At 65.8% G+C, this 219229-nt stretch carries 233 protein-coding genes, 9 tRNA genes and 1 pseudogene (2 of these 243 only partly in view); 109 read left to right on the plus strand and 134 right to left on the minus strand.

The features are described from left to right. A protein-coding gene (locus VJ109_RS08355; RefSeq protein ID WP_324755939.1) for an SDR family oxidoreductase crosses the window boundary here: on the plus strand, nt 1–587 show its 3' portion. The gene continues 277 nt to the left of window position 1, outside the view; 587 of the gene's 864 nt are visible here — the last part of the coding sequence; the start codon falls outside the window, past its left edge; it ends in the stop codon at nt 585–587. Here VJ109_RS08355 and VJ109_RS08360 read toward each other — a convergent pair whose 3' ends face one another. Together VJ109_RS08360 and crtID are read right to left on the minus strand one after the other, a co-directional pair. Continuing rightward, nucleotides 588–1784 carry an inorganic phosphate transporter gene (locus VJ109_RS08360; RefSeq protein WP_324755940.1) on the minus strand — a complete coding sequence of 399 codons (1197 nt, stop codon included), beginning with the start codon at nt 1782–1784 and terminating at the stop codon, nt 588–590. Between the two features lie 93 nt (nt 1785–1877). Next, the gene (crtID, locus tag VJ109_RS08365; protein ID WP_324755941.1) at nt 1878–3398 is read right to left on the minus strand and encodes a bifunctional phytoene desaturase/3,4-desaturase; all 1521 of its coding nucleotides are present in this window, start codon (nt 3396–3398) and stop codon (nt 1878–1880) included. Between the two features lie 167 nt (nt 3399–3565). Between crtID and VJ109_RS08370 the strand changes: the two genes are divergently transcribed. Continuing rightward, a complete protein-coding gene (locus tag VJ109_RS08370; RefSeq protein ID WP_324755942.1) occupies nt 3566–4792 on the plus strand; it encodes an MFS transporter in 1227 nt (408 codons plus the stop codon). A gap of 135 nt (nt 4793–4927) precedes the next feature. Here VJ109_RS08370 and VJ109_RS08375 read toward each other — a convergent pair whose 3' ends face one another. After that, nucleotides 4928–5632: a DUF5828 family protein gene (locus VJ109_RS08375; RefSeq protein WP_276178509.1), complete on the minus strand. Its 705-nt coding sequence runs from the start codon at nt 5630–5632 to the stop codon at nt 4928–4930. A gap of 145 nt (nt 5633–5777) precedes the next feature. On the opposite strand from VJ109_RS08375, the gene VJ109_RS08380 reads away from it, so the two are divergent. From VJ109_RS08380 to upp, 3 genes are read left to right on the plus strand one after another with little or no spacing between them, the layout of a single operon-like run. After that, nucleotides 5778–6470: a type 1 glutamine amidotransferase domain-containing protein gene (locus tag VJ109_RS08380; RefSeq protein ID WP_324755943.1), complete on the plus strand. Its 693-nt coding sequence runs from the start codon at nt 5778–5780 to the stop codon at nt 6468–6470. 22 nt (nt 6471–6492) lie between these two features. Continuing rightward, on the plus strand, nt 6493–6639 hold the full coding sequence (locus VJ109_RS08385; RefSeq protein ID WP_324755945.1) for a hypothetical protein: 147 nt from the start codon (nt 6493–6495) through the stop codon (nt 6637–6639). Between the two features lie 40 nt (nt 6640–6679). After that, nucleotides 6680–7357, plus strand: coding sequence for a uracil phosphoribosyltransferase (upp, locus tag VJ109_RS08390; RefSeq protein WP_324755947.1), 678 nt, complete (start codon nt 6680–6682; stop codon nt 7355–7357). Nucleotides 7358–7676: 319 nt separating this feature from the next. On the opposite strand, the gene VJ109_RS08395 is transcribed toward upp, so the two are convergent. The 6 genes from VJ109_RS08395 to VJ109_RS08420 are packed head-to-tail and all read right to left on the minus strand — an operon-like array spanning nt 7677 to nt 11376. After that, nucleotides 7677–8279 carry an IMPACT family protein gene (locus VJ109_RS08395; RefSeq protein ID WP_324755948.1) on the minus strand — a complete coding sequence of 201 codons (603 nt, stop codon included), beginning with the start codon at nt 8277–8279 and terminating at the stop codon, nt 7677–7679. A gap of 32 nt (nt 8280–8311) precedes the next feature. Further along, nucleotides 8312–8662 carry a 2Fe-2S iron-sulfur cluster-binding protein gene (locus VJ109_RS08400; protein ID WP_324755950.1) on the minus strand — a complete coding sequence of 117 codons (351 nt, stop codon included), beginning with the start codon at nt 8660–8662 and terminating at the stop codon, nt 8312–8314. Further along, nucleotides 8659–9012: a DUF4260 domain-containing protein gene (locus tag VJ109_RS08405; protein WP_324755952.1), complete on the minus strand. Its 354-nt coding sequence runs from the start codon at nt 9010–9012 to the stop codon at nt 8659–8661. Before VJ109_RS08405 ends, VJ109_RS08400 begins: the two co-directional genes overlap by 4 nt. Before the next feature lie 43 nt (nt 9013–9055). Continuing rightward, nucleotides 9056–9559 carry a TrpY family transcription regulator gene (trpY, locus tag VJ109_RS08410; RefSeq protein WP_276178490.1) on the minus strand — a complete coding sequence of 168 codons (504 nt, stop codon included), beginning with the start codon at nt 9557–9559 and terminating at the stop codon, nt 9056–9058. Then, entirely contained in the window at nt 9560–10147 is a 588-nt protein-coding gene (gene hisB, locus VJ109_RS08415; protein WP_324755953.1) for an imidazoleglycerol-phosphate dehydratase HisB, read from the minus strand. A gap of 32 nt (nt 10148–10179) precedes the next feature. Continuing rightward, nucleotides 10180–11376: an MFS transporter gene (locus VJ109_RS08420; protein ID WP_324755955.1), complete on the minus strand. Its 1197-nt coding sequence runs from the start codon at nt 11374–11376 to the stop codon at nt 10180–10182. 60 nt (nt 11377–11436) lie between these two features. Here VJ109_RS08420 and VJ109_RS08425 point away from each other — a divergent pair, with 60 nt between their 5' ends. Further along, nucleotides 11437–12501 carry a TrmB family transcriptional regulator gene (locus VJ109_RS08425; protein WP_324755957.1) on the plus strand — a complete coding sequence of 355 codons (1065 nt, stop codon included), beginning with the start codon at nt 11437–11439 and terminating at the stop codon, nt 12499–12501. 32 nt (nt 12502–12533) lie between these two features. Here the strand turns inward: VJ109_RS08425 and hisA are convergent, their stop codons facing one another. Together hisA and VJ109_RS08435 are read right to left on the minus strand one after the other, a co-directional pair. Next, nucleotides 12534–13268, minus strand: coding sequence for a 1-(5-phosphoribosyl)-5-[(5-phosphoribosylamino)methylideneamino]imidazole-4-carboxamide isomerase (gene hisA / locus VJ109_RS08430; RefSeq protein WP_324755958.1), 735 nt, complete (start codon nt 13266–13268; stop codon nt 12534–12536). Between the two features lie 60 nt (nt 13269–13328). Further along, the gene (locus VJ109_RS08435) at nt 13329–13976 is read right to left on the minus strand and encodes a DUF502 domain-containing protein (protein WP_324755959.1); all 648 of its coding nucleotides are present in this window, start codon (nt 13974–13976) and stop codon (nt 13329–13331) included. Between the two features lie 153 nt (nt 13977–14129). Between VJ109_RS08435 and VJ109_RS08440 the strand changes: the two genes are divergently transcribed. From VJ109_RS08440 to VJ109_RS08455, 4 genes are all read left to right on the plus strand, one after another. Continuing rightward, a complete protein-coding gene (locus tag VJ109_RS08440; RefSeq protein WP_324755960.1) occupies nt 14130–14822 on the plus strand; it encodes a hypothetical protein in 693 nt (230 codons plus the stop codon). A gap of 89 nt (nt 14823–14911) precedes the next feature. Continuing rightward, nucleotides 14912–16114, plus strand: coding sequence for an inorganic phosphate transporter (locus VJ109_RS08445; RefSeq protein WP_324755961.1), 1203 nt, complete (start codon nt 14912–14914; stop codon nt 16112–16114). A gap of 70 nt (nt 16115–16184) precedes the next feature. Next, complete coding sequence (gene fer, locus VJ109_RS08450) at nt 16185–16574, plus strand: ferredoxin Fer (RefSeq protein WP_324755963.1); 390 nt, start codon at nt 16185–16187, stop codon at nt 16572–16574. Between the two features lie 90 nt (nt 16575–16664). After that, nucleotides 16665–17651: an A24 family peptidase gene (locus tag VJ109_RS08455; RefSeq protein WP_324760320.1), complete on the plus strand. Its 987-nt coding sequence runs from the start codon at nt 16665–16667 to the stop codon at nt 17649–17651. 147 nt (nt 17652–17798) lie between these two features. Here the strand turns inward: VJ109_RS08455 and VJ109_RS08460 are convergent, their stop codons facing one another. Further along, entirely contained in the window at nt 17799–18323 is a 525-nt protein-coding gene (locus VJ109_RS08460; RefSeq protein ID WP_324755965.1) for a hypothetical protein, read from the minus strand. Between the two features lie 181 nt (nt 18324–18504). Here VJ109_RS08460 and VJ109_RS08465 point away from each other — a divergent pair, with 181 nt between their 5' ends. Then, the gene (locus tag VJ109_RS08465; RefSeq protein WP_115864742.1) at nt 18505–18699 is read left to right on the plus strand and encodes a cold-shock protein; all 195 of its coding nucleotides are present in this window, start codon (nt 18505–18507) and stop codon (nt 18697–18699) included. 60 nt (nt 18700–18759) lie between these two features. Here VJ109_RS08465 and VJ109_RS08470 read toward each other — a convergent pair whose 3' ends face one another. The 3 genes from VJ109_RS08470 to VJ109_RS08480 all read right to left on the minus strand — a co-directional run bounded on the left by VJ109_RS08470 (nt 18760) and on the right by VJ109_RS08480 (nt 20635). Then, on the minus strand, nt 18760–19512 hold the full coding sequence (locus VJ109_RS08470; protein ID WP_324755969.1) for a DUF429 domain-containing protein: 753 nt from the start codon (nt 19510–19512) through the stop codon (nt 18760–18762). Between the two features lie 327 nt (nt 19513–19839). Next, nucleotides 19840–19911, minus strand: a tRNA-Thr gene (locus VJ109_RS08475). Nucleotides 19912–19978: 67 nt separating this feature from the next. Next, nucleotides 19979–20635 (minus strand): DUF7114 family protein, encoded by a 657-nt coding sequence (locus VJ109_RS08480; RefSeq protein WP_324755971.1) that lies wholly within the window; start codon nt 20633–20635, stop codon nt 19979–19981. Between the two features lie 60 nt (nt 20636–20695). On the opposite strand from VJ109_RS08480, the gene VJ109_RS08485 reads away from it, so the two are divergent. Next, nucleotides 20696–21370 (plus strand): enoyl-CoA hydratase/isomerase family protein, encoded by a 675-nt coding sequence (locus VJ109_RS08485; RefSeq protein WP_324755973.1) that lies wholly within the window; start codon nt 20696–20698, stop codon nt 21368–21370. A gap of 1 nt (nt 21371) precedes the next feature. Here the strand turns inward: VJ109_RS08485 and VJ109_RS08490 are convergent, their stop codons facing one another. Further along, a complete protein-coding gene (locus VJ109_RS08490) occupies nt 21372–22205 on the minus strand; it encodes an NAD+ synthase (RefSeq protein ID WP_324755975.1) in 834 nt (277 codons plus the stop codon). A 239-nt stretch (nt 22206–22444) separates the two neighbouring features. Here VJ109_RS08490 and VJ109_RS08495 point away from each other — a divergent pair. The 7 genes from VJ109_RS08495 (at nt 22445) to VJ109_RS08525 (ending at nt 29361) form a co-directional block, all read left to right on the plus strand. Then, nucleotides 22445–22515 (plus strand) — tRNA-Gly (locus VJ109_RS08495). Nucleotides 22516–22944: 429 nt separating this feature from the next. After that, on the plus strand, nt 22945–25335 hold the full coding sequence (locus VJ109_RS08500; RefSeq protein ID WP_324755977.1) for a bacterio-opsin activator domain-containing protein: 2391 nt from the start codon (nt 22945–22947) through the stop codon (nt 25333–25335). Between the two features lie 338 nt (nt 25336–25673). Next, nucleotides 25674–26702 (plus strand): AAA family ATPase, encoded by a 1029-nt coding sequence (locus VJ109_RS08505; protein WP_324755979.1) that lies wholly within the window; start codon nt 25674–25676, stop codon nt 26700–26702. Nucleotides 26703–26834: 132 nt separating this feature from the next. Further along, a complete protein-coding gene (locus tag VJ109_RS08510; RefSeq protein WP_324755981.1) occupies nt 26835–27167 on the plus strand; it encodes a hypothetical protein in 333 nt (110 codons plus the stop codon). A 78-nt stretch (nt 27168–27245) separates the two neighbouring features. Then, nucleotides 27246–27551, plus strand: coding sequence for a 30S ribosomal protein S24e (locus VJ109_RS08515; RefSeq protein ID WP_276178457.1), 306 nt, complete (start codon nt 27246–27248; stop codon nt 27549–27551). Next, entirely contained in the window at nt 27551–27685 is a 135-nt protein-coding gene (locus VJ109_RS08520; protein ID WP_276178455.1) for a 30S ribosomal protein S27ae, read from the plus strand. Before VJ109_RS08515 ends, VJ109_RS08520 begins: the two co-directional genes overlap by 1 nt. Before the next feature lie 8 nt (nt 27686–27693). Then, a complete protein-coding gene (locus tag VJ109_RS08525) occupies nt 27694–29361 on the plus strand; it encodes a bifunctional N(6)-L-threonylcarbamoyladenine synthase/serine/threonine protein kinase (RefSeq protein ID WP_324755983.1) in 1668 nt (555 codons plus the stop codon). Between the two features lies 1 nt (nt 29362). Here VJ109_RS08525 and VJ109_RS08530 read toward each other — a convergent pair whose 3' ends face one another. Continuing rightward, nucleotides 29363–30175 carry a hypothetical protein gene (locus VJ109_RS08530; protein WP_324755984.1) on the minus strand — a complete coding sequence of 271 codons (813 nt, stop codon included), beginning with the start codon at nt 30173–30175 and terminating at the stop codon, nt 29363–29365. A gap of 142 nt (nt 30176–30317) precedes the next feature. Between VJ109_RS08530 and VJ109_RS08535 the strand changes: the two genes are divergently transcribed. From VJ109_RS08535 to VJ109_RS08545, 3 genes are all read left to right on the plus strand, one after another. Then, a complete protein-coding gene (locus VJ109_RS08535) occupies nt 30318–30593 on the plus strand; it encodes a DUF5808 domain-containing protein (protein ID WP_324755985.1) in 276 nt (91 codons plus the stop codon). 74 nt (nt 30594–30667) lie between these two features. Further along, nucleotides 30668–31243, plus strand: coding sequence for an RdgB/HAM1 family non-canonical purine NTP pyrophosphatase (gene rdgB / locus VJ109_RS08540; protein WP_324755987.1), 576 nt, complete (start codon nt 30668–30670; stop codon nt 31241–31243). Next, the gene (locus VJ109_RS08545) at nt 31240–32016 is read left to right on the plus strand and encodes an SDR family NAD(P)-dependent oxidoreductase (RefSeq protein ID WP_324755989.1); all 777 of its coding nucleotides are present in this window, start codon (nt 31240–31242) and stop codon (nt 32014–32016) included. The genes rdgB and VJ109_RS08545 overlap by 4 nt, the downstream gene beginning before the upstream one ends. Here VJ109_RS08545 and VJ109_RS08550 read toward each other — a convergent pair. From VJ109_RS08550 to VJ109_RS08565, 4 genes are all read right to left on the minus strand, one after another. Further along, nucleotides 32013–32825 (minus strand): DUF8054 domain-containing protein, encoded by an 813-nt coding sequence (locus tag VJ109_RS08550; protein ID WP_324755991.1) that lies wholly within the window; start codon nt 32823–32825, stop codon nt 32013–32015. The two genes, VJ109_RS08545 and VJ109_RS08550, sit on opposite strands and share 4 nt — an antisense overlap. Nucleotides 32826–32880: 55 nt before the next feature. Continuing rightward, the gene (locus VJ109_RS08555; RefSeq protein ID WP_324755993.1) at nt 32881–33354 is read right to left on the minus strand and encodes a DUF7384 family protein; all 474 of its coding nucleotides are present in this window, start codon (nt 33352–33354) and stop codon (nt 32881–32883) included. Nucleotides 33355–33600: 246 nt separating this feature from the next. After that, nucleotides 33601–34266, minus strand: a complete 666-nt coding sequence (locus VJ109_RS08560) for a potassium channel family protein (RefSeq protein WP_324755994.1) — start codon at nt 34264–34266, stop codon at nt 33601–33603. Between the two features lie 50 nt (nt 34267–34316). Next, entirely contained in the window at nt 34317–35876 is a 1560-nt protein-coding gene (locus tag VJ109_RS08565) for a DUF7282 domain-containing protein (RefSeq protein WP_324755996.1), read from the minus strand. Between the two features lie 289 nt (nt 35877–36165). On the opposite strand from VJ109_RS08565, the gene rnz reads away from it, so the two are divergent. Together rnz and VJ109_RS08575 are read left to right on the plus strand one after the other, a co-directional pair. Then, entirely contained in the window at nt 36166–37089 is a 924-nt protein-coding gene (rnz, locus tag VJ109_RS08570; protein WP_324755998.1) for a ribonuclease Z, read from the plus strand. Between the two features lie 34 nt (nt 37090–37123). Beyond that, on the plus strand, nt 37124–38191 hold the full coding sequence (locus VJ109_RS08575; protein WP_324756000.1) for a Gfo/Idh/MocA family protein: 1068 nt from the start codon (nt 37124–37126) through the stop codon (nt 38189–38191). A 48-nt stretch (nt 38192–38239) separates the two neighbouring features. On the opposite strand, the gene VJ109_RS08580 is transcribed toward VJ109_RS08575, so the two are convergent. Then, entirely contained in the window at nt 38240–38860 is a 621-nt protein-coding gene (locus VJ109_RS08580; RefSeq protein WP_324756002.1) for a DJ-1/PfpI family protein, read from the minus strand. Between the two features lie 90 nt (nt 38861–38950). On the opposite strand from VJ109_RS08580, the gene VJ109_RS08585 reads away from it, so the two are divergent. Continuing rightward, a complete protein-coding gene (locus tag VJ109_RS08585; protein ID WP_324756004.1) occupies nt 38951–39829 on the plus strand; it encodes a PhzF family phenazine biosynthesis protein in 879 nt (292 codons plus the stop codon). Nucleotides 39830–40049: 220 nt separating this feature from the next. On the opposite strand, the gene VJ109_RS08590 is transcribed toward VJ109_RS08585, so the two are convergent. Next, a complete protein-coding gene (locus tag VJ109_RS08590) occupies nt 40050–41024 on the minus strand; it encodes an aldo/keto reductase (RefSeq protein ID WP_324756006.1) in 975 nt (324 codons plus the stop codon). A 39-nt stretch (nt 41025–41063) separates the two neighbouring features. Further along, nucleotides 41064–42467 (minus strand): PAS domain-containing sensor histidine kinase, encoded by a 1404-nt coding sequence (locus VJ109_RS08595; RefSeq protein ID WP_324756008.1) that lies wholly within the window; start codon nt 42465–42467, stop codon nt 41064–41066. Nucleotides 42468–42556: 89 nt separating this feature from the next. On the opposite strand from VJ109_RS08595, the gene VJ109_RS08600 reads away from it, so the two are divergent. After that, nucleotides 42557–42931: a VOC family protein gene (locus VJ109_RS08600; RefSeq protein WP_324756010.1), complete on the plus strand. Its 375-nt coding sequence runs from the start codon at nt 42557–42559 to the stop codon at nt 42929–42931. A gap of 94 nt (nt 42932–43025) precedes the next feature. Continuing rightward, entirely contained in the window at nt 43026–44051 is a 1026-nt protein-coding gene (locus VJ109_RS08605; protein WP_324756011.1) for a sensor histidine kinase, read from the plus strand. Nucleotides 44052–44106: 55 nt separating this feature from the next. Here the strand turns inward: VJ109_RS08605 and VJ109_RS08610 are convergent. The 4 genes and pseudogenes from VJ109_RS08610 to ilvA all read right to left on the minus strand — a co-directional run bounded on the left by VJ109_RS08610 (nt 44107) and on the right by ilvA (nt 45839). Further along, nucleotides 44107–44189, minus strand: a tRNA-Ser gene (locus tag VJ109_RS08610). Between the two features lie 28 nt (nt 44190–44217). Next, entirely contained in the window at nt 44218–44421 is a 204-nt protein-coding gene (locus VJ109_RS08615) for a DUF7981 family protein (RefSeq protein WP_324756013.1), read from the minus strand. A gap of 5 nt (nt 44422–44426) precedes the next feature. Next, nucleotides 44427–44588: pseudogene (locus VJ109_RS08620) on the minus strand (Rid family hydrolase); the annotation flags it as partial. 39 nt (nt 44589–44627) lie between these two features. Further along, nucleotides 44628–45839, minus strand: a complete 1212-nt coding sequence (gene ilvA / locus VJ109_RS08625) for a threonine ammonia-lyase (protein WP_324756015.1) — start codon at nt 45837–45839, stop codon at nt 44628–44630. Between the two features lie 267 nt (nt 45840–46106). Between ilvA and VJ109_RS08630 the strand changes: the two genes are divergently transcribed. Continuing rightward, complete coding sequence (locus VJ109_RS08630; protein WP_324756017.1) at nt 46107–47741, plus strand: potassium channel family protein; 1635 nt, start codon at nt 46107–46109, stop codon at nt 47739–47741. 145 nt (nt 47742–47886) lie between these two features. Here VJ109_RS08630 and citZ read toward each other — a convergent pair whose 3' ends face one another. Further along, nucleotides 47887–49032, minus strand: a complete 1146-nt coding sequence (gene citZ, locus VJ109_RS08635; RefSeq protein ID WP_324756019.1) for a citrate synthase — start codon at nt 49030–49032, stop codon at nt 47887–47889. A gap of 246 nt (nt 49033–49278) precedes the next feature. Here citZ and VJ109_RS08640 point away from each other — a divergent pair, with 246 nt between their 5' ends. Further along, nucleotides 49279–50499: a potassium channel family protein gene (locus VJ109_RS08640; protein ID WP_324756021.1), complete on the plus strand. Its 1221-nt coding sequence runs from the start codon at nt 49279–49281 to the stop codon at nt 50497–50499. A gap of 3 nt (nt 50500–50502) precedes the next feature. Here VJ109_RS08640 and VJ109_RS08645 read toward each other — a convergent pair whose 3' ends face one another. Together VJ109_RS08645 and VJ109_RS08650 are read right to left on the minus strand one after the other, a co-directional pair. Next, on the minus strand, nt 50503–50877 hold the full coding sequence (locus tag VJ109_RS08645; RefSeq protein ID WP_324756023.1) for a hypothetical protein: 375 nt from the start codon (nt 50875–50877) through the stop codon (nt 50503–50505). A 58-nt stretch (nt 50878–50935) separates the two neighbouring features. Further along, nucleotides 50936–51199 carry a DUF7536 family protein gene (locus VJ109_RS08650; RefSeq protein WP_434737249.1) on the minus strand — a complete coding sequence of 88 codons (264 nt, stop codon included), beginning with the start codon at nt 51197–51199 and terminating at the stop codon, nt 50936–50938. A gap of 94 nt (nt 51200–51293) precedes the next feature. On the opposite strand from VJ109_RS08650, the gene VJ109_RS08655 reads away from it, so the two are divergent. Further along, nucleotides 51294–52250, plus strand: a complete 957-nt coding sequence (locus VJ109_RS08655) for a succinylglutamate desuccinylase/aspartoacylase family protein (RefSeq protein WP_324756025.1) — start codon at nt 51294–51296, stop codon at nt 52248–52250. Between the two features lie 223 nt (nt 52251–52473). Here the strand turns inward: VJ109_RS08655 and VJ109_RS08660 are convergent, their stop codons facing one another. Next, entirely contained in the window at nt 52474–52905 is a 432-nt protein-coding gene (locus tag VJ109_RS08660; protein WP_324756027.1) for a hypothetical protein, read from the minus strand. Between the two features lie 89 nt (nt 52906–52994). Here VJ109_RS08660 and VJ109_RS08665 point away from each other — a divergent pair, with 89 nt between their 5' ends. Then, complete coding sequence (locus VJ109_RS08665; protein WP_324756029.1) at nt 52995–54053, plus strand: threonine synthase; 1059 nt, start codon at nt 52995–52997, stop codon at nt 54051–54053. On the opposite strand, the gene VJ109_RS08670 is transcribed toward VJ109_RS08665, so the two are convergent. The 3 genes from VJ109_RS08670 to VJ109_RS08680 all read right to left on the minus strand — a co-directional run bounded on the left by VJ109_RS08670 (nt 54054) and on the right by VJ109_RS08680 (nt 55995). Then, the gene (locus VJ109_RS08670; protein WP_324756031.1) at nt 54054–54248 is read right to left on the minus strand and encodes a hypothetical protein; all 195 of its coding nucleotides are present in this window, start codon (nt 54246–54248) and stop codon (nt 54054–54056) included. Nucleotides 54249–54302: 54 nt separating this feature from the next. Then, on the minus strand, nt 54303–54515 hold the full coding sequence (locus VJ109_RS08675) for a hypothetical protein (protein ID WP_324756033.1): 213 nt from the start codon (nt 54513–54515) through the stop codon (nt 54303–54305). Between the two features lie 214 nt (nt 54516–54729). Next, entirely contained in the window at nt 54730–55995 is a 1266-nt protein-coding gene (locus tag VJ109_RS08680; RefSeq protein WP_324760321.1) for a tRNA(Ile)(2)-agmatinylcytidine synthase, read from the minus strand. Nucleotides 55996–56154: 159 nt separating this feature from the next. On the opposite strand from VJ109_RS08680, the gene VJ109_RS08685 reads away from it, so the two are divergent. Further along, complete coding sequence (locus VJ109_RS08685; RefSeq protein WP_276178404.1) at nt 56155–57123, plus strand: transcriptional regulator; 969 nt, start codon at nt 56155–56157, stop codon at nt 57121–57123. 45 nt (nt 57124–57168) lie between these two features. On the opposite strand, the gene VJ109_RS08690 is transcribed toward VJ109_RS08685, so the two are convergent. From VJ109_RS08690 to pyrE, 3 genes are all read right to left on the minus strand, one after another. Beyond that, nucleotides 57169–57426, minus strand: coding sequence for a glutathione S-transferase N-terminal domain-containing protein (locus VJ109_RS08690; protein WP_324756036.1), 258 nt, complete (start codon nt 57424–57426; stop codon nt 57169–57171). Nucleotides 57427–57502: 76 nt separating this feature from the next. Continuing rightward, nucleotides 57503–58933 (minus strand): NCS2 family permease, encoded by a 1431-nt coding sequence (locus VJ109_RS08695; RefSeq protein WP_324756038.1) that lies wholly within the window; start codon nt 58931–58933, stop codon nt 57503–57505. Nucleotides 58934–59027: 94 nt separating this feature from the next. After that, nucleotides 59028–59567 (minus strand): orotate phosphoribosyltransferase, encoded by a 540-nt coding sequence (gene pyrE / locus VJ109_RS08700; RefSeq protein WP_324756040.1) that lies wholly within the window; start codon nt 59565–59567, stop codon nt 59028–59030. A 94-nt stretch (nt 59568–59661) separates the two neighbouring features. Between pyrE and glmM the strand changes: the two genes are divergently transcribed. Further along, the gene (gene glmM, locus VJ109_RS08705; RefSeq protein ID WP_324756041.1) at nt 59662–61014 is read left to right on the plus strand and encodes a phosphoglucosamine mutase; all 1353 of its coding nucleotides are present in this window, start codon (nt 59662–59664) and stop codon (nt 61012–61014) included. A 1-nt stretch (nt 61015) separates the two neighbouring features. Here glmM and VJ109_RS08710 read toward each other — a convergent pair whose 3' ends face one another. The 6 genes from VJ109_RS08710 to cobN all read right to left on the minus strand — a co-directional run bounded on the left by VJ109_RS08710 (nt 61016) and on the right by cobN (nt 68850). Next, nucleotides 61016–62140 carry a DUF7118 family protein gene (locus tag VJ109_RS08710; RefSeq protein ID WP_324756042.1) on the minus strand — a complete coding sequence of 375 codons (1125 nt, stop codon included), beginning with the start codon at nt 62138–62140 and terminating at the stop codon, nt 61016–61018. Next, nucleotides 62140–62502 (minus strand): phosphoribosyl-AMP cyclohydrolase, encoded by a 363-nt coding sequence (gene hisI / locus VJ109_RS08715; protein WP_324756043.1) that lies wholly within the window; start codon nt 62500–62502, stop codon nt 62140–62142. The genes VJ109_RS08710 and hisI overlap by 1 nt, the downstream gene beginning before the upstream one ends. Before the next feature lie 97 nt (nt 62503–62599). Further along, nucleotides 62600–63388, minus strand: coding sequence for a CbiX/SirB N-terminal domain-containing protein (locus VJ109_RS08720; RefSeq protein WP_324756044.1), 789 nt, complete (start codon nt 63386–63388; stop codon nt 62600–62602). Between the two features lie 122 nt (nt 63389–63510). Further along, nucleotides 63511–64275 (minus strand): cobalt-precorrin-7 (C(5))-methyltransferase, encoded by a 765-nt coding sequence (locus VJ109_RS08725; protein WP_324756045.1) that lies wholly within the window; start codon nt 64273–64275, stop codon nt 63511–63513. Continuing rightward, on the minus strand, nt 64272–64982 hold the full coding sequence (locus VJ109_RS08730) for a precorrin-8X methylmutase (RefSeq protein WP_324756046.1): 711 nt from the start codon (nt 64980–64982) through the stop codon (nt 64272–64274). The genes VJ109_RS08725 and VJ109_RS08730 overlap by 4 nt, the downstream gene beginning before the upstream one ends. After that, nucleotides 64972–68850: a cobaltochelatase subunit CobN gene (cobN, locus tag VJ109_RS08735; RefSeq protein WP_324756048.1), complete on the minus strand. Its 3879-nt coding sequence runs from the start codon at nt 68848–68850 to the stop codon at nt 64972–64974. The genes VJ109_RS08730 and cobN overlap by 11 nt, the downstream gene beginning before the upstream one ends. Before the next feature lie 34 nt (nt 68851–68884). On the opposite strand from cobN, the gene VJ109_RS08740 reads away from it, so the two are divergent. Genes VJ109_RS08740 through VJ109_RS08755 form a run of 4 tightly spaced genes read left to right on the plus strand, consistent with a single transcriptional unit; the run spans nt 68885 to nt 72393 of the window. Further along, nucleotides 68885–71023, plus strand: coding sequence for a VWA domain-containing protein (locus VJ109_RS08740; RefSeq protein ID WP_324756049.1), 2139 nt, complete (start codon nt 68885–68887; stop codon nt 71021–71023). A gap of 40 nt (nt 71024–71063) precedes the next feature. After that, the gene (locus VJ109_RS08745; RefSeq protein ID WP_324756050.1) at nt 71064–71252 is read left to right on the plus strand and encodes a CbtB domain-containing protein; all 189 of its coding nucleotides are present in this window, start codon (nt 71064–71066) and stop codon (nt 71250–71252) included. Nucleotides 71253–71254: 2 nt separating this feature from the next. Continuing rightward, nucleotides 71255–72046 (plus strand): CbtA family protein, encoded by a 792-nt coding sequence (locus VJ109_RS08750; RefSeq protein ID WP_324756051.1) that lies wholly within the window; start codon nt 71255–71257, stop codon nt 72044–72046. Beyond that, complete coding sequence (locus VJ109_RS08755) at nt 72046–72393, plus strand: (2Fe-2S) ferredoxin domain-containing protein (protein WP_324756052.1); 348 nt, start codon at nt 72046–72048, stop codon at nt 72391–72393. The genes VJ109_RS08750 and VJ109_RS08755 overlap by 1 nt, the downstream gene beginning before the upstream one ends. A gap of 27 nt (nt 72394–72420) precedes the next feature. Here VJ109_RS08755 and VJ109_RS08760 read toward each other — a convergent pair whose 3' ends face one another. Genes VJ109_RS08760 through cbiT form a run of 10 tightly spaced genes read right to left on the minus strand, consistent with a single transcriptional unit; the run spans nt 72421 to nt 80155 of the window. After that, complete coding sequence (locus VJ109_RS08760; RefSeq protein ID WP_324756053.1) at nt 72421–72792, minus strand: DUF3209 family protein; 372 nt, start codon at nt 72790–72792, stop codon at nt 72421–72423. Next, on the minus strand, nt 72789–74012 hold the full coding sequence (locus VJ109_RS08765) for a CbiX/SirB N-terminal domain-containing protein (protein WP_324756055.1): 1224 nt from the start codon (nt 74010–74012) through the stop codon (nt 72789–72791). The genes VJ109_RS08760 and VJ109_RS08765 overlap by 4 nt, the downstream gene beginning before the upstream one ends. Further along, a complete protein-coding gene (locus VJ109_RS08770; RefSeq protein WP_324756056.1) occupies nt 74009–74722 on the minus strand; it encodes a cobalamin biosynthesis protein in 714 nt (237 codons plus the stop codon). Before VJ109_RS08770 ends, VJ109_RS08765 begins: the two co-directional genes overlap by 4 nt. Then, entirely contained in the window at nt 74715–74978 is a 264-nt protein-coding gene (locus VJ109_RS08775) for a ferredoxin (RefSeq protein WP_324756057.1), read from the minus strand. The genes VJ109_RS08770 and VJ109_RS08775 overlap by 8 nt, the downstream gene beginning before the upstream one ends. Beyond that, a complete protein-coding gene (gene cobJ, locus VJ109_RS08780; RefSeq protein ID WP_324756058.1) occupies nt 74968–75948 on the minus strand; it encodes a precorrin-3B C(17)-methyltransferase in 981 nt (326 codons plus the stop codon). Before cobJ ends, VJ109_RS08775 begins: the two co-directional genes overlap by 11 nt. Nucleotides 75949–75950: 2 nt before the next feature. Next, nucleotides 75951–76856, minus strand: a complete 906-nt coding sequence (locus tag VJ109_RS08785; protein ID WP_324756059.1) for a precorrin-3B C(17)-methyltransferase — start codon at nt 76854–76856, stop codon at nt 75951–75953. Between the two features lies 1 nt (nt 76857). Then, a complete protein-coding gene (gene cbiG / locus VJ109_RS08790) occupies nt 76858–77847 on the minus strand; it encodes a cobalt-precorrin 5A hydrolase (RefSeq protein WP_324756060.1) in 990 nt (329 codons plus the stop codon). A 3-nt stretch (nt 77848–77850) separates the two neighbouring features. After that, nucleotides 77851–78717 (minus strand): cobalt-precorrin-4/precorrin-4 C(11)-methyltransferase, encoded by an 867-nt coding sequence (locus VJ109_RS08795; protein ID WP_324756062.1) that lies wholly within the window; start codon nt 78715–78717, stop codon nt 77851–77853. Further along, nucleotides 78714–79538 carry a cobalt-factor II C(20)-methyltransferase gene (locus tag VJ109_RS08800; RefSeq protein ID WP_324756064.1) on the minus strand — a complete coding sequence of 275 codons (825 nt, stop codon included), beginning with the start codon at nt 79536–79538 and terminating at the stop codon, nt 78714–78716. Before VJ109_RS08800 ends, VJ109_RS08795 begins: the two co-directional genes overlap by 4 nt. Further along, complete coding sequence (gene cbiT / locus VJ109_RS08805) at nt 79535–80155, minus strand: precorrin-6Y C5,15-methyltransferase (decarboxylating) subunit CbiT (RefSeq protein ID WP_324756066.1); 621 nt, start codon at nt 80153–80155, stop codon at nt 79535–79537. Before cbiT ends, VJ109_RS08800 begins: the two co-directional genes overlap by 4 nt. 147 nt (nt 80156–80302) lie before the next feature. Between cbiT and VJ109_RS08810 the strand changes: the two genes are divergently transcribed. Beyond that, a complete protein-coding gene (locus VJ109_RS08810) occupies nt 80303–81121 on the plus strand; it encodes a DUF7839 domain-containing protein (protein WP_324756067.1) in 819 nt (272 codons plus the stop codon). Between the two features lie 223 nt (nt 81122–81344). Here VJ109_RS08810 and VJ109_RS08815 read toward each other — a convergent pair. Together VJ109_RS08815 and VJ109_RS08820 are read right to left on the minus strand one after the other, a co-directional pair. Then, nucleotides 81345–81418: transfer RNA gene (locus tag VJ109_RS08815), tRNA-Phe, on the minus strand. A gap of 315 nt (nt 81419–81733) precedes the next feature. Then, nucleotides 81734–81807 (minus strand) — tRNA-Val (locus VJ109_RS08820). Nucleotides 81808–81890: 83 nt separating this feature from the next. Between VJ109_RS08820 and VJ109_RS08825 the strand changes: the two genes are divergently transcribed. Continuing rightward, nucleotides 81891–82469, plus strand: coding sequence for a DUF192 domain-containing protein (locus VJ109_RS08825; protein ID WP_324756069.1), 579 nt, complete (start codon nt 81891–81893; stop codon nt 82467–82469). 40 nt (nt 82470–82509) lie between these two features. Next, complete coding sequence (locus VJ109_RS08830; RefSeq protein ID WP_324756071.1) at nt 82510–84432, plus strand: ABC transporter ATP-binding protein; 1923 nt, start codon at nt 82510–82512, stop codon at nt 84430–84432. Between the two features lie 517 nt (nt 84433–84949). Here the strand turns inward: VJ109_RS08830 and VJ109_RS08835 are convergent. Further along, on the minus strand, nt 84950–87076 hold the full coding sequence (locus VJ109_RS08835) for a carboxypeptidase regulatory-like domain-containing protein (protein WP_324756072.1): 2127 nt from the start codon (nt 87074–87076) through the stop codon (nt 84950–84952). A gap of 612 nt (nt 87077–87688) precedes the next feature. On the opposite strand from VJ109_RS08835, the gene VJ109_RS08840 reads away from it, so the two are divergent. Beyond that, nucleotides 87689–88138, plus strand: a complete 450-nt coding sequence (locus VJ109_RS08840) for a hypothetical protein (RefSeq protein ID WP_324756073.1) — start codon at nt 87689–87691, stop codon at nt 88136–88138. Nucleotides 88139–88217: 79 nt separating this feature from the next. Here the strand turns inward: VJ109_RS08840 and VJ109_RS08845 are convergent, their stop codons facing one another. From VJ109_RS08845 to coxB, 3 genes are read right to left on the minus strand one after another with little or no spacing between them, the layout of a single operon-like run. Then, a complete protein-coding gene (locus VJ109_RS08845) occupies nt 88218–88484 on the minus strand; it encodes a cytochrome C oxidase subunit IV family protein (protein WP_324756075.1) in 267 nt (88 codons plus the stop codon). Nucleotides 88485–88488: 4 nt separating this feature from the next. Next, nucleotides 88489–91032, minus strand: a complete 2544-nt coding sequence (locus VJ109_RS08850) for a cbb3-type cytochrome c oxidase subunit I (RefSeq protein WP_324756077.1) — start codon at nt 91030–91032, stop codon at nt 88489–88491. Further along, nucleotides 91029–91832 (minus strand): cytochrome c oxidase subunit II, encoded by an 804-nt coding sequence (coxB, locus tag VJ109_RS08855; protein WP_434737250.1) that lies wholly within the window; start codon nt 91830–91832, stop codon nt 91029–91031. Before coxB ends, VJ109_RS08850 begins: the two co-directional genes overlap by 4 nt. A 130-nt stretch (nt 91833–91962) precedes the next feature. Here coxB and VJ109_RS08860 point away from each other — a divergent pair, with 130 nt between their 5' ends. Next, nucleotides 91963–92487: a DUF6789 family protein gene (locus tag VJ109_RS08860; protein WP_324756080.1), complete on the plus strand. Its 525-nt coding sequence runs from the start codon at nt 91963–91965 to the stop codon at nt 92485–92487. Nucleotides 92488–92675: 188 nt separating this feature from the next. Here the strand turns inward: VJ109_RS08860 and VJ109_RS08865 are convergent, their stop codons facing one another. The 3 genes from VJ109_RS08865 to VJ109_RS08875 all read right to left on the minus strand — a co-directional run bounded on the left by VJ109_RS08865 (nt 92676) and on the right by VJ109_RS08875 (nt 94736). After that, nucleotides 92676–93122, minus strand: coding sequence for a DUF5790 family protein (locus VJ109_RS08865; protein WP_324756082.1), 447 nt, complete (start codon nt 93120–93122; stop codon nt 92676–92678). A 115-nt stretch (nt 93123–93237) separates the two neighbouring features. Further along, a complete protein-coding gene (locus VJ109_RS08870) occupies nt 93238–94341 on the minus strand; it encodes a DUF7544 domain-containing protein (RefSeq protein WP_324756084.1) in 1104 nt (367 codons plus the stop codon). Nucleotides 94342–94388: 47 nt separating this feature from the next. Continuing rightward, nucleotides 94389–94736 (minus strand): dihydroneopterin aldolase family protein, encoded by a 348-nt coding sequence (locus VJ109_RS08875; RefSeq protein ID WP_324756086.1) that lies wholly within the window; start codon nt 94734–94736, stop codon nt 94389–94391. A gap of 75 nt (nt 94737–94811) precedes the next feature. On the opposite strand from VJ109_RS08875, the gene azf reads away from it, so the two are divergent. After that, nucleotides 94812–95585 (plus strand): NAD-dependent glucose-6-phosphate dehydrogenase Azf, encoded by a 774-nt coding sequence (gene azf / locus VJ109_RS08880; protein WP_324756088.1) that lies wholly within the window; start codon nt 94812–94814, stop codon nt 95583–95585. On the opposite strand, the gene VJ109_RS08885 is transcribed toward azf, so the two are convergent. The 3 genes from VJ109_RS08885 to VJ109_RS08895 all read right to left on the minus strand — a co-directional run bounded on the left by VJ109_RS08885 (nt 95586) and on the right by VJ109_RS08895 (nt 97325). Next, the gene (locus VJ109_RS08885; protein WP_324756090.1) at nt 95586–96197 is read right to left on the minus strand and encodes a DUF309 domain-containing protein; all 612 of its coding nucleotides are present in this window, start codon (nt 96195–96197) and stop codon (nt 95586–95588) included. A gap of 92 nt (nt 96198–96289) precedes the next feature. Continuing rightward, entirely contained in the window at nt 96290–97039 is a 750-nt protein-coding gene (locus VJ109_RS08890; protein ID WP_324756091.1) for a hypothetical protein, read from the minus strand. A gap of 213 nt (nt 97040–97252) precedes the next feature. Next, a tRNA-Arg gene (locus tag VJ109_RS08895) sits at nt 97253–97325 on the minus strand. Between the two features lie 133 nt (nt 97326–97458). On the opposite strand from VJ109_RS08895, the gene VJ109_RS08900 reads away from it, so the two are divergent. From VJ109_RS08900 to VJ109_RS08915, 4 genes are all read left to right on the plus strand, one after another. Next, nucleotides 97459–97932, plus strand: coding sequence for a hypothetical protein (locus tag VJ109_RS08900; protein WP_324756092.1), 474 nt, complete (start codon nt 97459–97461; stop codon nt 97930–97932). Nucleotides 97933–98091: 159 nt separating this feature from the next. Continuing rightward, complete coding sequence (locus tag VJ109_RS08905; RefSeq protein WP_324756094.1) at nt 98092–99534, plus strand: single-stranded DNA binding protein; 1443 nt, start codon at nt 98092–98094, stop codon at nt 99532–99534. Between the two features lie 116 nt (nt 99535–99650). Next, the gene (locus tag VJ109_RS08910) at nt 99651–100088 is read left to right on the plus strand and encodes a histone (RefSeq protein WP_276178315.1); all 438 of its coding nucleotides are present in this window, start codon (nt 99651–99653) and stop codon (nt 100086–100088) included. Nucleotides 100089–100094: 6 nt separating this feature from the next. Next, nucleotides 100095–101102, plus strand: coding sequence for a histone deacetylase family protein (locus VJ109_RS08915; protein WP_324756097.1), 1008 nt, complete (start codon nt 100095–100097; stop codon nt 101100–101102). On the opposite strand, the gene cca is transcribed toward VJ109_RS08915, so the two are convergent. Next, complete coding sequence (gene cca / locus VJ109_RS08920) at nt 101081–102433, minus strand: CCA tRNA nucleotidyltransferase (protein ID WP_324756098.1); 1353 nt, start codon at nt 102431–102433, stop codon at nt 101081–101083. The genes VJ109_RS08915 and cca overlap by 22 nt on opposite strands. A gap of 95 nt (nt 102434–102528) precedes the next feature. Between cca and VJ109_RS08925 the strand changes: the two genes are divergently transcribed. After that, nucleotides 102529–102601, plus strand: a tRNA-Asn gene (locus tag VJ109_RS08925). A gap of 167 nt (nt 102602–102768) precedes the next feature. Further along, nucleotides 102769–102966, plus strand: a complete 198-nt coding sequence (locus VJ109_RS08930) for a hypothetical protein (RefSeq protein WP_324756099.1) — start codon at nt 102769–102771, stop codon at nt 102964–102966. Between the two features lie 178 nt (nt 102967–103144). Here VJ109_RS08930 and VJ109_RS08935 read toward each other — a convergent pair. The 4 genes from VJ109_RS08935 to VJ109_RS08950 all read right to left on the minus strand — a co-directional run bounded on the left by VJ109_RS08935 (nt 103145) and on the right by VJ109_RS08950 (nt 106013). Further along, nucleotides 103145–103217 (minus strand) — tRNA-Arg (locus VJ109_RS08935). A 50-nt stretch (nt 103218–103267) separates the two neighbouring features. Then, the gene (locus VJ109_RS08940) at nt 103268–103846 is read right to left on the minus strand and encodes a 2Fe-2S iron-sulfur cluster-binding protein (RefSeq protein ID WP_324756100.1); all 579 of its coding nucleotides are present in this window, start codon (nt 103844–103846) and stop codon (nt 103268–103270) included. 156 nt (nt 103847–104002) lie between these two features. Then, nucleotides 104003–104899 carry a phosphogluconate dehydrogenase (NAD(+)-dependent, decarboxylating) gene (gene gnd / locus VJ109_RS08945; protein WP_324756102.1) on the minus strand — a complete coding sequence of 299 codons (897 nt, stop codon included), beginning with the start codon at nt 104897–104899 and terminating at the stop codon, nt 104003–104005. A 49-nt stretch (nt 104900–104948) separates the two neighbouring features. Next, a complete protein-coding gene (locus tag VJ109_RS08950) occupies nt 104949–106013 on the minus strand; it encodes a Brp/Blh family beta-carotene 15,15'-dioxygenase (protein ID WP_324756104.1) in 1065 nt (354 codons plus the stop codon). Between the two features lie 118 nt (nt 106014–106131). Here VJ109_RS08950 and VJ109_RS08955 point away from each other — a divergent pair, with 118 nt between their 5' ends. The 3 genes from VJ109_RS08955 to VJ109_RS08965 all read left to right on the plus strand — a co-directional run bounded on the left by VJ109_RS08955 (nt 106132) and on the right by VJ109_RS08965 (nt 108570). Further along, entirely contained in the window at nt 106132–106449 is a 318-nt protein-coding gene (locus tag VJ109_RS08955; RefSeq protein WP_324756106.1) for an SHOCT domain-containing protein, read from the plus strand. Between the two features lie 106 nt (nt 106450–106555). Further along, the gene (locus tag VJ109_RS08960; RefSeq protein ID WP_324756108.1) at nt 106556–107653 is read left to right on the plus strand and encodes an aminopeptidase; all 1098 of its coding nucleotides are present in this window, start codon (nt 106556–106558) and stop codon (nt 107651–107653) included. Between the two features lie 143 nt (nt 107654–107796). Then, nucleotides 107797–108570 carry a YihY/virulence factor BrkB family protein gene (locus VJ109_RS08965; protein ID WP_324756110.1) on the plus strand — a complete coding sequence of 258 codons (774 nt, stop codon included), beginning with the start codon at nt 107797–107799 and terminating at the stop codon, nt 108568–108570. Between the two features lie 80 nt (nt 108571–108650). Here VJ109_RS08965 and arlJ read toward each other — a convergent pair whose 3' ends face one another. The 18 genes from arlJ to VJ109_RS09055 all read right to left on the minus strand — a co-directional run bounded on the left by arlJ (nt 108651) and on the right by VJ109_RS09055 (nt 124722). Further along, entirely contained in the window at nt 108651–110396 is a 1746-nt protein-coding gene (gene arlJ / locus VJ109_RS08970) for an archaellar assembly protein ArlJ/FlaJ (protein WP_324756112.1), read from the minus strand. Nucleotide 110397: 1 nt separating this feature from the next. Further along, a complete protein-coding gene (gene flaI, locus VJ109_RS08975) occupies nt 110398–112071 on the minus strand; it encodes an archaellum flagellar ATPase motor FlaI (RefSeq protein WP_324756114.1) in 1674 nt (557 codons plus the stop codon). Further along, on the minus strand, nt 112071–112835 hold the full coding sequence (gene arlH / locus VJ109_RS08980; RefSeq protein ID WP_276178293.1) for an archaellum protein ArlH: 765 nt from the start codon (nt 112833–112835) through the stop codon (nt 112071–112073). Before arlH ends, flaI begins: the two co-directional genes overlap by 1 nt. Further along, the gene (gene arlG, locus VJ109_RS08985; RefSeq protein ID WP_324756115.1) at nt 112832–113302 is read right to left on the minus strand and encodes an archaellum stator protein ArlG; all 471 of its coding nucleotides are present in this window, start codon (nt 113300–113302) and stop codon (nt 112832–112834) included. The genes arlH and arlG overlap by 4 nt, the downstream gene beginning before the upstream one ends. Nucleotide 113303: 1 nt before the next feature. Beyond that, nucleotides 113304–113747, minus strand: coding sequence for an archaellum stator protein ArlF (gene arlF / locus VJ109_RS08990; protein ID WP_324756117.1), 444 nt, complete (start codon nt 113745–113747; stop codon nt 113304–113306). Continuing rightward, entirely contained in the window at nt 113731–115341 is a 1611-nt protein-coding gene (locus VJ109_RS08995) for a FlaD/FlaE family flagellar protein (protein WP_324756119.1), read from the minus strand. Before VJ109_RS08995 ends, arlF begins: the two co-directional genes overlap by 17 nt. A 256-nt stretch (nt 115342–115597) precedes the next feature. Then, on the minus strand, nt 115598–116119 hold the full coding sequence (locus tag VJ109_RS09000) for a chemotaxis protein CheD (protein ID WP_324756121.1): 522 nt from the start codon (nt 116117–116119) through the stop codon (nt 115598–115600). Next, nucleotides 116119–117336: a chemotaxis protein CheC gene (locus VJ109_RS09005; RefSeq protein ID WP_324756123.1), complete on the minus strand. Its 1218-nt coding sequence runs from the start codon at nt 117334–117336 to the stop codon at nt 116119–116121. The genes VJ109_RS09000 and VJ109_RS09005 overlap by 1 nt, the downstream gene beginning before the upstream one ends. Beyond that, nucleotides 117337–117696 (minus strand): chemotaxis protein CheY, encoded by a 360-nt coding sequence (gene cheY, locus VJ109_RS09010; protein WP_276178281.1) that lies wholly within the window; start codon nt 117694–117696, stop codon nt 117337–117339. An 86-nt stretch (nt 117697–117782) separates the two neighbouring features. Next, a complete protein-coding gene (locus tag VJ109_RS09015; protein WP_324756126.1) occupies nt 117783–119732 on the minus strand; it encodes a hypothetical protein in 1950 nt (649 codons plus the stop codon). Then, on the minus strand, nt 119729–120208 hold the full coding sequence (locus tag VJ109_RS09020; protein WP_324756128.1) for a hypothetical protein: 480 nt from the start codon (nt 120206–120208) through the stop codon (nt 119729–119731). Before VJ109_RS09020 ends, VJ109_RS09015 begins: the two co-directional genes overlap by 4 nt. A 45-nt stretch (nt 120209–120253) precedes the next feature. Next, nucleotides 120254–120820 (minus strand): DUF7500 family protein, encoded by a 567-nt coding sequence (locus VJ109_RS09025; RefSeq protein ID WP_324756130.1) that lies wholly within the window; start codon nt 120818–120820, stop codon nt 120254–120256. A gap of 69 nt (nt 120821–120889) precedes the next feature. After that, a complete protein-coding gene (locus tag VJ109_RS09030) occupies nt 120890–121525 on the minus strand; it encodes a flagellin (RefSeq protein ID WP_434737251.1) in 636 nt (211 codons plus the stop codon). Between the two features lie 238 nt (nt 121526–121763). Beyond that, nucleotides 121764–122384: a flagellin gene (locus VJ109_RS09035; RefSeq protein ID WP_434737252.1), complete on the minus strand. Its 621-nt coding sequence runs from the start codon at nt 122382–122384 to the stop codon at nt 121764–121766. Between the two features lie 239 nt (nt 122385–122623). Next, nucleotides 122624–122899: a DUF7521 family protein gene (locus VJ109_RS09040; protein ID WP_276223260.1), complete on the minus strand. Its 276-nt coding sequence runs from the start codon at nt 122897–122899 to the stop codon at nt 122624–122626. An 86-nt stretch (nt 122900–122985) separates the two neighbouring features. Beyond that, entirely contained in the window at nt 122986–123321 is a 336-nt protein-coding gene (locus VJ109_RS09045) for a winged helix-turn-helix domain-containing protein (protein ID WP_276178269.1), read from the minus strand. 156 nt (nt 123322–123477) lie between these two features. Continuing rightward, entirely contained in the window at nt 123478–124203 is a 726-nt protein-coding gene (locus VJ109_RS09050; protein WP_324756136.1) for an RAD55 family ATPase, read from the minus strand. Nucleotides 124204–124287: 84 nt separating this feature from the next. Continuing rightward, nucleotides 124288–124722: a chemotaxis protein CheW gene (locus VJ109_RS09055; protein ID WP_324756138.1), complete on the minus strand. Its 435-nt coding sequence runs from the start codon at nt 124720–124722 to the stop codon at nt 124288–124290. A gap of 171 nt (nt 124723–124893) precedes the next feature. Between VJ109_RS09055 and VJ109_RS09060 the strand changes: the two genes are divergently transcribed. The 5 genes from VJ109_RS09060 (at nt 124894) to VJ109_RS09080 (ending at nt 130933) form a co-directional block, all read left to right on the plus strand. After that, nucleotides 124894–125988 carry a protein-glutamate methylesterase/protein-glutamine glutaminase gene (locus VJ109_RS09060; protein ID WP_324760324.1) on the plus strand — a complete coding sequence of 365 codons (1095 nt, stop codon included), beginning with the start codon at nt 124894–124896 and terminating at the stop codon, nt 125986–125988. A 2-nt stretch (nt 125989–125990) separates the two neighbouring features. Beyond that, nucleotides 125991–127952, plus strand: coding sequence for a chemotaxis protein CheA (cheA, locus tag VJ109_RS09065; protein WP_324756140.1), 1962 nt, complete (start codon nt 125991–125993; stop codon nt 127950–127952). After that, nucleotides 127949–128758: a CheR family methyltransferase gene (locus VJ109_RS09070; RefSeq protein ID WP_324756141.1), complete on the plus strand. Its 810-nt coding sequence runs from the start codon at nt 127949–127951 to the stop codon at nt 128756–128758. The genes cheA and VJ109_RS09070 overlap by 4 nt, the downstream gene beginning before the upstream one ends. Next, nucleotides 128755–129987 (plus strand): HEAT repeat domain-containing protein, encoded by a 1233-nt coding sequence (locus VJ109_RS09075; protein ID WP_324756142.1) that lies wholly within the window; start codon nt 128755–128757, stop codon nt 129985–129987. The genes VJ109_RS09070 and VJ109_RS09075 overlap by 4 nt, the downstream gene beginning before the upstream one ends. Nucleotides 129988–130069: 82 nt before the next feature. Then, a complete protein-coding gene (locus VJ109_RS09080) occupies nt 130070–130933 on the plus strand; it encodes a CheF family chemotaxis protein (protein ID WP_324756144.1) in 864 nt (287 codons plus the stop codon). Here VJ109_RS09080 and VJ109_RS09085 read toward each other — a convergent pair whose 3' ends face one another. Together VJ109_RS09085 and VJ109_RS09090 are read right to left on the minus strand one after the other, a co-directional pair. Continuing rightward, nucleotides 130934–132892, minus strand: a complete 1959-nt coding sequence (locus VJ109_RS09085) for a hypothetical protein (protein ID WP_324756145.1) — start codon at nt 132890–132892, stop codon at nt 130934–130936. Then, nucleotides 132889–133371 carry a hypothetical protein gene (locus VJ109_RS09090; protein WP_324756146.1) on the minus strand — a complete coding sequence of 161 codons (483 nt, stop codon included), beginning with the start codon at nt 133369–133371 and terminating at the stop codon, nt 132889–132891. The genes VJ109_RS09085 and VJ109_RS09090 overlap by 4 nt, the downstream gene beginning before the upstream one ends. A gap of 104 nt (nt 133372–133475) precedes the next feature. On the opposite strand from VJ109_RS09090, the gene VJ109_RS09095 reads away from it, so the two are divergent. The 5 genes from VJ109_RS09095 to VJ109_RS09115 all read left to right on the plus strand — a co-directional run bounded on the left by VJ109_RS09095 (nt 133476) and on the right by VJ109_RS09115 (nt 136575). After that, nucleotides 133476–134315: an aldo/keto reductase gene (locus tag VJ109_RS09095; RefSeq protein ID WP_324756148.1), complete on the plus strand. Its 840-nt coding sequence runs from the start codon at nt 133476–133478 to the stop codon at nt 134313–134315. A 104-nt stretch (nt 134316–134419) separates the two neighbouring features. Next, nucleotides 134420–134719, plus strand: a complete 300-nt coding sequence (locus VJ109_RS09100; protein WP_324756149.1) for a zinc ribbon domain-containing protein — start codon at nt 134420–134422, stop codon at nt 134717–134719. 55 nt (nt 134720–134774) lie between these two features. Then, the gene (gene pheA, locus VJ109_RS09105) at nt 134775–135590 is read left to right on the plus strand and encodes a prephenate dehydratase (protein ID WP_324756151.1); all 816 of its coding nucleotides are present in this window, start codon (nt 134775–134777) and stop codon (nt 135588–135590) included. Nucleotides 135591–135712: 122 nt separating this feature from the next. Beyond that, nucleotides 135713–136117 carry an Hsp20/alpha crystallin family protein gene (locus VJ109_RS09110; RefSeq protein ID WP_324756153.1) on the plus strand — a complete coding sequence of 135 codons (405 nt, stop codon included), beginning with the start codon at nt 135713–135715 and terminating at the stop codon, nt 136115–136117. A 2-nt stretch (nt 136118–136119) separates the two neighbouring features. Continuing rightward, the gene (locus tag VJ109_RS09115) at nt 136120–136575 is read left to right on the plus strand and encodes a peroxiredoxin (protein WP_324756155.1); all 456 of its coding nucleotides are present in this window, start codon (nt 136120–136122) and stop codon (nt 136573–136575) included. Here VJ109_RS09115 and leuS read toward each other — a convergent pair whose 3' ends face one another. Continuing rightward, a complete protein-coding gene (leuS, locus tag VJ109_RS09120; RefSeq protein WP_324756157.1) occupies nt 136576–139248 on the minus strand; it encodes a leucine--tRNA ligase in 2673 nt (890 codons plus the stop codon). 118 nt (nt 139249–139366) lie between these two features. On the opposite strand from leuS, the gene VJ109_RS09125 reads away from it, so the two are divergent. After that, on the plus strand, nt 139367–139588 hold the full coding sequence (locus VJ109_RS09125) for a DUF7535 family protein (RefSeq protein ID WP_324756159.1): 222 nt from the start codon (nt 139367–139369) through the stop codon (nt 139586–139588). Between the two features lie 16 nt (nt 139589–139604). Here the strand turns inward: VJ109_RS09125 and VJ109_RS09130 are convergent, their stop codons facing one another. Beyond that, nucleotides 139605–140600, minus strand: a complete 996-nt coding sequence (locus tag VJ109_RS09130; RefSeq protein WP_324756161.1) for an ornithine cyclodeaminase family protein — start codon at nt 140598–140600, stop codon at nt 139605–139607. Nucleotides 140601–140704: 104 nt separating this feature from the next. Between VJ109_RS09130 and VJ109_RS09135 the strand changes: the two genes are divergently transcribed. After that, on the plus strand, nt 140705–141529 hold the full coding sequence (locus VJ109_RS09135) for a hypothetical protein (RefSeq protein ID WP_324756163.1): 825 nt from the start codon (nt 140705–140707) through the stop codon (nt 141527–141529). Nucleotides 141530–141720: 191 nt separating this feature from the next. Here the strand turns inward: VJ109_RS09135 and VJ109_RS09140 are convergent, their stop codons facing one another. After that, nucleotides 141721–142254 carry a 50S ribosomal protein L16 gene (locus VJ109_RS09140; RefSeq protein ID WP_324756165.1) on the minus strand — a complete coding sequence of 178 codons (534 nt, stop codon included), beginning with the start codon at nt 142252–142254 and terminating at the stop codon, nt 141721–141723. A gap of 166 nt (nt 142255–142420) precedes the next feature. Here VJ109_RS09140 and VJ109_RS09145 point away from each other — a divergent pair, with 166 nt between their 5' ends. Both VJ109_RS09145 and VJ109_RS09150 read left to right on the plus strand, forming a co-directional pair. Continuing rightward, the gene (locus VJ109_RS09145) at nt 142421–143419 is read left to right on the plus strand and encodes a glutathione S-transferase family protein (protein WP_324756167.1); all 999 of its coding nucleotides are present in this window, start codon (nt 142421–142423) and stop codon (nt 143417–143419) included. A gap of 85 nt (nt 143420–143504) precedes the next feature. After that, a complete protein-coding gene (locus VJ109_RS09150; RefSeq protein WP_324756169.1) occupies nt 143505–144005 on the plus strand; it encodes a type IV pilin N-terminal domain-containing protein in 501 nt (166 codons plus the stop codon). Here the strand turns inward: VJ109_RS09150 and VJ109_RS09155 are convergent. After that, complete coding sequence (locus VJ109_RS09155; RefSeq protein ID WP_324756171.1) at nt 144002–145045, minus strand: TrmB family transcriptional regulator; 1044 nt, start codon at nt 145043–145045, stop codon at nt 144002–144004. The two genes, VJ109_RS09150 and VJ109_RS09155, sit on opposite strands and share 4 nt — an antisense overlap. 131 nt (nt 145046–145176) lie before the next feature. On the opposite strand from VJ109_RS09155, the gene VJ109_RS09160 reads away from it, so the two are divergent. Together VJ109_RS09160 and VJ109_RS09165 are read left to right on the plus strand one after the other, a co-directional pair. Then, the gene (locus tag VJ109_RS09160) at nt 145177–145431 is read left to right on the plus strand and encodes a hypothetical protein (protein ID WP_324756173.1); all 255 of its coding nucleotides are present in this window, start codon (nt 145177–145179) and stop codon (nt 145429–145431) included. 119 nt (nt 145432–145550) lie between these two features. Further along, on the plus strand, nt 145551–147575 hold the full coding sequence (locus VJ109_RS09165; protein WP_324756175.1) for a DUF7997 domain-containing protein: 2025 nt from the start codon (nt 145551–145553) through the stop codon (nt 147573–147575). Between the two features lie 51 nt (nt 147576–147626). On the opposite strand, the gene VJ109_RS09170 is transcribed toward VJ109_RS09165, so the two are convergent. After that, the gene (locus tag VJ109_RS09170) at nt 147627–148790 is read right to left on the minus strand and encodes an ABC transporter ATP-binding protein (RefSeq protein WP_324756177.1); all 1164 of its coding nucleotides are present in this window, start codon (nt 148788–148790) and stop codon (nt 147627–147629) included. Nucleotides 148791–148929: 139 nt separating this feature from the next. Between VJ109_RS09170 and VJ109_RS09175 the strand changes: the two genes are divergently transcribed. Next, complete coding sequence (locus VJ109_RS09175; protein ID WP_324756179.1) at nt 148930–151473, plus strand: glycoside hydrolase family 15 protein; 2544 nt, start codon at nt 148930–148932, stop codon at nt 151471–151473. A 10-nt stretch (nt 151474–151483) separates the two neighbouring features. Here the strand turns inward: VJ109_RS09175 and VJ109_RS09180 are convergent, their stop codons facing one another. Next, the gene (locus tag VJ109_RS09180) at nt 151484–152497 is read right to left on the minus strand and encodes a lysylphosphatidylglycerol synthase domain-containing protein (RefSeq protein ID WP_324756181.1); all 1014 of its coding nucleotides are present in this window, start codon (nt 152495–152497) and stop codon (nt 151484–151486) included. An 85-nt stretch (nt 152498–152582) separates the two neighbouring features. Further along, the gene (locus VJ109_RS09185; protein ID WP_324756183.1) at nt 152583–154637 is read right to left on the minus strand and encodes an alpha-amylase family glycosyl hydrolase; all 2055 of its coding nucleotides are present in this window, start codon (nt 154635–154637) and stop codon (nt 152583–152585) included. A gap of 244 nt (nt 154638–154881) precedes the next feature. Here VJ109_RS09185 and VJ109_RS09190 point away from each other — a divergent pair, with 244 nt between their 5' ends. The 3 genes from VJ109_RS09190 to VJ109_RS09200 are packed head-to-tail and all read left to right on the plus strand — an operon-like array spanning nt 154882 to nt 158231. Then, the gene (locus VJ109_RS09190) at nt 154882–156177 is read left to right on the plus strand and encodes an extracellular solute-binding protein (protein WP_324756185.1); all 1296 of its coding nucleotides are present in this window, start codon (nt 154882–154884) and stop codon (nt 156175–156177) included. 9 nt (nt 156178–156186) lie between these two features. Then, complete coding sequence (locus tag VJ109_RS09195; RefSeq protein ID WP_324756187.1) at nt 156187–157149, plus strand: carbohydrate ABC transporter permease; 963 nt, start codon at nt 156187–156189, stop codon at nt 157147–157149. Further along, a complete protein-coding gene (locus VJ109_RS09200; RefSeq protein WP_324756189.1) occupies nt 157149–158231 on the plus strand; it encodes an ABC transporter permease subunit in 1083 nt (360 codons plus the stop codon). Before VJ109_RS09195 ends, VJ109_RS09200 begins: the two co-directional genes overlap by 1 nt. 27 nt (nt 158232–158258) lie before the next feature. On the opposite strand, the gene VJ109_RS09205 is transcribed toward VJ109_RS09200, so the two are convergent. Beyond that, nucleotides 158259–158960 carry a nucleotidyltransferase family protein gene (locus VJ109_RS09205; RefSeq protein ID WP_324756191.1) on the minus strand — a complete coding sequence of 234 codons (702 nt, stop codon included), beginning with the start codon at nt 158958–158960 and terminating at the stop codon, nt 158259–158261. 380 nt (nt 158961–159340) lie between these two features. Here VJ109_RS09205 and VJ109_RS09210 point away from each other — a divergent pair, with 380 nt between their 5' ends. Together VJ109_RS09210 and VJ109_RS09215 are read left to right on the plus strand one after the other, a co-directional pair. Continuing rightward, a complete protein-coding gene (locus VJ109_RS09210) occupies nt 159341–159601 on the plus strand; it encodes a HalOD1 output domain-containing protein (RefSeq protein ID WP_324756193.1) in 261 nt (86 codons plus the stop codon). Between the two features lie 88 nt (nt 159602–159689). Further along, a complete protein-coding gene (locus VJ109_RS09215; protein WP_324756195.1) occupies nt 159690–160073 on the plus strand; it encodes a methylglyoxal synthase in 384 nt (127 codons plus the stop codon). Between the two features lie 12 nt (nt 160074–160085). Here VJ109_RS09215 and queC read toward each other — a convergent pair whose 3' ends face one another. From queC to VJ109_RS09230, 3 genes are read right to left on the minus strand one after another with little or no spacing between them, the layout of a single operon-like run. Then, entirely contained in the window at nt 160086–160799 is a 714-nt protein-coding gene (gene queC / locus VJ109_RS09220; protein ID WP_324756197.1) for a 7-cyano-7-deazaguanine synthase QueC, read from the minus strand. 3 nt (nt 160800–160802) lie between these two features. After that, complete coding sequence (locus VJ109_RS09225) at nt 160803–161582, minus strand: 7-carboxy-7-deazaguanine synthase QueE (RefSeq protein WP_324756199.1); 780 nt, start codon at nt 161580–161582, stop codon at nt 160803–160805. Beyond that, nucleotides 161582–162028, minus strand: a complete 447-nt coding sequence (locus VJ109_RS09230; protein ID WP_324756201.1) for a 6-pyruvoyl trahydropterin synthase family protein — start codon at nt 162026–162028, stop codon at nt 161582–161584. The genes VJ109_RS09225 and VJ109_RS09230 overlap by 1 nt, the downstream gene beginning before the upstream one ends. A gap of 79 nt (nt 162029–162107) precedes the next feature. On the opposite strand from VJ109_RS09230, the gene VJ109_RS09235 reads away from it, so the two are divergent. Both VJ109_RS09235 and VJ109_RS09240 read left to right on the plus strand, forming a co-directional pair. Next, nucleotides 162108–162800 (plus strand): hypothetical protein, encoded by a 693-nt coding sequence (locus VJ109_RS09235; RefSeq protein WP_324756203.1) that lies wholly within the window; start codon nt 162108–162110, stop codon nt 162798–162800. A 395-nt stretch (nt 162801–163195) separates the two neighbouring features. Further along, the gene (locus VJ109_RS09240; RefSeq protein ID WP_324756205.1) at nt 163196–163627 is read left to right on the plus strand and encodes a universal stress protein; all 432 of its coding nucleotides are present in this window, start codon (nt 163196–163198) and stop codon (nt 163625–163627) included. On the opposite strand, the gene VJ109_RS09245 is transcribed toward VJ109_RS09240, so the two are convergent. Continuing rightward, nucleotides 163620–164828: an inorganic phosphate transporter gene (locus VJ109_RS09245; protein ID WP_324756207.1), complete on the minus strand. Its 1209-nt coding sequence runs from the start codon at nt 164826–164828 to the stop codon at nt 163620–163622. The genes VJ109_RS09240 and VJ109_RS09245 overlap by 8 nt on opposite strands. A gap of 152 nt (nt 164829–164980) precedes the next feature. Here VJ109_RS09245 and VJ109_RS09250 point away from each other — a divergent pair. From VJ109_RS09250 to VJ109_RS09265, 4 genes are all read left to right on the plus strand, one after another. After that, a tRNA-Ile gene (locus VJ109_RS09250) sits at nt 164981–165085 on the plus strand. A gap of 909 nt (nt 165086–165994) precedes the next feature. After that, nucleotides 165995–167950 carry an archaea-specific SMC-related protein gene (locus VJ109_RS09255; protein WP_324756209.1) on the plus strand — a complete coding sequence of 652 codons (1956 nt, stop codon included), beginning with the start codon at nt 165995–165997 and terminating at the stop codon, nt 167948–167950. Nucleotides 167951–167991: 41 nt separating this feature from the next. Further along, nucleotides 167992–168609, plus strand: coding sequence for a rod-determining factor RdfA (gene rdfA / locus VJ109_RS09260; protein WP_324756211.1), 618 nt, complete (start codon nt 167992–167994; stop codon nt 168607–168609). A gap of 142 nt (nt 168610–168751) precedes the next feature. Continuing rightward, nucleotides 168752–169081, plus strand: a complete 330-nt coding sequence (locus VJ109_RS09265; protein WP_276178182.1) for a hypothetical protein — start codon at nt 168752–168754, stop codon at nt 169079–169081. Between the two features lie 8 nt (nt 169082–169089). Here VJ109_RS09265 and VJ109_RS09270 read toward each other — a convergent pair whose 3' ends face one another. Further along, nucleotides 169090–170337, minus strand: a complete 1248-nt coding sequence (locus tag VJ109_RS09270; RefSeq protein WP_324756214.1) for an outer membrane protein assembly factor BamB family protein — start codon at nt 170335–170337, stop codon at nt 169090–169092. 131 nt (nt 170338–170468) lie between these two features. Here VJ109_RS09270 and VJ109_RS09275 point away from each other — a divergent pair, with 131 nt between their 5' ends. Next, a complete protein-coding gene (locus VJ109_RS09275; protein WP_276178178.1) occupies nt 170469–170648 on the plus strand; it encodes an HVO_0416 family zinc finger protein in 180 nt (59 codons plus the stop codon). Nucleotides 170649–170774: 126 nt separating this feature from the next. On the opposite strand, the gene VJ109_RS09280 is transcribed toward VJ109_RS09275, so the two are convergent. Then, nucleotides 170775–171260, minus strand: coding sequence for a PadR family transcriptional regulator (locus VJ109_RS09280; RefSeq protein ID WP_324756218.1), 486 nt, complete (start codon nt 171258–171260; stop codon nt 170775–170777). 132 nt (nt 171261–171392) lie between these two features. Here VJ109_RS09280 and VJ109_RS09285 point away from each other — a divergent pair, with 132 nt between their 5' ends. The 3 genes from VJ109_RS09285 to VJ109_RS09295 are packed head-to-tail and all read left to right on the plus strand — an operon-like array spanning nt 171393 to nt 173990. After that, complete coding sequence (locus VJ109_RS09285; RefSeq protein ID WP_324756220.1) at nt 171393–171743, plus strand: ArsR/SmtB family transcription factor; 351 nt, start codon at nt 171393–171395, stop codon at nt 171741–171743. A 51-nt stretch (nt 171744–171794) separates the two neighbouring features. Continuing rightward, complete coding sequence (locus tag VJ109_RS09290) at nt 171795–172094, plus strand: DUF7521 family protein (RefSeq protein WP_276178172.1); 300 nt, start codon at nt 171795–171797, stop codon at nt 172092–172094. Nucleotides 172095–172148: 54 nt separating this feature from the next. Beyond that, nucleotides 172149–173990 (plus strand): ATP-dependent helicase, encoded by a 1842-nt coding sequence (locus VJ109_RS09295; RefSeq protein ID WP_324756222.1) that lies wholly within the window; start codon nt 172149–172151, stop codon nt 173988–173990. Nucleotides 173991–174008: 18 nt separating this feature from the next. Here VJ109_RS09295 and VJ109_RS09300 read toward each other — a convergent pair whose 3' ends face one another. Continuing rightward, complete coding sequence (locus VJ109_RS09300; protein WP_324756224.1) at nt 174009–174257, minus strand: DUF7533 family protein; 249 nt, start codon at nt 174255–174257, stop codon at nt 174009–174011. A gap of 88 nt (nt 174258–174345) precedes the next feature. On the opposite strand from VJ109_RS09300, the gene VJ109_RS09305 reads away from it, so the two are divergent. Continuing rightward, nucleotides 174346–174837, plus strand: a complete 492-nt coding sequence (locus VJ109_RS09305; RefSeq protein ID WP_324756226.1) for a metallophosphoesterase — start codon at nt 174346–174348, stop codon at nt 174835–174837. Nucleotides 174838–174875: 38 nt separating this feature from the next. On the opposite strand, the gene VJ109_RS09310 is transcribed toward VJ109_RS09305, so the two are convergent. Beyond that, the gene (locus VJ109_RS09310; protein ID WP_324756229.1) at nt 174876–175940 is read right to left on the minus strand and encodes a type II glyceraldehyde-3-phosphate dehydrogenase; all 1065 of its coding nucleotides are present in this window, start codon (nt 175938–175940) and stop codon (nt 174876–174878) included. Between the two features lie 169 nt (nt 175941–176109). Between VJ109_RS09310 and VJ109_RS09315 the strand changes: the two genes are divergently transcribed. Then, a complete protein-coding gene (locus VJ109_RS09315) occupies nt 176110–177063 on the plus strand; it encodes an aminopeptidase (RefSeq protein WP_324756231.1) in 954 nt (317 codons plus the stop codon). Nucleotides 177064–177067: 4 nt separating this feature from the next. On the opposite strand, the gene VJ109_RS09320 is transcribed toward VJ109_RS09315, so the two are convergent. Further along, entirely contained in the window at nt 177068–177484 is a 417-nt protein-coding gene (locus VJ109_RS09320) for a DUF1648 domain-containing protein (RefSeq protein ID WP_324756233.1), read from the minus strand. A 150-nt stretch (nt 177485–177634) separates the two neighbouring features. Here VJ109_RS09320 and VJ109_RS09325 point away from each other — a divergent pair, with 150 nt between their 5' ends. Beyond that, a complete protein-coding gene (locus VJ109_RS09325) occupies nt 177635–178288 on the plus strand; it encodes an HVO_0476 family zinc finger protein (RefSeq protein ID WP_324756235.1) in 654 nt (217 codons plus the stop codon). A gap of 1 nt (nt 178289) precedes the next feature. Further along, complete coding sequence (locus VJ109_RS09330; protein ID WP_324756237.1) at nt 178290–178919, plus strand: protein-L-isoaspartate(D-aspartate) O-methyltransferase; 630 nt, start codon at nt 178290–178292, stop codon at nt 178917–178919. On the opposite strand, the gene VJ109_RS09335 is transcribed toward VJ109_RS09330, so the two are convergent. Then, nucleotides 178920–179417 (minus strand): hypothetical protein, encoded by a 498-nt coding sequence (locus VJ109_RS09335; protein ID WP_324756238.1) that lies wholly within the window; start codon nt 179415–179417, stop codon nt 178920–178922. It lies immediately after the preceding gene. Nucleotides 179418–179504: 87 nt separating this feature from the next. On the opposite strand from VJ109_RS09335, the gene VJ109_RS09340 reads away from it, so the two are divergent. After that, on the plus strand, nt 179505–180233 hold the full coding sequence (locus tag VJ109_RS09340; RefSeq protein WP_324756239.1) for a protein-L-isoaspartate O-methyltransferase family protein: 729 nt from the start codon (nt 179505–179507) through the stop codon (nt 180231–180233). Here the strand turns inward: VJ109_RS09340 and VJ109_RS09345 are convergent. Next, nucleotides 180230–180673, minus strand: coding sequence for a DUF7382 domain-containing protein (locus tag VJ109_RS09345; RefSeq protein ID WP_324756240.1), 444 nt, complete (start codon nt 180671–180673; stop codon nt 180230–180232). The genes VJ109_RS09340 and VJ109_RS09345 overlap by 4 nt on opposite strands. A 75-nt stretch (nt 180674–180748) precedes the next feature. On the opposite strand from VJ109_RS09345, the gene VJ109_RS09350 reads away from it, so the two are divergent. The 5 genes from VJ109_RS09350 to VJ109_RS09370 are packed head-to-tail and all read left to right on the plus strand — an operon-like array spanning nt 180749 to nt 185047. Continuing rightward, nucleotides 180749–181777, plus strand: a complete 1029-nt coding sequence (locus VJ109_RS09350) for an ATP-binding protein (protein ID WP_324756241.1) — start codon at nt 180749–180751, stop codon at nt 181775–181777. A gap of 48 nt (nt 181778–181825) precedes the next feature. Continuing rightward, on the plus strand, nt 181826–182218 hold the full coding sequence (locus VJ109_RS09355; RefSeq protein ID WP_324756243.1) for a fluoride efflux transporter FluC: 393 nt from the start codon (nt 181826–181828) through the stop codon (nt 182216–182218). Nucleotides 182219–182259: 41 nt separating this feature from the next. Beyond that, nucleotides 182260–182559, plus strand: a complete 300-nt coding sequence (locus tag VJ109_RS09360) for a fluoride efflux transporter FluC (protein ID WP_434737277.1) — start codon at nt 182260–182262, stop codon at nt 182557–182559. Between the two features lie 38 nt (nt 182560–182597). Continuing rightward, nucleotides 182598–183704 (plus strand): aminotransferase class V-fold PLP-dependent enzyme, encoded by a 1107-nt coding sequence (locus VJ109_RS09365; protein ID WP_324756247.1) that lies wholly within the window; start codon nt 182598–182600, stop codon nt 183702–183704. Between the two features lie 38 nt (nt 183705–183742). After that, nucleotides 183743–185047 (plus strand): eIF2B alpha/beta/delta subunit family protein, encoded by a 1305-nt coding sequence (locus VJ109_RS09370; protein WP_324756249.1) that lies wholly within the window; start codon nt 183743–183745, stop codon nt 185045–185047. A gap of 43 nt (nt 185048–185090) precedes the next feature. Here VJ109_RS09370 and VJ109_RS09375 read toward each other — a convergent pair whose 3' ends face one another. From VJ109_RS09375 to VJ109_RS09405, 7 genes are all read right to left on the minus strand, one after another. Further along, nucleotides 185091–185837 (minus strand): MBL fold metallo-hydrolase, encoded by a 747-nt coding sequence (locus tag VJ109_RS09375; RefSeq protein ID WP_324756251.1) that lies wholly within the window; start codon nt 185835–185837, stop codon nt 185091–185093. Nucleotides 185838–185888: 51 nt separating this feature from the next. Further along, nucleotides 185889–186920: a phosphate uptake regulator PhoU gene (locus VJ109_RS09380; protein ID WP_324756252.1), complete on the minus strand. Its 1032-nt coding sequence runs from the start codon at nt 186918–186920 to the stop codon at nt 185889–185891. Nucleotide 186921: 1 nt separating this feature from the next. Beyond that, nucleotides 186922–187599 (minus strand): phosphate signaling complex protein PhoU, encoded by a 678-nt coding sequence (gene phoU, locus VJ109_RS09385; protein ID WP_324756254.1) that lies wholly within the window; start codon nt 187597–187599, stop codon nt 186922–186924. A gap of 7 nt (nt 187600–187606) precedes the next feature. Next, on the minus strand, nt 187607–188521 hold the full coding sequence (pstB, locus tag VJ109_RS09390; protein ID WP_324756255.1) for a phosphate ABC transporter ATP-binding protein PstB: 915 nt from the start codon (nt 188519–188521) through the stop codon (nt 187607–187609). Next, the gene (gene pstA, locus VJ109_RS09395) at nt 188518–190131 is read right to left on the minus strand and encodes a phosphate ABC transporter permease PstA (protein ID WP_324756256.1); all 1614 of its coding nucleotides are present in this window, start codon (nt 190129–190131) and stop codon (nt 188518–188520) included. Before pstA ends, pstB begins: the two co-directional genes overlap by 4 nt. Then, entirely contained in the window at nt 190131–191261 is a 1131-nt protein-coding gene (pstC, locus tag VJ109_RS09400; RefSeq protein WP_324756258.1) for a phosphate ABC transporter permease subunit PstC, read from the minus strand. Before pstC ends, pstA begins: the two co-directional genes overlap by 1 nt. 66 nt (nt 191262–191327) lie before the next feature. Further along, nucleotides 191328–192539 carry a substrate-binding domain-containing protein gene (locus tag VJ109_RS09405; protein WP_324756259.1) on the minus strand — a complete coding sequence of 404 codons (1212 nt, stop codon included), beginning with the start codon at nt 192537–192539 and terminating at the stop codon, nt 191328–191330. Nucleotides 192540–192776: 237 nt separating this feature from the next. Between VJ109_RS09405 and VJ109_RS09410 the strand changes: the two genes are divergently transcribed. Next, entirely contained in the window at nt 192777–193712 is a 936-nt protein-coding gene (locus VJ109_RS09410) for a hypothetical protein (RefSeq protein ID WP_324756260.1), read from the plus strand. Here VJ109_RS09410 and VJ109_RS09415 read toward each other — a convergent pair. Next, nucleotides 193709–194488, minus strand: a complete 780-nt coding sequence (locus tag VJ109_RS09415; protein WP_324756261.1) for a DUF7537 family lipoprotein — start codon at nt 194486–194488, stop codon at nt 193709–193711. The two genes, VJ109_RS09410 and VJ109_RS09415, sit on opposite strands and share 4 nt — an antisense overlap. Nucleotides 194489–194743: 255 nt before the next feature. Between VJ109_RS09415 and VJ109_RS09420 the strand changes: the two genes are divergently transcribed. Both VJ109_RS09420 and VJ109_RS09425 read left to right on the plus strand, forming a co-directional pair. Continuing rightward, the gene (locus tag VJ109_RS09420) at nt 194744–196558 is read left to right on the plus strand and encodes a formate/nitrite transporter family protein (protein ID WP_324756263.1); all 1815 of its coding nucleotides are present in this window, start codon (nt 194744–194746) and stop codon (nt 196556–196558) included. Between the two features lie 411 nt (nt 196559–196969). After that, nucleotides 196970–198334, plus strand: coding sequence for an APC family permease (locus VJ109_RS09425; protein ID WP_324756265.1), 1365 nt, complete (start codon nt 196970–196972; stop codon nt 198332–198334). Nucleotides 198335–198344: 10 nt separating this feature from the next. Here VJ109_RS09425 and VJ109_RS09430 read toward each other — a convergent pair whose 3' ends face one another. Both VJ109_RS09430 and VJ109_RS09435 read right to left on the minus strand, forming a co-directional pair. After that, nucleotides 198345–199070, minus strand: coding sequence for a universal stress protein (locus VJ109_RS09430; protein ID WP_324756267.1), 726 nt, complete (start codon nt 199068–199070; stop codon nt 198345–198347). Between the two features lie 64 nt (nt 199071–199134). Then, nucleotides 199135–199899, minus strand: a complete 765-nt coding sequence (locus VJ109_RS09435; protein WP_324756269.1) for a universal stress protein — start codon at nt 199897–199899, stop codon at nt 199135–199137. A gap of 502 nt (nt 199900–200401) precedes the next feature. On the opposite strand from VJ109_RS09435, the gene VJ109_RS09440 reads away from it, so the two are divergent. Further along, a complete protein-coding gene (locus VJ109_RS09440; protein ID WP_324756271.1) occupies nt 200402–200956 on the plus strand; it encodes a type II toxin-antitoxin system death-on-curing family toxin in 555 nt (184 codons plus the stop codon). Between the two features lie 2 nt (nt 200957–200958). Beyond that, on the plus strand, nt 200959–201096 hold the full coding sequence (locus tag VJ109_RS09445) for a hypothetical protein (protein WP_276178117.1): 138 nt from the start codon (nt 200959–200961) through the stop codon (nt 201094–201096). Nucleotides 201097–201241: 145 nt separating this feature from the next. On the opposite strand, the gene VJ109_RS09450 is transcribed toward VJ109_RS09445, so the two are convergent. The 7 genes from VJ109_RS09450 to VJ109_RS09480 all read right to left on the minus strand — a co-directional run bounded on the left by VJ109_RS09450 (nt 201242) and on the right by VJ109_RS09480 (nt 206249). Continuing rightward, nucleotides 201242–201592 (minus strand): rhodanese-like domain-containing protein, encoded by a 351-nt coding sequence (locus VJ109_RS09450; RefSeq protein ID WP_324756274.1) that lies wholly within the window; start codon nt 201590–201592, stop codon nt 201242–201244. Between the two features lie 38 nt (nt 201593–201630). Beyond that, nucleotides 201631–202173 (minus strand): NUDIX hydrolase, encoded by a 543-nt coding sequence (locus VJ109_RS09455; RefSeq protein WP_324756277.1) that lies wholly within the window; start codon nt 202171–202173, stop codon nt 201631–201633. Further along, the gene (locus VJ109_RS09460; protein ID WP_324756279.1) at nt 202170–202583 is read right to left on the minus strand and encodes a hypothetical protein; all 414 of its coding nucleotides are present in this window, start codon (nt 202581–202583) and stop codon (nt 202170–202172) included. The genes VJ109_RS09455 and VJ109_RS09460 overlap by 4 nt, the downstream gene beginning before the upstream one ends. Continuing rightward, entirely contained in the window at nt 202583–202996 is a 414-nt protein-coding gene (locus tag VJ109_RS09465; RefSeq protein WP_324756281.1) for a DUF5809 family protein, read from the minus strand. Before VJ109_RS09465 ends, VJ109_RS09460 begins: the two co-directional genes overlap by 1 nt. 23 nt (nt 202997–203019) lie before the next feature. Next, complete coding sequence (locus VJ109_RS09470) at nt 203020–203436, minus strand: DUF5810 domain-containing protein (RefSeq protein WP_324756282.1); 417 nt, start codon at nt 203434–203436, stop codon at nt 203020–203022. A gap of 43 nt (nt 203437–203479) precedes the next feature. After that, nucleotides 203480–203974, minus strand: a complete 495-nt coding sequence (locus VJ109_RS09475; protein ID WP_324756283.1) for a GNAT family N-acetyltransferase — start codon at nt 203972–203974, stop codon at nt 203480–203482. Between the two features lie 301 nt (nt 203975–204275). Then, nucleotides 204276–206249 carry an aconitate hydratase gene (locus VJ109_RS09480; RefSeq protein WP_324756284.1) on the minus strand — a complete coding sequence of 658 codons (1974 nt, stop codon included), beginning with the start codon at nt 206247–206249 and terminating at the stop codon, nt 204276–204278. A gap of 134 nt (nt 206250–206383) precedes the next feature. On the opposite strand from VJ109_RS09480, the gene VJ109_RS09485 reads away from it, so the two are divergent. Further along, nucleotides 206384–206845, plus strand: coding sequence for a deoxyuridine 5'-triphosphate nucleotidohydrolase (locus VJ109_RS09485; protein ID WP_324756285.1), 462 nt, complete (start codon nt 206384–206386; stop codon nt 206843–206845). Nucleotides 206846–206864: 19 nt separating this feature from the next. On the opposite strand, the gene VJ109_RS09490 is transcribed toward VJ109_RS09485, so the two are convergent. Continuing rightward, nucleotides 206865–207299, minus strand: a complete 435-nt coding sequence (locus tag VJ109_RS09490; RefSeq protein WP_324756286.1) for an acyl-CoA thioesterase — start codon at nt 207297–207299, stop codon at nt 206865–206867. 76 nt (nt 207300–207375) lie between these two features. Between VJ109_RS09490 and VJ109_RS09495 the strand changes: the two genes are divergently transcribed. Next, nucleotides 207376–207525 (plus strand): 50S ribosomal protein L40e, encoded by a 150-nt coding sequence (locus tag VJ109_RS09495; protein WP_276178089.1) that lies wholly within the window; start codon nt 207376–207378, stop codon nt 207523–207525. A 42-nt stretch (nt 207526–207567) separates the two neighbouring features. On the opposite strand, the gene VJ109_RS09500 is transcribed toward VJ109_RS09495, so the two are convergent. Further along, nucleotides 207568–208179, minus strand: coding sequence for an MBL fold metallo-hydrolase (locus tag VJ109_RS09500; RefSeq protein ID WP_324756287.1), 612 nt, complete (start codon nt 208177–208179; stop codon nt 207568–207570). Nucleotides 208180–208259: 80 nt separating this feature from the next. Between VJ109_RS09500 and VJ109_RS09505 the strand changes: the two genes are divergently transcribed. From VJ109_RS09505 to VJ109_RS09520, 4 genes are all read left to right on the plus strand, one after another. Next, entirely contained in the window at nt 208260–208979 is a 720-nt protein-coding gene (locus VJ109_RS09505; protein ID WP_324756288.1) for a ThuA domain-containing protein, read from the plus strand. A gap of 146 nt (nt 208980–209125) precedes the next feature. Further along, nucleotides 209126–209314, plus strand: coding sequence for a DUF5786 family protein (locus tag VJ109_RS09510; RefSeq protein WP_324756289.1), 189 nt, complete (start codon nt 209126–209128; stop codon nt 209312–209314). Continuing rightward, a complete protein-coding gene (locus VJ109_RS09515; protein ID WP_324756290.1) occupies nt 209311–209862 on the plus strand; it encodes an endonuclease dU in 552 nt (183 codons plus the stop codon). The genes VJ109_RS09510 and VJ109_RS09515 overlap by 4 nt, the downstream gene beginning before the upstream one ends. A gap of 49 nt (nt 209863–209911) precedes the next feature. Then, nucleotides 209912–210499 (plus strand): uracil-DNA glycosylase, encoded by a 588-nt coding sequence (locus tag VJ109_RS09520; RefSeq protein WP_324756291.1) that lies wholly within the window; start codon nt 209912–209914, stop codon nt 210497–210499. Here the strand turns inward: VJ109_RS09520 and VJ109_RS09525 are convergent. From VJ109_RS09525 to phnD, 3 genes are read right to left on the minus strand one after another with little or no spacing between them, the layout of a single operon-like run. Continuing rightward, entirely contained in the window at nt 210496–211488 is a 993-nt protein-coding gene (locus VJ109_RS09525) for a PhnE/PtxC family ABC transporter permease (protein ID WP_324756292.1), read from the minus strand. The two genes, VJ109_RS09520 and VJ109_RS09525, sit on opposite strands and share 4 nt — an antisense overlap. Further along, a complete protein-coding gene (locus tag VJ109_RS09530; RefSeq protein WP_324756293.1) occupies nt 211485–212291 on the minus strand; it encodes a phosphonate ABC transporter ATP-binding protein in 807 nt (268 codons plus the stop codon). Before VJ109_RS09530 ends, VJ109_RS09525 begins: the two co-directional genes overlap by 4 nt. Nucleotides 212292–212330: 39 nt before the next feature. Continuing rightward, complete coding sequence (gene phnD, locus VJ109_RS09535; RefSeq protein ID WP_324756294.1) at nt 212331–213416, minus strand: phosphate/phosphite/phosphonate ABC transporter substrate-binding protein; 1086 nt, start codon at nt 213414–213416, stop codon at nt 212331–212333. A gap of 317 nt (nt 213417–213733) precedes the next feature. Here phnD and hisH point away from each other — a divergent pair, with 317 nt between their 5' ends. Next, nucleotides 213734–214438 (plus strand): imidazole glycerol phosphate synthase subunit HisH, encoded by a 705-nt coding sequence (gene hisH, locus VJ109_RS09540; RefSeq protein ID WP_324756295.1) that lies wholly within the window; start codon nt 213734–213736, stop codon nt 214436–214438. 287 nt (nt 214439–214725) lie between these two features. On the opposite strand, the gene VJ109_RS09545 is transcribed toward hisH, so the two are convergent. Next, entirely contained in the window at nt 214726–215073 is a 348-nt protein-coding gene (locus VJ109_RS09545; RefSeq protein ID WP_276178067.1) for a hypothetical protein, read from the minus strand. A gap of 119 nt (nt 215074–215192) precedes the next feature. On the opposite strand from VJ109_RS09545, the gene VJ109_RS09550 reads away from it, so the two are divergent. After that, nucleotides 215193–216857: a histidine kinase N-terminal 7TM domain-containing protein gene (locus VJ109_RS09550; protein ID WP_324756297.1), complete on the plus strand. Its 1665-nt coding sequence runs from the start codon at nt 215193–215195 to the stop codon at nt 216855–216857. 45 nt (nt 216858–216902) lie between these two features. Next, on the plus strand, nt 216903–218006 hold the full coding sequence (locus VJ109_RS09555; RefSeq protein ID WP_324756298.1) for a tRNA (guanine(26)-N(2))-dimethyltransferase: 1104 nt from the start codon (nt 216903–216905) through the stop codon (nt 218004–218006). Here VJ109_RS09555 and VJ109_RS09560 read toward each other — a convergent pair whose 3' ends face one another. Then, the gene (locus VJ109_RS09560; RefSeq protein WP_324756300.1) at nt 218007–218417 is read right to left on the minus strand and encodes a hypothetical protein; all 411 of its coding nucleotides are present in this window, start codon (nt 218415–218417) and stop codon (nt 218007–218009) included. A gap of 90 nt (nt 218418–218507) precedes the next feature. Between VJ109_RS09560 and VJ109_RS09565 the strand changes: the two genes are divergently transcribed. Then, nucleotides 218508–219229 carry the 5' portion of an MATE family efflux transporter gene (locus tag VJ109_RS09565; RefSeq protein WP_324756302.1) on the plus strand. It continues 718 nt past the right edge of the window, so 722 of the gene's 1440 nt are visible here — the first part of the coding sequence; it begins with the start codon at nt 218508–218510; its stop codon lies off the right edge, out of view.

Here is a 219229-nt window from a genome sequence, read left to right on the forward strand (position 1 = left end):
CGATCGATCGCTTCGGCACCGTCGACATCGTCATCAACAACGCCAGCGCGATCCAACTCGCGACCGTCGAGGACCTGCCGCCCAACCGCTTCGACCTCCTGACGGAGGTGAACGTCCGGGGGACGTATCTGGTCTCGCGGGCCTTCATCGACCATCTGAAAGGCCTCGACGAAGCGTGGATTCTGACGAACGCGCCGCCGGTGACCGTCGATCGAAGCCCGGGATCGGGGCCGTATCTCTGGTCGAAACTCGGGATGTCGTTCATCACGCTCTCGCTGGCCGGCGAGTTGCGCGGCCACGACATCGGTTGTAACACCTTCTGGCCGGTCACCGCGATCGACACCCGGGCGACCCGACACTTCGGGTTGGGCACCGAGGACGACTGGCGCACGCCCGAGGTCGTCTCGGACGCCGTCCTCCAGATACTGCGTCACGACCCCGGGGAGTTCACCGGCGAGTCGCTGTACGACGAGGACGTCCTCCGGGCGGCCGGCGTCACCGACTTCTCGGCGTACAACCTCACACCCGGCGATCCGGCGCCGACCTCGGCACAGATGATCGACCCCGACTACACGCGCCCGGCGTAGTCACAGCGCGTCGACCAACAGAAAGAGGCCGTAGCTCGCCGCGAACGCCACCGCGAGCGAGCCGATCCAGGCCAGTACCGTCTTGCCCATCTTCGAGCGGCTCACCTCGCCGCCGCCGGCGGCCGCCCCGGAGCCGACGATCGCCGAGACGATGATCTCGTTGAACGAGACCGGCACGCCCAGGAAGACCGCCGCCTGTGCGATGATGAAACTCGGGATCAGCGCCGCGATCGAGCGCCGTGGCCCCAGCGAGGAGTAGTCCTGTGCGATCGCTTTGATCATCCGTGGCGCACCCGTCCAGGACCCCACGAGCAGGCCGATCCCGCCGAAGAGCAAGACGCCGGTGATCGGGATCGCAGCGGTCGGTCCCTCGCCCAACAGCGGGAGGAGTGGGCCGAGCGCCAACCCGACCTGGCTCCCGCCGGCCGAGAACGCGACCAGGCCGCCCAGCACGAGCAGGAAGTGTCGCTGGCCTGCGGCGGGGTCGGCCCGCACGTCCCGGGACAACAGCCCGCCGGACAGCAGCGCTGCCAGCGCCGTCACACCGACGACTGTCGGTAGCTCGGGCGTTCCCGCTGCGGTGGCCAGTGCCTGCGCGACGGAGGCCTGCTCGGCACCCGGCGCCAGCAGGACGAACCGGACGTTCGCCATGATCGCACCGACGAGAGCGGCCAGCGCCGGCACCAGTAGCTCCTCGCTGGTCCCCTCGTGACGCAGGAGCCACGCCGTCGCGAAGGCGATACCGCCGCCGACGAACGGCACCGCGACCCACAGCGAGACGATCTCGATGTACTTCGCGGTCGCGGGCTGGCCGCCCATCGCCAGGCCGACGCCGACGACGGCCCCCGTGACGGTAAACGCCGTCGCGATAGGGTAGCCGGTGAAGATGCCGACCGCGACCAGCGCGGCCGCGGTCAGCAACGCGACGATGGCGGCCGCCGCGGAGAGCCCGCCGCCGTCGGGGAAGACGATCAGCCCGCCCCCCACCGTCTCCGTGACGTTCGCGCCCTGTAACACGGCACCCGCGAGTCCGAGAATCCCGACGAAAAAGCCCGCTCGCATCACCGAGATGGCGTTGGCGCCCACCGCGGGCGCGAACGGTGTCGACCCCGAGGAGCCGGCGCCGATCGTCCAGGCCATGAACAGACTCGCCGCTGCCGCGACCACTAGCGTCGCCAGCACACTCGTCGCGACCATCTACCCCGGCGTTTGCCCTACCGTGCAATGAGCCTACCGCTCGGTGTGGGGAATCTCTACCTGAAACGAAGGGGGTCGTCAGATGCTAGCATACTACAAATCGTCGACGACTGCGTCGGCGGCGTGCTGGCCGCTGATGAGACACATCGGCACGCCGATACCGGGCGTGGTGAACGACCCCGTGTAGTAGAGGCCGTCGACGGCCGAGGAGCGATGGCCCGGCCGGAGCGGACCGGTCTGGCGCAGCGTGTGTGCGAGTCCGAGTGCGGTCCCCTCGGGGTCGTCGTACCGGCGGGCGAACTCCGAGACGCAGGCCTCGTGCTCGACGACGATGCGGTCCCGCAGATCGACGCCGGCGTGGCTGGCCAGGTCCGAGAGCACCCGCTCGCGGAACTGCTCGCGGGCGGGTTCGTCGTCGTCCAGCCCCGGTGCGATCGGGACCAGAACGACGACGGCGTGGTGGCCCTCGGGCGCGACGCTGTCGTCGGTGACAGAGGGGACGTTGACGTAGTAGGCGGGGTCGGTCGGCCAGCGTGGCTCCTCGAAGATGCTCCGGAAGTGTGGCTCCCAGTCCTCGGGCAACACCAGCGTGTGGTGTTCCAGCGGGGAAACGTCGCCCTTGACGCCCAGATAGAGCATGTACGCCGACGGCGCGTAGGTACGGTTCTCCCAGTAGCCCCGCCGGGTCTCCCGGGTCCCGTCGGGCAACAGGTCCCGGTCGACGTGGGCGAGGTTCGCGTTCGCCACCGCAAGGTCCGTCGTCGCCGTCCCGTCCGCCGTCGTCACCGCCACGCCGTCGGGCTCGCCCGCCAGGCCGGTTACTTTCCGCCCGGTCCTGATCTCGACGCCCAGTTCCTCGGCCAGCCCGACCATTCCCTCGACGACGCTGTAGATGCCCCCGTCGGGGTAGTAGACGCCCAACTCGAAGTCGACGTGGCTCATCAGGTTGTACAGCGCCGGCGTGTTGTACGGCGATCCGCCCAGGAACACCAGCGTGTACTGCAGCAACTGGCGCAGTTTCGGGTGGTCGACGTAGTCGGCCACGTGGTCCTGCATCGAGCCCAGGAACGTGAGTCCGCGGGCCGATCGGACCACCTCCGGGTCCAGGAAGTCCCGGAGCCGCTGGCGGTCCTCGTAGACGAACCGCTCCATCCCGACCTCGTAGGTGTGTTCGGCTTCGGCGAGGTATTCGTCCAGCGCGTCGTCGGCACCGGCCTCGTAGGACCGGAACACCCGCCGGTTGTGGTCCATGTCCGGGCGCATGTCGACGCTGTCGGCGACCTCGCCGTCGGCTCCCCCCTTCCAGACGACCCGGTACTGTGGGTCCAGGTGGACCAGGTCGTAGTAGTCCCCGGGGTCCCGGTCGAAGTGGCCGAAGAAGCGCTCGAAGACGTCGGGCATCAGGTACCACGAGGGACCGGTGTCGAACGTGAACCCGTCGTCCTCGATGCGGTTCGCGTGGCCGCCGGGGCGGTCGTGGCGTTCTAGCACTGTCACGTCGGCGCCGGCGTCGGCCAGATAGCAGGCCGTCGCCAGGCCGCCGAAGCCCGCGCCCACGACCGTCGCCGACCGACCAGCGAGCGGTGCCGCCGCCGCTGTCACGTTGGTTCCCATCACTGCCGGCTAGGGACACGACCGGGGTAGGTCACAACCCGTCGTTCTGTGGGTCGGGACACCCCCGCCTCTCGCCACCACTCACCTATGCCGATCGGTTGCATGCGGACGGTGATGCGACTGCCGGGACCGCGCTGCCTAAACCGCTCGGGCGGCGATCTCTGGCTGTGACCCACACCGAGCGGCTGTTCTCGGGCTACGGCGGGCGGATGCTCGTGACCCTGAGCGTCGCCTGGGCCACGCTCCAGTTGGGACGGTTTCTCCTGCCGCCGCTGTTGCCGTCGATCATCGCCGACCTGGGGACGACGACGGTCGTCGCCGGCCTCGCCCTGGGCACGCTCCAGGCGGTCTACGCCGTCACCCAGTTCCCCAGCGGTCGGCTCTCGGATCGGTTCACCCGTCCGTCGCTGGTGGTTCCCGGGTTGGTCGTCCTCACCGCCGGCTTCCTGGTGGTCTCGGGGACGACGACCGTGTGGTTGTTCGTCGCCGCGGCGCTCCTTCTCGGCGTCGGGAAGGGGCTGTTCGCGGTCCCCTCGCGTGCGCAACTATCGGACCTGTTCGTCCGGCGTCGCGGGCAGGCGCTCGGGTTGTACGCCGCCGGGACCGATGTCGGGGGGATTCTCGCCTCGGTCGGAGGCGTGATCGTCACCGGCGGCGGCGCGACCATGGCGGTGGTCGGTCTCGAACCGGTCCCGGGACTGGACTGGCGGACGCCGTTCGTCCCCGTGGCGGCCGTCCTGGGGCTGATCTGTCTGGGCTACGTCGCCTGGAACCGCGACCCCTACCGGATCGGTCGGACGAACGTCGAACTCCTCGCGACGATCCGACGGCTGGCGACCACCCGCCGGCAGCGGGAGGCACTGGTCGCGTTCGCGCTCTTCTATTTCGTGGTCGGCGCGTGGGTGAACTTCCTCCCGGCGTATCTCACCGACGGGAAGGGCTTTCCCGAACCCGTCGCCGCGGGGTTGTACGCCGTGGTGTTCGTCGTCGGCGTCGTCGTCAAACCCACGGCCGGGGCGCTCTCCGACCGGGTTCCCCGCCGGGCTGTCGGGGCCGGCGGCCTCCTGCTCGGCGTCGCCGCGCTGGCGGCCGTCGTCACGACCGACTCGCTGATCGCTGTCGGCCTCTCAATCGCCGCCTACGCCGTCGGCTACAAGACGGTATTTCCCGTCGCCGATGCCACGCTGCTGGACGCCGCGCCCGCCGACAACCTGGGTGCGGATTTGGGGGCCGCGCGGGCACTGTTCCTCGGTGTCGGCGCGCTCGGACCGGTGTATATGGGCTGGCTCGCCGCCGTCGCGAACTACCGGCTGGCCTTCACTGGCCTCGCCGGCTGTCTGGTAGTCGCAGCGGCGCTCCTGCTCCGTGGCGTGGTCGGGAGCAAGCCGGCCTGAGGCGTCACGCGGCGGTCGGCCAGCTCGCCCTGGCGTCTGCGATGCTGGAAGCCGACGCAGACTGCATGAATGCAGCCTTAGTTCGTCTTGGCGTCTGCGATGCTGGAAGCCGATGCCGCTCGCACGGCGGCGAGCTTAGTTCGTCTTCGCATCGGTCTCCTCGCCCGGTTCGACCGCATCCACCCCTTCCGCGGCCTCGACGGCCTCGGTCACTTTCTCGGTGTCGACGTGCCAGCGGTCGACGTCCTGATCGTAGTCGGCGAGTTGGTTCGAGACCCGGAGCTTGAGGTCGTCGTCGTTGACGTTGACCTCGAAGACGTATTCGGGGTTGTCCTCGCCGTTGATCCGCTGGAGGTTCGCGCTGACGAGTTCGTTGTCGAAATAGTAGGGCGCGATCTGTGTCATCACGTTCCGGTAGACGGCGTCTTCGACCTTCCGCAGCGCCTTCCGGCCGGCCGAGTCGGCCGCCCGGGCGACGTAGTCGACGGACTCGCCCCACTTGTCGATCGCCTCGTCGGGTTCGTCCAGGTTCTCGTAGGACTCGCTCAGTTTCTCACCGGCGGTCTGGAGGTCCTCGTCGGGGTCTTTGCCGGCCTGCTCGCCTTTCCCCTCGTCGACGCTCGCCTGCTCTGCGGTCTTCTCGTTGACGTCCTCGTCGAGCCGTTCGTGGCTCTTGGGACGCCAGTCGTCGAACTCCGCGAGCGCCTCCTCGTCGACAGCCAGTTCCTCGTCGCCCGCGAGGTCCTTCAGCGCCCGGGTGATCCGCTCGCCGTGTTCGACGACGGCGACCCAGCCCCCTCGCGTCTTGAAGCCTGAAACGCTCTCTTCCATGTCAGCCATTGTCGAATCGGGTACTGATGGGTCGGGCAGTCTCGGCTGCTGTACGCTCCATCGTGTTCTGTCCGTGTATTCGCTCCGACTGGTTAAGCGTTTCCGCCCACCCGTCGACCGGCGGCTTATCCCCGTCGGACTCGTACGACCGACGATGCCATCCGCACTGTTCGTCGTCAGCGAACACGGCTACTGGGGAGAGGAGTGTATCGAGCCGCTCACTACGCTCACCGACGCCGGCCTGGAGATCACCGTCGCCACGCCGTCCGGTGATCCACCGGTGCTGGACGAGCGCTCCGTCGACCCTGCGGAGGTCGGGGAGGAGACCGCCGAACACGTCCGTTCGGTCCACGACTCCGACGAGCGACTCAACGACCCGACACCGATCGCTCGGGTCGAGGCAGCCGATTACGATGCCGTCGTCTTCCCGGGCGGTCACGGGACCGAGTGGGACGTCACCCAGGACAGCGACGCTCGCCGACTGCTCCGGGACGCCGTCGAGGGCGAGGACGGGACAGCCCTCGTCGTCTGTCACGCCGTCGGTATCCTCGCGTTCACCAGGGACAGCGACGGGGACATGCTCGTCGCCGGCCGGTCGATCACCGGCTTCCCCAACGCCTGGGAGGAGGGGATCGTCGACGAGGACGACCTGATGCCCGACGGCCGGAAACTCCCCTACTGGGTCGAAGACGAGGTCAAAGCCGCTGGGGCTGAGTGGGACGCGGAACTCGACGCCGACACGAGCGTCACCGTCGACGGCGATCTGGTCACCGCCCGCGGGCCGCCGTCCTCGGCCCGGGCCGCACGGACCCTTCTCGAGGAACTCGGGGTCGAGGTACCGGCCTGAAAAACGGCTGCTCACCGGACTGTTGGGCCTGGGCGGCGGCGAGGTCACGCTCGTGATGGATCTGGGACTCCGTGCGGTCGGTATGGTCCTCTTTGCCCTGCTGTTGTTCAAGAACCGCCAGCGCGGGAGAATCCCGACCGAGCAGTCCGGCGCCGCCGAACCCACCTAAGTAGAAACTGTTTACCACCAGCCTACTGTAGCCCCGATATATGGCCATAGAACAGCGTGGCGACGCCTCCGTCGTCACCCACGCTCTCGCGCAGGACGAACTCTCGAAGCTCCGCGACGTTGGAACCGAACAGGTCGAATTCCGAAAAGGATTGGTCCGTCTCGGACGGCTCTGTGGGTACGAGATCGTCGACGGACGGATGGAGACCGAGTACATCGAGATCGAGACGCCGCTGACAACGACGATGGGTGAGCGCGTCAAAGGGCTGGACGACGTCGTCATCATCAACGTCCTCCGTGCGGCGACACCGTTCGTCGAAGGACTGTTGAAGGCGTTTCCCCGTGCCCGACAGGGAGTCATCTCCGCCAGCCGCGACGAGGAGGCCGGGATGGACACCGACGGCGAGTTCCCCATCTCGGTCGACTACGTCAAACTGCCCGAGATCCGCCCGGACGATACCGTCATCGTCGCCGATCCGATGCTCGCGACGGGGTCGACGATGTGTGCAGTCCTGGAGCATATCACCGGGACGCAGACCGAACCGGAGACGCTGCTTACGCTCTCGGCGGTGGCAGCCCCGCCGGGGATCGTCCGCGTCTCCAATGCCTTCCCCGATATCGACGTGTTGACAGTCGCTATCGACGAGGAACTGGACGACGACGGGTTCATCGTGCCGGGACTGGGCGACGCCGGCGACCGTGCGTTCCGGACCGACTGAGCGCGCGGACCGAAACATCTTTTACCGACATGCGAGAACGAGGAGCACTGCGATCCTTCGCCGCCGTTCCACGGTCTAACCCCTTTGTTTCGACTGGAGACCGCTGTACGTCGTCGGGAGTTCGTTCCAGACGAACCATCGACGATTCCGTGTGGCGTGTGACCGCCCCGCTCACCCGCTGCAGTCGAAGGTGGTCCGACGTACGCCCCGATAGCCGACCGCGTCCAGACGGCCGGCGTCGACGTGTGGTCGCCGTACTCGACGGGGGCCGGGTCGAACAGACGCCCAGCCACGTTTGTGGGACGGGAGCTCGGAGGGTTCAATACCCCTCGATGTCGGCGCGGCCGCTCGTCGCGCTACGGATCTCGTCGCGCAGGGCCGCCCCCTCGGCGGCGGGAACCCGTACTTCGAACCGCACGTCCGCTTCGTAGGCGGCGTCGAACTCCACGCCGGCGGATTCGAGCAGGGCGCGGACGCTGCCCGAATCGTCGTACTCGACCGTGACCGAGAACGTCTCGTGGGGGACCTCCTCGACAACGCCGGCGGCGTCGACGCCGTCCTTGACCGCTCGTGAGTAGGCCCGGGCGAGTCCGCCGACCCCGAGGTTCGTCCCGCCGTAGTAGCGAGTGACGACGGCGACGACGTTCTCGATCTCTCGCTGTTGGAGGACGTTCAGCGCGGGCTTGCCGGCGCTGCCGCTCGGCTCGCCGTCGTCGCTGGAGTACTCCCGGAACGGGTCTGATCGCACGCGATAGGCCGGGACGTTGTGGGTCGCGTCGTCGTAGGCCCCCTCGATCTCCGTGACGAACGCTTCCGCCGCTTCGGTTGTCGTCGCCGGGGCGACGTGGCCGATGAACTCCGACCCCTGAACCTCGAAGCGCGCCTCGGCCCGCTCGGCGACGGTCCGGTAGCTATCTGTCACGGCTGACGGTACCGGTGGCGGGCGAATAGCGCTTACCCTTCCGAGGACCCGTCTCGATCACGCGCGCTCTTCCGGCCGCCCCAGACCCGCTTGTCAAGCAGTCGGACGACCATCCCGTCCCGAACCCGGAGCTGACAGGACAGGCGGGGATAGCCAAAGCGGTCGGCCAGGTCGTCGTGCCAGTGTTCGGGTTGCGGTGACTCGGCCAGGCGAACGCCACAGGTCGCACAGATCCCCCGGCCGCCACAGTTGACGGTGCGGGCGTACCGGCCATGTGGTGAGAGGTCCGCCGCCAGCAACACGTCCCGGAGGATGGAACCGGGAGTGGCGGTCAGTTCCCGGCGTTCGCCGTCGGGCGTGACGACGGTGACCGTCGCGGTCATAGCCGCTGGACGTGGGTGTCGCCGAACTCGCGGTCGGCGTACTTCAGCCCGTAGCCGAACAGGCGATCAGCCCCGATGTGGGCGGTCCAGATCAGCGCGATGCCGACGGCCAGCCCGGTCCCGGTCAGGACCCCGACGGCCGCCAGCACGACCGGCCCGACGTACGTGTGGACGGCGTTGTACGTGATCGCACCGACCCGGCGGCTGTGGAGGTAGCCGGCCATCGACACGTCGGGCAGGAGGATCACCGCGAGAAAGACGAGCAGTGATCGACCGTCGAGCGCGTAGGTCGCCGTCGCGGCGGCGGCGACGACCGCTCCCTCGGCGCGGACAAGCGTCCGTGGGTTCATACGCCGAACGAGGGAGCGCCGGCACAAAGCCGTGGCGGGCCGGTCACGCCAGCTCGATCGTCCGGACGAACGCCATCCCGGTGATCTCGTTGAGGAGGTCGCCGGGGAGTTCCTCGTCGGTGATGACGTAGAGGACGGCCTCGTCGGTGAACTCCGGGTCCTCGGTGAGCACCTGCCGGATGGGGATGTCACGGTCGGCGATGGCACCGGTGACGGTGGCGACGATCCCCGACTCGTCGGCGTCCCGGACGTGGACGGTGATGGCGGTCAGATCCAGGACCGGCGCCAGATCCAGTAGACTCGGGACCGCCGAGATGTTCCGGAAGATGCGCCGCAGTTCGTCGTCGGCCAGGATGGCGTCGGTCGTCGCGTTGACCACCCGCCGGTCGACGCCGGCCTCGCGGGCGATCCCCGTGTTGGGGATCTCGATGCCGCCGGAGACGACCCGTCCGTCCTCGTTGACCGAGAACCCCCGTTCGAGCAACAGGCGGATGACGGCCTGCTGGCCCGGGGAGTCCTCGAACTTCTCCATGATTTCGTCGAACATCTATAGCTCGCCTTTCGTGCTGGCGATGTCGCTGCGGCGTTCGTCGATCCGCGTCGCGTCGTCCAAGGCCCGGGCCAGTCCCTTGAACAGCGCCTCGATCTCGTGGTGGGCGTTCTCCCCCTCGACGCCACAGTGCAGCGTCAGCCCGGCGTTCATCGCGAGCGAGCGCCCGAAGTGCTTCGCCATGTGGCTGGTCATCCCGCCGACCTCGGTCTGTGAGAACGCGCCGTCGAACGCGAAGTACGGGCGCCCGGAGATGTCGACGACGACGCTGGCGACCGCCTCGTCCAGCGGGACCCGCCGGTCGGCGAAGCGCTGGATACCGCGTTTCTCGCCCAGCGCCTCCTCGAAGGCCTCGCCCAGCGTGATCGCCACGTCCTCGACGGTGTGGTGGTCGTCGATCTCCAGGTCGCCGTCACACTGGACGGTCAGGTCGAACAGCCCGTGGGTCGCGAAGGCCGTCAGCATGTGGTCGAAAAAGCCCACGCCCGTCTCGACGGTCGATTCGCCGTCACCGTCGATGTCCAGTGTCACCTCGATCTCCGTCTCGGCCGTCTCGCGCGTGAGGGCCGCCGTACGATCGGTCATACCCTGACGGTGTCGGGCCGGCTATTTGGACCTCACGGCTCTGCCACCCGGCCGATGACGAGCCAGGTCACCAGCGTCACCGCGAGCAACACCGCGATCGGAGCCCACAGCAACCGCATCGTCTGGAGGATGCCCTCGCCGCCGATGAGAACGCCCATCACCGCCGGGACGGCCGCGATCCCCGCCGCGGAGGTGACCGCGGCGATGGCGTTGACCGGCGCGCTGTGTTCGGGGACGGCCTCGGTCCCGTAGGCCAACATCGTCGGGTATAGCCCCGACAGCACCAGCCCGATGGCGAAAAAGCCAACGAGCAGCGCCAGCCCCTCCGCGAGGAAGAACGTATAGAGGAACGCGGGGACGAGCAACCCGGCCTGTACGAGGCCGAGACGAGCATAGCCGAACCGCTCGGAGAGCCGTCCGGAGACGAACCGTCCGGGGATGTACGCGACGAGCATGATACTCAGCGACGCCGTCGCGAGCGCCCCGGGGACCCGACCCTGTGCGAACGTCGTCAGCCAGGTGAACAGCCCGCCCTCGATGCCCGCCGAGAGAAACAGCGTGACGGCGGTCGCCACTACCTCCGGTTGGCGGCCGATCCGGCGCAACTCCGCCAGATCGAGGGTGTCGTCGCCGCCCGCGATATCGGGCGTCGGGAGGAACCACACCAGCCCGATCAACGGGACGAAAGCCAGCCCCAGCGTGTAGTACGCCAGCCGCCAGTCGCCCAGCCAGACCGCCGCCGCGACCAGCGCCGGCCCGGTAGTCGCACCGACCGCCCACATCATGTCGTAGTAGCTGAACAGCCGCCCTCGCTGGGTCGGGTAGAGGTGGCTCAACAGCGGCCGGTCGGTTCCGCGGCCGACGCCGGTGAACAGCCCTCGGCCCACCAGCGCCGACAGGAACAGCAGGAACGACGGTGCGACACCCATGAAGAAGATGCCGACTCCGGTCCCGACGAACCCCAGCAGGAGCAACCGGCGGGTGTCGAACCGGCTCGCGACCACACCAACGACCATCACGACCAACAGGTACCCCAGGGTCCCGGCCGGCGCGACCAGTCCCAACTGCCAGTCGGGCGCACCGAAGGTCGCCCGCAACTCCGGGATGACGGCCCCGCGCATCTGGAGCCCGGCTCCCTCCAGGGCGACGTACGCGAAGACGGCCAGCGTCCACCACCGTCTGGTGTCACGCTGTGTTTCCGTCTCGTGTGTCCGGGCCGTCTCGTTCATACCTCACCCTGTGCGTCCCTGTGGAAAAATATTTTGTATATAGTAGTACAATCCTCTTCCATGTCTGCCGACGCGCTCCGGGACCATCTCGCTGCGTTCGGGCTCTCGGAGAAGGAGATCGAGGCCTATCTGGCCGTTCTGAAGGCTGGAACGGCCACCACGGGGGAGGTATCACGAGCCGCGGATGTCTCACAGGGGTACGTCTACGACATCGCCGCCGCACTGGCCGACCGGGGGCTGGTAACCGTCGACGAGACACGGAGTCCGACCGTGCTACGGGCGCGTCGGCCCGAGGACGCCATCGGCGCACTCTCGACGCGGGTCGAGGAACTGGGCGATACCATCGACGACCTCTACGAGCAACCGGCTGACGAGGGGGCGCCCGTCGAGGTTGTCCACTCGCGGGCGACCGTCCGCAAGCGGGCACGCAGCGCACTAGAGGCCGCCCGCCACGAGGCGCTGCTGGTCGTTCCGGCACCGGAGATCGACCACCTCCGAGAGGCACTGACGGAGGCACAGGACCGGGGCGTGTTCGTCTATCTGCTCGCCGTCTCGCCGCTGTCTGCCGACCCGCTGGATGTCGAGTGGGGACGGATCGCCGACGTGGTCCGGACCTGGGAGGCGACGGCACCGGTCTACGTCCTCGTCGACGAGACGCGAGGGTTGATGGGCTCTCACGGTGTCCTCTCGGGCCGACACGGCGAGGAGTACGCACTGGCGTTCTCCCAGCGGGAGGTCGGCAGCGGCTTCTTCGGCAACGTCGTCGCGAACTTCTGGCCGATGGGTGAGGACCGCTACGTCACCGAGCCGGACCCGCTGCCGGCGACCTACGACCACCTCCGGACGGCGGCGACCAACGCCGCGCTCCACCGGGCGGCCGGCCGTGATCTGCTCGCGGACGTGACACTCAGTGACCTCGATGGCAGCGAGCAGAGCTACGAGCGGGTCCCCGTCGTCGAGGTCCGTCAGGGACTCGTCGGCGACCCGACCAACGATTTCCCGATGGAGAACAGCCTCGTCTTCGAGACGCCCGACGGGCGTGTCTCGGCCGGCAACACGCAGGGCGGGATCAGACCGTTCTACGAGGGCTACGGGGCGACGGCGGTGACGCTGTACTCGGGCTGAGCCCCGTCACTGTTCGCGACCGGCGCTCGCAGTCATACGTCCTCGACCGCCGCCATCGCTTCCGAGAGCGTGAACTCGCCCTCGTAGAGCGCGCTGCCGACGACGACGGCGGCCGCACCGGCTTCCGCCAGCGCGACCACGTCCTCGACGGTCGCGACGCCCCCGCTAGCGATCACGGGGATGTCGACGGATTCGACCAGCCGCCGGACGGGGTCGGTCCGGACGCCCGCCAGTTGCCCCTCAACGTCGACATCGGTAAAGAGGATGCCGCCGGCACCGAGGTCGGCGTACCGCTGTGCGGCCTCGGCCGGGTCGAGCCCGGTCCCCTCGGTCCAGCCCGAGACGACGACCTCGCCGTCTTTCGCGTCGAGACTCACGAGGACGCTGCCGGGGTGGCGCTCGCTGATCTCGGCGACGATCTCGGGGGTCTCGACGGCAGCGGTCCCGAGGATCACCCGGTCGACGCCGCGGTCCAGCAGCGAGACGGCGTCGCTCGCGGTCCGGATGCCACCGCCCAGTTGGACCCCGATATCGTCGTCGACGGCCTCCAGGACGGCGTCGATTGCCTCGGCGTTCTGTCGCTCGCCCTCGAAGGCGCCATCGAGATCGACCAGGTGGAGCGTCCGCGCGCCCGCCCCGACCCACCGCTGGGCTGCCTCGACCGGGTCGCCGTACGTCTTCTCGGTCCCGCGTTCGCCGCCGACCAGTTGGACGACCTGTCCGTCCTGCATGTCTACGGCCGGGACGACCTCGAACTCGGGGAACATGCGAACGGCTGGGGCACCAGCCGTCGAAAGCGTGTCGGTCCCGCCGTCGCGGGCGGTTCCTCAGCCGGACCGGTCGCCGTCGATCAGCGCCGCGGGTTCGTCCTCGGCCCCGACGCCGGTGGTGACGACGAGTCGGAGCGCCCGCCGCACGCTCATATCGAGTTCCCGGAGCTGGTCTTCGGGGAGCAACACGAGGCGCCCACCGGTCGGGTTCGGACTGTTCGGCAGGAAGACGTTGTACACCTCCTGGTCCGCGACCTGTTCGACTTCCCGCGGGCTCTCGCCGGTCACCAGGCCCAGCGAGTAGATCCCCTCCCGCGGGTACTCGACGAGGACGACGCTCTCGTAGGCTGTGCTCCGGTCGACCAGGGAGTTGGCGACCTGCCGGACGGTCAGATAGATCGTGCTAAACAGGGGGATGACGTTCACGATCCGGCCGATGCCGCCGAACAGCTGGCGGCCGACGTTCTTCTGTGCCAGATAGCCAAGCACCGTGACCACGACCAGTATCAGGACGACCGCGACGAGCTGTGCGACTGCCTCGACGTTCCCGGTGTACTGTGTCAATCTGGTCCCCTGGACGACCGGGTCGACGAACTGGAGCGACCACGAGACCAGCAGTCTGAGGACGTATAGCGTGATGACCAGCGGGGTGAGCAACAACAGCCCCGCGACGAAACTGCGTTTGAGTGCGCCCGTGAGATCCATACTGGACACCGACAGGTCACTGGAACGTAGTTGTGGTGTCCTGGAGACGCCGCCCGACGGATGGTGTCCCCGTCCGAACCCGCCGGCCGCTCTCGAAGCTCCGTGACAGTCGTCTACCCCGGGTTTTTCCCGCTGTGCCCGGAACAGTTCCGTATGTCCTCGCGTGTTCCACTGCTCACACCGCTCGCTCGCACCCTCGAATCCGCCATGTTCGGCCGGTACGAGAAACAGTACCGGCTGTTCGCACAGGCGGTTCTGGTCGTCGCCGTTGCGCTGTCGCTGGCGTGGGCACTGGTCGTCGCCGGGGTCGTCGAGACGACGCCGGCCTGGCGCGAGGTACTCGCGACGGCCGCGAGCATCGCCGTCTCGGCATTCGTCGTCGTCGGTCTCCTCCAGTTTCTCGTGTTGGCGAACGTGCTCGAACGGACCAACGAGGACGTCGCGGCACAGGCCGCCGAACTCGAACAGGCGGCCGAGCAACTGGAACAGACCGCCGACGAACTGGAGACGACCGTCGACTCCGTCGAGGACGCTGCCGAGACGGTCGACGAGGCCGCCGCCGAGGTCGAGGAGACGGCCGACGAAGTCGAACAGACCGCAGCGGAGACCGGTGCCGACGACGCCGCCGAGACGGTGACCGAAGTCAAGGACAAGGCGACGGATGCCCAGACCAAGACGAGCGACGCGAAGAAGACCGCCGAGTCCGTCACCGAGGAAGTCGAGGCCGCGAAGGAGACCGTCTCCGAGGTCGAGGAGACGGCCGCCGAGAAACGCAAGCGGCTCGCTAACGCCGAGGACGACACCGACGAAGACGTTGCCGACGCGGACGACACCGACGATACCTGATCGGCCGGGCACCCTGTCGTCCTGGTCCCAGTTCTACCGGCCGGTTCCGAAGACGGTACCCTTTACCGCCGCCGGAATCTGGCAGACGTATGGTCGAGGTTCTCTTCGCGCTGGGGGTCGTCGTCGCGGTCTTCGTCGGGTTCAACATCGGCGGCTCCTCGACGGGCGTCGCCTTCGGACCCGCGGTGGGATCGAACACCCTCACGAAGTTCTCCGCGGCGGTCCTGATGACGGTGTTCGCTCTCGCCGGCGGGCTGCTCGTCGGTCCGGCGGTCGTCAAGAGCCTGGGGAGTGATCTGGTCGCCACGCAGTTCTCGCCGCTCATCAGCATCGTCGTCCTCTTTTTCATCGGGACGGCGCTGTTCCTCTCGAACGTCGCCGGCGTCCCCGCCTCGACGTCGATGACGGCGGTCGGTGCCATCGCCGGGTTGGGGCTAGCTCGTGGCACGCTGAACTCGGGACTGATGCTCGAAATCGTCTCCTGGTGGCTCGTCTCGCCGATCATCGCCTTCTGGGTCAGCGGCGTCATCGGGCGGTACTTCTACCCGAAACTGGTCGAGTGGTTCGCCGTCTCACAGAGCGAGGGGTCGCTCGTCGAGGTGGACTCCTCGGCCGGCTTCCCCTGGGTCAGACTGGGCCAGAACACGACACCCAGGGAGTTCGTCGGGACTGTCGTCGTCATCGGCATCGGCTGTTACATGGGCTTCTCGGCAGGGGCCTCGAACGTCGCCAACGCCGTCGCACCGCTGGTCGGCAACGGCTCGCTGGAGCTGTATCCTGCGATCCTGCTGGGCGGGGCTGCAATCGGGCTCGGTGCCTTTACGATCGCTCGCCGGACGATGGACACCGTCGGGAACGACCTGACCGACCTCCCGCTGGTGGCGGCCATCGTCGTCGCGGCGGTCGCTTCGACGATCGTCACGTTCCTCTCGGCGCTCGGCATCCCGGCCAGTTTCGTCATCATCGCGACGATGAGCATCGTCGGTCTCGGCTGGGGCCGGGCGACCCGGACGACGCGGCTCTCCGAGACGGTCCAGGGCGAGGCACCCGAGGTCTCGGTCGGCGCGCTGACCGCCGACGCCGAGGACGCCCCCACCGTCGGCGGCCAGAAGGGGACGCCAGAACCGAAAGAGACCGAACCGATCGGCGAGGAGTCGGGGGAGGACCTCCCGAAGGCCTCGGACCTGTTCGAACCGGCGACGACCGCTCGCGTCATCTTCCTCCAGAACATCGTCCCCTCGATCGCGACGGTGGCCGCCTACCTCGTCTTCCGGTTTCTGCCGGTCGCGTAACCTTCATTATTGTTCGTTTCCCGCTACTGAAGGGCAAAGTCTAACAAGTCGGCGTCCGAACCCGGCAGTGATGCCCACGGTAGAGTACCTTAACTACGAAGTAGTGGACGACAACGGCTGGGACATTTACGACGACGACCTCTTCGAGAAGGCCGGTGACGAAGGCCTTGACGCGGAGGACCACGGCACGATCGATGTCAACGAAGGCGAGTACATCCTCGAAGCCGCCGAGGCACAGGGCTACGACTGGCCCTTCTCGTGCCGTGCCGGCGCCTGTGCGAACTGTGCCGCCATCGTCGTCGAGGGCGACATCGACATGGACATGCAGCAGATCCTCAGCGACGAGGAAGTCGAGGAGAAAAACGTCCGACTGACCTGTATCGGCAGCCCTGACGCCGACGAGGTCAAGATCGTCTACAACGCCAAGCATCTCGACTACCTGCAGAACCGCGTCATCTGACGCTCCCTGCAGTTCTCACCGCCTTCTCTCCCCGTAGCCGCGGCTTCGCTGACCGGAACCATTAGGACGCCCCATCCAGTGGTGACAGTCGTGCTCGGGTCGATACCGGACCTGTTGCGACTGGTGGCCGTCCCTGTCTTCGGGTGGGCGGCCTACCGTGATGTGAAGACGCGTCGGATTCCCAACCGGATCTGGGGGCCGCTTGCGCTGTTTGCGGTCGCCCTCCTGGTCTGGGACACCTACACGGTGGTGAACGGGACCGGCGGCCGGTTGTTCTTCCTCCGGGTCGCGATCAGTCTCGGGTTCGTCATGCCGCTGTCGTACCTGTTCTGGCGGATCGGCGGGTTCGGCGGGGCCGACGCGAAGGCGTTCATGCTGATCGCCGTCCTCTTTCCCGTCTACCCGACGTACCTGCTGTCCTCGCCGTCGGTCGCCCTGCCGCTGGAACCGACGACGCTGGGCGTGTTCTCGCTGACGATCCTCTCGAACACCGTGCTGGCCGGCGTCGTCTATCCGCTGGGTGTGGCAGCCAGCAACGTCGCACGGGGTGAGTTCGGCCTCGCGATGTTCATCGGGAGGCCGGTCGCCGTCGAGGAAATCACCGAGGAGTACGGCCGGCTGCTGGAATCGCCCGACGGATTCACCCGAAGTGGCCTGGATCTCGACGCGCTCCGGATGTATCTCCAGTACCGCGGGCTCTCGCTCTCGGAACTGCGGGCAAACCCCGAGCAGTACCGCGACCCGGCGTCGCTCCCGGCGGACCCGAACCCGCCCGGTGACGGCTCCCTGGCGACCGACGGCGGCGAACCCGCCTCCAGTGTCGCTGGAGACAGAGATGCCGCCGGCGAACCGGCCGATCCATGGGGCGCCGAGCAGTTCCTCGACGACATCGACCACTCGGCCTACGGCGCGACGCCCGTCCAACTTCGAGAAGGACTGGACGTGTTGGTCGAGGCCGAAGACGTGTGGATCTCGCCGGGCATCCCGTTCATCGTCCCGATGTTCGCCGGCTTGCTCGTCTCGCTGACCTACGGGGACGTGCTCTTCGCGATCATGCAGGCGGTCGGACTGGCCTAGTACCGGTAGCTGCGTGCTTCCGAGGGTGCCAGCGAAGCGTCGGACTGCGGCTACATGTCCTCGTCCGGAGTCCCGGCGGTAGCTCCCCACCGCTCACGACTGGTTCTGCTCCCGTCTCGGTAGCTCGGTGGTAAATCCGCCCGCCAGTCAGTACTGCGTTACCGCAGCGACGATCCCGGCAGTCTGCCCGAGGCCGGTCAGCCCCAGTCCGGCAGCGAGGAGTCCGAGGCCGACGCCGCTTGTCGCTCCGATGGCGACACCCGCCGTGTAGACGACGGCACCGACGCCGCTGAACGCGGCCCCGACGGTGTATACCGACGCCAGCGCGTCGACGTGACGGCCCGTATAGATCAGTCCGGCGGCCGGGACGAGCATCCAGCCGACCACTGTCGCGGTCAGCAGCGGTCGGAGCGGCGGTGTGACGAGCAGGCCGGCGGTCCCGAGAAGCGTCACGGCGAGCCCTGCAAGCAGGACGAGTTTCCAGGCGCGCAACACGCCGGTGGTCATCTCCCGCCAGGAGAGGGCGGTGAACACGACGATGACGGTAGCCATCACCAGATGGGCGATCAGTACCGTCCGGAGCGCGAGGGCGCCGACGTGTGCAGCCAGTGCGAACGTCCAGGCGAGGGGTACCAATACGACGGGTCCGTTCTCCCGGAGGCGACGGAGCATACCGATGGGTGTCGGCCGACGACTATAGTGACTGTGCCAGTCGTGATGGTTCGTGTTCACTCTCGACGAGGTGTGTGGAGGTAGCATACACCAGGGAACTGCCCTCCCGTGGTTCGGCTGTCTCACCCGGAGTACGCATACCGGAACTGTTATCTGTGGTCTCGACGTTCGTTCGGATGCAATGGCGAAAGGAACGGTTGATTTCTTCAACGACACTGGCGGTTACGGTTTCATCGATACTGAGGACGAGGACGAGGACGTTTTCTTCCACATGGAAGACGTTGGCGGCCCGGACCTCGAAGAGGGACAGGAAGTCGAATTCGACATCGAACAAGCTGACAAGGGTCCGCGCGCGACCAACGTCACCCGACTGTAAGGCGCCTTCTGCCTGCAGTCTTTTCACTGACCGGCCAGCGACTGCTGTCGTCGGTCCCGCTCACTCACCCGACAGCGACGCCTGTCCCCGGTAGACCAGTTCTATTGGCAGTCCCTTCGCGTCCGTCGGCGGCTCCGGCGGGAGCGTCCGCAGCGCTCCTTCGCCCGGCGCGGCCGTGTACGCGAGCACCACGGCGTCGAGCACGTCGGCGACGGTGACCGCGTGGCCCGCAGTCTCGTCGGCCGCCCGCTGGACGGTCGGAGCCGCGTCCCGGTCGTAGTGTGCCAGCACGCGCATCCGTTCGGCGTAGCCCGCCGCCGTCCCGCGGGGTTGTTCGAGTGGTTCGCCGGCCAGCGCCCGGAAACACAGTTCCGGATGGGACGACCGGATCACCGCGGCGGCCTCGGGGACCTCCTGGAGCAGTTCGTCGAGCATCGCGATCCCCTCGTGGGCCTCGAAAGCCGCTTCGGACAGCGCCGCCCCGCTCTTTCGCTCGTGAACGCGACCCGCTGCCGAGTAGCGCCGCTTGCGGGTCGCCTCCCGGACGGGCGGCGTGGAGACCGTCTCGGCCTGTGGTCCCAGCACCTGGCGAGCGAGTTCGTCACACCGCCGCTCCGGGTCGCCGGACTCGACGAGCCCGATCGGCAGGTCGACGAGTATTCGTCGTGCCGTCTCCTCGTAGCGAGCCCAACAGTCACCGATCCCGTCACACACCGCGACGTGGTCGAACCCGTCCGCCGAGAACGCCACCGCCAGCCACGACTCCCCACACCAGGCAATCCCGACATCTGTCTCGACCGCTTCGTCGGCCATTGTCGGATATCGTCGGCGACGGAAGAAAAAGCTGACCCGCTCGTGTCGGGTGATTGGGCGTAGGGATGGACTCGTCCGGCTATGGAGTCCCTCACAGCAGTGAGGTCGGAAGATGCTCCGGCCGGAACTTCCACGCACTCCGGACCCGTCGCTCCCTTCGGGTCAGTCGCTCGGAGAAAGCCTAGGCCGGAATTTGAACTACGCGAAGACGGTCGGCCTCCCCTTGGTCGGCCGCTGGGTCTTCTCTCGATTCAAATCCCGCTACCGTTTTGCCGACCACAGCAGTCGCTCGGCGACGGAGCGCCTCGCAGAAGTGTGGTCGGCAAAAGCCTAGGCCGGAATTTGAATCCGGGGTCTCGTCCTTACCAAGGACGCGCTTTACCGCTAAGCTACCCAGGCACGCATGCCCTTCTTCCCGGCAATTGTCTTTAGGCGTTTCGATTCCACTCGGGTATGGCGCTCGTTCTCAGTGGTCGGCTGCCGCCTCGGTCCCGTCGGTCGCCGGCGGGTCGACGCCGACGCGAGCCGCGACGGTCGCCCGCACGTCCTCGCCCAGCAGGGCCGCGTTCTCCGGGAACCCGCCGTCTGCCAGCGTTGCAGCGTACTCCCGGAGGCCCGCGGTCGGGGCCACTCCGGCTGCGGTCACGCCGGCGACGGCGGCCAGTTCCAGAACGTCGGTCTCCAAGTTGGCGTCGAGGCCCTCGTCGCCGGTCGAGCGCAACACGGTCTGGTCGGAGCCGAACGAACGGACGACCTGGACGGCATCGTCGGCGGCTTCGGTCCGAGCGAGCAGATAGAACCCGCGGGAGACCAAGATATCCGCGATGAGGATATCGAGATCGCCGGCGTCACGGTCCCCGTGTTCCCAGGGGTCGTCGTGGGCGAGCGTCCGGGTCAGCGACAGCCCCTCGTAGATGAGTTGGACGCCCGCTGCACGGTCGGTGAGACCGTCGCCGGGCTCTGCCGTCCGATCCCGGGCAGCGTCGGCACTGGCGAGGGTCAACACGCCAGGTGCGAACGCGGCGTCGTCGAGGCGCGAAGTGATCCGGTCTCGGAGCTGTCCAGGCTCGATGTCGTCGACCGCTGCCACCGCGGCTCGGCGGACCGCCGCCACTTCCTCCATTGGCAAAACCTAGGCGCGCGAAGGGCAAAGACCTTTGGAAACACCGGTGTGAGGGAGGACATGGTGCGGACGACGGTCGACGGGGATGTCTGTACCGTCACGCTCGACCGGCCCGAAAAACGCAACGCGCTCACCCGGGAAGCACTGGCTGATCTCGAAACGGCGGTCGCCGACGCGACGGCGCCGGTCGTCGTCCTCCGGGGGGCCGGTGAGGCGTTCTGTGCCGGCGCAGATCTGACCGTCGTCGACGAGCTTGACGCCGACACCGCTGCCGAGTTCGCCGCACTGGGCCAGCGGGTCGCTCGGACGATCGAGACCGACGACGGGGCGGTGGTGGCTGCCGTCGACGGGGCCGCCAGGGGTGGCGGCGTCGAACTGGCACTGGCCTGTGATCTCCGGGTGGCGACGCCGGCGGCGACTTTCGCCGAGACCGGCGTCAGACTGGGCCTGTTCGGCGCCTGGGGCGGGACGGTACGGCTCCCGCGGATCGTCGGCGAGAGCGCGGCGCTGGACCTGGCGTTGACCGGGCGGACTGTTGACGCTACGGAGGCGCTCCGACTCGGACTGGTCTCGCGGGTCACCGACGAGCCACGGCAGGTCGCGACGGAGTTGGCTGGGGTCGACCACGCGGCGCTCAGAACGCTGAAAGAACTCCTCCGTGGGGGCGGCGACCGAGAACAGCGAGAAGCGCGCGAGCGGGCGGCGTTCGCGGAACTGATCGCGGCCCGCGAGTAACTCAGTACAGCGGCTCCGGACCCGGCGGCATCGCCCGCTTGTGGGCGCTGCGTTCGTACATCCCGCGGACCTGTTCGACGGCCGACTCGGGAACGCCGATGTGGTCGGCGGTCGCGGCCGCCGGGACGCCGCCGTCGACGTGTACCGCGAGGATCGAGTCCAGCGTGTCGTAGTCCATCCCCATCTCGCCGGCGTCGGTCTGGCCCGACCACATCTCTGCGCTGGCGGTCTTCTCGGCGAGGTCCTCGGGGACGCCGACGTGTTTCGCCAGCTGACGGACCTGCTGTTTGTACAGCGGTGCGATCGGGTGGCAGTCGACGGCGCCGTCGCCGTACTTCGTGTAGTAGCCCACCAGCGCCTCGCTGCGGTTTCCGGTGCCCAACACCAGCGCGTCCTCGTGGTTGGCGACGAGGTAGTTCAGGACGGCCCGACAGCGGACCCGGAGGTTCCCGACCGCGAGCTGGTCGCCGTCGGCGGCCGGGAACGCCTCCAGGAACGCGTCGACCAGCGGGTTGATCTCGACGACGTCGTAGTCGATGCCCAGTAGCTCCTCGGCCACTCGTTCGGCGTCGCTCATGTTCTCTGCGCGGTTGACCTCGCTTGGCATCACGAGCCCGTGGACGGCATCCGCACCCAGCGCCTCCACGGCGAGATGCGAGGTCAGCGTGCTGTCGATCCCGCCCGAGAGGCCGATGACGGCCCGCTCGACGCCGGCGGCGTCGAGTTGGTCACGGACGAACGTGGTACAGTGCTCGCGGTACGCTTCCAGTTCCGCCTCGGAGAACGTCAGATCCAGGGGTTCCTCGGCGCGAACGATCGCTTCGGCTTCGGCCATACCGACATGTAGGCCGGTGATGACTAATACCCACCTATCGATGCGTGATTTCCGTACGTCCGTCCAGTCACGGCGGTGGTGGCGCTACGCTCGTCGCCTGTTCGGTCCACAAAGCGGCGCCAGCCGAAACGCTACGTTCAAGTGCGACGACCGTTCACCCACGAATGCGAGCAGTCGTCCGCGCTTCGCGTGGACCGACGACCCGTCGCGCGTCGGGCTTTCCCGACGCTCCGCCGTGCGCGCCGGTGGTCCAGTGGTAGGACATTGCCTTCCCAAGGCAATAGCCCGGGTTCAATTCCCGGCCGGCGCACTCCCGGTTGTCGCGTACCCGACGTTCACCTCGCCGGCTCGGTGAACTCCCGGCCGGCGCATTCTGATGCGAACGTTCCGTGAGCGTCGATTGCGGGATCGAGGGACGCCGCGGAGTCGAACCCGGTGAAGCAGTCGCTCTGTGGTCGTCACGTCGCGGTCAGTGTTTGCCTGACCACGACCGAGTGCCTCGGCGTGTGGACCACCCGAACGGTAATCGTATCACCACTACTGAGTTGGCATGGCGTCCCAACGATTCGGAATATTGCCGTCTCGCTCGCCCGTCTGCACGTAATATTCACCCGTGTTATCTCTCGAATCCGACCGGTATATTGACGGTTCAAGACTACACCCCTTTCGGGGCAAGAAAGACGTCGCCACTGGTCGCCGACCACTAAGTTGTTATACCCACGGGGCTAACCAGTTAGGTATGGCAACTGGAGTCAACGTTCTCGTCTGTGGCGGGGACGAGACCACCGTCGCGGAGACGGCGGCAGCACTCGAAGAGCGGGGCGGGATGGCCGTTCAGACGGCGACAGGGGCAGTGGCTGCCGACGAAGTCGGCTCGGTCGACTGTGTCGTGAGCGTCGACAGCGACCTGTCCGAGGTCGCCACGGCGTTGCGCGCCCGGTCGCCGTCGCTACCGATCGTGGTCTTCGACAGCGGGGGGCCGGAAACGGTCCAGCACGCGCTCGCCGGTGGGGCGACCGACTACGTCCAGCGGGGGACCGACGAGCAGTACGCCGTCCTGGTCCATCGGGTAGAGCGGGCCGCCGACGCGTATACGAGCTACGACGCCGATACCGAGTTCGACCGGTACGAGGAGGTCATCAGCGCGCTCGACGACGGCGTCTACGCGCTCGACGACCAGGGACAGTTCGTCTTCGTCAACGAGGCGATGGCGGACCTGACTGGCTATCCGACCGAGGAACTGCTGGGCGAGCACACGGGGGTCATCAAGGACCGCGGGACCGTCGAACTCGCGGAGTCGAAACTCGCCTCGCTGTTGTCGAGTTCCGGCCCCGAGGACGTCGAGACGACGTTCGAGTTGGAGATCCGGCCCAAGGACGGCCAGCCGTTCCCGTGTGAGGACCACATGACGGTCTTGTACGGGCCGAACGGGCGGTTCCGTGGGACCGCCGGGGTCATCCGTGACATCACCGAGCGAAAGCGCCGCGAGGAGATGCTCTCGGAACTCCAGGAGACCTCGCGGGCGCTGATGCAGGCGCCGAGCCGCGAAGCCGTCGCCGATATCGTCTCCAGTGCGGCCGAGACCGTGCTGGGGATGGATCTCAACGTCGTCAGGCTGTACGACGCCGACACACAGACGCTGTGGCCGGCCGCGACGTCGGGCCGGGCCGACGACCTGCTCGGGGACCGGCCGGTCTACGGTATCGACGAGGGCCGGCCCGGCGAGGTGTTCGCCACCGGCGAGCCGGCCACCTACGACGATATCGTCGAAGACGGGACGGAGTTCCGCTCGGCGATGTACTTCCCGATCGGCGTCCACGGGGTCCTCAGCGTGATGTCGACGGAGGCCGACGCCTTCGACGACATCGATCACATGGTCGTGGACCTGCTGACGACCAACGCCGCCGCGGCGTGTAACCGGGCGAAACGCGAACAGGAAGTCCGGGAGACCCGCGAGCGCATCGCCGCCATCCTCGAACGGATCAACGGCCTCGTCGAGGACACTATCGGGGTGCTCGTCGAGGCGACGACCCGCGAGGAGGTCGAAACCGGGGTCTGCGAGCAGGTCGCGGCCACCGACCCGTACGTCTTCGCCTGGATCGCCCGGCCGAACGTCCGCAGCGACCGGCTCGAAGCCCGTGCCTGGGCCGGCGACGCCGCCGTCGAGGTCGACGACGTCACGGTGCCGACGGACGCGGACGAACCCGGTGCGCGGGCCCTGGCCTCCCAGGAACCGGAGATCCTCACCGAACTGGACTCCGTCGAGGCCGAGTGGGGGCCCCGGGCCCGCGCGGCCGGCGTCGAGTCCGTGATGGCGATCCCGCTGTCCTACACCGACTCGACCTACGGCGTCCTCTACGTCTGTTCGGACCAGTCCGACGCCTTCGACGAGCGCGAACAGGTCGTCCTGGAGGCGCTGGGACAGGCCGTCGCCAACGCGATCAACGCCATCGAGAGCGGGAAGATCCTCTCGGCGGACCGCGTCGTCGAACTGGAGTTCACCGTCGACGACCGGGACCTGCCGTTGAGTCGGCTCTCGGCCTCGACCGGCGCCGATCTCGAATCCGAGGGGACCGTCATCAACGACGACGGGACCCTCCGGATGTATCTCACCGCCGAAGGGGGCGACACCGACGCGGTCCTTGACGCGCTGGAGACCGACGAGTCGGTCCGGAGCGTCAAACCCATCGTCGAGCACGAGGGCGACGCCCTGTTCGACATCACGCTCACGGAGTCGCTCGTCGCGCGACTGGCCGACCACGGCGCGGTGACGACGGGCGTGACCGCCGCCGACGGCGTCGCCCGCTACACGATCGAACTCCCCTACGAGACCGAGGCCCGCGAGGTGTTCGGCCTCGTCGAGGACAGCTACGACAGGACCGATCTGGTCGGCTACCACGAACACGAACGCCCGGTCCAGACCCGCCAGGAGTTCCGTGCGTCGCTGTCCGAGCGGTTCACCGACCGCCAGGAGACCGCCCTCAGGACGGCCTACCTCGGGGGCTTTTTCGACTGGCCGCGCGAGATCGACGGCGACGAACTCGCGACCGCGATGGACATCTCCCGGCCGACCTACCACCAGCACCTCCGGGCCGCACAGCAGAAGGTGTTCGAAGAGCTGTTCGAGTAGCGAGGCGCCGACCGCAGGGAGGCGCCTCGACGGAACGGCGAACGCAGTGAGCCGTGGAGTAGTGGGCGGCGCCGACCAACGAGAGGGGTCGCCAGATGGAACGGCGAACGCAGTGAGCCGTGGAGTAGCGCGAGGGGCTGAGCGAAGCGCCTCGAAGTGCGAGCGGTGACCGCGAGAAGCGGGCGACGCCGACCAATCGGCGACTTCTCGACTCGTTCGGTGTTGCTCGCGGCTCACTGCGTTCGCCGCTGCGCTTTCCCGAGGGCCGCTCCCGCTGGTCGCGCCCCTCGCACGACCGCGGGATACTTGTCCCGGCCACGCCAACCGACAGTCGATAGATGGACGCTCCGCTGTGGACCGAAACCTACGCGCCGGACCTCGACGAGATCCCCCAGCCACAGGCCCGCGAGCACCTCCACGGGGCGATCGAGGAGCCGATGAACCTCCTCGTCCACGGTCCCAAGGGGGCCGGCAAGACCGCCGCGGTCCGGGCGTTCGCCCGCGAGGTCCACGACAACCCAGACGCCGACTTCACCGAACTCAACGTCGCCGACGTCTTCGATCTGACCAAGAAGGAGGTCGCCAACGACCCCCGCTTTTCCTCGTTCATCGACAGCAAGCGCCGCCGGGAGTCCTCGAAGGCCGACCTCATCAACCACGTCCTCAAGGAGTCGGCTAGCTACTCGCCAGTCTCGGGCAGCTACAAGACGATCCTGCTGGACAACGCAGAGGCGATGCGCGAGGACTTCCAGCAGGCGCTGCGCCGCGTGATGGAACAGTACTACGAGGCCACGCAGTTCGTCATCGCCACCCGGCAGCCGTCGGCGCTGATCCCGCCGATCCGGTCGCGGTGTTTCCCGGTCGTGATGCGGGCGCCGACCCACGAGGAGACGGTGTCGGTCCTGGGGGGCGTGGCGACGGCGGCCGGGGCCGACTACGACGACGACGGCCTGGAGTACGTCGCCGGCTACGCCGACGGCGACCTTCGGACGGCCATCCTCGCGGCCCAGACCACCTACGAGGCCGAGGGCGCGGTGACGATGGACACCGCCTACGAGACGCTCAACGATCTGCAGGCCGACGACCAGGTCGAGTCGATGGTCGTCGCCGCCGAGGAGGGGCGGTTCACCGACGCGCGCTCGACGCTCGACGACCTGTTGGTCGACGAGGGATACGGAGCCGAGGACGTCCTCGACGACGTGTTGGCGGTCGCTCGCTCCCGACACTCGGGCGACCGACTTGCCGAGGTCCACCGGCTGGCCGGCGAGACGGATATGGCGCTGACCGAGGCGGCGAACGAGCGCATCCACCTCTCGCAGTTGCTGGCGGAGTTGGGTGAACTCCAGCCGTCGGAAACGGGACGGTGAGCCCAGCCGTCCGGGTCCATCGGCGGCGCCACGTTCCGCGGAGCGACGGCGGTGGCACGTTGCCGACGGTGACCGTCGGCGTTCCGCCCGCTCCACACAGGACTCTTCAGACGGGGGTCCGATAGGACAACCATGTCACAGTCGGACCAGCGGAACAATCTCAAGATCCTGCTCGTCGGATTGTTCCTCCTTTTCGCCCCAGCCCTGTTCGTGGTCGTCACGCTGGAGTTTCTCATCCTCACCGGAGATCTCGTCCTGAGCGACATCTCCCTGCTGGACTTTCTCGAACTGTATCTCATCGACCTCGTCCTGTTTGCGGCCGTCGGCTACGGTATCTATCGGCTGACCCTGTGGGTCGTCGCAAACCGGCTCCCCGAGACACTCGACGGACAGGAGCTTCAGGGGACGGATTCCGAGCCGGCCGACGGCGACAGCCGTGAGGCGTCCGGCGACGAGAGCCGGTGACGGCACACACTGGAAACGGCGGGGTAGCGGCTTCGAAATCCTTTTAGGCGCTTCGGGGGGAAGTAAGGCCAACGAACTATGGACATCGATATCATCAACGAAGACGAGAATCCGATGTTGCACAGGACGGACGTCCGGTTCGAGGTCGTCCACGACGAGGCCACGCCGTCCCGACTCTCCGTGCGTGACTCCCTCGCCGCGATGTTGAACAAAGACGCAGCCGAGGTCGTCATCCACGAACTCGACACCAAGTTCGGGATGCGCAAGACCGTCGGCTACGCCAAAGTCTACGAGAGTCCCGAACACGCCCGCGATGTCGAGCAGGACTACATGCTCGAACGAAACAAGATCGTCGCCGACGGCGAAGAGGGTGAGGAAGCATAATGGCGCACAACGAGTACTACTCCGACGACGGCGAACTCGACCGCGAACAGTGTCCGCGCTGCGGTGACACGGTGCTTGCCGACCACGAGGACCGCAAGCACTGCGGGAAGTGCGGCTACACCGAGTGGAAGTAACGGGCCGTATGCGCGTTCTCGGTATCGAAGGGACCGCCTGGGCAGCCAGTGCTTCGGTCTTCGAGACGGACGACCCCACCGTCGCGGCGGGCGACGACGACCACGTCTTCATCGAGACCGACGCTTACCAGCCCGACAGCGGCGGCATCCACCCACGCGAGGCCGCCGAACACATGGGCGAGGCGATCCCACAGGTGGTCCAGACAGCACTCCACCACGCTCGCGAGCGAGCCGAGACTGCCGGCGAGGACGGGCCGCCGGTCGACGCAGTCGCCTTCTCGCGGGGTCCCGGCCTCGGGCCGTGTCTCCGCATCGTCGCGACGGCTGCCCGCGCCGTCGCACAGCGACTCGACGTTCCGCTCGTGGGCGTCAACCACATGGTCGCCCACTTGGAGGTCGGCCGCTATCGCTCGGGGTTCGATTCCCCGGTCTGTCTGAACGCCTCCGGCGCGAACGCCCACGTCTTGGGCTACCGGGGCGGGCGCTACCGCGTGTTGGGCGAGACGATGGACACCGGCGTCGGCAACGCGATCGACAAGTTCACCCGCCACGTCGGCTGGCAACACCCCGGCGGTCCGAAGGTCGAGCGCCGCGCTCGCGAGGGCGAGTACCACCCGCTCCCGTACGTCGTCAAGGGGATGGACTTCTCGTTTTCGGGGATCATGTCCGCCGCGAAACAGGCCGTCGACGGCGATCGTCCGATCGAAAACGTCTGCCGGGGGCTGGAGGAGACTATCTTCGCGATGCTGACCGAGGTCTCCGAGCGTGCGCTGTCGCTGACCGGCGCTGACGAACTCGTTCTCGGCGGCGGCGTCGGCCAGAACGAGCGACTCCAAGGGATGCTCCGGGAGATGTGTGAGCAGCGGGGTGCCGACTTCCACGCCCCCGAGGACCGGTTCCTGCGGGACAACGCCGGCATGATCGCAATGCTGGGTGCGCGGATGTACGCCGCCGGGGATACCATCGCGGTCGCGGACTCACGCATCGACTCGAACTTCCGGCCCGACGAGGTGCCGGTCACCTGGCGGGCCGACGAGGCCGTCGGCGCCGACGCGAGCCGACGGGTCGACGGCGCGGCCGACGACGCGACAGCGGTCACCGGCGCGGAGGCGACCGTCTCGATCGAACCCGACCGCGTCGTCAAAGAGCGGGTCCCGCGGAGCTACCGCCACCCGACACTGGACGACCGTCTGCGGACCGAACGGACCCGCCAGGAGGTCCGCCTGACCAGCGACGCGCGCCGCCACGGCGTCCCGACCCCGCTGGTCCGTGACATCGACCTCCGGGACTCCCGGATCGTCTTCCAGCGGGTCGGTGACGACGACCTTCGTGGAGTCCTGACCGAACCACACGTCCGAGATGTCGGCCGGTCGCTGGCCCGTATCCACGACGCCGGTTTCGTCCACGGCGATCCGACGACCCGGAACGTCCGGGTCGCTCCCGACGCAGAGGACCGCCGGACCTTCCTCATCGACTTCGGCCTGGGCTACTACACCGACGAACCCGAGGACTACGCGATGGACCTCCACGTCTTCGCCCAGTCGTTGGCCGGCACCGCCGACGACCCGGACGCGCTGTTCGACGCGGCGCTGTCGGCCTACCGAACTGAGGCGAGCGACCCCGGTCCGGTGTTTACGTCGCTCTCGGACATCGAGGGACGCGGGCGCTATCAGTAGCTCACCGGCTGTACTCGTCGGTCGCCGCCTGGATCGTCGTCGCCGGGTTCGGCTCCAGGGAATTCAGAACGTGCATGAACGACGACTCGACGTTTTCGGGACAGTCGGGACCGATCTCGGTGCCGTCGTTCCCGACGAAGACCCGGTAGAGCAGCCGCGTGGTGACGTACCGCTTCCCGTCGTCGAACTCGTAGGGCAGGCGGGTCCCGACGGTGTTCGATCCCCCGGATGCGCTGAGTGTCGCCTGGAGCGTCTCGCCCGCGAACTCGAACTCCACGATAGAGACCCCTTCTCTGGTCTCCCCCGGTGCGTACGGTTCCTCGTACTGGCCACGGCTCTTGTAGGCCGACTGGGTGATGCGCAGCAGTTTCGGGTACGGTGCCGTGTTCGGGTCCGGCACCCGCATCTGGATGTTGAACCCCGGCGGCGAGGCGTAGGTGATGTTGCTCAGTGCCGCTGGCCGTTCTCCCCGGACCGTCAGCGGGTGTTCGCCGGGGTCGAACGCCGCGTACTCGCCGACGAGGTCCGAACAGGTCGCCGGGCCGCCGCCGCTCGTGGGCGTCGCTGACTCAGTTGTGGCACCGCCGCCTCCCTCGTCCATTACCTGATCGGTGGCCCCGCCGCCCTCGTCCATCGGTTGGTCGGTGGCCTCCCCGCCCTCGTCGGTCGCCGGTGCGCCCCCATCGTTGGACTCGCTGCCGCCACAGCCGGCCAGACCGACGGCCGCCGCGCTTCCCAGCGAGGACAGCAGTCGCCGTCTGCTCGTTCCGATGTGTTCGCGCTCGTCGCCGTCGGTTGCCTTCCAGTGTCGCATAGGGGCACCTTACCCGGTCGGGACAATAGAGCCCGACACTAGCCCTCTAGTGACCCCCCACGAGGCGGCGACGATACCTGCACTCGCGTCCAGCGCTGCCGAGGTGACAACTGACTTAATGCCCGGGACAGTATCAGAGGGTATGGACGACAAGCCACAGTCCGGGACCCTCTTCGGCGTGCCGTACAACTTCGAGCGACCGAGCCTCAAGCGCCTCGTGTCCTCGTACTGGAAGCCCGGCGACGGGATGCTCGTCGAGAAACCGTTCGGCATCGGCTACACGCTGAACCTGGCGAACTGGCGCGCGTGGGTCGTGCTGCTGGTCGCCGGCGTGATGCTGTACCTCGAACGCGGCGGCGAGGCGGAGGCGTTCGACGAGGACGACGAGGACGAACCCGTCGAAGTCGTCGTCGACTGACGAGGGCGACTGTTTTCGGCGGTCGATAGCGGCGGTTTCGACGGCTCTTTTGCCGTCGACCCACCAGTTCCGGTATGCTCAGTTTCGTGACGACCAACCCCGGGAAAGTCCGGGAGGCGACCGCCTATCTCGACGACGATGTCGAACAGTTCGACTTCGACTACCCGGAGATCCAGGCCGACGACCTGGCGGCGGTGGCCGCCCACGGCGCTCGGTCGGCCTACCGGGCGGCGGACGGCCCCGTCGTCGTCGACGACGCCGGCCTCTTTGTCGACGCCTTCGACGGCTTCCCCGGCCCGTACTCCTCGTACGTCGAGGACACCGTCGGCGTCGAGCGCGTCTGGCGCATGACCGAACCAGAGACCGACCGCTCGGCGGCGTTCAAGACCGTCATCGCGTACTGTGACGGCGATCCGCTCTCGACCGACCGGGGCCACGAGGGGAGCGACGACGAGGCACCCGTGGCGCTGTTCGAGGGGCGGGTCGACGGGACCATCGTCGCGCCCCGCGGCGACGGCGGCTTCGGTTTCGATCCGATCTTCGAACACGAGGGGGCGACCTTCGCGGAGATGAGCACCGACGAGAAAAACGCCGTCTCCCACCGTGGCCGCGCCCTCGAATCGTTCGCCGAGTGGTACGCCGACCGATGACCGTCGCGGGACCGGCGCTGATCACGGGCGCGTCGGCCGGTATCGGCGCGGCGCTGGCCCGCGAGTTCGCCGCGAACGGCCACGACGTGGTGTTGGTCGCCCGTCGCGAGGATCGACTCCAGTCGCTGGCGACCGAGATCGAACGGGTTCACGGCGTGACCGCGACGCCGATCGCGATGGATCTGGACGATCCACGGGCGGCGATCGACCTCCACGAGACGGTCACCGAGCGGGGGCTGGATGTCGGGGTGCTCGTCAACAACGTCGGCGTCGGCACCTACGGCCCCTTCGCCGACAGCGACCTCGATGCCGAGCGCACCCAGTTGCGGCTCAACGTCGTCCTTCCGGTGGAGCTGACCCGCCTGTTCCTCGACGAGTTCGAGGACGGCGGCGCGGTGCTGTCGGTCGGCTCGATGGCCGGGTTCCAGCCCGGCCCGTTCCTCCCGGGCTACTACGCCAGCAAGGCCTACGTCAACAGTTTCACGCAAGCCGTCGCCGAGGAACTGCGCGACGACCCGGTCGACGTGACGGTCGTCTGTCCCGGCCCGGTCGCCACGGAGTTCCAGGAGCGTGCCGGGATGGGCGACTCGACGGTCGGCTCGGTGACGACCAACTCCCCCGAAGCGGTCGCCGAGGCCGCCTACGAGGGCCTCGTCGCGGGCGAGACCGTCGTGATCCCGAGCCGGCTGATGCGCGCGGTCGATCTCCTCGGGCGAATCGCACCCCGCTCGGTGACCCGGCGGATCGCCCGGCTGGTCAACGAGGGGCGTTAGTTGACTGGCTGTTCGAGCAGGCGGTCGCCGGTCCCCTCACAGCGGACCGTGACGACCTCGTAGTTCGAACAGCAGGACTCGACGGTCTCGGTCGTAAAGGTCGCCGCGCTGCCGTCGGGACATTCCCGGACGAACACGCGCAGACCGGCCAAGGTCTCCCCCCGAGCACCGGGCGAGAGCTTCGCCCACTCGTCGGTCCACTCGGCCAGCGTCCGGGCGGCTGCGACATCGACACGCAGTGCCGTCTTCGATGGCCACTGTCCCAGACGGCCACCGTCACGGTGGATCGTGACCGCGTCGTCGAACTGCTGGATGCCGACCTCGGCGGCTTCCAGCCCGAGCAGTTCGACGACACGACGGGGGTCGATGTCCTCGGGGACCTGCCGGAGTTCGCGGGTCCAGGCCTCGTCGAAGGAGTCGGTGAGACAGAGGTCGTCGACGTCATCACAGGGTTCCAGGACATCGAGTTCCAGCAGCATCGTCTCCAGTTCGATGTCCTCTTCCTCGAAGTGGCTGGTGCCCGTCTCGGCCGCCGGCCCCTTCCCGAACCAGGCCAACAGCCAGGGCGGCATATACCGTTTCGTCAGTTCCGGAGTCCCGGGAACCAGATACCCCCGGAGCCAGATCGACAGCGCCGATCCGGCCAGCACAAGCAGGGCCGCGACGCCACCGGCGACCGGCGTCGCGACCGTCGCGACCCCGACACCGACCGCACCCGCCAGCGTGACGGCGATGACGCTGTTGACGACCGTACAGGGAAGGCAGCGGTTCGCTCCGGTGTACTCGGGATTACGGAGTCGGGACAGCATATCGATGTCCAGTCGTTCGTGGCTCGTGGGGAAAAATTCGACGGGGCGAAACCGGTCAGGCACGCGGGTCCCGGTCGGGGCCGGGGTACTCCCCGCCCTCGACGGCAGCGTACAGCGATTCCGGATCGAACAGCCCCGCGAAGGCGTCCGGTGGTCTGATGCTCACCTGCATGTGCGACTGGAGCGCGGCGGCGGTCTGTGCGCTGCCAAGCCGCTCGTCGAAGGACAGCAGGTGTCCGGCCCCGCCTCGATAGGCCGAAGCCAGTGCCGGGTGGTCCCCCGACGGGTGTTCGACCCGCTCGCGTTCGCACTCGATCCGTTCGCGCCAGTCGGTCGCCAGCGACGGATCGCTCAGCCGCTCGATCACCGCCTGTGCGTCGTTCAGCAGGGGATCGCTGGCGACGAGGGTCATCCAGGCGTGGCGCCGCACGTGGTCCAGCGCGGCCCGGGCGGGGCCGTCGCCACACAGGAGGTCCGCCGCCAGCACGTCGGCGTCGGCGACGACGCGGGCCGGCGACGACTCAGGCATCGTCGCGGCGTTCCGAGAGCGTTTCGCGGATGTCCTCGACGCTCGTCCCGGACTCGCTCGCTCGTTCGAACAGCTCTTTCCAGGTCATACGGCGACGAACGGACGGGAGCGCAAAAGCCGTACCGTCTGCCGCCTGTCTGACGGGTGTTTATTTCCCGAGGAACCCTCGCCTTATCCGGGCGCGCACCGGCGACCAATCCTATCCTATCCTCCCACAGCGCGCCCGGATACCCCTCTCACGTGTTTTCAGGCAGAGGCTTCGCCGCCGAACGCCGCCCGGACTTCGTCGAGTCCCTCGGGTGCAGCCATCACGGCGACGCTGTCGCCGGCCTCGATCTCCGTCTGCGGAAGCGGGATCGTCATCGACTCGTGTGCGCGACCGTGTGCGTACACCCGAGCCTCGCCGGGGAGGTCCAGTTCGACGACACGCGTGCCGATCACCGGCGACCCCTCGGGGACCCGGACGCTGGCGATCGAGAGCTTCTCGGTCAGGTCCGCGAAGACGTTGAAGTCCCCGCCCAGTAGTGCCGTCTTCGCGCCGGCAGCCCCGAGCCGTTCGGGGTAGATGATCTCGTCGACGTCGGCAGCGTACTTCTCGTAGATCTCCTCGCGGTAGTCGGCGTCGATCCGCAGAACGGTCCGACAGCCGAACTCCTTGCCGATCATACAGGCGGTGAAGTTGGTGTTGAGGTCGCCGGTCAGTCCGCCGATGGCGTCTGCCGTTTCGATGCCGGCGTCTTCGAGGACGCTCTCGTCAGTACCGTCGCCCTCGAAGACGGTGAACCCGGCGTCGCGGGCGCGATCCGCTTTCTCTAGATCGTTCTCGACAATGCTGACTTCGTGGCCCTCGCTCTGGAGGATACGCGCGGTCCGCGAGCCGACGCGACCGTAGCCGACGATGACGAACTTCATGGGGACCGATACGACAGCCTCCGGTATAAATGTGAACGGGTGACAGGGTATCAGCTGGTCCCGGTCGCCGTCGACTCGTTGTCGGGGAGCGGTAACGACGTCCCCTGGCTGTCGTCGCTCACCGTGACGTTTGCGCTGTCGGTGACCGCCTGACCGGCGTCGAGGTACGGACCATCCGCGGCGCCATCGGTGGCGACGAAGCCGTAGGTCTCGTCGCCATCGGTGTCTAGATGGGGCATCGCGATCAGGCTCTGGTTCTCGGTCAGTTCGTCTTCGTCGAAGGAGGCGCCGGGAACGTCGAAGAGGCCGATCGTAACGTTCTCGTGGAGGCCCGGTTCGAGATAGTCGGAGACGCCGACGACGCTCCCGACAGCGTCACCGTCGAACAGGCTCTCGTTGTGGATGGCGACGAACCCGCCCTCCGAGACGTTCACCGAGTCGACTGTGACGGTCTCCCCGTCGGTCGACTGGTCGGACACGGAGACAGTCGCTGACTCGGTCGTGGTCGGTGATGTCGTCGTAAGCGTGATGAGGGCCGACTGGCCACGCGCTACGGTGAATACGCTGTGGATGTAGCTTCCGGGCTCGATTCCCGCGGTGTCGGCGCTGAAGCTGACTTCCGTGGAGTCGTTGGCTGCCAGTGTGACAGTCCGCTCTGCGAGTTGGTTGCCGCTGAAGCGGAACTCGACGGACTGGGCGAGCGCGAACGCGTTCGGGTTGGTGATCGTCGCGTTCACCGAGACGGTGTCGCCAGCGGTCGCCGACGCGGGTGCCGAGAGGTTCGCGACCCCGAACGATTCGATCTCCTCGACGATGCGGACCTGTGCCGGCTGGCCGCGGGTCTGCGTGTAGACGCCCAGGAAGTACGTCCCCTCGGCGACGGTCGTGTTGAGCGGGTAGTCGACCGTCGTCGATTCGTCGGGACCGAGGGTCACCTGCTCGCGTGCGGCAACGTCGCCATCGACTCGGAACGTCACGGTCTGTGTCTCGACGACGTTGTTGGGGTTCGTCACCGTCGCGTTGACGGTCTGGTTGCTTCCCCGCTCAACAACCATGGGGACCGATAGATCGCGTACAGTGAACGACTCGCTGGTTGTCTGCCCGACCACAGTGACGTTTGCGCTGTCGGTGACTGCTTGTCCGGCGTCGAGGTACGGACCATCCGCGGTGCCATCGGTGGCGACGAAGCCGTAGGTCTCGTCGCCGTCGGTGTCTCGATGTGGCATCGCGATCAGGTTCTGGCTCTCTGTCAGTTCGTCTTCGTCGAAGGAGGCGCCGGGAACGTCGAAGAGGGTGACCGTGACGTTCTCGTGGAGGCCCGGTTCGAGATAGCCGGAGACGCCGACGACGCTCCCGACCGCGTCACCGTCGAACAGGCTCTCGTTGTGGATGGCGACGAACCCGCCCTCCGAGACGTTCACCGAGTCGACCGTAACCGCGGTTCCGTCGGTCGATTGGTCCGAGAACGAGACGGCCGTGTTGCCCGCGGCGTTCCCGGCGTTGGCAGTCTGTGCCATACCCGGTCCAGTGAACGCGACGAGCGTTAGCGCCGACATGAGCAGGATGCCGACCATCGTCACCGATGTCAACTTCTCTGTGACTGTATCCATAGCCGGTTCAGCGCACGGTCGAAGCGTGGATAAAGCGGGACAATTGTTTACGATCTAACACTGGTGGTTGGGGCTGGTTATCGGTAGAAACGAGTTCCTATAGCGATGCAAAGCCGGCCGCTCGACCGACTAAAAGCCTATATGTTCGACTTACTGGATTCGGGTCTGTTGGCTACCATCGCCTATCGATAGCGAATGTAAATATTTATCGACACTTTTCGACCGCCGGAACCGGCGGTCGGTGGCTTTCGACACGCGTTTACCCGTCGGCGGCCGACGGTGCGACGAGATGCGCGTGACGTTCCTCGGGACGAGTGGGGCCGTGCCGACGACACAGCGAAACACGAGCGGGCTGTTCGTCAACAAGGACGGCGATTACCTCCTGTTCGACTGCGGCGAGGGGACCCAGCGCCAGATGATGCGTTTTGGAACGGGGTTCTCCGTCGATCACCTGTTCGTGACACACCTCCACGGCGATCACGTCCTGGGGATTCCGGGGCTGCTCCAGACGTTCGATTTCAACGACCGAGACGCCCCCATCGCGATCCACACGCCCGCTGGAACCCGCGGGAACGTTCGGCAACTCATCGAGGCCAACGGGACGAAACCGTCCTTTCCGGTCCGGATCAACGAGCTCTCTGCCGGCGACGTCGCGCTGGACGGCGAAGACTACACCGTCCGGGCGATCGCGACGACCCATCGGTGCGCGTCGGTCGGCTACGTCGTCGACGAGGACGACCGCAAGGGTCGGTTCGACCGCCGGAAAGCCGAGGAAGAACTGGGCATTCCGCCGGGACCGAAGTACTCGAAACTCCACCGGGGCGAACCGATCGAACACGACGGGCGGACGATCCAGCCCGACGAGGTGGTCGGGCCACCCCGCCCCGGTCGGACATTCGTCTACACCGGCGACACCCGGCCGATCGACGCCGTCGTCGAGGCGAGCGCCGACGCCGACCTGCTCGTCCACGACGCGACCTTCGCACAGGACCGGGCCGACCGCGCACAGGCGACGGCCCATTCGACGGCCCGCGAAGCCGGCCAGGTTGCGGCCGACGCCGGCGTCCGCGCGCTGGCGCTGACCCACATCTCGACGCGCTACGCCGGGCAGACCGACCGACTGGCGGCGGAGGCCGGCGAGGTCTTCGACGGCGAGGTGTTCGTCCCCGAGGACGGCCGCGAACGCGAGGTCGCCTTCCCCGACAGCGAATAGTGGTACCTTTACGGACGGATACGGTAGCCGCGGTATGACCTATCGGATGGTACACGTCGGGCTCGGTGGCCGTGGACGCCACTGGGTCGAACAGTCGATCCCGCCGAACGTTGCGGCCGGTCGCATCGAGGTCGCCGCCGCCGTCGATACCGACCCCGATCGGCTCACGCTCGCCCAGTCGGAGTTGGATCTCGCTGCCGAGCGCTGCTATACGGATCTGGAGACGGCACTGAGCGAACGCGAGGCTGATTTCGTCTCGATCGTAACCCCGCCGGCCGCCCACGAACCGGTCGTCGACATCGCCCTCGACCACGACTGTCACATCCTCTCGGAAAAACCGATCGCGGACACGCTAGAGGGGTCGGTCCGGATCGCGAAGAAGGTCCGGGAAGCCGACAAGAAGATGGGGATCACGATGAGCCACCGCTTCGATCAGGACAAGACGACGTTTCGCCGTGCGGTCCAGGAGGCCAGTCCGATCGACTATCTCACGGCCCGGTACACCGGTAACGTCCGCGAGCGGGGGGTCTACTCCGACTACGTCCACGAGATGGACGACCTGCTGTTGCTCGACGGCGCGGTCCACCATCTGGATATCCTCGCGTCGCTTGTCGACGCGCCCTGTGAGACGGTCTATGCCGATACGTGGGTCCCCGACGCCGCCGACTACGAGGGGGACTGTAGCGGCTTCGTGACGATGTACTTCGCCGACGGCACCCGCGTCCAGTACGAAGGGAGTTACGCCAACGCGACGGCGATGAACGGCTGGGGCCACGAACAGTTCCGTGCGGAGTGTCGCGACGAGACGATCGTCCTGGACCACCGTGAACTGACTCGATACCCCTTCGACGCTGACGATGTCGGCAACTGGGGACGGAAACCCGAGGGCGAACAGCTCCCGCTGGACGAACGCCCCACCTGGGAGAACACCTGGCTCATCGAGCAGTTCTGTGACTGGCTCGACGGGACCGCCCGGATGGAGACCAACGTCGACGCCGTTCTCGAATCGATGGCCATCGTCTTCGCGGCTATCGAGAGCAGCAAGCGCGACGAAGTGGTCAACGTCCAGGACCTGCTCAACGAGGCCCACGCCAACGCCTGAATCAGGCGGTCAGGGAGGCGAGAAGACAGGTTCACACGAGTCGAGCCACTACCGCTGTCCACTCCCGGGTTCACGGTAGACGCTCCCGCGGCGTTCGTACTCCATCTCGCGGGTGACCCGTTCAGCCACGTCCTCACCCCACTCGCGTGCGACCAGATGGACGGCGAGATCGAGCCCCGAGGTAACGCCGCCGGCGGTCAGCACGTCGCCGTCGTCGACCACGCGGGCGTCGACCACCTCGGCACCAGTCGCCCGGAGGTCGTCGATCGCACCCTGATGAGTGACCGCCGGCCGCCCGTCGAGCAGTCCCGCCCGAGCCAAGAGCATCCCGCCGGTACAGACGCCGGCGACGGTCGCGCCGCGGTCGTGGGCTGTCGCCAGCAGTTCGGGCAACTCTCCCCGTTCGGCTTCCGCCCACGCGCCGTCGTCCCCGCGCGTGTTCCACCCACCACCGGCGACGACCAGGAGGTCGGCGTCGACGGCAGCTAACGGCCCGTCCGGTTCGACGCGGAGGCCGTGGCTGGCGGTCACCGTCTCGGTCTCTCGGACCGACCGGAGTGTCACGTCCCACCCGGCACCCGCGCGGCCGGCGTTCTCGAACACCTCGTAGGGACCGACGGCGTCCAGTTCGTCGAATCCCTCGTAACAGACCACTGCGACAGTGTCCATACCCCGAACAGCGTCACCACCGGCAAAGCCATAGCGATGTGGTACCACGGCTCCCACACGCTCTTTGTCGGCGCCGTCTACCCCGTGGATATGTCCCGCCCGCTCCACCTCGTCGACGTGTTCGCCCGCCAGCGCTACGCCGGCAACCAACTCGCCGTCGTCTGTGACGCCGGCGGTCTCGACGCGACGGAGATGCAGGCAATCGCCGACGAGATGGACTTCTCGGAGACGACCTTCGTCACCGGCCCGCCCGAGGACGGCGCGTGGCCGGTCCGGATCTTCACGCCCGCCGAGGAGGTGCCCTTCGCCGGCCACCCGACGCTCGGAACCGCGGCGGTGATCCGCGAACACCTCGCGACGGGCCGCCCGGAGACGGTGGTGCTGGATCTTCCCGTCGGGGATATCCCCGTCGAGACGGTCGCAGACGGCGACGGCGAGTCGCTGTGGATGACCCAACAGCCTCCCGCGTTCGGTGACCGCCTCGCCCACGAGGATCTCGCGGCTGTCCTGGGACTCCCGACCGACGCGCTCGACACCGACTGGCCGGTGCAGGTCGTCTCGACCGGGCTTCCGACGGTCGTCGTCCCGCTTCCCGACCGCGAGGCGCTGACGAGTATCGACCTCGATCGGGCGGCCTACGACCGCGTGACCGGCGAGCGCGAGGCGAAGAACGTCCTGGCGTTCTGTCCGGACCCGCGGGACGACGCCAACGATGTCGCCGACCGCGTGTTCGCGCCCTTCTACGATGTCCCCGAAGACCCGGCGACCGGCTCCTCGAACGGCTGTCTCGCGGCGTATCTGGCCCGCCACGAGTTCTTCGGCGGCGACACCGTCGACGTCCGGGTCGAACAGGGATACGAGATGGGACGACCGTCGCTGCTGGAACTGTCGGCCGACGCCAGCGGCGACGTGGTCGACGTTCGCGTCGGTGGCCGTGTCGTCCCGGTCGCTCGCGGCGAGTTGGTGTAGCGGTTCGATCCCGCTACTGCTCGCTATACGAGACCCCTTCGATCGGAATCCCGCTACTGCTCGCGGTTCGCTTCGCTCACCGCTGCGCCTCGCTACTCCACGGCTCACTGCGTTCGCCGTTCCGTCGAGATTCCTCGCTGTGCTCGGAGTCTCGCTACTCGCGGCTCCCGCTGGTCGCCGCTGCGCTTCTTCGAGGGACCTCCCTCCGGTCGGTCCCTCGCTATTCGTGCCCGTACACCGGAACCGGCTCGTACGGCTCCTCCAGATACGCCATGTCGGACGCCGAGAGGTCGATCTCCAGGGCTTCGACGGCCTCCTCTAAGTGCTCGATACTGGAGGTCCCGAGGATCGGCGCGGTGGTGTACTCGTTCTCGAAGTGCCAGGCCATCCCGATCTGGGCCATCGTCACGCCGTAGTCGGCGGCCAGTTCCTGGACGCGCTCGTTGATCTCCTGGCTGCCTGACCCCTCGTCGTACGGGACCTCCGCGTTCTCGTTCTCGTGGACGCCCCGGGTCGTCGACGTGAACTCCTCGTGGGGACGGGCGAGATAGCCCGCTCCCAGCGGACTCCACGGGATGACGCCAACGTCCTCCCGATCACAGAGGGGCAGCATCTCGCGTTCCTCCTCGCGGTACGTCAGGTGATAGAGGTTCTGCATCGTCTCGAAGCGGGCCAGCCCCTCGCGGTCGCTGATCGCTAGGGCACGCTGGAACTGGTAGGCCCACATCGAGGAGGCACCGACGTGTCGGACCTGCCCGCGCCGGACGGCGTCGTCGAGCGCCCGCAGCGTCGTCTCGATGGGCGTGTCGTAATCCCAGCGGTGGATCTGATAGAGGTCCACGGTGTCCATCCCGAGTCGGTCAAGGGAGTTCGACAGCTCCTGCTCGATGGTCTTCCGCGAGAGTCCGCGTGCGTTCCGGTGGTCGTCGGCACCGGGGAACCGGACCTTGGTCGCGACGACCTGCTCGTCGCGGTCGTACTCGGCCAGTACGTCGCCCAGGATCTCCTCGCTCTCGCCGGCCGAGTAGACGTTGGCGGTGTCGAAGAAGTTCACGCCCAGGTCGATCGCCCGCTCGATGAGGTCGCGGCTCTCCGCTTCGTCTAACATCCACTCGCGGCCGCTCCCGAAGCTCATACAGCCCAGACAGATCTTGCTGACCTCCATCCCAGTCGAACCGAGTGTGGTGTACTCCATAGCCGGGTGTCGGGCGCGGCGGATAAATCCCCGTCGCTGTCAGTCCTCGCGCTCCGACGCCCGCGGCAGGGACAGTGTCACCGTGTTCCCCCGCTCGTCCGCCGTGTGCTTGATGGTCCCTCCTGCCAGGTCGACGGTCCAGTAGACGAGCCAGAGCCCACAGCCGCGGCTGTGGTTGACCGCCGACATCTCGTGGTCGCCCAGCAGGACGTTCCGGTCGTACTCCGGGATCGGGGCCGCGGTGTCGTCGACAGTCACCTCGATCCGGTCGTCGGTCGACTCGACGGTGATCCGGACCCGCGGCGTCCCACGATCGTTGTGGTGGATGGCGTTCTCGACGAGTTCCGCGATCGCACATTCCAGTTCGCCGGGGCCGTCGACGATCGCAGTCTTTGGAAGCGAATGCTCGATGTCCGCCTCGGGGTACTGGTCGCCGAGGCGTCCGGTGACACCCTGGATTGCCCCGACCATGTCGGTCGTCGCGGTCCGGGGTTTCTCGGTGAGCATCTCGACGATGTCGCGTTGTTTCTCCGCAGTCTCTAAGAGCCCCTCACCGGCACGGCGGATCATCGCTGCGTGGGTCTTGACGTCCGCGGCCGGGTTGGACTCAAGGGTATCGGCGCTGCCGATGACCACGGTCAACTGGTTGCGGATGTTGTGCCGCAGGAAGTTATCGAGCACCGCAAGCTGGCGCTCCCGGCGGCGACGGTACGTGACATCGCGGCTGAACCCCGCGATACGGACGACCTCGCCGTCCCTGACGATGGGTTCGCCCTGGACCCAGACCCACCGGTTATATCCCGTCGTGGGGTTCACGCGGTACTCCATATCGACCCGCTCACCGGCCGAAAGCTGTTCTAAGGCCGCTCTGACGCTCTCCCGATCCGGTGGATAGATAGACTCGAAGAAGTTCTGTGGGTCCGCTTCGAGTTCCTCGACAGACCTGCCGTACACCGTCTCGTAGGCCGGGTTGCAGAACAGTAGTTCCTCCCAGTCCCCGTCAAACATCCACAGGACATCGTCGGTGGTATCGGCCAGTTCGGCGAGCCGTTCCTGACTCTCGATGCGCGCCCGTTCGGCCTCGACGCGGTCGGTGACGACCCGGGAACTGACGACGTACCCCTCCAGTTCGGTGTCGGTCACGTTCGACATCCGGCTTTCGAGCCAGACCCACGACCCGTCGCTGGCACGGTGGCGGTACGTCGACGTGGTCGCCTGGAACGCCTCGGACTCGACGACGGAGCCGAAGGCGTCCTGTACTGTCTCGCGCTCCTCGGGGTGGATGTGCTCGAAGGCGTTCGTCCCGACCAGCGCTGCGGGTTCGTAGCCGAGGATCGGCTCCGCGGCCGCGTTGACGTACGTGTAGGTCCCCGACTCGTCCAGTACCGCGATCTTGTCTTGCGTGTACTCAAGCAGGAGCGTCGAGGGACCCGAATCACTCATGCGGCCCAACGTTGTGTCTGTAGCCTGAAAACACCGATGGCGGTCCCACACCGGTACAGTCATCTCCGGGGCTCTCGAACCCAGCGGGCATGGACTTGGCACACGTCGCGCTCTGTGTCTCGGATCTCGACCGCTCGATGGCGTTCTACGAGGCGCTGGGTTTCGAGGAGACGAACCGATTCACGCTCAACGGCGTCGAGAACGTCTACCTGGGACGGCCGGGCTCGGACGGCGACATCCAGCTCCGCTACGATCCCGACCGGACGACCCCGATCGCACCGAGCCGTGCCGACACCGACCACGTCGCCTTTACCGTCGACGACGTTGACGGACAGTTCGAGACGGCCATCGAGGCCGGCGGTGTGGCGGTCCTGGAACCGACGACGATCCCCGAAGCCGACGCCTACGCGGCCTTCGTCGAGGACCCCGAAGGGTACACGCTCGAACTGTTCCAGTGGGACTGATCCGGCACAGCGCCCGGTTCCACGTCGACGCTGGAACCGACGAAACACCGGAAATAAATGCTGATAACCACGTACACCTGGATGGCCGACGGATATGTCGGACATAGTTCGCTGGAACCTGCTCGGGTTGCTCGGTTGCTGCATCCTGTTGGGAACAGCGGCGGCTGCGGCACTCGGGGACGCTCCCTTCCACGTGCTCGCGATCCAGAGCAGTCTCCCGGTCGTGCTCGGTCTCGGATTGGTCGTGTACGGCTGGTGGCTGGACGGCGGAACACTCGACGGACACGGGTGGACCGTCCTCCGCTGGACCGCGCTGGGTGTGGTCGTCTTCTTCGGTATCGGTGCGTTCTTCGGTCAGATCAGCAGACGGTTCGACACCTCGTTTCTCCTCGCGGTGGTCGCCTCGCTGGGGTTCGGGGCCACGCTCGGCGCGGTCGTGGGCGTCTACTCCGCACGACTCCAACGGACCAACGACAAGCTCGTCCGGCAGCGCGAGCGGATGGAACAGTTCACCAACATGGTCAGTCACGACCTGCGGAACCCGCTGAACGTCGCGTCCGGTCAGCTCGAACTCGCTCGCCGCGACCACGAGAGCGAACACCTCGACGCCGTCGCCGAGTCTCACGACCGGATGGAGTCGCTGATCGACGATGTCCTGACGCTGGCCCGGGAGCGTGACCCCGACCTGCGGGTCGAATCGGTCGCACTCGGGGCTGTCGTCGACCGGGCCTGGCGGACCGTCGAGACCGACACCGCCACGCTCCGAACCGAGACCGACGCCACGGTCCTGGCCGACCCCGACCGGCTCCAGCAGCTGCTGGAGAACCTCTTTCGGAACGCCGTCGAACACGGCGGCGAGGCGGTCACCGTCGGGACCCTCGATTCGGGAACCGGGATCTACGTCGAGGACGACGGTCCCGGCTTCGACGACGTGGATCGGGTGTTCGAGAGCGGCTACACCACCGCGAAATCCGGGACGGGGCTCGGACTCGCCATCGTGTGGGAACTCGCGGCGTCACACGATTGGCGGGTCACGGCGATGACCGGAGCGGACGGCGGCGCTCGGATCGAACTCCACGACATCGAGTTCGTCGACGGGCATTCCGGGACGACCGATTGACCACCGTTGGCGATCGGCGGGAACCACAGCTTCCGGATAGTTTCCGTGAGAAGCACGCCAGAGCTGGGATTTGAACCCAGAATCCCAAAGGGAACACGCTTTCCAGGCGTGCGCCTTACCAGGTTCGGCCACTCTGGCTCGCAACCGACTGTGTGGTGGCCGCCGATTAAGGGCTTTCGTTTCCGGGCAGTCGTCCGCGGGCGGTATGCGTGAGGGCGGTGGCGCCGGCACCGACAGCCAGTGCCACGCCGACCTTGATCGTCGCGGCGATGGAGCGGGCCGCGAGCAGTTCGTACCCCTGGACGAGCACGAGGAAGCTCAGTGCGCCGACGACGCCCCACAGGAGGCTGGATTTCGTCGTCCGATCCATCACTTTGCGGCGACCGCTTCGATCTCGACGGCAGCGCCGCCGAGCAGATCGCCGTCGGATGTCGGCGGGAGCTGGCCGGCAGTAAACACCAACTCGTCAGTGGTCGTCGCCTGGCTGTACGCGCCGACGGCCGCGGGGGCTTCGTCGGTGTGGATCGTCTCTCTCATACTGGAGTCGGTGACCGCCAGCGGGTTAAAAACCGCTGCTCAGACGAGGACTTCGACGGGGTAGCCGTCCTCGCGTAGCGCCGCGAGGACGGCCTCGACGTGATCGGGACCGCGGGTCTCTAAGTCCAGTTCGACCTCGGCGTCGTCCATCGCCACGTCGCGGCTGGTCCGGTCGTGCTCGATGGCGTAGATGTTGACCTCTTGGGCCGAGAGTACCGAGACCAGGTGTTCGAGCGCGCCGGGGTGGTCGGTTAGCACCGTCCTGATCCTGATGTACCGGCCCGTCTCGACTAGGCCGCGCACGATGACGTTCGTTAGCGTGTTCAGGTCGATGTTGCCCCCACACAGCGCCGGGACGATCGTCTCGTCTTCGGCGTAGTCGAACCGCTCTTCGAGGACCGCTGCCAGCGCGACCGCGCCGGCGCCCTCGACCATGATCTTCGAGCGTTCGAGCAGTGTCGTCAGCGCGACGGCGATCTCCGAGTCGTCGACGGTCACCACTTCGTCGACGCGTTCTTCGATGACCTCGAAGGTCTTCTCGCCGACTGTCCGCGTGGCGATCCCGTCGGCGATGGTCCGGACCTCGTCCCGGACGACCCGTTCGCCGCGTTCCAGCGACTCAGGGACGCTCGCTGCACCCTCGGCCTGGACGCCGACGACGCGGATCTCCGGGTTCTTCCCTTTCAACGCGGTGGCGATGCCGCTGATGAGTCCGCCGCCGCCGATCGGCACGACGACCGTTTCTACCCCGGGAAGGTCCTCGTAGATCTCCAGCCCGACGGTGCCCTGGCCGGCCATCACCATCTCGTCGTTGAACGCGTGGATGTAGGTCCGATCCTCCTCGCGTTCGATCTCGTGGGCGCGCTCGGCGGCCTCGTCGTAGTCCCGGCCGGCGAGGACGACCTCGCCGCCGTAGTTCCGTGTGGCCTCGACTTTCGAGATGGGGGCGTGTTCGGGCATCACGATCTTCGAGTCGACGCCGGCCCGTGTCGCCGCCAGTGCGACCCCCTGGGCGTGGTTGCCCGCGCTCGCGGTCACCACGCCGGCCGCTCGCTCCGCCTCCGAGAGCGTCGCGATGCGGTTGGTCGCTCCCCGGATCTTGAACGCGCCGGTACGCTGGAACAGTTCGAGTTTGAGATGCACGTCGGCGCCGGTCATCGACGAGAACGTGTGTGAGTAGTCCAGCGGCGTGTGCCGGGCGGTCTCGGCGACCCGGTCACGCGCCGCCAGCACGTCGTCTACGGAGAGCATGGCATGGACTACTCGCTGTGGGGTGTTAGACCTGCGGGAAAACGTAGGGGGAGAGCGTGTGACTGCATCCGAGGTATGAACACCCGATGATATAAAACCAGCCGAACCGGAGTGAAAGTGAAACTGCAAGACACGGTAGCGGTGTTTGTGGTGTCTGCCCGGCGTCGGCCCCACGTCTGACTGCCAATCTATCACAAATTCAGAGTATCTGTCCCGTCGATCGTCGGTACCAACACTGGTAAACCTCGACCCGGTAACAGTGGGTGAATGGACACCTGGCAACGCCGGACACTGTTGTACGTCGTGGGACTCGTGGGTGTGATCGTCGCCTACACGTTCGCCTACGATTACGGGATGACGGCCTTCGAGAATCGGCCCCGCGACCTTTTGCACTCGCTACAGGTCGTCGTCGAGTCGTTCACGACGACCGGGTACGGTTCCGACGCACCGTGGGAGTCCGACGTGATGCGCCTGCTCGTCATCCTGATGGGCGTCACTGGGGTAGCCCTCATCTTCCTCGCGTTGCCCGTCCTGCTGTTCCCGCTGTTCGAGGAGGCCATGGCGAAGACCGCCCCGACCGCCGTCGAGGACGACCTCAGCGGCCACATCGTCATCTGTACGTTCACGCCACGGGGCGAGACGCTCGTCACGGAACTGGAGTCCTGGGACGTCGATTACGTGATCGTCGAACCCGACCGCGAGACGGCAAACACCATCCACGAAGAGGGATACCACGTTATCCACGCCGATCCCCAGTCCGTCGAGGGGTTGGAACACGCTGGGCTCCCGTCGGCCCGCGCGCTCGTGGCCGACGACTCCGACCAGGTCAACACCAGCATCGTCCTCACGGCTCGCGAGGTCGACGAGACGGTTCGGACTATCAGCGTCGTCGAGGAACCCGACCGCGAGCGCTACCACGAACTCGCGGGTGCCGACGTGGTCCTCTCGCCACGGGGCATCCTCGGGCGGAGCCTCGCGGGGAAAGTGACGACCGGCGTCTCGACGACGCTGGGGGACTCGATCGAACTCGGCGAGGATTTCGACATCGCCGAACTGCCGGTCCACCGCGGGAGCGACCTCGTCGGAACGACCCTGGCCGACAGCGGCATCCGCGAGGAGACCGGCGTCAACGTCATCGGCGCGTGGTTCCGCGGCCGGTTCGAGAGCCCGCTCTCGCCCGACGCCGAACTCGACGGCAGCACCGTCCTGTTGGTCGCCGGGACGGAGTCCCAACTAGAGCAACTCAAGACGATGACGCTCTCGAACGTCCGGCAGTACCGCGCGGGCGAGACTGTCGTCGTCGGCTACGGCGAGGTCGGCCAGACGATCTGTCGTGAGTTCGCCTCGGCGGGTGTTCCCTACACTGTCCTGGACCGCGAGGAGAAACCGTCCGTCGATGTCGTCGGTGACGCCACCGAACCCGACGACCTCCGGCAGGTCGGCGTCGAGGACGCCCGGACGGTCATCCTCGCGCTCTCGAACGACACCGACACCGAGTTCGCGACGCTGGTCGTCCGGGATCTGAACCCCAACGTGGAGATCATCGCCCGGGCCGAGGGAACGGAGAACGTCCAGAAGATCTACCGGGCGGGCGCCGACTACGTCCTCTCGCTGGCGACGGTCAGCGGCCGGATGCTCGCCTCGACGATCCTCCGTGAGGAAGACGTCATCTCGATGGACCAGCAGGTTGAGGTGGTCCGGACGGCTGCTGACGGCCTGGCCGGGACGACGCTTGGCGAGGCCGACATCCGCTCGCGGACCGGCTGTACGGTCATCGCGATCGAGCGCAACGGGGACGTCCTCACCGATCTGGGGCCGGACGCGGACATCCGCCGGGGCGACGAACTCGTCGTCGCCGGCGCCGATGCCGGCGTGGCCCGGTTCCGGGAGTTGTTTTCGTAACCACTTTTTACTTCGTCGGGTTTCCTCGCGCCACTCGCTCACGGCCACAGCACCGCCGGGAGACACCCGCAGATGCCCCTCACTCTCTTCTCAGAGATACCGAACAGAGGCCGCCAACTGTATGAAAAACGGAAACCGAAGCCGTCTACCGCTCGCCGATCGGGACGAACTCGGTCTCGTCGGGGTCGGCGCCGGTGTAGCGGGCACGCGGCCGGATGAGGCGGTTGTCCTCGATGTATTCCAGGACGTGGGCGACCCAGCCACCGACGCGGGACATCGCGAAGATGGGGGTGTAGATGTCGATGGGGATACCCATCTGGTAGTACGTCGACGCCGAGTAGAAGTCGACGTTCGGGGCCAGCCCCTTCTCTTCCATGAGGTAGTCCTCGATGGTCGTGGACATCTCGTACCAGTTCAGGGAGCCGGCGGCTTCGCCGAGTTCCTTCGAGCGCTCGCCGAGGATCTTCGCGCGGGGGTCCTTGACGTTGTAGACGCGGTGGCCGAACCCGGAGACGCGACGACCCTCGTCGAGGGCGTTCTTGACCCAGTCCAGCGGGTCGGAGTCGGCGTCGTCGACTTCCTTGAGCATCTCCATGACGTCCTGGTTGGCGCCGCCGTGGAGCGGGCCTTTCAGGGTGCCGATGGCCGACGTGACGGCGCTGTGGACGTCCGACAGCGTCGACGCCGTGACGATCGCCGAGAACGTCGAAGCGTTGAGCCCGTGGTCGGCGTGGAGGACGAGCGCCTGGTCGAAGACGTCGGCCAGCACGTCGTCGGGTTCCTCGCCGTTGAGCATGTAGAGGAAGTTCGCTGCGTGATCCAGGTCCTCACGGGGTTCGACCGGCTCTTCGCCGTCCCGGATACGGGTAAACGCCGCGACGACCGTCGGCATCTTCGCGGTGATACGGCGGCCCTTGGCGAGGTTGACTTCCTCGTCGGTCGGCTCGGCGTCCTCGGACGCGGGGTCGTACCCGGACAGCATCGAGACGGCGGTTCGCAGCGCGGCCATCGGGTTCTCGTCCGCTTCGGCCAACTGGCGGACGGTATCGAGTACGTCGTCGTCGACCTCGCGTTCCTTGGCCATCGCGTCCTCGAAGGCCGCGAGTTCCTCGGCGTTCGGGAGGTGACCGTGCCAGAGCAGGTACAGCACCTCTTCGTAGCTGGCGCCGTTCGCGAGATCCTCGATGGTGTAGCCCCGGTAGACCAGTCTGCCAGCATCGCCGTCGATCATGCTGAGACTGGACTCGGCGACAAGGACACCTTCGAGCCCCTTCTTGAGGTCGTCAGACATACGCTGTGGGTTCCCGACCTGCCGGGAAAAACATTTTCTTTCTAGCCGCCAATGTCACACATCTGACTGTTAGTGGTTTGGAGAACGTCCAGGATATTCGGCGATATATTGAACACCGCAACTCTTCCGGCCAGTAATTGTCCGACCGGCCACAGCGGTGGACGACAGCGTTTCACAGGACCGGCTTATCACCGCTCGGTATCGGTGTGGTCAACGCTTTTAGCCGGTGGTGCCGAACCGCCGGGCATGGACCCGACAGTGTCGGTCGAGTACGAGCCGGTCAGCGTCAAGTCGGTGCTGTCCGAGATGAAAGACACCGCGGAGTTGCTCATCGACCTCTCGTACTCGGCGGTGCTGCTGGGCAGCGACGATGTCGCCGCGGAGGTCTTGGAACTCGAAGAGAAGATGGACGTCCTCCAGTTGCGGGCGCGGATGAGCCTCCTGATGGCCTGTCGCTCGACCGAGGACGCGGAGGCGCTGGCGCCGGTCCTGGGGATGGTCGGTGCCGCCGAGAAGATCAGCGACGCCGCCGGCGACATCGCGAAGATCGTCCTCGAAGACATCGGCCTCCCCGACACGATGCGGGCGGCGCTCCCCGAGGCCTTAGAGACGCTCGTCCGTGCGACGGTCACAGCCGACTCCCCGCTGGCCGGCGAGACGCTGGGCGCGTTGAACTTAGAGACCGAGACCGGCGTCCGCGCGCTGGCGATCCGCCGACAGGGCGACTGGCTGCTCAACCCCGACCGGGAGACGGCGATCGAGGCCGGCGATGTCGTGTTGTTCCGCGGTCCCGAGTCCGGCGTCACCGAGGTGTACCGGGACGCCACGGGCGAAGAGTACGAACCGCCCGAGCCACCGGAGCGGGCAGCCCAGGATCTCGATCGGGCTGTCTCCTCGATCGTCCTGATGAAAGACATGGCGGAACTGGCGGTCGATCTGGCCTACGGGGCGGTACTGTTCGACAGCGAGGCCGTCGCCGAGGAGGTCGTCGAACTCGAAGCCGAGGTCGACGCCCTCCAGTCCCGGTTCGAAGCCTGGGTCCTCCGGGCAGCAGGGGACAGCGACGACCCGGTCTCGCTGCGCGGGCTGGTCCACCTGGCCCGCTCGACGGAGGTCATCTCCGACGCCGCCTTGGAGATGAGCGAAGGCGTCCTCCGGGGGCTCTCGACGCACCCGGTCGTCGCCGAGGCCGTCCAGGAATCCGACGAGATCATCACGCAGGCGACCATCGCCGCGTCGAGTGACTTCGCCGGCGACACCATCGGCGAGCAGGAGATCAAGACGGCCACGGGGATGCGGATCATCGCCATCCGACGGCCGAGCAACCAGAGCGATCGGACCGGCCGCGAGGGCGGCGACTGGGTCGTCTCGCCCGGCCCGGAGACACCGTTAGAGGCCGGCGATGTCGTCATCGCGAAGGGGACCCGCTCCGGGGCCGAACGGTTCGCCGAGTTGGCCGGCGGCTAGGACTCAGCGGTCGGCGTTCACGACGCCGGGTTCGACGGCCAGGACGGCCGCGAGCGTGTACATGAACCCGATGATACCGAAGACGGCAACGACCGCTGCGGGTGCGACCTGCCCGCTCCCGCCGGCAGCGTGGCCGATCGCCAGTGCCGTGATACTGAGCCCGAAGACGCCCGCCGCGTAGCCGAGACTGTCGGCACGCCGGTCGAACGAGAACACGCTCGCACGGAGCGTGTCGGGGTAGCTGACCGCGAAGTAACTCCATCCGACGTACAACGGGACCGTCCCGAGGGTGAGGTACCACCCGGCGTCGAGTACCTGTGTGACGACGGTACCGACTGCGAGGCCGACGAGGACTGCGAGCGGGAGGGCTCTGTCCATACCGCGTGCTGTCGGCGCTGGGGAGTAAAATCCCGGGTCGATCGACGGTCGATACCGCTCACTCCGGACTGTCCCGCCGTGCCAACCGGACCGCCGAACCGATCGTGAGCACGGCCGTCGTCAGCCCGCCCAGCGACATCGCCAGGACGAACGCCAGGGCGAGATAGAGATACGCCGGCCGACCGGTCCCCGGCAGGACGAACGTCGCGAAGACGAGCCCGGTCACCACGAGTGCGAATCCGAACCCGAGTTTCGCGTTCCGCGGGACGTTCAGCGCCTGTACCATTGCGGCCCGGCCGCTGGGTTGCTCGCGGTCTGACACGCCCGCCGGTAGGGTCGCTCCGTTCAAGACGGCGTCGGTCCGAGCCGGCCGGAATCCGAACCAGTAAAGGCACACAGGCCGAACGAATCGGACAATGGTACGTTTCGGTACGGCGAGTGCCGTCCCCGGTGAGATGGATACGGGACGGCTGGAGGTGGGCGAGACCCGCGACGGGAGTTCCGTCGGACTCCCGGTCGCCGTGGTCAACGGCGCCGCCGACGGGAAGACACTCTACATCCAGGCCGCAAGCGACGGCGACGAACTCAACGGCGTCGGCGTCGTCCAGCGGGTACTCCCTCGGCTGGACCCCTCGGAGATCGCCGGCACGATCCTGGTCTGTGGCATCGTCAACTACCACGCCTTCCAGGTCGCCGAGCACCGCAACCCTATCGACGACACGAAGATGAACCGGGCTTACCCCGGTGACGACACCGGCACCTCCAGCGAGCGCATCGCCGCCGCGACCTTCGACGCCGCGATCAGCGCCGATTACGTGGTCGACCTCCACCAGGGATCGACCTCGCGGATGATCGAGGAGTGTCGCGTCCGGTGTGGCACTCGCCATCGGCTCCACAGCGACTGTCTCGAACTCGCGAAAGTATTCGGCTGTGGCCACATCCTCGACCAGAAAGGGCCTGACGGTCAACTCGCCCGCGCCGCCCCCGACGAGGGCGTCCCGACGATCGATCCGGAGCTGGGCGGCTGTGTCGGCTGGGACGAGGACTCGATCCGGAAAGGCGTCGACGGCGTCTTCAACGTCCTCACCTACTACGACTTCCTGGACGGCCACTACAGCCCTACGCCACAGACCCGTGCCAGCGGCTTCGAACAGTACGGTGCCCCCTCCGGTGGCCTCGTCGACTTCCAGGCCGACCTGGGCGAGCGTGTCTCCCGTGGCGAGCCGCTGTTCGAGATCACCGACGTCTTTGGCCAGGAGAAAGCGACGATCACCGCCGACTCCTCGGGGATCTTCTGGCGGTCGCGCCGACTCCCACAGGTCGCGACCGGGGAGTACGTCTGTTCGGTCGGGACCGACATCGATACCTACTGACCCACGTTTTTACTTCGGGGGGTGTCCTCGCTCGCGTTGCTCGCTGCGGGCACCCCCATTGCAAAAACGTGGCGAAAAAAGCGCGAATCGCGCCGCGATTCGCGTGAAACCGCTCGCGGTATGCTCCCGATTCATCCCTGCCCTTCCCCAGGTCGTGGCACGGAGGCCACTCCCGGCCCACGGCACCGCTGTCCCGCTCCGCTCCCGTTGGTCGCACTTCTCGCTACTCCGACTCGGTACGGGTTTCTGTTCGGTACGGGGCGGACCGCGTGATGGTGTGCTCCTCGGGAACTTCGTCGGCGACGACGGTCGCGTCGGCGCGGTAGACGAGTTCGATTCGGTCGTGCCACCGGTGGTGCGTGGTCGCGACGTGGTCGCCGTCGACCGAGGTGTGCAGGAGGAAGGGGTACGGCCAGTCCGAGTTCGGGAGCAGGTCGGCGATGTCGCCCTGTTCGTCGCCCGCGACGGTGACGGCCCCCGTTATCGTGTCGTAGTTCGCTCCACGGTCCATCGTGACGGTGAACTCATGGCTGTCCTCGTCCCAGTTCTGGACGAGAATGTCGCCGTTGGCACCGGGGAGTCGTTCGGCACAGCCGGCGAACAGCACCGTCGCCACGGCACCGACGCTTCGGAGGGCAGCTCTGCGGGAGACCATGGGCACGTGAGAGTTGCCCGATGCCGTCGGAATAACCCTTCTGCGCGCCGGACCACCACCTTTTGATGACTCGCCGCCCCACTGCCGCCATGCGACACTGCGAGGCGTGCGGCCGCGAGTACCCCCGCGACCGGCCGTGGCGCTGTGACTGTGGCCACGCACTGGACTACACCGACCCGCCAGCCCCCGAAGGCGAACCGACCGCCTTCGACCGCGACGCGGGCATCTGGGCCTTCGAGGAACTCTTGCCGATGGACGAGCGGGTGACGCTGGGCGAGGGGTGGACGCCGCTCGTCGACGCCTCCGACTGGGACGCGACGTTCAAACTGGAGTTCCTCCATCCGACGGGGAGTTTCAAGGACCGCGGCGCGGCGACGGTGATCGCCGAGGCACAGGCTGTCGGCGCAGACCGTGTCCTGGAGGACTCCTCCGGGAACGCCGGGATTGCCGTCGCCAGCTACGCTGCACGTGCCGGTATCGACGCCGAAATCTACGTTCCGGCCGACGCGAAAGCGGGGAAACGCCGGCGGATCGAACGCACCGGCGCCGAGGTCGTCGCGGTCGAGGGCGACCGACAGGCCGTCACTGACGCCTGTATCGGGGCTGTCGAGGGAGGGGACGGCTACTACGCCAGCCACGCCTGGAACCCCGCGTTCTTCGCCGGGACCGCGACCGTCGCCTACGAACTGGCCGCCCAACGCGACTGGTCGGCCCCGGACGCCGTCGTGACGCCACTGGGTCACGGGACGCTGTTTCTGGGCGCGTATCGGGGGTTCCGGGCGCTGGAACGGGCCGGCTGGATCGACGACGGCCCGAAACTGCTGGGCGTACAGGCGGCGGGTGCCAGCCCCATCGCCGACGCTCGCCACGGGGCGAGCGAGCGCCAGAACGACCTGGCTGACGGTATCCAGATCAGCGAGCCGGCACGCGCCGACCAGATCCGGGCGGCCATCGAGGACACAGGCGGTGACGCTGTGGCGGTCGACGAGCGGGCGACCCGGGCGGCACACGACCGACTGGCTGCCGAAGGATTCCACGTCGAGCCGACCTGTGCGACGGCGACGGCGGCGCTACGATCGTTCAGGGACCGCGGCGTCATCGCTCCGGACGACGACGTGGTGGTCCCGCTCACGGGCCGCAACGCCTGATCAGCGCCACAGGAGCACGGAGACGGGAACGTCGGCGTCGACGGAGAGCCACTTCGACTCGACGTCGGCCGCGTCGGTGTAGCAGATGTACCGTTCGTTCCCGTCAGACCGTGTCCTGACGACCGCAGGATACACACCGTCGTCGGGATCGGGCGAGGGGGTCCCGCCCGTCGGTGAGACGTGTTCCGTTCCCATGCTCGGACCGGTCGGCAACTGAGTGTATTGTTACCGACTACCTATCCGTTCGACTCACCGAATCGCTTCGGTGGCGATCAACAGTTCGGACGGAGCCGTGATCCAGTGGGTCGCCGCCCCGTCGGCGGACTGCTCTCTCGGGTAGAGAATCGCTCGTTCGCCACCCCCGACCGACGGTTCCAGTTCGACTGTCAGTACAGTGCTCTCGAAACCGTCCCGTGGCAGTGGCTCTCTCGGCCCGTCCTGCCCTGTGGACTCGGAATCCATACCCCCGACTGATCGCCGCATTCCCGTTGTTATCGACCGCCTACTCCGGGGATGCCACCGCCTGTCGGTCACTGTTCTGGATGTGTCGCCCCGTCGAACCCACCTCGGACCAACGGCTTCGCCACCATCTTTTTCACGCTCGGGTGGTCCGTGGCCACCGCTCGCGGAAAACCGTGGGCGAAAAACGGCCACTCGCGGCGCTCGTAGCCGCCGCTTACCGTTCTGGATGTGTCGGTCCGTCGAATCCACCCCGGACCAACGGCTTCGCCACGTGCCGGCGCGCCACCGGCGGGACTTCGTACCAGCCCGGTTCGATCTCCCGGTCGATCGGGCGCTCGATTTTTCCGGGGGCACTGGTCCCACAGTCCCGACAGCGATACCCCTGGTCGCGGCCGGCCGAGGACATCGATCGGTCGCAGTCGGGACAGTTCGGAGTCACTCGCTCGGTCTCGACTACCGCATCGGCGCGGAACTTCTCCAGTTTGAGGGTCCCGTCGCTGACTTCCCCGCAGACGGTCACGCGGTCGCCGACGCGGAGCGATCGGACCCGGTCGCGGAACCCCTTGGTGGGCTCGAAGGCTGCACACGGGAGTGTCTCGCCGTCGTCGGCGATCGTCACGAACACGTGGCCGCCGGCGCGGGTCTCGGGCGGATCGACTACCTCGCCGGATACTCGGTAGGCGCTGTCGTCCTCGACCGCTGCCAGCGCGGTCGTCTGGAGATGCACGTCGGTCCCCTGGTTCGTTAGAAACGTCGCCCGCTCGGCGACCGGTTCGCCCTCGATGGCGTCGGCGACGGCCCGGCAGGCCTCCGGGTCGTCGCCGCGGATGCCGTACAGCACCGGACAGGGGGTCCGCGGGACACAGACCGGATAGTTCGAGGTCTGATCGACGGTGTCCCAGACGGCGGGGTAGTGGGCCTCGGCGGCGAGGAAGACACTTTCCGTATCGACATCACGTTCGGTTCCCCACCGCTCACGCCCGCGGTAAGCGATGTGCTCGTAGGTCCACTCGTCGAAGGCCGTCCACGCGCCGACGGCGGCGAGCGCGCCGATCAGCCCGCGGCCGTTCCTGCGTTCCAGGCGCGCGAAGCCGGCGTGATCGGCCAACGTCGTCGCCGTCACGCGGTCCTGGATCGATCGAACGGCGTCCGTGGTGAACTCCGCGACCGCCGATGGGACTGCCTCGGGAGCACAGTCAGCGACGACTGCGCCGGGGTTCGTCCGGGGGTCGTCGACCTCGGCCAGATCGAGGGTCGACTCGGCGAGTTCGGTCGCCCGGTCGGCGTCGAGGTCGGTGTGGACCGCGAGCGCCGCGTTCCCGCGGGTCTTGTGCTCGACGGCGGGATTCAGCCGGATCAGGAGCAAGCGCTCGACGGTTCCGCCGGCCGCACGGATGTCGTCGGCGAGTTCGCTGGCCGCGTAGGTCGTACACATCCCGCCCTCCCGGGAATCGGTGTCGTCGAGACCGACGATAGTCACTGACGGTGGTAGTATCCCGACTGTCTTCGGCGTTTCGTACCGACGTGCTGCGCCGGTGATTTCGTCGGCGATCACTCCATCGTCACGCGAATCGTCACGGATACCGCCACAAATCATATATACGACGATTGGTTACCCTTGGTAGAGGTACCGAGGACTATGTCACGGTCGGCACTGGTCGGCAACGTCACGGCGATGCTAGAGGACGCGGGGTTTCTCGTCAGCGACCGCTGTGCGATCAGGCCCAAGAGTTTCGATATCGCGGCCCGGCGCGGAGAAGACGTCCTGTTGGTGAAGATCCTGGGCAACATCGACGCCTTCGACGGCGTCACGGGTGCGGAGATGCGACGCCTGGGCACCTATCTGAACGCGACGCCGATCGTCGTCGGGTTGCGGACCCGCGACGAGGACCTGAAACCCGGCGTCGTCTACTTCCGGCACGGCGTCCCGGTGTTGTCGCCCGACACCGCGATGGACCTGTTCATCGAGGAGGTCCCGCCGCTCATCTACGCGGCCCCGGGTGGGCTCTACGTCAACATCGACTCCGAGGTACTGGCTGACGCGCGCGAGGACAGGGAGTGGTCGCTGGGACGCCTGGCCACGGAACTTGGCGTCTCCCGGCGGACCGTCTCGAAGTACGAGGACGGCATGGACGCCTCCGTCGAGGTGGCCGCCGAACTCGAAGATCTGTTCGACGCGCCGCTGACATCGCCGGTCAGCGTCCTCGACGGGGCCGAGGAGGTTCGGGACGACGAACCGACGCCCGAGGACCCCGACGCCAACCCCGAGGACGAATCGATCGTCACTGTCTTCACCCGCATCGGCTTCGAGGTCCACCCGACCGACCGGGCGCCGTTCAAGGCGGTCAACGAGAACGGCCGGCGCCGCGAGCAGGTCCTGACCGGGCACTCGCCGTTTACCGAGGCCGCCGAGAAACGGGCTCGGATCATGTCCTCGGTCGGTGAGGTCACTCGGACACGGTCGGTGTACGTCGTCGACGAACTCAAACGTGAGTCCGTCGAAGGAACCGCGATCATCGAGGAAGACGAGATGGAGGAGATCGAAGACGCCGTCGATCTCCGCGATCTCATCATGGAACGCGGCGAAGACCACGAAGAAACCGCTTAGCCTACGTTTTCGTTCGTCGTCCTACGCCTGCGGCGCTGAATCCCCTCAAGCAGCGCCGCTGCCGTAGGTCTCTTCGAGGTACTCGACGATGTCGTCGGACTCAGGCATCCCGTCGATACCGTTGTCGTGGTCGATCAGCACTGGAACGCCGGTCTGGCCCGAAACCTCCTTCACTTCGGTCCGCTCGTCGTGCGAGCGCGGGACCATGTGGGACTCGTACTCCAGGCCGAGTTCGTCGAGTTTCGTGATCACTTTCGCACAGTACGGACAGCCTTCCAGCTCGTAGAGTTCGAGGTTGGCCATTACGGAGTCGTCTACGGACGCCAGCGACAAGAGGACACCGGTGGTGTGTCCGCCGGACACAGAGACGACCTGCGTCTCAGAGTGCGCCACCGAGGAGGCCGCTGGTCCGGACGAAGAAGTACAGCACGAACGCACCCGCAAGTACCCACTGACCCGGATGGACCTCACTCGCCTCTCCCTGTGCGGCCTTCACGATCGGGTAGGCGATGATCCCGGCGGCGATCCCGTACGAGATCGAGTAGGTAAACGGCATGATGAACATCGTCAGCCCCGCGGGGACGGCGTGGCTCAGGTCGTCCCAGTCGATGTCGACGATGTTCTGGAGCATCAACACGGCGACGACGACGAGCGCGATGTGTGAGGCGTGCAGCGGGACGGCCGCAGCCAAGGGCACGAGCGCCAGCGACGCGAGAAACAGCACCGCGACGACCAGCGCGGTCAGTCCCGTCCGGCCGCCCTCCTCGACGCCGGTCGCGGACTCGATGTAGGTGGTGACCGTCGACGTGCCGATGATCCCGCCGACGGTGGTCCCGACGGCGTCGGCCATCAGCGGTCGGTCGATGTCGGGGAGGTTCCCCTCCTCGTCGAGGAAGCCCGCGATCTGTCCGACGCCGGTCAGCGTCCCGGCGGTGTCGAAGAAGTCGACGAAGAAGAACGTGAAGACGATGAGCGAGAAGCCCAGCGCGTCCACGTTCGAGAAGCCCTCGATGAACGCACCGACCAGCGGCGTGATGTTGTAGCCGGCCACCGAGTAGACGACCTCGGTCTGGCCGGTCAGCGACGCCGGCGTGTAGAGGAACACGCCCTCGGCGATCTGTGGGTCGATGGGGGTGATCCCCAGTGCACTCGCCACGTAGGAGATCACCGTCGTGATGACGATTCCGAGGATGATCGATCCCGGGACATCGGCGGCGTACAGCGCGAAGGTGAGAAAGAGGCCGACGACGGAGATGATGGCGATGGGGTCGTTGGCGAACGACGGGTTGAACTGCAGGAACGTGGCCGGGTCGGCGGCGACGACGTGCATGGCCTCCAGCCCGATGATCGCGAGAAACAGGCCGATACCGGCCCCGACGGCCATCTTGACCGGTTCGGGGAACAGTTTAATGATGTACTCGCGGGCACCGACGGCGGTCAGAAGGATGAAGAGGAGCCCTTCGACGACGACGGCGGACAGCGCCGTCTGCCAGGGGACCCCTAATCCGAGAACGACGGTGAACGCGAAGAAGGCGTTCAGCCCCAGTCCGGGCGCCTGTGCGAACGGTCGGTTCGCGTAGAACGCCATGATCAGCGTCGCCACGGCCGCGGAGATGATCGTGACGACGGCCAGCATCTGGACGGTCTGGCCCGGGGTTCGGTTCTCGACGGAGATGGCCGCGCTCAGGATGGCCGGGTTCACGATGACGATGTAACTCATCGTCAGGAACGTCGTCAACCCCGCGACCAACTCCGTTCGGACGTCGGTGTCGTGTGCCTCCAACTCGAATAACCGCTCCAGCGTACCCATTGATGGCTCTCTCAGGACAGACGGGCTTAAGCGTGGCGAGAACGGCCAAAATTGGTAGCCCGACCGAGACATCCGGTGGCGTCCCCGGACTCGTTCAGCCGTCGATGTCCTCGGGAGCGTCCGCCAGCAGGTCCGAGGCGGTCACGAGCGCTTCCAGTTCGAGGCCGTGGTCGGCGAGGTTCTCGCGGGCACCCTCCTCCCGGTCCACGACGACGAGGACTCGCTCGACGACGGCGCCGGCCTCGCGAAGCGCCTCCGCGGCGTCGATGGCGCTCTGGCCGGTCGTCGCGATGTCCTCGATGACGACGACCGCCTCGCCGTCTTCGAGTTCGCCCTCGATGCGGTTGCCGGTGCCGTACTCCTTTGCCTGCTTGCGGGCGATGACGTAGGGGAGCCCGGTCTCGACGCTGGTGACCGCGACCATCGGAACCCCGCCCAGCGCGACGCCGGCCAGTTTCGTGTCCGCGACACGCTCGGCGAAAGCTCCGGCGATCAGTTCCAGGCAGCGGGGATCGGTCTCGAAGACGTACTTGTCGACGTAGTAGTTCGAGGTCCCGCCGTGTGAGAGTTCGAACTCGCCGTACTTCACCGCGTCCGCCTCCCGGAGCGCGTCGATAAGTTCCTGGTTGGCCATACGATTGCTCCGCCACCAGGGTGCTAATGGCTGTTGGAATCGCTCGCGGCCACGTCGACATCCATAAGCCACTCGGTGACACACTCCCGTTCGAATGCAAGTGTTCGGGTCGAGTGGCGTCCGGGATGTCGCTGGCGAGGGACTGACACCGCGGTACGTCCTCCGGATCACACAGGCGGCCGGCAGCGTTTGGACCGAGGACTACGACCGCGTCGCGATCGCGCGTGACACACGGACCACCGGCCGGACCTTCGGTAACGCTGCAGTGAGCGGGCTGACGGGGCTGGGGTTCGATGTCGACCGGCTCGGGATCGTCCCGACGCCCGGACTGCAGGCCTACTGCGAGCGAGAGGGCGTGCCCGGCGTGATGATCACCGCCAGCCACAACCCGCCGGCGTACAACGGCATCAAACTGATCGGTGCCGACGGCGTCGAACTGCGCCGCGAGACGCTCGACGACATCGCCGCCGCCGTGGAGGCCGACGATCCGGAACTGGTCGGCTGGGACCGGGTCGGTACCGACCGGTGTATCGAGACCGCCCGCGAGCGCTACCGGGAACAGCTCCGGGATGCCGTCGACAGCGAGCGCATCGCCGCGGCGGACCTCACCGTCGTCGTCGACCCCGGTCACGGTGCGGGCTCGCTTACCAGCCCGGACCTGTTCCGGGAACTGGGCTGTACGGTCCACACGATCAACGCTCAGCCGGACGGCCACTTCCCGGGGCGGGACCCCGAACCGGTCGAAGCCAACCTCGCGGACCTGCGGGCGTACGTCAGGGCGACCGGCGCTGACCTGGGGATCGCTCACGACGGCGACGGCGACCGGGCCATCTTCGTCGACGAACACGGCGACCACGTCGAGGGCGACGCCGCGCTGGCGGCCCTGGCCGCCGCGGAACTCGATCCCGGCGACGGCGTCGTCTCCGCAGTCAACGCCTCACAACGGTTGGTCGACGTCGTCGAGGACGCCGGCGCGGACCTCTCGCTGACTCCCATCGGCTCGACGTACATCGTCAGTCGTATCGCTGAACTCCAGGCCGCGGGGACCCATGTCCCCGTCGCCGGCGAGGGCAACGGCGGGATCATCTTCCCCGAGTACCGGATCGCACGGGACGGCGCATACACCGCTGCGCGCTTCTGTGAACTCGCCGCCGAGACGCCGGTCAGCGAACTCGTCGCTCCCTTCGACGACTACGCGAACGTCCGCCGGAACCTCCGGTACGACGACGACGACGGACGGGAGGCGATGCTCGCCGGCGTCGAGGCGTACACACAGGAAGTCGACGCCTCGGTCGACCGGACCGACGGCTGGCGGCTGAACTACGACGACGCGTGGGTGTTGGCCCGGCCCTCGGGCACCGAACCGGTCGTTCGCGTCTACGCCGAGGCCCGCAGTTTGGACCGGGCGACGGAACTGGCCGAGGCGATGGTCTCGGCGGCGGAGTGAGTCAGGGCGGTTCGTCCAGTTCGCCGTGGGTCGCAAGGGTCTCCTCGATCGCTGTCCGCTCGTCCCGAGCGGCGGCCAGGTCCCGCTCGACGGCCCCGCTCGCGATCCGTTCGCGCTCCTCGTCGGTGAGTTCCGAGCGAGCGAGCGCGCTCTCCCGGAGCCGCTGGTAGTCCTCCCGCTCGGCCAGCCGCCGGACCTCGCGCAGCCGTGCCACGACGCTGTCGTCGGCGAACCTGGCGACGACCGAGCGGTACTCGCGGCACAGCCACGGGAGCTCCGTGGCCGGTGGCGGCGGCCACCCCACCGTGAGCGGTTCGGCGTCGATACCCCGGAGGTACGTCCGTCGGGTCGCGACCGCCGACCGGAGCGCTGACGGGTCCTCGACGTAGTGGTCCAGTTTCGAGCCGGAGTAGCCGGCGTACTCCAGCAGCGTCGGCAGCGGTTCGGTTCCGGCCTCGTGTTCGCGGACGTACCTCAACAGCTCCGCTGGTGGCGACCGGAACTCGACCAGTGGGAAGGCCTCGGTCCGCTCGATCAGATCGAGTACCGCTCGGGCGGGGGCGTCGGTCCGGAACGCGGTGAACCCCTCGCGGACGGCCTCGTCGTAGGCCCTGATGGGGTCACGGATGCGCTCGACCGGGGCGTCGAGATCGGCGTCGCCGAGCCGTTCGAGACGCTCCAGTTCCTCGATCCGCTCGTCCAGTTCCCCGAGATGTCGCCGTGCCTCCCGCCGGGCCTGGACGTAGGCCTCTCGGGCGCTCTCTAACTCGTCCAGACGGTCGACGAGGTCACTGACCGGGGCCAGCATCTCCCTCGCTTGCTCGAAGTCGCTCTCCGAGAGGCGGCGCTGCTGGAGGTGGTCGTCGACGGCTTCGAAGGTGTCGTACTCGGGGATGTCCTCGTCGAGGTTCCCGACCACCGTCGCCACGGCGCCCTCGAACTGGGTGTAGGCCTGGAAGTCACCGCTGCCGGTCGCCCGGCCGTCGTAGTCCTCCAACAGACGTGTCAGATCCCGGTAGGCGTCCCGGCAGGTCCGGAGCCGGTCGGCGCCGATCTCCTCGACCCGTTCCCGTGCCCGCTCGCGTTCACGGTCGGTTTGCTCCAGTTGGTCGACGAACTCGGACATCAGTAGACTGTGTCCGGATCGAATACCTGTTCACCGACTTCCTCGCCGTCGACGGTCCGGTAGAAACAGGACTCGTAGCCCGTGTGGCAGGCGCCCCCGTCCTGGTGGACGACGTACAGCAGGGCGTCGCCGTCACAGTCGACGCGGACCTCCTCGATCTCCTGGGTGTGGCCGCTGGTCCCGCCTTTCTTCCAGAGTTCGTCGCGGCTGCGCGAGTAGTAGTGGGCGTAGCCCGTCTCGCGGGTCCGTTCGAGCGCTTCCTCGGTGACGTACGCGAGCATGAGGACCTCGCCGGTCTCGGCGTCCTGGGCGACCGCCGGGAGATACTCCTGTTCGTCGAACGCGAGGTCGACGGCTGTCATACTCCGACGGAGGTCTGTCCGGAAAATAGGTCTTGTGTCACACCTGGGGCCGGCCCGTACGGTCCAGTCGGGGCGTTCGACGTTCCCCCGGAACTGGCTACCGCTCGCCGCCGTCGCCGTCAGTGGCGACTCGCTGCTGTGTCCGGGTTAGCTGTGCCTCGAAGGAGCGCTCGGCTGAGCGATCCCCGTCAGCGAGCGCGCGCTGTTTCTCGACCTCCGCGTGGACGGCGTCGGTGATCCGGGGGTGTGCCCCCAGCGGATCGGCGTACTCGATACCACCCCGGTCGAGTTCGAGTTTGGCGGGAATCTCGTCTTCGGTGGCCTCGGTCCGAGTCAGGAACAGTGGAACGGCGATCGCCCGGTCGGTCGTGGTGTTGTACCGGACACACTCGACCGTCGGGTTCTGGAGGAGATAGCAGGTCAGGACTTCGCCGTAGCCCGAGTGCTCGCGCAGCCGTGTGGCGTGGTAGTCGGTCGTCTGTCGGTGGTACGGTTTCGAGCTACTGCCAAAGCCAACGAGAACGAGCGAGACGTCGTCCGCGGCCGGGACCAGCTGTGTGCCCCGGTCTTCGATCACCTCGGTGACTGCTGGACTCCGGCCGAGGGGTTCACAGTAGTGGACTTCGCCGGGCAGCGCCGACAGTGCGGCGGGGATACCGGTCGTCGTATCGTGGCCGTGGGCGGCACATATCGGGACCGCGTACACCGTCTCGGCAGTGACTCGCTCGAACTGAGGCGTGAGTTCGCGGATCGGCTCGGAATCGTAGGTCGCGACCGTTACGTCGTCGACGCCGGTCCGCCGGGCGAGGCGGTCGGCATGTGTCTCGAGCACTTCGTGGGCGTTTCTCGTGGCACGGCTGATGAGCAGGATGGATTCGGTTGTCATGGATCGTCGGGCCAGTAAATCTTATTTTAGTTATCTCAATTCGGCTTGTCTTACGCGTTGCGACGGATTCGCAAATAAGTTGTGGTCGGAGCGGTCGGGAGCGTCGTCGATCGCGGTCCCGCTCAGTCGGCCCGGACGGCCAGCACCGAGAGGTCGGAGAACGGTGAGGTGGACGCGTCCGAGTCCGCGGTGTGTGCCCCGAGTTCGCCGAGCGTCGTCGTCGTCACCGCTTCGTCGTCGTGTGTGAGTCGTTCGAAGACGAGCGCCTCCAGAGAGGGTGCGGCCCCTGCATCAAGTACGTCGGCGGCGATGTCCTCGGGCATCCAGTCGTAGGGGCGCGGGAGCACGAGCAGGTGTCGCTCGCCGACCGCGTCTCTGAGCCGGTCGAGATCCGGCGTGATCTCCCCGCTCTTGTGCAGGGTGACGAAGGTCGTCGCTTCCATCGGGGTCCGCGCCCGACTTGCAGCCATCTGTAGCGACGAAATTCCCGGGACGATCCGGACCGGCCGGTCGACGGCGGCCTGGACCTTCCCGACGAACTGATACCCCGAGTGGTTCGGGTCGCCCATCAACACGGCCGTTCCGGTCGCCCCGTCGGCGACACGGTCGGCAAAGGTCGCCAGCGTCTCGCCCTCGTCGCGGTACCCGCAGGTTAGACAGTCGGCCTCGGTCCGCCCGCGGATGTAGTCGACCACGGTCTCGAACCCGACGACGACATCCGCCTCGCGGATCGCCCGCTCGCCACGCGGGGTCAGGTACTCCGGGTTACCCGGACCGATCCCGACCGCGTCCACTGGCTCTTCGGACCGATCGGACGCCGATTCCGAAGCCGCCGCCGCCAGTTCGGCGGGGTCCGGGCCGGAATCCAGGTCGTAGTCGTCGCTCACGGCAGCGTGACCTCGCCGTTCCGAGCGTCGCTTGCCACGTGGACGAGTTCGTTCGTCAGGCCGGCCGCCAGCCCGCTCCCGCCGCGGCGGCCGACGGTCGTGATCGCGGGGACGCCGTGTGCCTCGGCGACCTCGCGGAGCCGGTCCCGGCTCTCGGCGGCCTTGACGAAGCCCACCGGCGTGGCGACGACGACGGCGGGGCGGGTCCCGTCTTCGATGCAGTCCGCGAGCGCAAGCGCCGCGGTCGGCGCGTTCCCGACGACGGCGATGGAACCGTCGTAGACGCCCTGTCGGTCGAGTTCGAGGACCGACGCAGCCGTGCGGGTCATCCCCGTCTCCGCCGCGAGGTCGGCCCCGTTGCCGATGGCCTTCCGGACGGGACAGTCGTGGCCCCGGCCGGTGATCCCCGATTTCACCATCGTGATGTCGGTGACGATGGGGCGCTCGTCGAGCACGGCCCGTGCGCCCGTGACCACCGGCTCGTCGTCGGTCGCGCCGGTGAACCGCACGAGGTGCTGGAACTCCGGATCGCCGGTCGCGTGGACGCTCTTCTGGCGAATCCGGTCCGCGAGCGTCTCGTCCGGCACCAACTCCCGCACCCGATCCATGCTCGTCTCGGCGATGTCCATCGCGTTCTCGGTCGTCGCACCGAGGTCGGCGTAGGCCTCGAACTCGTCGGCGTCCGCCCCTCGCTCCTCAGTCGTCATCGCTCGTCACCTCCGGCCGGTCGCTCCCGGCGCGGGCTTCGAGGTCGCCGTCGACCCGGAGGTTGAGGTCCCGGAGCCGGTCGGCGGTCTCCTCGTCGGCGTCCCAGAGGCCGCGGTCGATGGCCTCCAGCAACGTGTCGGTGATGCTCTCTAAGGCCCACGGGTTCACGTCCCGCAGCCACTCCTGGCGGTCCTCGTCGAAGGCGTACTTCCCGGCGAGATCCGCCCAGAGGGTGTCGCTGACGACGCCGGTGGTCGCGTCCCAACCCAGGACCACGTCGACTGTCGTCGAGAGGTCCCCCGCCCCCTTGTAGTCGTGGTCCTCCATGCTGTCGAGCCATTCGGGGTTGAGCACGCGGGCGCGCATCGCCTTCCGAACTTTCTCCTCGTTGGTGTAGACCGAGACGTTGTCGGGGTCGCTGGAGTCGCCGACGTAGGAGGCCGGTTCCTCGCCCGCGATCTCGGAGACGGCGGTGATGAAGCCGCCGTGGAAGGCGTACCAGTCGGAGCTGTCGAACTCGTCCTGTTCGGCGGTGTCCTCGATCTTGACGGTGGCGTCGACGCTGCCCAGACGCCGCTCGAAGGCGTCGTGGGCCTCGGTCACGCCGCCGCGCTTCCCGAGCGCGTAGCCGCCCCACTGGACGTAGACGTCCGCGAGGTCCGAGCGGTCGTCCCAGTTACCCTCGTCGACCGCCTTGTTCGTGCCGGCGCCGTAGCCGCCCGGTCGGGTCGTGAACACGCGGTGTTTCGCGGCGGCGTCGGGGTCCTCGATCCCCTGCTCGTCGAGCCGGTCGGCCTCTTCCTCGACGTGCTTTTTCACGTAGTTCATCTCGTGGGGTTCGTCGAGGGCGACGACAGCGTCGACGGCGTCGTGGATCACGCCCGCGGCCTGCGGGAAGGCGTCGCGAAAGAGCCCCGACACCCGCGTGGTGACGTCGATCCGTGGCCGGTCCAGTTCGTCGAGGGGGATCGGCGTCACGTCGTCGATCCGGCCGGCGTCGGTCCACTCGGGTTCGACGCCCATCAGCGCGAGCACCTGCGCGATCGTCTCGCCGCGGGTCCGAACCGTGGGGGTCCCCCAGGCGACGACGCCGATCTCCTCGGGGTACTCGCCCTGCTCGTCGGCGTGTCGTTGGGCGATCCCGTCGGCGACCTCCCAACCGACGCGCCAGGCGCTCTTGGCCGGGACCTTCCGTGGATCGAGCGTGTAGAAGTTCCGCCCCGTCGGGAGCAGATCGACCCCGCCGCGGGTGGGTGCGCCGCTGCCGCCGGGCGGGACGTACTCGCCGGCCAGCGCCTCGGCCGTCCGCGGGATCTCGTCGGTCGCACCACGGACCCGGGGCGCGACCTCTGAACAGATGAACGACAGCGCCTTCCGGAGGTCGTCGTGGGCGCCGGACTTCGCGCGGGCGTCCCCGATCGGGTCGATGTCCACGACGAGGAGGTTCATGTTCAGTTCGTCGGCCGGCCCCGCATCCACCTCGGACGCCGGGATGTCGAAGCCGTGTTCGGCGAGCGTCTCGACGAGGTCGAGGCTGGTCTCGTAGACCTCGTCGGCCGCCTCCGAGAACGTCATCCCCAGGTCCTCGTCGTAGGCACCCGGTTCGTCGAGCATCCGCTCGTAGTCGACGCCGAGGACGCCGGCGACGCTCTCCCGGAGGCTCGGCCCGCCGGGGTTCTCCAGCCGGGTGAGCGCGACGAGGTACTCGACGAGGCGGTCGGATTCGGGGGGTTCGCCCATCGTATGCAGCCCCAGCCTGATTTGGGTCGTCTTCACGTCGGTGAGATACTCGTGGACCCGTTCGACGAGGTCGTCGATCGAGAGGTCGTCGCCGGACACCTCACCCTCCGCCAGCGTGGTGCCGGCGGCCTCCGGGCCACGGATGTCGGCTTTCTCGTCGATCTCACCGCTGATCCCCAACTCTACCGCGAGGTCCAACTCCGCGATCGTCTCGCGCAGCAGCGCTTCGAGGTGATCGCCGTCGTCGGTCCGTGCGTCCTCCATGCCCGCCTCGCGGTACTGGTCGGCCAGCTCCTCCAGCTCGGCCAACTCGTCGTAGGTCCCGGCGTTGGACATCACGGGCGTCAGGTAGTCAACGATGGCGGCGTAGGAGCGCCGCTTGGCCTGTGTCCCCTCGCCGGGGTTGTTGATGATGTAGGGGTAGACGTTCGGAACGTCGTCGATCAGTTGGTCCGGTGCGCTCTCGCCGTCGAGTCCGACCGTCTTGCCGGGGAGCCACTCCAGGCTCCCGTGGGTACCCAGATGGACGACCGCGTCGGCCTCGAAGGTGTTCCGGAGCCAGCCGTAGAAGGCCACGTAGTCGTGGGGGGGCTGGAGGTCCGAGTCGTGATACACCTTCGATGGGTCCATCCCGAACCCGCGGGGTGGCTGGACGGTGACGAGGACGTTCCCGAACTCGACGCCGGGGATGGCGAACGGGCGGTCGGGTACCGAGCCCCACTCCTCGCGGACGTTCGCCTGGAACCGCTCGTCCAACTCCCGGAACCACTCGCCGTACTGCTCGGTCGGGACGACGTCGACGCTGCGCTCACGGACGTCGTCGGGGGCGACCCAGCGGTCGTCGAGGGTCAACTGGTCGGTCAGTCGTTCGACGAGGGCCTGGCCGCTCTCCGGGGTGCGGTTTCCGAGGTCGTACCCCCGCTCGCGGAGTTCTTCGAGGAGGTTGACGGTGCTCTCGGGGCTGTCGAGCCCGAAGGCGGTGCCGATGCCGTCGTCGCTGGGCGGGTAGTTGTGCAGGACCACCGCGACCTGTTTCTCCCGGTTCGGGGTGTGTCGGAGCCGCGCCCAGTTGACCGCGAGGCGGGCGGCGTGGTCGACACGGTCCTCCATCGGGAAGTGCTGTTTCGGGGCGGTACCGATGTCGGCCTCGTCGTCGATCCGTTCCTTGCCGCTGATCGGGTGGGTGACGACGTTGCCGTCGAACTCCGGGAGCGCGACCGACAGCGCGAGTTCGAAGCCCATGACGCCGGTATCGCTGGACTCGTACCGGGACCGGGACCGCATCGTCGTCACCGTCTGGACGACGGGGACGCCCAGCCGGTCGAGGAAGACCGCTTCGGCCCCCTCGCCCTCGTCGTCGGCTGCCCGCCCCCGCTCGTCCATCGAGAGCGAGAACATGAACGACGAGAGCACGGCGTCGACGACCGGCTCCCCCGCTTCGAGGAGCCACTCGTCGGTCACGCGCTCGGCGTCCCACTGCTCGTCGCTGTCGGTCGCCGGGTTACAGAAGATCGGCAGCGCGTCCGCGCCCTGTGCCTCGACGGCCCGGACCTGCGCGTCGACGTAGCGGGTGTTCTCGTGTGTCCAGTGTGACTCGTAGAACCAGATCGCCACCGTCGGCGTCTCCGGGTCGAACGTCGCCCGCAGTTCCTCGTAGGACGCGCCCGGGTGATCGGGGTGGTAGACCCCCTCGGTCGGGAGCGATACGGGGTCGTCGTACGCGCGGGACTCGTCCCCGTATTCGTCGACGAGAAAACGGACGCAGTTGGCGACGTTGCTGGTTCCGCCCTTCGCTAAGTACTCGTACACCCGATCGCGATCCTCGGCGGCGATCGACGTGTCTTCGAGTGCGTAGGCGTCACCGGTCGATTTGACGACCAGCGGGATGCCGGCGTCGGCCAGCCGACTGACGGCGTGGTCGTAGCCCGGCATGCTCTCCTCGGCGCCGTGGAGCCAGCAGATCACCGCCGTCGCGTCGTCGAGTTCGTCGAGGAAGGCGTCGACGTCCGCCCGGTCGTCGAGGTCGCTCTCCGAGCGAACGACCAGGTCAGCGTCCGTCCGTTGTGCCGCCCGCTGGACGGCGCCGAGCTCGTTTTCGGTCGCTGTGTATAGGCCGATTGTTGGCATAACGTTATTAAATCTCCGTTGTGCTAAGACAACTATGGTTGATTATGCTGGGGACAAAAAAGCTTCGCAGGACCGGGGTGCGTCGCTGTCACTGGCGGAGATCGTCGGACAGGACGACCTCAAGCGGGCGTTGGTGGCTGTCGGCGCGAACGACGAGCTGAACGGGCTGCTCGTCCAGGGGGAGAAGGGGACGGCCAAATCCACGGCGGTGCGGGCGCTGGCCGACCTCCTTCCCGACCAGACCGTCGTCGCGGACTGTCCGTACGGCTGTCCCCCGGACAGGCCCGACCAACAGTGTGAGGGCTGTCGCGAGCGGGCCGATCCGCCGACGACCGATCGGTCGGTCCCGCTGGTGACGCTCCCGCTCGGTGCGACCCGCGAACGGGTCGTCGGCACCCTCTCGGTGGCCGACGCACTCGACGGCCAGGCGGAGTTCGACCCCGGGCTGTTGGCCCGTGCGAACCGCGGACTCCTCTACGTGGACGAGGTCAACCTCCTCGACGACCACCTCGTCGACGTACTGCTCGATGCGGCGGCAAGCGGGGTCAACAGGGTCGAACGCGACGGCGTCAGCGTCACCCACCCGGCCCGGTTCACCCTCGTGGGGACGATGAATCCCGAGGAAGGGGAACTCAGACCACAGCTTCGGGACCGGTTCGCGCTCCAGGCGACGGTCACCGCCTGCGACGACCTCGACCAGCGGGTCCGCATCGTCGACCAGGCTATCGGCCGATCGGACGGCCAGGGATCGGGAAACGCCGCGGAGGACGGTGAGGACGACGACAGGTTCGCGGAACAGTTACGACGCGCCCGCGAGCGCCTCCCCGATGTCGACCTCCCGGCCGAGTTCACGAGAGAGATCGCCGAGCTGTGTCGCGACGCCGGGATCGACGGACATCGGGGCGACATCGCGACGGCGCGGACGGCGATGACGCTCGCTGCACTCGACGACCGCCCGAGGGTCATCGAACCGGACGTACGACAGGCGGTGGAACTGGCGCTGCCCCATCGGCTCCGCTCCCGCCCGTTCGAGGAGACGCCGGACTTGGACGATCTCGTCGACGACCGTTTCGACGATTCGACCGACGACGGTGAGAGCGAGCCCGACGACGCCGGTGAGGAGCCGGCCGACGGGGAGGAAGCGACGGACGGCGACGCCGATCCCGGGGACGACGGTGAGCAGGAGACGCCGCCGTCAGGCTCCGACCAGTCCGACGGCGGTGAGAACGGCGAGCGCGATTCCCCGTCCCCGGAACAGGGTGGCGACGGCGAGTCCGGCGACGACGAACCAGCGGCGATGGACGACGACGGCGAGACGGACGACAACGACGACGGGACAGACGGGACGCCCATGGTCCCGGGACAGTCCCGGGCCGACATCGGTTCCGGGGGCGCACCGGACCTGTCTGCGCCCGAAGCGGTCGAGGACGGCCGACCGAACGGGGGGTCCCGATCGGAGACGCGGCCACACGCCGACACCGACGGTGCCAGAGTCCGGAGTCGACCGGCGGAGTCGGACCGGCACGTCGACGCCGCGGCCTCGGTCCGGGCGGCGTCGGCCCGCGGCGCGTCGACGGTCGAATCTCGGGATCTCCGACAGTCCGTCCGTCGGAGTGATACGTCGGCGCTGGTTGTGTTCGTCGTGGACGCCAGCGCGTCGATGCGGCCCGCGATGCGGGCGGCGAAGGGGACCGTCCTCGAACTGCTGAAAGACGCCTACCAGCAGCGCGACGAGGTGGCGTTCGTCACCTTCGCCGGCGACGGGGCGGACGTGTTGCTCCCGCCGACCGACAGCGTCAGCCTCGCTGCTCGCCACCTCAAGGAGATCCCGACCGGGGACCGGACGCCGCTGCCCGCCGGCCTCCGGACCGCCGCGGACGTCCTCGACCGTGCCGATCCGGACGCCGGCGTCGTGGTGGCAGTCACCGACGGTCGCGCCAACGTCGCGGCGGGGAGTCCGGTCGCCGAGACCCGCGAGGCCGCGAGACAGTTGAGTGAGACTGGCCCACACGTCGTCGTCGTCGACGCGGGCGAGGGTGGCCGGTCCGGCCTGACCGAGACCATCGCGGCGGAGACCGACGGCGACCACGTCCCGCTGTCGGCGCTGTCGGCCGAACGGATCGACGCGGCCGTCGGCACCGCTCGTGAAAGCGAACTTTCGCTCGGTCGGTAGATTTACAATCTAGCTTGGTTTTGTTCAACTGTAGTTTAGAATGGCGACTGCCAACGACAGCGTTCACGGTCGAATCGAACAGGCTCGCGGGGAACTGACGCCGATGCAGATGGCGCTCGGGGGAGTACTCGTCGTCGCGCTCGGGTTCGCACTGCTTTTCGTCCAGGACCCGATGGTCCACGACTCGCTGCACAACTTCCGACACGCCGCGGGCGTCACCTGCCACTGAGGATGTTCTTCGCGTATCTCCGTCGAGGTGTGAAAGCAGGCGTCGTCGCGGGACTGGTGTTTGGTCTCCTCGTGGCGCTGGTCGCGAACCCCCTCGTCGCCTTCGCGGACGAACTGGCTCACGGGGGTGACCAGGCCGGCGAACACGGGCACGAGCACGCAGCCGAAACCGAGGGCCACGCTGGGGGAAGCCACCACGACAGCGCCGTTTCGATGGCGATGACGAACACCGTGAGCGTGGTGTCGGGCGTGCTCTGGGGCGTCCTCCTGGGCGTCGTCGTCTTCGGGGTCGCGTACTACTTCCTCGAACCGCTGCTTCCGGGCACCGGGGCCACGAAGAGCGTCCTCCTCGCTGCCGCGGGCTTTCTCACCGTCTCCGGCGGGCCGTGGCTCGTCCTGCCGCCACAGCCACCCGGTGTCGAACAGTCACTGCCGACGGACACCCGGCTCCTGCTCTACGGCGGGATGATGGCCGCAACTGCGCTCGTCAGTCTGACGGCGCTCGTCGCGTACGACCGACTCCGGGCGACGCGGTCGCGAGCCCGTAGCGTCGTCGTCGCAGTGACACCGTACTCTCTGCTCGCGGTCCCGGTCGCTCTCGTGCCGACAAACGGGGTCGCGAACACGGTGCCAGCCGAGGTCGCGACGGGACTGACCGGGCTGATCGTGTTCGGTCAGGCGTTGCTCTGGCTCACCCTCGCCGGGACCCACGCCTGGCTCTGCGGTCGATCCGACGACCGGCCGGTCGGGGATGTCGGGACGGAACTGCCCGACGGACCACCCGCCGCGGACTGATGCGCGAGCGCACAGCGGCGATCAACGAGAACGGATTTACGGACCACGTGCTGGTCTGTACGAACGCGAGAGAGGGAGAACACGCCGCCTGTGGGGCGGCACACGGTGACGAAGTCTACGAGGCGGTCCAGTCGTGGCTCCGCGAGCGTGGGGTCTTCTGGTCGCGGGTCCACGTCGCCGAAACGAGTTGTCTCGGTCTCTGTAGCGCCGAGGGGACCGCAGTCGCGATCCACCCACGGGGCCGGTGGTACTCCGACGTGGTCCCCGGGGACGTGCCGACGCTGCTGGAAGCGGAGTTCGGCGCCGACGCGACACACCTCGGGAGCAGGTCCGACGATAGTCGGTGAGAAGAGCTTGGGGCGTGTGAGACGGGCTTACTCTTCGACGGGGAACGTCTCGTGGAGGACGTCGTGTGCCTCCCCGAGACCGTCGAGGACGCTCTCGCCCTGTGCGGTCAGTCGGTGGACGGCCCGCTCGGCGTCACGGACCGCCACCAGACGGCCCCGGAGGTAGTCGTACTCCGGGTCGTCCGGATCGGTCGCGGCGATCTCCGATTCGAGATCGACCAACGCCGCGTCTAGATGGCGTTCGACGGCCGACAGCGACTCCGCGTTCGCGAGGGCCTCGATGGGGCCGTCGAGGTGGCCCTCCAGTTCGTTTTTCGCGTGTTCTCGCGCGCTTTGGTCGTCCGTGCCGAGCACGTTCAACAGTCCGAGTCGTAGGGCTTCGAGTTCGTAGCAGCTCATAGTGTCTGATCGACGAGGTCCGAGACGATGCGGTCCCGATCGAGGTGGGACGAGACGATCCGTTCCGCGTCGGTCTCCTCGACGCCGCCGTACCAGACGCCGTCGGGATAGACGGCGACCATCGGGCCGTCCCCACAGCGGCCGAGACAGGACGACCGGGTGATCCGGGCGTCACACGCCTCCGAATCCCGGGCGGCCTGTCGCAGCCGTTCGAGGACGGCCGGCGCGCCGTCGGCGGCGCAGGTCTGGTTCGTACAGACGGCGACGTGGGACTCCGGCGCGTCGTGGGTGTGGGGCTGGTCGTCGACGTCGTCCCGGTCCGCGTGGGTCTCCTGGTGTGTCATCGCCCGTAGCAGCGCCTTGGCTCCACCGACGTCCTCCTCGTAGCCGTCGAGTTCGACCTTGTACTTGCAGGTGTCACAGGACATGTCGACGCTGTCGGTCCGGGCCTCCTGCCAGCGGTCGCCCAGCACGTCCAGCAGCCGGCCGTCGGTCCCGAGCGGGTCGCCGGCGCCCGCCTCGACGTAGGGGTACTCCTCGTCGAACTCGGCGGCGCCATCGCGGATACGGCCGGTGAGGACGCCATCACCCAGCATGTACGGGAGGACGACCACGGCGTCCGGGCGGTCCTTGGCGACGGTGTGGAGCCGCTCGTCAAGTAGCGGTTCGGTGACGCCGATGAAGGCCGTCTCGACCCTGTCGAAGGCACGCCCCTCGTACAGGAGGCGGGCGAGTTTGTGGGCGTCGCTGTTCGCGTCCGGGTCGCTCGACCCGCGCGCACAGAGGACGACCGCGACGTCGTCGGTCTCGCGGTTGACGCCCAGTTCCGCCTCGACGGCCGCCGCCCGGTCGTCGAGCAGGTCCACCAGCGCCGGGTGGACCCCGAGATGCGCACCGTTGTGGACGGTGAGGTCGTCGTGGGTCTCGCGGGCCTGCTGGACCGCCAGCGGTACGTCGTTTTTGACGTGGCTGGCGGCAAACAGTGAGAGTTGGACGGTCGTCACGGCCGAGACGGCTCCGGCTAGGCCGGCGATGGCCTCGTCGATGGCCGGCTCCGCGAGTTCGAGAAAGCCCGCGTCGACCGGGATACCCAGCCGCTCCTCTAAGTCGGCCGCCAGCGTCCGGACCTGTTCGTTGGATTTCTCGCGGCGGGAGCCGTGGCCGACCAGCAGGACGGCCTCGTCGTCGAGACTCGTCGGCGCCGACTGGGTGGCGGTCACGACAGCTCACCCACCTCGGCGTCGGTCGCGTGTTCGACGCTCCGGCGGAGCTTTTGCCGCCGGTCAGCCGAGTACAGCCCCGACTCGTCGCTGTCGGCGTACACCCACTGTGCGAACGCCGCCGTGTCCGCGTCCTCGGCCAGGCCGAACCAGTGACCGCCGGAGGACGCTTCCGAGAGGCCGTCGGCCGGGACATGCGGCTCGGCGGCGTCCAGGAGTGCCCGAACCGTCCGGAGCAACCCCGCCTCGTCGTGGACGAACGAGATACCGACCGACCCGGACGACTCGCGGAAACAGACGGTCCCACAGGCTTCGAGCAGTCCCCGGAGGAGCTGCGGGCGGTACTCCGCGAAAGTATCGAACCGGTAGCCGCCCGGCTGACCGTCGATCGGCAACCCGAGGGCGGCGCTCGCCCGGTCGGCCAGCGGTCCGAACACCTGAAGCTCGAACTCCTCCTCGAACCGGACGATCGAGGCGTCGTGTGCGGACTCCCGGGCGGCCACTCGGTGGGCCTGGTCGGTTCGATCGGCACCGGCGATGGCCGCCAGCGCGTCGGCGGCCGTCTCGTCTTCCGTCCTGACGGTGACACAGTTTTCCGAGAGGGCGCCGTCGCCGGCGACACGGCCCCAGAAGTACGCCGTCTCGGGGGTCGACGCCAGGAGGTCCCCGACGGGTTCGATCGTCGTCGACCGCCGGTCCGTGTCACTCATCGGCGCCCTCCCGCACCACGTCGATCGCGTCGACAGGGCAGGCACTCGCGGCCTGCTGGGCCGCTTCCAGACGGTCGTCGTCGAAGGTCACAAGCTGATTGCCGTCGCCGTCGTGGTCCCCGAGCGTGTCCTCGCCGTCGCTTTCGATCGCCGCCAGTCCGTCCTCGGCCTCTACGAACCGGTCGTCCCGGACGAGACAGGCGAAGATCCCGTCACAGGCGGCCCGGTCCAGCCGGACCTGGTACTCAGTAGTCATACTTCGACTCGTACCCCCGCGGAGTCACCATCCGGTCGTCCCAGACGTAGGTCTCCTCGTTGCCCACGAGGATCGTCGTCGTCATGTCGATCAGCTCCGTCTCGCCCAGCTCCGCCAGTTCGCCGAGTTCGACGATCTCGACGCGCTCGTCCTCGCGGCCGGCGCCGTGGACGATGCCCACCGGCGTGTCGGGCGCGCGATGTTCCAGCAGGATCTCACAGCAGGTCTGGAAGTTCTCGCGCCGTTTCCGGCTCCAGGGGTTGTAGATGGCGATGGTAAAGCCCTCGCCGGCCGCGGCGTGGAGCCGCGACTCGATCTCCGGCATGTCGGTGAGGTGGTCCGACAGCGAGATGCTGACGGTGTCGTTGACGAGTGGCGCACCCAGTCGCGCACCACAGGACTGGGCGGCCGGGACTCCGGGCACGACCTCGAACTCGACCATGCTCGCGGTCGCGCCCTTCGATTCGAGGATCTCCAGTGCCAGGCCCGCCAGCGCGTAGACGTTCGGGTCGCCGCTACCGATGATCGCCACGTCGTTGCCGGCCAGTGCGCGGTCGATCGCCTCCTCCGTGCGCGAGACCTCTCCGCACATCGGCGTGTCGTACAGCTCCTCGGCCGACTCCGTGACCTCGTCCGGCAGGAGGTCGACGTAGGTCGTGTAGCCGACGATGTGGTCCGTCGCCAGCAGCGCCTCGCGGGCGCGGGCGGTCATCCCCTCAGGTTGTCCCGGCCCGAGTCCCACGGCGGTCAGTCGCCCGGGGTCGGCCTCGAAGTCGTCGACAGTGGCTTCGACGGTCTCGTCGGTCGTCGACCCTGTCGAACTCCCACAGCTCGACTCGGAGGACGAACTCGACGCGCCACAGGCCGAACTCGTGTCGGTGTCTGCCGACGTATCGGCCGTCGCGGCGTCGCCCGCGCTACAACTCGTTTCGGTCTCTGTACTCCGTTCGGTAGTGTCGTCGGTGCTCATTGTCAGAAATCGTCGACGTCACGCCCGCCGCGCGGGGTGACGAGGTGGTTGCCGTAGTCGTTCTCCCAGACCGTCGTCTCGTGGGTGCCGATCAGGATGGAGGTGCCCATCCCGCCGACCTCCTCGTCGTGATCGGTTGCCGCACCCAGCGTGGTGATCGTCTGTGTCTCGTCGTCGCGGTTCCGGCCCGCGTCGCCGCGGCCGGCGTCGTTGATGATACCGACCGGGACGTCGTCGGCCCGCTCCTCGCGGACCACCTCGATGGCCCGCTCGTAGTCCCGCCAGCAGTTGTAGAGGACGATGACGAAGCCGCTGATCGCCGCTGCGCGGAGTTTCTCCTCGATCTCGTCCCAGCCACGCCACTTGTCCGACAGCGAGACGGTACAGAAATCGTTCGACAGCGGAGCGCCGAGGTTCGCAGCGCCGCCCAGTGCCGCTGTCACGCCGGGGACGATCTCGATCGGAACGTCGTACGCCTCGTCCTCCTCGGCCATCGTGTACAGGAGGTCGCTCTTCCCGTAGACGTTCGGGTCGCCGCCGGAGACGTGGGCAACGTCCTCGCCGGCCCGGACCCGCTCGAAGGCCTCGCGGGCGAGTTCGACCTGCCGACCCATCGTGGAACGGACGAGCGTCTGACGATCGCCGGTCGGCCGTTCGAGGACGGTCCCGGCCTCGTCTCCGGCCGTCGTCCCGCCGTCAGGGGCCGCCTCGACTTCGGCGGCCTCTGGGGGGAGCGTCCCGTCCCGCCGGAGGAACTCCTGGTACAGCGTCGAGGCGATGACGCAGTCGGCGGTGGCGATCACGTCCTTCGCCCGCTGGGTCATCGCATGCGGCAGGCCGGGGCCGATACCGACCACGTAGAGCGTTCCCAGTCCGTCAGTTCCGTCCGATACGTCGGACCCCGCCATGCTACCGCCCCACCGCGACGGTCACGGCGTCGTCGAACCGTTCTTTCTCCCGGAGGAGTTCGTGCTCGCGGCCGCCGGCGATGGCCGACGCCTCCGCGATCCCCGGCCAGCCGATGAGTTCCTTCGACCGGGAGGGCGAGGGACCTTCGAACTCCGCGAGCGTCTCCTTCTCGAAGAGGATCACGCCCGCCCCGATCTCCTGTGCCGCCTCGTAGATGCCGTCCTCGCCCTCTTTCCGGGTCCCGGTTGCGACAAACTCCACGTCCGAGGTGTCCAGTCCGAGATCCGCGAGTGCGGCCTCCCAGGCGTCGAGGACCTGCGCCTTCTCAACGCCGGAGACGGTGCCGGTCCCGAGCACGACGCCGTCGTCGGTGTTGCGCTTGAGCACCGTCACGTCGTCGCCGACCAGCACCGCACGCGGCCCGTCGAGGCGAGCGACAGGGCCGAGTTCGTCGTTCAGGACGGCCAGATTGGTCGCGACCGTCGAGTCGCCGTTGACGACGTGTGTGTCCAGGGCCTTCGCCTTGCTCTCGACGCCCTGCTCGCCGGCGGCCTCGCTCGCGGTCGTCATCGCCGGGACCGCACCCAGTTGCGAGAGGTCGTGTGCCACTTGGTTCGCACCGTGGTGGCCGCCGGTAATCGGAATTGCCCACGTGAGTTGTTCGTCGACGACGACGATAGCGGGGTCGTCCCACTTGTCGTCTAGAAGCGGCGCGGTCTTGCGCATCGCGATACCCGAGGCCATCAGGCCGAGGAAACAGTCGTACTCGCCCCAGTGGTCCTCGAAGACGTCGCCGTGATACTCGACGACGTCGATCCGCTCGTACTCGTCGTCAAGTTCCGTCGCGATCTCTTCGGCGGTGTCGAGCTTCCGCTCGAAGGAAATTATCGCGATCTCCTCGGCCACCTCGCCGTCCGAATCCGGGGTCGAACAGTGGCCGCCCGATTCTTCGTCTGTCGTGTCAGTGTCGTCAGTCGTGTCCGTGCTCATGTGTCAGTCGTCCGCCTCGCTGTCGGTCGCGTCCCGGTTCGCCCAGCCGTCGTAGAGGTAGGAGCGCTCGTAGCCTGCTTTCCGTGCGGCGTCGCCGATGACGACCATCGCGGACGCGCGATAGCCGGCCGACGCCACGCGCTCGCCGATGGTCTCGATCGTCCCCTCGATGACGTCCTCGTCGGGCCAGGACGCGTGGTAGACGACCGCGACGGGGGTCTCGGGGTCGTGGCCCGCTTCGAGGAGCCGGTCCATCGTCTCGTCGACCGCGTGGGTCCCGAGATAGATGCAGGTCGTCACGTCGCCCATTCCGACGAACTCGCCGATGTGGTCGTCTTCGGCGTCCAGCGTCTTGCCCTGTGGTCGAGTGAACGCGACGTGGTTGGCCACGCCGTTCAACGTGAGCTGTGTCCGTAGCGTCGCGCTGGCGGCAAACGCTGAGGTCACGCCCGGAACGATGTAGGTGGGGACGCCCTCGTGTTCCAGGGCGTCCATCTGCTCGATGGCCGCGCCGTAGATCGCCGGGTCGCCGCTGTGAAGCCGAACGACATCCCTTCCGCCCTCGTGGGCATCGCGCATCAGCGGCACCAGCTCTTCGAGGTCCTTGCCGATACTGGACACCTGTTCGGCGTCCGCGCAGTAGGTATCGAGGAGTTCGCTGTTGACCAGCGAGCCGGCGTGGACCACGAGGTCGGCGGCCTCGACCAGTTCCTTGCCGGTGACGGTAAGTAGCCCGGGGTCACCGGGGCCGGCACCGATAAACGGAATCCCGGGCTGGGTCTCGCCGGCGGTTCGCTGGCTGACCCGCGAATCCCGTTCGACTCCAGTGGTGTCGGTCTCGGCGTCGATAGCCGCTTGTGGGTCAGTCATCGCGACTCCCCCGAGACGGCGTCACCACAGGCCTCGCCCTCGGCGCGCTCCAGCGCGGCGGTGTCGGGACGCCCAGTCGGTCTCCCGCCGTCGGTCTCCGTCCGGACGCCGGCGTCGGCCTCGGATTTCCCGTCCGCCGCTTCGAAGGTCGCGGTCGCGGGCTCGGCGTCGAGGCCGCGTTTCTCGGCGTAGGCCAGCGTGTAGTAGTCCCGGTCGCTGAGGGCGTCAGGGTCGTCGGTCACGACGGTCTCGCCCTGGTCCATGTACAGCCGGCGGCCGTACACCACGTCGTAACCCGCTTCGACGAGGCCGTCGTGGGTCGCCGGCACGTCGGTGACTTTGAACAGGATCATCCGGTCCGGACCGGTCGGGGACACACCCCGAGCGGCTTCGTGCAGCGCGATACTCGCCCCGGCGGCGATCTCGACGCCAAGCGCCGTCGTGAACGCGGTCACGGCACTCACGCCGGGGACGACCTCCACGTCGACGCCCGAATGGAACGCGGAGAGGGTTCGCCGCAGATGGCCGAACGTCGAGTAGACGTTCGGATCTCCGAGCGTGACGAACGCCGCCGTCCCGTCCCGAGCGCGGGGTGCGATCTCTTCGGCGGCGTCTTTCCACGCTCGCCGGAGTTCGTCCTCGTCGCGGGTCATCGGGAAATCGAGATCGCCGATCCGGTCCTCGGGGACGTGTTCGGTCGCGACCGATCGGGAGAGCCGTCCGGGCGAGTAGACGACATCGGCGGATTCGAGGACGCGACGGCCGCGGACGGTCACGAGGTCGGCGTCACCGGGACCGAGGCCGACGCCGTAGAGGGTCATCGCTGGCTCCTGTCGGCGTACTCGCGTGGCGATCTCTCGGTTCCGGTCGCTTTTTCGCCGCCGTCCGTCGCGACTGTGTCGGTCCCACCGACAAGCATGTACACCGGGTTCTCCGAATCGAAACTCGTCGCTCCGGCGAGTTCGTAGCCGTGACTCACCTGGAACTGGAGGACCGCATCGAGCAGCCCCCGATCGCGAAACGCCTCGGTCGCAGCCCCAGCCACTTCCAGCCGGGAGACGTTCATCACGACGCGATCGATACCGGTCTCGACCGCGTGGTCGAGGACCGCCTCGTAGTTCCGACTGCCGCCGAGAAACAGGGCGTCTGCGTCCTCGGGGAGCCCTTCGGGCGCTTCGGCGTGTCGGAGGCCAACGTCGCCGTCGATATCGTTCGCAGCGAGGTTCTGCCTGGTGGTTTCGAGCCGTTCGGGCTTCCGTTCGAGGGCCGTCACCCGACCGGCGCGCCGTGCCGCCTCGATCGTGACGGCGCCGGTACAGGAGCCGACTTCCACGAAGTGATCGGTCGGCCCGAGGGCCAGTTTCTGCAATAGGACGGCCCTGACCTCCGGTTTGGTCGGCCCGGCCTTCGCGTCGTGTGGGAGCGAGACGTGTGCCATCGACGAATACAACTGTCGTAGCGCGTAAAACAATTTTGGTTGTTTTAGATATACTGGGGTTGTTCTATACGCCACGAAACGCTCCGATCGCCAATCTCAGACGAGCTAAGGCAAAATTACTTTAGTTCGCAGCGCAGAAAGCCGACAATGCCGACGAACGCGGACGATGCCGACGAGTTCGGTGTCCTCCAGAGCAAGCGTAACGCGACGCGGTACCAGATCCTCGTCCAGATCGCGGAACGACAGCCCGCGGTCAACCAACAGGAGATCGCGGACGCCATCGGCATCACCGCACAGGCCGTCAGCGACTACCTCCAGGACCTGATCGAACAGTCCTACGTCGACAAACACGGCCGTGGCCGATACGAGGTGACGAAGGAGGGCGTCGACTGGTTGATCTCACAGACCGACGAACTACGCGGGTTCGTCCAACACGTTTCCGAGGACGTGATCGGCCAGGTCGAGATCGAGACGGCGATCGCGACGACGGCGATCGAGGAGGGCGAAACCGTCTCGTTGACGATGCGGGACGGCGTGTTGCGTGCGATGGCCGGCAACACCGGGGACGCAACCGCAGTTGCGGTGACTGACGCGGCGGCCGGCCAGGACGTCGGCGTGACGAACTTCGAAGGAGTGGTCGACTACGAACTGGGATCGGTGACGATCGTCTCGATTCCACCGGTCCAAAACGGCGGGAGTTCGGCGGTGGACCCGGAGCGGATCGCGGAGTTGGCTGCGGCCCACGACCTGCTGGCGGTGGGTGGCGTCGAGGCTGTCGCCGCCGCCGAAACAGTCGGTCTCGATCCCGACATTCGGTTCGGTAGTGCCGCTGCTGTTCGCGAGGCGGCCGCGAAGGGGCTGGACATACTGCTGTTGGCTTCGACGGATACGCTGTCGAAACACACCGACACGCTTCGGGAACAGAACCTCAGTTACGAGGTCGTCGACGTTGCCGACACGTCCTGAGTCTGCCCTGTCTGGCTGTTGTTTCTCCGCCTGCTGGGGTCACCGGTTCAGTACGGCTTCCCGCTCAATTCAGCGAAATGAGAATCGTACGGTAAGAGGATGCCGCCTCCCGGATTGTGAACCAGAGGAAGACATGCTCACTCGCTACGCTCGTTGCGCGTGACTTCCAGGGTTCAAATCGCGCTCGGGAGCATTTTCACTGCTCACTTCGTTCGCAGGAAAATGCCGCCTCCCGGATTTGAACCGGGGACAGCTCGATCTTCAGTCGAGTGCTCTCCCAGTCTGAGCTAAGGCGGCGCGCACTTCGACGGATGGCCAGTGTATAAAAAAGGATTTCGAAAGCGGGTAGTCCCAGTCAGGGAAGGAACAGGTCCGCACTGTCGTAGCTGGCCCCACAGTCGTCACACTCGTACTCCGTGCCGTTCGTCGTCGAGACGTCGCCATCACACTGGGGACACGTCGATCCGCCGATCATGACTCTCGGTATCATAGAACGGAATAAATGGCTTTCGGCACGTGTTGCTACAGCGACAGCACTTCTCTCTACAATTTACGGTGTCCACACAGGCGCCGCTGGCTCCTCGCTACCCTCGTCGCAGTCGGTACCAGAAGTGGGTCCGGGCGGATTCGAACCACCGGCCTCGGCCTTGTAAAGGCCGCGTCATAACCAACTAGACCACGGACCCGTATCCCTCAGTTTTCCATCGGCAGGAATAACGCTTTCTCTCTCGGTCGGAACGCTTAGGCCCGCGCTGGCCCACCCTCGTGTATGGAGCGACGCGCCGGGATGGTGGTTCTGGCTGCCGTCGGGCTGTTGGTCGGTGGAGCGCTCGTGCTCCAGTCGGGACTGTGGGTCGACCTCGTGGGGACCGGTGAGTACGAGCGCGGGACGGTCACAGTCACGGAGGGCGAGGGCACGACCGACAGTACGGAGACGCCGGTAGAGACCGCGACTACTGGGACGACTGTCGCAGTCAGGGAGAGCGATGCGGGGGCGACACTGGGGACCGTCGAAGTCCGGATCGCGGATACGGGGACGAAACGGTACGTCGGCCTGAGCGAGACCGACTCGCTGGCTCCCGACGAGGGGATGTTGTTCGTCCACGAGGAGGTCGGGACCCACGCCTACGTCATGCGGAACATGTCGTTCCCGCTCGATATAATCTTCGTCGACGCCGACGGCACCATCACGACGATCCACCACGCGTCGCTACCCGAACCCGGCGACGAGACGCTCCACCGGTACGAGGGCCGCGGAAAGTACGTCCTCGAAGTGAACCGCGGGTGGGCCAACCGGACCGGCGTCTCCGTCGGGGACCGGGCCGAACTGCCGGAACGCGTCGCGTAGCCCGACGGTCTTTTGCGCGTCCGGACCCTTCCATCGGGCAATGGACATCGACTCGGCGTCGGACGACGACGCCTTCGAAGACGCCCGCGAGCGAGTCGAACGCCCGATGTGGCGGCTGTTCACCGAGTACGGTCGCGGGCAGCGCCTGGCGTTCGTCGCCGGACTCATCAGTTCGATCGCCGCCCGGATGCTCGATCTGTTGCCCCCGTTGTTGCTCGCGCTTGCGCTCGATACCGTCATCCAGCAGACCGACAGCACTTACGGCCTCCTGCTGGTCCCCGACGCCTGGATTCCGCCCGGCGAGGCCGCCAAGCTATGGCTGACGGCGGGGTTGATCGCGGCTTCCTTCGGCCTGGGTGCAGTTTTCCATTATTCACGGAACTGGGGCTGGAATAAATTCGCCCAGCACGTCCAACACGCCGTCCGGACAGACACCTACGAGACGATGCAGCGGCTGAACATGGATTTCTTCGCCGACAAACAGACCGGCGAGATGATGTCGGTCCTCTCGAACGATGTCAACCGGCTGGAGAAGTTTCTCAACGACGGGCTTAACTCTTCCTCGCGGCTGATCATCATGGTCGTCGGCATCGCCGCCTACCTCTTCTACATGAACTGGCAGCTCGCACTGATCGCGCTGTTGCCGGTCCCGATCATCGCCGTGTTCACCAAGCGGTTCATCGAGACTATCCAGCCGAAGTACGCCGACGTGCGCTCCTCGGTCGGGAGGCTCAACTCCCGGCTGGAGAACAACCTCAGCGGCATCCAGATCATCAAGACGGCGAACACCGAGGAGTACGAGTCCGACCGCGTCGAGGACAGTTCACAGGAGTACTTAGACGCCAACTGGGACGCCATCGAGACACGGATCACCTTCTTCCCGGGGCTGCGACTGGTCTCGGGACTGGGTTTCGTCGCCACGTTCATCGTCGGCGGGCTGATGGTCATCGGCCAGCCGCCGGGGCCGCTGACGGCGTCGCTGTCCCCGGGTGAGTTCGTCGCCTTCATCATCTACACCCAGCGGTTCGTCTGGCCGATGGCCCAGTTCGGACAGATAATCAACATGTACCAGCGGGCCTACGCCTCCGCCGAGCGGGTCTTCGGCCTGATGGAGACGCCCGGACGACTCGAAGAGCGGATCGACGCACCGCCGCTGTCGGTGACCGAGGGGGCCGTCGAGTACGACGACGTCTCCTTTGGCTACGGGGAAGACGAGCCCGTCCTCTCGGACGTCTCCGTTTCGGTCGAGGGCGGTGAGACGGTCGCGCTCGTCGGCCCGACCGGCGCGGGGAAGTCGACGGTGATGAAACTGCTCCTCCGGATGTACGACGTCGACGAGGGCGCGATCCGCATCGACGGCCAGGACCTCCGCGAGGTCCAGATCCCGAGTATCCGGCAGTCGATCGGCTACGTCAGCCAGGAGACGTTCCTCTTCTACGGGACGGTCCGGGACAACATCGCCTACGGCACCTTCGACGCCAGCGACGAGGCGATCCGGGAGGCCGCCGAGGCCGCCGAGGCCCACCAGTTCATCCGGAACCTCCCCGACGGCTACGACACGATGGTCGGCGAACGCGGTGTCAAGCTCTCGGGCGGCCAGCGCCAGCGGATCGCCATCGCCCGCGCGATGCTGAAAGACCCCGAGATCCTCGTGTTGGACGAGGCCACCAGCGACGTGGACACGGAGACGGAGATGCTCATCCAGCGCTCGCTGGACGAGTTGACTGCCGACCGGACGACCTTCGCCATCGCCCACCGGCTCTCGACGATCAAAGACGCCGACACGATCGTCGTCCTCGAAGACGGGGAGATCGTCGAACGGGGGACCCACGATGACCTGCTGGCCGCCGACGGCCTGTACGCCAACCTCTGGGCGGTCCAGGCCGGCGAGATCGACGAGCTACCCGAAGAGTTCGTCCAGCGCGCGGTCCGCCGTCGCGCACAGACCGACGCCGACGACTGATCGTCTGGATCAGCAACTATCGGAGTCCGGCATATCCCAGCCAAGAGTGCGCAGAGGGGATTCCACGTCCTTCTCCCGTCGCGAAACGCGTGGTATCCGGACGATCTACGCTTTCGATCTTCGTGTTCGACTACCCGAGAACGATCTCTACTCGATGATTACGGAAGGTCGGCTGGCCATCCTGATGAGCGGCAAGACTGTTCCACGAAGAATTCCCAGGCCGCGGGTTCAAAACCCTGGATGAACGAGAACCAGGCCAGCTAGCAGAAAATCGGGTTGATGTCGCTCTCAAGCCAGTTCCGGTTCGATTATCCCGGGGTACGGTTCGCGAACTTCCCCGACCCACAGAGATGACGTTGAACGGCGCTTCGAGTGAAGCGATACAGCAGCCAGTGGACGTACCGTCAATCGTTTGGTTTGACCGGCATTCCTGGGCACCTCCGTTCACGCCGAATGGTGTGTGCGAAAGTAAGGAAGTGACGAGTGGACAGTTCGACACGGAACTAACTGCTTGAGACTATCTGGTGTTGTACGCCTCGACCACTTGAAGGACCTCTATAAAGTTTACATCTTTACCATTAAACTCCGATTCGCTATTGTATGCCTCAATTACTTGCAGAACCTCTGTGAATCCCGGCTCGCCAGGTTCGGTCGGTAAGCTATCTGAGTTTTCAATCTTGAGGGTAGTGTTGCGTGTGCCTATTTGCTCTGATCCGGTCGCAGTGGCTTCGATATGGACCGTTTCAGACGAGATCTCATCCGAAACTGCGTATGTGACCGTTACTTCTTGGCGTACCACTGTCGGAACTCCATTTAGGAAGTAGACTGCTTCACTGGATTTCACCCCGCGCCCGTCTCCCTCGAACTTGCTGATCGAGACGCCATCTGGTGTGTTGAAATCAATTCCAGCGGAATCGAGATCAGTGTCTCCAGTATTATCTAACGAATACGTCACACTAACTTCTCCCCCAGCACGCACGCTGACACTATCTTCTGCGGTGAAATTAATATTGTCACCGGGGGCCGCTGGTGGATTGGGATCGGATGAGTCTTCGAGAATATCGACAGTGCTAGTAACTGTATCAGTCTCAGACGTGCTGAGGTGGCCTCTAGCGAATATTTCTTTTTCTCCGACCGCTATGTTGTCACTAGCCTCAAAAGAAACGGTCGTAGTGCGGGACTCTCCAGGCTCGATTGGGTCATTGAAGAAAACGGCTCTATTTTCCCCATCTCCGGCAATTGAGACTGGGTCCACTCCTGAAGGAACAGTGAGTTCGATGGCCCCTGCTGATGCCTCTCCACCGGTGTTCGCGATCTCATACGTTATTTCGAACCGGTCACCAGGTACAACCCCATCTAGGTTGTCGGAGGCGATTACCGATACCTCGGGACTTGGTGGGGCAGTCGGGGGCTGTGAAGGCGAAACGCCGGTGATTTCGACGTTTGCAGTGGACGTCCGGCCAGACTCCACTACTGTCGGTACTGACTGGCCCGACTCACCGCTATATGTTGCTTCCACGACAACCCTCTCTCTGGAGCCGATGTCGATTGCAGTTTCGTATATCCCGTCGTTATCGGCGGTCGTGCTCGCGATTACCTCAGTCGATCCCTCAGGTCGTATTCTGACGTTTGCGTTCGGAAGCCTCTCATTGTTCTCGTTAGTTATGATTCCACTAACTACTGCGGGCTCGTTGGACACCGGTGAAAATCTGATCGTGTCTTCTGTTGAGACAGGTGCAACCTGACCGGCTGTGAACTGGACTCCAGCGTCCTGTGCAGTGGACGACCTGAATTCGAACTGTGCCTGTCCGTCTGGTCCGGTCGACGTGATAGTACTGCCGTCTACTGTGCTGGGTGTTTCAGCTCTGACGGTGGTTCCCTCGAGCGGATTTCCGTTTTGATCGCGAACTAAAACCGTGTACGTTGCATCTGTCGACCCATCTGCAGGGACAGTGGTATCGGACGAAATAATGATGATTTCATCCGGTAGCAGAAGCTGGCCTAGTAACAAATCTTGGGTGGTTGTTCGTTCCGCTTCGATCGTCACAGCCTGAGAGCCACTCTTCATGTATCCCGACTTCTCTGCGATCACTTCGTAACTTCCAGTAGGTAATTCTACGGTGTAATCGCCACGCTCGTCTGTCTGGACCTGTGACACGATCTCGCCAGTGGCAGGATCTCTTACTTTGACCGTCGCATCAGTGATATTGTTGTTATACCTATCTGTAACTCTCCCGGATAACAACCCGTATTCTTGAATAGATGAGAGAACGATATCGGCCTCCGAAGTCAATTGAGATTCGACTGTAATCGAGCGGGCGGTTCCGGTTTCGTATGCGGATGAAGCGGACCCGGCTACGACCGAGTAACTTCCCGGTGTGACTTCCATCGTATAGCGCCCAGTACTGCCCGTCCGCTTGGTCGCGACCGTCTCGCCTGTCGATGGGTCGATAACCTCAACCAGGATATTCGAGAGAGGATCGTTATTGGTGTCTACTACCTGGCCGGATACGAAACCATACGATTCCTGTCCATCACCAACGGTCAGGTTCCCACTTTCGATAGTTTCTGACGTGTGCGCCTCTCCGGTTTCAGAGAGTACTGCATCCGTAGGTTCTGTCGCTGTTACCGTGCCAGCGGACATGACGAACGCACTCCCAATCGCTGAAACGGTCAATGCTATTGTCAGTCCAACTACCACACTACGCTTGAGCGACGCAAGCCGAGTTTCCGTCTTCATTTTTGAACGTGTGTAGTTATGTCTGCCTAAATAATACTTTTGTACCGGAAACATTTATCCTGGCACAACTGTGTAATCCCGATACGCTACTCTCACTTGGAGCGTAGCCTTCTCAGTCGGATCGGTATCTTGCCCTATGTCTCCAAGTGGGCACGTTAGATATCGTAGCCATTGAAAGCCAATACACACCCGACCGCACGACAGCAGTACGATCGGTATATCAACTATTTTACTTATCGCTTGGTGGCGCGCTGTCGATCGTCGATAACAACAAACTGCCATTCCCTGTGTATCGTTGACGTTGCTCACTCTTAGAGACAAACAATGTGGAAACCGGAATGCTATCCAAGGTCTCTTTCGAGAGATCTATCGGAGATATTTGTTTGTCGGACTGTTTCAGCAACGCTGAAGCGGAAACTGGCTCAGATCGTTTCGCTCCATATGGACTCAGCTTCTCTGAACAGGATAGGCAGAGTGGGTAAACTGTTATTACGCCCTGTCATGTAACAACGTAGCATGGCGACCGCATACCTCGTGAGTACGGCGTTGATGGCGGTGCTCGCGGTCGCGGTGGTGGCATGGCTGATGAACGGACCGACGTGGTACCACTACTCGCCGCCGGCACGGGATGCGGCCGGGTTACCGGGACCGGCCGATGCCGAGAGCGGTGGCCCGATCGGGCGACTGGCGAGTCAGCCGGCGGTTCAACTCGCCGGCTTCGTCGCGCTCGTCGTCGCCGTGTTGGTAGTCCCGATCGTCTACATTTCCGCACCCAGTGGAAGCCAGCCGATGGTCGGAACGGCCATCGCTGGCGGCGGTGGTGCTCTGGTCGTGGGCTATCTCCTCTACGGGGTCTACGTCGCTGCTAGCGGTCGGGGACATCCTCGCTCACTGGCCGTCGCCGAGTCCGCGACGGTCGCCGGCGTGCTCTTTCTGGTCGCTATCGTCGCCCGTCTGGTGATGTAGGGTCCCGTCTTCGAGGGACGGCAACGCCCACGCGTTCCGTATCCCGGTCGTCGTAACACACGGACGGCCCTGCCCCGGTTTAGACGATCGAGTAGGCCGCTGCGGCGGTCAGGGCTAGTGCGGCTACTGTCCCGCCGAGGACCAGATACGTCACTGCACGCGGTTCCCAGCGTAGATGCTGGTAGTAGGCGGCGACGCCGACGGCCTTGACGATCGACAGCACCATGATGATCGCGAAGGCCAGCCAGTAGGCGCTGTCGACGAGCCCCGTAAACTCGACGACGGCCTGGGCAGTCGCGAAGACGAACAGTACGACGTATATCAGAGTGTATCCTTTCCAGTCCATTGTTCTAGAGGATGTAAAACAGCGGGAACAGGAACAGCCAGACGATGTCCACGAAGTGCCAGTACAACCCGAAGTACTCGATGGGCTTGTCGTCGCCCTGATAGGCGCCGTTCCAGGCCCTGACAGCCATGTACGCACAGATTATCAGGCCGATGATGACGTGAGCGCCGTGGAGTCCCGTCGTCAGGTAGAACGTCGAGGACCCGATGTTCGTCGAGAGGGTCCAGCCGTTGGGGAACGCCTCGCTGTGGATGTGGAACAGGTGCTGCCACTCGATCCCCTTGTTGATGAGGAACCCGACACCGAGCGCGAAGGTCCCGACCAGCGCGGCGACGGTACCGCGGCGGTTCTCCCGCTCTGCGGCGACCATCGCGATCACGACGAGGAAACTCGACGTGAGCAACAGGTAGGTGTTGATCAGCCCCGGCATCGTGACGTGTGCGGCCGGGATCAGGTCGTGGTGCCAGTCGGTCCAGCCGTAGGCGACCCGGACGAAAGCATACGAGCCGATGAACGCCCCGAAGAGGACGATGTCGCTCGCGAGAAACGTCCACATCCCGAGTTTCATCTTCTCGACGTCCTCGAAGGGCCAGCGTTCGGCGATGGCCATCTCGGGAGCGTGGAACGATTCGCGGGTCATCCCGAACAACGAGGCGAACGTCGCCAGGCCGCCGGCGACCGCCATCCCGATGTAGATGACGCTGCCGGTCCGGACCCCCGAGAGCCCGAGGAACAGGACGAACCCGCCCAGGCTGACGAGGAACGGCCAGAAACTCGCGTGACTGGCGTGGTCCTCGCCGGCGGTCTCCTGGGTGGTCCCCAACGCGGTCGCCCCCGTCGCCGTCACCGGAGTGGCCGTCCCGCCGTCGGTTGCTGTCCCGCCGTCGGCGGCGACCGACCCGGTCCGCTCCGCGACTTCCTCGTCCGAGAGGAAGGAGAGCGAGCCGTCCGCGTAACTGGGCAGCCCCGGGAAGTTCTCCAGGGGCGGCGGCGAGGAGACCGCCCACTCGGCGGAGGTGGCGTACTCCCAGGGGTTGTCGTCGGCGTCCGCACCGCGCCACAGCGAGACGAACAGGTTGTAGAACATGATGAGGAAACTCGCCCCGAGGATGAACCCGCCGACGGTAGCCATCGAATGCCAGATCTGGAGGTCCTGGGAGTACTCGAAGACGCGTCGGGGGGTCTCCCAGGCGACGAACATCGGGAAGTACAGCAGGTTGAAGCCGACGAAATACACCGCGAAGTGGAGCTTCCCGAGGAACTCGTCGTACATCTTGCCCGTGATCTTTGGGTACCAGTAGTAGAGCCCGCCAAAGAGTGCCGTCGCGCCCGCGACCATCACGTAGTGGAAGTGCGCGACGACCCAGTAGGTCCCCCGGAACTGGTAGTCCAACACGATCGCGCCGAGGAAGACGCCGGTGATGCCGCCGACGATAAAGAGGATCAGCGCGCCCAGCGAGAACAGGAACGGCGTCTTGAACCTGACCCGCCCTTTCGCCATCGTGTAGATCAGCGAGAAGACCATCAGGTCGAACGGCAGGGAGATGCCGATGGTCGTCGCCATGAAGACGGTCTTGATGGGGAGGTTGATCCCGGTCAGGAACATGTGGTGCATCCAGACGACGAAGCTCTGGATGGCCACCAGCACCATCGAGATGATGAACCACTTGCGCCCGACCAGCCGGCGGCCGGTGAACGTCTGGAAGCACTCGGCCATCACGCCCAGAGCGGGGAAGAAGACGATGTACACCTCCGGATGGCCGAAGAACCAGAAGAGGTGTGCCCACAACAGCGAGGCACCGGGGTTCTCGGCGCTCGTTGCCATCGTCGAGCCGTCGTTGGCGAACTGGAAGTAAGTCGTCCCGATGATGTGATCGGAGGCGAGGATCATCAGCGCCGCGAGCAACGCGGCGAAGGCGAAGAGCATCATCCAGACGGTGAGGTTGATCGTCAGCGAGAAGATGGGGATGTCCCGCATCCGCAGTCCCTCGGCGCGCATCCGGTACATCGTCGTCAGGAAGTTCACCGATCCCAGCGTCACCGCGGCCGTGAACATGATCAGCGCCAGCACGACCGACGTGGCGCCCAGGCCCTCACCGGGGATGTACGCAGGCGTGTTCAGGGGCGCGTACATCGTCCACCCGCCGGCGAAGGTCGTCCCCTGGAAGAAGGAGACGCCCATCAGGATACCCGAGAAGAGATAGAGCCAGTACGACAGCGCGTTCAGCCGGGGGAACGCGAGGTCGTCGGCCCCGATCTGGAGCGGGACGATGTAGTTGGCGAAGCCGAAGGCGAAGGGGGAGATGAACCAGAACACCATCAACAGGCCGTGTGTCGAGACCGCCTGGTTGTATCCGATCTGGCCCAATAGATCGGCACCGGGGCTGATCAGTTCCAGGCGGAAGAGAAGCGCCAGCATGCCCCCGAAGACGAGGAAGAAGAGCGCGGTGATGAGATAGAGGACACCGATGTCCTTGTGGTTGGTCGTCAGGAACCACCGACTGACGGAGGATTTCGGCGGGAGGCCGTGTTCGTGGTCGTGGCTCATGCCGGCACCTCCTGGGATGGGGTCACAGTTGCGGACGCCGCCCCTGCGGGTGCGATCGGGGCCACGCTCGCGGACTGATCCGCACCCATACTGGCGGATTCGTTGGCCGCGGAGGTGTTCGCGTACCAGGCGTCGTACTCGTCACCGGGCATCACTTCGACGGTGGCGGTCATCACCGAATGCCCGCTCCCACAGAGTTCGTAACACTTGGCCTCGTAGGTCCCGGTCTCGGGAGCGGTGAACCACGCCGTGGTCGTCTGACCGGGGAGGGCGTCGGTCTTGACCCGTAACTCCGGTATCCCGAAGTTGTGGAACACGTCCCGCGAGGTAACGTTCAACTTGACCACCCGGTCCTTCGGAACTCGTAGCGTCGCGGACTCGTGCCCGTTGGGGTACCGGAACGTCCAGCCGAACCGGTATCCCTCGACGTCGATCTCCATAGCGTCGATGTTGTCGCCCTCCGGCGCGGTCTCGACGTACAGCAACGTCGTGTAGGTCCAGGCGATCAGCGAGACGACGATGATCGCGCTGATGCCGAAGGAGTAGAACACCTTCCGGCCGCCCGATCCGCCCGTTGGTAACTCCCCCATCGAGGGTCGTTCGACCTTCTCGGCGTAGGGGTCCTCGTCGCTCGCGGACTCCCGGTACTTGAGCGCGTGGTACATCGTGTAGGCGATCACGACGATGCCGACCAGCGTTCCCAGCCCGAGGAACACCTCGAAGATGCTGTTGAACACGTCGCTGGGCGCCCTGACGCTCCCACCGTGTAATGGACTCCCAACCACGGTGTGTGATAGCATATATCCCTCCATTTCGTTGATGATATTCCACACCGTGTAATAGGTATTATGGACAGATGAGTTACATATCCGGGTCGTTCACCGTATATGTGCGGGAACCTTTTTATTCATTGGTATGTTACTTCACACCATGGGAGATACCACACCGAGCATCGAGGACCCGATGGCCGAGGAATCGGTGACCGACGCCGAGGAGTTCGATAGCCTCGCCGGAATCGTCGCCGACGGCGTCGTCGGCGCCGCTGGCGGGCTGGTCGGGACTGCCATGATGAGTGTCGTCTTCCTCATCGCGCAGTCGTTGGGGGTGTTCAGTATCTCCGACTTCGCTATCCTGACCGAGTTGGTCGGTCTGTCCGGCTACGTCCCCGAGGTGCTGGTCGGATTCATCATCTTCCTGGGCGGGGGGATGTTCCCGTGGCCGCTACTGTTTGCCTCGTTGAAGGCGTATCTCCCCGGTCAGTCCTCCGATGCCGTCAGCGGTGCGTTCTTCGGCGGGGCGATGTGGACCGGCTTCGTCCTGGCGTTCTACACCGGACAGAGCGGGATCGCACTGGGTCTCTATGCTGTCCTGACGCTGCTTGCCCACGTCGTCTACGGCGTCGGTCTCGGGATGGTCTTCGACTACTTCGCGACCCGGCCGGACTCGATCGTGTAGGGACGGCGGTCAGCGGCTGACTCGCTGCGCTGGCCGGACCAACGGCTTGGCCGAGTCGTCAATCCGGCCGCGACACCGGCGAGTTCAGCGAAAACGGGACGGTCGGAAATCTAGTGGCTTCCGGTCGAAGTGCTCCTGAACGACGCGAGCGAGGCGCTAGCGGCCCTGCGAGAGCGCGGCCGCAGTCGTTAGGCTTCGGCTTCCCCAGCGTCGGAATCGGCGTCGGTGTCCGCGCCGTCGTCGGCGTCCTCGAACTCTTCGAGGGTTCCACGGAGCTGTGGGATGGTTGCCGTGAGGTCGCCGACCTGCTCGCGGGCGTCCTCCACGTCCTCGATGAGGGCTTCGACGTCCTCGATGGCCGCTTCGAGGTCGTCGGCGTCCTCGAAGGCGTCGGCGCGTTCGCCCATCGTGTACCACTTCTTGGCGTCACGGAGGTGGTCCTCGGCGTCGCCGACGTCCAGAGCCGTCTTCAACGCGTTGAGGACACCGAGTGTGTTGTCCGCCTCGACCTCCCAGATCGCATCGGCGTCGGGGAGCGCCGCGCGGGCGTCTGCAAGTGACGCTTCCACATCTGAGCGCATCTCGTCTGCCGCCTCGCCGAACAGGTCGTCGTCGTCCAGACTTGTCTGTCCCATAGCGATCCGTTCGAACGGCGGGGGATTAAAAGCCCGCCTGAAAGTGAAAGTGTAACCGCACGACTGCGGCGTGCCAATACCGACGAAACCGAAACTACCGGGAAGTGGGGCTCTCTCAGACGCTTTCCTCGCTCCGGAGTTCCCGGCGGACCCCGGGAATCGGGTCGAGCGCGTCGTCGATGTCACCCAGAACGAGCATCGCGTAGTACCGCAGGAACGTCTGTAGCGGTGCTTTGATCATATTCGCGACGACGAGCATCACGAGCAGATAGAGGAGGAGGACGATGGCACCGCCGGCGAATCCGGCGGTCTGGCTGACGGTCAGCAAGCCGAAACCGACGAGTAACCCCACGATGCCGAACGGGATCGCGACGATCAGCGCGGCGACGAGAGCGGCAATAGTTCCGACGATACTCACGCCGATCCCCAGCACGACCGAGAAGAAGACGTACGCGAGGTACTGTTTCGGTTCGGCCCGGAGCGATCCGCCGAGCTGTCTCCAACCGGCCACGAGCCCGTCGCCGCCCTGGATCATCATCGGGACGACGAAGACGTTCGTAAAGCCGTTGATCAGCCCGTAGACCACGACGAGTCCGATCAGCGAGACGGCGACGATACCGAGCGAGCCGAGAAGTACCGACGCACTCGGGTTCTGGAGGTTCCCGCCGGCGACGACGAACACTGCGGCGAGGGCCGCGACCACCAGCGTCAGAAACACCAACCACAGGACGATCCGGAAGCCGAACAGCCACAGGCCGTTGCCCTTGTGACGGCCCAGATACCGCCGGACGTGGATCTCCTGGCTGATCAGCGACTGGGCGAAGGTAAACTCCATGACTGCCCCGAGATACGCGAACAGGAGCGCGACGACGAGGAATCCGACGACCGCCGCGATCAGCACTGCCGCACCGATCTCGTTCGCGAGCGAACTCGGCTCTGCGGGCACCGGTGCGCCGACCTGGAACGCCGGGTTCGGAACCGCCGGCAGCGACTCCAGTGGCGCCGTCAGCGAGAACTCGCCGGCAGACGGGCTTCCGGTCCCGTCCTCGCCGATATTGCCGAGTTGGCCGATGTTTTGGACGCCGCCGGTACCACTGCCACCACCGATGAAAAAGACGACGAGTGCCATCCGGAGCCACTGTCGTAACTCGAAGGGAAACAGGAACGACTTGGTGGCGTCGATCGCCTCGTCGATGTCGTCAACCGCGTGGAGGGTCATAACGTTCGCTGTTGTGACAGCACGGACAGTAAACGTTTGGAACTGTCTCAGTCCCTGAGATCGTCGACTTGCATCAGCGGGTAGTCGCCGTCCAGCGCCATACTCGTCTCGACGGTGACGCCGTCGTATTCGATCACCATTTCGACCTCCAGGAAGCGGCCGGTCAGTTCGGTGTACTCCGCGTCGGCGTCCTCGATCGCCGCCTGTAGCGCTTCGGTTCGGACCGAGACCGTGACCGACTCACAGTAGGGCTGGTTCTCGATGGCGTCCTCCATCGCCCGAGCCAGCGAATCGGCGCTGTCGGGACTGACCGGCGTCCCGGCGAACTGGTGATACAGCGAGCCGAACTTGATGCCGGCTTCGAAACACGCGACCTGTGGCGGCGTCGGGTCCATGGTTCACTGTTCATTCGCCCGGCACATAACCGAACCGCAAGCTACCTATTGTGTGGTACCTATTCATCGGATAACATGGACGAGACGGTTCTGCTCACCGGCGCCGGCGGGGCAGTAGGGGAAGCGATCCTCGAAGGGATCGGGGACGCCTACGACTGGCGACTGCTGTTTCACAATCCCCCGGCTGAGGAGCCAGACCACGAGTACCTTGTCGGCGATGTCGACGACGAAGCGGACGTAAACGCGGCGATGGACGGTGTCGGTGCGGCCATCCACCTCGCCGGTGACCCCCGTCCCGAGGCCCCGTGGCCGTCGGTACTGACCAACAACATCGACGGGACCCAGAAGATGTACGAGGCAGCCGTCGCCGAGGGGGTCGAACGGTTCGTCTTCGCGTCCTCGAACCACGCCGTCGGCGCGTTCGAGACCGACCGCCGCACGCCGGAGATGTACCGTCCGGCGGACGACTTCCTGCTCGACGGGACGGAACTCCCCCGCCCGGGGAACCTCTACGGCGTCTCGAAGGCCACCGGCGAAGTGCTCGGCCGGTACTACCACGACGAGTACGGTCTCGACGTCTGTAACATCCGGATCGGCAACCTCACGCGTGGCCATCCGCCGCTCGATTACGAGCGCGGCCAGGCGATGTGGCTCTCCTACCGTGACTGTGCGCACATCCACGACTGTGCGCTGCGGGCCGACTACGACTACGAGATCGTCTACGGAATCTCCGACAACGACCGGAAGTACTACTCCCTCGAGCGCGCGAAGGATGCCCTCGGGTACGAGCCACGGGACAACTCCGCACACTTCCAGGGCGAGGACCGGGTCGTCGAACCCGACCTCTGATCAGTCGAACAGCCCCGCCACGTCGTCGTCTTTCTGCCGCTCTCGTCGGACGTGATCACCAAGCCGCTGGAAGACCACCGGCCGCTGCTCGCGCTCGCGAACGAACGAGAACACCAGTCCGACGAACCGGCCGTCTTCTCGATCGTCGAGTTCGTCTCGTGCGTACTCGACGGCCTGTTCGAGGAGACCCTCGTCGTAGCCGTCGGCCGCTGCAAGCACCGTCGTGGCGATCGCCGTCGCCTCGAAGTCGAGGTCGTCGTACCCGATGACAGCGCCTTCGTGAGTCAGTCGCGGTGGCTCGGCCCAGTCGACGGCTTCCGGGTCGGCGGCCACACGGGCGAGAAATTGACGGACCGGTTCCAGATCGACGCCTCGGTAGTCGGCCGGTAGTTCCGCCAAGTACTCGTCGGCGCTCTCGGCGAGGCCCCCTGCGCCCGACCAGTTCCCGCTGCGACCGTGGTGGACGACGGCAGTAAACTGGATGAGTCCGTGGAGGAATCGCTCGTCCTCGCCCGCCGAGAGCGCCAGCCACCGGTCCTCCCAGGCGTCGTGGGCAGCGTGGTACCGGCCGGCGTTGTAGACGGCGATGCCGGCACGGAGGTGGGGACGCATAGCGGCCTTTGGCGGCCATCGGGCAAAAGGCTCCGGTCCGCCTGTCATGTACCTGCTCGAACCGTCGACAGTCGTCTCCACGGTCGACAGCGTCAGCGCCGCTCGGCGAATCCGACGCCGCCGAACTGTCGAGCCCAGGTTCGGTCCGGTGCCTTCCAGAGGAGCCCCGCTTCGTTGTCGGCCGGCCGCGGAAACGTCGCCAACGAACCGTCTGGAACGGACTGGTCGGCCGCTACCTCGCCCGCGAGTTCGTGCCAGGGGTCCGCTTGCCCGCCGTGCAATACGAAGAGGTTCCGCGCTGTCGGCGCGCGCTCGGCACTCCCCTCGTATCGTACGCCGACCGTCCCTTCGGGTACCGGATTCGACTCGTCGTACGGGTTGTACGAGACCGGTCCGCCGTTGACGTACGGGACATCGGGCACCTCCTGAACGTCGCCGTCCGTCTCGCCGACTTTCGAGACGGAGTCGCCTGTGACGGCCATCACGGGCATCCGGTTCCGGGCCGACGAGTTGAGCGCCAGCGGGGCGTCGGCCTCGACACAGTCACCGATCTCGATCACGTCTTGATTGATCTGCTCGTCGGCATAGCGGGCGATCAACTCCAGTTTCTGGCCGCTGCCGTCGCTGACGAGGACGCCCAGTCCCAGGTGTTTCACGACGGTTCCCCGGACGGCATAGCTCGTCTCACCGATCCGCCAGCCACCGTCCTGTGGTGTTCCGTAGTCACTCGGGAGACTGGCGATCTCGTCCGCGCCGGGACTGCACGCGGTTCCGCCCCCCAGGCAGCCACTCGCCGCCGCGATACCGGCCGAAACAGCCGTCAGCGCGTCACGTCGTTCCATCGTCTTTCGGGTCCTACGACCAGTGTGGGTATAATACCTATATACTAATGTCGGAATAAAACACTTCGTTAGCAGCGATACACCGTGGCGTTCGATCGGTCGATCACCGATCTCACGGACCGCTCGCTGTCGCTCGTGGTGTTGTGCTGCAGAGAAACGTCCGGACGGAGTTCCACGCGAGCGTGGAGCACGGCCGGTCGTGAACGCAGTGAACGTCCGGACGGAGATTTGAACTCCGGTCCCTGGCTCCGCAAGCCAAGAGGATAGTCCACTACCCTACCCGGACTCGTATGAGAGGACGGTGGTGGTACTCAAAAGGGTGACGGTTCGCTTAGGCCCACGAGACGGGGACACACGACACTCCAACGCGAGTTTCAGCGAACACAAGGGCCTTTATTTCGTGCGTGCTCTGAGAGTATATGGATCGCCGCACGATGCTCCGGTGTCTCGGCACTGTGGGTGTCTCCCTCGCCGGTGGCTGTCTCGCCGGTGGGCCGGCCGACGACACGCCGACAGCGACGACCGACCGCTCGGTCGTCGTCGAGACCGTCGATTTCTCCGTTCTGGGCCGGATCGATGGCCAGCAACGGGACACGGCGACGGTCTCGACCGACGACTCGACCGTCAGCGTTACCGGAACTATTTGGGGCCGAAACGGCTGCCGGACGGCACAGCTCTCGGGGGCGACCTACGACCAGGACTCCGGAGAGCTGACCGTCGCAGTCGAGACGGCAAACCGGACCGCCGAGACGGATGTCGCCTGCACCCAGGCCATCGTCGAGATCGAGTACCGGGCAGTCGTCTCGCTGTCTCATGGGCTCCCCGATACCGTCGTGGTCACCCACGACCACGGCGACGGGCCACAGGAAGTCACGCGTACGAGCGACCAGTAACAGCCTGCCCACCGATCGATTCCGACGCCGACGTTTATATGCGGTGGCGGGACCAACCCCGACGATGCGCTCGAACGCGACAGAACCGACAGAGAACGGTACGATGGCCGGCCAACGACAACGCTTAAGCGCGGTCCATCCCTGCGTCCCATAGATACGATGGGCGCGATAGAGGAGATCTACGCGGACGTCGAGGCCGACGTTTCCGAGGAGAAGTTCCGGGAGGCCGTCGAGCAGAAGGTCGAGCAGATGGGGGGGCTCGCCGACGAGGAGACGGCCGCGATGCTCATCGCTCACGAACTCAGTGAGGGCGAGGTCAACGCCGTCGCCGACATTGAACCCGGTATGGAGGAAGTGAAGTTCCTCGCGAAGGTCATGTCGGTCGGCGAGTTGCGCACGTTCGAACGCGACGGTGAGGACGAGGACGGGCGCGTGATCAACGTCGACGTCGCCGACGAGACCGACAGCGTCCGCCTGGCCTTCTGGGACGAACAGGCCGTCTCGATCGACGAGGGACAACTGGCGGTCGGCGACGTCCTCCGGATCAAGGGTCGACCGAAGGACGGCTACAACGGTCTGGAGGTCTCGGTCGACAAGGCCGAACCCGACGACGAAGCCACCATCGATGTCGACCCCGCCGGCGGGTCGACCATCGACTCGCTGACGCTCGGGCAGGGCGATGTCACGCTCCGCGGGCTGGTGCTGGATACGGACTCGATCAGAACCTTCGACCGGGACGACGGCAGCGAGGGCCGCGTCGCGAACCTCACGCTGGGCGACGAGACCGGACGCGTCCGGGTGACGCTGTGGGACGACCGCGCGGACCGCGCCGAGGAGCTCTCCGCGGGGACCGCCGTCGAAGTCGTTGACGGCTACGTCCGCGAGCGCGAGGGCTCGCTCGAACTCCACGTCGGGGACGGCGGTGCGGTCGACGAGATCGACGAGTCGGTCGCGTTCGAGCCCGAGGCCGATGACATCGTCGACGTCCAGATCGGCGAGACGGTCGACATCGCCGGCGTCGTCCGATCGGCGGACCCGAAACGGACTTTCGATCGGGACGACGGCGGTGAGGGACAGGTCCGGAACATCCGCGTCCAGGACGGCACGGGCGATATCCGAATCGCACTGTGGGGTGAGAAAGCCGACAAGGAGATCGGGCCGGGAGACGAGGTGCTCGCCGCCGATGTCGAGATCCAGGACGGCTGGAAAGACGACAAGGAAGCCTCCGCGAACTGGGCGTCGACAGTCGTCGTCCTCGAAGACACCGTCGACGTGACCAGCTCAGCGGGTGGCGACGAGGAGAACGCGGGACTGGGACAGTTCGCCGACGGGGAGGCGGGCAAAGACACCCCAGCGTCGGGAACCGAAGCCGAGTCCGATTCCGCGTCCGTGGCCGATACGTCGGCCGACGGTGGCGCGGTCACCGGCCAGCAGATCGAGTTCACCGGCACGGTCGTCCAGACAGGCAACCCGATCATCTTAGACGACGGGACGGAGACTCGGACCGTCGAGACAGACGAGCGGGTTCAACTCGGTCAGGAAGTCACCGTCCGGGGACACTCGACCGACGAGGACCGCATCGACGCAGACGACGTGTTCTGACCGCCGGTTCTGTCAGCCGTTCACGCCACCTGATAGCCCAGTCTCCACTCGACGGCTCTGCGCCGACCAACGCCGCTACGGAAACCCTTAAGACCGCAACACTCCCGAATGTGGGTATGAGTGTCGAGCTACCGTTCGCGCCGGTCGACGCCGTTATCCGGCGAAACGCGGACGGGCTGCGAGTGAGCGCCGAGGCGGCCGAGGAACTGGCGCGCAGGATCCAGACACGTGGGTCGTCGCTTGCGGTCGATGCGGCCACCGAGGCGACCACGGACGGGCGAAAAACGCTGATGCCCGAGGACTTCGGCGTCGATCAGATCCCCGACAAGGACGCGCTCGAACTACCAGTGGCACCGGTCGACCGTATCGCTCGGCTCGATATCGACGACGATTACCGGGTGTCGATGGACGCACGCGTCGCGTTGGCCGAGCTTCTGGAGGCGTTCGCCGACGACACGGCGACCGCCGCCGCGACGCTCGCCCGACATGCCGGCCGACGGACGATCAAAGGCGAGGACATCGAGGCGTACTTCGAACTCGCGCAGTACTACTGACCCTGAATGAACTTCGGCTACCGCGAGGTCTGTCTCGACCACGACACCGGCCCGCGCCATCCCGAGAGTCCCGACCGACTCCGGGCGGTGCGCCGTGCGCTCAAGGACCGCCACGGCGTCGAGTACGTCGCTGCCAACGACGCGGACACGGACCTCGTCAGGAGCGTCCACGACAGCGATTACATCGACGAGTTCCGGGCCTTCTGTGACGACGGTGGGGGAAACTGGGACGCCGACACTGTCGCCGTCGAGGCGACCTGGAGTGCGGCGCTGGCGTCGGCCGGCACCGCAGTGTGGGCCGCCGAGGCCGCACTCGGTGGGCTCGACGGCCGTGACACCCCCTTCGGGCTCGGTCGGCCACCGGGCCACCACGCGGTCGAGGACGACGCGATGGGGTTTTGTTTCATCAACAACGTTGCGGTCGCCGCACAGGCCGCCCTGGAACGCGAGGCCGACCGGGTCGCTGTCTTCGACTGGGACGTCCACCACGGCAACGGTACCCAGGACATCTTCTACGACCGTGGGGACGTCTTCTACGCTTCGATCCACGAGGACGGGCTCTATCCCGGAACCGGTGGTATCGAGGAGACCGGCGCCGGTGACGGCGAGGGGACGACCCTCAACGTCAAGTACGAACCCGGTGCCGACACGACGGATTACCTGGCGGCGATCGACGACTGTATCGCGCCGGCGATCGCCGACTACGATCCCGATCTGTTGCTCATCAGCGCCGGCTTCGACGCCCACGAACACGACCCTATCTCGCGGATGCGGGTCACGACGGAGGGGTACGGCGCGATGACCCAGCGGATGCGGACCTTGGCCGACGACTGTGGTGCCGGCCTCGGGTTCGTGCTAGAGGGCGGCTACGGGCTGGACACGCTCGCGGACTCGATCACGACCGTCCACGAGGTGTTCGACGGGTACGAACCCGTCATCGCAGACGGCGAGGTCGACGAGGACGCCCGCACTGTCCTGGACGAACTGGCCGCTCAGGGCTTCGGATCGAAGTAACGAGCCAGGTCGACGCCGAAGGCCGGGACGAGTGTCGTGAGTTCTCCGCCGACGAGACAGTCGTAGCCGTCGTCGAGTGCCGACTCGATATGCGGACCCAAGCGCACGTCGAAGACGGCGTCGCTGTCGAGGAAGTCGGCGGCAGTCGTAAACTCCCGCTCACGTTCGACGACGTATCGGTCGCCGTCGACGAACGGGCCGGCAACGTCGGCGTCGACGTAGGACTCGTAGAACCCCGCTGCGTGCTGGCGGACGTGGACCGGCGGCCCCTCGTGGCGCTCGACTGCCGGCCGCCCGGCAACGGCTAGTTCAACGAGTAGTACCGACCGCTCGTCGGCGAAGGCTGCCGACCGGAACACGTCGAATCCCCGCCGTTCCAGTTGTTCCGTCAGTCCGGTCAGGGACTTCTCCAGTTGTGGCCAGAGTTGGTCCGCGACGATGTCGGGCGTCTCGAATCGGAGGGCGACCGGCGTCGTCCCGCGGCGCTCGATGGCTGCCTGGGTGTCGGCGGCGTCGTATGGCTCGGGTTCGCTGGCGGTAAACAGCGCCTCGCGTGGGTCCCCGAGCAGGTCCCGAGCGTAGTGCTGGAGTCGGGCGACGTTCCGCGCCGAGCAGACCGCCGCGACGTTGCGGTCGGGATCGGTCGGGTCGACGACCACGAGCGGGTCGTCGAACGTCGCCTCGGCGTGGTCCTCGGGATCGAACTCGACCGGCGGCTGCCAGTCGGCCGCGGCCTCGAGGAACGCCCGGAAACTCCCGTACTCGACGATCAGAAGCTCCGTCAGGTAGCCCGAGAAGCCACGCGTCCGGAGGTCGCTCCCGTAGACGCCGACGCCTTTCAGGAACTGTTTTGTGACCCGGACTTCGCCGGCCAGACGGTCGTCGAGTCGGCTCTCCAGATACCGGGTGTGGAATGGCGTGCGGTCGACGGCCGATTGGATCGCGGTCGCGTCGGCGACGTCGTAACAGGGGACCAGGTCGACGGTATAGCCCTCGATCTCGCCGACGACGTAGGGGTGTTCGGCGTACTCCTCGCGACCCTCGGGCAACACCGCGTGACCGACCTCCAGGCCGTACGACTCCAGCGTCTCGCGGTCCAGCTCCGGGGGGAAACAGACGAACACGTCGATGTCCCTGTCCCCGGCGGTCCAGGTTCCCCGGGCGGTCGAGCCGACCTGGACGATCTCGGCCGTAACCGGGAGCGTCGCGACAGCATCGGCTGCCCGTCGTCGGACTTCGCTGGCCGCCCGCTGGAGGCGGGTGCGCTCGTCGTCGTCGGGTGAAACCCGCTCGCGGACCCGCTCGACGACGGTGTCGAACTCGTCGCTCATGTCCCGCGGTACTCACAGAGTGCGTGAAAGCGTGTCGATGCGGGCCGGAAACGAAAGTCCTAATTACCAACTCCAGCAATCATCGGGTGCGGAAAGCCGCCGTAGCTCAGTTGGTAGAGCACCTGGTTGTTACCCAGGTTGTCCCAGGTTCGAGCCCTGGCGGTGGCGCTTCTCTCGATTCGATGCCCGGCGAGCGATGCCAGGGTGGTCCCTCGCCTGCCACGGAGCCTCGCACAGGCCACCCGGGCGGACCTCCAGTGACCGGCCGTCCGGTCTAAATTGATACTTGGGGAAAAATCATTACGGTTCGCCCGAACCGTCTAGTGTGAACCAGGATGGCGCGTAGACTCCGCTGGCTCGCGGTCGGCGTGCTCCTGTTGGGGATCATGCTGATCGGCGTCGGCGGCCTACTGACGACTGCACAGTTCCTCCAGCTGGCTCCCATCCCCGATGACGGGTTGGCAGCCGTGTTCCTGATGGTGCTCGTGAGTGTCATGGGCGGGGTCATCGTTTACCGACGCGTTCTCGATTGATCCGCTTGCCGGACGCTTCCGTCTCGCTGTTGCTTCTCACGGCCGTTTCTCGCGGAAGCGAACGAGGGATTTGAACCGAGTGGAGACGTGCTCGCTTCGCTGCGCGCGACTCCCCGGGTTCAAATCTCTCGCTGCCGGTTCACGTCACGCCCTCGCTGTCGCTCGGCAGTTCGTTGCACGGGCGGCGAGGGATTTGAACCCCCGACCATCTGGTCCGGAACCAGGCGTTCTGTCCGCTGAACTAGCCGCCCTCGATACGCCGTACTGGATAGCTCGTCTTAACGGTTGTGAACGTCGGTAGTCAGGGGGACTCGCCGGTCTCGATGCTGAACTCCGCGGTGGGGTAGGCGACACAGGTCAGGCAGTAGCCCTCGTCCATGTCGTCGTCCATCAGCGAGTCGTTCTGACTGTGACGGATGTACTCCTCGGCGGGGCCGTCCTGGATGTGACCGGCACAGGAGATACACTGGCCCTGCCGGCAGGCGTAGGGGAGGTCCCAGCCTTCCTCCTCGCCGGCGTCGAGGATGGTCTCGTTGTTGGCGACCTCGATGGTCTCGCCTTCCTTCTCGAACTCGATTTCGTAGTACTCGACCTCGTCGTCGGCGATGTCGTCCGGGTCGAAACCGGCGTCTTCCTCCTCTTCCTCGCCTTCACTGAGTTCGCCGGCCTCGCCGGCGGGGATCGCTGCGGCACCGCCGCCGCCGATCGACCGGTTGTACGGTTCGGGGAAGTCCGTCTCCGGAACTGTGGCAGCGCGCTGTTCGAGGACCTCCTGGGAGATGTCCTCCGGGGCCTCCCACCCGGTCCCTTTCGCGTAGTGAAGGGCCACTACGATGAGAGTGAGGGCGGCCCCCGCGCCGATACCTACGAGTTCAACCATGTGCGCGCCTATGGAGTACTGATTTAATTAGCTGTTGTTTCAGCGCCCGTACCGACACCGCAGAATGACGGGCGGTTCTACCACGTCCGGGGTGCCGCGGGGGGACCGACGACCGGAGTCCAGCCGTGGATCGCGGTCACCACGGCGCCGGGAGTATTACCGCCGCGGCACGTCGTGGCGACCGAACCCGTACCGGAGCCGACTCGCCAGCCGCCGCGAGAACCGCCCGTCGTCGGCCCGCGAGCCGAACCGTTCGGCCAGCGCCTGGTAGATCAACGGTACCGGAATCTCCTGTTCGAGGGCTTCCTGGACGGTCCAGGTGCCGGTCGAGCCGCCCTCGACACGGTCGGCGACGTCGCCCAGATCGTTCCCCTCCTCGCGGAACGCTTCCTCACACAGTTCCAGGAGCCACGAGCGGATGACGGCGCCGTTGTTCCAGGTGCGCGCGACGGCCTCCAGATCGAGGTCGTAGCGGCCGTTCGCGAGCAGTTCGAACCCTTCGCCGTAGGCCTGCATCAGCGCGTACTCGACGCCGTTGTGGACCATCTTGACGTAGTGTCCGGAGCCGGCCGGTCCCATCCGGTCGTGGCCGTCGGGGCCGGTGGCGACGGCGTCGAAGACCGGCGTGAGTTCCTCGTAGGCCCACTCGGGGCCGCCGACCATCAGCGAAAAGCCCAGTTCGGCCCCTGCGGGGCCACCGGAGGTTCCACAGTCCAGGTACGCGGCGTCGGTCGACTCCGCACGGCGGACCGAGTCCTCGAAGTAGGAGTTGCCGCCGTCGACGATCACGTCGTCGCCGTCGACCACGCCGTCGAGTTCGTCGAGTGCGGCGTCGACCGGGTCGCCGGCCGGCACCATCAGCCAGATACGTTTCTCCTCGCCGAGGCTCTCCGCGAGGTCGGCGATACTGTCGGCCGGGCGTGCCCCGGCGTCGGCGGCGTCCGCGACTGCTTCCTCGTCGATATCGAAGACGACCACGTCGTGGCCGTCGTCGAGGACGCGGTCGACGACGATCCGGCCCATCCGTCCGAGTCCGATGACGCCAAGTTCCATACCGGCAGGTCTACGAGCGGGCAGGTAGGGGTTCCGGTTCCGACCGTGGTCAGGGGACGAACCAGATCCCCTGCTCGCGGTCGAACCAGGCACCGACGACGACGTGTGGCAGGGCGATGATCGAGACGAAGACGCTCCAGAAGGCGACCCCGCCCACCAGCGGTGAGGCCGTCCCCAGCGGGTTCGGCGCGAACCGGTACAGCAGGCCCGCGATGGCGAAGGTCAGGACGGCCCCGGCCAGCAGGAGTCCCCAGGTGACCAGCGCGATCCGCTGTGGCTCCTCGAACTCCAGCAAGTCCGGGCCGCCGGTCCCGCGTCGGCTGTCGAGCGCGATGTCGCGGCCCACCTGCCGTGTCGAGTACCACAGCGGGAAGTACAGCCCGACGGCGACGACCACCGGCACGACGGCGAAATACGCGCCCAGCAGCGCCGTCTCGCCGGCGTCGGCCAGCCAGGACTGCCCGCCGCCACGGACGTACCCAAGGCCGACGTGTGTCACCGCCGCCAGTGCCCACCCGCCGCCGACGAGCCAGCGCGTCGTCCCGAAGTAGGCGGCGTAGCCGGCCAGCGCGCCGGGATCGAAGATCGCGACCATGTAGTGGCTGAAGGCCTCGAAGACGCCGGGCCAGAAGAATATCGGCACTGCCATCACCGCACCGCCCCGGACAGCGACCGCGAGCGCCCGCTGGAACCGGGTGTCGAGGTGATCGGTTCCGGTCGTCGCGTCGAGCACCCGCAGTCCGCCGTGACCACCTTTCACCACCGCGACGCCGATGGCCAGTGCGAGCCCAGTAACCGGGGCGACCACGAACAGGGCGACGAACGCGGCGACGAGCGCGAGATACAGTCCGAGATAGCGCCACCGGAAGGCGAGTCGACGCCGCCGGAGGTTCGCGAAGTGTTCGTAGCCGCCGTGGGGGAGATTCAACGCGACCATCCCGAACAGATAGATCCCGGCCTGTGTCGGCAGCGACAGCGAGACCCCGGCCAGCCGCAGGGCACCGAAAGCGAGTGCCACCGCAACCAGCGCCACCCGCGAGATAGTCAGCGGACGGTTCGTCGACTCGAAGGCGCCCAAGACCGGACGAACACGGGTCGGGACGGCCGTACTCATATCGGGCCGTTAGGACTGGACCGGGGTCAGACAGGGGCCGTGAAACTGTGGTGGTTTTTGCCGATCTGGTTAGTAAGCACTCACTCAGTTTTATGTACCTCCAGTCGGTAGTCGTCGTATGGAGACGAACGACGACATCGCGACCGGCGGTCTGGTCACTGGCACCCTCTCCCTGTTGATCCTGCTCGTCGGCGTCGGCGGTCTCGCGCTCGGAGTTTCCTGGGCGTGGATCGCCTTCCCGATCGGGTACGGTGGGGTGCTCCCGCTGACGCTGGGCGTGTTGCGAGCGCGGTCGGCGGCCGGCGACCGATCCGCCGAGACGCAGCCGACTGAGTCGACTCCGGTCGCGACGCTTCGTGAGCGATACGCCCGCGGTGAGATCGACGAATCGGAGTTCGAACGCCGCGTCGAAGGGTTGTTGGAGACCGAATCGTGAGCGGCCGGCTCGGACCCCCGACGACCCGGGCGCGGACGCCCCCGTTTCGGGTGGAACCGACTGTCGGGACGGTACGTTTTCCACGGCAGGGCGCGTGGACGTTGGCATGGACGAACGCATCCGTGAACACGCACGGGTTCTGGTCGACTGGAGCGCCCGCATCGACCCCGGCGACGACGTCGTCGTCCGGGTCGACGAGGGTGCCCACGATCTGGCGGTCGCCGTCGCCGAACGACTGGGTGAGTGCGGCGCGAACCTGCTCACGGTCTACGACAGCGACGAGATCACTCGCGCGTATCTGCGGGCCTACGACGGCGAGTTCACGACCGATCCGGAGTACGCGCTAGCACTGTACGAACGGGCCGACAGCGTCCTGTCGCTGTCGGGATCGAACAACACCGCCGGCAGCGCAGACGTTCCCGGGGACCGACGGCAGGCCTACGCCAAGGCCCGCGCGGGCATCCGAGAGGCCCGACTGGACACCGACTGGGTATCGACCCAGCATCCAACGCGGGCCATGGCCCAGCAGGCCGGCATGGCCTACGAAGCCTACGAGGACTTCGTCTACGACGCGACCCTTCGCGACTGGGAGGCTCTGGCCGAGGAACAGGCCCGCCTCACGGAGGTCCTTGACGACGGCAGCGAGGTCCAACTGGTCGCCGACGGAACCGACCTCACCATGTCCATCGCCGACCGGATCGCGGTCAACTCGGCGGCGAGCGTGGCGTACGATTCGCATAACCTCCCCTCCGGTGAGGTGTTCACCGCACCCGAGGCCACCGAGGGAGTCGTCACCTTCGACGTGCCCATGACCGTCCAGGGCAGGCGCGTCCGGAACGTCGAACTGATCTTCGAGGACGGCGTCGTCGTCGACTGGAACGCCGAACAGGGGGCGGCCGTGATCGAGGAGGTGCTCTCGACGGACGAGGGCGCGCGCAGACTCGGCGAACTGGGGATCGGCATGAACCGCGGCGTCGACCGCGTCACCGACAACATCCTCTTCGACGAGAAGATGGGCGGGACCGTCCATCTGGCGCTGGGGCGGGCTTACGACGCCTGTCTCCCCGACGGTGTGGCCGGCAACGACAGCGCGGTCCACGAGGATCTTATCACGACGATGGGTGACGGCTCTCGACTCGAAGTCGACGGTGAGGTCGTCCAGCGTGACGGCCTGTTCCGGTGGGAAGAGGGGTTCGGGGCGTAACCCGACTCCGCCGTCCAGACAAGGGATCACAGGCCGGCGACTCGTCGAGACGGCCGGTGACTGTCCACGCTGATCGGTCGGCCCCGGTGATACTCACCGCCTAACGATACTCCGGGGGGTGGTGCGTCTACGCGATATCCCGGATGGACGACACCGTCTCGACCGCTCGATCGATCGCCACGCTGGTCCGCGAGAGCGAACTCTCGTTTCTGGCCGGTAGCATCGCCTTTTTCGCCTTCTTCTCTCTCGTCCCGTCGCTGTTGCTCCTGGTGGCGCTCGGATCGTTGGTCGGGGGCGAGCAGTTCGTTACGAGGATAGTGCGGCTCTTCGAAACATCACTCTCGGCGGGGGGTGGTGCGGTCATCGGGGAGGCACTCGCCGACCCGACCGGGCAGGTGGGCGCTTCGATCGTCGGGGTCGTCGGGCTCTTCTGGAGTGCGCTCAAGGTGTTTCGAGCGATCGACCTGGCGTTCGACCGGATCTATACGACGGACAAGTCGACGTCGCTGCCACAGCAGCTCCGGGACGCGACGGTGGTCGTGGTCTCGATCGGCGGCGGTATCATCCTATTACTTATCGTTCAGATAACGCTCGTTCGGCTGGACACCGGTTTCGCCCCGTACAGCAGTCTGCTCGGTGTCCCGGTTCTGCTCGTGGGGTTGCTGATCGTCCTGGCGCCGCTGTACTACGTCATGCCGCCGGTCCGTCTTTCCGTCCGGCAGGTGGTTCCGGGGACGATCACGGCCGTCGTGGGCCTGATCGCGTTACAGCAGGTGTTTCACGTCTATGCCTCGTTCGCTGGTCAGTACCGAGCGTACGGCTTCATCGGGGCGGTGTTGCTGTTCTTGCTGTGGCTCTACGTTGGCGCACTCGTGCTCCTGTTGGGTGCCGTCGTGAACGTCGCAGTCGCTAGATGACCCGCTCTCTCCCGCGCGGTGCCAGTGGGGGCCGACGGTTGGCAATCGATACGACTCGCGTCTCCGGAGCCCAGAGACGCTCAGATCTGGAGGAACTGGGTCACCAGCCACTTCGTGAACGTCCCCGTGATGGCGCCGATCCAGCTGAGGATGACGAAGTGCATGAAGGTGTTCGCCTTGTGGCCGCCGTCGACGGTCCGGATCATCAGACTGGACAGCATCGCCGAGAACATGATGATGATGACCAGCAGGAACTCGATCAGCGGGATGTTGTAGACGCTGGTGTTGATGAGCGAGTTGACGTCCAGCCGGCTTCCGGCGTTGAGATCCAGCGACATCTGTGCCAGGATGTTGACGACCTGCAGGCCGATGAAGAAGGCGAACGTCGAGGCCGCCGTGATCCCGTACAGTAGCCCGATCAGCGTCGTCGCGGCCTGCTTTCGTTTCTGGCGCAACTGGAGCACTTCGTTCATGTTCTCGGCGATGAGCTCACCGAGCTGTTTGGGCGAGCCACCCATCTCGCGACCGATGAGGTACATCTCCGAGAACGTCTGGATGAGATACGACCGACAGTCGGCGGTGAAGTACCGCCAGGCTGCCGTCGGCTCGATGCGCATGTTCAGCCGCTTGTAGAGGTCGTTGATGTTCTGGGTCAGCGGGCCGAAGTCCTTCTTGCGTAGCGTCCGCAACACCTGTCCGGTCGTCGACTGCTTGGCTCCCTCGGTGGCCCCGAGCGCCCGGATGAAACTGGGGAACTCCTGGTCGCGGGCCTTGATCTTCTGTTCTTCCTGCCGGAAGACGATCCCGGGAATGATCATCGGCGTGATCGGGACGGCCGCGTAGAACGGCAGTGGGACCTGCGGGAACATGAAGAGGAGGTCGTTGAGTCCGATCGGCGAGATGCCGGTCATCCCGCCCAGCGAGAGACAGAGCAGCAGCATCGATAGCCCGACGCCGACGTACATCGACCGATCGAGTTTCGCTTTGATCGGCGAGGGGTATTCGACCGGGTGGAACCACACCGGGTCGTAGGGTGCCATCGATCGGATCGCCAGGAAGAAGCCCGACTGGACGAACACGAACATCACGATGACGGCGCTGACGGTCATCGTCGGATTGGTGCCCGTCAGCACCGGCAGAACGACCGCGAACACCAGCGCGAACGTCATCGAGAGGATCATCGACAGGTAGAGGTCTTTCATGACCTCCAGGCTGTCCAGCGAACTCCGGTAGACGGTGGTGTAGTGCTGGATGATCTGTTCTTGCTCCGAGAGGAGGTAGTCCTCCAGGGACTGGCCGGCACCGAGCGTGTAGGCCAACCGGTCCAGGAAATCGGCAACGGCGTCGCTTGGCACCTCTTTGGCCCGGCGCCGACAGGCGTCGTCGAGACTCTGGTTCCAGGTGTCGACCAACTGGACGATACGGTGCATCTCCATGGCGAGTTCGCCGTACTCGTCTTCCTCGGCCAGGGTGCGAAACACCTCCATCCGGTCGATCTTCGTCGTCGCCAGCACCGTCATGTGCGTGACCATCAGGTGAAACCGGTTGTTGAGTTCGCTTTTCCGCTGGCTCAACAGGATCTTCGGGTAAAACACCGCCGACGCGAGCACGAGAAGGCCAAGCAGCGGGATCGGCGCGCGGATGGTAAGCGGGACCGGCAACAGGAGACCCGCACCGATCGTGATGAGAAAGAACACGATCGACGGGACGAGGATGTAGGTGAGATACCGTTCCAGAGGGATCTCCATCTGGCGATAGGACTCCGCCAGTCCCTGGACGAGTTCGGTGATCGTGAGGTCCAGTCCCTCGGCTTCGCTCTGGGCCATGTCAGTCGGGTCGGGTCATGTTGAAGGGGATCCCCTCGATGCCGTCGCGCTGGAAGTCGCTGATGAAGTCGTTGACCTCGTGGTAGCCGGTGATCCCCTCCTGGATCGCACGCCTGATGATGTCGGCCCGGAACTCCAGGTCGTCGTAGATGTCACGCGTGTCCTCGTATCCGAGCAGCGTCGCGATCTGCTCTTCCAGCACGAAGGAGTTGTTCATCCCCTGGAAGACGATCTCGTCCTCGACGGGGTCCCAGTTGAACACCTGCCGGGTGACGACACCGTCCATCTCCTTGGAGTACCCCTCGATCTCCTGGACGGAAGTGACACGGCGGAGGACGTCGTCGCCCTGCTTGACGCGGTTCTGGAACAGCGCCACGTCGGCCACGTCCATGAACGTCTCGGGGACGTTGATGGGTTCGCCAGTAAAGCGCTGGATCATCGAGACGATGTCGCTGGCGTGGAAGGTCAGCATGACCGGGTGACCGGTCTGGGCGGCCTGGAAGGCCATCCGCCCCTCCTCGCCACGGACCTCGCCCACGATGATGTAGTCGGGGCGGGACCGCAGCGCGGCTGCGACCAGGTCGAACATGTCGATGCTGGTCCCCTCGTCCTCGCCCTCACGGGTGAGCAGTTGCTGCCAGGTGTTGTGTGGCGGGAGCACCTCTGCGGTGTCCTCCGCGGTGTAGATCTTGGCGTCGTCGGGGATGAAGGAGGTGATGGCGTTCAGCGTCGTCGTCTTCCCGGACGCCGTCTCCCCGACGACGAAGACGGTCTGTTCGTTCTCCAGACAGAGCCAGAGATACGCCGCCAGTTCCGGCGAGAGGGTCATCCACTTCGTGATCTGGAAGATCGACAGGGGCACCTCGTCGCCCTGGCGGATGGTCAGCGAGGGGCCTTTCAGCGAGACGTCGTCGGAGTAGATGAGGTTCAGACGCGAGCCGTCGGGCAGCGTCGAGTCGACGATCGGATCGGAGTCGGAGACGGGATCGCCCATCCGCTCGCCCATGTTTCTGAGCCACTGGTCGAAGGCCTCCTCTGACTCCCACTCGACGGTCGTCTCCAGCATGCCGTAGACGCCGTGGTCGACGTGACACTCGCTGCGGCCGATGACGTGGATGTCCTCGTTGGCCGGGTCACGCATCACCGGTTCGAGCGGTCCGAGGCCGACGATGTCGCGGTTGAGCCGGTAGAGGATGTTCTCGTAGGTCGACTGGGTGACCTCGACGCTGCCGACGCTCGTGAGGTTCGACAGCCGCGTGAGCACCCCGTCGTTACCGTCCTCGTTTTTGACTGTCGTCGTCTCCTGGAGCAGTTCCTCGATCCGGTCGTCGTACTGGGCCTCGCTCTCGGGCGCGGGCTTGTTGACGCTTTTCTCCAGGAGGCGGTTGCGGACTTTCCCGAAGACGACCTGTTCGTCTTCGTCGAGTTCCGGCTCGATGGCGTAGTATTTCTTGTCCTGACCCACGTCACCGTACACGTGACAGAAGATGGGGCCACCGACGGGATAGAGGACGTTCGGCCGGTCGGACTCGTAGTCGCCGTCGGCCTCGTCGATGAGCATGGGGAACTCCCCGGTGATCTGTTTGAACTTCTTCAGGTGGTCACGCAGGTGTGGTCGCCGTGCGGCCATCTGTCGCAGTTCGTCGGATGGTTTGGCTCGTCCGTGGTCTGTCATTATGCAACACTCCTGGATTCGATGACGATGCCGGTTCCCGACCGCACCGAGAACCCGATGGTATCACCGACCTGTTCGCCCATCCCCGCGAACCTGAGGACGTTGATCTGTCGGCGCACGTCGTTGCCGACCTCGATCATCTCCAGTTCGATGAACACGTCGGCGATGGCCCGGAACGGGCCGATCGCTTCCTCGTCCAGCGTCGAGGGGTCGACGGTCAACATCACACATTTGCCCTGGGAGATCACGTCCCGGAAATAGGAGATGACCTCCAGAGCGGCCTGGCGTTCCTCGTTCTGCCGGACCAGCGCCTCGAACTTGGGGTCGTTCCGGAGGATGGCGTCGAACGTGTCGATGATGATGACGTCGCTGTTCCACATCACGTCGGCCTCCATCAGCCGCTTGAGCAGTTCCTTGCGGTCCTCTTCCTCCTGGTTGTTGCCGGTCAGGGCGTTCGACTCCCCGATATCGGCGTGCAGGAAGAGGATGTTCTCGTCCAAGATGTGATCGACCATCCCGTAGGACAGCGAATGCATCTGATCGAGGAAGCTCCCGACGGTCAGCTCCGTCGAGAGGTAGGTCACGTCGATCCCTTCCTCACAGAGGCCGTAGGCGAACCGCTGGCTCATCGCCGATTTCCCGGCCCCGTAATCACCCTCGACGAGGATGATACTCCCGGGCGGGATACCACCGCCCAGTTCCTTGTTCAGTCGGTCGTGATCGTCCAGTCCGAGCGAGAACAGATCGTTGCTTGCGAGACTCATGAGCGGAACTCGAACACCTCCTCGTCGCCGTTGACGATGACCTTGACGCGGTGGTCACCGCTGGCCTGCCAGTTGGCCAGTGCCGCGGTCGAAATCTCCAGGCGGACCACGTCCCCTTGGTTCCAGGAGAGCCCGCCGTCCGGCAGCAGCGTCACCGTGTAGACGGTCGCGAACTCCCCGTCGACGAACACGTCGAGTTCGCCCGGATCAGCCGCTAATCCCTCCGAACCGGTGTTTTTGACGTGGAGCGTGATGTTCTGGTTGCCGTCGCTGTCGTAGATCGCGTCGGACCCGCTATCCGAGATGATCTCGATGTCGGTCCGGACGTCGCTGCTGACGTCTAAGCCCTGCTCGGAGACGGCACTACTCAACTGTCCGACGGTATCGGTGAACACGCCGGCGACGCTGGCGGCGATCATCATCGAGGCGATGAAGATGATCAGATGCGAGACCGACACGCTCGCCATCTCAGCTCACCACCGTCGTCTGTTCGGTCGCGGCCACGCCGGGTCCGGTGACGAGTTTGACCCGCCCCGGGTCGGACGAGACTCCGGTCGCGCTGATCGTCAGCGTCTCGCCGGGGAGCCAGAGGTCCGTCGTCGTCGAGCCGTCGACTTCCGTCCCGTAGCCGCTCAGATACTGATTGTCGGCCAGTATGTCGACGGCCTCGACCGACAGTTCCGTCGCACCGGTGTTGTCGACGGTGACCTCCAGTGACGCTGCGGTGCTGTTGTACACCGCTGTCTGGATCTCGATGGCGGTGTTTTGTTGTTCGAGGGTCCGGTCGGCGCTGGCCTCCCGGGCGTCGTTGACGGTCTCGAAACTGTTGGCCGACGCAGTGTAGAACATCCCGAAGCCGATGAACGCGGCCACGAAGATGAGCGCTGCCGAGCCACTAACGCTGAAGCCCATCGGAACCACCTCCACGGACGAGCTTCGAGAGCGCGACGCCCTCGGCCCCGCTGTCACCGTCGAGCTGTGCGATGTAGGTCAGGCTCTCGGTGTGGTGGTCGATCGTCAGTGGCTCGCCGCTGTCGTCGATGTCGTCGAACCCTTGGAGGTAGGTCCGCAGGTCCGCCGCGACGGCGGCGTCGATCCAGTCGATGGTCTCGTAGTAGTCGATCGCCCTGGTCGCCTCGCGGTACCCCGACTCGCTGACCAGGAACTCCAACCACTCGACGATGATGAGTTCCGACCCGAAGCCGTCGGGGAGGGTCGACAGGTACGGCTTTCCGCTGCCGTCGGCCGAATCGTCCTCGCTTTGGGCCTCCGTCTCGGATTCGGTCGAGGCCGTCTCCGCCTGGGCCGGTTCAGACTCGGGGTCGGGCTCCGGTTCGGGTTCCGGCTCCGGCTCGGCTTCGGTCGTCGTCTCCACCGCCTCGGCTTCTGTCGTCGACTCTTCCGGCTCGTCGTCCTCGATGACCTCGTCGAAGAGGTCGTCGTCTTCGAGGCTCTCCTCGTCCACCTCCATTCCGTCGTCGTCCGGTTCGAGCATGCCGTCGTCCATCGAATCGTCGGCCAGCATCTCGTCGTCCATCTCGTCGTCGAACAACTCCTCGCCGTCGTCGCCGGCGTCCGGCTCCTCACCGTCCGCCCAGTCGGCGTCACCGGACTCGTACTCGTCTTTCAACTCGGCGAAGGACTTGCCGCCGTCACCGCCGTCGTCCCCGTCGTCCGCTTCCATGCTGTCGTCTGCCTCTAGTCCGTCGTCCATGCTCATGTCATCGTCCATCTCCATGCCGTCGTCGAACTCCTCGTCGAACGTTCCGCCGTCGTCACCGAAGTCGTCCCCGCCCTCCTCGGGAAACATATCGTCGACGTCGTCGCCGCCACCCATTCCCATATCGCCGCCGTCGTCCTCGACGAGGTCCTCGTCGAAGAACCCCTCGGCGTCGGCGTTAGCGATGTCGTCGTCGAGTTCAGCTTCGTCCTCTCCGCCGTCGTCGTCGTCGTCGAACAGGCCGAACGAGCCGCCGCCGTCCATTCCGCCGCCCATCCCGGCGTCGACATCGTCGGCGAAGGGGTTGACACCACGCGTGACCATCTCGTAGATATCGAGTAGTTTCCGGACGTTTTCCTCGACCTCCTCGACGGATTCGGAGATACTCTCGTTCTCGGTCCGGACGGTGTTGACCGTCGAGGAGAGGCTCCCGACCTCGTTTTCGAGTTCGTCCAACCGGTGTTCGAGTTCGTCAGTATCCGGGCCGGTGGCGTCTTCCATATCGCCGAACTCGTCGTCACCGAACCCACCCATCTCGTCGTCCTCGTCCTCGAAACCACCTAACCCGCCGAGATCGTCGTCGCCGCCGCCCTCCTCGGCCATCAGCCCGCCGCCGTCGGCCATCCCGTCATCGTCGTCGCCGTCGTCGTCGTCGCTCCCGTCGTCCGACAGGATCGAGTCGAACATGTTCTTGATGCTCATGCCGACCAGCCCGCCGGACAGGAGCACCACCAGCGCTGGCGCGGCGAGATCCGCGAGCGCCGCGACGAGAGCGGGACTATTCATTCTCTCTGAAAGATGGCCTCAGATACCCTTCAATATTCCGTCTAGCCTATCACAAGTGATAACTCTGGAGTTACTAGAGTCGAAACAATCTAAATTCAATATTATTGTATTCGTATAAATCACCTCACCTCTGTTTCTGTTGGAGATGTCTGTGTTTCGAGCGGTTACCGAGCGCGCTTCCGTCTGCCGGTTGGCTGCCACCTGTCAGACACGAATCCGACAGAAAACGTGAAAACCCTTCGACAGTTCTCAAAACTTACAGCGTCGTCGATTCCGTGTTCGCGCTCTTGACCACGAGGTCGCCGCTGTCGGCTTTCAACTGGATCGATCGACCGTGGTCACCGCCGATGTCTTCACCGATGATCGGGATGTCGTACTCGTCGAGAGTCGCCCGTACCTGCTTTGCGTTCCGAGAGCCGATCGAGGAGCCGTTCTCCGAAAAGTCGAGCATATCGCTCCCGCCGGCGATCTTCGCTTGTATCGAAGCGATGTCCGCGCCGGCCTGTTCGAGCGCGTCGACGAGAACTTCCACCCCGGTATCGGCGAACTTTGCACTGGCGCCTCCCTCGACGTCCTCCGCGGTCGGGAGCATCACATGGACGAGCCCGGCGGCGCCCGAACTCTCGTCGTACAGCGCTACCCCGATACACGAGCCGAGGCCACTGGTCGTCAGTATTGCGGCGTCTGTCGTCACTTTGTACTCCGCGATGCCGACTTTGATCCGTTCCGGCGCACTCTTCTTCGTTCCGTTCGTCTGGCTCCCGTCGTAGACTTTCATTATTCGAATATCTGTTCCACGCTTGCGTCCGTTTCGTCGGCTCTTTCGACATCCAGATCCTCCAGTGCCTCTCGTAGTTCTTTCTCGTTGGGGAGTGCGTGAATCTCCGCAGCGAAGTCGACGTCGGGCGTGTGCATCTCCGAATCGATGATGAACGCGTGTTCCTGGTGCTGACCGACCTGTGCTGCCAGGGGATCGACGATCGCCTGCCCCATGTCGTGGACGAGACGGGGTGGCGTGTGGTCGACGGAGGTCTGGAGAACGTTCGCCCAGCCATCGACGAATCCGCTAGTCATGATGTTCCCCAGTTCCTCGATAGCGGCCTTGTGTTGGTCGGTCAACTCGTCGCTGTCCATCTCGACGGGCATCATCGCCTCCGCGACGGTGACCGCCGACGCCTCGTCGAACAACACCAGCAAGTAACCGCTGGGGACCCCGGTGAACTCAACGACCGTCCCGACGTAGGTGTCGGTCCCGATCTGTTTGGGCACGTCGGTGATCGGGGCGAAACTGATCTGTGTCACTTCCGCCTCGGTCTCGATCCCGGTCATCATCTCGACGTTACTGGCGGCCTGTTCGGTTCCGCTCTCGGTCATCTCGTTGAACGTCTCCAACTTGTCGATCGGAATGGCGTCGCCGTCGGTGTCGGCGTTCGACATCATCGTCTCCGTGAGCGACTCGTACTCGGGGAGCATGTAGATGTAGAAGTTCACCGACTCGCTGACCCACTCGATCTCGGATTTGAAAACGAACACCTGGTCGTGGGCGTCGTGCTCGGGCGCTTCCGGCAACACGTCGGCCCCCGATTTCTCGATGTAGACGGGCGGCGAGTGATCGATCGTCGCACCGAGATAGTCGGCCCAGCCGTCGATGAACCCGCTCATCATGATGTTGCCGATCTCCTCGACGCCGCTCTGTGCCATCGCGTCGTCGCTTGCGCCACCGGGAACGAGCGCCTCGACCATGGTGTCGGCGGAGTCGGCGTCGAACGCGAGGACCGTCTCTCCCTCCATGACACCGTCGAAGTCGAACTGAACGCCCACGAAATCCGTTCCTTTCAGCTCCTCGCCCACGTCGGCCCGCGGGACGAGCGTGATCTTCGTCACGTCGACGCTCGCGTCGATGCCGGTCATCTGTGCCATCGACGCCGTCGCTTGCTGCGCCCCCTCGTGTGCGAGTTGGTTGAAGGTACCGAGCGACTGGATATCGACGTTCATCTATGACGGGACGACGTCCTCGATTGCCTCCATCACGCTCGGTTTCTGGAACGGTTTGGTGATGTAGCCGTCGGCACCAGCCTTGACGGCCTCTTTCATCTTCTCTTCCTGGCCGACGCTCGTACACATGATCACGTTGGCCTCGGGGTTCGACGTCTTGATCTCGTCGGTGGCTTCGATCCCGTCCCGGATCGGCATGACGATGTCCATCATCACCAGATCCGGGGTCTCCTCTTTGTACACTTCGACAGCTTCGACACCGTTTTCGACCTCGCCAACGATGTCGTGGTCTTCCTCCAGAATCTCACGCAGGAGGTTACGCATAAATTCCGAGTCGTCGGCTATCAGTACGTCTGGCATGACTTATCGAACCGTAGATACCGGAATGAGCTAAATAAAGGTGTCCCGTAAATTATCGCGTCTGATACCGCACTACGACACGGCGATCAGACTGTCGGTAGGCCGGCTGCGACGGCCCGAACCACAGCCAGTGCATACTGCCCGTATCGGAAGTAGACGAGTGCCGACAGGACCACGTACGAGGCACCGACGCCGACGGCCAACGCCCCACAGACCGCGACGAGCCGTCTGTCGACCCGTCGCGGTGTGAGTGTCCGAGCGACGACCGCCGCCGCCCAGCCGACCGCCGACAGGAACGCGAGGAGCGCGTGTAACTGCACTGCCTCTCCGAGTGCGAGCGACAGCGTGGTGATCGCGCCGAGCATCCCGGCTGTGGTCAGAGCGAACCAGCCCAGCGAACTGCCCGCCTGAAGCCGCCAGTCGCTCTCGATCCCGGCACGGACTGCCGGTAGTCGGACGACGCCGTAGCTGAGCAACGGGATCACTGGATGGAGATACCGGACGGTGAGTTGGCTGAAAAGCGGGAGTCGTGGGAGATAGACGATCGTCAACACCGCCGCGAGCGCACAGACGAGCAGGTCGGTCTGTCGCACAGGGGAGAGCGTCCACGGGCGGGCCAGCCGCCGGATGCGTTCGGTTCCGTCCCGAACCCGGCGGGCTGCGGCCACCGGAAGCGCAGCTACGGCACCGGCAATCGGCATCGCTTCCAGCAACGCCAGTTCGACCACTTCGTAGCCGTTGATCCGGTATTTCACCCCGGCGATCCGCCCGCTCCGGAGGAAGATGTCGATCAGCCGCTCGGGCTGGCCGAGCACACCGAGGCCGCCAACGAACGACCGGCCCGCGAACTCGTAGACGAGGCCGAACAGCGTCACGACTAACGGCAGGAGACGATCCGCTGTCGACGGTTGGTCCCCACTGTCACTCCCACCGTCTCGGGAATCGGCCACCGGCTCGGGTTCGCCCACGTCCTGTTCGGGCGGTGTCTGCCCGTCGGTCTGGCCGGTTTCAGCGTCCGGCAACACCCGAGGCGGTTCTGCAGGGTTCCCCGAGATGGCGTAGTTCGTCGCCAGCATCGGCGTCAGCGCCAACAGGAGGACGACGCCAATCACCAGGAGTCGGCGGGGACGGGGCCGACCCCCGGTCAAGAGGTCGACGGTCCCCAGGACGACGACCAGAAAGAACCCCTCGAAGGCGTGTATCCACGTGACGAACCCGGCCAGCGCGTACGCACCGGCCCGAGCCCGCATCGCCGCTTTGCCTTCGCCGTGACGGCTCACTGCGAACGCGTAGACGATACCGACGACCATCGCAGCCACGAGGGTGTGTCGCTTCGGGATGGTCGCCCAGAAGCCCACGGGCGTCGCGAATCCGGTCGCCAGTCCCGCCGCCAGCCCAGCCCGTCTGCCGTGGACGAGCGTTACCAGCCGATACACCAGGAGGCCGACCGTCGCGGCTGCAAGCAGCGTCGACAGTTGGTACCCCACCAGTGCGAGCTGGTCCGGGTCCAGATCCGTCGCCGTACGGAGCGACGCGACGAACCACGCGAGGACCGCAACTGACCCGAGCGTGATCGTCCAGTCGCGGTCGAACCGCTCCAGTCCAGCCACGGTCCGAACGAACGCGAGCCCACAGAGCGCCCACAGCCCCGGGAGAACTAGCCCAGGATCGACGACGGCCGTACTCGCTTCCAGCAGCCAGACGAACGGGACGGCGAGCGCGAGCTGTCCGTAGTTGCGGCCGTACCGGAGCCCGTCGACCTCGTACATCCCCGGTAACGAGCCCAGCGACAGCGAGTATCGAACTTCCGTGACGTGGAGCTGTCCGTTCGCGAGCGCCACGAGAGCGTTCGCCGTGGCGTACGTATCCTGGATGAAAAAGCCCACGCGCCAGGTCAGCCCGAACGCGAGCACGAGCCCCAGCCAGAGCGCCAGCCCGTACCGATCGTGGAACACCCACTGCGTGCTCTGATGGACCCGGTCGACCAGTTGGTGGCCAGTGTCGCCAACCGATCCCGCGTCGGACTCCTCCGTCATGCCTGTACCTCTACGGTGACGTTCTGTCGCGTGACCGTTCGATCGACCGAGAAACTCTGGACACGGACTGTTACCGTCGCTGTGATCGTCCCCCGTTCGAGACTCCCCGACTCGATCCCCTGGTCGCCCGGATCGACCGCGTAGGTCTGTGCGGGCTCGGTCACCAGCGCCGTCGAGACAAGGTCGATGCCTGCCGACGGAACCGCCACCAGATAGACCAGGCGCGGTCGCCCAGTCACCTCATCGACAGTCACCCTCGCGGTCGGCACTCGAAGATACGACACGTCAGTTCCGAAACGACCGGCCGTTACCCGGAGCTCGCTGTCATCGATGTCGACGGCAGCGACTGTCGCGTCCCCTTCGCCGAACGAGTCCGGCGCGCTACGGGTCACGTCGAGTCCGATCAACGGACCGGTAGCGACGAGCGCGAGCGCGACGATCGCGGCAACGAGTGACGGGAGCGGCCGGGGTGTCATCGCCTGCCGAGACAACTATCGGGGGCGGGAATAAATCCCTCGGCGTCAGAGTTCGATCCCTTCGTCGTCGACTGCTTCGATGAGGTCGGCGATCGTATCGTCGGGCGAGAGCTGGGTCGACCGCAACAGCGTCTTGATGCTCTCGGGTGGGTATCGAACCGGCACGTTCGACTCCGAGAGTAGAATACCCAGCACGTCTTCGACCGGGGTCGAACCGTCCATCTGCCGCCCGTACCAGAGCATAAAGCTCTCGAAAACGGTCACGATGTCGTTCGAGACCAACTGCTGTTGGTCGACTTCGCCGTCGAACTTCGCGGTCACGTCGAAGCCGTACCGGGCGTTGGAGTCGTCCATCTGTTCGGCCAGCCACTCGTGGACGTTCGCGTCGGTGAACTCCGGCGTCGGGTCGGGTTCCGGCTCCGGGGTGGGCTCCGGTTGGGGGTCAGCTGTGTTCGCGGCGTTCCCGTACTTCTCGTCGGTACGCACGTCCGAGGAGACGACGTACCGCCCGTCGTCGATCTGCGTGACGTGTTCGTCCTCCGCGATGTCGAGCTCCTCGGGGGAGAGAATTTTCCCGTCCTCAGGGTTCGTGTCGTCTGACCCCTGTGCCATACACTACACTGTGGCAAGAAGCGGTATAACTCCGTCGGCGAGAACGAAACGAAAAGAGCGGCGCGCAGATTACAGGGTGACCGCGGAGTTACCGGACAATGTCTCCGGAGCGACGAGGCGGACGGTCGAGGTCCCACCGGACTGGGTGTTCAGTTGGATGGTCGCAGTTTCACCTTCGCCGAGTCCACTACCGTCGTAACTGGCGTCGTTACTGTCCGTACGAATGTCGTCCACGTCGAAGGTAATCGTCGCTCGGTCGGCCGGGTCGTTGAGGACCTGGCTGTCCGAGATCGACGAGTCGTCGTCCTGCACCTTGTCGACGCTGAACGCCGTCGAGTTCGGCGCATCGGAACTGGCCGTGTTGTCGCCGTAGGTGAGATCGTAGGAGCCGGTCGTGTCGACCCACTGAGCGATGGTGCTCCCGAGGTCGATGTTGGCCGCACCGGGTGCTTTCTTGACCGTCACCTCGACCAGGTCGACGGTCTTCGCGTCACCGTTGATTTCGGTACCGACGGTGTTGACGATTTCGAGGCGGTTGGTGACTTGGTCGCTACTCTGCTGTCCGGTTTCCTCGGCGCTACTCTGGAGGAAGCCGGCGGTGTTGATGAGGACGCCTGCGGCGATGGCGGCGACCAGCACCATCGCGATGAACACGATGAGGGTGCCGATCCCGACCTGCCCGCGGTCGTCGTCTGACTGTTGCATGAACATTGGTTTGTCCGGGTCTGTCTGACCCTACCGGACCGTATCTTTCACGGGTAATAATACCTCTCCCGAGAATATCTCTCCTGATAATACGGGTCTTGTCGTCTGAAAAACGGAAATTGAAACACGTCGGTGATTGGGCTACCTACACACTTAAAGAACGTGAGCGGGGCTTAGCGTCACATCACACATCGTGTCTGTACACGCGAAAGGAGAGACGAAAAGAGAGCGATCCGGATTACAGCGTGACTGCGGAGTTACCGGACAGGGTTTCCGGGGCGACAAGCCGGACGGTCGTGGTACCGCCGGACTGGGTGTTCAGCTGGATGGTTGCGGTCTCACCTTCTCCCAACCCGTCGCTGGCCGATGTGCTGGCACCCTCGCCGGCACGGATCTGTTGGGCGTCGAAGACGAGCGTCGCGCGGTCCGACGGATCGTTCAATACCTGGCTGTCCGTGATCGAATCGTCGTCGTCTTGGACCGTATTGATACTGAAGCTGGTAGCGTCTGCGGACGACGCGTACGTGAGGTCGTAGGAGCCGGTCGTATCGACCCACTGAGCGATAGTGCTGCCCATATCGATGTTAGCCGCACCCGGTGCCTTCTTGACCGTCACCTCGACTGTGTGGATCTTTTTTTCGGTCTGATCGATGTCGTCGCCGACGGTGTTGACGACTTCGAGGCGGTTGGTGACTTGATCGCTGCTCTGTTGGCCGGTTTCCTCGGCGCTGCTCTGGAGGAAACCAGCCGTATTGATGAGGACGCCGGCGGCGATAGCGGCGACCAGCACCATCGCGATGAACACGATGAGGGTGCCGATCCCGACTTGCCCGCGGTCCTCGTCTGATTCCATGAACATTGGTTGGTCCGGGTCTCTCTGACCCTACCGGATCGTATCTTTCAGGGGTAATAATACCTCTCCCGGAAATATCTCTCCTGATAATGGCGGTTTGAGTGGTTGAGTGGGCTGGTTTGCAGATCTAGCCCTGTTCTGGACTGTTGGTTTCGGTTCGAGATTTTCGCTGGACGAACCTCGAAATCAGCTGTGGAAGACGGGGACGAATACGGACCGATACCGCGTTGCTCGTGACCGGGTAACTACTCGTACGTGACCAGACTGTACATCACGAACAGGTACCCGAACGTCGTGAGGCCACTGTTGACCAGCAGCAACGACTTGACGCCGGTGAAGTCGTTGACGAACGCGCTGATCATCGTCGCGGCTGCGCCCGCGACAGCGAGGGAAAATCCCACCGACAGGTGAAGCATTGCTCGCCGTGATGTCTGGACGTACGCCCGCATCGCCATTCCGACCATGGTGAGGCCCGCGACGACGAACACCAGGGTCGAAACCGTGTAGAGGAGCTCTATCATCGGCATTACCGACCACTAGCACGGAACTACGCATAAATCCACCCTCTAAAATATCTCTGCTGATAACGTCGAAAATTCGTGAGAACTTAGCCGTCCGAGAGGGTTCGCCACGCCTCGTCGAGTTTGTTCGTCACTTCCGACCGCTCTTCGATGTGGATCGTCATCTCGTCCTCGAAGTCGACCCGGAGCTCGTCGACGTTTCGGCGGTACACTTTGATACGGCGCCGGTCGTCGGAGAGAATGTTGTCGTGCAGTTCGAGCAGATCGTGCTCGGTGAGCTCGTCGATCCGCCGATAACACGTCGCGATCGGAATTCCCAGCTCGTCGCTCAGATCTTGGGCCGACACGGGTTCGTCGGTGGCATCGAGAATTTCGGCGCTGTATTTGTTCCCCAGCGTCTGTAGGATCTCCGCCGAAGCCATCGTTATCAGATTATAAATTCAGTATTCCATAAAGCTATCGCCTTTGATAGCTTCTGAGTGGGGCATCCGCCCCTCGACTAGGTAAAATCAGCGGTATTCGACGTAACGACTCTATACCACTCGTTTTTCCCGCTAATAATGAGGGATATTCCCGGTTCAGAGCGGCGAATCCTCTTCGCTCATCATCGAGAACGCGCTCGCGTTTTCGTGGACTTGAATCCCACCCCACTCGATCTCCATCGGGAAGATATCCGTCTCGATGTCCTGTTTGCGCATCTTCGCCACCCAGACGTATCGGCTGACGCCGGAGTCGGTCGGCGTCTGGATCAGGTAGATGTTCCCGTCGGTGAGGTAGTTCTCCAGCCCGATCTCGGTGTCCGGAAAGACCGCCCCCTGCTCGTTAGTCATCAGTGTGGTGAGTCCGTTACTCCGCAGGATATCGGTGAACTTCAGGAGATACGTCCGTTTCTCGGCTTCGTCGTCGAAAAAGAGGTTGAACATCGCAAGCGAGTCGAGTACGAGCCGATCGTACTCTTCGTCTTCGAGATCGTCGAGGAGGAGATCGAGCGACGAGGAGAAGTCGTTTTCCCGCAGCAGTACCTGTTTGTCGTACACCTTGATATCGCCGTTCTCGACGAACTCTGGCCACTTGTCGAAGCCGATCGACTCCGCTGCCTCCCGGAGATCCGATTCGTTTTCCTCGAAAGAGAGGTAGATCCCCTTCTCGTCGAACTGGTCGACGCCGTTGTAGATGTACTGAAGACAGAGGATCGACTTCCCGGCGCCCGGGTTTCCGCTCACTAGCGTCGTCGAATTGGTGACAATGCCGCCGTTTAGAATGGAATCGAGCCCGTCGATGCCTGTTTTCGTTATTTCTATCATTTTTCGTGTCTTTTCTCCGAGGAAGTTAGGTATCTCTGTGTTACGGGCGGTGAAAAGTCTTGTTCACGAACCGTCAGACGACGGTCAACCAGCAGCGTGGACGACCGCCGGATCGACCCAGATGACGAACTCGTCGTCGCGTTTCACGACACCGCGGATCGATCCGTTGTCGTTGGCCGGGGACTGATCGACCTGTTCCGGCGAGACCTGGACGACCTGATACACCTCGTCGACCAGCCAGCCGGCCGCGCTCTGTGTCTGGACGATCTCTGGATCGTAGACGATGATCCGCTTCTCTTCGCCCGCTTCGTCGATCCCGAACACCGCTTTCGGGTTCACGATCGATGTCGTTCGCCCGCGGAGGTCCATGACACCCTCGACGTGCGGGGGCGCGTTCGGGACCTTCGTCAACTCGCCGATGTCGACGATCTCTGTCACGTAGTCGATACTTACACAGTAGGTTTCGTCTCCAAGCTTGAACTCGAGCACTTGGCCGGTCGTGGCTGACTGGGCTGACATAGCTGTTCCTGGGAGTATCAGAAGATAGGATCGCAGGTTGGCATAAAACTGCCTGCTGGGATATCAACTTTGATTACACGGTCGGAGTATTTATTTCGGGGCCGAACCCGACTTCGTGGTAGGTATGATGTGGCGCTCGCGAACTACCCGAGTTCCGGAGCCGTCGTGACAATGGTCGGCCGCGCGCCGCGTGCGGTGGTCGCCGACGACTCCCATTTCATGCGGAGTGTCATCTCCGATATCCTGGACGAAGGGGGTATCGAGGTCATTGCACAGGCACGCAACGGCGTCGAAGCCGTCGAGGCCGTTCAGGAACACGACCCCGATGTCGTGACGATGGACGTGGAGATGCCCGAGATGAACGGCATCGACGCGACCGCGCGGATCATGGACGTACATCCGACGCCGGTGTTGATGCTCTCCGCCCACACCGACGAGAACGCCGACGTGACCTTCGAGGCCCTGGACAAGGGGGCAGTTGACTTCTTCACGAAACCCGGCGGCGAGGTCTCGATGGAGATGTCCCGGCTGAAAGACCAGCTCGTCGAGATGGTGACCTCGGTCGCCGAGGTCGACGTCGCCGGGAGCGGTCGGCAGTCTACCGCCCAGTCCGGGAGTGGCGGGCAGCGATCCGGCACGCAACGATCCGGCGGGACCCAGGAGGACGGCCGGAGCTACGTCGACAACCCGACGCTCGTCGTCGGCTCCTCGACCGGCGGCCCGAAGATGGTCGAGAAGGCACTCGCGTCCCTCCCGTTGGCTGCGGATCTCCGTGTGTTGGTCATCCAGCACATGCCCGAGGGCTTTACCGGTCGGTTCGCCGAGCGAATCGACGCCCGGAGTGACTACGAGGTCCGCGAAGCGACCGACGGCGGTCGGCTCGGCGGCGGTGAAGCGATGATCGCGGCCGGCGACCGCCACATGGTCGTCAAGAACTACCGGAACGGCCGGCTCCGTGTGAAGCTGAACCAGGACCCGCCGGTCAACAGCGTCCGTCCAGCCGTCGACGTGACCATGGAATCGGCGGCGTCGACCATCGACGATCCCCTCGTCGGCGTGATCCTCACCGGAATGGGCGAGGACGGTGCTGAGGGGATCAGGGCGATCAAAGCTGCGGGCGGACACACGATCGCGCAGGACGAGGCAACGTCAGCCGTTTACGGCATGCCCAAACGGGCTGTCGAGACGGGCTGTGTCGACTCGGTGTTACCGATCGACGATATCGCGAGCGGCATTCTCGACACGATCACGACTCAGGTGACCTAACAATGGACGACCAATATCTCGACGCATTCATCCGCGAGAGCGAGGAGGCGATCACTGAACTGAACAATTCGCTGCTTGATTTGGAATCAGATCCCTCGGATACCGAGGCGATGGACTCGATCTTCCGAACTGCCCACACGCTGAAGGGGAACTTCGGTGCGATGGGCTTTGACGACGCGGCGAACCTCGCACATGCCGTCGAGGACCTCCTCGACCAGATGCGACAGGGCGAGATGGAAGTCACGCCCGAGGTGATGGACCTCGTCTTCGCCGGCGTCGACCAGATCGAGGTCATCGTCAACGAGATCGAGGAACACGGCGAGTCACAGACACAGACAGACGAGATGGTCGCGGAACTCCGAACCGTCCTCGAAGAAGGGGCCGACGCAGCCGGTGGTGACCCCACAGGGGATGGCGGTGGCACCGACGACGGCGGTGGTAGTGGCGACGACAGTGTCTCCATCGGCGCCGACATCGACGCGAGCGAGGCCGACGACCGGATCGTCCACGTCGATATCGACGTCGGCGAGTCGGACATGCTCGGCGTCGACTCGATGCTGGCGCTGGAAGCCGTCGAGGACGTCTTCGATGTCCTGGCGATGGAACCGGAGCGGGCAGCCATCGAGGACGGCGAGTTCGAGGACACGTTCGTCCTGTATCTGGACGCGTCGGACGCGGCGACCGTCGACGCGGAACTGAACTCGGTCGGGAAGATCGGTTCGTTCGACGCCACCGACGTGACCGACGAACTGACCACAGGAGTGACTGACTCCGGGTCGATGACGGCCGGCGCGACCGAGAGCGAGGACTCCGAGGAACACAGCGTCGACGAGATCAAATCCGTTCGTGTCGACGTCGACCAGCTCGACGACCTCCACGGGCTCGTCGAGCAACTGGTCACGAGCCGGATCAAGTTGCGCCGTGGAGTCGAACAGAACGATCTGGATTCGGCGGGAGAGACGCTCAACGAACTGGACAAGATCACCGCGAACCTCCAGAACACGGTGATGGACATGCGGCTCATCCCGCTGAAGAAGGTCGTCGGGAAGTTCCCGCGGCTGGTCCGTGACCTGGCCCGCGAACTCGACAAGGACATCGAGTTCACCATCGAGGGCGAGGACATCGAACTCGACCGGACGATCCTCACCGAAATCTCCGATCCACTGATGCACATCCTGCGTAACTCGGTCGACCACGGGATCGAGTCGCCCGACGAACGGGAGCAGGCGGGCAAACCCCGGACCGGCCAGATCGAACTCCGGGCCTCCCGGGAACGGGACCACGTCATCATCACTGTCGAGGACGACGGGGCCGGCTTGGACGTCCAGGGGATCAAGCAGAAGGCCATCGAGAAAGGCGTCCGCTCGCCGGAGGAACTGGAGGCGATGGACGACTCCGCGATCTACGACTTGATCTTCCATCCGGGCTTCTCGACGGCCGACGAGGTGACCGATACCAGCGGCCGCGGGGTCGGGATGGATGTCGTCCACGACACCGTCACCCAACTAGACGGCTCTGTCAGCGTCGAATCCGACCAGGGGGAGGGGACGACCGTCTCCCTGCGACTGCCGGTGACGATGGCCATCGTGAAGGTGCTGTTCGTCGAGGTCGGCGACGAGGAGTACGGCGTCCCGATCAAGAACGTCGACGAGATCACTTCCACCGACGCGATCAAGCAGGTCAACGGGACGGAAGTCATCAAGCACAACGACGATATCTACCCCGTCATCCAACTGGCGGACACCTTCGACGTCGAGGACGCCCACACCAACGGCGACGGGATGCTCGTTCGCATCCGCGAGTCCGAACGACAGGTCGCGCTCTACTGTGATTCGGTCAACAGCCAAGAAGAGGTCGTCGTCAAACCGCTGGAAGGAATCCTCTCGGGGACACCCGGCCTCTCCGGCACCGCCGTATTGGGCGACGGGAACATCGTCCACATCCTCGACGTGGTGACGCTATGAACAAAGGGAGCGATAGACAGTTCAGCCAGTTGTTGGAGTTCATCGGCGACGAGATGGAGTTCGAGTCGGGCTTCTACAACGACGCGTATCTCGACCGGCGGATCACCGCCCGGATGCGCCGGACCGACACCGAGACCTACCGGGCCTACAAACAACTGCTCCAGCGTGACGAGGGCGAACGCGAACAGTTGCTGGACTCGCTGTCGATCAACGTCACGGGGTTTTTCCGCAACCCGGAGGCGTGGGAAGCGCTGCGCCCGGTCCTGCGGAAGCTGACCGAGGACAACCGCCGGGTCAGACTGTGGTCAGCCCCCAGTGCTGACGGCAGGGAGCCGTACTCGGCGGCGATGCTGGCGCTCGACGATCCCGAGATCGACGCCCGGAGAGTCGAGATCACCGGGACCGACATCAACGCCGACATCCTCCGTGAGGCCCGCCGGGCGACCTACGAGACCTCACAGACGACCGATATCGCCGAAGAACTGGAACCGCTCGACGACTACGCCGAGTACATCGAACAGGACGCCAACACGTTCCGGGTCCGCGATCGCGTCACCGACATGGTCACCTTCGAGCAACACGACCTCATCCGCGGGGACCCGAAGCGGGACTTCGATCTGGTCTTCTGTCGGAATCTCCTCATCTACATCGACTCCGAGTACAAGGTCCCCATCTTCGAGACGATCCGTGGCTCGCTCCGGGAGGGGGGCTACCTGATGATCGGGATGACCGAGACCCTCCCGACGGAGTGTCGGGACTCCTTCGAACCGGTCGACAAGCAACACCGCATCTACCGACGGGTATGAGCCTCTACGAACTGGAACGGGACGGCGAGGTACAGGAACTCATCCGGGTGCTTCGCGAGAGCGACAACGAGCGCGTCCAGACCCGGGCGGCCGAACTGCTGGGGAACTTCCCCGACCACGACGACCGGCGGGACGTGGTCAACGCCCTGGTCACGGCTGTACAGCGGGACAGCGACGCCGTCACGGCCGCGGCGATCGACTCGCTGGACGAACTGGGTGGGGACGCGATCGAGCAGCTCATCGGTACCATGGCCGGCGTCGATCTGGACGAGGATTCGGCCGACTGGGTGAAAGCAAAGGCCTACACGCAGGCGCTTGACGCGGAGGTCCCGGAACTGCGGATGGCCGCGGCCAACGCCCTCGGTGGACTCGACCAGGCCGATGCCGTCCCGAAACTCACCCAGCGGTTCGACGATTCGGACCCGCGGGTCCGGGCGCGAGCGGCCCGTTCGGCCGGAAAGATCGGCGACTCGCGGGCGACGGACCCGCTGGAGTCACTGCTGACCGATTCATCGTCGGCGGTCCGCCGCGAGGCCGCGCGGGCGCTCGGGAACATCGGCAACCGGCAGGCGCTGCGCGCCCTCCTCCCACTGTACGAGGACGACCACGAGGAGGTCCGCCGGATCGCGGTCGACGCCTTCGGAAACTTCGACAACGACCAGCCCGTCGATTATCTCACGGAGGCACTGGGCGACGACTCGCCCGGTGTTCGCCGGACCGCGGTGTACTCGCTGATCGAACTCCTCTCGAACGTCCCGACGGACCAGAGCCACGAGATCCGCGAAACCGTCGTCGAGAAGCTCTCGAACACGGACGACCGAAGCGTCGTCGTCCCGCTGGTCGAGATCCTCGAAGAGAGCACCCAGGCCGCACAGCGGCGCAACACCGCCTGGCTGCTCGGTCGCGTGACGACCCAGGCAGAACGGGGTCGGGTCATCGACGCCCTGGTCGACGCGCTCTCCGACGACGGGCAGATGATCCGCCAGTTCGCCGCGACGAGCCTGGCGGAACTGGACGACGACGACGGGATGGTCGAGCGGCGCCTGCTCCCGATCGTTGAGGACACCGGGGTCGATCCGGCCGTCCGTGGGCAAGCGATCTTCACGCTCGGGAAAGTCGGCGGCGAGCGCTCCCGGAAGGTACTGGACAAACTCATCGACGAGACCGAAAACGAGACCGTCCGGAAGAAGGCCTTCTCGGCCATCTCGAAACTGGGGGGCCGGGGATGACCGTCCCCGCCACTTCGCCCGTCGCCCTGGCCGGTCGGCTCAAGTACCGCCCGCCCCTATCGGCGGGTGAGCGACCAGAGCGATGAGCGACGGAGAGCGCAAACTCCTCGATACGCAAGGCAAGTTCGTCCAGGTCGTCAAGGACGGGCGAAAACGCAACGACATCGAGTGGGTCCCTGGACGCATCCTGCTGTCGAACAAACGACTGGTACTGGCCACAAACGAGGGCAAGCGGACGATTCCGCTGTCGTCGCTGACCGCCGTCACCGCCAGCCAGATGAACCAGCCGCTCGCCCAGGTCGACAGCTACGTGAAACTCCGGTCGGGTAGGGACGTGACACTCGTCGCGCCCCGGGCCGACGAGGAGTTCGAGGACCACCTCTACAGCGCCTTACTCGACCAGATCGTCGTCCTCACCAAACACCCTGCCGTCGAGGGCGGCGTCGTCCAGGAGGTCGGCTGGGAGAAGGCCCGCGTCAAACTCGACGGCGACTGTCTCAACCTCGCGATCACGACCGGGACGTTCGTCGAACTCGATATCGACGATGTCGGGACCGTCGACGCGAAAGAGAAGACGGTCAGCGGCGAGGAGCGTCCGGTGCTCGAGGTCGAACACACCGTCGACGGAACCAGCGTCGAGACCCACATCTCCGGTGGTGCCCGACACGTTTCACTGCTGGAGGGGTTGGTCCGGCAGGGTGAACAGCGAAACGTCGCCGACGACATCGAACTCTCCGACGAGGAGACACAGGTGTTGATGGCGTTGTACTCCGGGATCTCGCCGTTCAAGATCCCGGAGTTCGTCGACATGGAGATCGAGACGGTCGAGGAGGTGTACGACCGCCTGCTGGAGGCCGATATTCTGGAGCCGGTCCGGACCCGACGTGAGGTCCAACTGGAGGCCCGCGGGCGGTCGATCGCCAGCGAGGCGATGTCCGACCAGTAGTCAGTACGGCGGCGAACTGCCGTAGAGCCGAGTGTAGTGGACAGCATCGCTGAGAACCCGCGAGCCCGGCAGGAGGAACTCCCCGGAGACGGGAAACAGCGAAAGCCCGCTGACCAGCAGGTACGCTGCCATCGACCCGGCGGCGACCCCGAGGACGACCGCACCGGCACGATCGAGTCCGGAGCGTGTCGTCGCCAGGACTGTCCACGCGAGGGTGACGACAGCGACCGCCAGCGCCCACAGTGCGTACACCTGAACGGACTCGTCTAGGACGAGGTCGCCGCCGGCGACCGCAGCCAGATACACGCCGGTCCCGGCTACTGCGGTGGTCGCCGTCGTCGCCGCGAGCACGCGGCCCTGGGATTCGACGACACGCCGGACAGCCGGCAGTCGGGCCAGCCAGTAGATCCCGACGACGTACAGCGGGTGGAGGTACCGGACGGTGAACATGTGATGGACCGGGAGCGAGCCCAGGAAGACGCCCAGTAGCAACACGACGTAGCCGACAGAGAAGGCGTCGAGGACCCGGATAGCGGACCACTCGTGCGGGGACCGGACCGCCGACAGGTGTCGCTTCCCGGCCAACATCGGGGCCGCGACGAGCGATCCCAACAAGGGCATCGACGCCAGCACGCTCAGGTTGACCGCGGCGTCCTCGGAGGCGGTGAGCCCGTCGAGATAGCCGGTCCGGACGAAGACCGCGGCGATCCGCCCGGGATCGGTGAGGAACAGTCCGTACGACCTCATGAACAGCCCCGGCAGTCGCCGGCCGAACAGTCCCACCGCGGTCGCGACGACGGCGCTGAGACCGCTCCCGGACCCGTCACCGGTCGGCTCGGCCGATGCCGTGTCGCTCCCTGTGGCTCCCCCGCCCGCACCTCCCTGCGTAGCCGATCCGCCGTCGGTCGCTCCCGGACTGAGCACGTCACCGTCGTAGTTCGGCAGGAGCCGGGGCGGCTCCACTGGGTTGCCCGCGATCAGCCAGTTCGTCAGGAAGAAGGGGACCAGCGAGACGAACAGCGCGGCCCCCACGACGGCGAGGTCACGCGCGCGGTTCGACCGTGCCGTCGGCAGATCGACCGCCGCGACCGTGAGCAACAGGATGAACCCCTCCGCCGCGTGCACCCAGGCCGCGGCCCCGACCCAGGCGTAGGTTAGCGCTCGGAACCGCCTCGCGTGCCGGCAGGTCGTCGCCGCCCGGCTCCGGTAGAGGGTGTACATCGCCAGGACGACCAACAGGGCGGTGACACTGTGGCGTTTCGGGACGGTCGCCCAGAACCCGACCGGCGTCCCGACGGCGGCGACCACACCCATCGCGAGCCCGACGCGACGCGTGTACGCTGCTTTCCCCAGCCGGTAGCAGACGACGGCGACGAACGCGGCAGCGAGTGCGGTGGTCGTCTGGAGGGCCAACACCGGGAGCCACCGCGACGGGAGCGGCGTCGCGACCGCGAGGTTCCCCACGAAGACGGCTGCCCCGAGCGCCGCGCCGAGCAGTGTCCCCGCCCGTTCTCGGTCGATCACGGCGCCGATCCCGTAGCCTAGGACGGCGACGGCCAGCGACCACAGGCCGGCCAGGAGTATCCGGAGGTCGAGGAGTACCGAGAGGAGCCGATAGACGACGAGCCACACCGCCGAGACGACGACGACGCCGTAGTTCCGGCCGTAGACGCGACCGTTGACGAGGTAGGTCCCCGGTGTCGAACCGGAGGGCGGCCCGTAGACGGCCTCGTCGATGGAGAGGTGTCCCTCGACGACGCCGACGAGCGTGTTCGCGAACGCGTACTGGTCGCTGGAGAAGAAGTTCAGCTCCCAGTAGAGCGCGAACCAGACGAGCGCCGCGAGCCCGACCAGCGCCCCGATCCGGTCCCCGAAGACCGAGCGAAACACCGCTGTCCGCAACTCCGAGACAGTGACTGTCTCGCCGGCCAGCAACCGGTCGAGGACCCCCTCGCTCATCGCTCGACCTCGATCGTGATGCGGCGCTGGACCAGGTCACGCTCCCTGTCGCCGGTCCGCAGCCAGACGGCGACAGTCGCCTCGTAGCTGTCCCGCTCGATCCGGTCCGGACTGATCCCTAACGGGTTCGGCCGGAGCCGTAGCCGTTCACCGCCGCGGCCGGCCAGCGCGTATCTGCTCGTCGCCGTCGTCCACAGTTCCGGGATGTCGATCGTGTATCGGACGACGGGGTTTCCTTCGACGGAATCGACCGAGACAACTGCGGGGGGCGCGGACAGGTGGTATCGCCCGGCGCCGAACCGACCCCGTTCGAGGACGATCTGTCCGTCGGGGACCGACTCGACGGAGACGTCCGCCTGGCCGGCTCCCGCCGGGGGGGTTGCCCGTGTGAGGTCGACGGCACCGACCAGCGGGCCAGAGACGAACGCGAGGACAGCGACCGCAACGGCCAGAGCCGCCAGCGGGCGCGGGAGCGACATGATACCGGCCGTTGACCGTGGCCGCATATGACTCTACTGGGGCGATTATCGGACCGGATAACGACGCCGACGACATTTACGTCTCGACGGCCAACGGGAGGACGATGGTCACAAACGAGAGCGACACCTTCGACATCGGTGGGGAACTGACAGTCAATCGGCTCGGGTTCGGTGCGATGCGGATCACCGGCGACGACGTCATCGGCGAACCGGACGACGCCGAGAACGCTCGCCGGGTACTGGAGCGAGCGGTCGAACTCGGCGTCGACTTCATCGACACCGCCGACTCCTACGGCCCGGGCGTCTCCGAGCGACTGATCGGCGAGGCACTCGATACCGAGCGCGAGGACCTCGTGATCGCGACCAAAGGCGGACTGCTCCGCAATACCGACGCCGACTGGCTCCCCCACGGCGACCCGGACTACCTCCGGAACGCACAACTGTGCTCGCGGGACCGGCTGCGGATGGACCCGATCGACCTCTATCAGTTCCACCGCCCGGACCCGGACACGCCGTTCGAGGAGTCGGTCCACACCCTCGCGGAGCTGAAAGACGAGGGGCTGGTCCGCCACGTCGGCCTCTCAAACGTCTCGGTCGACCAGCTCGACCGGGCACGCGAGATCGTCGAGATCGCGACGGTCCAGAACCAGTACAACATCGCTAACCGTGAGGACGAGGCTGTCCTGGAGGCCTGTGAAGACGCGGGGATCGGGTTCATCCCGTGGTACCCGCTGGCAGCCGGTGAGCTCGACGACGTCGAGGGGATCGAGGAGATCGCTCAGCGCCACGACGCGACACCCTACCAGATCGCGCTGGCGTGGCTGCTCGGGCATTCGGACGTGACGCTGCCGATCCCCGGGACGTCGAGTATCGAGCACCTCGAACAGAACGTCGCCGCCAGCGCGATCGATCTCAGCGACGACGAACTCGCACGGCTCTCCTGATCCCGGAGCACCGACGGCGCTGTCTTTCGGCGTACGGTTCCCCGCTGTTGGGAACAGCACCCCTCCTTTTTGTCGCAGGCAGACGGATGTTCATCTAGAGGACCATGCCTGTTCCACCCTGGCAACTCGGTGCGCTCGTGGTCGCGCTCGCGTTCAACTGTCTGGGTGTCTACGTCGCGGTCCGACTGGGTCGGGCCGAACGGACGGCGACCGCAGATATCGGGGAAGACACCCGCGTCGACGACGAACGCGGTGACGACGGGCCGGCTGTCTTGGCGTGTCCGGCCTGCGGGACCGAGAACGAGTCCGGCTATCGGTACTGTCGGGAGTGTGTCGCCGAGCTTCCGGCAGCGATCGCCGCTGGGGACGACTGGGCCGACGCCCGCGGACGGTTGACCCGGTAAGGTGGTGTCTCCCGACACCGGGGTGTTTTTCAGCCACTGCGCTGTACCCGGAGCCATGACCACGATCACGCTCGGTCCGTCGGGGACGTACTCTCATCGGGCCGCACAGGCGGTCGCCGACGACGACATCACGTTCACCGAGTCGGTCACCGCGATCGTCGAAGCCGTCGCCGACGGCGAGGCCGACCGCGGCGTTGTCCCGGTCGAGAACAGCATCGAGGGATCGGTGACGGAATCCCTCGACGCTTTCAGTACCTACGATATCGCCGTCGTCAGGGAGATCATCACCCCGATCCGGCACGCCCTGTTGGCCCAGCGCGAATCGTTCGACCTCGTCGCGAGCCACGCCCAGGCACTGGCGCAGTGTCGGGGCTGGCTCGACGAGCACTACCCGGGGATCGACGTGGAAGCGGTCACCTCGACGGCCCGCGGCGTCGAGCGCGCACGCGAGGACCCGTCGGTGGCCGCGATCGGTCATCCCGCAAACGCCACCGACGGGGCTGAACTGGACGTACTGGCCGAGGACATCCAGGACCGCTCCTCGAACGCCACCCGGTTCGTCGTCGTCGCGCCGGTCGACGAGCGCAGCGACGCCGGCAGCAAGACCTCCTTCATCGTCTACCCGAACGCCGACTACCCCGGGCTCCTGCTGGAACTGCTCCAGCCCTTCGCCGACCGGGACATCAACCTCACCCGCGTCGAGTCCCGGCCCAGCGGCGAGCGACTGGGCGACTACGTCTTCCACATCGACATCGCCGCCGGCCTCTACGAGGACCGGACCCAGGATGCTCTCGAAGACATCGAGGCCATCGCCGAGAACGGTTGGGTCCGCCGCCTGGGCTCCTACGACTCCGAGACGGTCATCAACTGATACGGAGTACTGTCGTCTCTGACCGGTATCGACGAACTACGGTCGGACGACCACCGGGAAACAGCTACAGTGCGACAACGTGTCATGTGAAAGTTAAGTCGGGGGCGCGCGTAGGGCCGGATATGACCGATACCGATCCGTTCAGCGAGATCGAGCGCGCGTTCGACGTACTGACCGACCAGTTCGGGGCCAACCTCGGTGCGGTCCCGACGGATCTCGTCGAAACCGACGACGAGTTCGTCGTCCGCATGGATCTGCCCGGGTTCGATACCGAAGATATCGACGTTACACTCGCCGAGGACCGGAAACTCTCGGTCACCGCCGAGCGCGACGAGTCGGCCGAGTCCGCCGACGGGCAGTATCTCACACGCGAACGGCGCAGGCAGTCCCTGAGCCGGACCGTCCGACTGCCCGGTCCCGTCGAGGACGACGCGGCGGCCAGCTACGAGGACGGCGTCCTGACCGTCCACCTGCCCAAGATCGTCGAGGACGAGGGCGACGATGGGACCGATATCCCGGTGAACTGACGATGGTACTCGAACCCGGGACGCAGCCGCCGTCGATCAGCGCCCACAACCAGTGGGGGGAACGCGTCACGCCGGACTTCCGAACACCGACGGTGCTGTATTTCTACCCGCGTGACGACACGCCGGGCTGTACGACCGAGGCGAAGGCGTTCAACGACCGCTACGAGGAGTACCACGAGGCCGGCGTCGAGGTGTACGGCGTCTCGACCGACGACGTCGACAGCCACTGTGAGTTCGCCGAAGAACACGACCTCTCCTTCGATCTGCTGGCCGATCCGGACGGAACCATCGCCGACGCCTTCGACGTCGAGATCAGCGAGCGCGACCGGGCCAGCCGGACGACCTACGTCCTCGCGAAGGGACGGGTCGTCGGCGTCTACGAGGGTGTCAGGCCCGAGGGCCACGCCGCGGAAGTCCTCCGGGACCTGATGGAAGCCGGGCTCGTCCCGATGGAATAATTACTCCGCGATGTCGATCGCCGGGCGCCCGGGCTCGGCGTTCCCGATCAGCCCCTCGTCGGTCTCCTCGGGCGACTGGACGACGACCTCGGCACCGAACTCGCGTTCGAGCAGCCACGCCGCTCGCCGGAGGGTTGCGACCTCCTGTTCGGGCGTGAGCAGGTCCGCGAACGTCGCGCGCCCGGCCAGTTCCTTCGCGAAGTCCGCGGCGGCCTCGCCGTGTCGCTGGAGGTCCTCGTTTTGCATCACCGCGGGGACGACGTTGTCGGCCTCACGAGCGATGTCGACGACCCGGTGTTTCCAGTCGGGTGCGACCGCCAGTGTGATCCGCTGGGGGTCCTCGATGCCGACCGTGTCGACGATGTCCCGGACGTCCTCGCGGGTGTCTTCGACCAGGCGGCGTTCGATCCCGTAGTCCTCGGGGGCCTCGCCGGCCGGCCAGTCGGCCTCGGCGACGAGCCCGTCGTTGTCCAGTTCCTGCCAGATCTCTTCGGCGACGTGGGGCGCGACTGGCGCCAGCAGTTTCGTCACCGTCACCAGCCCGCGCTCGAAGGTCTCGGGGGCAGGGTCGGTCGCTTCCTCGTACCGGCGCAACAGCGAAACCAGTTCCCGGGCCGCCTGCAGCGCGTGGTTGAACCGGAACTCCTCGTACTCCTCGGTCGCGCGGGCGGCCGTGGCATCGATCTCGCGGGCGACGTACTCGGCGATGTCGTCGCGCTCGCCGGTCTCGACATCGCCGGCCACGTAGTCGGCGGTCAGTTCGTAGACGTTCTGGAGGAAACTGTGGGCCGACTGGACGCCCTCGGCGCTCCAGGCGAACTCTTTCTCTGGCTGGGCGGCCTCCATGATGAACAGCCGGGCGGTGTCGGCGCCGTACTCCTCGATGATGCGCTGGGGCGAGACGCCGTTGCCCAGGCTCTTGGACATCTTGTTGCCGTCGGCACCCAGGACCATCCCCTGGTTCGTCAGGTTGGTAAAGGGCTCGCGGACGCCGCCGGAGAGCAGGTCGAGGTCGTCGACGACCTTCGTGAAGAAGCGGGCGTACAGCAGGTGCATCACGGCGTGTTCGATGCCGCCGACGTACTGGTCGACGGGCATCCAGTCGGTCGCCCGCTCGGCGTCGAAAGGTGCGTCGTCGAGGGCCGGCGAGGTGTACCGCAGGAAGTACCACGAGGAGTCGACGAAGGTGTCCATCGTGTCGGTCTCACGGACGGCGTCGGCCCCGCAGTCGGGACAGTTCACGTGTTTCCACTCCTCGGCGGCGTCCAGGGGGTTCCCCGTGGTGTGGACGAACTCCGGCAACTCGACCGGCAGATCCTCGTCGGGGACCGGGACGTAGCCACAGTCCGGACAGTCGATCATCGGGATCGGCGTCCCCCAGTACCGTTGGCGGGAGATGCCCCAGTCCCGGAGGTTGTACTCGGTCCGGTGCTCGCCGTCGAAGACCTCGACGAACCGATCGCGGGCCTGTTCGCTCGTGAGCCCGCCGTACTCGCCGCTGTTGACGAGGACGCCGTCCTCGGTGTAGGCCGCTTCCTGAACGTCGATGTCGTCGGGGTCGACCTCGGCGTCCTCGGTCGGCTCGACGACCTGCTCGATCGGGATATCGTGGTGGGTGGCGAACTCGTGGTCGCGGTCGTCGTGGGCCGGCACCGCGTAGAGCGCGCCGGTGCCCACGTCGGTCAGGACGTAGTCGGCGACGTAGACCGGGATCTCCTCGCCGGTCGCGGGGTTCGTGGCGTACTCGCCGGTGAACACCCCCGAGGTCACCTCCAGGTCGTCCTCGTCGGCGTGTTCGACCTCGTGGACGTAGTCGGCGACCTCGTCGTTGTCTTCGGCGATCTCCTGGGCGACGGGGTGGCCCGGCGCCAGCGAGAAGTAGGTCGCGCCGTAGATGGTATCCAGTCGGGTCGTGAAGATGTCGACTGCGCCGTAGTCGCCGACCTCGAAGGCGACGCTCGCGCCCTCCTGCTTGCCGATCCAGTTGCGCTGCATCTCCCGGACGTTGTTCGGCCACCCCTCCAGGTCGTCGAGCGATTCGAGCAGTTCCTCGGCGTAGTCCGTGATGGTGAGGAACCACTGGTCCATCTCGCGGTGTTCGATGGGCGTGTCACACCGCCAGCACAGTTCTGCCTCGCCCTCGACCTGTTCGTCGGCCAGGACCGTCTCACAGGAGGGACACCAGTTCAGTTCCGCGCCCTGGCGTTCGACCAGGCCGGCCTCGTCGAAGCGCTTGAACAGCCACTGGTTCCAGCGGTAGTAGTCGGGATCACAGGTGGTGACCTCCCGCTCCCAGTCGTAGCCAAAGCCCATCTCGGTCAGCTGTTCTTTCATCGAGTCGATACAGCCCAGCGTCCAGTCGCGGGGGTTGGTGTCCCGCTCCTCGGCGGCGTTCTCCGCGGGCAGGCCGAAAGAGTCCCATCCCATCGGGTGGAGGACGCTCTCCCCGCGCATCCGCTCGAAGCGGGCGAAGGCGTCGGTGATCGTGTAGTTCCGGACGTGGCCCATGTGCAGCGAACCCGACGTGTACGGGAACATCGCCAGGACGTACTCCGGGTCGGTGGCGTCGTCCTCGATGCGGAACACGTCGGCCTCGTCCCACGCCTCCTGCCAGTGGGGTTCGATCGCCGTGTGGTCGAACCCGCGTTCGCGTTCGTCACCGGTCGTGGTCATGGTAGTCGGTCGGACACCGACGTTGCTATAGCTTTCCCTTCAGCCGACCGGGTCGACAGCGTGACACCCAACGACGTGGTGGCATAGGCTTATTGTCACTTCGAGCGAACGTCCGGGCATGGCAGACGATGCGTCCACCGACGCGGAGGCGACAGAGTCGATCATTCCGGAACCGATCCGGAGCGTGACGCCGCTGACCGGCACCCACCACGATTGGGAGATGGACGTCTTCGGCTGGGGGATGTTCCTGGGGCTCGCGGTCCTGCTGGTCCCGCTGTTGCCCTTCCTCGTCATCGTCTGGCTGATCTCGAAGGTGACCGAGGCGCTGACGCCGAGCTAGCTCGCCGGCCGTCCGCTCACGTGGTGTCGGTCCCGACGAGTTCGAAGTCGGTTCCCTCGCCGGCCTCGCGGGCGTTCTCGTAGGCGACGTGGGCCGCCGCCACGTCCTGGATCGCCAGACCGGTCGAGTCAAAGAGGGTGATGCCGTCCGCCGACTCCCGGCCCGGGAGATCGCCGGCGACGATCGAGCCGAGTTCCCCGTAGATGTCCCCGTCGTCGAGGACACCCTCGCTCCAGGGGACGTTGATCTCGCCGGAGTGGGTACACTGCTCGTAGTCGTCGATGACGAGTTTCGCGTCCAGTAACGTCCGGTCGTCGTGTTCGTGTTTCCCGGCGGCGTCGGCGCCGATGGCGTTGACGTGGGTGTGGTCGCCCAGCCACTCCCGGTCGACGATGGGCGACTCGACGGGCGTGATCGTCGAGAGCACGTCACAGCCGGCTGCCTCCTCGATGGGTCCGGCGCGGACGTCGAAGCGGTCGCCGAAGTGATCGACGACGGCCCGCTGGCGTTGTTCGTCCCGGTCGGCGACGACGACCGTCTCGATGTCACGAACGGTCGCGATGGCCGCCAGTTGCGTGTACGCCTGGGTCCCGGCACCGACCAACCCCAGCGAGTCGGCGTCGGGCACCGCGAGGTGGTCGGTCGCCACGGCCGCGGCCGCGCCGGTACGGAGCCGCGTCAGGACGGTCCCGTCCATCACGGCGAGGGGGAACGCCGTCTCCGGGTCCGAGTAGATGAGCGTCCCCAGCACCGTCGGCAGGTCGTGGTCGGTCGGGTTGTCCGTGTGGACGTTGACCCACTTGACCGCCGCGGCGTCCCAGTCGCCGGCGTTGACGTAGGCCGGCATCGACCGGAAGTCGCCGTTGTACTCGGGCAGGTCGATGTAGGACTTCGCGGGCATGATCGTCGCCCCGCGTGCGTCCGCGGCGAACGCGGCCGACACCGCGTCGACGACGGCGGGGAGGTCGGCGTGTCTCTCGACTGCGTCCGGACCGAGCAACAGGGTCTGCATGTCCGATGGTGGGACCCGCTGGAACTTATAGGTGGAACAGGCGCTTCGCTCGACGGTACCTCCGTCGACCGAGCCGTTATGCCGCTCGGCGCCGACGTTCCCGTATGCACGGTGGGCTCCGGGTACTGGGTGTTGTGCTCTGTCTCACCCTCGCGGGCTGTGGCGGATTCGTCGGCGGGACTGGCCCGACCGAACCCGTCACGCCCGCCCCGGTTCCAGCGCCCGATCCTGCGACCGTCAGGATCGCACCGGGGCTCACCGAAGCCGGGATCGACGACGCTGACGCGCTGGCACGCGCCCACGTCACGCACCTCTCGAACCGGTCGTACACGGTCGACCGTCGGCGCCTGGTCGAGACGACCGAGGGGACCGTCCGGTTGCGCCAGCACACGCGAGCCGAGATCGCCGCGGGCTACGACAGCTACCGCGCGGTCAGAACCGTCACCGGGGGTACTGTCACCGACCGGACCGTCCGCATTCGCTGGGCGGACGGGCGCGCGGTCCAGTGGATGACCGAGAACGGAACGACAGATCGACGCATCGTCGCCGACAGCCGCGGTATCGGCGGTCCACCGCTCCCGCCACGGGCGGCGCTGTCGTTCGATCCCACCTACAATCAGCGGTTGCGGATACTGTTCGGCGCCGTCAACGTCACCGACGTTTCGCTCACTAACGAGGAAGTCATGCAGATCAACCGGGCGCCACTGTACCGCGTCACGACTGACGGCGCGACCGACCGTGGCCGAGTACCCCTCGTTGGCGGGGACCGGGTCGGCGGCGTGAGTTTCACCGCGACGGTGACGCCGAAGGGCATCGTCCGCTCGTACGCCCTCCAGTATACGGTCGTCCGCGGCGGGACGCGACTGCGGGTGACCGAATCGGTCCGGTACAGCGACGTCGGGACGACGACGGTCCCGAGCGAGGAGTAGTTCCTTCGTGGGTCACAGACGGGGAAGCCGCCGCGGTCCGACTAACCGGATCGATCCGTCTCGCTTGTAGAAGCAGACGGCGAGCGAGCCGTTTCACTCGACCGAGCGAAGCGTGGCCGAGAAGCCTATCCAAGGGGGTTCAGCAGATCCCTGGAGGCGGCCGAGGAAGTCTACCGCAGCAAAACGTGGTGTTACGCGATCAGCAGTTCTTCGCCGCGTTCGACCTTGATGCGACAGGAGGGCGTGATCTTGTTGTAGGCACGGCGGAACGCTTCCTTGACGTGGGGGGCGTCCTCGACCTGGCAGTAGGCCGTAAAGAGGCGCTCGCCGGACTGGACGCGGGCTGCGGTGCCGACGATCTTTCCGAACGCCTGGCGCATCCCGTCGGAGACACGGTCGGCCCCGGCACCGGTCGCCTGCTTGTTCTCCCGCAGGACCTGGTGGGGGAACTTCCGGAGGGTCATCTTGTAGTCGCCGTCCTCGCCGATTTCCTTGATCAGGTGGCGGTTGGCCGAGAGGCGGGAGGCCTCCAGGGAGCCGTGGCGCAACTGGACGGACTCCTCGACGATGAGGCTGATCTGGACGGGGTACTCGTCCCGATCGGTCTGCTTCTGGCCCATCTCGTGCTGTGCGATCTTCGATCCGGGGATGCCCGTGATGTACTCGCGTCGGGTGTACGAGGGCTTGTCGATGTCCCGGTACATTGAGGCGGGTTTCTCCGACATAGATACTCTTGGCGGATACGTAGCCGAGCGGGGGGATAAGCGCTTCGAAGCCGGGACGACGCCGTGTGGGTGACTGACAGCAGTCGCTACGGCTACGGAGTGCGGGTGGCACTGGTGTTACCTCGCTGGGGTGTTTATGGTCGTCGACGCCTTCAGATACGGTACAATGAACATGCTCGTCGACGGCGAGTGGCGGACAGACGCCTACAAGACAACCAACGAGGACGGTGAGTTCGACCGGCAGGAGACGTCGTTCCGTGACCGTATCGAGGACGACCCTGACGCGCGGTTCCAGCCCGAGGCGGGGCGGTATCACCTCTACGTTTCGCTGGCCTGTCCGTGGGCACACCGGACGTTGCTGGTCCGGAAACTCAAGGGGTTGGAAGACGCGATCAGCGTCGATATCGTCGACCCGTACCGCGACGACGACGGCTGGCAGTTCACCCCCGAGAAAGCCGGCTGTACCGAGGACACGGTCAACGGCGCCGACTACCTCCGTGAGGTCTACGTCGCGGCCGACCCGGAGATGACCGGCCGGGTGACGGTGCCGGTCCTCTGGGACAAACAGGAGGAGACCATCGTCAACAACGAGTCCAAGGAGGTCCTGCGGATGCTCGACACCGAGTTCGGCGGCGTCGCCGAACACGACGTCGACCTCTACCCCGAGGGCTATCAGGACGGAATCGACCGGATCATCGACGAGATCTACGAGCCGATCAACAACGGCGTCTACCGGGCCGGCTTCGCCGACACGCAGGCCGCCTACGACGACGCCGTCACGGAACTGTTCGACGCCCTGGAGCACTGGGACGAGGTACTCGCAGACCAGCGGTATCTCGCCGGTGACCGGCTGACAGAGGCGGATATCTGCATGTTCACCACGCTGGTCCGGTTCGACGAGGTCTACCACACCCACTTCATGTGCAACCACAAGCTCATCCGCGAGTACGACAACCTCTGGCCGTATCTGCGGGACCTCTACCAGACGCCGGGCGTCGCAGAGACGGTCAACGTCGACCACATCAAGGAACACTACTACACGACCCATCCGGATGTCAGCCCGAAACGGATCGTGCCGATGGGTCCCGCCCCCGACTTCGAGGCCGCTCACGACCGGGACGAACTGCCGGGTGAACTCCCCGACGATCTCCTCGCGACGGCCTGACCGAGCCCATCGGGTTCTCCGGCCGACATATCGCACGCTGAGGGGACGGCAGCGTTTTTACGTTCCACCCCCAGATACTGGTGCAATGAGGGATGACGCTGGGAACGAGCGGGGGGTAAGCACCGTTATCGGTGTGGTACTGATGGTCGCTATCGTCGTGATTCTCGCTGCCGTGGTCGGGACGTTCGTCCTCAACATCGGCCAACAGCAGCCGCAAAACGCGCCACAGACGGCGATCGTCGCCGACTACAGTAAAGAGACCAGCCCGAACGGCGAGTATCTCAACCTGAGTGTCGGGAGCGGTGAGACGCTCCAGCGAAACGAGCTCTCGGTGACGGTGAGCGACGTGAAAGACTCCAGCGGGAACGACGTCTCGCTGACCGGGAATCCGATACAGACACAGGCGCCGACCGAGATCAGTTCGGGCACGGAGATCAGTATCAACGCGAAGCAGTTCAGCGGCGTCGGGTCGGGCGAACATCTCGACCTGAGCGAGGCGACACTCCGGATCGTCTGGGAACCGGCCACCAGCGAGGAGACGAATACGTACGTCATCTATCGTTGGCCGGACCCGAGTACCCGTTAGCTGAGACGGCCCTCGTTGGCCTCGTAGTCTTCGAGGAACGAGCCCGGCCCACCGACGGTCACCGTCTCGTCGCCCAGTTCGACGACGAGCGTGTGTTCGATCGGATAGGCGTTGGTCTGTGGTTCGACCATCCCCTGGCGCGTGTCGACGACCTGTCCCTCGATGTGTCCGGGGTCGTCGGTGGCCTGGACGGGAGAGACATCGGCAGCGAACGTCACCGGTTCGTCGGCCCGGAGCCGGAGCGTGGCCTGTAACACGAGATGACGGAAGCTCCGGTACGTCTCCGGGAGCGGGTGTGGTTCGCCGACGTGGAGTTCGGTCGCCATCGGCCAGTAGTTCCCGAGGAACGACCCCGAGAGGATCGGGACGATCTGTCTCTGGACGAACGCGATCGCCCGCTGGTCGGAGTTCGTCCGGAGTACCATGTCCGCCGGGGCGACCAGCCCGTACTGGCCATCGACCGTGAGCATGATCGGCATCTCCTGCTCCCAGGCGCGAGCGACAGCGGCTTTCCCCTCCACGTCGGTCGGATCGATCCGGGTGGCGCTGTTGACGACCAGCATGACGAGCACGCCGCGGTCGACTGCAGCGGCGAGGTCGTCGCCGATCTCCGAGAGGTGTTGCTGGGGGACCGAGAGCATGATTTCGCTTTCGGCGTCGGCGATGTACTCGCTGAGGCGCTTGACCACCGTCACGCGGGACTTGATCACGTCGAACTGCTGGGGTTCCCGATCCGTGTCGGCGAACCGATCGGCCAGCGCCGTCTCCATCTCCGTCAACTGGTCGGTCAGGGCGTCGATGACCTCCCCGGGCGGGCGAGCCCGGATCGTCGTCGGGACGACGTGGTCGTTGACCTCGACGAACCCGCGGTCTTCGAGCGATTCGCTGATGCTATAGACGTATCGCTTCGAGACGCCGGTGTCGTCGGCGATCTCGCTGGCCTTGGCTTCGCCGGTCCGGAGGATCGACAGGTACGTATCGACCTCCTTCTCGGAGAGGCCCAGTTGTTCGAGTCGCGCTGCGAGCGTTGCATCGTCCATCTGTTGTCAGAACCTCCGTAGTCACGACTAATTGTGTTTCGGTCGTATTCGGGCCGGTGCCGGTCTACCCATTATTTCCGTTGCAGTCTGCCACTATTGATCGAAAACGGGTCAAGCTACTGGTCGTTCAGGTGCGGGATATCCGATCGGACGACACCCGAACCGACGACCGCGACTGGGAACTGACCGTCGACCACGTCGCCCGCCCCGACGAGGGGACACCGCTTCTGGCTGTCGATTTCGAGGGATCGGGGGACGACCGCTATCTCGTCGTCGACCCGGCGCTGTCCGGTCACGCGAACCACGACTCCGCCCGAGCGACTGACGACGCGCCGGCAGCCAGCCGCGTCACCGTGGTCACCACGACCGGCGATCTCCCCACGTAGCGACGACCGCTCACCGGAGGCCGATCCGGGACGCGGATAGATCCTCTCCCAGGCCCCGTTTCAACTATGAAAAAGTATTACACCATAATTTATAGTGTCGGGGGTGCTGACTGGTGACCATGACGCTCCGGACATCGTTGAACGATTTCAAACGGAACCGGGACCACGATCGGCGGTTCCCGGGGGAGTTGCGCTCTACCGCCGGCATGTTCTCCGGCTTCGCCGACCGGCTCGTCTACGTCGACGCCGACGGCTCGCTGCGGGACTACTCCTATCCGCTCTGTGGGCTCTCGGGTATCGACCAGTCGCGGTTCGGCGTCGAGACCGACGACGTGTGCTGGTTCGACGACGACGGCGAACAGCGCTACCGGGGGGAGACCGGCGTCGTCGAGACCGTCCACGAGCAGTCGGGCTGGTCGGTCGCCCAGTACGACTGTACGATCGGTCGGGCACACGTCACGCGGTTCGAACTCCGGGGCGACGCGCCCTCGAACCCGACGCTGCAGGCGTTCGTCGGCTTCGCCCCCGACGGCCGGGAGGGGCGGACGAGCCTGCTCGTCCACGACGACGCGGTCGAGGCGTACCACCGCGACGAACACGACTACGTCGGCGTCTCGACCGGCATCGAGACCGTCCACGGACAGATCCCCGAGCGGTTCGACGAACTAGTCGCCGAAGGCCCGGTCGAGTTCCCCCGGGAGACGACACAGGAACGCTACGAGGACGCGGTCCTGACCGGCGGTGCCGTCGTGAGCGCCCCCTTCGAGGACCACGAGGTCACGCTCGTGACACTGGTGACCGACATCACCGAGACGACCCGCGAGGACGCTCTCTCGGAGGTCGCCGCCCTCGCAAGCAGTCACGACAGCGTCGGCACGCTGTGTGAGGCAAGCGAGGGGTGCCGACCCTGGTCGGTTCCCGAATCGACACCACACCGGGAGTCGATCGTCGACGACCTGCGCGTGGTCTCGTTGTTGTCGGCGAGCAACGGCGCCCGGATGGCCGGTCCGGACTTCGATCCGTTCTTCGTCACCTCCGGCGGCTACGGCTACACGTGGTTCCGGGACGACGCCGAGATCGCCGACTTCCTGCTGTCGGGCGATCAGCTCCTCGATCTGGGGCTGGCCGACTGGAACGAGCGGTCGGCGGCCTTCTACTGTCGGACACAGCTCTCCGACGGGAGCTGGCCACACCGCGTCTGGCCCGGCGACGAGACGCTGGCACCCGGCTGGGCCAACGCCCGCATCGAGAGCGGGAGCGACACCGACTACCAGGCCGACCAGACCGGGAGCGTCCTGGGCTTTCTTGGGACTTTCCTCCGGACCGGTTCCCCCGACGATCCGGGGCGGATCGAGACGGCGATTGCGCGTGGTATCGAGAGCCTCGACGAGACGCTCGTCGACGACGGGCTGCCGATCGACTGCCAGAACGCCTGGGAGAACATGCAGGGGCGCTTTACTCACACCGCCGCGACGTTCCTGCACGCCTACGCCGCCGTCGCCCGCGCGCCGGTCAACGAACCGCTCCGGAACCACGCCCGCGAGCAGGCCCGCACCGTCCACGACGGCCTCGACGGGCTCTGGACTGGCGACTACTACGCGCTCCGGGACCACGACGGCGAACTCGACGAGCGACTCGACTCCGGGACGCTCGCGCTGGTCGGTGCCCTCCGGGAGTACGCCGAGGTCGCCGCCCTCCCCGAGGGGACGCTGGACCGACTGGACACCCACGTCCGGACGACCCTCGACGGCCTGGAACGCGAGACCGACGCGATCCGCGGGCTCGTCCGGTTCGAGGGAGACGAGTGGCGACGGAACACCCAGGCCGACGAGAAGGTCTGGACGGTCTCGACCGCCTGGGGGGCCAACGCGGCCGCACAGTTGGGGTCACTGCTCGACAACCGGGGCGAGGACGTCCGGGCGGCGACCGCCTACGCCCGCTCGCGGGATCTGCTCGGGGAGCTCCTCCCCGGCGGCTCGCTCGTCCAGCCCAGCGGCTACCTCTCCGAGCAGTTGTACGACGACGGCACACCGGACTGTGCGACCCCGCTGGGATGGCCACACGCTCTCCGGCTGGCGACGGTCGCACACCTCAGTTCGATCGGCGAGTTACGGGCGGCGGAGGCGGCCGGGGCGACCGAGTAGCCCCTTGCAGATCGGTTCTGTAGAGAAGAGATGAAAAACGACGAGGGCCGGTTATTTGGCTGGGACGGGTTCTTCCTCGACAGCGGTGACCGCCTCGCCGGTCTGGTCGTCGAAGAGGTGGACCGACGATTCGTCGAAGGAGACGTGGATCGTCTCGCCGACCTCGGGTTCGATGTCGGCGGCGACACGCGCGATGAACTCCGGCGCGCCCTCGGTGTCGAACTCCCGGGCGTCGGTCCCCAGGTCCAGATAGAGGTAGTTGTCGCTCCCGACGGGTTCGACGACATCGACGACAGCCGGGACGGCCGACTGTGCCCCCTCGTTGCCGACGGAGACGTGCTCCGGGCGGACGCCCAGCACGTACGTGCCCCCGCTGATATCGCCGAAGGCGTCGGCCCGTCCGCTCGTCAGGTCGTAGGTGAACGCGCCGTCGGCGCCGGTGAGCCGGACGCCGCCGTCGATCGGTTCGGCGGTCACGTCGACGAAGTTCATCGAGGGTGATCCGACGAACCCGCCGACGAACTGATTGGTCGGGTTGTTGTAGACGCGGGTTGGCTCGCCGGTCTGCTGGAGTTTCCCGTCGTTGAGGATGACGATGCGGTCGCCCATCGTCATCGCTTCCTCCTGGTCGTGGGTGACGTAGACCGCTGTGATGCCCAGCTCCTCCTGGAGACGCTGGATCTCTGTACGCATCGTCGTCCGGAGCTTCGCGTCGAGGTTGCTGAGCGGTTCGTCGAACAGGAACACTTCGGGTTCGCGGACGATCGCACGGCCCAGTGCGACGCGCTGTTTCTGCCCGCCGGAGAGTTCGTCGGGCGTGTCGTCCAGCAGCTCTTCGATCCCCATCATCTCGGCGGCCTCGGAGACGCGTTTCTCGCGCTCCTCGGCGGACATATCCGTACTCATCCGGAGCCCGAAGGCCATGTTCTGCTCGATGGTCTTGTGTGGGTACAACGCGTAGTTCTGGAACACCATCGCCACGTCGCGATGGCGCGCGTGAACGTCGGTGATATCGTCCCCGCCGAGGCGGATTCGGCCCTTCGACGGTCGTTCGAGCCCGGCGATCATCCGTAGTGTCGTCGACTTCCCGCACCCCGACGGCCCGACGACGGTGACGAACTCCCCGTCGTCGATCGAGAGGTCCAGGTCGTCGACAGCGACGATGGACCCACCGTCGAACTCCTTCCGAAGCGTTTCAAGTTCGAGACTCGCCATTACTCCCGATGTTTGGTTCCTCAATGATAAACCTTCCCCAAATTCTGAAATCTATGATGGGAAAATTCGTAGTTAATTTACGCGATCGGTTCGACGGGCCGACAATGATTCACGGTCGGGGGCCAAACGGGGGGAGCAGATGACGCGACGACGGGAGTTCGTGCGGTTCGCGACCGGGATCGGGATGGCCGGTCTCGCCGGTTGTCCGGGCCGGTTCGGCGGGGGCGAGTCCACTGCTACCGACACAGGGACGGCGACCGAGACAGCCATCGAGGCACCCCCGCCGACCTGGACGACCGGACGGAAGTTCGGCGTGGCGACGGTCCCCGACCACGGGGACGACGCGCCCTCGCGGGTGTGGGCGACGTTCACCGAGGGGGCGGTCACAGAGATCCGGTATCCGCGCGTGGACCTGCTGAACCTCCGGACTCTGGAGTTCGTCGTCGTCGACACCGAGGGCCGACGGGCCTGGCGGAGCCACCGGACCGATCGAACGACGCCCGACAGCGTCGAGCGGTCGACGACGCTGGCGACCGACCGGGCGCTCGTCTACGAACAGACGTTCGCCCCCACCGAGAGCGACGCCTGGGAACTCACCGCGGAGTGGGTGACAGACCCTCAGCGGGACGCGTTGCTGGGACGGGTCGATTTCGACGGAGCCGGCCGACACGAGGTGTACGCCGTCGCCCGGACCGCCTGCTCCCAGAGCGCCGGCGCCGACTTCGGCCGGCGTGTGCCGACCGCCGACGGCTACCAACTCGCTGCCTGGGACACCGACGAAAACGACGGCCAGCACGTCGTCCGCGACGACGGCGACAGCTACGAGGTCGCGCTGGGGATGGTCGCCGAAAGCGGGTTCAGCCGCGCCGGCGCGCTCGAACCCGACGACGGCCAGGCGCTCCTGGAAGCCGGCGAGTGGACGAACAACGCGTCGGTCGAGGGCGTCGTCGACCTCGCCGGCCGCCTCCTGACCGGTAGCGGCCGGGCCCACCTCGCGCTCGGGTTCGCGACCGACCGGGACCAGGAGGCCGCCCGCGAGACCGCACGGGCGGCCGTCGATGCGGGGTACGAGCGAGCCCGCGAGGCGTACGTCTCGGCCTGGGAGGCGTACCTCGGGGAGCTGTCGGTCCCCGACAGCGTCGCCGGGGACGACGAGTTGGCGACCCAGTACCGCGTCGCCGCGATGGTGCTCGCCGCCGTCGAGGACAAGACCTACCTCGGGGCGGGTATCGCCAGCCCGTCGGTCCCGTGGGGGAGTGCCGTCGGCGCGTCGACGCCCAGCGACTACGGCTACAACTTCGTCTGGGCGCGGGACCTCTACCAGTCCTTTACCGCCCTGCGGGCGATGGGCGATGTCGATGGCGCTCGGCGTGCCGTCGAGTACGTCTTCGAGTACCAGCAACGCGAGGACGGCGCTATCCCACAGAACACCTTCGTCGATGGCCGCCTGCGCTGGGGCGGCGAGCAGTTAGACGAGATCGCCCTCCCGCTGGTGATGGCCTCCCAGTTGGCCGACCGCCACGGCCTGGGATTCGACGCCGTCGAGTACAGCTACGACCAGCTCAAAGCCGCCGCCGACTACGTGGCGGGCAGCGGCCCGGCGACGGGCCAGGAGCGCTGGGAGGAGGCGGGGGGCTACTCGCCCTCGACGATCGCCGCCGAGATCGCCGGGCTGACCTGCGCCGCGGCGCTGGCCGCCGAGGAAGACGAGCGTGTCGACGCGCTGGTCTGGCTCGCGACCGCCGACGACTGGGCTCGCTCCGTCGAGGCGTGGTGTGCGACGACGACGGGCGCGGACGGCAACGAACCGCCCTACTACATGCGGATCGACGACGACACCGATCCCGACGACGGCGCCGACCTCGCCCTCGCAAACGGTGGTCCGACGCTGGACGAGCGGGCCGTGATCGACGCCGGCTTCCTCGAACTCGTCCGGCTGGGGATCGTGTCGGCCGACGACCCGGTAATCCGCAACTCGGTCTCGGTCGTCGACGGGACGATCCGCCGGGACACGCCCAACGGCCCGGCGTGGTACCGCTACAACGGGGACGGCTACGGGGAGTCGGCGGACGGATCGCCCTGGCAGAGCGAGGGACAGGGACGGCTCTGGCCCATCCTCACCGGCGAACGCGGCGAGTACGAACTCCGCCGCGGGACCGACTCGGGCGAACTCTCCCCCCGGACCCTCCTGTCGACGATGGCGGCCTTCGCCAACGAGGGGCGGATGATCCCCGAACAGGTCTGGGACCGTGACGAACCCACCGAGTACGGCTGGGCGTTCGGCGAGGGGACCGGCTCGGCGACGCCGCTGTCGTGGTCGATGGCCCAGTACGTCCGCCTGGCTCACGGGATCGATGCGGGCGAACCGGTCGAGACGCCCGCCGTCGTCGAAGCGCGGTTCGGGACCGAGCGGGAGCGCCCTTCGCTGACCGTCGGGGAGTTCCCGACGACCACCGAGGAGTCGCCGCTGGCCGTCGAGGTGACGACCGACGCGGCCGAACTGATCGTCCGGAACGGCCAGGAGACCCGACGCATCGAACCCGACGGCCGGGACCTGACCGTCGAGATCCCCCTCTCGGGCATCCGCAACACCGTCACCTTCGTGGCCGCAGACGACGCCGACGACATCGTCGACGCCGCGGTCGCGCTGGAACGGCGGACGGTGACCTACCGAGGCGAGTAGGCGTCGGAGGTCAGGGTCGCCAGCCACGGAGAAACGCGACTGCGACGCCACCGACCGAGAGCGCGAAGGGGATCGAGAGCGCCCGCACGACCAACACCGGTGCTGCCGTCGTCGCCGCCGGAACGCCGACAACGAGAGCCAGCGCGCCGCTCAGCAACACGTCGTAGGCGCCCAGACTCGCCGGGATCGGGACCGCGCTGGCTGCCTGGGGCAGCGGGACGAGCGCGACGATCGGCAACAGTGGCACGGTCGTCCCTGTTCCCGACAGCGCCACCCAGAGCGCAGTCGCGGTCAGGACCTGTTCGAGGAGGCCGCCGACCGCGATCAGCGCGAGCAGCCCCGGCCGGTCGCGAAAGCGAACGACGCGCGCCCAGAACTGGTCGACGGCAGCGGCGACGGCCGAGCGGTCGTGTGCGTTCTCCCGGTACCGTGCCGAGAGGAAGCCGACGAGCGGCGCGAGCAGTGTCACGATCGCCCGGGAGAGCCGCTGCCGGCTCCACAGCAGGGCCGCACCCACGGCCAGCAGTCCGAGCAGCGCGACGCCGAAGATACCGACGACGACGCGGGCGTCGGGCGTCCCGACCAGCAACAGGAGAGCGAGGGCTGTCGAGAGGAGCAACTGGGTGCCGGACTTGACGTACTTGGCGACGCTGCGGACGCCCAGCGCCTCGCTGTAGCCGGTGTCGGTGGTGACGCCGATGAACCGCGCCATGATCGGCTCGGAACTGACCGGCCCGGCGGGACTGAGCGTATCGAAGAAGTCGCCGGCGAGCGCGAACTGGACGCTCTGGCCGCCCGAGAGCCCCTCACCCAGCGGCCGGATCGACGCCCAAACGCCGATGGCGTCGGCCAGTCCCTCGGCGACGACGAGCGCGGCGACGGCGGCGACGGCCCAGGGGGCGATAGCACTCGCTCGAGCGAGAACGGAGTCGGAGCCGGCGAAAGCGAGGTAGGCAGCGAGTGCGACGCTCCCCAGTGTCGCACCGAGAACGAACCGCAGGACTGGGCGTCGGGGAGCGGCCATACTCGGGACACCTGCCGACGGTCGGTTGACGGTTTCTATGAGACATCCGTATGTCTACGTTCGACACAGTAGCCGGCTCCGGACGTTACTCGGCTGGCGTGATCACGATATCTTCGACCCGGAGGCCGCCGTCGGTCGCCACGCCGCTCTCTGTGACCAGATCCCGACCGGTAACGCCGACAGCCGGGGCGACGGTGGCCGGGTCGGCCCCGAAGTTCAGGACTACGACGAGGGACTCCTCCCCGTCCGATCGGTGGTAGGCGACCACGTCCTCCGGGTCGCCCTCGTGGACGGTCACTTCGACCGGGTCGACGCCGGGTGCGCGCAACGCGGGATGGCCCTGACGGAGTGCGACGAGGCGACGGTGGAAGTCGGTCAACTCGCTGTCGCCGTCGTGCCAGCGCATCGTCCCGCGCTGGTCCTCGACGCCGCGCTCCTGGCCGTAGTAGATCATCGGCGCGCCGGGGACCGTGAACGTCGCACCAACGGCCGCCCGTAGCGGGGCAACGCCACACTGGTCGCGGTAGCGGTCCTCGTCGTGGTTCTCGACGTAGCGCATGTGGACCGCCCGATCGGGGTAGCCCCGGACCTGGGAGGATTCGAGCGCGTCAAAGACGGCGGCGGCGGGGTCCTCGCCGCGGCCGATCGCGAGCAGCGTCTGATAGAAGTCGGTGTCGTAGTGGACGTCGAACTCGTTCTCCCGGAAGTCGGCCTCCCGTGGGACCGTCTCGTCCAGCAGGAGGAAGTCGCCGTTCTCGGCTTTCACGCGCTCGCGAACCTCCTTCCAGAAGCCGTGGGGCACACCCCAGGCCACGTCACAGCGGAAGCCGTCGACGACGCCGGCCCACTCATCGACCACGTCGAGCATCCACGCCCGGACGGCGAGCGAGTCGTAGTTGACGTTCGGAATCCGGGTCCAGTTGAAATACAGGCCCGGCGCGTCGTCGCCGGCCCAGTCGATGTCGGAAGTGTCGTCCTCGGCGGGGACCCGCTCGTAGTGGTCCTCGTAGCCGTGGACCCCCGAGCGGTGGAACTGGAAGGCCGGGTGATCCCGAGAGGTGTGGTTGATCACCAGGTCGAACAGCACCGAGATGCCGGCCTCGTGGAGGCGGTCGACGAGGGATTCGAACTCCGCCCGGGTCCCCAGGTCGTCGGCGGTGTCGAACAGGTCGGTGATGTGGTAGCCGTGCCGGGTCGGGCTCTGTGCGACGGGCGTGAACCACACCACGTCGACGCCCAGAGACTCGATGTAGGGGACCCGCCGTTCGATCTCGGCGAAGGAGGTCTCGGCGATGTCGCCGACGAACTCCCGGACGAAGATCTCGTAGACCGTGGCGTCGCCTGCCCACTCGGGGGCGTCGGCCGGTCGGTGGACCGCCCCGTCCCCGCCGATTTCGAGCGTGTCGGCGATGCTGTGGTGTTCGGCGACGGCGACCGCGTGGACGCGTGCGCCCTCGGTGACGGCGTCGAGCGGGACGTGGAGTTCGTCGCCCTCGACGGTCACGTCCGCCGCCGCGAGTGCGTCCCGGTCGTCCAGGTGGAACTCGACCTCGGGGTCGCCGCCGTCCGGGGCGGCCTTCGCGTCGGCAGTGACGACGAGCTCCTCGCCTGCAACGCTGCCGTCGAGTTCGATCCGGGGGCGGCCCGGCCCGTCGACGGTCACTTCGTCGGTGGCGTGAGGGTCGAACCCCCCGTCGAACGCGAAGATCACACTGTGCGTCCCCGGCGGGAGGTCGGTCTCGAAGACCCACTCCTCCCCTTCTCTGCGGGCCTGGTGTTCGCCCATCGTGAAGTCGTTGAACTTCCCGATGACGACCGCCTCCTCGATGTCCGAGCGGTCCGTATCTCCATCCACGATGTCGTCCTCGGTAACGCTGAACCGGACGCGTTCGGTCACAGCTTCGGGGAAGGCTCGGACCGTCTGGCTGTGTGTCCCGTCGGGTGCGGTCAGTTCGGCGCGGTAGCTCCCCGGCCGATCGGGTTCGAGGTGGACGACGGGGCCGTCACCGAGCGTCGCGTCGCTGTCGTCGGGCGTCTCGGTGAGCGTCCAGTGGTACGACGCGTCGGGGTCGGGTTCTCGCGGCGCGAGTTCGACGGACTCGGTGACGTGACAGAACCGTGGTGGGCCGGGATGGTGCATACGCCCACGGTACACAGTGGGGTAATTGGGTCTTTCGCCGCCGGCGCTACTGGCTGGAAAGTACGAGGTATGATTTCGTAGAACTTTTATGGACGTAGGCCGTCGTTCGTGTCAGAGCCTGCAGCGGCCGGCGACGGGCGATTCTGTTCTCGCGGAGCCGATGGTGTCTCGGCGTATATCATGAACGTGTCTGAACAATCGAATGGCTTAAGTTGTGAACGACTATTTCATCCATTATCCATCCATGACAATGGATCGCAGAACAATCCTCACACGGATCGGTGGCGTTGGCGCGGCAGCAGCCCTTGCCGGGTGTAGCGTGCAACAACAGGACGGCGGTTCTGGAGACGGTGGCTCCGGAAGTAGCTCAACTGACGAGGGATCGAGTGACGGCGGGTCCTCGACTGACAGCGAGGGTCCCGCGGGCACCGCGACCGCCTGGTGGTCGCTGAGTGACAGCGAGGCGGCGATCCGGGAGGACATCGTCGGTACGTTCAACGACCAGAGCCAGCACACGATCGAAGGCTCCGACATCTCGGACCTCCAGAAGAAGACGTCGAGTGCCATCCCGGCCGGTCAAGGCCCCCAGATCTTCGACTGGGCACACGACTGGGCCGGTAACACCTACGAACAGGGCTTTACGGTCGATCAGCGCGACCGGATCTCGATCAGCCTCGACCAGTTCACCGAGACGGCACAGAACGCCGTCCAGTACGAGGGCAACCTCGTCGGCCTGCCGTTCGGTGCCGAGACGGTCACGCCGATCGCGAACATGGACATCGTCGATTCGGTGCCCGAGACCATGGACGAGATGGTTTCGATGATGGACGAGCACCACGACCCCGACAACGGTCAGTACGGGCTCTCGTACCCGTTCGATCCGTACTTCTCCAGTGGGTTCCTGCAAGCGTTCGGGGGCCACTACTACGACCCCCAGGCCGACGAGCCCCTGGGTGTCAACTCCGATGAGGTCGTCCAGGGACTGGAGTACGCTCTGGAGAACCTCCGGCCGTACATGCCCAACGACCCGAGCTACGAGCCACAGGCCGCGGCGTTCAACGAGGGCAACGCCGCCTTCGCGATCAACGGGCCGTGGGCGCTCGCCACGTTCAGCGACAACGACATCAACTACGAAGTGCTCAGCTTCCCCGAGATGGAAGGAGGCACGCCGAGCCCCTACACGGGGATTTCGGTGTGGTACTTCGCCAAGCCGATGGCGGAAGGCGGTGCCGACGCCACGGCGGCGCGTGAGTTCGTCGAGTGGTACGTCACCAACGAGGACCACCTCAGCACGCTCGCCCAGGAGCAGGGCGCGATTCCGGTGCTCGACAGCCTCGTCGGCAGTTCCGACCTCCCGGCGGCGGTCCAGGCCTACTCCCAGTCGGCCGGCCAGGGAACCCCGATGCCGAGCGCACCCCGGATGGACGACGTTTGGGACCCGGTCGGCAACGCACTGACCAAGGCGTTCAACGGCGACGCCAGCGCACAGGAGGCGCTGGACACGGCCGCATCGGAGATCCGCAGCAACTGGGAAGGCTAGAGGACACTCATGAGTACGGTTTCACGCGTCGCACGCCGCGTCGAGAACGTCCCTTTCCTCGATCGGGAAGACACGTCGCTGTTGCTCGTCTTACCCGGGCTGTTCATCTTCTCGGCGTTCATGCTGTTTCCGGTCGTCTATCTGATCGGTATCTCCTTTACGAACGCCGAACCGGCGAACCTCTTTGCCGGTGAGGGGGCGATCGCAGTGTTGACGTTTGGCGATGCGACCTTTGTCGGTCTGGAGAACTACGCTAACGTGGTGACCGACCCCGAGTTCTGGAACTCCTTCGGGGTGACCTGGCTGTTCGTCGCGACGAGTGTTATCCTCAAGATCGCCACGAGCCTCTCGATCGCGCTCGTGGTGACCAGCGATCTCGTCCGCGGGAAACGACTGTTGCGCTCGTTCATCATCTTCCCGATGGGCCTGCCGCCGATCTTTATCATCACGGTGTGGCGCGGGATCTTCAGTTCGGCTCAGTTCGGACTGATGAACCAGTTGCTGACCGGATTCGGGTTCGAGTCGATCTCGTGGCTCTCGAACCGGTGGACCGCGTTCATGGCCTACAACGTCACCGAGGCGTGGCTGGCCTACCCGTTCATGGTCATCATCACCGTGAGCGCACTCCAGGACGTTTCGGAGGAACTCCACGAGGCCGCCGTCGTCGACGGCGCCGGCTTCGTCTCACGGTTCGTCCACGTCACGCTGCCGTCGATCAAGCGGCCGGTGCTGTTCGCGACGATCCTCACGTCGGCCGCCTCGTTCCAGCAGTTCCTGATCCCCTACGTGTTCAACGAGGGGGGGCCGGCCCGGGCGAACGAACTCATCGTCGTCTACGGCTACCGCGAGGCGCTGCAGTTCCAGGAGTACGGTCGCGGTGCCGCGATCAGTATCGTCGCACTGCTCTTCATCGGGGCGTTCATGTGGCTGAACGTCAAGAAGGGCCGGCTGGCTGACGGGGTGAACGACTGATGGGACTGCTCTCGAACATCACGCGGAAACTCACCGAGGACGCCCTCAACATCGCCCGGACGCCAGTCGAGACCGTCCGGCAGTGGAAATACACCGTCGAGGCGGTCCAACGCGGCGAGGTGCCCGCTTCGGAGGTCCTGCGGGTCGTCGTCTCGACGATCGCCGCGACAGCGATGGTGCTCGCGCTCCTGTTCCCGATCTACTGGATCTTCACAGCGGCCATCTCCGGATCGGGGGCGTCGCTGTACACGTCCGACAGCATCACGCTGATCCCGCCGAACCCGACGGTGAAGCCCTTCGTCTGGGTCGTCGGGGACATCGGTATCCCGTCACTGGCGATCACGGTCGCCATCCCACTGACGGATCTGGCGTTCGTCTTCGAGACGCCCGGACTGACGTTCCTCGACGCCTCGGCCTACGGCGTCGACCGGCCGTCGGAGTTCAAGCAGTTCCTCTGGAACAGCGTCACCGTCGCGATCCCGACGGTACTGATCGCGATGGCGCTGATCATCCCGGCGTCGTACGCGCTCTCGCGCCGTGAGTTCCTCTTCCGCCGGAAGATCCTGTTCCTGTACGTCCTGATGACCCAGGTCGGCGGCGGACTCGGCGTCGCCCTGCTGATCGGGATGTACGCGATCTACGTCCAGTTCGGCATCAACGACAACAAACTGGCGCTGGCGGTCTACTACGCCGCGACGGCCGTCCCGTTCAACACGTGGCTGTTGAAGACCTACATGGACGGGATCCCGGTCTCCTACGAGGAGGCGGCCGTCGTCGACGGCGCGCCGCCGTGGCGCGTCGTCTGGGAGGTCATCCTCCCGATGTCCGCGGCCGGCCTCGCGACAGTGTTCATCTTCACCTTCCTGACTGGCTGGACCGAGTTCGTCGTCGCCCAGACGCTGCTGGGCACCGAGAACTACACCCTCCCGGTCGGACTCTACTCGCTCGTCGACGAGTACTCGATCCCGTGGGCGCGGTTCTCCGCGTTCGCGCTCACGTTCGCGACGCCGATCATGCTCGTCTATCTCTTCGCACAGCGGTACATCGAGGGCGGGCTCTCCTTCAGCGGCGTCGAAGGCTGACCCCGCGCCGCGTTTCGTCGCACCTGCTCAGTCGAGCCGTTCGGTGACCTGTTCGATGTCCGCCCTGTCGTTGACGTTGTGACACCAGCCGTCGAGTCGAACCGTCTCAACCCGATGGCCCGCCTGCACGAGGAGGTCGACCGCGTCGGCGAGTTCGTACTCGCCGCGAGCCGACGGTCTGAGCAGCCGACAGGCCGGCTCGATCGTCGGCTCGAACACCTGAAACCCTCGAACGACCAGCGTCGAGGGCGGGTCGGCCGGTTTCTCGACGAGTCCGGTGACCCGACCGTCGTCGGTTTCGACGACACCGGTCTCGCGGGCTTGCTCGCGTGTGACCGACTCTACCAGGAGTGTGGCGGCTGCATCCGTCTCTCGGTGGCGGTCGAGGACCGCGTCGAGGTTCGCCCGGCAGACGTTGTCCCCGTTCATCACGACGGTCGTCCCGTCGAGCGGACACGCCTGCTGGAGTGCGTGAGCGGTCCCGAGTTGCTCGGCCTGGTGGACGTATTCGACCGGGACGCCGCGGTAGTCGTCACCGTAGTATTCGACGATATCGTCGGCTCGGTAGCCCACCACGACGATCAGTCTGTCGACACCGACCGACAACACGGTATCGAACGCGTGTGAGAGGAGCGGTTGCCCGGCGACCCGGACGAGTCCTTTCGGTCTGTCGGCAGTCAGCGGCCGCAGCCGCGTTCCCGATCCGGCCGCGAGTACGACACCGTCCATACCGATAGTGCAACGGGTCCGGTCAAAAACACCACGGCAATCGTCGGGCCGGATCGTCCGGCTGGCGACACATCGTCGGCGCGCACGGCCGAGGGCTCCCCTCGATCCGGTGATCTGCGACCATCGATAGATCGCTGTCGGGCGAGACGAATCATTAAGTAGTACCACGGAGTATCGTCTGTTGGTGTTGCGGAGCGAGTACTCCGGGCCGTGCCTCTGACAACCTCTGTCCGGGAGCCCTCCGACACCGTTTTTGGCATCGATCGACCGTCGATAGAGTCGCCTGTCTGATACGAATGTGACACACGCCGGCACGGAGCTGTTTCACGCTCTGAAACAGCTGAACACCTATTAAGCGCTAGCCCGGCGTGGTATCGTGTATGAGCACCGACAACGGAACAGTGTACCTGCTGCAGGACGACGACGACGACGGGTGGGAGACCCCGGTGCCTGCGGACGAAGTAATCACCAACGCGGTTCTGGCGGCGACAGATCTCACTGTCGAGGAGGTCGGCGACATCGAGCAGTACGTCGACGAGGAGACACTGCGCGGGGTCGTCAACGACGGCGAGCCCGAAACGTTCACCGTTGAGGGACATACGGTCACGGTCTCCGCCGACGGCCGGGTCGATGTCGAGTAGACGGACACGGCCCAGGACCCCTTCTGGCAGTGGTAGCGTCTCCGACAGGACCCAACCAGCTTTTAGCCCGGCTTCCGAGAGACAACTCATGACACGCGTCGCGCTCATCGCCCACGACGACGAGAAACCCGAGATGATCGACCTCGTTCGGACCTACGAGTCGCTGCTGTCCGAGTTCGACCTGGTCGGGACCGGCACCACGGGCCAGCGGATCAGCGACGAGACCGATCTGGAGATCGAGCGGAAACAGAGCGGGCCGCTGGGCGGGGACATGCAGATCGGCGCGGAGGTTGCACAGGACGAGATCGACGCCGTCGTCTTCCTGCGTGACCCTCACACTGCACAGCCACACGAACCGGACATCACGGCGCTGTTGCGCATCTGTGATGTCCACGACGTGCCCCTTGCGACCACCCGAACGTCGGCGGAGTACATCCTGGACGGGGTGGCCGCCGACAGGGCCGACGATTGAGGGCGGTCCGGATCAGTCCGCGTAGTCGGGCCGGCGCTCGTAGGGGATCGGATCGCGCTCGCCCAGCCGCTGGAACGCCTCTAGCCGGAAGGCACAGGCGTCACAGCTGCCACAGGCGGGTTCGTCGCTCCGGTAGCAACTCCAGGTGTCGGCGTAGGGGACCCCGAGTTCGAGTCCGCGCTCGGCGATGTCGGTCTTGGTCCACTCGACGAAGGGTGCTTCGAGCGTGATCTCCGTGTCGGGTTTCGTCCCCACGTCGACGACTGACTGAAAGGCCTCGAAGAAGGCGGGGCGACAGTCCGGATACCCCGAGAAGTCCTCGCTGTGGGCACCGATGAAGACAGCGCTCGCGTCGTTGGCCTCGGCGAACGAGACCGCCATCGACAGCAGGTTCGCGTTCCGGAAGGGGACGTAGGAACTGGGGATCTCGTCGCCCTCGGTGTCGGCCTCGGCGACGGCCATCCCGTCGTCGGTGAGCGAGGAGCCGCCGATCTGCCGGAGGTGACTGGTCTCGACGTGGAGGAACGCCGCCGCATCGACGTGGTCGGCTAGCGCACGCGCGCAATCCAGTTCACGTTGTTCGGTGTTCTGTCCGTAGCTCGTATGCAACAGGTACAGGTCGTCGTACCCGCGGGCCTGTGCCTCGTAGGCGGCCGTGGCGCTGTCCATGCCGCCGGAAGCGAGCACGACAGCGCGGTCCGCGTGTGTCTGTGGGTCGTGTGTCATCTGTCAGGTGCCCGGGGCGTCGTTCCAGAGCGTGACGTGGAGCCGGGGCGTGTACCGGTACCCGTGCTCCAGCGCCAGGTCGGCGACGACCGGGCGGGTCTCGTCGAGTCGATCGCGAGTCTGTCCTTCGGGCATCAACAGGACGCTGTCGTCGGGGAGGGGCGCGTCGGCAGCAGTCCGAATCCGTTCGAGCAGTCCCTCGATCTCGTCCATGTCGTTGGGACCGGTGACGACGAACTTCAGTTGGGTGTCGTAGCGCTCGACCAGCGTGGCGAGCGTGCCGACGTCGAGCCGGCGGTCCTCGTGGCGGTCGGCCCACTCGCCCTCACCCTTCGGATCGCGGTCGGCGGTCGGCGTGCTGGAGGCCAGCTTCGGGCTCACGCTGGCCAGATCGATCGGTGCGTCCGGGACGATGGTCCCGTTGGTCTCGACGGTGGTGTGATAGCCCCGGTCGGCCAGTCGCTCCAGCAGGGCGGTGCTGGCGTCGTGGACGAGCGGTTCGCCGCCGGTGAGGACGACGTGGTCCGCGTCGTAGCCCTCGATGGCGCCGAGGACCTCTTCGATCCCGTACCAGTCGCCGGTCGGTTCCCAGGAGGTGTGGTACGAATCGCAGAACCAACACCGGAGGTTACAGCCGCTGGTCCGGACGAACACCGACGGAGTGCCGGCCAGCCGTCCCTCCCCCTGCAGCGAGCAAAACAGCTCGTTGATCGGAAGCGCGTCGGTCTCCGCTGTGGCGGTGTCGAGTTCGTCGAGCGCGGTAGCGTCACTCGCGACGGGCATCAGCGGGTACAGAGTTCGCCGGTCTCCCGGACCGTTACGGCGACGGTCGAGACGGTCTCGGGGAGTTGCTCGGCCAACCGTTCTTCGAGGACTGTCGCCATGACCTCCGCGGTCGGTGGCCGCTCTAACACGACGACGGCGTCGCCGTCGCCGCTTGCCTCGAAGGCGTCGATCAGCGGGTCACCCGCCTCCAGTAAGAAGCGGTGGTCCCAGACCTCGATGGCGTCGGTGACCGCCCCCTTGTCGACGACCCACCCCGCCTCGGTCAGGTCGCCGGTGAGCCGGACCGTCAGTTCGTAGTTGTGCCCGTGCGGGCGCGAACACTTTCCGTCGTGGTGCATGAGCCGGTGGCCCGCCGAGATACGTATCGGGCGGTCCCTCCCGACAACGAGGGTCCGCTCGCCGGCATCGGCGATCGGATCGGGCTCTGGGACTCTCTGAGTCATACTGCAAGATTATTGAGCGCCGGCATAAATCGGTCGGACCGGCGTAAGGGATAGGATGGTGGGGCACTCAGACAGTAGTGTGACACGACGTGCCGTGGAAGACGGGTTCGAGCGGTACCTCTCGGACCTCGTCGACGAGACCTACGCGGCGTTCGACGTGGCAGCCGTCCTCCGTGGTTCCCGGGGTGGCGGGAGCAAAGCTGCGAGCAAACTGTTGAAGAACAGTCGACCCCTGGAGCGCCACGTCGTCCGCCCGAAACTCAGGGAGTATCAACGGGAGATCATGGCCCAGTTCGAACCGGTGTTGGACTACGCCGCGGACTCCGACGCCACCTTCGAGGAGTATGGCGACGACGTGTTGGCCCGGGATATCTACTGGAACTCGCTGGCCAACGGCGTCAGGGGCGAGCGCCGTGAGACGATCCGTGAGACGTTACTGGCCCGACAGCGGACGTTCGGTGACGACATCGCGCCGCTGATCGACGCCGAGAGCGACGAGTTCTGGACCGCCGTGGCGGAGGTGTACGACTACGAGGAGGCCATCGATATCGTCGAACGCCATTTCGCGTACAGCACACCCCTCCAGGAACACCGGGACGCGTTCGTCTTCGAGTTGGAGATCGATCCGGGCGAGGTCCTGGGTGGACTCGCCAGAGCGCTCCCATCGCTGGAGGTCGAGTTCACCGACGAGGCACTCCGGTCGATGCGGCGTGCCGAGCAACGTGTTATTCCCGATGCCAAATCGGACGTCGAGCAGGTCTTCGAGGAGTGAGACCCGGTTGTGGGGCGGGGTACCCAGCAGTCGCTGATGGGCACTCGAATGGGGAGACCGGGACACGTCGGCAGTGACGTGCCCCGGTGGACAAGGCAATCGATGGTATTGGTGGACAGCGAGGCACTACTCTGGCACGGAGAGTGCCTCGTGGCTGACTGACGTGGCAGGGACGGTCTGGAAACGGTGGTATCGTGCCCCTGGGGAGGGGCGGATCGTCGGGGACAGGTGACCGACGATGGGATACGGGTACAGCCCGTTTGCCTGCCAACCAAGTGAACCGGCCGAGACAGTAAATAACCTACGAAATATGTTATTTTCAGACCGAGTAAATAGTTCGATCCCGGGAACCGCTCGGGCGGGAGAATCTTGTACGCCGCCACGCTATGGAGCGCATGGCCCCGGACCACGTTCTCGTTCCGCTGGACGGATCGCCGCTCTCCGACGCGGCGCTGTCATACGCACTCGAAACCTTCGACTGTCGAGTGACGGTTCTGAACGTTGTGACGCCGTTGGACGACGGGATGAGCGAAGGTGGCATCGTCGGGGCCGGCGACCAACGCCGTCAGCAGGCCCACGAACGGGCCAAGACACTCGTCGAGCGAGCCGAGACGACGGCCAGCGAGACCGACCGTGCGGTTGAGACGGCTGTCGAGACCGGTGATCCCGCCGAGACGATCCTGGCGTTCGTCGACGATAGCGATGTCGACCACGTCGTCATGGGCGGGCACGGACGGACCGAGCCGAATCTGGTCGATCGGTTGTTGGGGACTGTCGCGACTGCCGTCGTCAGCAAGGCATCCGTGACGGTCACTGTCGTCAGATAACGCCCAATGCCGTCCCCAAGACACGGTAGAGACCGAAGCCGATGCCGATTGACGCGACGAGTGTCAGGACCCAGAAGGTGAGTGTTACGCCGATCTTCCGCCGGGAGACGCCGGCCGATCCGCCCGCGAGACCGCCACCGATGACCCCCGAGATAATGATATTGTTGAACGAGATGGGAATTCCCAGTGCGATCGCCACCTGCGCGATGATGAACCCCGGGACCAGCGCCGCGATCGACCGGCGGATTCCCAGTTGGGCGTACTCCCGCGAGGTCGCCTGTAGGAGCCGTGGCGCGCCCATCCACGCGCCCGCGAGGATACCGCTTGCACCGATCGCGAGCAGGACGATCCCCGGGAGCCCCAGTTCCACCCGGTAGAGGTTCTCTAGTGGTCCAGTAGCCAGTCCGACCTGGCTCCCGCCACTGGAGAACGCGACGACACTCCCCAGCGCGACCAGGAACGTCTTCACGCCGCGGTCGACGGACTCCTGAGTCCGTCGCCGGATGAACACGAACCCGCCGACCGCAGCAACCACTGTCACCGCGAGCACGTCGAGTTCGAGCCCACCGATGGCCGGCGTCGTCACGAACTGCCCGAAGAAACTCGCCAGTGACGCCTGTGTCTCGCCAGGTGGTGACGGGATGATACTCAACTGGACGTTGGCGACGATCCCGCCGACGACCGCTGCCAGAACGGGGACGCTGACCGTCTCGGGGATGTCGTCCCGGCGTAGCAACGTCGCCGTGAGATACGCCAGCCCGCCCGAGACCGGTGGGACCAGGACCCAAAACAGGAGTATCTCCCGGTAGGTGTCGTACACCGGTGTCCCGCCGAGTGAGAGGCCGACACCGACCATCGCACCCGTCGTGGCGAACGCCGCCGGGACGGGATATCCCGAGTACACCCCGAAGGCCATGAACGCCGTCGCGGTCAACAGTCCCGCCGTCGCGGCCAGCGAGGTGATCGGCTCCCCTTCGATCAGCCCCGAGCCGACCGTCTCCGAGATGCTCCCACCCTGTGTGAGCGCGCCCAGCGCAGCCAGAATCCCGATGAGAAACGCCGCTCGCATCGTCGAGATCGCGTTGGCCCCGATCGCCGGCGCGAACGGTGGCGAGTTGCTGTTCGCACCGAGCGCCCAGGCAGTCCCCAGCCCTGTCACCGTCGCGAGGCCGACTAACGCCCAGAATCCCGCCGCTGCCATCAGACGCTCACTCCCGCCGCGACACGTCCACACCGGCTGTCCATGATCACGATATTGGCACGTCCGGGCGAAAAGGGTTTGTACCCGTACGACGGTCGACGACGCCCAATCCCGATAGGCTAAAGGGCACCACTACAGAACGCACATACAGAGGGCCCTTAGCTTAGTCTGGTTAAAGCGATCGGCTCATATCGTCGACGGGGACTCCGTCGGCGTGGGATACCGATTGAGCGCTGGTTCAAATCCGGCAGGGCCCATCCAGCTCCTTGTCGACGTCGAACGTACCAGAATAATCCCCGTGAAGCACCTCTCTGTACGGAAATAAGCATAATCGGTGGTACTCTCGTAGTTCTCGCCGCGGCTCTCGTTGACGCGGTTGGTGGTGTAGGCCGCGGCGAGTGACGATAGCGAGAGGACGAACGCGCTGGCGGTGAAGATCGTCCCCGCCAGTGCGTCTTCGACGTCCTTGACGAGGCAGCCGAGATTACGAAAGAAGCCCGTGCAGCCGAGACAGACGCGCCGAAGCCGGACACACCTTGGCTCGACTCGTGACGGGGCCACCACAGAATTTCTCCGGTGAAGAGATCGTATCTGTCTTAATGTGGTGCTACCGATTTCAATGAATGGATGTCCTGAATCGAGGAATATCGCCTACAAGACACCACGAAATCCATTGCTTCGTATCCGCAGATACCGGCTGTAACGGGAACTGATCTCTAGTACACTCAAAAACCGCCCTCAAATCTGGAGGTATGAGAATATATACGAAAGATTCGCACCCAATTCGGAAATAGAGGAATACAAAACCAAAGTGTAGAGATATAATCTGGATTTTGGGGGAGTATTTACTCTGTAGTTTTATATATGGATGCCTGAATGTGTATAGCTAAATTAGTGGTCTAGATATCGCTTGAATGTGGACAGAATCTAGTTGAGTATATCTGTCTAGATGTGTACTCACCGCTTCTCCGCACCGAAATATTACTGACTGTTAAAATAACGAAGGTACGATTGTTAGCCAGATTGTGCTGTTGCTGCTTGGTTGGTGCCGGTGACCGGGTGCAGAGGCACAGGATCGGAGACAGTCATCTGTGAGGCCGGCAGTACCGAAACGTATCGATAGATAATAAAACAGTTTTTTTACTGTTGGCCCTGAGGATGGATATATGGGAATGTCTCAACAGTCCTCTGATGTGGCGCAGTTTCACGTCGAAAACATCGGGGGCATCAGCGAGACCAGTGTCGATATCCCGCCGGGTGTGACTGTCCTCACAGGGAAGAACGCGACGAACCGTACGTCGTTTCTTCAGTCTATCATGGCGGTGATGGGGAGCAACCAGGCGACGTTGAAAGGCGATGCCGACACGGGCAGTGTGGAACTATCGATCGGCGGCCAGTCGTACGAACGACGGCTGAAACGGACCGGTGAGACGGTCCAGTTCGAGGATGGCGGGTACCTCGACGATCCGGCAGTCGCAGACGTGTTCGCGTTTCTGCTGGAGACCAACGAGGCCCGCCAGTCGGTCGCACGTGGTGACGATCTCCGTGAGATCATCATGCGACCGGTCGATATCGACGAAATCAAACACGAGATCCGCCGGCTCGAAGAAGAAAAAGGCGAAATAAACGACGAATTGGCGGAGATAGAATCAAAGAAGCGCAACCTTCCCGATCTAGAGCAGCAAAAAAGCAAAATACAAGACCAGATATCGGAAAAAAGGGATGAACTGGCCGAGAAAGAAGACGATATCGACTCGAACAGTCGCGATATCGAAGAGAGTCGGAAAGAACAGGAGGAGTTAGAGGATAAACTGGACGAACTCCGATCGACACGGTCAGATCTGGAATCAGCCCGCCGGCAGATCGAGACACAGGAGGAGAGTATCTCCTCGCTGAAACAGGAACGCCAGGAGCTCGAATCGGAGCTTTCGGACCTCCCTGAGACGCCGATGGGCGAACACCAGCATCTCGACGACGAGATCAGCCGTCTGCGCGATCAGCGCCAGGCACTCAACACCGAGATCTCCGATCTCCAGAGTCTCATCCAGTACAACGAGGAACGACTCGAAGAGGAGGATTACGGCGTGATCCAGTCGCTTGACGACGAGCAGGACGAACCGGCGGACGCGGTCACCGACAAACTGCTCGACGACGACGAATCGATCGTCTGTTGGACGTGTGGATCGACGGTCGAACGCGAACAGATCGAGGAGACGGTCACCCGGTTGCAGGACTTGCGCCAGGAGAAGGTCGAGGCGCTCAACGACCTCAAATCCGAACTTGACGATCTCAAGAGCCAGCAACGCGAAGCCGAACAGCAACAACAGCGTCGGGAAGACGTTCAGCGACAGATCGAGGACATCGAGACGGAACTGGAACGCCGTGAGGACCAGATCGACTCGTTGAAAGAGCGCCGTGAGTCACTCACCGACCAGGTCCAGACTCTCGAAGAAGAAGTCGACGATCTCGAATCCGAGGACTTCGACGATATCCTCTCTCTCCACAAGGAGGCAAACCAGCTCGAATTCGAGATCGATAGTTTGGAATCGGACCTCGACGAGATCTCCTCGGAGATCGAATCGATCGAGGAACTGTTAGACCGGGCAGACGATCTCCGGGCCGAGCGTGACGAACTGGTCGAGGAACTCACCGACAAGCGGACCAAGATCGACCAGATCGAGGCGGGGGCAGTCGAGGAGTTCAACGAACACATGGACGCGATCCTCGACATCATGCAGTACGAGAACCTAGAGCGGATCTGGATCGAGCGTGTCGAGCGGACGGTCCGTGAGGGGAGACAGAAAGTCGACAGGACGGCCTTCGAACTCCACATTGTCCGGACGACGGACAACGGAGCCGCCTACGAGGACACGATCGAACACCTGAGCGAGAGCGAGCGCGAGGTGACCGGCCTGATCTTCGCGCTGGCGGGATATCTGGTCCACGATCTCCACGAAACGGTGCCGTTCATGCTGCTTGACTCGCTGGAGGCGATCGATTCGAGCCGGATCGCCGAACTGGTCGCGTACTTCGCGGATTACGCCCAGTATCTCGTCGTGGCGCTGTTGCCCGAGGACGCACAGGCACTCGACGAGGAGTTCCACCGTATCACTTCGATCTGACTCAGTAGCCTTTTGTCACTATTCTCGCTAGGGATACCACGATGGCAGACACACCGGACGACCGGCCAGCGAGCAAGGTAGCACGCCTCATCGACGAGTACGGGTTGGACGGGCTCGGGGCCGATCTGGAAGCGCGGTGGACGGGTGAGGGCGCCGAGCGGATGAGTCTCCGGGATCTCGCGGAGTTTTTCAACAAGCGGCTGCTCGAACAGTTGTTACTCGACGCCGGGATGAGCGCCCTCGAAAGCGATGTCCGGACGACCTACGAGAACCTCACCGGCGACGATGTCAGTACTGGTGTCAGGACCGACACGCGAAACCGACTCGAACGGAACGGGATCGACGTCGACGACCTCGAGCAGGACTTCGTCACCTACCAGGCTATCAGATCGTATCTCAAGGACTGGCGCGGTGCGGAGTACGAGGGACTGAGCGACCAGGAGAAAATCGAGAAAGACCTGGAGAGTATCCAGCGATTGATGACGCGGACGCTCTCGGTCACTGAGGAACGTATCGAGAAGCTTCGGGATACGGACCGGATCGACATTGACGACTTCGAGGTGTTCCTCGACGCCCAGGTCCTCTGCCAGCAGTGTGGGACACAGTATACGGTCGCCACGTTCTTCGAGCAGGGTGGCTGTTCCTGCCAGCAGGAGTAGTTACGGCACGATCGGATACCCTCTCCCCTTCATCGCACTGATACGTCTGTTTTACTGGATCGACGTGCGTATCCGACGGACATACCGGTAGATACCGGAGGGATGGTAATTGTTTTGGGGGTGACCGTTCATACTCCGGACAATGAGCGAGAACGAGGACGCAGACGGTAAGGAAGTGTCCGTATCGATGGAACTCAGCGGCGATTACGAGGAAGTCATCTCCAAGCTCGACTCTAGCGACAGCGGGCGGACGGACCTCGATCCGTTGCTCGGCGATCTCGAAATCCTCCTGGAGACGGTCGTCCGAATCAACGGCGGTACCCGGAGCGCGATCGCCCAACAGCTTCCGGAAGGGATGACTGTCGCCTTCGATGCACAGGCCGTCGTCGACACGCTCCAGGTGTTAGAACGGTACGACCTCGTCGTTCTGGAGGGCAACACCTGGAAACCGGGACCGAGTCTACAGGAGTGAGTCGGGTGTCAGCCGTCGATCGCGTGGACGGTCCCAGCGAGTGTCGGGACCCACAGACGCCCCCCGCTGACGATCGGCGTACTCCGTTCGACTGGGACATCGAGCGCGTGTGACCACTTGACCGACCCCGTCGCGCGGTCCAGCGCGTACACTGTGCCGTCGTTGGCGACGACGTAGAGTGTCCCCTCGACGAGGACTGGGGCGTTCGAGAGCGCGGTGTCGAGTTCCGTCTTCCAGCGTTCGAGCCCGTCTTCGAGCCCGTATATCTCGCCGCTGTCGGTCCCGAAAAACGCCCACTCGCCGTCGATGACTGGGTTGTGACGGACCGGACTGGCGGTTCCGAACTCCCAGATCAGCCGTCCGTTGGTGTTGAGTGCCAACAGTTTTCCATTGCGGCTGGTCGCGTAGACCGCGCGGCCGTCCGTGGCGACACCGCGGATGCCACGCCCCTCGTCGTACTCCCAGGAGTCGGCCGCCGAGTCGGCGAGGGCGAAGATACTCCCGCTGTTGGTCCCGACGTACGTGACACCCCGCACGCGGGCGATCGCGGTCCGTACTTCTGCAGTCACGTCGGTCTCTCCGGTCCGGCCCCCGGAGTTTTGCCGTAGTTCCAGGACGCGGCCACCGCCTGTCCCGACGATGACGGTCCCGTCGGCGACGTGGGCTGTCCCGAACCCGGCGCCCGACGAGGGGCTGTAGGTCCAGAACACCTCACCGCTGGCCCCGTTGAGAGCGTACATGGTTCCGGTGTCGGTACCGGCGAAGACGAACCCTTCCTTGTGTACGGGCGTCGCGTGGACTGGACCGTTCGTCGCTGCTTTCCATTGCTGGTCGCCCGAGACCGCGTCGATCGCGTGGATCGCACCCGCGTCGGAACTGCTCTGGACGCTCCCGGCGCCGACGAACAACGTGCCGTCGACGAGTGTCAGTGACCCCTCGGTCGGCGTGCCGAGATCGTACGTCCAACTCGTCGCCGGTGGTCCGGAAAGCCCGGTCGCCTCCGGGTGGACGCCGAGGTTTCCGGCCGAGTAGTGATACGAGGGCCAGTCGGCCTCGGGAAGCAACTGTGGCGTCTGTGTCGGCGTCGCAGTTTCGGTCGCTGTTGCGGTTTCGGTCGCCGTCGCAACGGGCGTGTCCGTCACAGTGTCGGTTGCCGTGGATTGATCGTCGTCGCTGTCCCCCCCACAGCCGGCGAGTCCGACCGCCGTCGTCGCGACGGCAGTCAGGAACGTCCGACGTCGAAACGTCTCACGCATCGACTAATTCACCGCTCTTCTCAATAATATAACTACTGATATCTAAAATTAAAAGGGGGGCTCCGGCATCATGGGCAAATCTTTCCGGGTATCGGTAGACCTATATGGTGGTGTGGTATAGCATATCACGTATGGCGTCCGCACCGAGCAGCGACGATATGTTCGACCAGTTCCTCTCCCAACGGGGCCACGACGTTGAGACGGCCGCCTGGGAGGAGAACTACAACAAAAAGCAGTGTCCCGACTGTGGCGGTCTCCACGACGACGCGGCGACAGAGTGCTCGGTGTGCGGGTGGACACCCGTAAACTGACGGGGTCCCGATTCACTGACTTTTCGGCGATTAATTGTGCCAGCGATAGCTCTCAGCAGCTAACACACGGGTCGACCCCGGCGACTGGGGTCAGGAGTCGCCGGGTCGACCCCGGGGAGAGAGCGATTAGACGTTGTCGAGTGACGCGTGGAGGAACAGTCCGATCGCGAGATGTTGGTACATCGCGTCCTCGATCTTCGATTCGGCTGCTGCCGCGTCGTCGATCGAGTACTGCTTGGTCTGCACGAGTTCGTGCATCCGGAGTTGGCTTTCGGCCTCGAGGTCGTGGAGACGCGGGTACACCGTCCCAGGACTCAGATCCGCATCGAAGAGCCGCGAGAGTTCCTCCATGAGTCCGGTACCGTGTGTCTCGTCGTCGGCCAGCGCGATCATCGCGAGCAGGATCTCGTCCAGGCTCTGGGTCACGAGGCCGTCGTCGACGGTGAGATCACCGTCAGCAACGTCCTCGATGACCGAAGACAACAGCGGCTCCGGAATGGTGCCGCTCTCGACTTCCGGACGATCTGTCCCGCCGAGAGGGGTCAGTTGCTCGTCGGGTGTCTCGCCCACTGTCGTGTCCGTCGTCATGCGACGGAGGTTGTCTCCGGACATCGTCTCACCTGAACGTGATCCGCAGCTACGGGTTCTACTGCCAGTCGCATATATCGGCGGCAGTGTTTTCTGAGCGTGAAAGGACCCCGGCGCTCGGAAACGCTTTTACTGTCCCGGGAGAATTGGACGGTAGTGCCGGACGACAAGAGTATCGAAGAGATTCTCGATACGATCGGCGATCAGCACGCACGGCGCGTGCTGGCCGCCATCAGTCGGGAGCCACAGTCGGCCAAGGAACTCGCCGAGGAGTGTGACCTCTCGTTGCCGACGGTGTATCGCCGCATCGAGATGCTCGACGAGTACGACCTCATCAAAGACCAGACGCTCGTCGCCGAGGACGGGAACCACTACAAGGTGTACCAGTCGAACTTCGAGTCGACAGTCATCTCCTTGGAAGACGAGGAGTACAAGGTCCGCATCTATCGCGAGGAGAACCTCCCCGACCGGTTCGGCCAGCTCTGGGACGAACTCAACCCCGAGTGACCGTGCCGACGCGAATGTTTACGACCCCGGTGGGCAAACAGAGGTGACAAGATGGCCGACGGTGTCGCAATCGCGCGCGGTGTGCTCGTTTTGATGCGGATGGTGGTGTTCGGGCTGACGCTGGGGATCACGCTCATCAGCTTCCAGGCGTACCGAAAGCGGCCTTCGGAACGCCTTCAGTACGCCTTCGTCGGGTTCGCGTTCATCAGTATGGGGGTCGCAGTCTCCAGTGTCATCACCCAGCTCGGGGCGGCCAACGTCGACGCGCTGGTGCGCGTGTTCTTCCAGATGGCCGAGACCGTCCCCTTTATCATCGGGTTCGCGATGTTGTACGTCTCACTGTACCGCTGACGGTGGGTCGCGAAAGCGCGCCGTTTATCCGTCCGCGCCTCTATTATCGTTTCAATGACTGAACCGACCACCGAGGTCGTCCGCTTGTTCGGTGGACCCGGCAGCGGGAAGACGACGGCCCTCCTCGACCGTGTCGACGAACTGCTGGAAGACGACGATGTCGACTTCCGGGACGTACTCGTCGTGTCCTACACGCGTGCGGCGGCAGCCGAGGTCCGTGAACGGCTGGCCGAACGGCTGGACGTGACGCCCCGAGCGCTCCGTGGGAACGTCTGTACGATGCACGCGAAGGCCTACGAACTGCTGAACCTCTCGCGTGGCGACGTTGTCGGCGAGGACGACAAGGAGGAGTTCTGTGATCAGTTCGGGATCGACTACGAGGACGAGTACGAGGGGTCCCGTCGGCGGTCGGCCCGCTCGACGACGCTCGGTAACAAGATCATCGCGACGAGCCAGTGGCTCCAGCGGACCCGCCGCGACGTGGCAGACTGGTACGACGTGCCGTTCAAGTGGGACGACGAGGAGGTCCGCCTCCCGCCCGAGATCGACGACAACGCCCAGACCGGCAACAAGTACACGCCGACCTGGCCGACCGACGACGACCGCGTCGACGTGCCCGAGGCGATCCGTGGCTGGCGGACGTACAAGGGCGACAACGACGTCATCGGCTTCGCGGACATGCTCGAACGGGTCGCTCAGCGCTCGCTGCTGCCAAACGTCGACTACCTCATCATCGACGAGTTCCAGGACATCACGACGCTGCAGTACGACGTCTACCAGGAGTGGAAACCCCACATGAAGCGGGTGCTGATCGCCGGCGACGACGACCAGGTCGTCTACGCCTGGCAGGGCGCCGACCCCGACCTGTTGCTCGAAGAGGAGGTCACAGAAGACGAGATCCTCCCCAATTCCTACCGACTGCCGTCACAGATCCTCAACGTGGTCAACCGGGAGGTCCGCCACATCGAGAAGCGCCAGGAGAAAGACCTCAACCCGCGCAAGGAGGGCGGACGGGTCGAGGCGGTCCCCAACCCCTCGATGTTCGATCTGGCTCGGAACGTCAAAGCCACCGTCGGCGAGTCCGACGAGACGGTGATGGTCCTCTTCCGGGCCCGCTACCAGATGTTCCAGTTCATCGACGAGTTCATCGACGAGGGGATCCCCTTCTCCTGTTTGACCGACCAGCGGATGTGGACCGACCGGCTGACACAGTACGTCCGCGGGGTCGAGGCTATCGAGAACGACGAACACCTCTCGGTGTTGGAGGCTCGCCGGCTGGCCGACATGCTGGCCGATTCGGCCTTCGGGACCGGCGAGCGCGACGACTTCTTCGACGAACTGGAGGAGATCGAGGAGAACCACGTCAAAGACGACATCGCCGAGATCGAGATCTCGCCGGATGTCGTCCGGGATCACGTCCCGTTCGTCCCCGACGCCGCCTCCGCCGGCGACATGCTGCGGAAGGTGACGAACTTCCAGGAACGGACCGTCAGTGCCTACTTCACCGGCGACTACCGCGGGATGGACGCCGATCGGGTCCGCGTGGGCACGATCCACTCCGCGAAAGGTCGCGAGGCCGACCACGTCTTCGTCGCCACCGACCTCACCGAGAAGGTTGTCGAGCAGATGGCCGCGACCGTCGAGCAGAAGGGCATCGAGGTGCCCGGCGTCGACGAGTTCACCAAACACACGAGTCCCGTGCCGACGCTGACCGACAACGAACGGCGTGTGTTCTACGTCGGGATGTCGCGGGCCCGCGAACGGCTGGTCCTGCTGGAGAACCTCGTCGACGGCGCACCGACGCTGCCGATCGACGTGTTGCTGGAAAACGAGCCCAGTGAGCGCTCCATCGAGGAACTGCTGGAGGAAGCCAGCGAACCGCTCGCGGCCGACTGATCGCTCGCGCGACCTGCCTTACTCGTCCTCGTCGGGATCGTCGGTCTTGGCGACGGCACCGACGGTCTTCTCGGCGGCTATCGCCGGCACGTCGGTCGGGGTGACCAGATACCGCTCGATGGCGATCATTCCGGCAGCGATCCCCAGGAACCCGACGCCGGCGACGAACTCGCCCCGGAGCAGATGCTCGGCGCCGAACAGCGCGACGGGAACGGCGAACACGACGACCGTCAGCAGGCCGATCGTGTCGAGGATGCCACCTGCCATTGGACGGGGTTGTCGCCAGCGGGACAAAAGCTTCGCGGGACGGCGCCGCGGGGGTACGTTCTTGACGCCGGCGGCGGAACGGACGGGTATGCAGGTCGGCATCGTCTCCGATACGCACGACAACCTGGACGTAGTCGAGGCCGCAGTCGAGACCTTCGAGGCCGCGGCTGTCGACGCGGTCGTCCACTGTGGCGACTTCGTCGCGCCGTTCTCGGTGACTCCCTTCGAGGGCGACTGGACGTTCTATGCTGCGCGGGGCAACAACGACGGCGAGTGGGCCGTCCAGTCGACCGTCGCGGAGTTCGGGACGTACCTGGATGAGATGGGCGAGATCACGCTCGACGGCGCGGAAACCGCAGTGTACCACGGGACCAGCGGCGCCATCGTCGACGCCCTGGTCGAGTGTGGTAACTACGACTACGTCTTCCACGGGCACTCGCACGAGCGCGGGACCGAGGAGTACGAGGGAACGGTCCGGGTCAACCCCGGTGGCATCGCCATCCCGCCGGCGCCCGAGGCGTTCTCGGTTGCGACGCTGGACACCGATAGCGGGGACCTGACGTTCCACGAACTCGGGTAACGGTCCCGTGGTGGCCGCTGTCACGACGGCCAGCGCGATCAGTCGTCGGCTGTCCGCCGGGCAGTGCTTCCACCGTGTTGGACCAGGCCGCGCCCGACCCCCAGTGCTTCGTCGGTCCGGCTGATGCTGCGGGCGGCGTCGGGGGTCCGCCCGGACAGCGCGCGGACGGCGTCGATGTTCTCGGGGACCACGTCGGCCTCCTGGTGGATCGCCTGGAACAGATAGAGGTCGTTGTCCTCGACGGTGACTGACTCCGCCCAGATGCAGTTCTCCCAGACATCACCCCGCGGGCGGCCGGCGTCGCGGGTGTACTCTTTGAGCTTCCCGGCCCCGTCGATCCCCAGCGTCTCCGGGATGAGGAACAGCCGGGACTCCGCCGTCAGCAGTTCCCGGACCGCCGTGGCCGACGGGTTCGACTCCAGCGTGACGTTGACGCTGTGGGTGTGCATCTGTGTCGTCGGGACTTTCATCCCCATCGTGTCGATGTCGATATCGGGAAAGACCGTCTGGACATCGGGGCCGTGGTGGGAGGGGATCTCCACTGGATCGGGGAGGGTGTCGTTGATCGGGCCGCGACTGGTTTGGCCGGGGTCGCCGCCGCGCCGGACCAGGGTCACCCGGGCCTTCTCGATGCCATAGCGCTCCCGCAGCGGGGCGAACAGGCGTGACAGACCGGTCGTGTTACACGAGACCACGCGGGCGGTGTCGGCGTTCAACGCGGACTCGTAGTTCGCTCTGGCGTTGAAGCTCATCTCGGCTACGCCCGGGTCCTCGCCGCCCTGGAAGATCGCCGGCGTGTCGTGGTCGGCATAGAGGTCGGCGTTTTTCGCCCCGATCCCGCCAGGCGTCGTATCGACTACGACGTCGCTGGCCGCGACGAGATCATGGACCGTCCCCTCCGTGTGGAGTCCAGCGGTGTCGAACGGAGCGCGGCCGTCCTCACCGGCCGAATAGAGGTCGTAGCCACGGTCGTGTGCGATCGTCGCCTCGAAGTTCGGTGTCCGTTTCGAGACGCCAGCGACGGTCATATCGGGCTGGGCACGCACCGCGTCGGCGACTCGCTTGCCGATCGTGCCAAAGCCGTTGATGCCCACATGGAGCATATCAAGTTGTTCTCGGGAGACGACGATATTCTTTACGGTTAATAGTGATAGAAATTAACTCGGATCGTTGTACTCTCGGGCGGTACTGTCACACGACGGGTGCCGACAGCGCTGGGTCGGCCGGCGCTCCCGTACCAAGAGTTAATCCGCTCCCGGCCGACCCGTCGGTATGGACAACTCGTCGCTCAGACGGCCAGCAGAGACAGCCATCAAGCAGTGTCTGAACCTCCAGCCCGACGAATCCTGTGCGGTCGTCACCGACGACAAGCGCAAGGCGATCGGCGAGGCCCTCGCCCGGGTCGCCGCCGAGATCACCGAGGACACCGTCTTCGTTCGATACCCGCCGGGTGACCAACACGGGGAGGAACCACCGGCGCCGGTCGCCGGCGCGATGCGGACCGCGGACGTGGTGTTGGCGCCGACGACCAAGAGCCTGAGCCACACCGACGCCCGTAGCGAGGCCAACGCCGCCGGCGCCCGGGTCGCGACGCTGCCCGGTATCACCGAGGGCGTGTTCCTGATGGGGCTGGACGCCGACTACGACAGCATCCGCGAGCACTGTGAGGCGGTCCTCGAACAGGTTCGGGACGCCGGCGAGATCCGGGTCACCTCCCCACAGGGAACCGATATCACCTTCGGCCTCGGCAGTCGGGAGTGGCGACTCGACACCGGAATCGTCCACGAACCGGGCGAGATGTCGAACCTGCCGGCCGGCGAGGTGTTCGTCGCGCCCGAGACAGCCGACGGCCGGTTCGTCGTCGACGGGACGATGCGTCCCCACGGGAAACTCGACGGAACGCAACTGGCCTTCGAAGTCGAGGACGGGTTCGTCACCGAGATCGACGATCCCGACGTTCGGCGGGAACTCGACGCAGCCGCCGAGGAGGTCGGGCGGGACGCCTACAACCTGGCGGAACTGGGCATCGGGACGAACGTCGCGGTCACGGAACTGGTCGGATCGGTCCTCTTAGACGAGAAGGCCGGCGGGACAGTCCACATCGCCGTCGGCGACGACCACGCGATCGGTGGGGACACCCACGTGCCGATCCACCTGGACGGTATCCTGACCGAACCGACGGTGTACGCCGACGGCGAACCGATCGAGTTGCCATCGGCCGAGTGACCGGTCACGTGAGCGAGACCGCTTCCCGGCGGTAGACGTAGCCACACAGTGCCACCGCCCACACGAGCGCCCCGAGCAGGACGGCGTCCATCGGCACCGGATAGCCGACGTTCCAGGCGAGGACGAGCGCGTGGAGCGCGCCGAGAAACCCCGTCGTCGCGACCGTCACGACTGTGGGAACGCGGGAATCGCTCGGTGGATCGTAGCTGAATACTGTCTTCACGAACAGGAACACCGCGAGCATGATCGCCGGCAGCAACGCGACGCCGACGGCTTTCGGGACGTAGTTGTCCGGCACTCCCGAAGCCGAAAAGTGGATCGCCATCTCGGCGGGGAGCCGTGGCCAGAGGGCAACCCCCAGTAGCGCCGTCAGGAGAACGATACCGACGTTCAACGCGTCAGCGGGCCGATATCGAGGCATCGACTACCTATTGAACCGCTGACTCCAAGATGGTTTCGTTGGGTCGGGAGTGACAGGACAGCCTCCGTCTGTCAGGTCTGCCCGTGCCAGCGGCCTGCACGAGCCGGACGTGGCGACGACCATTTACGCCCGGCCCGTCAACGGCGAGCTATGACTACAGTTTCACCTGGCGAACGGGTCGGCCTCCCCTGTCCCGCCTGTTCGCCCGACGTCGAGACCGTCCACGAAGTGCTGAACGACGGCGGCCAGGTCACTGTCCGGTGTACCGAGTGCGACCACGTCCACAAGGAACAGCTCCCTGAGGAGACGACTGTCCCACGGAACGTCGTCGTCTCCCAGGACGGAGAATCGTTCACCGCCCAGGTCGATGTCCCCGAAGACGAACAACTCGCGGTCGGCGAAGAGTTCCTCCTGGAGACCGAGGAAGCCGTCGTGACCGCCCGGATCACCAGCTTAGAGACGGCCGAGGGCCGCGAGGAGGAGGCACCGACCAGCGCCGTCGAGACCATCTGGTCCCGAGCCGTCGGGAACGTCGCCGTCAACGTCACCATGCATCCCAAGGACGGGCGCCACGACGAGACCGAGAGCTTCAAGCTCCAGGTCCCCGGCGACTATCAGTTCCAGGTCGGCGAGACCGAGACCTTCGGCGACGAGGAGTTCACCGTCGAGGGCATCCATATCCGCGACGACGCCCACGGCTACGACTTCGACAAACTGGACTACGAGGGCGACAGCGCCGTCGCGAAGGATATCAACCGGTTGTACGTCCGCGACGAGTCGACGACTGCGTGGTCGGCCTGGTAGGATGAACGACCCGGCGCGAGACCGCGCGGCGCTGGTCGACCGGCTCCGGAGCCGCGAGCGACTCGACGACGAGCGGGTTCTCGACGCACTCGAAACGGTCCCCAGACACGAGTTCGTTCCCGAGGAGCGGCGCGACCGCGCATACGTCGACAGCCCGCTCCCTATCGGCGAGGAACAGACCATCTCCGCGCCGCATATGGTCGCGATCATGGCGACGCTGCTGGAACTCCAGCCCGGCGACCGCGTCTTGGAGATCGGGACGGGCTGTGGCTACCACGCCGCGGTCACGGCCGAACTGGTCGGAGCCGAGAACGTCTACAGCGTCGAGTACCACGACTCGCTGGCACAGGCAGCACGGGAGCGGCTGGCAGCGACGGGATACGGGGACGTATCGGTCCGTCCCGGCGACGGTAAGCAGGGCTGGGCTGACCACGCTCCCTACGACCGGGCGTATCTCACCTGCGCCGCGCCGGAGTTTCCACGGGCGGTGGTCGAACAGACCCGCCCCGGCGGATTGGTACTCGCCCCCATCGGGAACGGGCGCCAGCGACTGGTCCGGGCACGCCGGCGCGCCGACGGCTCGCTCGAACGGGAGACCCACGGCGCGGTCCGGTTCGTCCCGCTGCAGTAGTCACGCCAACAGCAGCCACCGGACGCACAGTTCGAGCCCCGCGAGCAGCGCCAGTCCGGCGACCAGCGCCGGGCCGAAAAAGAGTGCGTACAGCCCCAATGGGTCCGTCTCGCCCCGGACGAGCAGGAAGGTGTAGACGAGGACGTTTGTCACCACCGAGAGCGCCACCAGTGGGACCACCACGCCGTACCGTGCGTAGCCGTACACCGGCACCGCGGCCTGCGCGGCCAGGACGACTGTTCCGACAGCGCCGACCCCGGCGGAAGCGACGGGACGGTCGCCGAACCCGCTCGCGAACGCGTCGGTGAGCAGCCGCGCGCCGGCCCAGCAGCACAGACAGCCGACGGCGTAGACGGCGCCGCTGCCCAGCGCCACCCGCAGCGGCGGCCAGCGGTCGACGAACAGGTACGGCAGCGCGAGGACAGCAACGGAAGCGACAACCGAGACGGCCCGTGTCAGCGTGTCGCTGCCGAGCGCCGGGTCAGGCGTCCCTGGCATGGCTGTCTGTTCACACCGCCGCGGGGTCACTCTTGTGTCGGTGGCCGAGGCCGCGTCATTCATATAGCTCCGCGCGAACCCACAGGTATGGACACGGCGGTGCTGCGGGACGATATGGTCGACAGCCTCCAACACGACAGCAAGGGCGTCGTCCAGAGCGCGTGGCTGTCGGCGGCGATGCGGTCGGTCCCACGGGAGGCGTTCGTCCCCGAGGAGCAGGCCTACTCCGACCGGCCCTTCGAAGTCATGGGGACGCGGGTCCTCTCGCCCAGCACTGCCGCCCGTCTACTGGAGGCGCTGGCACCGGCCGAAGACGACGACGTACTCGTGGTGGGTGCCGGAATCGGCTACACCGCGGCGGTGCTGGCCGAGCGGGTCGGTGCGGCGAACGTCCAGGCAATCGACATCACCCGGCGGCTGGTCATCGAAGCGCGGTCGAACTTAGCGACCGCCGGCTACGATGCGGTCCTCGTCGACCGCCGGAACGGTGCCGACGGGCTCCCCGAGTACGCCCCCTACGATCGCATCTTGCTGGAGGCTGCCGCCATCAGCCCGCCCCGCGCGCTGGTCGACCAGCTCGCGCCCGACGGCCGGCTCGTGATGCCGCTCGGGACCGGCGAGCAGACGCTGACTATCGTCGACGCTGACGGCGAGACCGAACGCCTGGGCGGCGTCGCGTTCGCGCCGATGCTCGTTGAGGGCGAGCAGGCCGACACCGTCGAACGAAACCGGACCCAACGCGAGGATCGCGAACGCGCCCGGAAAGCAGCGGAGACGCGACCGGGCTGGGAACACGAGTGGATCGACTGGGACTAGGACCGCACCACCAACAGATCCGTATTGGCCCGATTGTCCTGGTAGCTACTGCCGGCCGGCGGTTTCACCTCGAAGACGACTGTCCCCTCGTCCTGATTGGGACCCAACGACGGTGACAGCGACAGCGACGCCGTCCCGCTCGATCCGGTCTTCGCGGTTTCGACGGAGGAGAGCGTCGCGGTCCCGCTTTTCGCGACGACTGTCGCGTCGGCGACCGGCGCCCCCTCGGGATCGACGACCGTCACGGAGACGGAACCGCTCCCGGGCTCTGTGACCTCCGGGGACGGCTGGACGTCGACCTCGGTGACTTGGAGTGTCTGGATTCCCGAGATCGTGCTCATCATCACGCTCATGCAGGCGACGCCGACGACCAGTGCGATGACCAGTCGGATGGGAAGTCCTTCGATACCACGTTCGTCCCGCCATAGGGCTTCGAACACGGTGTGGCCTGGTCCCGGATTCGTACTTGAACCCTCGTCCCAGCGTTCAAATACGAGGCCGAGACCAGCCCCGGTATGGTCGTCATCGGACGCGAGGACGAACTGGGACCGAAAGCTCGATTGGGCCACTATCGGGCACGCGACGGGAGCCGCGGGGCACACGTCGACCTGGATCTCGACGGCCCCCACGCCGGCCTGGTCGTCGGGAAGCGCGGGATGGGAAAGAGCTACACGCTGGGCGTCCTCGCGGAGGCGCTGGCCGAGGCCGACGGCGTCGCCCCGGTCGTCGTCGACCCGATGGGTGTCTTCGCCGGGCTCGCGGACGTGGACGCCCCTGCACGGGTCCTCGACCCACAGGTCCGTGCGGACGCGCTCGGCCCACGTGAGTGGTGTACGCTGCTCGGGGTAGGACCCGAGAGCGGCGTGGGGAGTCTGCTCTGGCGGGCCACGAGCCACGCCGGGACGCTCTCGGAGATGCGTCGCTGGGTCGAGAACACCGACGCCGATCGGTCGACACGGCGCGGGGCAGCCAACCATCTGTCGCTGGCGGCCGACTGGAACGTCTTCGACCCCGACGGGCTTGATCCGACAGCGTTCGATAGCCCCGGGGTGACTGTCCTCGACCTTTCCGGCCAGACCCGCGAGCCCGCGGGCGCAGTGCTCGCGGCGGTCGCGACCACCCTGTATCGGGGGCGAGTCGACGGGACGACGACGCGACTCCCCTGGATACTCGTCGACGAGGCGCACGCGTTCACCGACGGCGTCGCTGCCGGCCCCCTTCGTCGGCTCGTCACCCGGGGCCGACAGCCCGGTGTGAGCCTGTGGCTGGCGACACAGCGCCCGAGCGCGCTGCCGGCGGTGGCGGTGTCACAGGCGGATCTCGTTCTGGCACATCGACTGACGGCTCGGACCGACATCGAGGCGCTGACAGCCGCTCGCCCGACGTACCTCGACGGGGAGTGGTCGACACGGCTCCCCGACGAACCCGGCGAGGCGCTCGTCGTCGACGACACCACCGAGTCCGTCCACCACGTCCGGGTCCGCGAGCGGCGGACGCCACACGGTGGTGACAGTCCGTGCGCGTCTGCTGTAGCTGATCCGTGACGGCCGTCGACCGCAACGCAGGAGTAGCCCGGCGGTCTCGTCCCGCCAATGAGTGGATTCCGCGAGGAGTGGGTCGGGCCGCTGGCGCTGGTCGCCGTCGGTGGCTGCCTCGGGGCCGCGCTCCGACACGGGATCACCGTCCTGACGCCGGGTGTCGCCACTCTCCAGGACCCGATAACCGGAACGCTCGCCGCGAACGTGCTCGGGAGCTTCCTGCTGGGCGCTATGGCCTACGACGCGGGAGCCGGCCAGGTGGTGCCCACGCGTGCCAGACTGCTCGTCGGGACGGGCGTTCTCTCGTCGCTGACGACCTACAGCACCTTCGCCGTCCAGACCAGCGGCCTCGGTCCGGAACTCGCCGCCCTGAACGTCGCCGCGAACTACGGGCTCGGCTTCGTCGCGGTCGTCTGTGGACAGCGACTCGCGGGGTGGCTGTCGTGAACCCGCTCGTCCTGGTCGGGATCGGCGGTGCAGTCGGGGCGATGGCCCGATACACGACTGCCCGGCTCCTCGAACGCGATCTGCTCGATACGCTCGCGGTGAACGTCCTCGGCAGCGTCCTCTTGGGCCTGCTGGTCACTGCCCGGCTCGGCGACGGCGTCGCGCTCGCGGCCGGAACCGGGTTCTGCGGGGCGTTCACTACGTTCTCGTCGTTCGCGGTCGAGACGGTCCAGTTGGCCGAGGACGGCGAACTCGTAACGGCTGCGCTGTACGCCGCCGGGATGCTCGCGGCGGCGCTGGTCGGTGTCCTGGTCGGTGGTGCCCTCGGCGGCGCGCTGTAGCACGCAGGGCTCAAGGCGCCGGCGGGCCTGCATCCACTATGGACCCTGCCGAGCTTCGCCGGTCGATCCCCGCGCTGGAGGAGCGTACGTACTTCAACACCGGAGCGAGCGGCCCCAGCCCGCGCCACGTCGTCGAGGCGGCGACCGGCTTTCTGGAGCGCCACGAGTTCGAGGGCCACGGCCCACGGGACCCCTACGAGATGGGGTTCGGGGCGATCGACGACGCCCGCGAGGTCGCCGCGGAGTTCCTGGGCGCCGGGACCGACGACCTCGCGTTCACCCGGAGCACCGCCGACGGGATCAGCCTCGTCGCCGGCGCCATCGACTTCCAACCCGGAGACGTGGTCGTCCGGACCGACCTCGAACACCCCGCCGGGACCCTCCCCTGGGACCGCCTGGCCGACACCCACGGCGTCGAGGTCCGGGTCGTCCCGACCGACCGGGGACGGCTCGACATGGCGGCGCTGAAAGACGCCGTCACCGACGCACGGTTGGTCGTCCTGAGTTCGCTCACCTGGACACACGGGACCAGGCTCCCGGTCGGCGAGGTCGTCGACATCGCCCACGACGCGGGCGCACAGGTGTTGGTCGACGCGGTCCAGTCGGTCGGCCACCACCCCGTCGATGTCACCGACTGGGGTGCGGACTTCGTCGCCGGCGCGGGGCACAAGTGGCTGCTGGGCGTGTGGGGTGCGGGGATGCTGTACGTCGACCCCGCGGCTCACGACCGGCTTCGACAGACCAGGATCGGCTACCGGAGCGTCGAGGACCCAAGCGCGAGCGAGTACACCTACCACGACGGCGGCCGGCGATTCGAGGTGGGGACGACCACCCCGGCGCCGTACGTCGCGCTGGCCGAAGCCATCGAGACGGTCGAAGCCGTCGGGTTCGAGACGATCCAGTCCCGGGTCCAGCGGCTGACCGACCGGCTGAAAGCGGGGCTTGGCGACCGACTGGTGAGTCCCGACGCCTACGAGTCGGGGCTGGTCACCTTCGCCGTTGAGGACCCCGAGGCGACGGTCCAGCGGCTCGGCGAGGCCGGCGTCGTCGTCCGGTCGCTCCCCCAGCCCGAGGGTGCCGTCCGGGCGTCGGTCCACGCCTTCAACACCGCCGAGGACGTCGACCGACTGCTCGACGCGCTGTAGCCCCCACGCTCATTGTGCAGGCGGCCGACGGATCAGTCATGGCTCCCCGGCCGGTCGTCACCTGTTTTCTGCGTACCGACGGCGAGATACTCCTGTTGTGCCGCAGCGACGCGGTCGGCTCCTATCCCGGCCGGTGGGGCGGAGTTGCCGGACACGTGGCCGACGACGGCGGCGACCCGACTGCGCCGGACCGCGACCCGGAGACCGCAGCGCGGGCCGAGATCGCCGAGGCGACCGGGCTGGAGCACGCAGTCACGCTCGCCAGTCGGGGCGAGCCGTTTTCGGTCGCCGACGGGACGGACGACTGGCTCGTCCACCCGTTCCTCTTCGACTGTGACTCCCGAGCGGTCCGGACGAACGCGGAGACCGCCGAGACGGCGTGGGTCCAGCCCCCCGAGATCCTCCGGCGGGAGACGGTTCCCCGGCTCTGGACGGCCTACGATCGGGTCCGACCGCGCGTGGCGACCGTCCGTGAGGACCGGACCCACGGCTCGTCGTGGCTCTCGGTGCGGGCACTGGAGGTCCTCCGGGAGGAGGCGGCCGCCGTCGTCGAAGGGCACCGGGACGACGGCGAGACGGTCGAACGGCCCAGCGACGACTGGGACGGGCTGGCGGCACTGGCCCGGTCGCTCCGTGATGCCCGTCCCTCGATGGCGGTTCTGGAAAACCGGATCAACCGGACGATGTTGGCCGCGAGCGACGGTCGGTCTCCGGAGACCGTCGAGACCGCGGCCGGCCGAGCGGTCGAACAGGTCTGTGCCGCCGACCGGGAGGCCGCCCGAGCGGCCGCTGAGGCGTTGCCGGCGCGGATCGCGACCCTCTCGCGCTCGGGGACGGTCCAGGAGACGCTCCACGAGGCTGCACCCGACGCGGTCCTGGTCGCCGAGTCACGCCCGGGCCGGGAGGGCATCGGCGTCGCCGAGGCGCTTGCGGCGTCGACGGACGTGACACTCACGACCGACGCCGCGCTGGCGTTCGAACTCGACGACTGGGACGCCGAGGCGGTGCTCGTCGGTGCCGACCGGATCTTGCCGGACGGCCGTCTCGTCAACAAGGTCGGCACCCGTGGGGCGGTGCTGTCGGCCGCAGCCGCCGACTGCGAGGTGTTCGTGGTGGCCGCAAGCGACAAGATCGCCCCCGAGGACGGGTACGACCTCGAACCGCGCTCCCGGGAGGAGGTCTACGACGGTGCGGCCGACGTAGCCGTCACCAACCCGACCTTCGACGTGACGCCGGCCGACCCGGTGACGGCCGTCCTGACCGAGCAGGGCCGACTCGACGCCGCGGAGATCCAGGCCGTCGCCGCCGCCCACCGCGACTGGCAGGCGTGGGACGACGGGTGAGTCGGCATCTCAGATGTACGTATCGGCGGGAAACGGGTCGTACTCACTGCTCGTCTAAGGCGACCGGGACGCCGGCGCTGGCCACGTCGGCGGCGAAGGCCCGCGAGTCGGCAGCGAGCGTCGAGAAGGTGTTGTAGTGGACCGGAACGACCAGATCGGGGTCGATCGTCGCCGCCAGTCCCGCCGCCTCGTGGCGGTCCATCGTGAACCGCTGGCCGATCGGCGGACAGAACAGCGAGGTCTCGACCGTTCGGTGCCCGGGTAACACGTCCGTATCGCCCGGCCAGAAGCAGTGGGTCCCGTCGACGACCGCCAGGAAGCCACAGCCGAAGCCCTCGGGGTGGTAGGGGGTCCCGTCGGGACGGGTGTGTGGGCCGTCGGGTTCGTTGTACGCCGGCGTCGTCCAGATGTCTGTCCCCTCGACGCCGAGTTGGTCGGCGGAACCGATCTGCCGGACCTCGTAGGGGAGATCCGCGAGTGGTCGGAGATCCCGTTCGCGAGCCCGCCCCTCGATTCCCTCGAAGGCGACCACCGTCGCGTCGGGGGCGGCGACCCGTTCGATGGCGTCGGGATCGTAGTGATGGACGTGGCTGACACAGACGATGTCGCCGTCGCGGGCGTCGTAGTCGCGTGCCGGCGGGTGGCCGACACCCTCCTCGAAGGGTTCCCACTCGCCGGTCAGGACGCCGTACCGGCCCGGGTCCATGTAGACGACCGTGTCGTCGCCGGCGAGCCTGATCGTCGTGTACCCGAGCCACTCGACGGCGAGCCCGTCGTGTCTGACCGTCATCCCTTCCACCTACGCGACCGGAGACATAAAGCCGCTACGAGCGCTGGCGTCTCAGTCGTTGGCGTCGACCGGCTCCGCAGTCGGGGCCAGCGAGTCCTCCCGGAGCGCGCTCCGGAGGCCGAGTTCGGCGACGTTACCGCCGTGTTCGGCGGTGCGCTGGAGGCTATCGACGACGTGTGTGAGCCGGTAGTCGCTCCCGGGGGCCTCGAACAGCCGCCGGTCGAGGTCGGCCACGTCTGCCCGAACACGGTCCCGATCACTCAGTGCCTGGTGGGCGGTGTCGACGCCGGCGTCGTCGATGACGACACGGACTGCCTCCTCGACCGTGCGCTGTGCCGTGGTAGCGATCCCGTCGATGTCGTCCGCGAGGTCGCCGGCAACCGGCGATTCCAGCCGGGCGGCCACGCAGGCGATCCGCTCGGCGTGGTCGGCGACCCGTTCGAGTTCACGGGCTGTCGCCCACAACTGGAACAGTTCGGGCCGGGTGAGACCGAGGGCGTCGACCTCGTCGAGTTTCGCGAGGCCGCGCTCGAAGTGCCGTTCGATCATCGCGTACAACCGGTCGGCCTGGTCGTCGCGGTCGGCGGGCTGGTCGACCCCGCCGGCGCCGGTCAGCGCTGCGACGGCGTCCCGGTGCATCGAGAGCGCGACGAACTGGAGTTGCCGGACTGACTGTGTGATCGAGACCTCCGTCGCGTCGAGCATCGTTCGGACCGTCACCTCGGTCGCCGACTCCTCGGCGACGGCGACTCCGGTCAGGTTCCGGGCGACCCGGTCGATGGCCCGTCGCTGACTGTCGGTAAAGCCCTCGGGTGCTGTGAGCCGTATCGATTCGGCCCCGGCGGCGTATGCCGCCCGAAGCGACTGTTCGACGGCGTCGGCGTCCTCGGGGGGAACCTGGATCTCGATGGGGCTGGTCACGCCGCGGTCACAGTCGCCGGCCTGGACGACGAGTAACCCGTCGATATGCGTGTGGAGGTCCACGACGGTGCCGGCGGAGACTTCCGCCTGTTCGGCCCACTCCTTCGGGAGCGAGACGGTGTACGTTCCGCCACCGACCTGTTGGATCTTGCGTGTCTCCATGTCAGTAGATGAGTTCCGTGCTCGAATCGACCATGTACAGTGTTCGTGCGGCGATGTTGACCGCGTGGTCGGCGATCCGTTCCAGATCCCGGATCGTCAGCAAGACTCGTGAGACGTCGTCGAGCAGTTCCTCGATCGACCAGAGTTGGTCGTCGGTCGCCTCCCGTTCGATGAGGTCCCGGACGACGGTCTCGCTGGCGTGTTGACAGAGCGCGTCGATCTCGTCGTCGTCGGCCGCGATCGTCCGACAGGCGTCGGCGTCGTCGGTCCGGTACGCTTCCAGTGCCCGTTCGACGAGAGCCACTGCGTCGGCCCCGATATCCTCGATGGCGACCTCGGGGAGGATCTCGCCGGTGGCTGCGAGTCCGTAGTTGGCGAGGTTCGTCGCCAGGTCGCCGATCCGTTCGAGGTCCGTGATCACTTTGAACGAGGTCGCCACGAACCGGAGGTCGGTCGCGACGGGTTGCTGGAGGGCAAAGAGGTCGATACAGTCCCCTTCGAGGTCGAGGTACAGGTCGTTGACCTCGTCGTCACCGTCGATAACCGTCCGGGCCAGTTCCTCGTCGCCGGTCCGAATACTCTCCAATGCTAGCTCCAGACGTTCGCCGACGAGAGCACCCATTCCGACTACGTCCGCCCGCAGCGTCGCCAGCCGCTCCTGGTAGGACTCGCGTGACATCGCTCGCTCACCCGAACTTGCCGGTGATGTAGTCCTCGACGCGTTGGCTCTCGGGGTTCTCGAAGATCTTCTCCGTGTCGTCGTACTCGACGAGTTCGCCGCCGGTGAGGAAGACGGCCGTCTGGTCGGAGATCCGGGCCGCCTGCTGCATGTTGTGAGTGACGATGACGACCGTGTACTCATCGCTCAGTTGGGCGATGAGGTCCTCGATCTTCGACGTCGCGATCGGATCGAGCGCCGACGCAGGCTCGTCCATCAGGATCACCTCGGGATCGACCGACAGACACCGAGCGATGCAGAGGCGCTGTTGCTGGCCACCGGAGAGCCCGAGCGCGTTGTCGTCGAGGCGGTCCTGCACCTCGTCCCACAGCGCCGCGTCGCGGAGACACTGCTCGACGAGTTGCTCGCGCTCGGCCGTGTCGCTCCGGTTGAGCAGCCGCGCCAGCAGCCCCGTCTGGAGGTCACCGTGCTTTTCGGGGCCGTACGAGATGTTCTCCCGGATCGACTTCGGGAACGGGTTCGGCGACTGGAACACCATTCCGACGCGCTTGCGTAGTTCGACCAGGTTCACCCCTTCCTGGTAGATCTCCTGCCCGTCGATCTCGACGGAGCCGTCGATCTCGGCGCTCCGGATGCGGTCGTTCATCCGGTTGAGACACCGGAGGAACGTCGACTTCCCGCACCCCGAGGGACCGATGAGCGCGGTGACGCTGTTCTCCGGGATCTCGATGGAGACCTCTTTCAGCGCGTGGTCGTCGCCGTAGTGGACGTCGAGGTCCTCGGCGGCGAGTTTCGTCCGGCCGTCGAACTCGTACTCGCGCCACTCCTCCCGGACCTGTTCATCGGTCTCACCGCTCGTCGTTTCGAGGGGTTGGTCCGACTCGATGCCTGTCTGTTCTGTCGTCTCTGTCGTTTCACTCATGATTGAAGTCGCCTCCGGAAGTAGTACCGCGCGCCGATGCCGATCGCGTAGAACGACAGCACCACCACGAGCAACATCAGTGCCGTCGCCCACTGGAACTGTTCGGGGTTGGTGACGTTGTCACCGAGGCCGACGCCGGCCGTGATGAGGGCGTACAGCTGGAACGGGAGCGCCGTCGTCGCCTGTAGCAGTTCCGGGTTGGCGACGAACGGCGGGGTGCCCGTGAACTGGAAGCCGCCGATCACGTCGACTGTCGACCCACCGGGGACGAACGTCCCGCCGGTCATCGTCAGCAGGATGGGGGCCGTCTCGCCGGCGATCCGACCGACGCCGAGGATGACGCCCGTGACGACGCCCGGGAGCGCGGCCGGGAGGACCACGCTGCGTATCGTCTGCCACTTCGTGACACCCAGCGCGGCGCTCGCGTCGCGGTACTCGTCGGGCACCGCGAGGATCGCCTCCCGGCTCGTGATGAGCACCAGCGGGAGGAGCATGAACCCGAGCGTGAGCATCCCCGAGATCAGCGACTTGTTCCCCCCGAACCGCGGGATGAGGAAGGCGAACCCGAACAGGCCGAACACGATGCTTGGCGTGCTCCAGAGTCCGTTTGTCGCCACCTCGACGGCCTGGGTGAGCCGGCCGCGCTCGGCGTACTCGGTGAGGAAGATCGCCGCGCCGACACCCAGGGGAACCGCGAACAGCACCGCGCCGATCACGAGCCAGATCGTGCCGACGATCGCCGGGAGGACGCCCTGGAAGTCGTTGAGCAGCGCCACCCCGTTCATCACGAACGGGACCGAGAACGGCAGCCCGACCGTGAGACCGAACAGGGTCACGTCCGGTCCCGTCCCCAGTTCGGCGCCGGTCAGTAGCCCCGGAACCCCCTTCATCGTCGTGAACGCGACCAGTACGAACAGCACGCCGACGATGGAACTCGCGTTCAGGTAGATGAGTACGTACGCGCCCATGTGTCGACCGCGGGCGCCGAATCCGCCGTAGGCCTTCGCGGCGGCCCAGCCCGAGATGAGCGCCGCGAACAGCGTCGCCATGGGGATGACGAACTCGGCGGTGAACGAGGCCTGTTGCTCGAAGCTCAGCTCCCACACCCAGGCCGGCCCGATCGTCCCCGTGACGAAGGCGAGCCCCGTCAGCAGCGTGAGCGCACCTGCCGGAAGCGTCGAACCGATATCCTCACGGGGCAGTGCGGTCAGCACGAACGCGCCACCGCCGGCGAGGACGGCGACTGGCACCCACGTCAGTCCCCCGAGCCCGAGCGTCTGGGAGGCGACCAGCCCTCCGACGGCGAACCAGATCGTCGAGAAGACCGTCGCCGCGACCAGCCCGGCGCTCGGGCTCGGCTGTGTCTCGACGTAGCCCAGAAACGAGCCGATCCCGAAGGTGATCACGGCGCCGCCCAGGGCCACGAGGATCAGGCCCAGCAGCGTGACGACCGGCACGCCGGCGACCGGGTCGCTGATGGTGATGATCTCGAACAGCGCCGCCAGCGAGAGGGCGAACAGGAGCGCCGAGAGCGCGACCGCACCCGCCGCGACCGCGTTCGTCTCCGAGACGTCGCCCGTGACGAGGTTCGTCTTCGTCGCGCCTGCCATCAGATCTCACCCCCCAGTTTCCGGCGCATCCGCCACTCGATGTACTGTGCCCCGATGGAGATGAACAACACCGTGATGAACAGGATGACGCCGGCGATGAACAGGGCGTCCATCTGGAGCCCGTCGGCCTCGCCGTAGTTGTTGGCGATGAGCGAGGTGAGCGTCGCCTGGCCGTAGAAGACGTTGTACAGCGGCTCGGTCAGTTGCGGGACCCCCCGAAGCATGACCGTCGCGGCCATCGTCTCGCCGATGGCCCGCCCGACGCCCAGGAGGACTGCCGCGGAGACCCCCGAGAACGCCGCCGGTAGCGTGATGGAGGTCATCGTCTGCCAGTCGGTCGTTCCCATCGCGAGCGAACCGCTTTTCATCGACTCCGGGACGCTCGACAGGGCGTCTTCCGCGACGGAGACGACCGTCGGGAGCGCCATCAGCCCGACGACGATTCCGACGAACAGATACGACCCCTGGCCGGTGGTCCGGAACTGGTCGGCCGCCCACGGGCTCAGGATGGTGAACCCGATGAACCCGTAGATGATGGAGGGGATGCCTGCGAGGATCTCCACGCCCGGCTTGACGACCTCGCGGACGGTCGCGGGGGCGATTTCCGAGAGGAACAGTGCCGCGGCGACTCCGAGCGGCGCGGCGACGGCCGTCGCGATGGTCGTCACCATCACTGTCCCGTGGATCATCGGTACCATCGAGTACCGGATCGGGGGGGAGACGGCGTCCCACTGTGTCTGCGTGAACAACCGTAGTCCGGGGACGGCGACGCCGAACACCGTCACGCTCTCGTACTGGATGACCGGGATCGACTCGACGGAGATGAAGACGACGATCAACAGCAGTATCAGGATCGTCGAGACCATCATCGAGAACGTCAGCACCTGGGCGGTCAGCCCCTGGTGCCGTGCCCAGCCGTATCCAGCGCTGCCCAGGAAGACGGCGAACGGAACGATCGTCAGCGGTGAAACCGCGAGGAAGCCGGCGAGCGTTGCCACCAGCGCGACCGCCATCACGCCGATCGTGACCAGTGCCGCCGGCTCGGTCTCGGTGACGAAGTCGCGGAGCTGCCGGCGCCGCCGCGCCAGCGCGCCCGTTCCGGCGCCTGCCTCGTTCGATGTACGTGTCATAATGTATACTGTATGAAATTAAGTGCGAAGTTCGGAGTGTCCGTCCCCCGTTCGCAGGACGCCGTCTCAGGCCTGGTCCGGCAGCTTCTCGGCCTCGGACTCGATGTCGCTGGTCGGGAGCGGGATGTAGTTGTTCTGCTCGACGAAGACGATCTGACCGAACTCGGTCAGGAACATGTTCAGGAAGGCACCCTCGCGCAGGTCCGTCCCGCTGGGGGTGTCCTCCGTGATCTTCGTGTACATGTGCAGGTCCCGGTTCAGCGGGTACGCGCTGTCGAAGATGGTGTTCTCGGCGTCTTTGTCCGGTTCGTACAGGGTTCCGTCGAAGTCGATCCCGATCGGCTGGACCGACTCACTGGTGAACGCCAGGGCCATGTACGCGATGGCACCGTCGTTGTTGGCGACGGCCTCGGCGACCTGCTGGTTCTGGCCGAACCGGGAGTCGACGCCTTCCATCGAGGCGTCGGCGCTACCCAGCATGTTCAGCCGGAACGCCGTGTCGGTGCCTGACCCTTCCGCGCGGCCGATGACGAAGATCTCCTGGTCCGGGCCGCCGACCTCGGACCAGTTGGTGATCTCGTCCTGGTAGATCTTGCGTACCTGCTCGCCGGTGAGTTGCGTGACGCCGGCATCGTAGATGTCGCTGCTCACGACGACCGGCTGGCCGTCGCGGCCCACGACGTGGTCGACGAACTGCTCTTCGGCCTCGGAGTCGCTGAGGCCCAGCTCGGCCGTGATCGGCCCCGAGGAGTTGCCGATATCGACCAGTCCGTCCCGGACCGCCTTACAGCCCGTCCCGGAGTGGCTTAGACTGACTGTCGCGTTGAACGGCGGGTTCGAGCGCTCGCCCGTCTGGTCGAAGCCGTACAGTCCCGCGAAGTAGTCGGCGAGGTATTCCTCGGTCTCGATCTCGCTCCAGCCGGGAACGGAGCCCTCGTCGTTCGATCCCCAGTACTCGCCGTCGCTCGGCGGGGCGTTGGCGTTCCAGTAGGAGGCGCCCTTGTTCGAGATGGGGTACACTGTCGAGGACCCCTCGGCTGTGAGCAGGTCCGTGTTCATTCCACCGTCGCCACCGTCACTGCTCCCGCCGTCGCTACCGCTTCCGCCGTCACTACCGCTTCCGCCGTCACTACCGCTCCCGCCGTCGCTACCGCTCCCACCGTCACTGCCACCATCGCCACCGGAACACCCAGCCAGCCCTGCCGCCCCGATGGCGCCTGAAGTGAGGAGGAACTTTCGCCGTGATACGCCAGTGCCGGACGCTTTGTCGTCTGACATCAGGCTATCCAAGCCCGTATCGGGGTAAAAGGGCTTGTAATACCTCTATACGGTGGTTTGTCCCGGTACAGAGTAGGGAGTATCAGTCAGTTCATACCTATATTGACATATAGGTCTATATATCGAACCCCCTAGTGACGAGACGACTATATCCGACCATACCGCTCACGAGAGAAACAGTCACGAAACGACGGCTCTGACGGAAAGTATACATCTCGTGGTGAGGAACTCGCGGGTATGAGCGAGAACGGGCTGGTCGGCCGACCGGTCGAGGACGTGATCGAGGCGATCGTCGACCGGGAGGACGACTGCGACCCGAAGACAGTGCGGGAGGCGCTCGACCCGATCACCGACGACGGCGTGGTCACACGCGAGGCAGTCGAGACGGCCGTCTCGGACACGTCCAAGGTGGTCGCGACGGCCGAGACGCGCGTCGAACTCGCCGGAATCGCCTCCGAGGACGCGACGGCGGCGGCCGCCGCGGTCGACGACTTCGAGATCGTGGCGGTCCGACTCGACGCGTACGCGGACCGGCTCGAAGCCGTCGAAGCGCGGGCCGCCGATCTCACCGATGACCTGCGGACACCCGTCGATCGACTGGACGATCCCAGCGCCGTCTACGAGCTGGCGACGGAGCTCCGCGAGGTCGCGACGACCGCACAGGGTGTCGTCCGGACGGCCGACGACCTCGCTACGGATCTGGAGCAGTTCGAGTCGTGGCTCGCGGAGCCGGACCGGCGGTACGACGAGTTCGAAGCGGACGTCGATATCGTCGACGAATCGCTCGACGACTTGACAGCCGCGGCCACTGCACTCTCGACCGACAGCGACGAGCCCGCTGCCGACTGGGCGGACGCGACGATGCGAGCGCGCGTCCTGGAACTGCTCGTCGCCGACCTCCGCGCCGAGCTGACTGCCCTCCGGAGCTGGGCCGACCGTGAGGACGCGCAGTTCCGCGCCAGCCTGGACGACCGGGTGGCCGACGCAGAACGCCGGACCAGGGAACTGAACGACACGCTCGCTGACCACGCCGAACCAGCGTGGCGCGACCGGTTCGACGACGCTCTCGGGGCGTTCGACGCGGAGTTAGACGGGTTCGAGCCGCCAGTCGACTGGAACCGCGTACAGGAGACTCTCGAAGAGCGAAGGGAACAGTCCCTTCCCGGCCGTTAGGAGACCCAGGCCGGACGGTCGACGCTCGTGTTCCCGACCGCTCCGAGCCGATGCCGGATCGTCACTCGGACCGGCTCGCCGCGGACGGTAGTGTCATACTGGACCTGGAGTGATCGGATCAGTCCCGCCTCTGTCACGGCTACTCGTGCGGTCACGTTCCGTGGCTCGCGTACCGAGAGCGGGACCAACGCTGCCGGCAGGGTCGGCAGCTCCCTCGACCGGAGGACGGCTCCGTCGGCGGTCGGTTCGACCTCGTACGTGCCGTCCTCGAGCACCTGCTCGCGGAGCATCGTCCACTGCCGGAAGTGCCCGGGCGCTGACGGGAGTGGTCCCTGCTCGATGCGGGTACCGTCCCCGTCGAACGTACGGACGTACACCGTCGAGCCGTTGGTCCAGAGCTCGCTCTGCCCGATTGTGGGCGACAACGGGCCAGAACTGTTGATCTCGACGCGCTCGAACAGCGTCCCGTTGGCGGCGACCCGCCGGTTCCGGTCGACCCGGGTCGTCCAGTTCGTCCCGCGGATGGTCACTGTCCGGTTCAGGCGGTAGCCGGCCGCCGAGCGATGTTCCGTGTCGGCCGCGAGCAGCCGGTCGGCGTCGATGACTGTTGTCTTCCCGTCCGTCGCGGGCACCCCCGGTGCCACTGTCGAATCCTCCGGGACCGGTGCCGGTGTCCGGCTCTCAGTCGCCATCGTGTCGTCGAAACCGGCAAACCCGCCACACCCCGCCAGCAGCACCAGACCGAGGAGCGCCACGGTGGGCCAGGAATCGGACATTGTCTAAGAGTGAGTCGAGGGCTGGCTTAGTTCTTCCTTCGGGACCCGGTACGTCTCTTTGTCCACGTCGACCTGCGGCAGTCACTACGCAGCGGTGAGCGGAAGCGCCGTCTCCAACCGTCCGAACACACCCCACCTCGGGAACTGTGGGGTCCGTCTGGCGACTGAGTTCCGACGATCGACGGGCATCCGATCTGTCTGCCGGCACCACGGTGAACAACAACCTCTTAGTCCGTGTGTGACACCCGTTTGGGCATGAGCGATCCCGACGCACAGGACCCCGAGGAGTCGGTTCGTGAGGCTGTCGAACGGTCGCGGAGTGGTGCACCCGCGGTCGGGAGTGTCGTTCGTGACCGCTTCTCCTCGGACGAGGTGTTCCAGCGGATCGTCGCAGCCGCCGACGAGGAGATCACGGCGGGCTCCCGGGAACTGTTCTTCAGCGCCCTCGCCGGTGGGTTCGCGATCACTATCACTTTCATGCTGTACGTCTCGATGAAGACCTCGACCGGTTCGGACCCGATACTGAGCGCACTGCTCTACCCGCTGGGGTTCATCTACATCATCATCGGCGGCTATCAACTCTACACCGAGAACACGCTGCCACCGGTCGCATTGACACTGGAACGGCTGGCGAGTATCCCGGCGCTCCTCCGTAACTGGATCGTCGTGCTTGCCGGGAACTTCACCGGTGGGGCGATGGGTGCCGCGGCGCTGGCCTTCGGTGGCGTGCTCTCCTCGGATGCGGGGATGGTCGCGGCCGGCATCGCACAGGAGGGTGTCGCCACGGCCTGGTGGAGCCTGTTCAGTAAAGCCGCCTTCGCCGGCCTGATCGTCGCCGGCGTCGTCTGGGTCGAGTACGCGGCCCGGGACACCATCTCCCGGCTCGTCGTCGTCTATCTCGCCTTCCTCGCGATCCCGCTCGGCGGATTGTACCACTCCGTCGTCTCCTTCACCGAGATGATCTATCTGGTGTTGCTCGGGGACCTCGCGGTCACCGTCGGCCTCGTCGAGTTCGTCCTGCCGGTGTTGCTGGGCAACACTGTCGGTGGCGTCGTCCTCGTCACGGTCGTCAACTACTTCCAGACGACGGAGGAACGGCTCGCCTCGGCACGGTTCGAAGGTGCCGAACGACAACTCTCCGTCTCGGAGTGGGTCCTCGGTGGGCTCGCGGGGCGGTCGTACGTCCCACTGCTCGATCCGGAAGAGGCGCCTGCAGTCCCCGATAGCGGGTCCTATCGCATCCTCGTCCCGATCCTGAACCCTCGCACGGAGACCGACCTCGTCAGGCTGGCGTGTACGCTGGCGAGCCAGCGGGAAGACGCGGTGGTCACCCCGGTCCACATCGTCCAGACGCCGGCCGGCGGACGGGGATACGATACCAGGCAACGCCAGCAGATCGTCGACGAATCCACGAAACTGCTCGACGAACTGGAAGCGGTCGCCGACGAGTACGAGGTCGCGTACGAGAGCTCGACTGTCGTCTCCCAGCGCTCGTTCGAGACGCTGTTCGAGGTCGCACGCCGGCACCAGGCCGACCAGGTCGTGATGCAGTGGGGGGACAACAGAGTGTGGGGTGCCGGGAAAGCGGGGGGATCGCTCAGTGATCTCACCCGAGAACTCCCCTGTGACTTCCTCGTCCTCAAGAACCGCGGGTTCGACCCGTCGCGGATCTTGCTCCCGACCGAGGGCGGTCTCAACTGCGAGTTGAGCGCAGAGGTCGCCACCACCCTTCAGTCCGCGGTCGGGGCCGAACTGTCGCTGTTACACGTCGTCGACGGCCAGCACGAACGCGAAGCGGGCGAGCAGTTCCTGGCGGACTGGGCCCGCGAACACGACCTCGAATCGGCCACCCAGACCGTCGACGACACCGGCGATGTCGAGACCGCGATCGCTCGCGAAGCACGGTCACATTCGCTCGTGGTCATCGGCGCCACCGAGCGCGGACTCCTCTCGCGGCTCGTCCACGATTCGCTCAACCTCTCCGTGATCGACGAGATGGAGTGTTCGGTCCTCCTCACGGAGCGAGCGACACAGCGGTCGCTCACCGAGCGGCTGTTCGGTCGCCGGTGAACAGCGGGAGTGTGGCCAGGGAAACGGCCCGCGCTCGGCCGAGACGGGTCCGCTTCGAGTGCGGCGTGAAACAACGTACACGAAGTCCCTTCAGTCGTGTCCGCGAGTCCTCGCGGTGTCCAGAGTCTGCTCGAAGAGTCCGTCTCCAACGCTGCCCGCACTCTCCGCCGAAACCGCAGTTGGTAGCCCCCTCTCGGCCTGGACGAACACGGGGACGGGCGTCCAGACGTTCACCAGTATCGGCATGGGCAGAAGATGTGCTCCCACCAGCACGATCCCCGCTATCGGGCGCCAGCAGTATCAGTACTGCCACCAGCCGTCCCCTTCCCGAACCGCAGCGAACGCTCCGTCGCTGGCAACATTCTTGCTCCACCCACATATTTTTACCAAGTTCATTCGCATTGATTGGTAGTGTCTGAACGTTCCGGAGACGAGGGCGAACTAGACCGGACGATCGGCCTCGCAGGCGCGGTGACGATAGGGACCGGAACGATGATCGGTGCGGGGATTTTCGTGTTTCCCGGGTTAGCCGCAGGCCGGGCCGGGCCGGCGGCAGCAGTGTCGTTCGCTATCGGGGCCGTAATCGCCCTACTTGTTGCACTACCGACATCCGAACTCGCGACGGCGATGCCTGAGAGCGGCGGTGGCTACTATTTTATCTCTAGGGGGTTGGGCACACTCCCCGGGGCAATTGTCGGCATCGGACTCACGTTCGGTCTCATGTTCGCGTCGGCCTTCTATCTCGTCGGGCTCGGTGAGTACGCCGCCACGATTCTGGTCGAGGCGGGGGTCGTGCCAACGACTGATATCGCAGTCGGCCCGCTCAACGTCGTCTTGCTGTTCGCGGCCGTGGCGGGCATCCTCTTGACGGTTCTGAGCGTCTTCGGGACCGAGAACACCGAATCCCTCCAGAACGCTGTCGTTGGGTTCCTCCTCGCGATTCTTGCCGTCCTCCTCACGGTCAGCGGGCTCGACGTCCTAGGCGTTCGCGGGACATCCCGCGTCCCTGCCCAGCTCGCCCCGAAAGGATTCGGCCCGGTACTGACGACCGCTGCACTAGTTTTCACCTCGTATCTCGGCTTCGCACAGATCGCGACCGTTGCCGAGGATATCGTCGACCCGGATCGGAACCTGCCGTTGTCGATGCTCGGATCGGTCATCCTGGTCGGGGTCCTCTACGTCATCACGTTGCTGATTGCCGGCAGCACGTTCGAGCCAAGCGTCATCGGGTCGATGGGCGAGACGGCAATCGTCGAGGTCGCTCGGGAGTATCTCGGCTTCCCGGGTGTCGTTGTCGTTCTCATCGCCGGGTTGCTCGCGACGATTTCCTCCGCGAACGCGTCTATTCTGAGTGCGTCCCGCGCCCTCTACGGGCTGAGTTCGGACGCGCTCGTCCCACAGGCAGCCGCGACGGTCAACCGGGAGTACGGGACGCCGCACTTCGCACTGTCGTTCGTCGGTGGGGTCACAGTCGTGCTGGTGGTCACTGGTCGAACCGAGGTGCTTGCCGAAGTCGCGTCCTTTCTCCATCTCGTCATGTACGGGCTCATCTGTGTCACGCTCATCGTGATTCGGCGACGTGACCCCGACTGGTACGACCCCGCGTTTCGGTCGCCAGGGTACCCGGCCGTGCCGATCGTCGGTGGGTTTGCCAGTTTCGCACTCATATTTTACATGCAACCCCTCTCACAGGTCCTTGGTATCGCTCTCACGCTGGTCGCCATCGCCTGGTATCTCTTCTACGCGAGGGACATCGAGCTCAAAAACAACCTCTGACAGGTCACGCTCACCTGTTGCGGACGATCAACAGCGGGTCCGAGGATTTGTCGATGACAGTATCGGTCACGTCTCCCAGAATGCGCTCGGTCAGGGAGGGTTCCGACTCGCCGACGATGAGCAGGTCATACTCCTCGGCAGCCTCGATGATTGCGTCCGCCGTCGACCCGGCACGTTCGTTTCGCCAATCGACTCTATGGCCCTCGATTCCCTCGTCTTCGGTCAGCCGATCGGCAGCGCCCCGTACGAGTAGCTCCCCGTGGGAGGCGTCCGCTTCGGCGTCCGCAACGTGATACATTGTTGCGGTCGCATCGCTGCCACGCAACAGACCGCCAACGAATCCGAGAATCCGCGCCAGATTGCTGTCACCGCGTACTGGAACGAGAATGCGGTCCAGTGTGTCACCGACGATACCCGGAGTGAGAACGGCGTCGGCATCGTACTCCGCCGCGATATTGTCGATGGTTTGGGACCGGTCGTGCGTGAACACGACGACGGATTCTACCCCCGCACCGTGCTCGGCGAACCGGTCCGCTATCGCCTCGATATCTGCCGTCGCCGCCTCGCCGAACTGCTCCCGTGCCTGTTCAGTTGCTGTCTGGTCCGGGACGGGATAGTAGCCCAGAACCACCAACTGGTGTGGCCGTAACAGTTTGACGAGCGCATCGGAGGGCTCTCCAGTGTCACTCGCGTCGATAGGAACCAGTATTGTCGGGTCAACAAGTGGCTCTGGCATACATTGTCTCCGTAATCGACAGTACAGTGTATGAGGGTATAGTGGTGTTCCTCGTTGGACTGCCTCACGGATTCGCCCGGATAGTCAACGACGGGCGGTCAGTTCTGTCGGTGATGCTTGACTGGACCGGACCGAAGAGTCGCTCACGCACCGTCGGTTCGCTTTCACTAAGGACGACGAGGTCGTGGTCCGATACCTCCGATACGATTGTATCTACCCGCGAACCACGGTCAGACTGCTGTCGGTGAATTCGGTCGGAATCAATGCCACGGTCGATGAGTCGGTCGGCGACGCTGTGGAGCATGGATTCGGTCGCATCCGGATCGTCGCCGCCTTCGATAGCATGAAACAGCAGGATATCCACGCCACTGTCCCCAAACAGCGTCCCGACCGTCCGCACGATATGGTCTACGTCTGAATCGGTTTTCAGTAACACCAACACGCTATCCGGGGGGTTCGAGCGAACGATGCCAGGCATCAGAACCGCCGTGCTGTCGTATTTGTTCGCGACGCGGTCTATCAACTGGTCCCGGTCGCGGGTAAACACCAGCTCCGATGTCACGGCAAACTCGGCGCCTTCGAGCGGCTCGATAACCGCGTCGAGATTCGCTCGTGCCTCGTCTTCGAACTGGTCCCGGAGCTGCCCGGGTGCCGACTGGTCCGGGACCGGCCAGAACCCGACCACAACAACCCCGTTCGGCGTCAGCGATGACAGCATGGACGGACTGACGTGGCCGCCCCCAGCGATGTCGTCACGGCCCTGCCCGTGGGATTGCGGAGACTGATCCAGTCGCACTGGAATGACGATGTTCGCCTCTGACGGGGCCATATCGTATCGTCACAGCAACATACCATAATACCTGTTGCAGGCCACGGGTGACGTTCGCGCACCATCGAATCGTCATCTCGGGAGGACAGCATGGAACTGTGTTGCGTTGACTGATACGGGGATCCATACTGTTCGGAGCGATGCAGCTATAGTAGCCATTGAAACGATGCACACCCGATCGCACGACTGCTGTGTGATCGGTGTGTAAATCGTTTCAATTGGTACTATAGATGACCTTTTTGACTCCAGCGCCCGATCAATACGGAACGAGCTGTGGCCTCTCAACCGAGAACAGCAGGACCGTGATCGTCGCGCGACGCTCGACCGCGAGTAGATAATAGACGAACTTTTCACCGACGACAGGCTACCGACTGGTGGTGGCGATGACGAGCAGTTACCCCCGCTGAGGCCCATTTTCTATTAATAGATCCTCCCGAGATAGACACAAATCCAATCTCCGAAATCAGTACTTGGATACGTCTACCGACAGTAGTCGAGAGTGATGGCAGCGGGACCAGACTCGTTCAACTACCTCACTACAGAGGACATCCTCTCGATTCACGAGCTGGTTGTCGAGTCGAACGAGGATACGGAGACTGGCGTCGCCTCGACAGGCGACATCGAATACGCAGTCGAGCATATCCGTGAAGGACACTTTGGTCACGTTCCTGAGTCCCTCCACGAGAAAGCGTACCAGCTGCTCCGTCTCATCGTCGTCAATCATCCGTTTGTCGACGGGAACAAGCGAACGGCGCTCATGTCGGTACGTGTCTTCTACGCGTTGAACGGCCGAGAGTTCGCGTACGACCGCCAGGTCAAGGAGATTCTGAAAGCGTTGGCGACGGATGAGACGGCCGTCGAGGAAGGAGTCATTCTTTCCTACCTCCGCGAACACACTGCACCGCTCGAACCGGAATACAAAGCGACTGTCGAGCTCTGGTTGTCACGAATCATGGACGCTGAACGAATCCCGGACGATGTCGAACCTGACCCGTCCGAGAGCAACCGTCACGGCGAACCGAACGATTATCACTCGGACTCGCGTAGTGGGGAGTAAGAATGGCCGCTGAAAGCGACGCACCCGACCTGCCGGACGACCTGTCGCCTGAGGAGGCCAGGCGCTACCTGATTCGGTTCCTCGGAAAACAGGACCTCGACGAGCACGCGGAGATATACGAAGAACTCGCATACGAGTGACCGGCCGCGCGAGTCGATAGGTGAACTTTTCCGGCACGGTACGCTATTCTCCGGCGGTGGCGATGACGAGCAGTTACCCCCGCTGAGCCCCTTGTGACGATAGTTTTACCCGAGCCACCATCTTTCCCGAGCGGGGAGCAAGAGATCAGAACGGCGCAGTCGGCCCTTCGTCGGACTGTTCGGAGATATCACCGTCGAGTGGCCCGTCCCAGCCGTCCAGTCCCGGCGCGAAGCTCTCGACTGTCCCGTCGAAGCCCTCGTAGGAGGCGATCAGCCGGGCCGCTTGGACGCTGGATTTCCCGTGAGGGCAGACCGTGACGATCCGGTCTACGCCCTCGAAGCGCTCGACGTCGTCGACCAGCCGGTTCAGCGGGACGTTCTCGCTACCGGGAATGTGGGCTTGGTCGAACGCCCGGGGCGAGCGGATATCGACGACGGTCGAGCCGTCGTCTTCGAGTAGCGACTCCAGTTCGTCGACGCCGATTTCGCCGTCCATACCGATCGCTAGCGGGCGAGCCCTAAACGTTCACTGGACTACAACAGCCCCTCGGCCTGTGCGAGTAGAATCCCCTCGATAGTCGCGTCGTTGGCAGGTTCCGCACGGGCGACGTTGAGCGCGTCGGCGATCGGGACGGTCGTCACCGAGAGGAACTCGTTGTCGTCGAGGTCGCGGTCGACCGGCTCCAGACCCTCGGCAAAGACGATCCCCCGTCGGTGTCGGAGGACGCCGGTCGAACACCAGAACTCCTCCAGCAGGGAGAGGCCCCCGGTCGCGAAACCGGTCTCCTCGCGGAGTTCTCGCTCGCCGGCGGTCGTGTAGGATTCGCCGTCTTCGACGATCCCAGCGGGGAGTTCGAGACACTGCTCGCGGATGGTCGGCCGGAACTGCTCGACCATGACGAGTTCCTCGCCCGTGGTCGCCACGACGACGACGGCGTCGGGGAGTTCGGCCCAGTAGTACTCCTTCTCCGACCCGTCCGGTTGGCGCACGCGGTCGTAGCCGCCGGTGTACCAGCCGGTCTCGTACTCGGCCGCGGACTCGACGACCGGCCAGTCCCACTCGCTCGTGTCGGTCATACCGACTGTGTGACCGCGACGCGGTAAAACGTGCCGTTGTGGCTGACGACGACGCTCTCGCCGACTGTGGCGTTGTCGTACCGCTGTCTGAGGGCGTCGCGTTCGTCGAACGGCGAGTGGGTGAACGCGCCTTTCAGCCCGACGGGGCCGCGCCAGTACGGCTCCGAACTGCCCGCGGTGTCGGCCGTCGCGTTGCCGAGTGCGGCCGTCGTGTAGGGATACCGGCGGTCGGTGAGGACGCTCCCGTTGACCGCCGTCCCGTTCTCGACGCTGTAGGTCCCGTCTGTCGGCGTCGCTGTGACGTAGTAGGGGTCGCCGCTCTTGAGATACGAGGGCAGCGCCCCCAGTGCCAACAGGAGGACGACGACGACCAGGATCCCGACGAGCGTGTTGCGGGTGACCGGACGCATCAGACGACCTCGCGGTAGAGGCGTCCGAAGGCCTGTCTGCGCAGCGTCCCGACGGCAGCGTCCTGTTCGTCCTGGAACGTGGCGGCGACACCCTCCTCGGCGAAGGCCGGCGCGTGCCAGACGACGTTGTCGACGTGTTCGGAACCGACGACGGTGACCTCGTGGTCGGTGCCGGCCCGCCACTCCTCGAACTCCGTGCGACTTCCGACGGTGACCGCGAGCGACTCGGCGAAGATGACGTCACGAGCCGTCTCGACGACCTCGCTCGTGACCCGGCGCTCGTACTCCTCGGGGTCGAGCCCCATCGCCTTCGCGACTTCCTTGACGACGACCTGTGCGGTCGGCCCGACAGCGTCGTAGCGTTCGCGGGCCGCCTCGACTGTCGACGGCGAAAACTGCCCCTCGGTCTCCATACCGGGAGTAGGCGACGACGGGACTACTCGGTTTCGTCTCCGGACGCCCCGTCCGTCTCGGAGGCGGTCTCGGACTCGCCGTCTTCCGCACGCATCTGCCGGGTGAGGTCCCGGGCCTCGGCGAGGACCTCGCGGTCGCCCTCGCTGAGCGAGCGCGACCCGCGCTGGCCGGCGCTGCCCTGAGGGAAGTCCTGATCGTGGTGGTGGTCGTGACCCTGGTCGGTGGTGTCCTCGAACACCTGTGGGTACTCAGTCTCGTCGGCGTACTCGACGACGAGGTCCGCTAGCTCGGACTCGCCCATCGACCCCCAGTCGGGGACGTGGTCGTCGAGCCACTCCTCGTGGGCGGTATCGCCGGTGATCGCGGTAAACGCGATGTGGTTCGCGAGGTGGCGATCGTCGGCCTGTGGGTCCGTACAGACTGGACAGGTATACCCCATCAGCCGAGGCAACGCCACCGAGACGTATCAACTGCCGGGTTCGTCACAGCGTTCGGACCAGCACGTACGCGTCGGCCCCGTTGCTGTAGTAGTTCGGGATCGTCTTCCGGTGTTCGAAGTCGAATCCCCGATAGAGCCGTCTTGCCTCCTCGTTGTCGGCTCTGACTTCTAGCTTGACCGAGCGAGCGCCCGTGCCCGCCAGAACCCCGAGCGCCCGGGAGAGCAACGCGGTGGCGATCCCCTCCCGACGGTTGTCGGGCCGGACCGCCAGGTCCTTGACGTGGCCAAGCGGCGTCCCGTGGTTCGGGACGGTGTCGGCGACGACGTAGCCCGCGACGGTCGGTGCCGTCGTGGGATCGTCGGTTTCGGCGACTAAGAACCCGTCTTCACCCAGATAGCTCTCCAGCGCGGAGAACGGCCAGGGTTGGGGAAACACCGTCTGCTCGATGCGGTGGATCTCCAGAAGGTCCGCACGCTCGGCCGGGCGAACAGTGGGTGGGTCCGATTCGGCCGACCCGTCGGGGGACACCGTCGTCACGGCCTGACGTACGGCTGGCGAGTACATAGGCGTTGTCGCCGAGTCGTGTGTCGCTCTCACAACGAGCGGCGGCGGCCACAAGGTTCATATCCGTCAGTAGTCTAGGTTTGGGTGCACCCATTTTGGGTGCCACCACCCCCCACCACCCACCCCCTCTTTCCACTTTCCACCGACCCTTTCAGCGGGTGCTCTATCCGGTGTTGCCTGTTGACGAGCGACTTCGCTACCGTTCACGGACTGACGACACAGCGATCGCTGGGTACCGTCGCGTCAGAAAAAATAGTCGAAAGCGAAGGGAGCCTCAGTCGTCGGCAGGTGCGGCGCCGCCGCTCTCGTGTTGCTGTTTCGTGTGCGAGAGCTTCCCACCTGCGGCGAGGATCTCGCGCTCGCGCTCGGAGGCGTCGAGGTGGCCGGTCGCTTCCCAGTCGTCGTTGACCCGGATGGTGAACTCCTCGTCGCCGGAGCGGACGGCCTCGGCGGTGTCGTCGACGATCTCGATGTCGTCGCCCTGCTCGATCTTCTCGTAGGTCTCCTCGTCGATCTCCAGCGGGACGATCCCGAAGTTGAAGAGGTTCGCCTTGTGGATGCGGGCGAAGCTCTGTGCGAGGACGGTCTCGATACCGAGATACATCGGACACAGCGCCGCGTGTTCGCGTGAGGAGCCTTGTCCGTAGTTCTCGCCGGCGACGAGGACGCCGCCGTCGGCGTCCAGCGCACGCTGTGCGAAGGTCTCGTCGACACGCGAGAGCGTGAATTCCGAGAGCTTCGGCACGTTCGACCGGTACATCAGGATGTCCTGGGTGGCCGGGATGATGTGGTCGGTGGTGATGTTGTCCTCCATCTTGAGGAGGGCTTCACCGCCGACATCGGCCTCCAGGGGGTCTTTCAGCGGCACGTCGCCGATGTTTGGTCCCTTGATGAGCTCGTCGTCGACGGCCTCGTCGGGCGCGATGAGGTCCGATTCGGAGTTGCCGATATACGAATCGGGCATCTCCAGACCGGGGGCCTCCATATCACCGAGCTCGTCGGCGAGGTCGCGCGGGTCGACGATTTCGCCTTTGATGGCCGCCGCGGTGGCGACCTCCGGCGAGCAGAGGTAGACGTTGTCGTCCTCGATCCCCGAACGGCCCTCGAAGTTGCGGTTGAAGGTTCGCAGCGAGACAGAGTCGCTGGCGGGCACGTGGCCGATGCCGATACAGGCACCACACGTCGCCTCGGAGAAGTTGACGCCGGCGGCCATCATCTCCGCGGTCCAGCCCTCGCGGGCCAGCATCTCGGACGCCTGCTTCGAACCGGGGGCGACGATCATCTCGGTCTTCTTGTCGATGTTGCGCCCTTCCAGCATCTTCGCGCCGGGGAGGATGTCCTCGTAGGCGCCGTTCGTACAGGAGCCGATCATGACCTGCTCGACGTCGACGCCCTCGACCTCGCGGACGGGGACGACGTTGTCGGGCATCGACGGCTCGGCGATGAGCGGTTCCAGCTCCGAGAGGTCGACCACGATCTCGTCGGCGTACTCGGCGTCGTCGTCGGGCTGGAGTTCCTCGTAGACGTCCTCGCGACCGAGGCGTTCGAGGTAATCCTCGGTGTTCTCGTCGGTCGGGAAGATCGAGGAGGTCGCACCGAGTTCGGTCCCCATGTTGGTAATGGTGGTCCGCTCGGGCACGGAGAGGGTCTCGACACCGGGGCCGGTGTACTCTAGGACCTTACCGACGCCGCCTTTCACGGAGAGGCGACGGAGCAGCTCGAGGATGACGTCCTTGGCGGTGGCCCAGTCGGGCAGTTCGCCTTCGAGCCGAACGTTAACGACCTCGGGCATCTCGATGTAGTAGGCACCGCCACCCATGGCGACGGCGACGTCGAGGCCACCCGAACCGATAGCGAGTTCACCCAGGCCACCGGGGGTCGGCGTGTGGGAGTCCGAGCCCAGCATCGTCTTGCCGGGTTCGGCGAAGTTCTCCTTGTGGACGTTGTGACAGATGCCGTTGCCCGGACGCGAGAAGTGTGCGCCGAAGGTCCCGGCGGCCGACCGGAGGAACCGGTGGTCGTCCGTGTTCTTGAAGTCGAACTGGTAGGTCTGGTGGTCACAGTACTGGGCTGCGAGCTCGGTCTGGACCTCTTCGAGGCCCAGCGCTTCGAACTGAAGCCAGACCAGCGTCCCTGTCGTATCCTGTGTCAGCACCTGGTCGATCTCGATGCCGATCTCCTCGCCGGGTGTCAGCTCCCCTTCGACGAGATGTTCGTCGAGAATCTTTTCCGTTAGCGTCTGTCCCATAACGTCTCAGTATCGATGGCGCGCGCGTATAAATCCCGCGTATCCTGCCCTATTTTTCATCTATCGGAACTCCGGCGTGGGGCGATGCGACCGGGAACGGCAGGTCTTTCGCCCTGGCGATAGCAGCGGCCATCATGTTCAAGAGCGGCCGTTTCGTCGCCGAGGAACTAGACGACCTCCGTCCCGAACAGATCCAGCCCAACGGCGTCGACCTCACGCTCGGGACCGTCTACAAGCAGGTCGAATCCGGGCGCATCGGTCGGGAGGACAAGACCGTCGGAGAACGCCGGGAACTCGACGCCGACGACGGTGTCTATCATCTGGAGCCCGGCGGCTACGTCGTCCAGTACGGCGATCGGGTGGTCATCCCGGAGGACCACGTCGGCTTTCTCTATCCCCGGTCGTCGCTGCTGCGGAACTCCTGCATGCTGGATACGGCTGTCTGGGACGCCGGCTACGAGGGCAAAGGTGAGGGACTGCTGGAGGTCCACCACCAGATCGAACTGGAACAGGGCGCTCGCATCGCCCAACTCGTCCTCGCGGAGGCGGCCCACGAGGGGACCTACGAGGGGAGCTACCAGCGCGAGAATCTCTGAATCGACGGCGCCACTGGGACTATGGTTCGTCTTCGAGCGCCCGGTCGCGCAGTTCCCTGCAGGCCTCGCTCTCGGCAGTCAGTTCGGGAACCTCGGTCGGTTTCCCGTCCTCGATCGCGACGAAGGTGGCGTAGGCGCTGGTGGTCTGTTCGGTCTCCCCGGTGTGGGGGTTCTCCCGAGAGACCTCGATGTGGACCCGGACGCTCGTCCGGCCGGTCGCGTACGCGTAGGACTCGATGCGGGCGTTGTCACCGATGGGGATCGGTCGCTCGAAGTCCACGCGGGACATCTGTGCGGTGACACAGGATTGTCGGGCGGCCCGCATCGCCGACATCGCGCCGAACTCGTCCATCCACTTCATCACGATCCCCCCGTGGGCGCTGTCGTAGTTGTTCGCGTCGCCTGGCTGGACCCGCTCGCGGTTGACGATGTGTGTCTCCTCGATGGTCGGCATACCCCTGCTTGACGGGGCGGCCTGAAAACGGGTCGGAAACTCAAAGCTTAAACGGCCCCACCGGCAACGGACGCGCATGGCTAGTTTCGAAGAAGCGTCAGAGCGACTCCTCAACAAGCAGATCTGCATGCGCTGTAACGCCCGGAACCCCCAGCGAGCACAGCAGTGCCGGAAGTGTGGCTACGGCAAACTCCGCCCGAAGGCCAAGGAACCGCGGTCCGCATAACCGAGTCGTTTTCTCCGTCTCTCTCCCGGTGAGCGGCTGCGCTCACTCGTCGGGGTATTTCGGCTCGCGCCGTTCGGCCCGTTCCAGCGCCCGCTCGACGATCTCCCGGACATCGCCGTGGAAGACGCTCCCGTGGCCCGAGTACATGTGCTCGACGCCGTCGGGCATGCGATCGAGCAACTCGCGGATGCTCTCGATGAGTCGCTCGCGGGACTGGCCGGGGTAGTCGGTCCGGCCGAACGACCCGCCCTCGAAGGCGCCGTCGTCGTGGACGACCACGTCCCCCGAGAACAGCGAGGCCTCGGAGACCAGCGAGACGTGATCCTCGGCGTGGCCCGGGGTGTAGACGACCTCGCAGTCCTCGTCGCCGATCAGAACCGTGTCACCGTCCTCGATGGCGTGGTCCCGCTGGGCGTGATCGGCGTAGGCGTACACCTCGGCGTCGAAGGCGTCCAGTACGGCGTCGAGTTGCTCGACGTGGTCGCCGTGCTGGTGGGTCAGGACGACGGCGTCGAGCGTGTCGGTGTGTTCCCGGATCGCGTCGACGACGCCCTCGTAGGCGCCGGCGTCGACGAGCGTCGTCCGGTCGCCGGTGGCGAGGTAGGCGTTACACGTGAACGTCTCGGCGTCGGCGGTGACGGTGTGGACCTCCATGCGGGAGTCGTGGGCCGGGAGGCGTTTGAGTGTCGCGGTCGGTGCGTCATCTTTAGGCGCTCGCCCGGTCCAGACCAACCATGGTATCCGTCACTGTCTGGAACGAGTACGTCCACGAACGGGAAGACGAGGAGGTCGCCGAGATCTACCCCGAGGGCATCCACACGACGATCGCCGACGCGCTGGCCGAGCGAGGTCACGAGACGCGGACCGCGACACTCCAGGAACCCGAGCACGGGCTCGCCGAGGCCGTCCTCGACGAGACCGAGGTACTGACCTGGTGGGGCCACGCCGCTCACGACGAGGTCGACGACGGGATCGTCGAGCGGGTCGCCGAACGCGTCCAGAACGGGATGGGCCTGCTCGTGCTCCACTCGGCACACGCCTCGAAGCCGTTCAAACGGCTGCTGGGGACTCCCTGTGACCTGACCTGGCGGGAGGCCGGCGAGCGGGAACGCTGCTGGGTCGTCGACCCGGGTCACCCGATCACCGACGGACTGGCCGACTCGCTGGTCTTCGAGGAGGCGGAGATGTACGGCGAACCCTTCGGCGTCCCCGAACCCGATCGGTTGGTCTTCACCTCCTGGTTCGAGGGCGGTGAGGTGTTCCGAAGCGGCTGTTGCTACCGGCGAGGGCGGGGCAGTATCTTCTACTTCCGGCCGGGTCACGAGACCTACCCGATCTACCACCGCGACGATGTCCAGCGCGTCCTCGGAAACGCCGTCGAGTGGGCCGCACCGACCGAGGGCGCCGACGCCCACGCGGGCAACCGGAACGTCGACCCACGGGAATCACTCTGAGCCCACAAACCGATAGACGGCGACGACGTGTCCTTCGACGATGGTCGAAAACATGGGGTAGACACGCCCACTCGTGTGCTGGCGTGGTCGCTGACTGAGAGCGCCGGGTGATTTATTGGGGGGAACAACGTAGGAATACACGTACCATGGGGTTCGGGAGCTACGACGAATCAGAACAAGACAACCAGGAGTACGACACAGACTTCGACGACGACGATGGACTCGACACGGAGGACAACACCCACAAGGGTGATGTCGAGTACGAGTTCACGGCGTCGAACGACGAATTACTCGATCGGCTGAAGGATATCAAAGAGACCGAGAACAACACGTGAAACCGGGGGTTCGCGCCCTCGGCGTCGCTGAGTCGTACCGGGAGTCGACCAGCCACCTCGCTGGTGCCGTCGTCCGCGCCAGCCGGGTGGTGGACGGGTTCGTTTTCGATACGTGTACCGTCGGCGGGAGCGACGCGACCGCTACCGTCTGTGAGATGGTCGAGCGACTGGGGCGTGCGGACGTTCGATATCTCCTGATAGCTGGAATCGCGCCGGCGTGGTTCAACGTCCTCGACCTCCGGCAGCTCCACGACCGAACCGGGTTGCCGACCGTCTCGGTGACCTTCGAGGACTCTCCCGGACTGGAGAGCGCGATCCGCGAGGCGTTCGACGACCCCGAGACGGTCCAGCATCGCCTGTCGACCTACCGCGCCCAACCCGATCGCCGGCCGGTTACCGTCGACGACGGGACGGTGTACGTCCGGAATGTCGGCCTCGCCGACCAGGAGGCCACCGACGTGGTGCGGGCGTTCACCCCCGAGGGCGGGCGACCGGAACCGCTCCGGGTCGCACGGCTCGCCGCCCGTGGGCTGGTCGATGCCGAGTGAGCGACGCCGAGACCGCCGCCCTTGATACCACCGGGTTCGAACGACCGGTATGGAACGGATGGACGGACTCGACGTCGTCGCCTGCGAGCGCTGTCCGGAGCTGTGTGACTCCCGGTCGCGGATCGTCAACGGCGTCGGCCCGGCGGACGCCGACCTCCTGTTCGTCGGCGAGGCCCCGGGGGCCAACGAGGACGAGCAGGGTGAACCGTTCGTCGGCCGCAGCGGCGACGTGTTAGACGAGACGCTGCGTGATGTCGGACTCGATCGGGGGGACGTACGCATCACCAACTGCGTCCGCTGTCGTCCGCCCGAGAACCGCGATCCCCACGTCGAGGAGCGGGAGCACTGTCGGCCGTACCTCGAACACGAGATCGACGCCGTCGATCCCGAGGTCGTCGTTACGCTCGGGAAGGTGCCCGCCGAGCACCTCCTAGAGCGTGACGTCGCGGTTACCGGCGAGGCCGGCGAACTGTTCGACGTTCCGATCGAGGGAACGCCCCGGCGCGTACTGGTGAGCGTCCACCCGGCAGCGACGCTGTACGACCCGAATCAGAAAGCGACGTTCGCGTCGGCACTGGAGACGGCCGCGGAGTTCTCCGACGGCGAGAGCGGACAGAAGCGGTTGGGTGACTTCTAGTTCTTCTCGGTCCGGCCGACCCACTTCTCGGCGTTCAGCAGGTCTCGCAGTCCCTCGATGAATCCCTTGCTCTCGTGTTCACCCGGCCGCAGGCGGGCGCGAATCCGCGAGGAGAGCAGTTCGATCGAGAGGACGACGATGAAGACCATGACGATGCCCGCGGCGGTGTTCTGGAACTGAAGCAGGTCCTGTTGGTTCCGGATGTACAGCCCCAGGCCGCCGGCGCCGACGACGCCCAGCGAGATGGCGATGCGGGTGTTGATCTCTAAGATGTACAGCGTCCAGGCGATAAAGGAGCGGGACACCTGGCTCAACATCCCGAACCCGACCGTCTGGGTCCGGGAGGCGCCGGTCGACTGGATCGCCTCGATGGGGCCTTCCTCGACCTCTTCGAGTTCGTCGGTGAACAGTCGGCCGAGGTTCCCGACGGTGTCGGTGGCGATCGCCAGCACCGCGGTCGCCTGACTCGGCGGGCCAAACGGGATAAACAGGAAGATCCAGACGATCGCAGGGATCGCGCGGATTGCACTCATCGTCCCGCGGAAGATGAAGTTGAACGGGAACGGCGTCACCTGCTCGCTGCCCAGCACACCGAAGACGAGTGCGGGCAGGAAGCCAAGAACCGTTCCGAGGAAGCCAAGCAGGAGCGTCACGACGCTGGCTTTCACCAGGGTCAGCCGGGGCGAGGCGAGGCTCTCGACGATGCTTCCCGGGTTCCCGAGGCTCGCGCCGATCGCCTCCAGTCCGGTGATGCCGTTGTTCTTCGTAAACAGCGTCAGCGCCTCGAAGTTCGGCGGGAAGAAGGCGGCGATGAACTCGATGAATCCGGGGACGCCGCTGGAGATCTCTCCGAGGTCGAACTGGACGAACCCCAGCCCGAAGTACGTCACCGCGAGGATACCGACGATGAGCAGGAGCGTCGAGACCTGCTTGATCCGCCGGGACCGCTGGAGGGAGTTGAGCTGTGCCGAGATCGGGCCGGTGCTCACGCCGACCCACCTCCCTCGACGGCCGACCGCGGGGCGCTGGTCCCGGTCGGATCGTCGGACTCGTCGGCGAGTTCGCCCGAGGCGTCCTCACCGTAGTAGATCTCGTCGACGACGTCCATCGTCAGGTCCTCGCGGGTCCCCTGGAAGACGACTTCGCCGTCCCGGACCCCGAGGAACGTATCGCCGAACTCGCGGGCGATGTTGACCTGGTGGAGGCTCGTGACGGCCGTCAGATCACGTTCGCTCGCGGCCTGTTTCATGTAGCTCATCACGTCCCGGGCGGCCTTCGGGTCGAGGCTGGCGACCGGTTCGTCGGCGAGCAGGAGGTTGGGCTGTTGGACCAATGCGCGGGCGATGCCGACGCGCTGTTTCTGGCCCCCGCTCATCGAACCGGCCCGCTGGCCGGACTCGTGGAGCAGGCCGACGGTATCGAGTGCTTCCAGAGCCGTCTCTTTGTCCGCCTCGCTGTGCCAGGTGAGGAAACTCCGGAGGAGCCCGTTCCGCGAGAGTGCGCCGGTCAACGCGTTCTGGAAGGCGCTCATGCTCTCGATGAGGTAGTGTTCCTGGAACACCATCCCGACGTCCTCGCGGGCGCTCGTGGCCGACTGGCCCTGGATGGTGACCTCCCCCTCTGTGGGCTGTGTGAGTCCGTTCAGGACGCGCAGGAACGTCGACTTCCCCGCGCCGGACGGTCCGAGCAGGATGACGAACTCACCCTCCTCGATTTCGATATCGATGTCCCTGAGGGCGACCGTGTCCTCGCCGTAGATCTTCGTTACGTCGTCGAAGGTAACTGCGGGCATGGTTGTGGTGTGAGATGCGGGAGTGATAAACCGTGATGGTTAGCCGCTGAAGAAGTCCGAGCCGACGCCGAGGGACTCCGCGACATCGATGACGCCTTGGTAGGTCTCGACATCCGCTTCCCGGACCTTGCTGAACCACAGGTCGTCGTCGGTCCCGTCCTCGCCGTCGGCCCCGTCGAAGACGGTGGCGGACGCTTCGAGGAAGGCCTCCTGGATGGCGTTCTGTGCGTCGTCGTCGAGCGCGCTACTGACGACAATCGGCGCACGTGGAAGCCCCTCGTCCTCGTGGAGCGTCGTCGCGACATCCTGCCACGCGTCGGGTGCCGGGCCAGTCTTGGTGTCACGGACGAACCCGCCCATCGCCGCGGCGTCGACCTGGCCCTGCTCCAGCAGGGTGTAGGACTGGACGTGACCGCCGGCGAAGGTCGGGTCGAAACTGGCCTGTGAGCCGTTGCCCTCCGGGAGGTTCCCGACGTCGATGCCGGCGTCTTGGAGCGCAGCCGTCGGGTAGAGGAAGCCACTGGTCGAGAGGGGGTCGCTGAAGGCGACGCTCCGTCCTTCGAGGTCGGCGACCTCGCTGATGTCGCTGTCGTTGCGAGTGGCGATGATGCTCTTGTAGGTCCAGCCGCCGTAGCCGTAGCGCTGGAGGATGATGTCGGTGTTGTCGGTCTGATAGCCGACAGCAGCCGCGAACGGCCCCGTCTCGGCGAGGTTCGCCGTTCCCTGCCCCAGCGCCTGGATGACGGCGCTGTAGTTGCTCCCGACGTTCATCTGGGCGTCCAGCGCCGGCGGAACGTCGAAGTTGTTCGTGATGTACTCTTCGAGGTGGTCCCGAAGCGGCGCGTACTGGACGTAGAGGTCCTCCTGTGGGACGCTCGGCGAGAGGTTGAAGTTGAGTTCCTCGTTCCCGCCGAACGTGACTTCGGGACCCGACGGCGTGTCCGTCGCCGTTTCGGTGTCCGTGCTCTCACCGTCGGAGGACGAACCGTCAGAGGTGGACTCGTCGGACGATCCTCCGTCACTGCCGGACCCGCCGTCGCCAGCGTTGTCGCCGGAACAACCGGCGATGACGCCGGCCGCCCCGAGTGCTCCGATGCCTTTCAGGAAGTTTCTCCGCTTTCGCATATCCGGCGCTACAATTCTGAACCAATAAAGCGTTCATATGTCCGTTATATAGCCGACACCATCCGATACAGAATATATATAGCTAACAGTTCCAGAATGTACTATACATACTCTTACTTCTGATTTACGTGTACGGACATTCAAAACTCTGCACAACTGGTGGATAGTTTTCACACAGTTGTGGGCACTTTCCTGTCGAGACGACATCGGGAACGGCCCATGTGGTGATCCGCGCGGACCGGGAGAGGCGACTGTCGCCGACCGGTAACGCTGCGGCAACAGGAACGCACTTACCGGGGGTCCGCCTACCGGGACGTATGAGTGTCAGACAGACCGCCGCGGAGGTGGTGGTCGTCGACTACGGACTGGGGAACCTCCGGAGTGTCACCCGCGGGCTCGAACGCGCGGGCGCCGAGGTGACACTCACCGAAGACCCCGCGTCGTTCGGCGCCGCGGACGGCATCGTCCTCCCGGGTGTGGGCGCGTTCTCCGAGGGGATGGACAACGCCGGCCCGTTCCGGGACGCACTGGTCGAACAGGCCGAGGCGGGCAAACCGCTCTTCGGTATCTGTCTCGGGATGCAGATGCTACTGACGACGAGCGAGGAAGCCGACCACGCCGGCGAGGGCGACGCCGAGGGCCTGGACCTGATCCCCGGGGAGAACGTCCGGTTCAGCCGCGACCAGACGGTCCCCCACATGGGCTGGAACCAACTGGACGTACAGCGGGACCACCCGCTGGTCGAGGGAGTCGACAGCGTGGGATCGGAGAGCCCACGAGCAGACGGAACTGCCGCCGGCGGTTCCGTCGACGGGGAGTACGCCTACTTCGTCCACTCCTACTACGCCGTGCCCGACGACGAGGACGCGGTGGTCGCCACGACGGACTACGGGACGGATTTCGCTTCGATCGTCGCTAACGAGGCCGGCAACGTCTTCGGGACCCAGTTTCACCCCGAGAAGTCCGGCGAGACGGGCCTGCAGATCCTGCGGAACTTCGTCGACTACTGCGTCGAGCGGTAGGCGGTCGCTGTCGCTTTCTGTTGTCGCGGTTGTTGTTCTGCTGTCGCGGTGGCCGGGAGCGAGTGCCACGACGACAGTCGCGGCCGAGCGTGCCGGGAGACCGGTGGTCTCCCGAACCTCGCGGTGTAACCGCGAGAACCCGGGGACGGGCAGGGCTGTGCTAGGAGCATCCGGCGGCGAAGCCGCCGGTTCACCGAACGCGAGGCTACGCCGAGCGTTCGGCCGTTTTTCCCCATGTTTTTGCAAGCGGGGGTCGCCATCGGCGACCCCCCGCAGTAAAAAGTGGTCTATAGGAAATCGCGAACGTCGGAGTACCACATGTCGTGGTCGTCGACGGCGTCGATGGCCTCGGCGATGCGAACCGCGAGCGCGTGCCAGCAGAGCTCCTCGGGATCGTCGGGATCGAGGTTGTATTCGGCGTCAGCACACGTACAGCCGTCGTCCTCGACGATGTACTCGTCTTTGTGGCCGACGACCACGACGAAGTCCCGGTACTGTTTCACCCGCCCCTCGCCGACGGCTTCGATGGCCTGTGTGCCGCGGTCGCCGTGGGCGGCGACGATACGTGACACTCCCTCCGGAGTCAACTCCCCGTCGGCTTCCAGCCGTGTCACCCAGTCGTCGACCGCAGTCACACCCCGGCTACGGAGAGGTGCGACTAAACAGCGTCGTCTGCCTGTCGGTGCCACCGCCGCTAAAGTCACTGTCGACGGTCCCCGGAAAGGTCAACAGGGAGTAGGTCCTGGAACGGAGCATGGTCACCGACGTCCCCTGGCCAGCCGTCGGTGCGCTCGCCTCGGGGGTCGGCTCGCTCTATCTGCTCGCGCGCTTACGGCCACACTGGGAGCAACCGGGTGCGCGGTGGTTCGTCGCGACCATCGCGACCATCACCGTCTGGTCGGTGGGATATGCCGTCGGGATCGTCGCGGTGTCGCCGCCGTTTCGCGTGGCGGTCGAAGTGCTCTCGTGGATGGCCGCGGGCTGGATCGGCTTCTTCTTCCTGTCGTTCGCGCTGGGATACACCGGTCGGACCGGGATCGTAGAGAGTTGGTGGTACCGGGCGAGTGCTGTCGTTCCCCTGGCGATTTCGTTGTTGGCGATCGCGAGCACACAGACGCCGCTGCTGTGGGGCGGGTACGAGCCGGTCCGCGTGTGGGGCGTCCTCGGTGCGGCGTATACGTTCTTGCCGCTGGGATACGTCTCGATCCTCGGTGTGATGCTGTTCGTCAGCATCGGGACGGTCCTGCTGTTCGATACGGTGATCAGCTACGGCCCGCTGTACCGACGGGAAGCGATCGCCGTCGGACTGAGCCCGCTGCCTCCGGGGCTCGGTGCGTTGCTGTGGGCGCTGGGGCTGGGGCCGCCCGTGAACCTGACGCCAGTCCTGTTTTTACCCCACATCGTCCTGGACGCCTACGCGTTCGTCGGCGGGGGGATGTTCGAGTTCCACCCGGCGACGCGCCGGATCGGCGAACGGGCGGCGATCGACGACATCGGGACGCCGGTCGCCATCGTCGATGTCGAGGGCCGTATCGTCACGCTCAACCCGGCGGCGGAGGCGACGTTCGGCGTCGATACGGAGTCGGTGCTGACGCGGCCACTCGCCGACCTCCTGGGCAGTGAGACGATCTCCGTCGACGGCGAGGGCGAACGGCTCAGCGTCGAGACCGACAGGCAACGCCAGGAGTTCAAGACACAGCAGACCGAACTCCGGGACGAGGCCGGAACCCACCTTGGCTACACTGTCCTGTTCCAGGACATCACCGACGAGATCCGTCGCGAGCGACGGCTGGAGGTCCTCAACCGGTTTCTCCGGCACAACGTCCGTAACGAGAGCGTGGTCATCAGGGGCCGTGCGGAGTTGCTGGCGGAGACGCTGGACGGCGAGGAAGCGACCCACGCCGAGACGATCGAGGCGGCGGTCGGCCGGCTCGTCGACTCCGGGGAGAAGGCCCGAACGCTGTCGGAGGTCTCGACCAGCGGGGACGCGTTCGAGACGGTCGACGTAGCCTCGTTTCTGGCCGGTGTCGTCGACTCTCTGGGGCCGGAAGCCGGCGAGCGCGTGACGGTGTCGGTCCCCGACGGACTCGAACTGTCGACACAGCCGGTGTTGCTGGAGGTACTCGTCGAGAACCTCGTCGAGAACGCCGTCGAGCACACCGACGGCTCCGACGTGACGGTATCGGCGACGGTCGACGACGGTGCCGTGGTGCTGACCGTCGTCGACGGCGGCCCGGGTATCCCGGACCACGAACTGGCGGTCCTCGACAGCGGCCAGGAGACGGACCTGAACCACGGGAGCGGGATCGGCCTGTGGCTGATCCGGTGGGTCGCGACAACGCTGGGGGCCGACCTGCGCTTCAGCGTCGAGTCGGGGACGAGCGTCACTGTCCGGTTCCCGACCGACCGGGCGGACTGACCCGTGTGTCGAATCGCTTAACGCGTTCGACGGATATCGTCGGGTATGCGCGTCAGCGAGGGGCAGGTGATCGTGACGGTTCCCGAACAGGCCGACGCCGGGAAAGGCGAGAACGTCTTCTTCAACCCGGTCCAGGAACTGAACCGGGATCTGACGGTTGCGACGCTTCGGGCCTACCAGGAGCGCGAGGGACGGGCGTCGTCGTATCTCGATGCCACTGCCGCCAGCGGTGTCCGTGGGGTCCGGGCGGCCGCCGACGGCTGGGAGACGACGCTGTGTGACATCGACGAGGAGGCGGTCGCCCTCTGTGAGCGGAACCTCGAACGCAACGGCGTGGCCGGGGCGGTCCGACACGAGGACGCCAGCGTGCTCATGCACACCGACACGTTCGACGTGGTCGACGTCGACCCGTTCGGGACGCCGATGCCCTTCGCCGACGCGGCGGTCAAGGGCACCCGGAACCTCCTGTGTGTGACCGCGACCGACACCGCGCCGTTGTGTGGGGCACACTTCGAGAGCGGCGTCCGTACGTACAGCACGGTCCCGCGAAACACCGAGTATCACGCCGAGATGGGGCTGCGGGTCCTGCTGTCGGCGATGGTCCGGACCGCCGCCCGGTACGACATCGCGGCCCGGCCGGTCCTGAGCCACGCGACGCGTCACTACGCCCGGACCTACCTGGAGTTCGACCGGGGCGCGAAAGTCGCCAACGACTGTATCGACGACCTGGGCCACGTCTATCACTGCCAGGAATGTCTCTGGCGGGACCACGAGCGCGGCCTGCTCGCCGACGCACCCGACGAATGCCCGGAGTGTGGCCAACACCTCCAGACGGCGGGTCCGATCTGGCTGGGTCGGACCTGCGACCCCGCGTTCGTCCGGTCGGTCGCCGAGTACGTCACCGACGACATGGGGACAGCCGAGACGGCCAGAGAGCTCCTGGCGACGCTGGCGACGGAACTGGACACGCCGACCCACTACGACCAACACCGGCTGTGTAAGCGCTGGGGACGCGGTGCCGACGCGATGGACGAGTTTCTCGGCACGCTCCGGGACGCAGGATTCGCGGCCACCCGAACTCACTTCGGCGGGACGACGTTCAAGAGCGACGCCGACGTTGCCCAGATGCGCGCGGCTGTCGAGGCCTGATCAGCGACCGTCGACGTTGCCCAGGCGTGCGAGCTTTCTGGAGAGGTCGTAGCCCAGCAGATACAGCGGCCGCAGGAAGTAGTTCGCCATTCCGGCCAGTCCGAGTAGTCCGCCGAGCGATTGGACCTCGCCGGGAGTCGCGGTCGGCCGAATGACCAGCGGGACGGCGGCGAGTACCATCGCGAGCCAGAGCCACCGCAGGATCAGATCGATGTCGACGCCCAGGACGCGACCGACCGTCGTCTCGGGGCGCGTGAGATACAGCCCGACGGCGAGGACGACGAACCCGGCCGCCAGCGGGAGCGACGCGCCGACGCCGACCACGCTCAGTCCGAGCAACACGAACCCGGCGACGAGCAACAGCAGCGTCAGCTGGAGGGTGCCGTCCCGGATGGCGACTGGGGAGACCATATCCGTTCGGAGGGAAGGACGGCGTATAAAAACTGCTACCCGCCGGGGCGGTTCTTAACGCCTTTCACCGTCGACCACGAACTGGCGACGGTGTCAGGCTCCCGCTATAATCCCGTCCGTGTACTCTTGTTGGCTATCGGGAGCCTGCTCGCACGGGCCGGCCTCGTCGAACGTGATCGTATCGCACGGACGACCGAGCTATCCTGGCCCAGGATCGTCACCGGCCTCGCGCGTATGTCCAAATCGACTGCCGACGTGGCGATGGTCGGGCTGGCGATCGGGCCGACCGCCATCGCGGGCGTCGGCTACGCGACGCCGTTCTGGGGGCTGGCGTTCGCGCTCGGCGGGGGTGTGGCCGGCGCGACCATCGGTCTGGTCTCTCAGCGGTACGGGGCCGACGCCCGCGAGGAACTCGGGCTGTCGGTGACCACGAGCGCAGCCGTCGTCGTCGCGATCACGGTCCCGGTCGCGGCGCTGTACTGGGTCGTCCCCGGCCCGCTGATCGACCTCGTCGGGTCGGGATCGCGTGCGGTCGCGTTCGGCGAGTCGTACCTCAAGGTCGTCGCGCTGGGGGTCCCGTTCGCCGGATTGAACCTCGTCGGGAGCCGGACGCTGGTCGGCGCCGACGACGCCTGGTCGGCGATGGTCGTCCGGGCGGGCGGGGCCGTCGTCAACGTCGTCATCAACGCCGTCCTCATCTTCGGGCTGGAGATGGGCGTCGTCGGTGCCGCCATCGGCACCGTCGTCGCGAACGTTCTCGTCACTGCCGCGCTGGTGGTCGGATTGACACGCGGGGGTCTGCCGGGCGTCCC

Origin of the sequence: Haloarcula montana (assembly GCF_035666295.1) — an archaeon.
In the GTDB taxonomy this organism is placed as follows: domain Archaea; phylum Halobacteriota; class Halobacteria; order Halobacteriales; family Haloarculaceae; genus Haloarcula; species Haloarcula montana.

Excerpts from the sequence above, each read along its gene's own strand:
- cobN (WP_324756048.1), bottom strand. The coding sequence starts at position 68,850 with ATGCCAACAATCGGCCTATACACAGCGACCGAAAACGAGCTCGGCGCC.
- VJ109_RS09075 (WP_324756142.1), top strand. The coding sequence starts at position 128,755 with ATGAGCCTCTACGAACTGGAACGGGACGGCGAGGTACAGGAACTCATC.
- VJ109_RS09330 (WP_324756237.1), top strand. The coding sequence starts at position 178,290 with ATGAACGACCCGGCGCGAGACCGCGCGGCGCTGGTCGACCGGCTCCGG.
- cheY (WP_276178281.1), bottom strand. The coding sequence starts at position 117,696 with ATGCCAGACGTACTGATAGCCGACGACTCGGAATTTATGCGTAACCTC.
- upp (WP_324755947.1), top strand. The coding sequence starts at position 6,680 with ATGGCCATAGAACAGCGTGGCGACGCCTCCGTCGTCACCCACGCTCTC.
- VJ109_RS08890 (WP_324756091.1), bottom strand. The coding sequence starts at position 97,039 with ATGGAACGACGTGACGCGCTGACGGCTGTTTCGGCCGGTATCGCGGCG.
- VJ109_RS08710 (WP_324756042.1), bottom strand. The coding sequence starts at position 62,140 with ATGTCCGAGTTCGTCGACCAACTGGAGCAAACCGACCGTGAACGCGAG.
- VJ109_RS09035 (WP_434737252.1), bottom strand. The coding sequence starts at position 122,384 with ATGTTCATGGAATCAGACGAGGACCGCGGGCAAGTCGGGATCGGCACC.
- VJ109_RS08830 (WP_324756071.1), top strand. The coding sequence starts at position 82,510 with ATGGACATCGACTCGGCGTCGGACGACGACGCCTTCGAAGACGCCCGC.
- citZ (WP_324756019.1), bottom strand. The coding sequence starts at position 49,032 with ATGTCTGACGACCTCAAGAAGGGGCTCGAAGGTGTCCTTGTCGCCGAG.
- VJ109_RS09365 (WP_324756247.1), top strand. The coding sequence starts at position 182,598 with ATGGACCCTGCCGAGCTTCGCCGGTCGATCCCCGCGCTGGAGGAGCGT.
- VJ109_RS08425 (WP_324755957.1), top strand. The coding sequence starts at position 11,437 with ATGTCTGCCGACGCGCTCCGGGACCATCTCGCTGCGTTCGGGCTCTCG.
- VJ109_RS08900 (WP_324756092.1), top strand. The coding sequence starts at position 97,459 with ATGGATCGCCGCACGATGCTCCGGTGTCTCGGCACTGTGGGTGTCTCC.
- cca (WP_324756098.1), bottom strand. The coding sequence starts at position 102,433 with ATGAGCGACGAGTTCGACACCGTCGTCGAGCGGGTCCGCGAGCGGGTT.
- hisH (WP_324756295.1), top strand. The coding sequence starts at position 213,734 with ATGAGTGTCAGACAGACCGCCGCGGAGGTGGTGGTCGTCGACTACGGA.
- VJ109_RS09350 (WP_324756241.1), top strand. The coding sequence starts at position 180,749 with ATGGTCGTCATCGGACGCGAGGACGAACTGGGACCGAAAGCTCGATTG.
- VJ109_RS08730 (WP_324756046.1), bottom strand. The coding sequence starts at position 64,982 with ATGACGACTGAGGAGCGAGGGGCGGACGCCGACGAGTTCGAGGCCTAC.
- VJ109_RS09280 (WP_324756218.1), bottom strand. The coding sequence starts at position 171,260 with ATGTCCGGAGACAACCTCCGTCGCATGACGACGGACACGACAGTGGGC.
- cobJ (WP_324756058.1), bottom strand. The coding sequence starts at position 75,948 with ATGAGCACCGACGACACTACCGAACGGAGTACAGAGACCGAAACGAGT.
- crtID (WP_324755941.1), bottom strand. The coding sequence starts at position 3,398 with ATGGGAACCAACGTGACAGCGGCGGCGGCACCGCTCGCTGGTCGGTCG.
- VJ109_RS09560 (WP_324756300.1), bottom strand. The coding sequence starts at position 218,417 with ATGGTCTCCCCAGTCGCCATCCGGGACGGCACCCTCCAGCTGACGCTG.
- hisI (WP_324756043.1), bottom strand. The coding sequence starts at position 62,502 with ATGACAGCCGTCGACCTCGCGTTCGACGAACAGGAGTATCTCCCGGCG.
- VJ109_RS09305 (WP_324756226.1), top strand. The coding sequence starts at position 174,346 with ATGCAGGTCGGCATCGTCTCCGATACGCACGACAACCTGGACGTAGTC.
- VJ109_RS09440 (WP_324756271.1), top strand. The coding sequence starts at position 200,402 with ATGGCAGCGGGACCAGACTCGTTCAACTACCTCACTACAGAGGACATC.
- VJ109_RS08485 (WP_324755973.1), top strand. The coding sequence starts at position 20,696 with ATGGTGCGGACGACGGTCGACGGGGATGTCTGTACCGTCACGCTCGAC.
- VJ109_RS08770 (WP_324756056.1), bottom strand. The coding sequence starts at position 74,722 with ATGAGTGACACGGACCGGCGGTCGACGACGATCGAACCCGTCGGGGAC.
- rdgB (WP_324755987.1), top strand. The coding sequence starts at position 30,668 with ATGCTCAGTTTCGTGACGACCAACCCCGGGAAAGTCCGGGAGGCGACC.
- VJ109_RS09130 (WP_324756161.1), bottom strand. The coding sequence starts at position 140,600 with ATGCAGACCCTGTTGCTCGGTCCGGACGCAGTCGAGAGACACGCCGAC.
- ilvA (WP_324756015.1), bottom strand. The coding sequence starts at position 45,839 with ATGCTCTCCGTAGACGACGTGCTGGCGGCGCGTGACCGGGTCGCCGAG.
- VJ109_RS08785 (WP_324756059.1), bottom strand. The coding sequence starts at position 76,856 with ATGGCGGGGTCCGACGTATCGGACGGAACTGACGGACTGGGAACGCTC.
- VJ109_RS08960 (WP_324756108.1), top strand. The coding sequence starts at position 106,556 with ATGGACGAACGCATCCGTGAACACGCACGGGTTCTGGTCGACTGGAGC.
- VJ109_RS08375 (WP_276178509.1), bottom strand. The coding sequence starts at position 5,632 with ATGGCTGACATGGAAGAGAGCGTTTCAGGCTTCAAGACGCGAGGGGGC.
- VJ109_RS09470 (WP_324756282.1), bottom strand. The coding sequence starts at position 203,436 with ATGGGGTATACCTGTCCAGTCTGTACGGACCCACAGGCCGACGATCGC.
- VJ109_RS08465 (WP_115864742.1), top strand. The coding sequence starts at position 18,505 with ATGGCGAAAGGAACGGTTGATTTCTTCAACGACACTGGCGGTTACGGT.
- VJ109_RS08870 (WP_324756084.1), bottom strand. The coding sequence starts at position 94,341 with ATGACCCTCCACGCGGTTGACGACATCGACGAGGCGATCGACGCCACC.
- VJ109_RS08875 (WP_324756086.1), bottom strand. The coding sequence starts at position 94,736 with ATGGACCCGACGCCGCCACAGGTCGCGTGTTTCGAAGCCGGCATCAAG.
- VJ109_RS09150 (WP_324756169.1), top strand. The coding sequence starts at position 143,505 with ATGAGGGATGACGCTGGGAACGAGCGGGGGGTAAGCACCGTTATCGGT.
- VJ109_RS09380 (WP_324756252.1), bottom strand. The coding sequence starts at position 186,920 with ATGGAGACACGCAAGATCCAACAGGTCGGTGGCGGAACGTACACCGTC.
- VJ109_RS08520 (WP_276178455.1), top strand. The coding sequence starts at position 27,551 with ATGGCGCACAACGAGTACTACTCCGACGACGGCGAACTCGACCGCGAA.
- VJ109_RS09045 (WP_276178269.1), bottom strand. The coding sequence starts at position 123,321 with ATGGCTTCGGCGGAGATCCTACAGACGCTGGGGAACAAATACAGCGCC.
- VJ109_RS08605 (WP_324756011.1), top strand. The coding sequence starts at position 43,026 with ATGTCGGACATAGTTCGCTGGAACCTGCTCGGGTTGCTCGGTTGCTGC.
- VJ109_RS09060 (WP_324760324.1), top strand. The coding sequence starts at position 124,894 with ATGGTCGGCCGCGCGCCGCGTGCGGTGGTCGCCGACGACTCCCATTTC.
- VJ109_RS09170 (WP_324756177.1), bottom strand. The coding sequence starts at position 148,790 with ATGGCGAGTCTCGAACTTGAAACGCTTCGGAAGGAGTTCGACGGTGGG.
- VJ109_RS08400 (WP_324755950.1), bottom strand. The coding sequence starts at position 8,662 with ATGACCGCGACGGTCACCGTCGTCACGCCCGACGGCGAACGCCGGGAA.
- pyrE (WP_324756040.1), bottom strand. The coding sequence starts at position 59,567 with ATGGCCAACCAGGAACTTATCGACGCGCTCCGGGAGGCGGACGCGGTG.
- VJ109_RS08775 (WP_324756057.1), bottom strand. The coding sequence starts at position 74,978 with ATGACTACTGAGTACCAGGTCCGGCTGGACCGGGCCGCCTGTGACGGG.
- VJ109_RS09210 (WP_324756193.1), top strand. The coding sequence starts at position 159,341 with ATGAGCACCGACAACGGAACAGTGTACCTGCTGCAGGACGACGACGAC.
- VJ109_RS09175 (WP_324756179.1), top strand. The coding sequence starts at position 148,930 with ATGACGCGACGACGGGAGTTCGTGCGGTTCGCGACCGGGATCGGGATG.
- VJ109_RS09485 (WP_324756285.1), top strand. The coding sequence starts at position 206,384 with ATGTTCAAGAGCGGCCGTTTCGTCGCCGAGGAACTAGACGACCTCCGT.
- VJ109_RS09015 (WP_324756126.1), bottom strand. The coding sequence starts at position 119,732 with ATGACGGAGGAGTCCGACGCGGGATCGGTTGGCGACACTGGCCACCAA.
- VJ109_RS08590 (WP_324756006.1), bottom strand. The coding sequence starts at position 41,024 with ATGGAGTACACCACACTCGGTTCGACTGGGATGGAGGTCAGCAAGATC.
- arlF (WP_324756117.1), bottom strand. The coding sequence starts at position 113,747 with ATGGGCTTCAGCGTTAGTGGCTCGGCAGCGCTCATCTTCGTGGCCGCG.
- arlH (WP_276178293.1), bottom strand. The coding sequence starts at position 112,835 with ATGAGTCTCGCAAGCAACGATCTGTTCTCGCTCGGACTGGACGATCAC.
- VJ109_RS09230 (WP_324756201.1), bottom strand. The coding sequence starts at position 162,028 with ATGACTCAGAGAGTCCCAGAGCCCGATCCGATCGCCGATGCCGGCGAG.
- VJ109_RS08690 (WP_324756036.1), bottom strand. The coding sequence starts at position 57,426 with ATGGCCAACCTCGAACTCTACGAGCTGGAAGGCTGTCCGTACTGTGCG.
- VJ109_RS08500 (WP_324755977.1), top strand. The coding sequence starts at position 22,945 with ATGGCAACTGGAGTCAACGTTCTCGTCTGTGGCGGGGACGAGACCACC.
- cheA (WP_324756140.1), top strand. The coding sequence starts at position 125,991 with ATGGACGACCAATATCTCGACGCATTCATCCGCGAGAGCGAGGAGGCG.
- VJ109_RS08525 (WP_324755983.1), top strand. The coding sequence starts at position 27,694 with ATGCGCGTTCTCGGTATCGAAGGGACCGCCTGGGCAGCCAGTGCTTCG.
- VJ109_RS09480 (WP_324756284.1), bottom strand. The coding sequence starts at position 206,249 with ATGGGACAGACGCTAACGGAAAAGATTCTCGACGAACATCTCGTCGAA.
- VJ109_RS09415 (WP_324756261.1), bottom strand. The coding sequence starts at position 194,488 with ATGTCCGATTCCTGGCCCACCGTGGCGCTCCTCGGTCTGGTGCTGCTG.
- VJ109_RS08545 (WP_324755989.1), top strand. The coding sequence starts at position 31,240 with ATGACCGTCGCGGGACCGGCGCTGATCACGGGCGCGTCGGCCGGTATC.
- flaI (WP_324756114.1), bottom strand. The coding sequence starts at position 112,071 with ATGACAGACCACGGACGAGCCAAACCATCCGACGAACTGCGACAGATG.
- VJ109_RS09265 (WP_276178182.1), top strand. The coding sequence starts at position 168,752 with ATGAGCGAGAACGAGGACGCAGACGGTAAGGAAGTGTCCGTATCGATG.
- VJ109_RS08665 (WP_324756029.1), top strand. The coding sequence starts at position 52,995 with ATGCGACACTGCGAGGCGTGCGGCCGCGAGTACCCCCGCGACCGGCCG.
- VJ109_RS08360 (WP_324755940.1), bottom strand. The coding sequence starts at position 1,784 with ATGGTCGCGACGAGTGTGCTGGCGACGCTAGTGGTCGCGGCAGCGGCG.
- VJ109_RS08515 (WP_276178457.1), top strand. The coding sequence starts at position 27,246 with ATGGACATCGATATCATCAACGAAGACGAGAATCCGATGTTGCACAGG.
- VJ109_RS09275 (WP_276178178.1), top strand. The coding sequence starts at position 170,469 with ATGGCGTCCGCACCGAGCAGCGACGATATGTTCGACCAGTTCCTCTCC.
- phnD (WP_324756294.1), bottom strand. The coding sequence starts at position 213,416 with ATGCGAAAGCGGAGAAACTTCCTGAAAGGCATCGGAGCACTCGGGGCG.
- VJ109_RS09190 (WP_324756185.1), top strand. The coding sequence starts at position 154,882 with ATGACAATGGATCGCAGAACAATCCTCACACGGATCGGTGGCGTTGGC.
- VJ109_RS08565 (WP_324755996.1), bottom strand. The coding sequence starts at position 35,876 with ATGGATACAGTCACAGAGAAGTTGACATCGGTGACGATGGTCGGCATC.
- VJ109_RS08950 (WP_324756104.1), bottom strand. The coding sequence starts at position 106,013 with ATGAGTACGGCCGTCCCGACCCGTGTTCGTCCGGTCTTGGGCGCCTTC.
- VJ109_RS09300 (WP_324756224.1), bottom strand. The coding sequence starts at position 174,257 with ATGGCAGGTGGCATCCTCGACACGATCGGCCTGCTGACGGTCGTCGTG.
- VJ109_RS09450 (WP_324756274.1), bottom strand. The coding sequence starts at position 201,592 with ATGGACGGCGAAATCGGCGTCGACGAACTGGAGTCGCTACTCGAAGAC.
- VJ109_RS08995 (WP_324756119.1), bottom strand. The coding sequence starts at position 115,341 with ATGAATAGTCCCGCTCTCGTCGCGGCGCTCGCGGATCTCGCCGCGCCA.
- VJ109_RS09110 (WP_324756153.1), top strand. The coding sequence starts at position 135,713 with ATGACCGATACCGATCCGTTCAGCGAGATCGAGCGCGCGTTCGACGTA.
- VJ109_RS09315 (WP_324756231.1), top strand. The coding sequence starts at position 176,110 with ATGGACAACTCGTCGCTCAGACGGCCAGCAGAGACAGCCATCAAGCAG.
- hisB (WP_324755953.1), bottom strand. The coding sequence starts at position 10,147 with ATGACCGATCGTACGGCGGCCCTCACGCGCGAGACGGCCGAGACGGAG.
- VJ109_RS08720 (WP_324756044.1), bottom strand. The coding sequence starts at position 63,388 with ATGACAACCGAATCCATCCTGCTCATCAGCCGTGCCACGAGAAACGCC.
- VJ109_RS09115 (WP_324756155.1), top strand. The coding sequence starts at position 136,120 with ATGGTACTCGAACCCGGGACGCAGCCGCCGTCGATCAGCGCCCACAAC.
- VJ109_RS09100 (WP_324756149.1), top strand. The coding sequence starts at position 134,420 with ATGCCTGTTCCACCCTGGCAACTCGGTGCGCTCGTGGTCGCGCTCGCG.
- VJ109_RS08750 (WP_324756051.1), top strand. The coding sequence starts at position 71,255 with ATGTTCTTCGCGTATCTCCGTCGAGGTGTGAAAGCAGGCGTCGTCGCG.
- VJ109_RS09435 (WP_324756269.1), bottom strand. The coding sequence starts at position 199,899 with ATGGCCCCGTCAGAGGCGAACATCGTCATTCCAGTGCGACTGGATCAG.
- VJ109_RS09505 (WP_324756288.1), top strand. The coding sequence starts at position 208,260 with ATGGTATCCGTCACTGTCTGGAACGAGTACGTCCACGAACGGGAAGAC.
- VJ109_RS09555 (WP_324756298.1), top strand. The coding sequence starts at position 216,903 with ATGCGCGTCAGCGAGGGGCAGGTGATCGTGACGGTTCCCGAACAGGCC.
- VJ109_RS09460 (WP_324756279.1), bottom strand. The coding sequence starts at position 202,583 with ATGCGTCCGGTCACCCGCAACACGCTCGTCGGGATCCTGGTCGTCGTC.
- VJ109_RS08505 (WP_324755979.1), top strand. The coding sequence starts at position 25,674 with ATGGACGCTCCGCTGTGGACCGAAACCTACGCGCCGGACCTCGACGAG.
- VJ109_RS09495 (WP_276178089.1), top strand. The coding sequence starts at position 207,376 with ATGGCTAGTTTCGAAGAAGCGTCAGAGCGACTCCTCAACAAGCAGATC.
- pstA (WP_324756256.1), bottom strand. The coding sequence starts at position 190,131 with ATGGCAGGCGCGACGAAGACGAACCTCGTCACGGGCGACGTCTCGGAG.
- VJ109_RS09465 (WP_324756281.1), bottom strand. The coding sequence starts at position 202,996 with ATGGAGACCGAGGGGCAGTTTTCGCCGTCGACAGTCGAGGCGGCCCGC.
- VJ109_RS08595 (WP_324756008.1), bottom strand. The coding sequence starts at position 42,467 with ATGAGTGATTCGGGTCCCTCGACGCTCCTGCTTGAGTACACGCAAGAC.
- azf (WP_324756088.1), top strand. The coding sequence starts at position 94,812 with ATGGACGAGACGGTTCTGCTCACCGGCGCCGGCGGGGCAGTAGGGGAA.
- coxB (WP_434737250.1), bottom strand. The coding sequence starts at position 91,832 with ATGCTATCACACACCGTGGTTGGGAGTCCATTACACGGTGGGAGCGTC.
- VJ109_RS09125 (WP_324756159.1), top strand. The coding sequence starts at position 139,367 with ATGGCAGACGATGCGTCCACCGACGCGGAGGCGACAGAGTCGATCATT.
- VJ109_RS09295 (WP_324756222.1), top strand. The coding sequence starts at position 172,149 with ATGACTGAACCGACCACCGAGGTCGTCCGCTTGTTCGGTGGACCCGGC.
- VJ109_RS08695 (WP_324756038.1), bottom strand. The coding sequence starts at position 58,933 with ATGGGTACGCTGGAGCGGTTATTCGAGTTGGAGGCACACGACACCGAC.
- VJ109_RS08835 (WP_324756072.1), bottom strand. The coding sequence starts at position 87,076 with ATGTCCGCTGGCACGGTAACAGCGACAGAACCTACGGATGCAGTACTC.
- VJ109_RS08420 (WP_324755955.1), bottom strand. The coding sequence starts at position 11,376 with ATGAACGAGACGGCCCGGACACACGAGACGGAAACACAGCGTGACACC.
- VJ109_RS08535 (WP_324755985.1), top strand. The coding sequence starts at position 30,318 with ATGGACGACAAGCCACAGTCCGGGACCCTCTTCGGCGTGCCGTACAAC.
- VJ109_RS09085 (WP_324756145.1), bottom strand. The coding sequence starts at position 132,892 with ATGAGCGAGGGGGTCCTCGACCGGTTGCTGGCCGGCGAGACAGTCACT.
- VJ109_RS08655 (WP_324756025.1), top strand. The coding sequence starts at position 51,294 with ATGGTACGTTTCGGTACGGCGAGTGCCGTCCCCGGTGAGATGGATACG.
- VJ109_RS08755 (WP_324756052.1), top strand. The coding sequence starts at position 72,046 with ATGCGCGAGCGCACAGCGGCGATCAACGAGAACGGATTTACGGACCAC.
- VJ109_RS09030 (WP_434737251.1), bottom strand. The coding sequence starts at position 121,525 with ATGCAACAGTCAGACGACGACCGCGGGCAGGTCGGGATCGGCACCCTC.
- VJ109_RS08670 (WP_324756031.1), bottom strand. The coding sequence starts at position 54,248 with ATGGGAACGGAACACGTCTCACCGACGGGCGGGACCCCCTCGCCCGAT.
- VJ109_RS09340 (WP_324756239.1), top strand. The coding sequence starts at position 179,505 with ATGGACACGGCGGTGCTGCGGGACGATATGGTCGACAGCCTCCAACAC.
- glmM (WP_324756041.1), top strand. The coding sequence starts at position 59,662 with ATGCAAGTGTTCGGGTCGAGTGGCGTCCGGGATGTCGCTGGCGAGGGA.
- rnz (WP_324755998.1), top strand. The coding sequence starts at position 36,166 with ATGCGCGTGACGTTCCTCGGGACGAGTGGGGCCGTGCCGACGACACAG.
- queC (WP_324756197.1), bottom strand. The coding sequence starts at position 160,799 with ATGACACACGACCCACAGACACACGCGGACCGCGCTGTCGTGCTCGCT.
- VJ109_RS09255 (WP_324756209.1), top strand. The coding sequence starts at position 165,995 with ATGGGAATGTCTCAACAGTCCTCTGATGTGGCGCAGTTTCACGTCGAA.
- VJ109_RS08380 (WP_324755943.1), top strand. The coding sequence starts at position 5,778 with ATGCCATCCGCACTGTTCGTCGTCAGCGAACACGGCTACTGGGGAGAG.
- VJ109_RS09135 (WP_324756163.1), top strand. The coding sequence starts at position 140,705 with ATGCACGGTGGGCTCCGGGTACTGGGTGTTGTGCTCTGTCTCACCCTC.
- leuS (WP_324756157.1), bottom strand. The coding sequence starts at position 139,248 with ATGACCACGACCGGTGACGAACGCGAACGCGGGTTCGACCACACGGCG.
- VJ109_RS09320 (WP_324756233.1), bottom strand. The coding sequence starts at position 177,484 with ATGCCTCGATATCGGCCCGCTGACGCGTTGAACGTCGGTATCGTTCTC.
- VJ109_RS08530 (WP_324755984.1), bottom strand. The coding sequence starts at position 30,175 with ATGCGACACTGGAAGGCAACCGACGGCGACGAGCGCGAACACATCGGA.
- VJ109_RS08585 (WP_324756004.1), top strand. The coding sequence starts at position 38,951 with ATGTCCCGCCCGCTCCACCTCGTCGACGTGTTCGCCCGCCAGCGCTAC.
- VJ109_RS08630 (WP_324756017.1), top strand. The coding sequence starts at position 46,107 with ATGGACACCTGGCAACGCCGGACACTGTTGTACGTCGTGGGACTCGTG.
- VJ109_RS09405 (WP_324756259.1), bottom strand. The coding sequence starts at position 192,539 with ATGTCAGACGACAAAGCGTCCGGCACTGGCGTATCACGGCGAAAGTTC.
- VJ109_RS08940 (WP_324756100.1), bottom strand. The coding sequence starts at position 103,846 with ATGGTTGAACTCGTAGGTATCGGCGCGGGGGCCGCCCTCACTCTCATC.
- VJ109_RS08560 (WP_324755994.1), bottom strand. The coding sequence starts at position 34,266 with ATGAAGTTCGTCATCGTCGGCTACGGTCGCGTCGGCTCGCGGACCGCG.
- VJ109_RS09195 (WP_324756187.1), top strand. The coding sequence starts at position 156,187 with ATGAGTACGGTTTCACGCGTCGCACGCCGCGTCGAGAACGTCCCTTTC.
- VJ109_RS09215 (WP_324756195.1), top strand. The coding sequence starts at position 159,690 with ATGACACGCGTCGCGCTCATCGCCCACGACGACGAGAAACCCGAGATG.
- rdfA (WP_324756211.1), top strand. The coding sequence starts at position 167,992 with ATGGCAGACACACCGGACGACCGGCCAGCGAGCAAGGTAGCACGCCTC.
- VJ109_RS09140 (WP_324756165.1), bottom strand. The coding sequence starts at position 142,254 with ATGTCGGAGAAACCCGCCTCAATGTACCGGGACATCGACAAGCCCTCG.
- arlJ (WP_324756112.1), bottom strand. The coding sequence starts at position 110,396 with ATGGCCCAGAGCGAAGCCGAGGGACTGGACCTCACGATCACCGAACTC.
- VJ109_RS09000 (WP_324756121.1), bottom strand. The coding sequence starts at position 116,119 with ATGAAAGTCTACGACGGGAGCCAGACGAACGGAACGAAGAAGAGTGCG.
- VJ109_RS08865 (WP_324756082.1), bottom strand. The coding sequence starts at position 93,122 with ATGGGACAGACAAGTCTGGACGACGACGACCTGTTCGGCGAGGCGGCA.
- VJ109_RS08600 (WP_324756010.1), top strand. The coding sequence starts at position 42,557 with ATGGACTTGGCACACGTCGCGCTCTGTGTCTCGGATCTCGACCGCTCG.
- VJ109_RS08930 (WP_324756099.1), top strand. The coding sequence starts at position 102,769 with ATGGCGCGTAGACTCCGCTGGCTCGCGGTCGGCGTGCTCCTGTTGGGG.
- VJ109_RS09420 (WP_324756263.1), top strand. The coding sequence starts at position 194,744 with ATGAGCGATCCCGACGCACAGGACCCCGAGGAGTCGGTTCGTGAGGCT.
- trpY (WP_276178490.1), bottom strand. The coding sequence starts at position 9,559 with ATGTTCGACGAAATCATGGAGAAGTTCGAGGACTCCCCGGGCCAGCAG.
- VJ109_RS09375 (WP_324756251.1), bottom strand. The coding sequence starts at position 185,837 with ATGACGGTCAGACACGACGGGCTCGCCGTCGAGTGGCTCGGGTACACG.
- VJ109_RS09510 (WP_324756289.1), top strand. The coding sequence starts at position 209,126 with ATGGGGTTCGGGAGCTACGACGAATCAGAACAAGACAACCAGGAGTAC.
- VJ109_RS08905 (WP_324756094.1), top strand. The coding sequence starts at position 98,092 with ATGGGCGCGATAGAGGAGATCTACGCGGACGTCGAGGCCGACGTTTCC.
- VJ109_RS09500 (WP_324756287.1), bottom strand. The coding sequence starts at position 208,179 with ATGGAGGTCCACACCGTCACCGCCGACGCCGAGACGTTCACGTGTAAC.
- VJ109_RS08915 (WP_324756097.1), top strand. The coding sequence starts at position 100,095 with ATGAACTTCGGCTACCGCGAGGTCTGTCTCGACCACGACACCGGCCCG.
- VJ109_RS09325 (WP_324756235.1), top strand. The coding sequence starts at position 177,635 with ATGACTACAGTTTCACCTGGCGAACGGGTCGGCCTCCCCTGTCCCGCC.
- VJ109_RS09290 (WP_276178172.1), top strand. The coding sequence starts at position 171,795 with ATGGCCGACGGTGTCGCAATCGCGCGCGGTGTGCTCGTTTTGATGCGG.
- VJ109_RS08955 (WP_324756106.1), top strand. The coding sequence starts at position 106,132 with ATGGAGACGAACGACGACATCGCGACCGGCGGTCTGGTCACTGGCACC.
- VJ109_RS09530 (WP_324756293.1), bottom strand. The coding sequence starts at position 212,291 with ATGCCCGCAGTTACCTTCGACGACGTAACGAAGATCTACGGCGAGGAC.
- VJ109_RS09245 (WP_324756207.1), bottom strand. The coding sequence starts at position 164,828 with ATGGCAGCGGCGGGATTCTGGGCGTTAGTCGGCCTCGCGACGGTGACA.
- cbiT (WP_324756066.1), bottom strand. The coding sequence starts at position 80,155 with ATGGCACACGTCTCGCTCCCACACGACGCGAAGGCCGGGCCGACCAAA.
- VJ109_RS09445 (WP_276178117.1), top strand. The coding sequence starts at position 200,959 with ATGGCCGCTGAAAGCGACGCACCCGACCTGCCGGACGACCTGTCGCCT.
- VJ109_RS08810 (WP_324756067.1), top strand. The coding sequence starts at position 80,303 with ATGCCGACGAACGCGGACGATGCCGACGAGTTCGGTGTCCTCCAGAGC.
- VJ109_RS09020 (WP_324756128.1), bottom strand. The coding sequence starts at position 120,208 with ATGACACCCCGGCCGCTCCCGTCACTCGTTGCCGCGATCGTCGCGCTC.
- VJ109_RS08840 (WP_324756073.1), top strand. The coding sequence starts at position 87,689 with ATGGCGACCGCATACCTCGTGAGTACGGCGTTGATGGCGGTGCTCGCG.
- VJ109_RS09355 (WP_324756243.1), top strand. The coding sequence starts at position 181,826 with ATGAGTGGATTCCGCGAGGAGTGGGTCGGGCCGCTGGCGCTGGTCGCC.
- VJ109_RS08440 (WP_324755960.1), top strand. The coding sequence starts at position 14,130 with ATGTCCTCGCGTGTTCCACTGCTCACACCGCTCGCTCGCACCCTCGAA.
- VJ109_RS08645 (WP_324756023.1), bottom strand. The coding sequence starts at position 50,877 with ATGGACAGAGCCCTCCCGCTCGCAGTCCTCGTCGGCCTCGCAGTCGGT.
- VJ109_RS09155 (WP_324756171.1), bottom strand. The coding sequence starts at position 145,045 with ATGGACGATGCAACGCTCGCAGCGCGACTCGAACAACTGGGCCTCTCC.
- VJ109_RS08490 (WP_324755975.1), bottom strand. The coding sequence starts at position 22,205 with ATGGCCGAAGCCGAAGCGATCGTTCGCGCCGAGGAACCCCTGGATCTG.
- cbiG (WP_324756060.1), bottom strand. The coding sequence starts at position 77,847 with ATGAGCACGGACACGACTGACGACACTGACACGACAGACGAAGAATCG.
- VJ109_RS08580 (WP_324756002.1), bottom strand. The coding sequence starts at position 38,860 with ATGGACACTGTCGCAGTGGTCTGTTACGAGGGATTCGACGAACTGGAC.
- VJ109_RS08480 (WP_324755971.1), bottom strand. The coding sequence starts at position 20,635 with ATGGAGGAAGTGGCGGCGGTCCGCCGAGCCGCGGTGGCAGCGGTCGAC.
- phoU (WP_324756254.1), bottom strand. The coding sequence starts at position 187,599 with ATGTCACGCGAGTCCTACCAGGAGCGGCTGGCGACGCTGCGGGCGGAC.
- VJ109_RS09185 (WP_324756183.1), bottom strand. The coding sequence starts at position 154,637 with ATGCACCATCCCGGCCCACCACGGTTCTGTCACGTCACCGAGTCCGTC.
- VJ109_RS09180 (WP_324756181.1), bottom strand. The coding sequence starts at position 152,497 with ATGGCCGCTCCCCGACGCCCAGTCCTGCGGTTCGTTCTCGGTGCGACA.
- VJ109_RS08965 (WP_324756110.1), top strand. The coding sequence starts at position 107,797 with ATGGACGACACCGTCTCGACCGCTCGATCGATCGCCACGCTGGTCCGC.
- VJ109_RS09370 (WP_324756249.1), top strand. The coding sequence starts at position 183,743 with ATGGCTCCCCGGCCGGTCGTCACCTGTTTTCTGCGTACCGACGGCGAG.
- VJ109_RS09055 (WP_324756138.1), bottom strand. The coding sequence starts at position 124,722 with ATGTCAGCCCAGTCAGCCACGACCGGCCAAGTGCTCGAGTTCAAGCTT.
- VJ109_RS08550 (WP_324755991.1), bottom strand. The coding sequence starts at position 32,825 with ATGCTGTCCCGACTCCGTAATCCCGAGTACACCGGAGCGAACCGCTGC.
- VJ109_RS08685 (WP_276178404.1), top strand. The coding sequence starts at position 56,155 with ATGTCACGGTCGGCACTGGTCGGCAACGTCACGGCGATGCTAGAGGAC.
- VJ109_RS08555 (WP_324755993.1), bottom strand. The coding sequence starts at position 33,354 with ATGCCTGAGTCGTCGCCGGCCCGCGTCGTCGCCGACGCCGACGTGCTG.
- VJ109_RS08760 (WP_324756053.1), bottom strand. The coding sequence starts at position 72,792 with ATGAGCTGCTACGAACTCGAAGCCCTACGACTCGGACTGTTGAACGTG.
- hisA (WP_324755958.1), bottom strand. The coding sequence starts at position 13,268 with ATGTTCCCCGAGTTCGAGGTCGTCCCGGCCGTAGACATGCAGGACGGA.
- VJ109_RS09360 (WP_434737277.1), top strand. The coding sequence starts at position 182,260 with ATGGCCCGATACACGACTGCCCGGCTCCTCGAACGCGATCTGCTCGAT.
- VJ109_RS09310 (WP_324756229.1), bottom strand. The coding sequence starts at position 175,940 with ATGCTCCATGTGGGCATCAACGGCTTTGGCACGATCGGCAAGCGAGTC.
- VJ109_RS09225 (WP_324756199.1), bottom strand. The coding sequence starts at position 161,582 with ATGCCCGTCGCGAGTGACGCTACCGCGCTCGACGAACTCGACACCGCC.
- VJ109_RS08795 (WP_324756062.1), bottom strand. The coding sequence starts at position 78,717 with ATGACTGACCCACAAGCGGCTATCGACGCCGAGACCGACACCACTGGA.
- VJ109_RS09200 (WP_324756189.1), top strand. The coding sequence starts at position 157,149 with ATGGGACTGCTCTCGAACATCACGCGGAAACTCACCGAGGACGCCCTC.
- arlG (WP_324756115.1), bottom strand. The coding sequence starts at position 113,302 with ATGGCGAGCGTGTCGGTCTCGCATCTGATCATCTTCATCGCCTCGATG.
- VJ109_RS09090 (WP_324756146.1), bottom strand. The coding sequence starts at position 133,371 with ATGTCGCTCCCGCGCCCGCTGGCGGCTCTGGCCGTTGCGGTCGCTGTC.
- gnd (WP_324756102.1), bottom strand. The coding sequence starts at position 104,899 with ATGGAACTTGGCGTCATCGGACTCGGACGGATGGGCCGGATCGTCGTC.
- VJ109_RS08675 (WP_324756033.1), bottom strand. The coding sequence starts at position 54,515 with ATGGATTCCGAGTCCACAGGGCAGGACGGGCCGAGAGAGCCACTGCCA.
- VJ109_RS08885 (WP_324756090.1), bottom strand. The coding sequence starts at position 96,197 with ATGCGTCCCCACCTCCGTGCCGGCATCGCCGTCTACAACGCCGGCCGG.
- VJ109_RS09050 (WP_324756136.1), bottom strand. The coding sequence starts at position 124,203 with ATGATAGAAATAACGAAAACAGGCATCGACGGGCTCGATTCCATTCTA.
- VJ109_RS08460 (WP_324755965.1), bottom strand. The coding sequence starts at position 18,323 with ATGCTCCGTCGCCTCCGGGAGAACGGACCCGTCGTATTGGTACCCCTC.
- VJ109_RS08575 (WP_324756000.1), top strand. The coding sequence starts at position 37,124 with ATGACCTATCGGATGGTACACGTCGGGCTCGGTGGCCGTGGACGCCAC.
- VJ109_RS09410 (WP_324756260.1), top strand. The coding sequence starts at position 192,777 with ATGAGCGAGAACGGGCTGGTCGGCCGACCGGTCGAGGACGTGATCGAG.
- VJ109_RS08615 (WP_324756013.1), bottom strand. The coding sequence starts at position 44,421 with ATGGATCGGACGACGAAATCCAGCCTCCTGTGGGGCGTCGTCGGCGCA.
- VJ109_RS09205 (WP_324756191.1), bottom strand. The coding sequence starts at position 158,960 with ATGGACGGTGTCGTACTCGCGGCCGGATCGGGAACGCGGCTGCGGCCG.
- VJ109_RS09005 (WP_324756123.1), bottom strand. The coding sequence starts at position 117,336 with ATGAACGTCGATATCCAGTCGCTCGGTACCTTCAACCAACTCGCACAC.
- pstB (WP_324756255.1), bottom strand. The coding sequence starts at position 188,521 with ATGAGTGAAACGACAGAGACGACAGAACAGACAGGCATCGAGTCGGAC.
- VJ109_RS08445 (WP_324755961.1), top strand. The coding sequence starts at position 14,912 with ATGGTCGAGGTTCTCTTCGCGCTGGGGGTCGTCGTCGCGGTCTTCGTC.
- VJ109_RS08800 (WP_324756064.1), bottom strand. The coding sequence starts at position 79,538 with ATGACCCTCTACGGCGTCGGCCTCGGTCCCGGTGACGCCGACCTCGTG.
- VJ109_RS09455 (WP_324756277.1), bottom strand. The coding sequence starts at position 202,173 with ATGACCGACACGAGCGAGTGGGACTGGCCGGTCGTCGAGTCCGCGGCC.
- VJ109_RS08470 (WP_324755969.1), bottom strand. The coding sequence starts at position 19,512 with ATGGCCGACGAAGCGGTCGAGACAGATGTCGGGATTGCCTGGTGTGGG.
- VJ109_RS08910 (WP_276178315.1), top strand. The coding sequence starts at position 99,651 with ATGAGTGTCGAGCTACCGTTCGCGCCGGTCGACGCCGTTATCCGGCGA.
- VJ109_RS08740 (WP_324756049.1), top strand. The coding sequence starts at position 68,885 with ATGGTTGATTATGCTGGGGACAAAAAAGCTTCGCAGGACCGGGGTGCG.
- VJ109_RS09040 (WP_276223260.1), bottom strand. The coding sequence starts at position 122,899 with ATGATAGAGCTCCTCTACACGGTTTCGACCCTGGTGTTCGTCGTCGCG.
- VJ109_RS09520 (WP_324756291.1), top strand. The coding sequence starts at position 209,912 with ATGGAACGGATGGACGGACTCGACGTCGTCGCCTGCGAGCGCTGTCCG.
- VJ109_RS08405 (WP_324755952.1), bottom strand. The coding sequence starts at position 9,012 with ATGAACCCACGGACGCTTGTCCGCGCCGAGGGAGCGGTCGTCGCCGCC.
- VJ109_RS08845 (WP_324756075.1), bottom strand. The coding sequence starts at position 88,484 with ATGGACTGGAAAGGATACACTCTGATATACGTCGTACTGTTCGTCTTC.
- VJ109_RS09240 (WP_324756205.1), top strand. The coding sequence starts at position 163,196 with ATGGCCCCGGACCACGTTCTCGTTCCGCTGGACGGATCGCCGCTCTCC.
- VJ109_RS08850 (WP_324756077.1), bottom strand. The coding sequence starts at position 91,032 with ATGAGCCACGACCACGAACACGGCCTCCCGCCGAAATCCTCCGTCAGT.
- pstC (WP_324756258.1), bottom strand. The coding sequence starts at position 191,261 with ATGACACGTACATCGAACGAGGCAGGCGCCGGAACGGGCGCGCTGGCG.
- VJ109_RS08510 (WP_324755981.1), top strand. The coding sequence starts at position 26,835 with ATGTCACAGTCGGACCAGCGGAACAATCTCAAGATCCTGCTCGTCGGA.
- VJ109_RS09025 (WP_324756130.1), bottom strand. The coding sequence starts at position 120,820 with ATGGCACAGGGGTCAGACGACACGAACCCTGAGGACGGGAAAATTCTC.
- VJ109_RS09335 (WP_324756238.1), bottom strand. The coding sequence starts at position 179,417 with ATGCCAGGGACGCCTGACCCGGCGCTCGGCAGCGACACGCTGACACGG.
- VJ109_RS08825 (WP_324756069.1), top strand. The coding sequence starts at position 81,891 with ATGGAGCGACGCGCCGGGATGGTGGTTCTGGCTGCCGTCGGGCTGTTG.
- VJ109_RS09490 (WP_324756286.1), bottom strand. The coding sequence starts at position 207,299 with ATGCCGACCATCGAGGAGACACACATCGTCAACCGCGAGCGGGTCCAG.
- VJ109_RS09070 (WP_324756141.1), top strand. The coding sequence starts at position 127,949 with ATGAACAAAGGGAGCGATAGACAGTTCAGCCAGTTGTTGGAGTTCATC.
- VJ109_RS09430 (WP_324756267.1), bottom strand. The coding sequence starts at position 199,070 with ATGCCAGAGCCACTTGTTGACCCGACAATACTGGTTCCTATCGACGCG.
- VJ109_RS08860 (WP_324756080.1), top strand. The coding sequence starts at position 91,963 with ATGGGAGATACCACACCGAGCATCGAGGACCCGATGGCCGAGGAATCG.
- fer (WP_324755963.1), top strand. The coding sequence starts at position 16,185 with ATGCCCACGGTAGAGTACCTTAACTACGAAGTAGTGGACGACAACGGC.
- VJ109_RS09165 (WP_324756175.1), top strand. The coding sequence starts at position 145,551 with ATGACGCTCCGGACATCGTTGAACGATTTCAAACGGAACCGGGACCAC.
- VJ109_RS09095 (WP_324756148.1), top strand. The coding sequence starts at position 133,476 with ATGGTCACAAACGAGAGCGACACCTTCGACATCGGTGGGGAACTGACA.
- pheA (WP_324756151.1), top strand. The coding sequence starts at position 134,775 with ATGACCACGATCACGCTCGGTCCGTCGGGGACGTACTCTCATCGGGCC.
- VJ109_RS09550 (WP_324756297.1), top strand. The coding sequence starts at position 215,193 with ATGGTCACCGACGTCCCCTGGCCAGCCGTCGGTGCGCTCGCCTCGGGG.
- VJ109_RS09145 (WP_324756167.1), top strand. The coding sequence starts at position 142,421 with ATGAACATGCTCGTCGACGGCGAGTGGCGGACAGACGCCTACAAGACA.
- VJ109_RS09080 (WP_324756144.1), top strand. The coding sequence starts at position 130,070 with ATGAGCGACGGAGAGCGCAAACTCCTCGATACGCAAGGCAAGTTCGTC.
- VJ109_RS08745 (WP_324756050.1), top strand. The coding sequence starts at position 71,064 with ATGGCGACTGCCAACGACAGCGTTCACGGTCGAATCGAACAGGCTCGC.
- VJ109_RS08435 (WP_324755959.1), bottom strand. The coding sequence starts at position 13,976 with ATGGATCTCACGGGCGCACTCAAACGCAGTTTCGTCGCGGGGCTGTTG.
- VJ109_RS09270 (WP_324756214.1), bottom strand. The coding sequence starts at position 170,337 with ATGCGTGAGACGTTTCGACGTCGGACGTTCCTGACTGCCGTCGCGACG.
- VJ109_RS08640 (WP_324756021.1), top strand. The coding sequence starts at position 49,279 with ATGGACCCGACAGTGTCGGTCGAGTACGAGCCGGTCAGCGTCAAGTCG.
- VJ109_RS08660 (WP_324756027.1), bottom strand. The coding sequence starts at position 52,905 with ATGGTCTCCCGCAGAGCTGCCCTCCGAAGCGTCGGTGCCGTGGCGACG.